The following is a 226,563-nucleotide window of genomic DNA, read 5'->3' as shown; positions in this document are numbered from 1 at the left end:
CACCTGGATGGCCACGCGGTCGGCGTGGCCACGCTGGCGGTGTGCCCCGAGGACCGCGGCTCGGGCGGTCTTGTGCAGGTCGCCCGCGTACTTCTTCCCTGCGGCTGTTTAACCAGCGCACCCGGCGCACGCCCAGTCCTGTCGTCGCGCGCCCTCAGGAGGCGGCTTGGACGAGTTCCACGATGGTGCCGTCCGGGTCGCTCATATACAGAAAGGTCGTCCCCTTAGCTGGGCCCTCCTGCCTGACCCGCGGCGTCCCATGGCTGCGCCATCCAGCTGCAGCGCAATCCCGCAGCACGGCCTCGATGTCGTCCACGAACAACGCAACGTGCATCGAACCGACATCAAAGGGACGTGGCCGCAAATGCTGCCGATCGGCCGGCGCCGTGTACTCCAACAGCTCGATCTGGCCTCCACCACCGGGAACCTCGAGGATGGCGAACGACATGGCGCCTCCACGGACGCCGGTGATCTCTTCGAGCGCCTCGCCGGCCACGTCGTCGCGCAGCACGACTTCGAGCCCGAGGACGTCCCTCCAAAAGGACAGCGACCTTTCAAGGTCGACGACCGTGATTCCCGTGTGCGCGGTACCAAGGACCTGAAATGACATGAGAACTCCGAGCGACTTCGACTTCCTGGGACACCTCCCACCCTGTCACAAGTCGATCATCGAGTACCTATCGAGCCGTCAAGCTCACCTGTGACATTGCCGCCCGATCGACCCACCTTGGCTTTTTGTAGCCAACTCGCGCACGCAAGCGCGCGCCACGTAGAGTGGCGGTATCCTCGCGAATGATGACTTCGGGTAGCGGGTTTCCGAGGTGTCGGCGGTGACCACCCCGGGCGCGGTGCCCGGCGGGCCGGCCGCTCGGAGCTGATGGCCGTGCGCTCCGGCGGCGGCCTGCACCTGCACCTCTCGACCGGCAGGCCAGCCAGGTGCTCTGCCAGGGCCTGCGCAGCGGCACGATCCGCCTCCTGCTGGACCCCGCTGTACGAGGAAGCGTTTGGTCCGGCAGGCCTTCAGTCGCTGCGGAGTCTGTCCTCGTAGCTGTCATCGGCGGATGCTGGGCCTATGACCGACCTAAGGGATGTCTCGTAACCCGGTGTGGGTCGGTTGGGGGTGTTGGTTGATCATGGTGTGGTGCAGGTGATTTCGGCGTCGCGGTCGGAGTGGATTGCCCCGTTTACGGGGTTGGAGCCGGGTCAGTTCCGGAAGTTGGTTGGTGCGGGTCGTGGCGAACCGTGGTGGTGACGAGATCGCTGATGGCCGGCCTGGTCGTCAGTGGCGTCTTGATCTGGCTGATCGTGTGTTGCTGGTGGCGACGTACTGGCGGACGAACCTGACGATGCGCCAGATCGGACCATTGTTCGGGGTGTCGCATTCCGCGGCGCACCGGGGGAAGCGACACGATTGGCCCGCTGCTGGCGCTGGCTCCGGTCCGCAGACGGCGGATCGACTCGGTGGCGATCGTTGATGGCACCTTGGTGCCGACGCGGGATCACCGGCTGGCGGCGCCGTCGAAGAACTACCGGTACTCGGCGAACGTGCAGGTCGCGATCGACGTGGACACCCGGTTGGTGATCGCCACCGGGGACGCGCATCCGGGTAACCGCGATGACTGCACCGTCTACCGCGCCTGCGGCATCGAGCAGGAGTTGGCGGGGCGCCCGGTGAGGCCGACGGCGGCTACGGCGCGCACCAGCATCTGGGCCCGGGTGAACAACCCGACGAGGTGGTCTGGTCCGAGCAGGGCGGCGGTGACCGCCGCGAGCCAGGTCAGGACCACCAGCGCGAGGAACACCACGGCCCACGCGCGCCAGCCGGGCGGCCACCACAGCACGAGGCTGAGCGCACCGGCCAGGGCCGCCAGGTTGGCCAGCAGCGGGAAGGCGGTCGTGCCGGGCCGGGCGGCGTCGCCGAATAGGGCGATGCTGAACACGCCCAGCGAGCCCACGGTCAGCCGGGCCATCCAGTGCACGGGCGCGAGGCGCAGCAGCGGCGGCCCGGCGAGTGCGAAGGCCAGCCCGGAGACGCCGAGCGCGACCCGGAACACCGGCTGTGCGGACAGCAGCTGTTCGGCCGACTGCTGCAGCGGTGAGATCCCGGTCGGCAGCACGAACTCCAGCAGCCACGCGGAATAGGTCACCACGCCGATCCCGCTCAGGATCACCGCAGCCAGCCGCGCAGCACGCATCCGACCACCCTATGCGAAACACATCGCTCGACACGCGAACCGGTGCTTCACCGCTCGACATGACGTGCCCGGCGACCTGCTCCCGCCGCCCGCATCATCGGCCTGCAAGACCAGCTCGCCGACGCCGAAAACACGATCCACGACCTGCGCGCCCAGCTCGACCAGCGCTGACCCGCTCCCGCCGGCGCCTGTGGCCGACGTCGCCCTCCGACATACCGGCGAGGGTGTGGTCATCTCCGCCGGCGGCGAGTTCGACGCCGCCACCAGCCCCCAGCTGCGGGAAACCGTGCACCACGCCCTCGCCGAGAAGCCCAGCGTGCTCGTGCTGGACCTCACCGGGACCGTGTTCTTCTCCTCAGTCGCCATCGGCGTTCTGGCCGACGCCGTCCTCACCGGCGGCGAGCACACCGCCGTCCGATTGGTCGTGCCCCGCCCCATCCGGCGCACCCTGCAGCTGCTCGGACTGGACCACTACTTCGACTACTGCGGTGCTCCGAATGCAGGTGAGTGCGCCGCGGTCTTCGCCCGCGGCGCACTTACCTCGAGAATTACACGACTAGTTCTGCACGAGCCACCAGCGGAGTGCGCCACCACTGATCGTGATCTGCTCGCAAGAGAACGAAGCGCCCGGCTGCACCGTCTCGTGAATCGCCAGCGCGGCTTGGCACGCGTTCGGGTTGTCGTAGCTCGCGATCACCGTCGAGGCCGAGGCGATCGCGTTCCCACCGAGGACCAGCGCACCGGCGACCAGTCCCGTAGCGAGGGCCTTGCTGCTGAGTTTCACGTCTGTTCTCCCCTTTTCGCACGCGCTCGAAGTGTCATCGGGCGAATCCGTGTTGATCTTGGCACAGCGACGGGGAAGATCCGGCGCGTTTGTCGCCTCCCGAGAAAACAGGGAAGCAGCATTGCCCTACCGACCAAACTCCCGGCTCCGCCAAAACTGCTTCGGACCAGGTAGCCGGGAAGAGTTCGACTTCTAGATCACGAAGATCCGCGGCGCTTTTGGAGCACGTGAACCCGTACGGCATCTACGAATTCCGGTCGAGGCCGAGTACGCCCGCACCGGGTTCCGGCCGCTGCGCGCCCCCTCAGCCGCGCCGTGACCCGGGAGAGGGGATGTCGGAGTGCTGCGCTCCCGACGTCGCTGAGCCGCGTGCTGATCGCCCGATGCTCAGCCGGCGCACCGCCGTTGCGGGAACCGCGAGGTGACTGCGCTGGACAGCCCGTGATCGGCGACGGCGTAACGCAGAGCCCGACGGCGGCGACCTTGCCCGTGTCGGTGCAGGTCGGAGGGGTGCGGTGATGGGTGTGCGGGTGCGGTCGACGCGGACGACGCGGCTGCTGCTCGCGGCGAGCCCGGTGATCGGGATCAGCCTGGGCGGGGCCTGCGAGGTGTGGATCCTAACCCAGGAGTTCAACTGGCCCAGCGCGAGCCCGCGTTCTCCAGCGCGCATTCGGTGATCAGGTAGACATTTATGAGAACGTCGCAACGCGTGGTGTTCGCCGCGTGTGATCGGGGGGCGGCCTACGGCAGGAGGGGGTCGACGAACGTGTTCTGGAGCAGCAACGCCGCCGCACCGATGGCGCCTGCCTGCTCGCCGAGGGCGCCGGGGACGACGGAGGGGGTGCGGCCGCGGGTGAGAGCGTGGGTGAGGAGCTCCCGGACCGGGTCCGCAAGGAGCGCGCCGCCCGCCGAGGCGACGTTGCCGGAGAGGACGACGAGGTCCGGGGCGGCAAGCACGACCGCGTTGTGGATGGCTTCGGCGAGCGCGGCGCCGACCTCGCCGACCACCGCCCGTGCGGTGGGGTCTCCGGCTTCGGCCGCGGTGAAGACCTCGGCCACGCGCCACCTGCGGCCCGGCGTCCGTGCGTTGGCCAACGCCTCGATCCCGGTGGCGCCGGCGACCTCGTCGAGTGGCACCCGCGGCCGCCCCGGCAGGTGCACGAGGGTGGCGCCGAAGCGGCCGGCGGCGCCGTCATCGCCCCGGTACAGCTCGCCGTCGGAGATGAGCCCGGCTCCCACCCCGTCCTGCAGAACTACGCACAGCATGTTGCGCCTTCCGCGGCCGGCCCCGAATCGGTGCTCTCCCACCGAGACTGCCTTCGCGTAGTTCTCGATCTCCGCGCCGAGCCCGTAGTGCTGTGCGATCAGGCTCCGCAGTGGCACGGCAGGCCAGTCCGCGTGCGGCCGCAGTGCTCGGTTTTCGCTGTCGAGGACGAGCGCCGCGACGCCCAGTCCGATGCCCTGCACACGGTCGCGCCGTGGCGCCGGGAGCACCCGGTCGATCAGCCGCCGGGTCTGGGCCACGGTCGCGTCCGGGCCGTCGAGCAGCTCGGATGGTTCGCTCGCCTCGTCGACGACGGTGGCGTCGAGATCGGTGAGCACCGCGGAGGCCGTGTGGGTGCCGAGGCTGACGCCGATCGCGAAGCGTCCGCGGGGGTCGAACTCATACAGGCGCGATGGTCGGCCGCCGGTCGCCGGTCCGCTGCCGGCCGCCCGCACGAAGCCATCGGCCAAGAGCTGCTCGACGATCTCCATCACCGTGGGCAGGCTCAGGCCGGACCGGCGCGCCAGTTCGGTGCGCGACATCGTCCGGTGTGCCCGCAGTAGGCCCAGCACCACCGCGGTGTTGCGCGCGCGCACCGGGTTCGGCTCGCTCATCTCGCCCACGGGCCGCCTTCGTCATCCACGAGCGCGCCGTAGCGCGGCTGCCGCGGCCACGGCGGCACCGGCAGCGGTCCCTTCAGCAGCGGATCGCCGCTCTGCTGCTGCCACGACTCGAGGCGGCGCGCGAGCCGCGCCCGAACCTCGGCGTATTGCGGGTCCGCGGCGACGTTGTGCTGTTCCCACGGGTCGTCGCGCAGGTCGTAGAGCTCGTCATCGGGCCGGTGCGCCAGGTGCGCGTCGCCGTAGCCGTACCGAGTCGGGCTCGCCTCGAGGTCACCCGGCAGCGGCAGCAGCGGACGGGGCTCGAAGTTGCGGATGTACTTGAACTCCGTGTCACGCACCGCGCGTAGCGGGTCGTAGATATCGTGGAAGTTCTTCTCCGTGAACACGTGCTCGCGCGCCGGTGCCGGGTCACCGCCGCGCAACCACTGTGCGTGGCTCACTCCCTGCACCTCGGGCGGCACCGGCAGGCCGAGCGCGTCCAGCACGGTGGGCACGAAGTCGACATGGCTGAACAGGCGGTCGGTGGCCCCGCGCGGCGACGGCCATGCGGCCGGTGGCCGCATGATCAGCGCCACCCCGGTGCCCGGGTCGTACAAAGTGGATTTGGCGCGGGGGAACGCCACTCCGTGGTCGGTGGTGAACACGACCCAGGTGTCGGCGGTCAGGCGCAGCTCGTCCACAGCGGACAGCAGCCGGCCGACGGCGGCGTCGGCCGCGCGGATCGAGCCCTGGAACGAGGCCAGGTCGTCGCGGGTCCACTCGTTGTCCGGCAGGAACGGCGGCACTTCTACCCCCGCCGGGTCGTCGGGCGCGTAGCGGTTGGTCGGGTAGGGGCGGTGCACCTCCTCGAAACCGACGCTGAGGAAGAACGGCCGGTCGTCCAGCGCCGCGCGGGCGAGCCACGCCGTCGCCGCGTCCGTGACGCCGTCGCAGTACTCGCGTTCGAGGTAGGTGGTGCGCAGCGCGAAGAATTCCTGGTAGCCCAGCGTCGACGGTTCGCTGCTCTCGTGCTGCATGCCCGCGAGCGCGGTGCGGTAGCCGGCGTCGCCGAGCAGCGCCGGCAGGGTCCGCACGCCGGCGCGGTACTCCCAGCCGAGGTGCGCGAGGCCGAGCAGGCCGTTGTCGTGCGGGTACCGACCGGTGAAGAGCGAGCCGCGGGCCGGCGAGCACAGGGGAGCGGTGGCGAACGCGTTGTCGAAGCGCAGTCCATGCTCCGCCAATCGGTCCACGTTCGGGCTCGGCACGCCGGGGTGGCCGTAGGTACCGAGGTGGCGGCCCAGGTCGTGCCAGTGCACCAGCAGGATGTTCGGCCGAGAGGGGCCGGTCATGCGCTCTCCTCGGTCATCGGTCGGGTCAGGCTACCGGCGAAGTGGCAGGCGGCGAACCGGCCAGGCTCGTGCTCGCTGAGTTCCGGGCGCCGGTCACGGCAGATCCCGCGGTCGTCGCGCACGACCGGGCCGATGGGGCACCGGTTCGCGAACGGGCAGCCGGTGCCGCGCGCGGGCTGCCCGTTCGCCTCACCCCGCAGCAGCAGCTCCTCGGGGCGCCGGTCGGCCGACGGGTCCGGGGACGGTGCGGCGGATAGCAGGGTGACGGTGTAGGGGTGCAGCGGTCGGGCGGTGAGCGCGCCGGCCGGTCCCAGTTCCATCAACGACCCCGAGTACAGCACCGCGATCCGGTGGCTGACCTGCCGGACCACCGCGAGGTCGTGCGAGATGAACAGCATCGTCAGCCCGAGGCGCTCCCGCAGTTCGACGAGCAGGTCCAAGATCCGCGCCTGCACCGAGACGTCCAGCGACGACACGGGTTCATCGCAGATCAGCAGGTCCGGCTCCGTCGCCAGCGCGCGGGCGATGCCGATGCGCTGGCGCTGTCCCCCGGAAAACTCGGCTGGCCGCCGGCGGGAGACCTCGGGATCCAGGCCAACTTCGCGCAGCAGCTCGGCAACGCGGTCGGCTCGTGCGCGCCGGTCCCGGAGACCGTGGGCGCGCAACGGTTCTTCAAGCGCGGTGCCGATGCGCATCCGCGGGTGCAATGACGCGTACGGGTCCTGGAACACGAGCTGGATCGCCCGGCGCAGCTGCGCCGAACGCTTCCTCGTCAGCTCTTCGCCGCGGAACCGGAGCGCACCCGCGGTGGCGGCGTGGGCTCCCGCGACGGCCCGCGCCAGCGTCGATTTCCCGCTGCCGGACTCGCCGACGATGCCCAGAGTCTCCCCCGGTCGGACGCTCAGGCTCACGTCGTCGAGCACCGTGAACCGCTGTCCATGGCGGCCGCGGTAGGTCTTGCTCAGGCCGGAGACTTCCAACAGTGGCTCTGTTGACCTGTCCACACCGGACAGTTTCGGCAGCGGTGTGTCCAGGCGGGGCACCGCCGCGAGCAAGCCCTGGGTATACGGGTGCTGCGGCCGCAGCAGCACGTCCTCGACCGCACCGTGTTCCACGACCCGCCCAGTGCGCATCACCACCACCCGCTCGCATGTCGCGGCGACCACCCCGATGTCGTGGGTGATCAGCACGACCGCGGTGTCCAGCTCGCGCGCCACCCGCTTCAGCAGCGCGAGCACCCCGACGGCGGTGGTCGCGTCGAGGGCGGTGGTCGGTTCGTCCGCGAAGAGCACCGCGGGTTCGGCGGCGAGCGCGAGCGCGATCATCACCCGTTGCCGCTGCCCGCCGGACAACCGGTGCGGCCGCTCCCGCAGCCGCCGCTCGGGGTCAGGGATGCCCACCAGCTCGAGCAGTTCCGTCGCCCTCGTCCGCCGTTCCGCCGCCGAACCCTTGTCGTGCGCACGCAGCGCTTCGTCGAGGTGCCGGCCGATCGAGAGCATGGGGTTGAGCGAGGACATCGGGTCCTGGAACACCAGTCCGATCTCCCCGCCACGCAGATCACGCAGCTCGTTCTCGCTCAGCGCCGCGATGTCCGTGCCGCGCAGGAGAACCGCCCCGCCGGTCACGCGCCCGGTCGCCGGCAGCATCCGCAGCGCGGCGAGGGCGACGCTGGACTTGCCGGAGCCCGACTCGCCGATGATGCCGAGGACTTCGCCGGGCCGCACCGCGAAGTCGACCCCGTCGACGGCCGTGCGGGCGCCGAACCCGATCCGCAGGTCGCGAACCTCGAGCACCGCGTCGCTCATGCCTGGCTCCCGCCTCGTCGTGCCGCGTTGTTGAGCGCGTCGCCGAGCACGGTGAACCCGAGCACCAGCGCGGTGATGGCGACCAGCGGCCCGACGACGAAACTCGGCCGCACGGTCAGGTACTGCACGGATTCCTGCAGGATGTTACCCAGTGACGGGTCCGGCGGGCGCACGCCGATGCCGACGAAGCTCATGCCGCCTTCGAGGAACACGGCCGTCGAGAGCGACAGCACCAGCTGCACCACCAGCGCGTCCAGCGCAGTGGGCAGGAGGTGCCGCAACAGCACCCGCCACGGACCCACACCCGACAACCGGGCGGCCACGGCGTAGTCGCGATCCCGTTGTGCCAGCAGGCCGGCGCGCACGACGCGGCAGCAGATCGGCGCCTGCGATAGCACGATCGCCACCGTGATCGACACCATCCCCGTCCCGAACACGGCGGCCACCGCGACGGCCAGGATCAGCGAGGGGAAGGCCAGGAGGACGTCGAAGACCCGTTGCGCCACCACGTCGGCCGCCGCCCAGCGGGCCGAGAGCACCGCGGCGAGCACGCCGAGCAGTCCGGCCACGGCTACCCCGGCGACGCCCACGACCAGGTCGACCTGGATACCGTGCAGTACCCGGGAAAGCAGGTCGCGGCCGAGCTCGTCGGTGCCGAGCCAGTGCGCGCCGCTCGGCCCGGTGAGCAGCTGCGCCGTCTGGGCGCGTGGGTCCTCGGGGGACAGCAGGCCGGCAAAGGCCCCGGCCAGTCCGAGTACCACGACCACGCCGAGCGCCACCCGGGCGCGAGCCGAACGCAGCACCCCCGTGCGGCGGTGTGCGGGGACCGCCACGGCGATCACGGTCATGATCGGCCTCCCAGCCTGGTGCGCTGATCGAGCCCGGCCTGACCGAGGTCGGTCAGCAACTGCAAGACCAAGAACGCTGTGACGGCGATCAGGAGCAGGTCCTGCACGAGCAGGTAGTCGTGGTTGGTGATGGCCTGGATCAGCAGCTGGCCGACGCCGGGCCACGCGAACAGCGCTTCGACGATCGCGGAGCCGGCGAGCAGGTTGCCCAGCTGGATGCCTGCGACGGTGAGCACCGGCGGCAAGGCGTTCGGCAGCGCGTGCACCGTGATCAGTCGCGCCCGCCGCACGCCCAGTGCGGTCGCGGTGCGGGTGAAGTCCTCGGTGAACGCCTGGTCGAGCCCGTCTGCGAGGAACCGGCCGAGCACCGCCGACACCGGCAGCGCCAGGCACAGCGCCGGCAGCACGAGGTACTGCCAGCCCAGTTCCGGGTCCTGCAGCGGGGAGATGCGACCGCCGACCGGGAACACCGGCAACAGCACCCCGAAGACCACGATCAGCGCGGTGCCCGACACGTACGGCGGCACAGCCAGGGCGAACGTCATCACCGAGCGCGCGGCGCCTCGCACGAACGCCCGGCGGCTCGTGGCGCCCAGCACGCCGAGTGCGAACGCGAGCAGCGCGGCGAGGACTGCGGCGGCCACGGTGAGCTCCACGGTCGCCCCGAGCCCCCGGGCGATGAGCTGCCCGATCGGCTGGTCGAGTACCGCCGATCGCTGCAGGTCGCCGGTCAGCAGGCCGTGCAGCCAGCGCCAGTACTGCTCCGGCAGCGGCCGGTCGAGGCCGAGGTCGCGGGTGATGGCCTGGATCGTGGCGGGGGTGGCGTTGGAGCCGGCGATGGCCGTCACGGTGCTGCCGGGCACCAGGCGGGTCAGGCCGAAGATGGCCACGGAGGCGAGGAACAGGGTCAGCAGCATCGACGGTGTGCGCCGCAGCGCGTAGCGGAGCATCGGTTTCACCCCAGCCGGGCCTGGTCGAGGACGAGGAAGTCGAACATGGTCCAGGCCAGTCCGTGCAACTGTGTGGTCGCCGTCATGGTCGCGCCCGTGTTGACCATCGAGATCACGAACTGCTGGTCCAGCAGGATCCGCGACAGCTCGTCGTACGCCTGCCGTGCCGCGGTTCCGGTGGTGGTCCAGGCCTGGACGGCGGCGGCGCCGTAGGCCGGGTCGGTGAACCCGGAGGTGTTCTTGGTGTAGCGGAACGGGGCGGCACCGGTGACCAGCGAAGCGGGGTTCAGCTGGGCGAACCCGTGCGAGTTGAGCCACAGCGCGGGTAGCTTGCCCGACGAGAGCCGCGTGCCGAAGTCGTTGCCCAGCAAGGGGAGGAGCTCGATGTCGACGCCCAACCCGCCGAGGTCGTACTGGATCAGCTGGGCCATGTAGCCCGTGGCGGGCAGCGACGAGTTGTACGCCAGCTGCAGCCCGATACCCCGGCCGCCTGCCGCTGCCAGGAGTTCGCGTGCCCGGGCGGGGTCGTGAGCGTAGTGGGCGGCCAGGTCGGCGCGATAGGCGGGTGAGCTCGTCGGCCACGGAAGGCTGGTGACCGTGCCCGCGCCGCGGAACACGACGTCGCGGATGCGGGCCCGGTCGATGCCGTAGGCCAGTGCCTGCCGGAACTCCGCCCGGTCGAGCGGCGCGACCCGCAGGTTGCAGCCGAGGTACCACGCGTTGTCGGACGTGTCGGTGAAGGTGGTGGCGAACCGGTCGTCCCCGGCGAGGCCCAGCAGGTCGACGGGGCTCAGCCCGGGCACGAGGTGGCTCTGGCCGGTGCGCAACGAGGCCACGAGGGACTGAAGCTGCGGGATGGTGCGGATCTGCACCCCAGACAGATGCGGCAGACCCGGTTTCCAATACCGCGGGTTGCGGGTGAACTCGACCGACTCGCCGGGCGTCCACTTCGCGAAGCGGAACGGCCCGGTGCCCACCATCTGCTTGCCACTGGCCAAGTCCGCCAAGGTCTCCCGGTCGACGATCGGCATCAGCTCGAACAGGTCGAACAGGTTCCCGGCCGGCTTGCTCAGCCGCAGCGCGATCCGGTGCGCGCCCTGAGTGCTCAGGTCCGTGACGAGCGCCGCGGTGGTGGCCAGTTGCGACGATCGCGACGGGTCTTGGATGGCGTGGATCGACGCGGCGACGTCTTCGGCGGTGAACGGCCGCCCCGTGTGGAATGTGACGTCCTCACGCAACTGCAACGTGAGGGTGCGCCCGGCGTCGGACCATTCCCAGGCCGTCGCCAACGCTGGGCGCGGCTGCAGCGTGCGGTGGTCGTACTCGGTGAGCGGGTCGAAGACGAGGCGCGTGAGCGCGAAGTCATTGGGATTCTGGCTGAGCATGCTTTTGGGGGCGATGTCGGCCAGCTGCGCTATCCGGAGCACGCCCGTCCCGCCCGCGTCGGCCGAACCGGTCGCCGCCCACCGGCACCCGCTCGTCGCGAGCGCCGCCCCTGTGCCGAGCGCCGCGGACAGCACGCGGCGCCGGTTCACGAACTTTCGTTGCACGGGAAGGGTCACGCCACCCCTTTCTTAGGGGGCTTAAGTTACGGCCCGCTACGGGTGAAGGCAAGGGGTCCGGCAAAGCGGATTACGAAAAGGGTCGGTGGGCCACACGGTGTGGTCCACCGACCTTTGGCGGTGGTTCAGAGCGAGAGCGAGCTGAGCTCGACTGTTAGAAGCCAGGCCGCCAGCGACCGCAGCACCGTCACCGGCGCGAGGGTCGCCAGGTACTGCTCCCACACGGACCCGACGGGCTCGCGCTCAGCCACCTGCTCGATGCCGCGCCAGGTCAGGGTCGGGATAGGCACCAGGCTTCAAGATCGCCGACCAGGAGAAGTACCGCTCGACCGTGACACGCAGCACCGGCCACTGTCGAAAAGATCTTCATCGCCGCAGGTCATCTCAATCGACGATGGACACGTGCCCGTGCCGGAATTGCCACTGCGGTTTGTTGTCGCCGAGCCATGGTGCTGCCCGCTGGGGCGGGCCGGCGTCGGGGCCGGTGCCCGCGGTGGGGTGTTCTTCCGGTGCGCCAGGCCGTCCATACGCTCCCGGCCCCAGATCCGAGGGCAGTGGCGGCACCGGTGATCCCGCGCGCCCACGGGTCCGTCCATCGCAGGGCGACGGCGAGCCCGACGACCGCGAAGTACGCCACGATGGCGGTCGCCAGCAGCGCGAGGACCACACGCAGCACGTGTTTCCGCTTGGGGCGTGGCGAGAGCCTCGGCGAGTGTTCGTCCGTCGTCGGAGGGTTCGCCGGGTCCGGGTCAGGCCGTCGCGGTAGCTGGCGCATGCGGGTCTAGCTGGCCGGATGGTGGGGGGCGAGGTGCCAGGTCATGGTGACGACGGTGCCTTGGTTGGTCGGGGTGACCTCGGCCTGGTCGGACAGCAGGCGGATCAGCGGCAGGCCGCGGCCGCGCAGCGGTTGGGATGCAGGCGGGGGCCGCCACTGGCCGCGGTCGGTCACGGTGACGCGCACGGTGTGGCCGTCGTGGTGGCCGTGCAGGTCGAGTGTGCCGGCCGTGCCGTCGGAGTAGGCGTGCTCGGCCGCGTTGACCAGCGCTTCGTAGACCGCAAGCTGGAGGTCGGCGATCAGCGTGTCCGGCAGGTCGCAGGCCCGAGCCCAGGTGGCGAGGGCGTGGCGGAGTATGGACGCGTCCTGGAGGCGGGCCGGATGGCGCAGATGCAACGCCGGCGCCGAGACGACGGCCGCGTCGCACGCCGAGCCCATTGCGCGGCGATTCGTGGGTTTTCGCTGGTCAGCGATCTTGTGGTGGTGCATGCCGTGTGTGTACCCACTGGCGGCGCGGATTTCGCATTCCGCGCGAACCGCAGCCCGTTGCGCCCGTCGACTGTGACGCGGTCGTGTGCCCGACCTCAATTGGAAGTCGCTTGACGCCGCGGCGAGGGACTTGAGGTCGAGTGGGACGTGACTTGGTCGCGACGAGTGAGATCGCGCCTTGCCCGCCCGGGGCCATGCCGCGCACGAGCAGCGCCGGGCTCAGCCACACCTGGGGGTGCCCACAGCGCGACCCGATGCGGTCTATCAGCTCGCCACCCAGAGTCAGCCCGGGTTTGGCCCGGCAGGCGAAAAGGTGGTACATCAACCCCCGCCGTGGTCGCGGAAAACCGCCCTGGCCCTGGCGTTGCTCTTCACGGTGGTCACCGTCGCCTGGCTGCTCATCGGGTGGCGCGGGCGTTGATCGAGTTCGTCCGGTCGGTGTTGTGAGGAACCGCCTCAGATGTCCACTGTGGACGTATGGTCCGGTCCCGTGAGGGGAAGGTCGACGTGGAGGGTGGTGCCTGCGCCGGGTGGGCTGTGGAGGTGGAGCCGGCCGCCGATGGCTTCGGCGCGGTCTTTGAGGCCGAGCAGCCCGGTGCCGTGGGTGAGGTCGGCCCCACCGACGCCGTCGTCGCGGATGGTGATGCGCAGGACGCCGGTGGCGGGGTCGGGGTCGAGGGCGACGGTGATCGAGGCCGCGTGTGCGTGTTTGGCGACGTTGGTGAGGGCTTCGGCGATGATGAAGTAGGCGCTGAGCTGCACGGGTTCGGGCAGCGGTGGCAGCGGGGGCAGGTCAAGGGCGATCGGAATGGGTGAGCGGCGGCCCAGCGCACGGACGGCCGGTGCGAGTCCGCCGGTGGCGAGGATGCCGGGGTGGAGGCCGTGGGCGATTTCGCGTAGCTCGTCGAGGACGCCGGTGGTTTCGGTGGCGAGGTCGTCGAGCTCGGTGGTGAGTTGGTCGCGTTCGGGTGGCTCGGTTTGGATCGCGCGCAGCCGCAAGGTGAGGGCGACGAGGCGTTGCTGGGCGCCGTCGTGCAGGTCGCGTCCGATGCGTTGGCGGGCGTGGTCGGCGGCGGTGACGATGCGGGCTCGGGAGGCGGTGAGCTGGGTGTAGAGCTGGGCGTTGTCGAGGGAGACGGCGAGTTGGCCGGCGATGAGTTTGACGGCGTCGAGCCGGTCGGTAGTGAACGCGCCGCGGATCAGGCGGTTTTCCAGCAGCAGCGCCGCCCGCAGAGTGCCGCGGCTGAGGATGGGTACGGCGAGAAGGGAGCAGCCGGGAAGGCCGGCGAAGCACGGGTCGTGGACGAAACGTTCATCGCGAGTGACATCGTCGACCACCAGTGGTGCCTCGGTCCGGCGAATGTAGCGCAACACCGACCTCGGCACCGCGACTTCCTGCTCGGCGACCGCCCTCGCGGGTTCGGGCAGCAACCAGGTCTGCTGGTCGTCGCTCCACAGCAGCAGGCGGACCCCGGTGGCCCCGGTCATTGCGCTGAGCACCTCAACGACGCGCGTGTGCAAACGTTCGATGCTGGTCTCGGAGCTCAGCGCCCGGGACGCGGAGAGGATGCCGAGCAGATCGAGCGCGCCTGTGGTGACCGTTGAGCGCAGGACGGGATCAGCCGGCCCGGCGTCTGCGGGCTCGGGCGCACCGGCGCCCGTGCGCAGGGTGGGGTAGGCCCAGTCCAGTTGCGCCACCTTCGCGGTTGCACCCCAGGCGGCGTAGTGGTCGCGAGCGTGGGCGAGCAATGCGCGACCGGTGTGCTCGACGCCGTGCGCGAGGTGGAAACGGGCCGCGCGCTCGGTGATCAGCGCCTGGTGCCACGGACGCCGGCCTGCCTCCCACTGGGCAGTGTCGAAGGCCCGCACGGCGCCGCGGAAGTCGCCGACCGCCCACGCTCGCTCGGCCTCCACCCACCGCAGCAGGTGCAGGAAGTTCTCGGGTGCGTCCGCGGCCCGGGCGGCCAGCCAGCCCGTCACCTCGTCCAGTCCGGACAGCAGATTCTTGCGTTCGGTGCCGTCGGCGGCGCGCGCCCGTTCAGCGAGGGCCAGCCCGCGCAGCGCGCGGACCACGGCGGAGGGGTAGACGCCGGCTGCCGCCGGGAGGAGGTCCATCGCTGCCGAGCTGTGCCGTGCTAGGGCTACCGGCTCGTCGAAGAGGGAGCCGGCGACGGCGTGGCACAGGTGCACGTAAAACAGCGCGAGCGGATTGTCGGTGAACCGGTCGAGGGCGATCGGGTCGGCAAGGCTGTCACCGCGTAACACGTCGGCCAGCCACCGATAGGTCTCGAGCACCTGCCCGGTCTGCTCGTTGCCGGTCCGGTGCACGAAGGCCAGTCCACCGTCGACCTCGGTAAGGAGGCTTTCCAACGAGGGGGCGCAGTCCACCAGGCACCGCACGGTCAACAGGTAGGTGTAGCCGGCGTTCGTCAGGTCGCCCGCGGCGATCAACCCCTCCCGGGCCCGCTGAGCTTCCTGGACCCCGTTCTCGATCGGCTCCAGCCAGCAACTGAAGTTGGCGGACCTGTGGCGCGCCTGCGACGTGCCGGGCTCCGCTCCGCAGGCCTCGCCCCACGCCAGCAGCCGCCGTGCCGCCCGGTATCCACCGACGTAGTCGCCGCGCTGCGTTACGGCGCAAAGGGCAGCGATGCAGGCGGGTCCGAGCAAGGTGGGGCCGGGGCCGTGCTCGATCCAGATCCGCAAGCCCTCCAGCCCGAGCCACGCATACAAATCGTAATCAGCGGCGAAGTAGGCCGCCGGGACCGCCGGATCGAGCACCTGGGTCGCAGCCAGGAGCACGGGGTCGGTCAGCTCCGGCCGGGCCTGGTCGTCGGCGGGATCGCTGTGCTCGAGCCAGTGGTGCAGGAGGGCAAACCCCCGGTCGAGTTCGGCGGGGAGCCGCTCGGCTGAGGGGACGTCGAGCCCGCACTCTCGCAGCGACTGCAGGCTCAGGCTGCTCGCCTCCCCGAACCGGGTCCGATGGTTGAGGCTGCGCACGTGAATCGCAGTCGCGCCGGCACGGTCGGGTGTGCTCGGGCAGAGCCGCTCGATCTCCTGGTACTCCTCGTCGGCCTCCACCAGGCGGCCCAAGCTGAACAGCGCCGCCTGCCGGGCCGTGCGCAGCTCGAGTACCACCGCTGTCTTCGCCGGGTCGGCCACCCGCAACCCGGCCACCACAAGCGCGTTGACCCGGGCGTGATCGCCGGTCAATGCGGCCTGGTCGGCCGCGCGCCGCAGCAGCTCGGTCACCACTCGCCGCTCGCCGGGGTCGTCCACCGCGTCGAGCACCGGCAGGTACTGCTCGGCGGCGACCGCGAACAGGTCAGGTGCTCGGGCCAGCCGTCGTGCCACGGCCAGTTGCAAGGCGCTTCGCCGCTGTGGACTGAGCCCGCGCAGGATGGCCTCGCGGATGCGGTCGTGGCGGAACCGCACGGCGCCGCGCTCGAGCACGAGCAGGCCCTCGTCGACGGGCGGGGTCAGGCGCTGTGCGACCACGTCCGCCGGCTCGCCGGTGGCGGTCTGCAACAACGCCGTCTCGACCCGCCCACCCACGCAGGCCATCGCCTCGACCAGCTGCCGCGACGGCGGCGGCAGGGCTTGGATCCGCGACGTCAGCAGGTCGCCGCCCTCCTCCGGGCCCAGGTGGGCGCGCACCGCTGCGGGGTCCCACTCCCATCCCGCGGAGGTGGCGGTGAGGACGCCGTGGTGAGCCAGCGCGGTGAGCAGCTGCACGGTTTCGTAAGGATTGCCGCGGGTGCGTGGCGCGATCACCTCGACCAGGCCCGCCGCCGCCGCTGCGTCGGCGTGCAGTATGTCGGCGACCAGGGTGATCAGGCTTGGGGTGGGCAGGTTCTCCAGGTGCAGGTACCGCACAGCGGTCCGGTCGCGTGACCGCGACAGCAGTGCGGTCGCTGGCTGTGGCGTTTCCCCATCCCGGTACGCGCCCACCAGCAGCAGGCCGGGGATCGGGTTGGTGTCGAGCAGGAGGTCGACGAAGCCGAGTGGGCCGGGCCCCGCCCAGTGCAGGTCATCGAGGAACAGCACCACCGGCCGGTCCGGGGAGGCGACCGCGCGCAAGACACGAACGCCGGCGTGTTGCGCGCGGACCTGCGCGGTGAGCAGATCGCCGGGGTCGGGCGGCACGGCCAGTAGGGTCGCGAACTCGGGGACGACGGCGGTGAGCAGCCCCGCGTTCGAGCCAACCGCGGCGAAGATCCGTTCGCGAAGTCCGCTGAGCTCCTCCTCCGGCTCGGCCAGCAGCAGCCGGCCCAGCGAGCGGAACGCCTGGGACACCCCGTTGAACTCCAGGTCGCGCCGGTATTGGTCGAACTTGCCGGCCAGGAACCAGCCGCCCCGGCTGGTGACCGCCGGCCGTAGCTCGTGGACGAGCGCCGTTTTGCCGACCCCGGCCGCGCCGCCGATCAGCACGCCTGGGCACCGGCCAGCCAGCGCGCCCTCGAACGCCGCCTGCAACGCGGCCACCTCGGTGTCGCGCCCCACCAGCCGTACCGGGGCGACGGGCCGGCGCGGGAAGTCGTGGTGCCCGATCGGGATCGGTTCCGTCGCGCGCCCGGCCCGGGCGTCGCGTAACCGTTCCAGGTCGTGGATGACTCCCTCGGCGGTCTGGTAGCGGTTGTCCGGCTCCTTTTCCAGCAGGTGCAGGATGATCGCGGACAGCGGGGCCGGCAGGGCCGGGTTCACCTCGACCGGGGGTGCCGGCACCCGGGCCAGGTGGTCGTGGACCAGGCGCAGCGGGTCCCCGGAGCCGAACGGCGGCGCGCCCGTCGCCAGCTCGTAGAGCGTGGCCCCCACGGCGTAGAGGTCGCTGCGCTGATCCACCGCACGGCCGGTCCGCCCGGTCTGCTCCGGCGCCAGATACGCCAGCGTCCCGACGATCTCCCCCGGCCGGCGGCCGGGGGAGCGGAATCGGGGAGCGCGGTGGCCAGCGCGAAGTCGACCAGGCACGGAGCACCGTCGCCGGCGAGCACGAGGTTCGCGGGGGTGATGTCGCGGTGCACCACCCCGCGCCGGTGCATCGCCGCCACGACCCGGGCCATCCCGAGCCCGACCCCGAGCAGGACGTCGACGGCCAGTGGCTCGGGCAGCCTCGCCAGGTTCCGGTCGCCGGCGTCGGCCAGCACGATCGACCCCGCATACCGGGGCGCGTCCAGCAGCTGCGCCACATTCGGGACACCGCGCAGCCGTTCCAGCATCACCCGCTCGTGCCGCAGTCTCTCGGGTGCGTCCGGGCCCAGCGGCTGCTTGCACACCACGGTGCGATCACGCAGGAACACCCGAACGACGCGCGTGCGCCCGGTCTCGCTCACCACGGCAACCTGAGCGGACGAACCCCATCCCGGCAGCCCACCAGTGTCCATCCGACACCTCCACGACCCACCGCGACTCCTGCCTACACCTGTTCCGGCCCGATTTCGACCCCCTCACGCGTTGGCGGTCCGGGCGGCTGCGTTGAAGGTTCGGTGCAGTAGGGCGTTGATGCCGGGGACCTTTTGGGCCGCAGGGGATCACACCGCATCCTGGTGACAAGCCCGCGCACGGTTTCTGGGAGATCAACACCGCCTCCCACGTCGACTTCCCGCAGCACGCGCGCGTGCTCGAGCTGGTGGACAACAGTGGGCGGCACGCTGTCGATCTCCACCACGCTCATCGAAGCCGACTCGCCGTACGCCGTGGACTATTCAGCGCGGAACCCCCAAGCGCTTGCCGCCCCGTACCGCGAGTTGTCCTACAACGACATCCACGTCGACCTGAACCGCGTCGGCTCGGTCGGCGACCACAACACGGAGCTGCTGCTCACCAACCCGCTCGGTTGATCACTCCCGGTCATCGACGCGCCACAGCCGGCTGCAGTCGACTGCGAGGCATGACCAACCCGAGGGACCAAACTCTGTCGCGGCAGGTTCCTGGCGTATTCCGGTTCGGGCCCAGCCCTTCCGCGTACGCCGCCCCACCGCCCGTGGAGGCGGTCCCATCGGGCGATGCTTGCCCGGCAGGCCCCCGCACGCCGGTGGGGCGGCGTACGCGTGCCGGACCGGGCCCGTGTCGCTGCCATGCCCCCACCGGGTGCGGCCACCGCGGGCGGCGGGCGGGGCCGCCGCCCGGCCCACCGGGATCATCCCGCTGATGCGGCGGGCCCCCCGGCTTCGGCGCTGCGCCGGCCCACCAGGAACCACAGCAGCGGCCCGAGAAACGGCGCGCAGAACGCGAACACGACCCAGACAAGTCTCATCCCGCCGGTCAGCGGGCTACCCAGGATGCTGACAAGCGCGGCCACGAAAAAGATCAAGGGGATCAGGCACAGCGCCCCGATTCCCACGGCCACGGCGACGTGCGCGCCCTCGGTTGCGGCCAGTTCGGTGGGCAAGTTCATCGGTACCTCTCTCGGGTTCTCCTCGGTCCGCGGCAGACCTCCACGCGATCACCACCTGGACCAAGACACGCTCAGACACGTTTTCAAGATGGTCGTGTGGTCGCGGCCAGCTCAGGGGGCTGCGGCCATGGCCCAGCACCGCACAACTACAGTCGGCGTCCCCCCGGCGAGTGATCACGGCCGGGAGATACCCCACCGCCGCGAGCCCCAACCGGGTGACTGTCCACGAGGCCCGCCCGGACGACGTACCCGCCGACGTCACCGTCCGCCCTGGCGCCGCGCGACTGGAACTCCGTCCGGCGCATCTACGGCGAAGGCCACGCCACGGGCATCGCGACGTTCGAGACCTTTCGTCCTTAGCGCCCGGTCGACCAAGATGGCCGCATGACGAAGGTCGAAGTCGAAATGCTGACCGGTCAGCACAACTACGCGGTGCTGCAGCTGCCCGAACGCAGCTTTCCGGGCATCGTGTTCTCTGCCGGCTCGCTGTCCGTCTTCGTCGGCGACGCGCGTGAACTCGCCGCAGCTGCTCACCCCGACCCAGAAATCCACGACCTCGCCCAGTACATGGCGGACGAGTTCGGCGGCATCCTCGACGACTACGCCGGTGTGCTCGCCGCGTGCGGTATCCGCCCGTCCTACGGGCGACCGTAGGTCGAGACCATCGCGAGTGGCTGGTTGTGCCCGCAGCACCTCCAGAAGTTCCTCGAACTGACCAGCACCTACGCCGGCTACGACTTCGACGGTTCGGACTGGGCCGCGATCACCGCGGCTCTGGATAGCTCCGGCACCACCGACTACCCGCTGATCGGTAGAACCGAGCTCGCGGCCCGCATCCACCGCGAAGACGACGGCGACCACGTCGCCGTGACGATCACCGGCCCGGCAAGCCACAGCCTGGGGATCCGCCTGCGCACGCTCTTCGACGTGCTCAACTACCCCGGCACCTGAAGTCCTGGCCCGGCGTGACCTTGCTGGACGACGCGGCGCACCTGACGCCGCCGTTCGCCGGGGCGGGCGCGAACCTCGCGATGCTGGACGGCGCCCGGCACCCCTTGGCCCTCGTGTCGGGAAAGAGACGCGCGCGGTTTCGAGGACGAGATAGTCGCCCGAGCTACGCCACCAGCGTCCATCCGGACGCTGAACTCGCAGGTGAGACCATCAAAATGGCCGTCGCCGCCCGCGGCGGAAGAGAACGGGTGGCCGGTGTGATCTTCCACTCCGACCGCGGTTCTACCTACACCGCGCACGATTTCACTGTGCTCTGCAACAAGCTCGGTATTCGACAGTCGATGGGCAGGACCGGGTCATGTTTCGACAACGCCGCGGCTGAGTCGTTCTTCTCAACCTTGGAACACGAAGTGCTATCCCGCCATCTCGCTCGGCGAGGTCCAGGTCTGCGGTCAGCAGTGATCTGCTCGCCCGGCGGATCGCTTCGGCCGCGAGCGCGCACATCAGCCCGAGCTGTTTTGAACTGGGATGCCTACGCGGGCGACCTGACCGAGCACGACGACTCGCAGCCGCCGCCGAGAACCTGACCAGCGCAATCACGAACCCCTATCATCAGGTCGCGACGCAAATCAACGTGGCTACCGTCGGTGCTGTAGGTGGCGCTCCCGACCGAGCCGAGCAGATCGCCAGGACCATGTGCTCACGCGACGAGCATGCCCGCGCACGTCCCACCACTGCCCAATTTCGGCCCGGCCGAGACTGCTGGCCAGCCATGGCGGGAGTCCCGTGGCAGCTTTCACTCGAAGCGCGTGGGTTCGTCGATTCTTGGTTGTTACGGGGCGTGAACCTGTGCGGGAGTGTCGTGTGTGAAGTCGTTTCTGCGCGGGTTCAGCTGAAGCCTGCGGAGGCCAGAGCGTCACACGAAGCCGTGAACCATCGCCTCGAGAAGATCAGGCGTTCTGACCCCGAGGCACCCACGTCGCCGGACTCGCGGTGCTGTCCGTCGGCCTCGCCAGCCTGGCTCGTGTGCTGGCACGGAGGCGCGGGAGCCACGAAGAGCCGGCGTGATCCGAGTCGGTCACCGGTGGCCGACGCGGGGTGCGGGGGTGGCGGAGAACTGGCCCTGCCAGCTGGCTTGCGCGCCGGAGTCGCCGATGCGGTAGATGTCGTAGGCGGCGCCGGCGGCGACGAGGATCGCCGCGGCCGCGATGACGGCGGTGACCGATGTCGAGCGGGGTGCGAGGAGGGCCCGGCGGGGGACCGGCAGCCGCAGTACGCGGCGGGGGAGGCCGTCGGCGGGGAGGTGCTTTCGCGGTGGCGCCACCAGATCACGAGGGCGAGCGCGGCGACGGCGATGGCGGAGTAGACGGCGGTGTCGCCGAGTTCGGTGTGGGCGCACACGAGTGGCGTGGCGGCCACGCGGCGCTCGAGCCATTCGCCGGCGTCGGTGGTGATCGGGACGAGGACCAGCACGAGGACGGCGAGCACGGCGTTGGGCCCGGCCAGCTTGCGTCGCGCGGCGGGCCACAGCGCGCAGAGGACGAGGAGCAGCGCGGCGAGGGGGAGCAGTACGACGATGGCGTGTACGAGCAGGATGTGGGCGGGCAGGCCGTTGAGCGTGGTCATTGGTTCCTTTGGGCGGTGACGGGGGTTCAGGGGCAGCGGACGACGGCGCAGGCTTCGTAGTCCGGAGCTCGGGCGCGCGGTCGGCACGGACGCCTGAGCCCGGTGCGTCTGGGGTTCGAACGCTGGGCCTGGCCACCCCGTAAAACGACAATGGTGTAGAAATACTACATCATTGTCGAATATTTGGTCTCCGGGGAAGGCGGTCTCCTGCATGATTCCGTTGAGCGCGACGTCGTGGCTGTCGAGCCTCGGCACGGCGGGGGTGTTTCTCGTCCTGTTCGCCGAAACCGGCCTGCTGATCGGGTTTTTCCTGCCTGGTGACTCGCTGCTGTTCACCGCCGGGCTGTTCTGCACCACCAGTGCTACGGCCACCGTCCACCTGTCTCTGCCGCTCGTGCTGGTGGCGGCGGTCGCCGGTGCGCTGCTCGGGGCGCAGACCGGGTTCGTGCTGGGTCGCCGCGGGGGCCGGGCACTCCTGTCACGCACGAGCAACGCGCACTTGCACCGCGGGCTGACCAGAGCCGAGGAGCTCCTCACCCGCTACGGCCACGCGAAAGCGATCGTCCTCGCCCGGTTCATCCCGGTTGTGCGCACAGTGCTGAACCCGCTCGCGGGCATCCTCGACGTGCCCGCGCGGACGTTCACCCTGTGGCAGGTCTTCGGGGGGCTGCTGTGGTCGGTCGGCGTCACGGTCGCCGGGTACCTTCTCGGGGCGAGCATCCCGGGGGTCGACCAGTACCTGCTGCCGATCATCGCGCTCGTGGTCATCGTCTCGCTGATCCCGCTCGCGCTCGAGGTCCTGCGGAGCCGCAAGCAGCGCCGCGGAGCCGGCTCCTGATGTTCCCGTCCCTCGGCAAAGGAAAATGCGTTGAGCGCGATCGACCTCGGCCAGTCGGTGATCCTCGGGATCGTGGAAGGCCTGACCGAATTCCTGCCCGTGTCGTCCACCGGGCACCTGAAGATCGCCGAGGGGCTGCTCGGCATCCCGGTCGACGACCAGTCCGTGGTCGGGTTCACCGCGGTGATCCAGGTCGGTGCCATCGCCGCGGTGCTGGTGTACTTCTTCCGCGACATCGTGCGGTTCGCCGCGGCGTGGGGGCGCGGGCTCGTTAACGCGCGGGCGCGCCAGGAACACGACTACAAGTTCGCCTGGTGGGTCATCCTCGCCACGATCCCGATCGTCGTCGCCGGCCTGCTGTTCCAGTCGCTGGTGAAGGGTCCGCTCGCGTCGCTGTGGGTCGTCGCGATCTCGCTCATCGCCGGCAGCGGGATCATGTGGGCGGCGGACCGGTTCGGGACGGGCAAACGCGGGGAGGCCGAGTCGACGTTCGCCGACGCGATGCTGGTCGGCTCGTCGCAGATCCTCGCCCTGCTGTTCCCCGGGTTCTCCCGCTCCGGCGCGACGATCTCGACCGGGCTCCTGCGGGGCCTGGACCGGGTTGCCGCCACGCGGCTGTCGTTTTTCCTGTCGATCCCGGCGCTGACCGGAGCCGGCCTCTACGAGCTGAAGGACGCGCTCGGCGGCGGAGTCGACGTGCTGCCGCTCTTGGTCGGGACGGTCGTGTCGTTCGTCGTGGCCTACGCCGCGATCGCGTGGCTGCTGAAGTTCGTCGCGGCGCACACGTTCACGACCTTCGTGATCTACCGCGTTGTCGTGGGGGTCGCGCTGCTGGCCGCGCTGGCGTCGGGCCTGCTGTCCGCCTGAGCGGAGCCTGGCCGCGCGAAGCCTCGGCGGTGAGCGCTTCGCGGCAGCGATGATCCTCTCGCCGTGGGCGAACAGGTCGTTGAGGCCCGCTGCGCATGAGCCGGTCTGGACCAAGCCGAGCGCACGGCTGCCATTGCCGAACCGGGTTCGACCAGGCTCAACGATAGCTGCCTTCTCGATCCACGGTGGACACGGTTAACGGGGCGCGAGACCTGTTGTCCAGCGCCTTGCCCTGACTTTGATTAGCTGGGCTTGCCAAACGATTGAGTGGACGGGTGCCCATTGGGGCGATATTGCCCCGTCCCTACAGTTGCGACCGCTGCTCGCCCGACCGGGAACTCGACGCCGGGCTGATCTGCTGCTACCAGCAGAACCTCCCTCTACATGGTTCGAAGTCGTGCAAGCCCGCCTCGCCGGTGAGCCCCCGGCCGACTACCTGCGCCCCTTCGGCGGCGACTACCTCTTCACCCTGCCCGGCGAGCGCGACGACCACGACTGGTATGGCAGCGGCCTGCTCGCGTGAACCGCCAGAACCTCGCCGTAGATCGCCAGCAATCCGTGGGTCGCAGTGTCCCAACCGGACTCGGCGGCGTGGCGGCGCGCTTCGGAGCGGTGGTCTTCGGTGAGGAGCGCGCGGGCGCAGGCGGGCAGGTCGGCGGGCCGGTCGACGGGGAAGAACCGCGCGGCGGTGGTGCCGAGGAGCGTGGTGCGGGCGGCGGCGAGGACGAGGCCGAGGGTGTCGGTGGTGGAGGGGAAGACGAATAGGTCGGCGGAAACGGTAGGCCTCGGCGGAGTGCGTCGCCGCACAGCGTGCCGGTGAACACGGTGTCCGGCGGCAGGGTGCACTCGAGCTGCGCCGGGGCCGGGCCGTCGCCGACGAGCACGAGCCGAAAGCCACCGGACGGCGTGGCGAGCGGGCGAGACGCTGCAGGCCCTTTTCGGCGGCCAGGCGGCCGACGTAGAGCGCGACGGGCCGGCCGGTACGCCGAGGGCCGGAGGCGGGGTGGAAACGCCGGAGGTCGACGCCGCGGGGCCAGAGGCGCACGTCGGTGATGCCGTGGCCGGCGAGGTCGTCGACGGACGCGGTGGAGGTGGCGAGGTTGAGGTGCGCGCGGCCGTGCAGGGCGCGCAGCAGGGACCAGATCAGGGGTACGGCGGGGCCGAGCCGGTAATGATGGGCGTAGCGGGCGATGTCGGTGTGGTACGACGCCACGATCCGCCGGCGCTGCCGGCGCGCGGCGAGCAGCCCGGCCACACCGAGCAGAACGGGGTTCACGAGGTGGACCACGTCGGGTCGAACTCGCGCAGGTACCGGCCGACGCGCGGGAGCGGCAGGCCCCACCGCTTGCCCCCGTAGAGGAACGTCGCGCCGACCGTCGGTACGGTGCGCACCGCTGCACCGGTCACCGCCGAGCCCGGACCCTCCGGCGCGATCACCAGCACGTCATGACCGGCCGCGTGCAGCTCCCGCACCGTGGCCACCAGCCTCGTCACGATGCCGTCGACGGAGGGCAGCCACGTCTCGGTCACCAAGGCGACGCGCATCCCGGAGCTACCGGTTCCGCGGGACGGAGCCGGAGCCGGTCGCGACATGTCCGCCGACGAGCGCGGCGATCACGAGCAGCAGCACGAGACTGACAGGCCCGGTCCCCAGACCCACCCCCCTCGGTCGGGCCCGACACCGAACCAGTCCGCAAAGGACGCACCCAGTGGCCGCGTGAGGATGTACGCCGCCCAGAACGTGCCGACGCGACTCGCGCCGGGGAACCGGGTCGCGATCGCCGGGAGAGCGATAACCACCGCGAACCCGATGCCGGAGCCGAGATACCCGAGGTGCAACGTCGTCGCGGTCAGATCGCCGACGGCGGTGCCCAGCGCGAAGGTTGTGCCGACGGCGAGCCAGTAGAAGAACTCGCGGCGCGGTGTGCGGATCTTGTGGATCGACAGCGTCTTCTCGAACCGGTACCACAGCAGGAAGACCACGCCCAGCGCGACAGCGAAGGCCGCCGTCGACACCGCGTACGGCACGCCCAGGCCCACATGGGCGACATCGGCCGCGATGGTCCCGAACACGCTGACCAGCAGCACGGTCGTCCAGTACAACGCCGGACGGTAGGAACGCGCGCGAAACTGCGCAACAAGGGACACGGCCAACGCCAGGCCGGCCAGCGCCACCGCGATCACCGGGTCGATCAGGTGCGCGAGGAAGTCGCTCGTCGTCTCCCCGACACCGGTCGTGAGTACCTTGATGATCCAGAAGAGGGCGGTGACCGCCGGGACCTTCGAGGCTCCGCGGTCGCGGGTGTGGCGCGCACCGTCGATCAGTTCCGCTGCCGTCATGGGGAAATTCTCGCATTCTCCGGTGTTGTCGGTGCGATCGGAACGAATGTTCCACCCGTGTACCGGTTGCTTGTTTTGCCGGTATTCTTCTTGCCATTGAATAGTCAGTGGTAAACCTGACGCTAACCTTCGATGCTGTACCGTGGTGCGTCATTCCGCCTGGAGTGTCAGGAATTCAGTTCACTAGATGTTCTCCCTCAGGTTTCCCGGAATCCGTTTCGGCGGCCTGGAATACCCCGGGTGCCGCCGACTTCGGCCGCGCAACAGCCAGGAGGAAGATTCGTGTCGAGAAACCGCACACCGTTGTTCGCCCTGCTTGCCGCCGCGGGATTGTTCGCCACCGCCGCGCCCGCGGCGGTGGCGCAGCCGGCGCGCTCGGGACAGCAGCACGTCCTGCTTGTCTCGGTCGACGGCATGCACCAGTCGGACCTCGTCTGGTACACCGCGACCCATCCGCATGCGGAGCTGGCGGACCTGCTCGCGCACGGCACGCAGTACACGCACGCGAGCACTCCGGTTCCCTCGGACTCGTTTCCCGGCTTGGTCGGCCAGCTCACTGGCGGAAACCCCGCGACCACCGGCGTGTACTACGACGCCACCTACAACCACGCCCTGCTGCCGGCCGGCACCACGCATTGCGCCGGGGCGAAGCCGGGCGCGGTGGTCGACTACACCGAAGACCTCGATCGCGATAAGAACGCCCTTGACGCCGGGCAGGGCGTGGCCGGTCTGCCCAGCGGCGTGCTGACGATGACCGGCAACCCGCGCACGCTCATCGACCCGGCGAAACTGCCGGTCGACCCGCAGACGTGCAAACCCGTGTACCCGCACCAGTATCTGCACGTCAACACGGTCTTCGAGGTGGCCCGCCAGGCCGGGCTGCGCACCGCCTGGTCGGACAAGCACCCCGCTTACGAGCTGCTCAACGGACCGTCCGGCACCGGTATCCAGGACCTGTTCACGCCCGAGATCAACAGCCAGGTGCCGGGCGCATCGTCCGGATCGGACTGGACGACCGACAACGCCGCGACCCAGCGCTACGACGCCTACAAGGCCCGTGCGGTGCTCAACGAGATCGACGGCTACGACCACAGCGGCACCATGAAGGTCGGCACTCCTGCGGTGTTCGGCCTCAACTTCCAGTCGGTGTCCACCGCGCAGAAACTCCCGGTCTCCGGCGGCCAAGCGGGCGGCTATCTCGCCGGTGGCGCCCCTGGGCCCGTCGTGCGCTCGGCGCTCGACTTCGTCGACCGGCAGCTCGGCGCGTTCGCCGCCGAGCTCAAGCGGCGCGGCATTGACCGGAGCACGACCATCGTCCTGTCCGCCAAACACGGCCAGTCGCCGATCGACCCGAACGCGCTGACCCGCATCGACGACGGTGCCCTGCTCGACGGGCTCAACGCCGCCTGGCGCGCCGCGCACCCGGGGGCGGCCGACCTCGTCGCCCAATCGACCGAGGACGACGCGATGCTGCTGTGGCTCACCGACCGCTCGGCCGCGGCGACGACGTTCGCGAAGAACTACCTGCTGGCCCAGTCCGGCACGGGCAACGGGGCCACCGGTGCGGCGAAACCGTTTGTCCACTCCGGACTGGCGACCGTTCACGCGGGAGCCGACGCCGCTCGCTACTTCGGCGTGCGCCCCGGCGACGACCGGGTGCCCGACCTCGTCGGCCTGACGGTGCCCGGCGTCGTCTACACCGGCGGGCAGTCGAAGATCGCCGAACACGGCGGCGCTGCCGCCGACGACCGGTCCGTCCCCTTGGTCGTCAGCGGCACCGGCCGTGGCCAGGTGGTCGGCGGTGCCGTCGAGACGACGCAGATCGCGCCGACCATCCTGCGGCTGCTGAACCTCGACCCCCGCTCCCTTGCCGCCGTGCGTGCCGAAGGAACCCGCGTGCTCCCTGGGCTCGACCGGCACTGACGTCGACGGTCCTCACCCCGGTGGCAGTCCGGGGTGAGGACCAACCCGGCGAACCGGACACGCACACCCAGAACCACCCTGCATCTACATGAATGTAGATTTACTACATACCTGTAGATACTCTGGAAGGCGTTCACATGGAGCGTGTGGTGATCGTGTCGGCTCGGATCGGCGCTGGGCACGATGGTGCGGCGAAGGAGCTGGCCCGGCGGATGGGGGAGCGTGGCACCCCCTCGGACGTCGTGGACTTCCTGGACCTGCTGCCCGGACGGCTCGGCCGGATTCTGTGCGGCGCCTACCATCGGCAACTGCAGGTCGCCCCGCGCAGCTGGGACTGGTTGCTCGGTGCACTCGGCTCGCCGGGTCTGGCCGCGGCGGCGCACCGGTTCGCGGGGCTCGCGGTCGAGAAGCTCGCGGCTGCCGTGGACGGTGCGCAGCTGGTCGTGTCGACTACCCGCTTGCCACGCTCGCCGCCGGGCGGCTGCGAGCGCAAGGGCGGCTCGCACAGGGGTTGGTGGCCTACCTGACGGACCCCTCCGTGCACCGGCTGTGTGTGAGCCCGTGGGCCGATCTGATCGTGGCGCCCAACGACCTCGCGGCCGAGCAGGCCCGGGCGCTCGGTGCCGTTCACACGGTGGTCCGGAAACCATTGGTCGCGCCCGCGTTCCGGCCGGTTGCCGGGGCCGCCGAAAAGGCCTTGCTCCGCTTGGCGCACGGCCTTCCTGCGGACCGCGCGCTGGCCCTCGTCGTCTCGGGCTCCTGGGGTGTCGGCGAAGTCGAACGCACGGTGGCCGACTTGCAGACTGAGGGCAGTGTCGAGCCCGTGGTCGTCTGCGGTCGCAACGACGCGCTGCGGCACCGGCTCGAGGAGGCGGGTGTGCGGCGCGTGTTCGGGTGGGTCGACGACATGGCCGGCCTGATGCGCGCCTGCGACGTCGTAGTCCAGAACGCGGGCGGGCTCACCACCTCGGAGGCGCTCGCCACCGGCCTGCCCGTGCTGACCTACCGCTGCCTGCCCGGGCACGGCCGCGCCAACGCCGCGGTGCTCAACCAGGCCGGCACCGTGCCGTGGGTGCGGTCGCCGGATGCGCTCGGCGTGGCCCTGTATGTGGCTCTGCAACCGCCGATGTTGGACGCCATCGCGCCCGTCGCGGTGGCAGGATGATGCGGGCCGCCGCGGTGGCGGCGGCGGTCGCGGCGCACGCCGGGCCGGCCGCCCTGTTCCTGCCGCCGGTTCGCGCGGCGCTCGCGCCCGCGCTGGCCGGCCTCGGCGATCCCGGCCACGTCGCCCTCACCTTCGACGACGGGCCGCACCCGCGGTCCACACCGCATTTCCTGTCGCTGCTGGCACGGACCGGCACGCGGGCGACGTTCTTCGTGCTCGGTCGTGAGCTCGCCCGCGCCCCGGAACTCGGCCGCGAGATCGTCGCGACCGGGCACGAGCTCGCGGTGCACGGCTGGGACCACCGGTGCTTTCTGCGCCGCTCCCCGTCCGCTCTGCGCGATGATCTGGCCCGCACGATGGATCTGATCTGCTCCGTGACCGGGGAACGGCCGGGCTGGCTGCGCGCTCCCTACGGTGTGTTCTCCTCCGGCGCGCTGCTGGCCGCGCGCACCCTGGACCTGCGTCCGGTGCTGTGGACGGCCTGGGGCTTCGACTGGACCAGGCACGCCACCTCGGAATCCGTGGCCGCGAACGTCCACAAGGGACTTCGCGGCGGTGGCACGATCCTGTTGCACGACTCCGACGTCGAAGCTGCGGTCGGCGCGTGGCGCTCAGCCCTCGGCGCACTCCCGGCGATCCTGGCGGACTGCGGTGAGCGAGGCCTGACCGTGGGGCCGCTTCGCGAGCACGGGGTGGGCCGAGCACGAGGCCAGCTGAGCGGCTTCGATGTCGGAGTGCAGCGTGATCGCCGCCTGGGCTCCGGCGCCGGCCGACCAGGCAGGGCCGGCCAGCACGATCGCCACGGCGAGGGCCGTGATCCCGCGCCCGCACACACCCGGTGACGGTGGGGCATCGGCAAGCAGCGCGCGCACCCGTTGGGGCACCGGGCCGCCGCCCGCCGCGAGCGCGTACGACGCTGGTCTCTTGTCCGCCAGCGCCGCCTTCGCCACCGCGGTCGCCACCACCCGTCGATTGCCCACACCAGTGGCCGCGGCCTCGTCGGCCCAGCGCTCCATCGCGAACCGCGCCGCCGTCGTGAGGGGACGGATGAACGGGTTGAGCGCACCCGCGAGGACCCCCGCGGCGGAGTAGACCGGGTGCCTGAGCCGCAGGTGAGCACGTTCGTGATGGAGCAACGCGGCCCGCTCGTCCGCCGACAGCGCGGCGAGCATGCCCGTGGACACAGCGATTCGGCCGCCACGGCCGGCGATCGCGAACGCCACCGGGTCCGCGCCGGGCAAGACCACGACGCCGCCATCGCCCGAATGCTTGTCCAGTTCGGCGTGGACCCGCCGGTACCAGCGCCATTGACCCAACGCGGTTCGCCCGAGGGCCACCACCACGCCGATCAGCAGCACTCCGCAGGCGATCGCCAGCGGCACGTCGGAGCCCGCGATCACGCTCAGCGTGGCGGGGGAGAAGTCACCGAACTCGGCCACCGCGGGCACGAGTGACAGCCCCGCGACCGCGCCCAGCGCCAGCGCGCATGTGCTGCCGGCCGCGAAGATCACGGCCAGGAACGTCAGCAGCCACGCGCCGTGCTGCGGGGTCAGCCGCGGCGCCAGCCATCGGGCCACCGGCCACGAGGCCAGCGGCACCAGCAGTGGAACGAGCACGCCCGGGTACATCGATCACGTGCCTTCGCGGTCGCCTTGCAAGAGCTGCAGCAGCGCTTGCTCGTCGTCGGGGGGCAGGTTCGAGACGAACCGGGCCAGCACGCTTTCCCGGTTGTCCTCGCTGTCGAGCACTGCCCGCATCCGGCGGGCGGCGAGGCCGGGAGCGTCGTCGACAGGGTGATAGGCGAACATCCGGCCCTGCTTTTCGCGGGCCAGGACGCCCTTCTCGTGCAGCCGGGACAGGATCGTCACCACGGTCGTGTAAGCGAGGGAGTCGTCGCCGAGCCACTCCCGCACTTCCGCTGCCGAGGCGGGCTGATCGTGCTGCCACAGCACGGCCAGCACCTCGGCCTCCAGCTCACCTGGTCCTCTACGCATGGTATGAATCTACACTGTTGTCGTATTTTACGGTGTCGTGGACGGCGGGAACCTCAGGGTGGTGGCGAAGAAGTCACGCTGGTCGGGTTCCAGGTAGCGGCCCACGCTGCCGGGTATGGCGGGCAGCAGTTTCGTCGCGCCCGCGTTCGGGTCGCCGGGCCGGTAGCTGTTGAAGGTGACCATCGGCGAGTGGATGTCGAGCTCCATGCCCTGTTGGATGCCCGCCTGCACCATGGCGTCGGCGAGGGTGTGCAGGGTCAGGCCGGTGCCGCCGACGTAGATGAGGTTGCCGGCCCGGTCGGTGCCCAGACCTGAGCGCCAGGTGTACTGGAACTGGTTCGACGCGCTGCCCCAGTGGCCTGCCGGGTTGAGGTCCAGTCCCCGCATCGGGGCGCCGTGGTCGATCACGAGATCGAGGTTCTGGCGCACGGCGGCGATGTTGGCCTTGATCGTCGCGTCCCGCCCCCACTGCGCCACCGACACCCGCCCGGTGTTGTCGATGACGACGGAGGCCATGCCGTCGTGGAGGGGCGAGACGGTGGTGCCGTCGAGGTAGAAACCGCCGTTGCAGTCCTTGAGCTAAAAACCGGAGTTGAACGCGGCCACGAGTGTGCTGTGCATTTCGGAGGGAATGGAAGCCGGGCCAGGGCCGCCGGGGTCTTTCGTCCCGGCGAACAATTGCGTACGCACCAGGGACTGGTTCAGCCACGCGATCCCGCGACCACGCTCGCGTGGGCCGGGTCGGGCTGGATGAATGTGGTGTATTCGGCGACCTGGTCGCCGCTGCGGGCCCCGGGGGTCCACTCACCGGCTCCGGCGGAGGCGGACGGGTCGACCGGGAGATTCCGCGGGCGAGGGCCGGTACCACCGGTGGCCGGTCCTCCCACCATGGGCAGCTCGCCGGCCGACGGCGGTGCACTCGAGGGTGGGTGCCGGGTGAACCAGCAGTTCTCCACGGCGTTGACCACACCACCAAGTCCTATGTCCCGCAGCCAATCCACGGTCCGGACGGACACGCTCGCGTCGCCGGGGGAGGTCAGTGCGTAGGCGTAGGTTCCGTCCGGGTAGCCCACCAGCGCCGCGACGACCAGAAGCACGATCCGGCGCCGCCAGCGTCCCTTCCGCGGCGCCGGAGCCGACTGGGGAGCCGTCGGCCGAGGGCCGGGCCGGCGCGGGGAAACCGGATGTGGGTACAGCTGATCGGCGGACATGACCCCAAGCTGTTTCGGGTTGTGTGTACGCATGGGAAGCCGCAGGTTAGTGCCAGGGAAAAACGCATTCACGGACGAATGCCAACTGATTTCGCTGCCGGCGCCGGTAAGAGGACAGTCCGCTCAGGTTAGCGGCAGGCAAAATGATCGTGGTCTGCGCTCGAGCCGGGAAATGCGGATATTCTCGGGGCATGGCCCGAGTCCTTGTCGTCGAAGACGACCGCACCATCGGTGAGGTTCTGCACACGAGCCTGACCCAGCACGGGCACGAGGTCGCGTGGCACACCCGCGGCCGCACCGCCCTGCAGGACGCCGCGAAGCAGCCGTGCGACCTGGTCCTGCTCGACTTGAGCCTGCCGGACCTGGACGGTACCGAGGTGTGCCGCGAACTGCGCGGTGCGCTGCCGGCCTGCGTGATCGTCATGCTCACCGCACGCGCCGAAGAGATGGACGTGGTCGTGGGACTCGAGGCGGGCGCGGATGACTATCTCGTAAAACCGGTGCCGCTGGGCGAACTGCATGCTCGTCTGCGCGCGCACCTGCGGCGCCACTCGACCGATCGCAGCCAGGTCGAGATCACGCTCGGCCGGCTGCGGATCGACCCGGCCGCTCGCCGGGTCACCGTGGACGGGATCGAGTGCCAGTTGCGCGCCAAGGAGTTCGAGCTCCTGCTGCGCCTTGCCCAAGATCCCGGCAACGCGGTGAGCCGCGAAGCACTGATGGCCGACGTGTGGGATGCCCACTGGTTCGGCTCGACCAAGACACTCGACGTCCACATCGCCACGCTGCGACGCAAACTCGCCGAGGCCGGCGGTGCGGGCCCGATGCCGGAGATCGCCACCCTGCGTCGCCACGGCTACCGGCTCGAGGAATCGGAAGGGTGAGCGCGTGCGTCGCCGCATCGTCCTGACGACGGTGCTCGCCGCGTTGGTCGCGATCGGGCTGTTTGGCGTGCCCCTGGCCGTCGCTGTCGCGCGGTACTTCGTCACCGCCGAACGCGCCGAACTCGAACGGGCCGCCGACTCTTACGCCCTTGACGTCTCGGCCGATATCCTGCGGCACCGGGCTCCCGATCGCACGCCGGCCACCGAGGATCCCACCTTTGTGGCGGTCTACAGCCCGGCCGGCAGGCTGCTCGCCGGGGCCGGCCCGCCCACGCTCGCCGACGCCGGTGAAGCCACCGCGGCGGACGAGGTTCTGTCCGCGGACACCCCCGGGGAACTGGTGGTCGTCGTGCCGATCAGCGACGACGGGTCGGTGGTCGCGCTCGTGCGCGCCGCCACCGCGCGCACAGAGGTCTACTGGCACACCGGTCTGACCTGGCTCGGCATGGCTGGCCTGGCCGTGGTTGCTCTGCTGTCGGCTTACCTCGTGGCGCGGCGCCAGGCCCGGCGTCTGGCCCGTCCGCTCGAACAGCTGTCCGCGACCGCCCGTGACCTTGGCGACGGTGACTTCAGCATCCGTGCCGACCGCGCCGGAATCCCCGAGATCGACTCGGTCGGCGAGTCCCTCGACTCCACCGCCGTGCGGCTCGACGACCTCCTGGCCCGGGAACGCGCCTTTTCCGCCGACGCGTCCCACCAGCTGCGCACCCCGCTCGCCGGGCTGCGCCTACAGCTGGAGGCCGCGCTGGAGAACCCGCATGCGAACCTGCGCGACGTGGTCGAGGCCGGCGTCGCGACCACCGGCCGGCTCGACCGGACCGTCACCGACCTGCTCGCCCTCGCCCGCGACACACCACCGGTCCGCGACGACGTCACTGACCTCGCCTGCGAGCTCGCCGGCATCGAGACCGAGTGGGCGGCGGCCCTGGCCGAGCACGCACGCGACCTCGTGCTGAAGGTGGAACCCGTCGTCGCCGGCGCCCTGCTGTCCGGGCCGGTGCTGCGCCAGATCATGACGGTCCTGCTCGACAACGCGCTACGCCATGGCGCCGGCACCGTGACCGTCACCGCCCGCGACGCCGGTGACGTGCTCGCCGTCGACGTCGCCGACGAAGGTGAGGTCAACGGCACCGACGTGTTCGACCGCCGCTCACCCGGCGCCCGGGGAACCGGGATCGGCCTCGCGCTCGCCCGCCGTCTGGCCGAAGCCGAAGGCGGGCGCCTGCGCCTGACCCGCCCCCGGCCCGCTCTGTTCACCCTGCTGCTACCGCTCGAGCAATGACGGGTAGCTACTACATTTGTGTAGAATTTCGGCGAGAGCAGAGTTTCGGACACCAGCTCGGCCCGGGGACCATGACCGCAGGCGAGCCCCGCGCGGAGCACGCGGGCATCCGCTGTTCCGACGCCGAGCGGGAAACCGCCGCCACGGCGCTGCACGCGGCCGTCGGCGACGGTCGCCTGTCACTGGCCGAAGTCGAGGAGCGGACCGCGACAATCTACGCCGCTCGCTTCCGCCACGAGCTCGACACCATCCTCGCGGACCTGCCGTGACCCACCGGGCCGGCGCTTGGCTGGCGCCCGGTGCTCGAGCTGGCCGGCCGGGAGTTCGGCGACGCGAAATGCCGGAGAGCGGTGTGACAATGTGGGTCGGTCATAGTCATGACCGACTTCGCGCTGCAGCCGCTGACGCGGCCCGTTCCGATCTCGTAGCCGCGCACGGCTATCTCCTCGCCGTGCTACGTCATATCGGCGACAGTCCGGGCCGAGACGTGCGAGCACGAGAACGATTCCTTCGGAGACCTCGCCCGCGGCAGCGACTCCCACCGGCCTGCCGGCCTACGCGGCTCAGCCGAAGAGTCCGCGTCGTCGTCACGCTCGGCGTGGCGGCCCGGAGTCGTTACTTGAGCACGCCGACCGCGCGGGCGATGACCAGCAGCGACGTCAGCAGCGCCGCAACGCTCTGCACAGCCATCAGCGCCTTGGCCCGTGCGGACAGTGGCATGGTGTCGGTGGGGCTGAACGCGGTCGAGTTGGTCACCGACACGTACAGGTAGTCCATCAGTGCCGGTACCCAGTCGGACTTGACGCTGGAGCCGTCGGCGACCTCCTCGACCGTGTCGGCGTTCTCGTCCTGCGAGAAGCGGAAGTCGGCCAGCGGGAGGTCGTTGCGGGAGGCCTGGGTGCGCTTGACCGGGCCACCGCGGTCCAGTTCCCAGTAGGCCAGGCCGAACGCGATCACGTTGGTCAGCCACACCTGGAGCGCGCCCAGCAGCAGGGCCTGGCCGTTGCTGGCCGCGCCGGCGAGTAGGTCATGGATGAGCAGGGCCAGTGCTCCCAGGTTGGTGAGCGCGACAACGACGACCAGTGCCAGTGACAGCACACGGGAGAGCCTGGTCTGGCGCGTGACACGCCGCGGATTGATCGCGATCAGCGGCACCAGCAGCACGAGTTCCACAGCGGGCACCACGAACCGCGGACCGATCAGCAGTTGTTCCGGCAGCGCCAGGTAGAGCGCCATGGCCACGAGTGTCGCGATGGCGGCCGGCAGGCGGGCCTCACCGCGGCGCTGATGGCGCTGATGGCGCGGATGGCGGGGATGGCGGGTTTGGGCGTCGGTACGCTCGGCTGACATCGCGGCTGCTCCTCGCGGACGGCCGCTGACCGGCCCCATTTGTCGGGCGCCAGCATAACGTCCGGCGCGCCCTCGTCGGCGCCGTACCCACCGCCGCCAGGACGCCGCTACCTGGTCAAAACCGCTATCTGCCCAGGTGAACTTGCAGCAGTTGGCGGATGGTATTTCCTCTTGCCCTCGCGGTAGACCTCGACCTCGTCGTCAGTTGCGGTCGGCGGCCAGCGCTTCAGCCGCTGAGGGATATCGCGCGAAGACTGTGTCGAGCCCGAGGAGGTTGAGCGTGCGATCGAGGTAGCGTCCGACCGCTACCCGCAGCTCGGTGCTCTCACCTGCGGCCTCGCGGGCCTTGACAAGTGCGCCGAGCGCGGACGAGGAGCAGAACTCGACCTTGGTCAGGTCGAGCTCCAGCACCGGCGGGGCTTCGGCGAGGGCCTCGCGGATCGCGAGCTCCAGGTGGGGCGTGGTAAGCATGTCGATCGCTAGCGAAGGAGCTGGTGCGCTCGAGCGCACGGTGGTGCGCCCCAGTGCCGCAGACCCGGCATCGACGTCAGCCTCGCTGATCACATCGGCGGCCCAGTCTCGCGTCGTCGGGCCGCCGCGCAGGTAAGGGTGGGCCCTCAGAAGATTCATCTGACCTGCGAAAAATAGACATTCTTGAAGATCCTAGTGTTGTGAGTCATTAGTTCGCCGGTAGTTGGTAGGGTGTGGCATGCCGAACCCGAAGGCTGAGCCGGTGGTGTTGTCCGAGGAGGAGCAGCGAGTTTTGCTGGCCTGGAGCCGGCGTCGGAAGACGGCGCAGGCGTTGGCGGCGCGAGCTCGAATTGTGTTGCGGTGCGCGGAAGGTGGCACGATCGGCCAGGCAGCCGCAGACCTGGGCGTTTCCCGGGACATGGTCTCCAAGTGGCGGTCGCGGTTCCTGGTTGGCCGACTGGACGGCTTGTCGGACGAACCACGTCCGGGGCGGCCCCGGTTGATCACTGATGACCGCGTCGAGCGGATGATCACCAAGACGCTGGAAGAAACCCCGGGGAAGGACACGCACTGGTCGACACGGTCGATGGCGTCGGCGACAGGCCTGTCCCAATCCGCGGTCTCGCGGATCTGGCGGGCGTTCGGGTTGAAGCCGCATGCAGTCGAGACCTGGAAACTCTCGACCGATCCGCAGTTCGTGGACAAAGTCCGTGATGTCGTCGGCCTGTACATGGCCCCGCCGGAGAACGCGTTGGTCCTCGCGGTGGACGAGAAAAGCCAGATGCAGGCGATCGACCGGACTGCCCCGATCTTGCCGCTCATGCCGACCACCCCGGCGCGGATGACCCATGACTACGTTCGTCACGGCACCACCAGTTTGTTCGCGGCGTTCGACGTCTCCAGCGGGTCGGTGATCGCCCAGCACTATCGCCGTCACCGTCACCAGGAGTTCCTGCGTTTCCTGAAGCTCATCGACGCAGCCGTTCCGCAGGAACTCGACCTGCACCTCGTGCTGGACAACTACGCCACCCACAAAACCCCGCAGGTCAAGAACTGGCTGCTGCGCCATCCCCGGTTCCACCTGCACTTCACGCCGACCAGCAGTTCATGGCTGAACCTGGTCGAACGCTGGTTCGCCGAGTTGACCAACCGAAAACTCCGCCGCTCCGCCCACCGCAGCGTCACGGCACTGGAAAAAGACGTACGACAGTGGACCAACGAATGGAACGCCAACCCGAAACCCTTCGTATGGACCAAGACCGCCGATGACATCCTCGACGCCCTCACCGCCTACTGCGGGCGAATCAACGACTCACAACATTAGTTCGTCGGGGGTAGTCATGCTGGCGGCGGTCGTGGAGCGTGGCGATCATGACGGCCGATCCGTTCGAGCAGCCGGTTAAGGTCGTCGCGGGTGAACCTCCAGTCGAAGGGGATCGCGGCGGTGTTGTACCGGTGCTGGAAGGACAGGAGCCGTTCAGCGACCTCGTCCTGGTCCTCGAAGTCGTCTGGTGTGAGGGCTTTGGCCGGGTGCCCACGCTCAGTCGGGCATCCGGCCAAAGTCGTTTCGAGCTTTGGGCGGCGCTCGGCTGGTCGGCGACCTGCGGTTCGGCTGCCTGTGCGACTATCTCATCGGACAACTCGATTAGCAACGCGAGGAGGCTGCGCGCGACGTGGCACTCAGCCCGAGGGCGTCGACGTGCCGGTGGTTTCAGCCGCCGTCGTCTCGGACGATTCGGACGTCTCCGACGAGGGTTTGGCGGTCTTGGGAGGGATCTCCCTTTCGGTGTCGAGCGTCTCGTGCCGGCCGGTTTTCGTCTGGCTCGCGAACATCTCGCAGGCGCTCTGGTCCCCACCGCACCTCAGCCGGCCGTTCATGCTCAGGCTTCCGTTTCGGGACGGGTCAATCCACGTGATGCCGACCGAGCACGGCAGCGCCTCGGCGGTGAATGTGAACGATGCGCAGACCGGCTCCTCGCCGCACCCTTCGCTACCGGACACGACGTCGGAGGGGCCGACGCTGACAGCGGTCACCACGACTTCGACACCGTCGGGGATCGCCGGATTGCCCAGCCAGCTCACACTCAGGCATTCCGTCGTCCCACTCTCGCCCGTGTTGCGCGCCCCGATGGGAAGACCCGCGAGCTGCACGGAGCCATCTTTCGCGGGCGGCGGCAGCGGCACTTCGGGCCCCGTGCTCTCCGTCCCGGGGCTCGAGTTCGTGGTCTCCGCCGAACCGCCGGTCTGCGCGGTGGTGTCGGTTTCGCCGGAGCCCGACCCGCCCGTGCCCCCGCACGCCGCATAGCCGGGTCTGCGTCATCAAATGCACTCGCTGAGTACGGACGGGCTGTCTATGCGTAGACACCACCCACGTGACCGTCGGCCGGCAACATCGTCGTTGGCGCGGCGCCTGCGGAAGCATTTGGGTCAGCTGGTACACGTGAACGTAGGCCCAGCGTGAGGTTCCTCGCGTAGCAGCATTCCGTTGCGGCGGTACTCACGACTGATCGTGGACGGGCCGCGCCCCAGTCGGCCACGATCAGCCTGATCCCGGCCCTCGTTCCTTCTTGTGCAGGTGCTGGCCCGACCACCTACGCGGACTCCCGATTATTCTGCGAGGTTGGCTCACCGCCGCTTGTGGTGCCAGACGAAGTTCCCAAACTCGAAGGTAGATCAGTTTCGCCGGGGGAAGCTGCGTTCATCCGAGATGTGTGAACGGCGCCACCGTAACTGGCTTTTTCGAACCACTAAGAGCGTGTCTTACGTGGTGATCGGTCGCTCGTGAGCGATGATCTCGGGTGTGGTTGATCGTTTGTCGTTGCGGTTGGTGCCGGACGAGCTGTGGGCGTTGGCGGAGCCGTTGATCCCGGTGTTCGCGTCGCGTCCGCAGGGTGGTGGCACGGCTCCGGTGGACGCTCGTGCGGTGTTCACCGCGATCGTGTACGTGCTGACCAGCGGGTGTGCGTGGAGGGATCTGCCGCCGTCGTTCGGGGTGCCATTCCAGACCGCGCACCGCCGCTTTGGCCAGTGGACCAAAGCCGGGTTGTGGCGAGGACTGCATCTCGCGCTCTTGGACGAACTCGGCAGCCAGGGCTTGCTCGACTGGAGCCGCGCGATCGTGGACGGTGCCTGTGTGCGGGCGAAAAGGGGCTCTGTTGATCTATGTGTGGGTGCGGTCGGGGAGTTCGGGGCGGTAGCCGCCGAGGGCGAGGAGGGCGAGTGAGATCAGGGCGTCCGGGCGTTTGAATCCGAAGGCCAGGCGGGTCAGCAGTCTGATCTTGGTGTTTGTCGACTCGATCAGCGCGTTGGACAGGCCGTGATCCAGACTCGCGTGGATCGCCGACAGCTCGGACCGGACGGTGCGGGCGAGCTTGACGAATTCGGGTATCCGGCAGCGTGCCGCCCAGGCCAGCCAGCGTTGTAATGCTTCTATTCCGGCCTGGCCGCCGACTGCGAAGACGTGTCGGAGTCCTTCTTTGAGCAGGTAAGCGCGATAAATTCGAGGGTCGGTCTTGGCAATCCAGGCCAATTTGTGACGCTGATGGTCGGTGAGGTTTTCCGGGTTCTTCCACAACGCCCATCGTGCACGCTTCATGCTTTGAGCGGTGCCGGCTGATGCGGTGCGGCCACGCCGGTCTTTGTGGCTGCCCCCGGGTTGTCGGCGTGCGTAGTTCCAGGTCTGGCGCCGGACCTGGTCCAGGGCGTCGGTGGCCCACTTGACCACGTGGAACGGATCAGCGCAGCGGATCGCGTCCGGGCAGTATTGTTCGACGGTCCGGGCGATCAAAGAGCCCGAAAAGGGGGGCTCCATGACTGGTCCCAGCCCGGTGGACCGCGGCAAGCCCGGCTCGAAGATCCACGCCCTGTCCGACCGCGCCGGACTGCCGCTCGCAGTCGCCATCTCCGCCGCCAACACGAACGACTCCTACGCGCTCAAACCGCTGGTGATGGCGATCCCGGCAATTACGTCCCGTCGCGGTCCGCGGCGGCGCAAGCCGGCCAAGCTGCACGCCGACAAGGCCTACGACCAGCCCGAGCTGCGGCACTGGGTCCGCGACCGCGGCATCAAGGTCCGGATCGCCCGCAAAGGCATCGAATCCAGCCAGAAGCTCGGCAAACACCGCTGGGTGATCGAACGAACGATGGCCTGGTTCACCGGATATCGCCGCCTTACCTTGCGCTACGAACGCAAAGCTGAGCACTTCCTCGCCTTCCTCATCCTCGGAGCCAGCCTCACCTGCTACAAGAAACTCCGCAAACTCACCACGTGAGACAAGCTCTAATACTGCAACGACACTTCGTGATGGCCGCGTCGTCGGTAGTGGCTGGTACGTGCTCGGGCTTGGCTGGTGCGTCGCCATCGTGACCAGTGCATCGCATGCTGGATTGTGTGGCGGATCGGTGCGGTGACGCGGTTGAGCAGTTTGCGGATTTCGTTGGACGTGAGCGGTATCAGACCGGGTGCAGATCCCCTTTTTTCGCGGCGTCTCGGGTGATGACGAGGAATGCCGCCGCCGCCATGGAGAGGGTGATGTGCCGATACCATGCTTGGTATCGGCGGACCTGGTAGTGGTCGAGCCCTGTTTCGTTCTTCGCGGTTTGGAAACTTTCTTCGATTGCCCAGCGGCTTCCGGCGACGCGCACCAGTTCGTGGATGTCGGTGTCGGCGGGGCCGAAGCAAATGTAGTAGGCGGTCTCGGTGGGGTCGCTGACTGAGCGGCGGGCCAGCAGCCAGTGGCCGACTCCTGGTCGGCGCAGGGGGCGGATGTCGACGGCGGCCCAATCGTAGATCCGTTGCCCGTGGGCGCCATCGCCGCAGGACAGACGCTGCCAGGTGGCCGGGTCGACGTCCGCGATGACGGCGTGGACGCGTCGTTGCCGCAGATCCATGGAAATCACCATTTGGGACTTGGGTACTGCCAGCACATGCGCGATGTCGTGCTCTTCCAGCCAGAGCCGTAGCCGCCCGACCTGCCCATAGGCTTCATCGGCGGTGAACCATGCAAACGGGATTCTCGCGGCGAGCGCGCGTTCCACCATCAGTTGTGCCAGTTCGGGCTTGGTCGCGAATCCGACGTCGTCCGGAATACCGGCTGCAGCGCACCTTCCCCGATCCGCGATCCACTCTTTCGGCAGATACAACTCGCGATCGATCAAAGCCCGCCCCCGATCCGAGGCGTACGCCAAGAACACGCCGATCTGCGAATTCTCGATCCGCCCGGCCGTGCCCGAATACTGGCGCGCCACGCCGGCGGATTTCGTGCCCTTCTTCACGAATCCGGTCTCGTCGGCGATCAACACACCGCGTTCGGCGTCCCCGAGCACGTCGACCACCGCAGTGCGCACATCATCACGCATGCCCTCGGCGTCCCAGGCATAGAAGTTCAGCAGCCGCTGCATGCCCTGCGGACCCGTCTCGCCCGCCATCTCTGCCAGGGTCCAGCCGTTCTTACGCTCGGCTTCCGCCAGCAGTCCCCGCAGGTAGAAAACCATTTGCCGCCGCGGCTCCACCCGCGAAAACCGCTCCGCGAACCGCCCCGCGAACGCAGCGAAACGCGCCGACCAGTCCGTCACCATCTCCAGCACACAAGATCAACTACACGACCGTCGAACCAGAGCCTAACCGACACGCCGGTCGCTTCATAACGAAGTGTCGTTGCAGTACTAAGGGATGTCTCGTAACTGCTCTTGTGGTTGGTGGGACTGGTGTTGCGGATCAGTCTGCGAGGAGGATGTTGTGCAGGTGCGCGATTCCGGACACCGTGTCGGCGAGCGTGCTGGCGGCGCGGCGGTAGTCGCGGAGAATCTTGAAGTTCTTCATCCGGGCCAGGACGTGTTCGACGCGAGCGCGGACCTTGCGGTGGGTGGCGTTGAGATTCTCTTTCCAGTCCGGGAGTTCGCTGCCGTCGCGAGGTTTGCGGTAGGGCATGACGACCGCCGGGTTGCCTTGATAGCCGCCGTCGGCCATCACCGGCCGACCGGCGAGTTGCTCGGCCATGCCCGAGGCGCGGTAGACGGTGCAGTCGTTGCGGTTGCCCGGCTGCGGGTCACCGGTCGCGATGACCAGCCGGGTCTCGGCGTCGATCGCGACCTGCACGAACGCCTGAGTACCGGTAGTTCTTCGACGGTGTCGCCAGCCGGTGATCCCGGGTAGGCACCAGTGTGCCGTCCACGATCGCGACCGCATCCACCCGGCGTTTGCGGACCGGGGCCAGGGCCAGCAGCGGACCGATCGTGTCGCTTCCCCCGGTGCGCCGCCGAATGCGACACCCCGAACAACGGCCCGATCTGGCGCATCGTCAGGTTCGTCCGCCACTACGTTGCGACCAGCAACACGCGATCGGCCAGCGGCAATGCCCACTGCCGACCGGGCCGGCCGTCAGCGATCTCGTCCCCGCCTCGCTTCGCGACCAGCCGCACGAGCTTGCGGAACTGGCCCGGCTCCAGCCCGGTGAACGGGGCAATCCACTCCGGCCGCGACGCTGTGATCACCTGCACCACACCACCATGATCGACTACCGGCCCCGCCGGCCCAGCACCGGGTTACGAGACATCCCTTAGAGTGACGGAACTCTTGCCTGGGCCCGCGTAGCCGCGCACGATCGTCAGGCGTTGCCGCCGTGGTGCCAGCCGCGAAAACCAGGCTCGGACCGCAGATTAGCCGCGGACGACGTCGATGAACTTTGCGAGTTCACGGCTGATGTCCGGTCCGGATGGCTCGAACATGACCTCGGTGGCACCGGCGCTCGCCAGGTCGGCTACCTTTTGGCGCACAACGTCGGCACAGCCGGTCAATGTCGAGGCCAAAGTCACATAGCCGCCGGCGTCCCACGCGGCGAGGTCGGCGTCGGTCATCTCCACCATATGGCCGCGGTGGATGTGCAAGTGCCGCTCATGAGGCGGATAGCTCTCGATGACCTCGAGCCAGGCCGGTCCGCCGGGAATGGCGCGGACCGCGTCGGCTCCCTGGGCGGTGTAGGTGAAGTGGAACACGCCCGCCCAGGTGGGACCGGCGGCCAATCGCACCCGTTCGCTGTCCAGTGCTTCGCCGTCGTCGAGAACGGTGCCGGGGGCGGCGACGACCGCTTCGGTGAAGTCGCGTTGCTGGGGGATGGTCTGGAACATCGAGACGATCCCGTCGGCACCGAGGCGCTTGGCAACACTCGCCCCTTTCGGCCCGATGGCCGCGATGAGCAGGGGGATGTCGAGCGGCAGGGTTTCGTGCTGGGTGGAGGTCAGCATGAGTTGGATTGGCGCTCCTTCCCATTCGGCGGACTCACCGGCGAGCAGCGCCGAATAAACGCCGATGTACTCCTCTATGTAGGACCACGGAATCGGTGGCTGCCCGGTCGCGGCGCGGCTGGAGAAGCCGGTGCCGAAGGAGGTAACGACGCGTCCCGGCGCCTCGCGGTGCAGCGAGACCGTTTGAGCGGCATTGACCATCGGGTGGCGCAAGGTCGGAATCAGCACGGCGGGACCCAACCTGATGCGTGTGGTCGCCTTCGCGGCGTCGTGCAGCGCCAGCCATACGTCACTGCCTTCGAACGGCGTGTCATAGACGTAGGCGCTTCGGTAGCCCAGCTGCTCGGCTGTCGCGATGTGTTCGGCCGATTCGGCCGAGGCCGGCAGTGCAACGCTGACGTGAATGTCTACCATCGAACTCACTCCATTCTTCGTCGCGCGCCGGTCCCGGCCCGCTTTCGCCTTCCCTGAGCGGGCCGGGACCACCGTGCGGTTTACCTCAGTACGGGTCGTGCGATCACGCGGCGAAAGTGACGTTCGTCTTGGGTCACACTTCGGGCATGCGCTTGCTGAGCTCGTTCAGTGTGAGTCGTTCGCGTCCCTCGTCGTCGAGGTAGGGAACTCCGATTCCGTACTCCTGCCAACGGGACGCGATCCGAGACTCCAGGTCCGGCTCGATCCGGTCGGTGGGCGGGAAGCGGCGGCCACCCCATTGGGGCTGTGGGTCGATCTCCCAGTTTCGGGTGGCGTCGATGAGCATGCGCGTCCACTGCCCGGTGCCGTACTTGTTGCCGTCGTTCTTCTCTGGCGGTGTCGACGGATCGAGAGCCGAGCCCATACCCGGACCGAAGAAAGCGACGTCTCCCAGGCCGGCGTTGACGCGGTAGGACAGCGCCCAGTCCAGAGCTACCGGATCGTGAATGTCGATGTCTTCTTCGACTACCATGACGTTCTTGTGGAACCACACCGCCGAACCCAGTCCCCACAACGCCGAGGCGACCTGTTGTGCGTGGCCGCGGTAGCGCTTCTGAATCTGGACGTTGGTGTTCTGCCCGTTGGAAACTTCGGTCATCCACACGTCTTTGATTCCGCCGATGCCGATGTCCTCGAGGATGTTCCAGGTGATGGCCGATCGGGCGAAGTTGGTGATGCTGTCTTCGTTGGTCAGTCCGGGCCGGATTCCTTCCAGGGTCCCGCGCATCACCGGATCGTTGCGGTACATGATGCGGGTGACCTTGACGACGGGCGCGGGCGCGGCCGCTCCGACGAATCCCGGGTATTCGGCGAAGGGGCCCTCCATGATCCAGGTCTTGGGGTCGGGGTCGATGTACCCTTCGACCACGATTTCGGCGCTGGCGGGCACGCGCAGCGGCACGGTCTCGCAGTGCACCAGGTCGACCGGGCGCCCGAGCAGGGCACCCATCATGTCGTACTCGCACACGTTCTTGGGGAAAGGGCTGCCGGCGCAGAACGGCAGCACATCGTGCCAGCCGTAGACGATGGCCACGGGCATCGGTTCGGGTTTGTACTCCTGGAAGTGCACGCCATAACCCTGGCTGGGCACAAGAAGTTTGGCGATCTTGTCGCGGTCGACGATTTGCCCACGGTACAGGCCGACGTTCTCCAGGCCGGTGAACTTGTCTTCAGTCACCACGCCGCAGAACGTGTCGATGTAGCGGCCGCCATCGGCGGCGTGCCACTTGGGCACGGGGAATTGCTCGAGGTCGATGTCATCGCCTTCGATGACGTTCTCCTGAACCGGTCCGCTCTTGACGACGCGCGGTTTGATGGGGTTCTGGAAGCGCTCGCGCAGGTGCTGGACGATGGCCGCGTCCGAAGTTCCCTCGGGCAGGTCGAGCATCAGCTGCACTTGGCGGCGGTTGCCGAGCGCCGAGGTCAAGAACTTGGTGCAGACCGTGTCCTTGTGGCCGGTGATGTTCTCGAACAGCAGTCCAGGGCCGTGCAACGCGAGGTTGGCGCGGGTGACGGCGCCGATCTCCTCATTCCAATCGACCTCGGCGTCGATGCGCGCCAGTTGGCCCGCACCCTGGAGGGTGGCCAGCCAGCTGCGCAAGTCAGGGCCGGTGTCATCGCCCTGCTGTCCGAGGTCCGCTGCATGATTGGTGCCGGTGCTCACTGCTTCTCCTTCATGCTTGGGTTGTCGCCGCTCGCCAGGTGCTGAGAGTTTCGTTGAGCCGCTGTTGACGTGCGCGCGGTTCCGTTCTTGCCCGCAGGACGATCATCGTGTTCGTCGCCTTGCGACGACTCGGGTGACTTCCAGCGGTTGATCGTCGCGTGTGGGATTCCGAGTTGGTCGATCACGCGCCCGACGATGTAGTCGGTCACGTCATCGACCGAGCGTGGCTGGGCGTAGTAGGCGATGGTCGGCGGGAAGATGACGGCGCCTGCGCGGGCGAGGTAGTGCATGTTCTCCAGGTGTATCTCGCTGAGCGGTGCTTCGCGTGCCACGAGCACGAGGCGCCGGCGTTCTTTCAACGTGACGTCGGCGGCACGGGTGATGAGGTTGTCGCTGAATCCCATTCGGATCGCGGCCAGGGTCTTCATGCTGCAGGGGCACACCACCATGCCGTCGGTGAGGAACGAGCCGCTGGAGACGGCGGCAGCGAGGTCCCGCGCACTGTAGGTGTGTGTGGCCAGTGCCCGAACATCGTTAACGGAGTATGTCGTTTCCAGACTCAAGTTGGCGCGCGCCCAATCACTGAGGATAAGGTGTGTCTCGACGTCCAGCAACTTCAGGACTTCCAAAAGCCGTACGCCCAGTACTGATCCGGTGGCCCCGGTGATGGCGACCACTAATCGCACGGTGGGGCCCCGCAGTCTTGACGGTCTCGCCAGTCGGCCGGACGTGCATTGGAGCTTGTCGGCACGCTCGCCCGAGGGCAGTGCTCGTTACTCGGTGAAATGTGTCGAATAGTATTGCAAGCCAGCCGTCGCCGGCGTCCCATTACAAGCGGTGAATCAGAATTGATCGAAGGTGGGCCGCATTTGTGGAAGTTGCCGTACGCTCCGGGTCTCCGGCACGGACGTATTCACCCAGCGTTGGGCTGTCGTCAGTGCAACACGCAGTGAACGGCCTCCGGCTGTGAGAAGCTGGTAAGTCCTGATGTGGCAACAGCCATCCAATCTGTCGGGTGCCTCTCTCGTGGCTCGGCATGGCGCTTGCGCCGAAGTCGGCTCAACTCGGACGACGCGGCGGTTTGGTTAGTTTAACCGCCGTGATCACCTGCGTCACGCGAACGGATACGGTCGGTGACCTCAGGGCATTCCCTGCGGTAAAATCGGCCCTGCCGAACGGCACTATGTGCCTGGATATCGGCTTGGCGTTGTCCGGATCTGAGGGATTTTCGTCCGGATCGAAGGTGGCGCCAAGGACCAGGGGGCCATCGTTCCGTATGGTGAACAGTTCTGGTTTGCTCACCGTCTACCGGGACCTTCGGAGAGCCGACGTACTCCACCGTCAGCAACGCGCCTAACAGGTCGTCTACGTACCCGGCGAAGTTGCCATTGGCACCGTGACCGAGAAGCCCATCACTGCTGGTACAACAGGTAAATGGGTGAGGGCACCTGCGGTCGTCATCATCAGCACGTTGGCGAAGGAACTCACCCCATCCGTCGCGTCGGCTCTGCCATCTCTATCAGCTGGGCCAGAGCGAGCCGAGGATGCGCCTTATCGAGATCGTGCGATGGAAGCCGGGGATGAAGTGCTCGAGCAGGTCGTGGTTCGTGGTGTCGGGGCGGTCCTTGTTCCCGTCGACATAGGCTCGCCGGAGCTCGTTTTTGAAAGTGCGTCGGCAGGCCCGTGTCGCGGACCATGGCTGCCAGGTGCGGCCACTCCTGGTCGGGTTTCACGCCGCGCACCCGCGTGAAACTGGTTGAAGCCAACTCCGCGATGACCTCTGGCATGACTTTGCACCTCCTGCATCAGTGCGTGGACGGTGTCCAGCTCCCATGCTGCCGACGACCCGGCGTTGGGCGCCCCCTCCGAGCCAGCCAAAGATCATTTGAATCCGGACGCGGCCAAACCGCTGCCGTGCGCCACGAGCCGCACGTCCGAACAGGGCGACCTCACACCCAGGCGACATCATCGCGAAGGACCCATCTGCGAAGAGTGTCCGGGCAGCGAGCTCCGACCTTGAGGAGACGGCGCAGGCGAGCACAGCTGGTCAGAGATCGGCGCGACGTTGAAATAAGCAATCAGGCGGCCCAGGAGTGGTACCGCGACAAGATCGCCGAAAGGATAAGTGCTTGCCCGACTTGCATGAGGCGAGCGCTCCCGCGCCGGGCCGGAGGACAGCTGAGGCGAGACGGTGCCGTTCGCACCGGTGCCCAACACCGAAAGGACCACACGATGAGCTCCGCGGCAGGTTCGCAGATCTCCGAGCCGACGGCGTGCGGGGCGCCATGGGCCTCTGCCCCGGCACAGGAAATCGCTGAGGGCGAGCGCGGACACCACCCGGTGCACCACGCCCGGCTGCACGCGCGTCTCGAATTACGACCGGCTCGAAACGCCGTGCCCCGAATCCGTTTCGGGCCTTTCATGCCAATTACGTAAGCCTTGGATTTTTGTCAGTATGTTCGAATTTGTCCGAATGCCCAACGGCTGCGCAGCCGGGGAATAATGTGGAGACTCTCGTGCGCGTTGCACAGATCGTCTAGTTCCAAAGAGTGCAGGGATAGCTCCAGGATCTTCGCCTGGATCCTTTACCGGCAAGCTGCGCGGGTTAGCCAGGATGTTGTTGTACGGGTTGAGCTCACACGTGAGCTCAACCCGTTCGCCGCCGGCCTTGACCGCGTGGCGAAGTTCGCGAAGCCGGGTGACTTCGTGGCCCGGGCCTCGCCGGAGGAGCTGTCCCAAGGCCGACGTTCCTCGGGTGCGGGTCGGGCCGCGTGGCGCCGGTCGGCGGGCGCTACGGCACGGGTACCCGGCGGTGTCGGTCTGCGCGAACTCGCGACCGACGAGGCATCCTCAGTCTGTGGTCGCGCTGGCTGATCGGAACCGGGATCGTCGTGCTGCCGGGTGCTTTCGGTCTGGCGGTCGGTGTCGCTCTCACGGCACTGTTGCTCGGCTCGGCGGTGGTCATCGCTCGCATCATCCAGGTATCCCTGAGCGTCTTGTTCGGCAGCGACGAGGTGAACCGAGTGGACGTCGCGACGGCGAGCCTGTCGGCTTCGGGGTCGCGAGCATCGCGTCGTGCCTTACCAGCGCATCGACACCTCCACCGCAGTCGGGCGGATGTTCTTCCATATCCTCGGCTCAATCGCCGAGTTCGAGCACGCCCTGGTGTCCGAACGCACCGTCGACGGTCTGGCCGCCGCTCCGGCTCCACCAGGTCCCGGCCCGCCAGTCGCGTCACGCTCACCGGTTCGTGGCGTCGGCGGCAGAACTCAGTGGCCGGCCTCGTGGCCTTGCCTGAACGGAGCCTGTCCGCAGTAGTGGGCTTCGCGTGCTCACGGGCACGGAAAGTGCCCATTGAGTGAAAGTCATGACATACGTCCTATTAAGAGTGTGAATAATGTGAAGCCCGAGCCAACTCGACAAGTCGGGAGACCATTTGACCAAAGGTCACCCAAGCCACGTGGCGACGGAGCCAGAGTACGGGTTCGGTTCTGCTGCCGGGCGATGCGGGATATGACGAGGAACGCGCCGTCTTCAACCTGAATCACGAACTGGTGCCGGCGGTGATCGTGGTAGCGCAGAGCGCGGCCGATGTCCAGGCCGCGGTCGCGTTCGCGGCGGACCGGCACCGGCCGGTCCTGGTGAAGACCACCGGCCACCAGATGGTCGGCACGGCGCACGGTGCCGTGGTGATCGCGACCCATCGGATGAACGACGTGGCCATCGACGCGGTCGGCCAAACGGCCCGAGTCGGCGCCGGAGCGGTGTGGGCCGAGGTCGTCGCAGAGGCGGCCAAGGAGGGTCTGGCTCCGCTGAACGGGTCGAATCCCACGGTGGGAGTCTCGGGGTACACCTTGGGCGGTGGCCTCAGCCCGACCCTCGGCCGCTCCCACGGCTACGCCGCCGACCATGTGCACTCGCTCGAGGTGGTGACCGCGGACGGCGAACTCCGGCACGTCGACGCTGAGTCCGAGCCCGAACTGTTCTGGGCTTTGCGGGGCGGCAAGGGCAACTTCGCAGTGGTGACCGCGCTGGAATTCGCCTTGTTTCCGGTGGCCCGCCTCTACGGTGGCGGCATCTACTTCCCCGGTGAGCGGATGGCCGACGTGTTGCGAGCCTGGACGGCCTGGCACCCGGCTACCCCGGAGACGATGGTTTCGTCGTTCGCCGTGCTGCGGCTGCCACCGTTGCCCGAACTGCCCGAACCGCTGCGCGGGGCGTTCTCGGTGGCTCTGCGGTTCGCTTACAACGGCACGGCCGAGGACGGCGAGCGGCTGATAGCGCCGCTGCGGGCGGTGGCGCCGGCGATCCTGGACACCGTGAGGGACATGCCCTACACCGAGGTCGCGTCGATCCACGACGAGCCGACCGATCCATTGCCCTACTACGAACGGGGCATCATGCTGCGGGAGTTCCCCGAGCAGGCACAGGACAGGCTGATCGAACTCGTCGGCCCCGAGTCCGACACCACCATGTGGATCACCGAACTGCGTGCCCTGGGCGGGGCGTGGGACCGGGAGCCGGCGGTGCCCAACGCCGTGGCGACCAGGGGCCTGCCGTACAGCCTGCTGGGCGTCGAGGTCGGTCCGCTGTCGCAGGAGCAACAGCTCAAGAAATCGGTCGCCGCGCTGCTCGACGGCATGGAACCCTGGCAGAGTGACCGGCGGCTGGTGAACAACCTCGCCCCGGAAGAAGCGGCCGACGCCGCTGCGATCTACGGCCCTGAGCGTTACGAGCGCCTCGCGGCCGTCAAGAAGACCTACGACCCGATCAACATGTTCCGGATCAACCACAACGTGGTGCCGGCCAGCTCGGTTCTCCGCTTGCCCGGTGCTCTTTCCGCTGCGGCGCAGCAGCCGATCAGCGGCTGAAAGCGTTCTTGGTCTGACACAGGTCCTCCGCGCTCGCGTCCGGCGGCGGGCGGACGGCGCCCGCCATCGCGGGAAGCACGTGGGTCAGCAGCAGCTGCCTGGCGTTGCGGGCATCTCGGGTACTGAGCAGGCCTGCGCCGAGCGTGGAGGCGACTTCGCCGAGGTTGCTGCCGAGCAGGATGGAGAGCGCGTCGCGGACCGACGCCCACATCGCCCGGCCTTCGGCGACGGCGTCGGTGATCGTCTCGCTCCGGTCGTTGGGGATGACCAGGTCCGCCGCCTCGCGAGTGGCCGGCGTCGCGGTGGCGCGGAGCGTGATATCGACGTGCGCCAGCCGGATCGCGGGTGCGTCGTCGGCGCCGTCGCCGGTCAGCGCGACCGAGTGAATCCGGTCCCGCAGCAGCGACGCCGGGCCCGACCTACGCATGCCGGGGGCGGAACCTGTCGTGTCATTCGACCTGTCATCGAGGACGCTCACCTGACAATCCGCGCGACGGTCAGCCGGCCGGCGACGTGCGGTCAAAGCACCGGAAAGCTCTGCGCGTCGTTGCCGGCCACGCTCGTGGCCCATCGACGTGAGGAAGTCGTATTCGTCTGGGGTGGGCACGCGGGCGAGGATGTCGTCGGCCGCGGTCTGCCGGCTCATCGAGTGGGCGCGGTTGAGCACCGACGACCGAGACTGCCGCGCGTTGCACGGCGGTATCACCGAACGCCGATCGCGATGCGCGACAGTGGCTGCGAGCGCTTCCGTTTCGCAACAACACCGCACTGCGACGGAGAGGTTGCGTCAACCCGGTCGCAACGCGCCCCAGCGCACCCACCCATCAACAGAACGCCTCGAAACTGCTCGTGGTGGGCGCGCTGCCGCGTTGGCTGGTCTGGCGTCTGCGGGTGGGATGGGCTGGCTGATGGCGCAGAATGGGGCCCTTCCTTCGGCGTCGGCTCCTGGGATGTGAAGAAGTTCCCGGTCAGGTCCAGCCGTTGCGGCTCGGCGCTGGCCGAGCTGGGGATCGGCGCGGGTGACGTGGTATCCGTCCAGCTACCCAACTGGTGGCAGGCGCTGGCGCTGGCCTGCTGGCGTCGGGGCGCGGTGTTGGCCTCGGTGATGACCACCATTCGGGGCCGCGAGCTGGAGCGGATGTTGGCCCGGGTGGAGGCCAGCGTGTTCATCACCACTGACCGCTGGGACGGCTACGAGCTCGCCTCCACGGTGGCCGAGATGGCGCCTCGGCTGCCGGCGCTGCGCCACCGGGTGGTGCTCGGCGACGTGGTCAAAGACGACGAGATCGACTTCGTCCAGTTCTTCCAGGAGCAGCCGCCCCCGGCGCCGGCACCGCATGCGACCGATCCCGACGCGGTGGCCGTGGTGTTGTTCACCTCCGGTACCACCGGCGAGCCCAAGGCGGCACTGAGAACTCTGAACACCCTGTACGCCCAGATCTCAGCCAAACTGGCACGCCGGGACGGGACACCGTCGCGCCGTTACACACCACAGTCGTTGATGCACGCGGTCGGGCTGTTGTGCGCCTCGGTGTCGCTGGTCGCCGGTGGCGCTACCTTGCTGGTCGACCGCTGGCAGGCCCACCGCGTCGCGCAGTTGCTGGCCGAGACCGGCCTCGAGGAGTTGATGCTGGTGCCCTCATTGCTGAGCGAGCTGCTCGCCATGGTGCGGGAGGAAGGCATCCGGCTGCCGCGGCTGCGCGAGGTCACCGTAGCCGGCACCGTGGCCTCGCTCGAGTTGGTGACGGAAACGGTCGACGTGCTGGGCTTGGCGCCGCGGGCGCAATGGGGCATGACCGAAGGGGGGAATATTCACACGGGGCCCGAGGACCCGCCCGACTGGGCCGCGCGCAGCATCGGCCGGGCGGGCGTCGGCACTGAGGTCGAGCTACGCGCCGTGGTTGCCGACGGTCCGGTCAGCGAGGAGAACCCGGGCCGGCTGATGATCCGGGGCGGTTCGGTGTGTCTGGCAACCATGGGACGCGACACCGGGATGGTGCGGGTGCTCGCCGAGCACGACGAGGGCTGGTACGACACCGGAGACTTGGCTGTCGTGGACGGCAGGGGCGGCTATCGGCTGATCGGACGGGCTTCGGACCGGGTCGGCGGCGCACTGATGATCCCGGTGGCCGATGTCGAGAATGCACTGCGCGCGCATCCCGACCTCACTGACGTCGCGATTGTCGGACACCGCGACAACACCGAAGGATGCGCGGTGATCGTGAGCACAGCGCCGGTCAGCCTGCGCGACGTGCGCTCCTACTTGTCCGATCTCGGCATGACCGAGTGGTACTGGCCCACTCGGGTGGAGCGCGTGGACGCGTTACCGCGCAACCCCATGGGCAAAGTGGAAAAAGCCCGGCTGCGCGCCTGGCTCGCGGGCTAAGCCAAACCTCCCGCCCCGGCCTAGCCTGCCACGCCGTCAGTGGCCGATTGCCGGACGCTTTGGCGCTGGCGTATCTGGTCGGAGAACCGAAGTGTTCGACCGTGATGCCGACGCGCCTGTGGCACGAGACGTGGCAGATGCCAGAGCGTTGAAGTACGGCACGAGGTGCCGGTGGACGAGCTCGCCGAGCTCGCCTTTCACCGAGTCCGGCACGATGAGGGTCTTTGGCCAGCGTTGTCCGAGTGCCCCAGGAAACAGCGGGATTGATGTCTTCGCCGCCATGAACCCGGCCAAGATTCTCTGACCCGAACGCCACGACATGCAGCTTGCCATCGCGATTCACCGCGCTCGTGGTGATCAAGACGTCGTACTCGGGCTCGTACACCCTCTGACCGTTCTCGACCCGGCGCGGCATGGACGGAAACAGAGGTTCCACGTGAGCCGCAGTCTCGTCGGACAGGTCCTGCAGCAAGGCACGGGGGCGTACATCGTCGTTGTAGATCCGGCTGGTGCTCATCGGCTGCTTCTGTGGCCGCCGGCGGCTCGAAGTCGCCGGCGGCCGCCGCACTGTCAGACCATGTTGACCGAGTTCTCGGGAACCTCCTGGACGACATCCCAGTGCTCGACGATCTTGCCGTTCTCGAGCCTGAAGAAGTCCACCATGGCAAGGCCAGGGTCACCGGGTTTCCGAACCAGGAGGGAGTGGGTCACTACCATGTCGTCTTCGGCCACGACACGCTTGATGTGGAGCCGAAAGTCCGGGAACTCGCTGCGCAGTTGCATCACGTGGCCGGACAATGCGTCAGGTCCGTCTGGCACCCCAGGATGGTGCTGGATGTAGACATCGCCGATGTACGCAGCTCAGGCTTCCTTGGGCTGGTTGCGGTTAAACGCCTGGTCGTAGAAATCGACAAAGATTTCCCTATTCCGCTCCGGAGTGGACATCCGTCATCTCTTTCGGTTATGCACATCAACCCCCTGCTGGGGACGAATGCGACAGTTGTGATGAACAGCGCGGCCTGCGCCGCACCGTTCGAGCTCGCGCCGTTTGCGTTCTCATCAGAGAGACGAGGTAGCCCCTCCGGATGTGACAGTTCAGACGCGCACCGGAGACACCGTGCACGTCCTGGCCGGGGACGCTGGTTTCACCGGCGCGGGGCCTCGCTCTTGACGACGTGACAGCGCGCTGTGGGACTGTCGCCCGTGTTGTCGTCGGGCACTGGCTGGCCGGGGATCGTGCAGTGCTGGTGTGGGCCCGCGGGCAGCTGGTCGAGGTCGGCGCGGCCCTGCGGGCGCTCGCGGACGCGCTGCGCGGTGATCCCACCCTGGCTACCGAGCCGATGCACAGCGGCCGGTTCCGCCCGGTCGACCTGGTGATCGAGCTGGCCCGGCAACTACCGATGGTCCTGCGACAGGCGACCGTGCCCGAAGACTCAGGCGGCCGCGACAGCAGGCCCGGGTACCTGGTCGAGCGGCACGCGGAAGCCGACGCCGTGGCCGACCGGATCCTGGAACTGGCCGCCGGCGCCGCCCGGCTGGTGCCACGCCTCGACTCGACGACCGTGGCCGGCGCGCGCGAGATCTCCCGCCGCCGGCTGGCCACACACTCGACCGCGCTGCAGGAGGCGGCCGAGCTGCTACGCGACGCCGCCGAGGCGGCGCTCGCGGTGGCACATCCGGACCCGGTCGCGGTGTCGCTGGCCGCGATGGCGGTGCAGCTGCGCGCCCACCACACCGAGCTCGAGGACTGGGAGACCCGCCACCCCGAGCCCGCCAACCAGCTCCTGGCCCCGGCCGCCTGGCCCGGCACCGAGCACTCCGCGGCCCAAGACCGCGACGAGGACCCCAACGTCGACGAGTACGCCGCCGCGGGCACCGTCCTGTCCGGCGACGTCCCCGACACCACGCTCGCGACCGCCGACGAGCAGCCTGGCGGCGGCGAGGACGCCGAGCCGGACTGGGCGCGGGAGGTAATCGACACCGCGGCGCGCTGGCTGCACACCGCCTACACCTCGGCCAACACGAAGAAATCCGACGCCAACGCGCTCGGCATCCCGCGCGCGGACCAGCGGCTCTGGCGCGGAGAACCGACCCACCGCAACGGGCAGGCCCTCCCGGAAGCAACCGCGTTCTTCCCGTGGTGCGCCGCGGCCGGGCTCAACCCGCTCACCGACATGACCCGCGACGCGCTGCGCACGTGGCTGACCGTGCAGGACGCCGCCGGCGTCTCGGCGAACACCGGCAAGGCGCGCCTGGGCGCGGTGGCCGCGTGGTACCGGGAGATGCGCGTGCGCGGAGCCGCCGCTTTCGAGGTGGCCGCGGCGCTGCCGGCGACCGAGCGGCGCAACCTCGGTGTGCTCAAGCCGGACTCCGAGCACCCGACGGTACCGCTGACCTTGGGCCAGGCCCTTGCGCTACGCCGCCGAGACCTACCCATTCCCGGACGTGCGCCTGCGCTACCGGGTGATCGTCGCGATCCTCACCAAGCGCCTCGAGGTAGAGCGCGCCGCGGGCAGCGTCGTCGGCCGGCCACGTCGACGGCTCCGTCGTGTGGTCGTGCGCGGCCGGGGATCTGTTCGCGATCGAGCACCTGTCATTATCGAGCACCTGTCGCTTCTGTCCAGTGTGGAGAGACACCGTCCGTCGGCCGCGCGGCCGGAGACGAATTCGGTGGCCGTGTGCGCGGGTTCATCGCGGCAGCGCGGCGCGCAGCTCGGTGAGTGACTCGGCGACTGCGTTGTGGAAACACGATCCGGCGCAGAGATGGCTGGTCGCTCTCGGGCTCGGAAGACGGAAGTGCCGCGTTCGTGCCCTTTGGGCCCTGTTGCCTCAGGGGCAACTGATTGCGCACAATTAAGTTGTACCCTTCAGAAGTAAGCAAGAAGCCCGACTTCCGAGGAGTCAGATTGCGCACACGTACCCGCCTCACGAAGATCGTCGCCGCGACGATGGCGCTGGCCGCGACCGCGGTGTTCGCCGCCGTGCCGTCGTCGGCGGCGTCGCAGGGGACGCCACAGCACGGGAGCCACAAGGTGAAGCCGACGATCGTGCTGGTGCACGGGGCGTTCGCCGACGCGTCGAGCTGGAACGGTGAGGTCGAGCGGCTCGAGCGGCTCGGCTACCCCGTGATCGCGGCCGCCAACCCGCTGCGTGGTGTCGCGTCCGACGGGGCCTACATCAAGGCGTTGGTGGACAGCGTCGACGGCCCGGTCGTGTTGGTCGGGCACTCCTACGGCGGCTCGGTGATCAGTGCCGCGGCGCTGAACGACCCGAAGGTGCAGGCGCTCGTCTACATCGCGGCCTTCCTTCCCGACCAGGGCGAGTCCGCGGCTGAGCTGTCCGCGAAGTTCCCGGGCAGCACGCTGGGTGACACACTTCAGCAGGTCGCCCTTCCTGGCGGCGAGACCGACCTCTACGTGAAGCAAGACCTGTTCCCGAAGCAGTTCGCGGCCGACGTCCCGTCGGCGCAGGCGCGCCTGATGGCCGTCGAGCAGCGACCGATCGCTGCGGTGGGCCTGAACGGCGCCTCTGGCCCGGGCGCATGGAAGAACATCCCCTCGTGGAGCTTGATCCCGACCGGCGACAAGAACATCCCGCCGGCGGCGCAGGAGTGGATGGCCCAGCGCGCCCACGCGCACACGGTCGTCGTGCCGGGAGCCTCGCACGCCGTGCTGGTCTCGCGGCCCGACAAGGTCACCGACATCATCCTCAGCGCGGTCGACGCCACCACCAAGTAACGCACTCGACGAGCGGAAAGCCCCGGCACTGCCCGGGCTTTCCGCCTGAGCTCAGGTGCCGGTCAGCCGCTCGACTTCACTCATCGCAACGAGATTCGCCGGGGGAAATTCAGTGCGCCGAAGCTGCCCGGGTCCCCGAATTGCATGAATCTCTAAAACGATCGTTTTCGGAACTCATGTGCACGGCGCGGGGGTCGCCAGGTAGCTGGGTCCCAATTTCGTGTATCGAAATCAACGTTCGCCTAAGGGCCGTCGGAGAGTTTGGAGACTCATCGCATGCGGTTCGGGTACGCCCGGGTGTCCACCCGGGACCAGAGCACCGATCACCAGATCGACGCGCTCGCCGCGGCCGAGGTGGCCGAGGAGAACATGTTCATCGAGAAGGTCTCCGGGAAGCTGTCCTCGCGCCCGAAGCTGGACCTGATGCTCGACAAGCTCCGCGCCGGCGACGAGGTCGTGGTGACCCGGCTCAAGCGCATCGGCCGGTCCCAGCAGCATCTGCTCGAGCTGGTCCGCTGGTTCGGTGAGCACGAGGTCGACTTCATCGTGCTGGAGCAGGGCATCGACACTTCCACCCCGGGTGGGCGGCTGGTGTTCCACTTCCTCGCCGCTCTGGCCGAGTACGACCGGGAGATGATCGTCGAGGGCACGATGGACGGCCTGGCCGCCGCCCGGTCCCGCGGCCGCGTCGGCGGCCGGCCCCCGGCGCTGACGCAGCGGCAGCTGGACCAGGCGCAGCGGATGTATGACGCGGGGGAGCACACCGTCGCCGAGATCGCCGAGACCTTCCGCGTCGGGCGCACCACCCTCTACCGGCAGCTGCACGCCTACAAGGACGGCGGCGACTGCGCGCTGGTCGTCTACCGCAACACCCGCACCCGCAAGATCGACGCCGACACCAGCCGCCGCTACGGCGAAACCGGCGCCGGCGAGAAGGTGCAGCTGTGAGGCCGACCGCAAGTGGTTCCCGATCGCCCCGGCCCGCTGGCCGCGGCTGAAGGCGATCGTCGTCGTCGACGGCGTCGTCGCCCGCATCCGCGGGGTCGAGGCGGACCTGGCGAAGTGGGACACCGACGACCGCGGCTACGCCGACATCCCGGTCACCAAGCCGCTCACCGAGCTGCAGATCGCCAAGCGCCTCCCGACACTGGGCATCGCGCTCGGCGACCACCGCCCCCACCTCCGCGGCAAGATCCGCGAATACGTGTCCCTGTAGCCACGTCGCCACGGCCGCCATCCGGGCCGCGCTCGACATGCAACAGGCCAGCTCCCGTTGCTGTACTACGTCGCCTCACGCGGGACCGGCGGAAAACCGAGCTAGTGAGTGCACGGGTAAGTCAGGCCGTACTCGGCCTCGCCGGTGTTGTCCAAGCCCTGGGCCTTGGAGGAGCGGACGGCGGACACGACCTCGTCAAGTTTCGACGGCGCGATCTGGGCCGGGAGCTGCGTCTTTGCCTCGTCAAGGGTCATCGTGCCGTCGAGCACGGCCCGCAACAGCCGATCAGCGGTGGCCGAGCACGGGTCCGATGGCGTTGACTCCGAGGGCGAGACGGGCTCCGAGGTCGGCGCCTTCGCCGCGACCGTGACAGTCCTCTGGGGAGGCAGGCTCGCCTGGTCCCTCATCAGCGCGAGGGTGTGCCACTCGTTCTGCAAACGAGGAGGAACGGAACCGTTGGTCTGAAGGATCTGCGCCCACTCGGCCTGATTGATCACGGTGCCGGGACCCGCCGGGCACGAGACGCTTACTTGCGAGATGAACGTCCCATTCTCGTTTTGACCGGGCATGCCCGCGGCGTTCATCGACCCCACTGCGGCCACGTACACGCCGGCCCGGGGATACCAGAACCCGACCACACCGGTCTGGATCTTGGTCTGGGGTTCCTCGGAACCCACGTCGACTCCGCAGACCCGCGTGGCCAGCTCCTTCTCGTTGCACGCAGACAACGCCGCCGCCGACGCACCCTTCGTCACCCCCGGACAGCCGAGTGCGTCCAATGCTGACGGCGGCGCCGAAGACGTCGGGGTTTCCGAGCTGCCGGAGCTGACCGCAGCGTGGATCAGGCTCACGGCGATGGCGATGAGCACCACGGCGCCCCACACCGCAGCGATGGCTTTGCGGGACGTCTTCACGGCTACCTCGGGCACGAAGGGAAAAGCACCACACGCGCCGAGGACGGTCGCGCCGTACAGGTAGTCGCCGCGGCTCCCGAGGGCGTTACATCACGTCACCGCTCGACGGTCACCGATCGGGCCGGTCGTTGATGAAGCGGTGGAGCCGTTCGGCGTGGTGGCCGTAGTCGACGGCGAACTCGGCCAGCTCCGCCGGCGTCGGCTTGCGCAGGTACGCACCGAACGGACCGGTCTGGTAGATCGACGGCTCGGTGCAGCCGAAGCAGACGAAGAAGTCGCCGCTGGTCGGCGGCCGGGACGCTTCCGGGGTCGGCGCGCCGGCCGAGTCGACTGAGTTACCGCAGTAGGGGCAGGGTTGCCGCCGGAACTTGGTCACGTCGTTGTTGCTGGTCACGCGGTCTCTCCCGGGTTCGTCGACCAGGCAAGGTACCGCCGCGGCCACACGCTGGGACGGCCGCGCGTGCTCGGCTGTGGTGCGCGCTGTGCTGGTGGCAGCGCCACCAGCACAGCGGCCGACCGCATCCCCAACCGTAAGGCTGACGGATGATCCTACCGTCTGATTGCCGGCCTCACTTCAAACCACCGAGAACGCGACATTGGCGCGGACACGGCATGCGTTACAGAACGCCGAACAAGCACTTCGCTACATCACCTTCCTGGCGATCGGCTACATGATCAGCCGGGGCTTGGCCAAGGCAGGCGCCCGCCAGCGCAGCGCCGACCGCCACTAACACGACCATGGCCATGCCATGCCATGGCCGGTATCTCGATGCAGAAAGAATCTGAAAACTCGCCACAGGACAGAAGCTCTAAGTGCGCCACCAGTATCGACTCCTGCTCGGCGAGCGCGGCCGACTCGGTACGAGTGTCGGCGGCGACGTAGGCCACCAGAGCGTCCCCATCTCTCGTCACTCCCTGCGCTGCTGGGCCCGCTGGCGCCCCTCGGCCCCGTAGTGCAGGGTGACGACGTGGGCCGGATGTTGCCGGCATCGCCGAACAGATCGGCGTCCTCGCCTTCGCGTATCCGGCGGGTTATCTCGGTGTAGACGGCGTCCTCGGTGGGCAGGTCGGCGGCGACGCCTGCCAGTGCGGGGTGGCCAGCACGCTGGCGATCGTGATGATTTCCGGGTAGCACACCGCGTGCCCGACGGGATCGGACAGCGAGACGCTGGTGGCGCCCGGCCGAAGGACGTGCAGCCGCTGTCCCTGACGCCGCCCGAGGTAGCCGTGGGCGCGGTCCCATACCTCGACGGCTACCCGCACGACGGTGGTGACGTCGGCGTGGCCGTGCTGGCGGCCGCGGCGGTGGTGGCGACGGCGGGCCGCATGGATTTCCAGCAGCGCGTTGATCTCTCCCGGGCCGGGGTGCTTGATCCACCCGGCCGCGACGGGGCCGAACGGGCCGAGCCACAGGGTGTCCCGTCCCGGCATCGATCCGGCGGCGGCCAAAAGTGCGCACGTTCAACGGTTACGCGCACGCGGCTCGGGTACCCGGACACCCGGCGGACGACCGCTTGCACGACTGCCGAGCGGTCAGCCGGCCGCATCGAGGGATCGCCGGAGGAGGCGCTGTGCGTGCGATGGTGTATCGCGGACCGTACAAAGTACGGGTCGAGGAAAAGGAAGTGCCGGCGATCGAGCATCCCAACGACGCGATCGTCCGGGTCTCGTTGGCGGCGATCTGTGGGTCTGATTTGCACCTGTACCACGGGATGATGCCGGACACCCGGGTCGGCTTCACCTTCGGACACGAGTTCGTCGGTGTGGTCGAGGACGTGGGTTCGGGTGTGCGCAGCCTCCGACGTGGGGACCGCGTGATGGTGCCGTTCAATATCTTCTGCGGGACCTGCTGGTTCTGCGCCCGCGGCCTGTACTCGAACTGCCACAACGTCAATCCGAACGCCACGGCCGTCGGTGGCATCTACGGGTACTCGCACACCGGCGGCGGGTACGACGGTGGTCAAGCCGAGTTCGTCCGGGTGCCGTTCGCCGACGTGGGCCCGACTGTCATCCCGGAGTGGATGGACGAAGAGGACGCGGTCCTGCTCACCGACGCACTCGTCACGGGCTATTTCGGTGCGCAGCTCGGAGACATCGTCGAGGGCGACGTGGTCGTGGTCTTCGGGGCCGGCCCGGTCGGCCTGTTCGCCGCGAAGTCGGCCTGGCTGATGGGGGCCGGACGGGTGATCGTCGTCGATCACCTCGAGTACCGCCTGGAGAAGGCGCGGACGTTTGCGCACGCCGAAACCTGCAACTTCACCGAGTACGACGACATCGTCGTGCAGATGAAGAAGCTCACCGACCACCTCGGCGCCGACGTCGCGATCGATGCGGTGGGCGCCGAGGCCGACGGCAACCTGATCCAGCACGTCACGTCCGCCAAGTTGAAGCTGCAGGGTGGTTCACCGATCGCGCTCAACTGGGCCATCGACTCGGTCCGCAAAGCCGGCACCGTGTCGGTGATGGGGGCCTACGGCCCGATGTTCAGCGCGGTCAAATTCGGCGACGCCCTGAACAAGGGCCTCACCTTGCGGATGAACCAGTGCCCCGTCAAACGGCAGTGGCCGCGGTTGTTCGAGCACATCCGCAACGGTTACCTCAAGCCGAGCGACATCGTCACCCACCGGATCCCGCTGGAGCACATCGCCGAGGGCTACCACATTTTCTCCGCAAAGCTGGACGGCTGCATCAAGCCGCTGATCGTGCCGAGCGGTAGCTGAGGAAGGAATCCGACTGTGGTCTACACCTCGAAGCGGGCGCCGCTCGCGGAGACGACTGACCAGCTGCGGGCCAGGATCCCCGGTTGGGGAGCCGACCTCGATCCGAAGGACCGGCCGTCGGTGCCGAAACTGCTGTGGCAGGAGGACCAGACGGGCGCGCACTGGGAGTTCCCCGAGTGCCAGCCCGAGAAGTGGCCTCGGGAACGGTCGATCGAGCACGCGTTCCTCACCCCGGTTTTCGGCACCTCGTGTCCGCCTCGTGGCCTTTCCGGCGCGGTGCGCAAGATGGCTTATCGCAAGTACAGCGAGGGACGTGCTGCGCATTGGTTGCTCCTGCTGGCGGCCGACCGGGTGGACGCGTGGGAGCACCACCTGCGCTCGTTCGCCACGCTGCACCCGGACAACCCCATCACCGAAACCGGTGTCGCGAGCGAATTCTCGCGCCACGGGATTTCCTCCCGGGTCGGGAAGAAGCGCGCGGACGTCAAGCATCACCTGCTGGATCCGCTCATCGTGGCGGGGCCGTGGGTGCTGGCCGGCGGTCTCCTCGTCGCGGCGGTCAGGAAGGCGATCCGCCGCTGAGTGCGGCCCGCTGGTTGGCTTTGTCGTCCGCGGACGCCCGAGCCGGCGTGTCGTGCGCCCAGTGCGCGAGGGCCTGTTCGACGGCCTCGTAGACGTCGGGATCGGTGCTCGTCGGCACAACCAACTGAAACAGAATGGACCCCACGAAGTGGGCGCCCCCGTGACGACGCGGCCGCGTCCGCCGACGCGAGCACCGACGAGCAGAAGGCAGTCCTCGTCCCGGACGAGCACGACATACTGTTCGACGCGCTGCCCATCCTCGCGGGCCTTACCGCCTGGTGGACCACCGCCACGGGAAGGTCCGAGGCCGGCGGCGACATCATCGGCTAGTTCCCCGAGCCGCTCCCGATGCACGTGGATCAAGCTGAGGGCGCAAGGTCGGTGCACTGGACCGGCGTCGAGTACGAGGTCTTGCCCGAGTGGCCCCGTACCCGCCCGAACATCACCATCACGCCCCCCGGCTCGAGCGTCAACTGGGTCAAGCAAGGCATCGCGGTGTGGCTGTGGTCGATCGTCATCGCGATCGTCGTTGCGATCCTGGCCGCGGTCGGCGGCAGTCGGTTCAACATCTTGGCTCGGCTCAACGGACTGCCCAGGCTCCCGATCAACGAAGGGCCCCTGACCGTCGTCGGGATCATCGCCGCGCTGGTGGCCTTCGCCGCCGCGCTCGTCGGGGCCATCCTGGGCGGGCTGGCCGCGATGCGCTACCACCGCAAGATCGACCGCATCAGCTCCGAGCGATAACGATGAAGTCTGAGATAGACAGGGTGTCGCCATTGTCGGCGAAATTGTTTCGCGACACTGTGACGATCATATTCAGGCAGGCCCGAACAGAGACGTCTGTGCAGCTCACGCGCATTTTATTGGAACTTCGCAGATCGTCGTCCACGTCGCAGCGGCGGACGGCGGCAAAAAAATTCCGCGAACAGGTGTCGCGTCTGTGGAACCGGGTAATCGGCGAAGAACGCCAGCCCCCATCATTGCGAGGAAGTAACAAAATGACAGTGCCTCATTCCCAAGACATTGCTTCTTGGGCCGGAAAAACCATTCACGACACGGCCGGTCAGAAGATCGGTAAGGTCGGCCAGTTGTGGGCCGACGACGCCAGCGGCGCTCCTTCATGGGTCACCGTCAACACCGGCCTGTTCGGCACGAGCGAGACGTTCCTGCCCGTCCAGGGCCTGCAACCCCGCGGTGACGACCTCCAGACGTCCTACGACAAGGACGTCGTCAAGGATGCACCCCACGTCGACCCCTCAGGCGACCACCTCGACCCAGGCGAGATAAGCCGGCTCTACCAGCACTACGGTCTCGACACCGGACAAGGCCAGGTCGGGCGGGCCGACACCGTGGCCGACACGGCGGCCGACACCGGGCACGACATCTCCGGCCCCACCACCGACGACGCGATGACGCGTTCGGAGGAACGGCTGCGGGTGGGCACACAGCGAGAGCAGACCGGCCGGGCGACGCTTCGCAAGTACGTCGTCACCGAGACTCAGCAGGTCTCGGTCCCGGTGACGCACGAAGAGGTCCACGTCGAGCGCGAACCCATCACCGAGGCCAACGCCGGCGCCGCTCTCGCCGGCCCGGCCATCTCCGATGAAGAGCACGAGATGACCCTGCACGCCGAACGGCCGGTCGTGGAGACCGAAGTCGTGCCGGTCGAACGGGTGCGCCTGGCCAAGGAAGAGGTCACCGAGACCGAGACGGTCTCCGGCGAGGTGCGCAAGGAGCGCATCGACACCGACGACCTGCCCGAGAACCGTCCGCGCCGTTAAACACCGTGCTGAAGTCGGTCAGCAGACGTCGGCGGCGCACCCAGCTGCCGTCGCCGGACGGCCGCTGACCGCGCCCCGACGCCGTCACGGACCGGACCGGACCGGCCCGGCGATGCCAGACCCGGATCGCCCGCCCGGTTCGCTCCCCGCGGACGCAGAGCAGAGAAGACGGAGACACAGATCCTGCTGAGCTAGGGACAAGCTCAGCAGGACCTGCGAAATCTCCGACCCCACCGCAGTGCGGTGCGTGCTGGCCGAGATCCGCCGCTCCCTCCTCGGCCGGGCATTCGAGGTGCACGCCGAATCACCCGAGTAGAGGCGTCCGCGCTGCTCACAGCGTTGTCGATGTTCGAGTGTCGGCAAGGCGCCCACGTCCTCGATACCGGTCCTGCCCGAACCGCGCTTGATGCCGATCAAGTCCTGGTCGTGCTCTTGTGCACTGAACTCCGTCGTGATCCATGGTCGGCGACTCTGCGTCCCTCCTCCGCCGATGGTGTCGAACCCGGCAAGGCGAGCGCAACCAAGAAGCCTGGCGCCACCGGTACCGTTCGCGTGTGGATGGTGTGTTGAAAAACAGGGAGATCGGGCCGACGTGCAACCAGGATTCCAAGGAAGCTGATTTTCAGCATCACAGAAAACGAGCTTCGGAACCGCTCCCGTGAACAGTTCTTGTCCTTACCATGCAAGGACAAAACCGTTCACCGTGATCTCGTGTTTCACACGGAGGGATGCGGGTAGCTGAGTTGGATGACGAAGCCACATTCCTGTTCGCGTTGTTTTCGGGGGCGGCGTGCGGGTTGTGCGTGGGGATCTCGCTACCGCAAGAGTCGGGAGGAGCGGCAATGAAGGCAGGAACACCGATGGCGCTCGGGGTCGCAGCCGGTTATCTACTGGGGCGGACGAAGAAGGGGCGCCTCGCGTTGATGATCGCGGCCGCCGGGGCGACCGGCAAGGCCGGGGTGTCACCGGCGAAGCTCGTCCAAAGTGGTCTCGAGCAGCTGGGTTCGTCCGCGGAGATCGGCCAGCTGACGTCGCTGGCGCGTGACGAGTTGCTCGCCGCGGCGAAGTCCGCGGCGGTGACGGCGGCCAGCGGGAGGATCGAGTCGCTGAGCGAACGCCTCCAGGACGGTGGCGCGCTCACCCGCGGCAAGAAGTCCAAAGCCGACGAGGAGCACGACGGCGAGGACGAAGTCCAGGAAGAGCCGGAAGACGAAGCCGAAGCCGTCGACGAGGACGAAGCCGAAGCCGAGGAAGAGCCGGAGCCCGAGAAGCCCCAGCGTCGGCGTGCGGCGAGCCGCCACTCGAGCGATGACGACAATGACACCGACAACGGTGGCGAACAGCCGCCACGGCGGCGTTCGCCGAGCCGGCGATCCGCGTCGTCCGATGACGACAAAAGTTCCGGCAGTGCACGCACCGCCACCAAGCGCTCGCCCGCCCGACGGGCAAGGAGGTAAACGCAGTGGTCACCGAAACTTTGAAGAACGCCACCGACAAGGCGACGGACACAGCCGGCAACACGGCCGGCACGGCCACCAGCACCGCGTCGAAGGCGACCGGCGGGGACACGAGTGAGCTGACCGATGCCCTGCGCGGGCTGGGCCAAGCGGCGATGACCCGAGCAACGGGTGCGCTGACGAAAAAGATGTCTTCGACGGCCGGGCGACTGTCCGACTTCGCCGGAGGCGACGGCGGTGGCCTGCTCGCGGCGGTGACCGGCAGCAAGGGCAGCATCAAGGGCCAGGCGATGATGGGCGCCGTCAAGGGCGGCCTGTCCGGCATCGCACAGAAGGCGAAGAACGCCTTCGGCGGCGGCGGTGGGGGTGGGGGTGGCGGCAAAGGCGCCAAGATCAAGCTCACCAATATTGTCGAGGAGATCGACATCGGTGCGCCGATCAACCTCGTGTACGACCAGTGGACCCGGTTCACCGACTTCCCGGCGTTCATGAAGAAGGTCAGCAACGTCGAGCAGGTCAGCGACGAGAAGACCGAGTGGAAGGCGCAGGTTTTCTGGTCGCACCGCACCTGGGAGGCCAGCATTCTGGAGCAGGTGCCGTTTGAGCGGATCGTCTGGCGTTCCAAGGGAGCCAAGGGCCACGTCGATGGCGCGGTGACGTTCCACGAGCTCACGCCCGACCTCACCAAGGTCGTGCTGGTCCTCGCCTACCACCCGCAGGGCCTGTTCGAGCGCACCGGCAACATCTGGCGGGCCCAGGGCCGTCGGGCGCGGCTGGAGCTCAAGCACTTCCGCCGCCAGGTGATGATGGAGGACCTGCTCAACCCCGACGACGTCGAGGGGTGGCACGGCGAGATCCACGACGGGGAGGTCGTCGAGCGGGAGGACGAGGACACCGACCGCGACGACAGCGCGAACACGGAGGCTGAGCAGGACGAAGAGTCCGCCGACACTGGTTCCGAAGAGGACGAGGCCGCCGAGTCCGAGGACGAGCCCGACGAGGAAGAAGAGTCCGAAGAGGAGCCGGAGGAAGAGGAGCCGGAAGAGACCGAAGATACCGACGAGGCGGCCGAGGAAGAGCGGCCTCGCCGCGGCCGCGCCCGTGCGGGCGCGGGCAGAAGTTGAGGGAGCAAGCGATGACGACAGCCGTCTGGCGAGGGCGGTGGCCTCGACCGGCCGAGTTCGAGCAGTCTCGCCGACGTGATCGACACGATCCTGGGGGCTCGTGATCGACGCCTACGTACGGGTGTCCCTGGTGGGCATCGAGCTGCTGACCATCGACGCCCGGATCGGGGCGGCGGGGGTCGACACGTACCTGCGGTTCGCGGAAGCGGTAAACCGGCTGGACATCTCCGGTACCGAGCAAAAGGGCCTGCCTGACCTGTTGGAGGACGTGACCTCCGGCGGCGCGAAGGCCAAGACGCGGGGCGCTTGAGGCAGCCGGGGACAAGCTGCGCGACATCCTCGGCGAAGACGAGGAAGAACCCGTGGACAGATGCCTCAGCTGGTCCAGGTGGCCGATGGTGTCGGCTACTTGGGCACATGCATGATTTCTGCCCGGGTTCCGGAAGTTCGGGGCCGGATTCCCGCGAGTTTGGTGTCGCGTAACCCGGGTATGCCCAGGTCATAGGCGCGGCCAGACTTTAGCCAGCCGCGTGCGCGGCTCGCCCATGGCCCGGTCAACCTGCGGCGTCGCCCGAAGGATGTGATGGCATGACCACAGCGGACGACGGCACCACCGATCAACTCGCGGACCGCCCAGCAGACTGACACCACAAGAGTCGCACAGGCTTCATCCACACCCCGGACCTCGGTGTTCCGCTTCGACGCGACGACCGAGCCGGGGTTTTTCAGTTCCTCAGACGAAACCCAGGACCGAAACGACGCAGCGAATTCTAGACGCGCCCACCATCGTAATCGAAACCTATCCATGAAAGGACAAGATCGATGAACACAGGCTTCAACATCCTGCAAAGTTTGCAGAGCGCATTTACGACTTTCGTGGGCTACTTGCCTCAGGTGATCGGCGCGCTTCTCGTGCTGCTGATCGGCTTCATCATCGCCAAACTGCTCGACAAGGCCATCACCAAAGGCCTGCAGAAGGCGAAGGTCGACGACAAGCTGAAGACCGGCGGTGGCGCCAACTACGTGGAGAAGTTCTCCCCGCAGGGAAGCCCCTCCAAGCTCGTCGGCCTGGTCGTGTTCTGGGTGATCATGCTGTTCGTGATCTCCTCGGCCATCGGGACGCTGGGAATTCCGCCGTTGACCGCGTTCATGAACCAAGTGCTGAGCTACCTGCCCAACGTCCTCGCCGCACTGCTGATCTTCATCGTCGCGGCCGCGGTCGCCGGCGCGATCGGCGGGCTGGTGCACCGCACCATGGGCGACACGCCAACGGGGCAGGTCGTTCGCACCCTGGTCCCGGCGATGATCATGGGGATCGCCGTATTCATGATCCTGACTCAGCTGGGCATCTCGCCGGTGATCGTCACGATCACCTATGTCGCGCTGGTCGGCGCGGCGGCGCTGGCCGCGGCGCTGGCCTTCGGCATCGGCGGCCGCGACGCCGCCGCACGCCTGGTCAACTCCGGTTACCGGAAGGCCCGGGAACAGAACGAGCAGTTCAGGTCCGACCTGGCGATCGGCAAGCAGCGCTCCGTCCAGGACGCCGCCGACGCCAAGCACAAGGCCGAGCAGAAGGTAGGGGGCCAGGAGCGCAGTGCACGAGCCGCGCAGCCGCCGCCTGCCTAGACCCCACCCTGAGGCCACCACCCAGGGCGCTCATCGAGCCTGACACCGGGCGGGACCCGTGTCGCCATCCGGGCACATCACCGCGGCGACATGGGTCGCTCGGTTGCCTGGGTTGAGAACCCTCGGGCGTTCTCCAGCCTGAAGTCGGGCGCGTTGTCACCCTCATCGCCCCAGCGGCCGGTTCGCACTGTTCGACATCCTCCGGTCGCACGGCGACCCGTTTTAGAACTCGAGGACGGCAAGAGCCTTCGCTTTCAGGACCGCCAGTATCTTCGTTTGGTGGCCTTGGTTTCGGCTGGGCCGGGGACGGCTCCGGCAACACCGGTGGCAACACCGGTGCTACGTCGCCACTTTCGAAAAGTTGAACCATGGCCATCCACACCCCTGCAGCTGCGTCCAATATGGACACTGTGACAGACAGCAATTCGGACCCAGCACATCAGTGTGCCGCACAGGTCACACGCCAGATGGTCGAGCATTTGGCGTATCGATGTGTATAAGGCCGGGGTTGTTCTGTCAGGCTCAGCACGAGGTGTCTACGCGCTCGCTGCGGGCGGCAGGAAGGACCCACGTTGGCGCGCGGGGTGAACCACCGAAGATCGAGCAACATCACGTAAACCGTGTGGCGTATGAAATCTGTGACGTTCGTTTGACCGAGCTGACCCGTTTAGACGGCAGCGCGCGGGCTATCCGGCGGTAACAGCCCAGGACCTCGGCGACTGACCCCCGTTTCCGAGGAGCGTTCGATGACACAAATCTCCACCCGCCCGAGCAACGCCGCGCGAAAATCCGCGCAGCCGATGCTCTCGAGAGAAAAGACCCGAGCCGAGAACTCCCTGATCAAGGTTTTCGTCGTCGTCCCCCTGCTGGCGCTGGTCACGGCGGTGCCGTTCGCGTGGGGCTGGGGCCTGGGCTGGATCGACCTCGCGCTGGCCGCCGGGTTCTACGTCCTCACCTGCCTCGGCGTCACGATCGGATTCCACCGGTACTTCACGCACGGTGCGTTCAAGGCCCGCCGCGGGCTGCGGATCGCGCTGGCCGTGGCCGGGAGCATGGCCATGCAGGGGCCGGTGATCACCTGGGTCGCCGACCACCGCCGCCACCACGCCTTCGCCGACCGCGAAGGCGATCCGCATTCCCCGTGGCGCTACGGCACCTCGCCCACCGCGCTCGCGAAGGGATTCTGGTTCGCCCACATGGGCTGGCTGTTCGACCGCCAGAAGACCAACGCCCAGCGGTTCGCCCCCGATCTGCTCGCCGACCGCGACATCGCGCGCATCGACCGCTCGTTCCCCGCGTTGACCGTCCTCACGCTCCTCGCGCCCGCCCTCATCGGCGGACTCGCCACGATGTCCTGGTGGGGCGCGGTGACCGCGTTCTTCTGGGCGAGCCTCGTGCGCGTCGCGGTGCTGCACCACGTGACCTGGTCGGTGAACTCGCTGTGCCACATGATCGGCGACCGGCCCTACGCCGCGCGTGACAAGTCGGCGAACTTCTGGCCGCTGGCCATCGCGTCCATGGGCGAGTCGTGGCACAACTCCCACCACGCCGACCCGACCGGCGCCCGCCACGGCGTCCGCCGCGGCCAGCTGGACATCTCCGCGCGGATCATCTGGCTGTTCGAGAAGGCCGGGTGGGTCACCGACGTCCGCTGGCCGAAGCCCGAACGCCTGGTCCGTAAGCTCAACCCCGGATACACGCCGGGGCTCCGCGGTCTCGGCAGGCTCGAGCGCGGGCTGCTCGACCACCCCTCGTCCCACAGATGACCGCACGGTGCGGCGGTCCCCGCAGGTAGCGCCCGACGGTGGTTCGCCGAAGCTGGCCGGCCGTTCGTCAGTATCGATCGATGATCTCGCCGCGGCGTGCGATGAGACCGTCTGTGACCAACAGCACGAGCGTGCCGGGGCGTGGTTGAACCGGCTGCCTCCGGCCGGTCGAGTCCGACGCCCAGCAATAGACACGAGCAGGTCCACCAGGCGGCGGGCATGGTGACGGTCCAGCTGGGATCGACGGTTGACGTGGCGTTGATGCCGCTGCGTGGCTACGCCTAGCGGCTGAGGAACAGCGAGGCAGCGCGTTGGAATGGACCCGCTGTTTGTCGTGTTCAGCGAGGGTGCACATCGGGTACCTCCTGTAGATGACCGTGTGCGAGGTGTGGGAGGCCAGTGGGGTGGATGGCGGATGGTGGATGCGCACCGAACAGATGGCCCGGCGGCTGATCGCCGAGCGAAGGGCAGGTTCGCGCGGTTGGCGATTTCAGGGGCACCGCACGCACGGCAACCGGGTCGCGCGCGAAGGCTGTCTGCTGGGGCCCAAGCCGTCGGTGCGCCACGCCTACATCGGATAACCGGACCCGGTGGACACCGGGTCCGGTTATCCGATTCGGCTACCACGAACTTTCCGAGAAAATTCCCTACCAGATCCAGCCCCGTGCCAGTGCGGCGAGACCCGCGCCTGCGGATTTCAAGCCCGCACCAGCGGTCCAAGCCAGTAAACCCGTGTCCGCCACCTCTTCGATGCTTTTCCCGCTGAAGTGCACCCGTTGGGTCGACACCATCCTCGTCAGCGCGGCATCGCGTCCGGCACGCACGCTTGCCGCCCGGAATATGACCCGGACGACCGGGCCGATGAAAGGTCGGGTGCCCCATGAAAAGCGATGAAACCGAGCCCCAGCACGGTGTGCGGACTGCCGCGGAGGTACGCGCGGCGGTGCCCTATGGGCTACGTGTCGGGGCTGCCGTCTTCGGTCGCCTGCTGATCGTCGCCGGTGGCCTGGCGTTGATCGGGTACGTCGCGGTCAGCCTGGCCACGGTGCTGGTACCGGTCGCGGTGGCACTGCTGCTCGCCGCGCTGCTCGCACCGACTGTCTCCTGGCTGGCCCGGAAGAAAGCGGCGGGTTCGACGGCCTGTCCAGCAAGCACGCCGCCGCCCAGCGTGCGGCGGCCAGCCTTCGGTTGACGGGAGCCCTGCCGCCCGTCGGCAGAGGTCCCGCTGGGCCGAGTCGAGTACGTCGGTCCCGCCCCAACACTGTCGGCGTTCAGGCCGCAACCGCCTTGTCAAGCTGCCTGATCACCGGCTTCTTCGTGAGCATCGTCCTGCGCCTCTGCGACGCGGTGTGACACCCGCAGCAGCCGGATCGACGTGACCAGGCCGATGCCGCCGACGATGTTGCCCAGCGACGACCAGGCCAGCGCGAGGGCCCAGGCGCCCCACGAGTAGCGCGCCAAGCCACCCAGCAGGCCGGCGAACATGAGGATCGAGTCGAGTACCGAGTGGAACAATTGCGCGCCGACGAGAAGGAACGACATGGCGACCGCGGCGACGAGCTTGACTCCCAAGCCATTGGTCGAGTGCTGCATCCGGGTCATGAGGGTGATCACCGCGCCGGCCAGCACGGCCAGCAGCAACGAGCGCCAAGACGTGCCCAATGTGGCGTAATGAAGACCGTTCGCGGCCGCGGTGGCACGAAGGTCGGGCAGCGCGACAACGATCATGCCGGCCATCACGAAACCCCCGGCCAGATTCGCGGCGAGGGTGACCAGCCACAGCCGGAGCAACCGTGGCCAGGTACCCGTTCCGGACGCCAACGCGGTGACTGGGACGAGGAAGTTCTCGGTGAACAACTCGCTGCGTGCGAGCAGCAGCGCGATGAACCCGATCGTGAACGCGGCGGAGGCCAGCAGCGGCTGCCCGGTCTCGTGCTCGACGACCAGGTACGCCAGCACCCCCACTGCGACGTCGACGCCGCCGAGCAGGCCGGTGGCCGCCAGCGGCAGCAGCGGACGTCCAAGCCGGTCGCGACCTTCGGCGACGATCCGGTCGAACGCTTCCTCGAGCTCCGGCTCGTCCCGGCTCCCGGCCGGAGAACGCAGGGGTAAGCTTCCGTGCTCGTCGCCCGAATCGCCTGGCATCTCATCTCCCACGTGCTGCGGAATCCTCTGTGCACACGAACCGGTACCGGCACTGAGTGCGTACCCCCGCAGACCGGAACTACTCGCCGGTCCGGGCATTCCGGCCGAACTGCCGGCAATGGTGATCACCCCCGCCACTCCACGCGGTGCGTGGTCATTCCTCGTCGGCCGGGATGTTGTGGCCGAGCTGGTTGGCGAGAATGTGCGGTGGTCCCAGCTGGCGGGCGATGCCGCCCAGGGCAGGAAAGCTACGTTTTACAGCGACCCCGGCGTGGAGAGATGACACGAACACGCGGCTGACCGTGTGTTTGCCACATCCGTCGGCGGGTATGGCTGGGAATACGGGCCACGTCCGAGAAGCGTGCGTCGCACGGCGGCGCGCGGGGGGCGCTGCCGGTCAAGCAGCGGCCGGCAGCGCCCGCCTTCGCCGCGGCCGAGCCGGCCGAGTTCGGGTCGCCCTGGGGACGCGCCACGGAGGCGGCGGCGGACGACTATCAGCACGCGGCGCGGGTGGCCGCGTGCCGAGTCAGTCGAGGGTGTTGAGGCGTTGGGGCTGGTTGAGGCGCTGGGCTTCGTGGAGTTGGTCTTCGAGGGTGATGATGCGGCAGGCGGCGTCGATGGCGGTGCCCTGGTCGACCAGTTCCCGTACGCGGGTGGCCAGGCGCAGCTGGTGGCGGGAGTAGCGGCGGTGGCCGCCGGCGGAGCGTTGCGGGGTGATCAGGCCGGCCTCGTCGAGGCTGCGCAGGAAGCCTTGGGTGGTGCCGAGCATGTCGGCGGCCCGGCCCATGGTGTAGCCGGGGTAGTGCTCGTCGTCGAACTTGTCGGCCCCGCTGGGCGTGGCCGGTCCTTCTTGGTCAGGGATCATTCCACCTCCACATCACGAAGGACCCCGGGTGCCGCATGCGGCACCCGGGGTCCTCAAGGGTTTTAGGTTTTCATCATTGTCAACCGACGTGACCGTCGGCGTCCTGCACCCGCGTCCGGCGGAAAGCCGGATCCCGCGGGGATCGCTCATTCGTAACCGAGCACCACCTCCGAACTCGATGGGACTGCGGCACCCGCGCGGCGCTACCTGGCCGCTGCGGGCGATCCAATGATGTTCCCGTTCCCTTCTTTCCTGTGTTTTCCACTTACTCGGTACTGCTACTTCACCTGCTGCGAACGTCACCGCGGGGAACCCTTCCACTGATCGGTCCCAGCACACTGACGCCGCTGGTCACTGCCCGGAGCCCCGTTCACTGATCGGCTCCGGCCACCTGACCGGTCCTGCAACTGCACTAACACACAACAACAACCACTGCTGATACTGCTGATCTTCGCGGGCGCACACGCTCCGCCCGCGTCCTGCACTACCGCTCCGGGGCCGGTACTACCTGGGCCGAACCTCTTCACCACCCGGTCCCGGGGTACTGCTCCCGGTCACCAGCCGGAACCTGTTCCTTGATCGGCTCCGTGCTGCCTGACCGTCTTGTCTCACCTCGCGGGTAGTTACGTTCTCTCCCGCGCCTGCTTGACGTTGTCTCTCTCGTACGTGGAGAACATTACACACACTCGTCGTTGAATGTCTACCCCAGTCGCCATAGATTTTCGGGGGAGCGGCGGACAGATAGCGGAGCGAAGGGGCGCACGAGCATGAGTGACGAGGTCACGCACGATCCGCTCGGTGATCGGTACGGCCTGGTCGGGGTGCGCGACCTGAGCGAGTACGCCGAAGCCCTGACGCGGTTGGTGGAGCGGGGGCGGCAGGAGCGGTGGGTGGCGATGCTGTCGGAGGCCGAGGCCTATGCGGCGGCGGAGCTGCTCGGGCAGTTCGCGCAGCTGGATCCGTCAGGTGAGTTGAACCGGCTGGCCGCCTCCCTGGCCAGCCGCCTCTACAGCCGCCTCGGCGCCTAAAGGCCAGACATTCGCGGGTTGGGTGCTCCGGGATAGCACCCAAAGGTGCCCGGTCGCGGCGGATCAGCGGCCGGGCAACGCCACGCGGGTGCCGGACATGCGACCGCCGACGGTCGGTCTCGCGGCAGGGCGCCGCGGTCGCGGCGCGCAGATCGCGCCCGAGGCTGGCGGCGGCTCGTCGGCCGCACGGCGGGTGGCCCAGAGCGAGGATGAGGTGGCCCTGGGCCACCCACCGCGGACCTGGCTTACGGGGCGGAGGAGGTGTCGGCGCCGTCGACGATGTGGATCGGGCGATGTCGATCTGGGAGACGTCCATCGTGCGCAGCGCCGCGAATGATCAGCCCGGCTGCGACCGTGGCAACCGTCTCTGAGAACTGTGGAGGTGGCGCTGCCGGCCGACTGCTTGACCGGCAGCGCCCTCGCGCGCCGCCCGTGCGACGCGTGGTCCTCGCCGCCGCTCATGGCTCCGTGCGGTTTCCGTCGGCTACTTCCTAAGTTCGGTTGCCTTGCGGTGTGCCGCCGCGGCGGAGGCAGCTGCGAGCGTGCTGCCTTCGGCGGCCAGGGCGTCCAGCACGAGCGCGCGGCGCTCGTGCCAGGCGGCCCAGGTGTCCGGCGCGGCGGCGGTACCTGGGCGGGTCAGGTGCAGCGCGCCGAGCTCACTCAAGGTGTTCGTCGCTTTTCCTTCCTCGTGCGCGGGTGTTTCGTACCCATTCAGAGTGGCTGGCGGCCTCGGGGTTCGCTTCGGAAGAACTACGGAAGAGTTACGTACGCAGCGTCAGTGGGGGTATAAGCCCCGTGCGTGTGGATCAGGCCGATCCGGCGCGGAGATCGGCACGGCGCTGGGGATGAGCAAGAAGCGGGGCCTGAGCCTGGCACCGGAAGAAGATCGCCGACCCCGTCGCCGGCGGCAAGGGCGGTCACGGTGGCGCCGGAGGAGACGGCGGTTTCGGTGGTGTCATGAGCTTGTCGTAGATGCGGGTGAGGTGCTGTTCGATGGTGCGGGGGCTGAGGAACAGCCGTTCGGCGATGTCGGGGTTGGTGTGGCCGTTCTGGACGAGGTGGGCGATCTGGGCTTCTTGGGCGGTGAGGTCACTGCTGGTCTCGGTGGCGTGGGTGCGGATGGTTTCGCCAGTCGCTTCCAGCTCGCGGGCGGCGCGCTCGGCGAAGCCGGCCATGCCCATCGTCGAGTACAGGTCGTGCGCGGTGCGCAGCTGGTCGCGGGCGTCGCCACGGCGGCGTTCCCGGTGCAGCCATTCGCCGTAGAGCAGGTGCGCCCGGGCCAGCTCGGGCCGGCGGCGGGTGCGGGCGAGATGGTCGATGGCGTCGCGGTAGGCGTCCTCCGCGGCCGGCCCGTCGGCGAGCAGCGCGCGCGTGCGCGCCTCCACGCCGAGCGCCCAGTCGGTGCCAGTGGCGCACAGCAGCGGCGAGAACCAGGCCCAGATGTCGGTGGCGAGCTCGCGCCCCCCGGCTCGGACGGCCGCCTCGATCACCTCGGCCCCACCCCACTGGGACAGGAACCGCTGGTCCGGGTAGTCGTAGTCCATGAGCTGCCGGCCTGCCCTCAAGGCGTCCTCGTAGTGGCCGAGCCCGTTGTAGAGCACCACGCTCGCCCACGCCGTCGCAGTCAGCGCAATGCGCTCGCCCCGCGCGACCGCGCCCGCGACGGCTGACTCGCTCAGGGTGTGGAACTCGGCCTCCCGCCCCTGCCAGGCCCTGAGCAGCAGGCCCCCGTAAGGGGCAATCTGGCTCCCTGTCGCCTCTGCGACCGCCTCGCATTCCGTGTGCAACGGCTCGGCCTCGGTCAGCTCGCCGGCAAACACGCGCCCGCACATGTGCGATTGCAGGGCGAGGGGGAGCCCGGCGAGCGTGCCGGTATCGCGGGCGATCTGAATGTGCCGGCGAGTGATCACGTCGTACGTCTCGTCATCCCACAGGTTTTGGGCGGCGAAAATGGCCAGCCATGTCCAGCGAAACACGTCCTCAGAAGCGATATCCGGGCTGCGGAACGCGTTCAGGGCCTGCTGCAACGGCACCACTGCGGCCGCGTACCCCTCCACAAGCTGCGCTGCCAGGCCGTCGAGCAGGCGGTCGAGCGGGCGTGGCGGCTCCGGTGCTGGAGGCGCGCCATGCGCAGCCTTCGCCGCCTCCCGAATTCTCTCGCCGTTGCCGGCGAAAATTGCTGCTTCTAGTGCGTGGAGGTAGGTTTCGCGGGCCAGCCGTACATCGAGCGGCGCGAGCCGTGCGGCGGCCCTCAGCAGCAGCGGCGGAGCGTCGCGTCCGTGACTGAGGGCCAACGCGATCTGGGCGCGCAGCAGCTCGCACCGGGCGCGGCGGAATTCGTCGGGCGGCCCCGACTCGGTGACGCCCAGCAGGTCTAGCGCGGCGTCGAGCGCGCCGGCCTGGTGCTTGGCCTGCGCGGCGGCGAGTGCTCGCTCGGCGCGCAGGACCGGGCCGAGGGTCAGTTCGGTGGCCCGTTCCAGGAACGCCGCGGCCGCGGCCACGCCCCCGCGGGCCTGGGCCCGCCCCGCCGAGCGTTCCAGTTCGGCCGCGACCTCCTCGTCGGGCCCCGCGGCCGCGTGGGCGCGGTGCCACGCCCGTCGATCCGGTTCCCCCTCCGGGTCGGTGACCGCGCCCAGCGCGGCGTGCACGCGGCGCCGATCCTCCGGAGAGGCGCCCCGGTAGACGGTCGAGCGCACCAGCGGATGCCGGAACCACACCCGCGGACCGAACGTGACCAGGCCCGTCTCCTCCGCCGGCGCCGCCGCTGCGATTCCGGTGCCGAGGCGCTCGGCCGCGCGCCACAACAGCACCGGCTCGCCACTCTGCTCGGCGGCCGCGACCAGCAGCAGCAACCGCGTCTCGGGCGGCAGCAGCGCCAGCCGCCGGTGGAAACTCTCCTCGACCCGGCTCGGTAGCCCCTTGATGCTCGGCAGCCCGAACCCACCCGCCAGCTCGGCCAGGCTCAGCCCGCTTGGAAGCTCCAACAGCGCCAGCGGATTGCCCCGTGTCTCGGCCAGGAGCCGGTCCCGCACCTGCGGGTCCAGCGGTCCTTGCAGCGCCGAGTCCAGCAACTCCCGCGCGTCCTCGTCGCGAAGACCACCGATCACCAGCTCCGGAAGCCCCGTCAGCTCTCCGGTCTCGTGCGACTCTCGCAGGGCGAAGACCACGCCCACCGACTCGGCCGACAGCCGCCGCGCCACGAACGCCAGCGTCTGCACCGAGGCCTGATCCAGCCACTGCGCGTCGTCCACCAGGCACATCAGCGGCCGCCTGCGGGCGGCCTCCGCCAGCAGGCTCAGCACGGCCAACCCGACCAGGAACCGATCCGGCGGGCTCGCGCTGGTGCCCAGCCCCAGAACCGTTTCCAGCGCGACCCGCTGCGGGTCCGGCAACCACGCCAGCCGATCCAGCATCGGCGCGCACACCTGGTGCAGGCCCGCGAAGGCCAGCTCCGTCTCCGACTCGATTCCGGCCGCGCGCACCACCCGACACCCCCTGGCGACCTCGGCGACGTACTCCAGCAAGGCCGTCTTGCCCACACCCGGCTCGCCGCGCACCACCAGGACCCGGCTCTGGCCCGCCCGCACGGCGTCGACCAACCGGTCGAACTCAACCCGCTCGCTGTGTCGGTTTCGCAGCATCTCGCACCACCGCCCCCAGCTCCTCCGCCACCACGCCGGCCTGATCAGACAGACCCCGGGGCGACCTCAGTGGGCCCTTGAATATAACTCCGCCCATCGCGTTCACACCGTGCGCTGTCGTGCGTTATCCGGCTACAAATCCCTGTTCCGCGTCCTGCGCCTGGTCAGCACCGTCGTACCGTCCGCGGCGACCCGCGTGATCGAGCGAAACCCGAACCGACAGCGTGACCAGCACCGTCCACCCGGCCATCACCGATGAGTCGCCGCCGCGGGCTGCAGCGCTACGGCCGTCCGCCGCGGCTGTTGGCGCTGGTGATCATGATCTGGGTGACCCCGCCGCCGGTGACGATGCTGGCCAGCGCATGCCCGCCCCCGTGGAACACGGTGCCCACCACGTTCGCGCGGTCCATCAGCAAGTCCCGAGAGCCAACCATCAACACACGTCGCCGCCGACACCGCGGTGGCGAACAACCCGGTCACCAGCACCAGGCCCCACCCCGGCGCCGCGATCGTCTCTTTGAGCGGCCGAAAACGCCCTCACCGCCGGCCATCAGCGGGCCCCGATCCCCGGCATGAGCTCCTGCGCGAGTGGAGATGTGCGTGCGGGCATCGTCGGTCCCCCTCCAGATCTGACTCGGGATCCCGGACAACTCGGCATACATCGCGCGGGTCGATGATTCCCCGAGCCTGATTCGGGAAATCGTCCGAGAGGCAGCCAAGAAAGCCGCGCTGAGCTGGCTGGGCAACTAGCGACCAGTGGGCGGCGTCCCAAGATGGAGAGCGCGGGCTGCAGCAAGTCGGACGCTGGCACATTCACGCGCTACTGAAACGACGATGGCCCGCCGTGTCCGGCGGGCCATCGTGCCACCGGTGAGCGGACGGTCAGGCGACGGGGACCCAGGTGAACCGGCCGTCGGGTCGGCGTTCGGCGCGTCCGAAGACCACATCGCCAAAGTGGTTGCCGTAGCCGATGGTGTCGGGACGGCTCAGCTCGTCGACCAGGCGGCGGCGCTGCTCGGTGGCTTCGGCCGGGTCATGGTCGAGCGCGCAGCCCCATTCGGGGTGGGTGACCTGGATCGGCGCGTGCATTGCGTCGCCGAACGCGATGAGGCGCCGGTCGCCGCCGGTGATGGTGTACGTGGCGTGGCCGAATGTGTGTCCGACCGAGAACGAGACCCGCACGCCGGGGAAGATCTCCTCGCCGTCCTCGGCGGTACGGACGCGGGGTGCGAAGGCGGCCAGACGTTCCTCGGTCGCCCCGGCCTCGGCGGCCAGGTCGCGCCGCTCCCACTCGGGTGCCGCGACGAAGTGGGTGGCGTGCGCGAACGGCGGCGCATCGGTGCCAGGCTCGGTGCTCCAGGCCCAGCCCAGGTGGTCGAGGTGCAGGTGGGTGATGGCGACGGCCTCGATCTGGCTCGGATCGCGGCCCAGCCGCCGCAGCCCGTCCAGCAGCTCACCGCCGTAGATGCTGCCAATCGTCGGGTTGGCCGGGTCGTCGGGATAGGACTCGGGTCCGAACCCGGTGTCGATGAGCAGCGCCCGGTCACCCCGCTCGACCAGCAGCCCGCCGATGGCTGCGGGCAGGAAGCCGCCGTCGTCCAGATGATCGCGGTTGGCCGCCCAGTCCGCGTCGGTGGTGCCGGTCAGCCAGCCGCGCGGTTTGCACAGGCACAGCCCGTCCGGGACGTAGGTGATCTTCAGCTCGCCCAGTTGGAGCGAACGAACGCGCGGTGCACTGGTCAGCCGTGTGCGGTCGAACTCGGTCGTCGTGGCCATGGTCCTGCCTCGTGCTCGGAAAGGTGCCGCCAGGCGGCGGTACGAGATAAAGTTACAACTAGAACAGTACTAGTTGCAATAATATGAGCTATGGTCAAAGCTGTATGGGCTGGTCAACTGCCTGGCCGAAAGGCTGGGTGGGTCGCGTCCTTGGGGTGCGCAGTCCTTCCACGCGCCGCGGGAAGGGCTATCCCGTCGTCGCCACCAGGGCCGGCCGCTGTTGCTCGACATTCCCAGTAAGTCCGACAAATGCCAGAAACGGAGAACCGCGATGAAGCACATCAAGCTGGGGGACCTGGACGTCTCCCGTATCGGTCTGGGCGTGTTATCGATGTCTTACGCCTACACGGGGGCCGGCACGGACGACGCCGAGTCGATCCGCACCATCCATCGGGCCCTGGACCTGGGAGTCACTTTCCTCGACACCGCTGAGGTCTACGGCCCGTACATCAATGAGGAGCTCTTAGGCAAAGCGCTCAAGGGCCGCCGGGACCAGGCCGTGGTGGCGACGAAGTTCGGCATGATCTCGCATGCGCGCGGCGGAGCAGGAGAACTCGACAGCAGCCCGGCCAACATCCGCACCGCCGTCGAGGGCTCGCTTAAGCGGCTGGGCACCGACTACATCGACCTGTACTACCAGCACCGAGTCGACCCGAACACACCCATCGAGGACACCGTCGGGACGATGGGCGAACTGGTCGCCGAGGGCAAGATTCGCCACATCGGACTGTCCGAGGCCGGACTGGAGACGATCCGCCGTGCCCACGCCGTGCGCCCCATCGCTGCCGTCCAGTCGGAGTACTCCCTATGGGCCCGGCACCCGGAGGAACGGGTGCTACCCCTGCTGCGCGAGCTGAACATCGGCTTCGTTCCCTACTCACCCCTGGGACGCGGCTTCCTCACCGGACAGATCCGCTCGACCAGCCACTTCGACGACACCGACCTGCGTAAGAACAACCCGCGCTTCACCGGCGAGAACTTCCAGCGCAATCTGCGTATCGCAGACGAGGTCCAAGCCATTGCCGCCGAAGCGAGTGTCACCCCGGCACAGATCGCGCTGGCCTGGCTGCTGAGCCGGGGCGACAACATCGCCCCCATCCCCGGCACCAAACGCGTGGCACGCGTTGAGGAGAACACCGCCGCCGACGCCCTCGAATTGACTGCGGAACAGATCGAGAAGCTCGACAACCTTCCCCCAGCCGTCGGTGATACCCACGACGAAGCTGCCTTGCGCCTGCTGGAGCGTTGACCCCAGCCCCGGCTACCCGGGGCGGAGATATATAAAGTTACAACTGGAACAGTTTTACTTGCAATCATACAAGTGGTAGTAAACTTGTGTCGTGGCCACCAAGCGCGAGACCCGAGTCCAAGCCGACCGCCTGCTGTGCGGGCTGGTCAACGGCCTGGCCAATAACATCGAAGCCCACGTTCGGGTCCGGGCGGCCACTCTCGGCCTGACCGCCTCACAAGGCACCGCGCTTGCCGAGCTGACCCGCCCGCTGACCCTACGCGAACTCGCCGAACGGATGAGCTGCGAGCCCTCCAACGTCACCTTCGTCGCTGATCGCCTCGAAGAGCAGGGCTACCTCGAACGCCATCCCCACCCCGACGACCGCCGCGCCAAGCAGCTCGTCCTGACCCCCAAAGGCACCGAACTCCGCGGACGCCTCCTCGACCTGCTCTCCGAGGGCTCCCCCCGACCCCCCTGTCCGCCGAAGAGAAGGACGTCCTGCAGCAGCTCCTCACCCGCGCCCTCATCCGCTGACCCGCCCCAACGGGCGTTCACGGAGGCGTCTGCACCGGTCGCGAACCTGCACTCACCGACGAGCCGGTGCACCAGCGTTCCACAGCACCAATTCGCGTTCGGCGATCGGCCGGCGCAGCTGGTACCAGGCGTCCGGCCATGTCCCCAGCGCTCGGGATCGTCCGCGCCGGCGGGCAGGCGGCTGACGCGCATCCCCGTGTGCTCGTTGACGCCGAACGGCTCGGTCAGGGTCTCCTTGAAGTGGGTGACCGCGTCGGCGTAGCGCGCGCGATGGCACGCGATGCCCGTGCCGCCGCTACGACGTGACCGAGGTGGTTGAACACGGGGGCAGCGACGGCGCGTGCGGACGGTTGGGATTCTCCGCGAGGTTGTACCCGCAGCCTTCATCACGGATGCGTCCCAGTTCCTCCATCAGGTCGTCGGCACTGGTCAGGGTGGAAGCTTGAGCTTGGGGGGCGCGGGTCGCGTCGGTGAAGGGCGCCGAGCCACCACTGCCGATCTCCTGTGATACGACTTCGACAAGCGCCGCATCATCCTCGCTCGGCACGCCGACGGCGAGTCCATCCGCACCATCGCCCACGCCACCAAGGTGTCCATCGGCACCGTCCACACCGTCATCGCCGAGCAGCGCACCGCCAACGGCTGATCACCGCTGGTCAGCCATATCCGCCCGACTTTCGGCGAGTTACTAGGCGGGCTCCGAGCCGCGGTGGCGTTCGAGAGGGCCAACTGAAGCGTTGAGTCACATCTCTATGGTTATCGGAATGCTGGCCACTGCACGGTGATCAGGCCAGTGACGAAGATCCCGTGCTCGCTGGTCTGGGTGGCGAAGTCCAGTTCGACCCGGGTCGTGGTCTGTCGGAGCCGGTGGGTTTCTCGGAAGCCGTAGCGCAGGTCTCGTAGCCACGCCGTCGTGATCTCCTCTGCCACGAGGGTGGGTGTGGCGTCGCGGTGCGCGGTGCAGGCGGCGATGAGGAGCTGATTGGGGTCGGCGGTCTTGGTGATGGTGCCGTCAGCCAGCGATGAGCAGGTGTAGATCAGGTAGTAGTCGAAGTCCAGTGTCATACCGTCGAGGTTGTCGCCCGCACTGGCTAACGCTGAGGACATGATCAAGGTTTTGACGTCCTCGAATAGTTCCACAGCGCTCATCTACGGAGTATGTCGTGATCACCGGCTGCCGTGAGGGGCTGGTTGGGACGATATGAGGCGGTGCGGGCGGTCTTGTTCTGATCCGGCGTCGGAGCACGGAGCTCGTGCTCGGCCAGGCGCACAACCGGCCCGGCGGGGCACGAGGTGCTCCTTGCCAAGTGCGCGCCAGCGCGCCTGCAGCTGCATCAGCATGCCTGTGATGGTTTGCCGGGCTTCTTGCTCTCGCGCCAGGCAAGGGTGGCCGGTGGCGCACTGGCTGCGGCCTGCTGTCCCACCGTGGCCGGAGTCATCAGCTGGCGGACCTCGCCACGGGCGTTGGAGGTGAGGGTGCGGCGGCGTGAGCGAGGAGATAGACCTTGCTGGCTACCCGGCTCATCTGTCCGCCCGCCTGGAAACCGAGTCCAGCGCTGAAGTCCACGAATCGCACCGCGATGCGGTCGGATAGCTGGGTGAGGTCGATCAATACGGCCTCGCCCTTGCGGTAGGCCTCGCCGATTGCGCGGGCGTCGCCGAAGCTCAGCGGCGTGAACCGGTGCTGAGGAACATCGAGAGCGGCGTCGTGGTCGCCGTTCCGTTCCGGTTCGACAGCGGTCACCGCGGTGGCTTGCCGGGCGGCTGCTTCGAACGTGGGGTCGCCGTAGTACTCGCCGAAAATCGGGCGGATATCGCTGAGTAGGCTCCTGACCAGGGAATCTGGGGTACTGGTGGGAGGTCGCGTTTGGCGACGCAGGTGTTCGCGGACGAGGAGCTGGAGCGTCTGCGGGGGTTCCCAGAGATCGGCCGGGACGAGTTGTTCCGGTTCTTCACCCTGACGCCGGCGGACGTGGCGTTCGTCGATCCCGGCCGCGGGCGTGGCCCGGCGGACCGGCTTGGCCTGTCGGTGGCGCTGCGTACGTTGCCGTGGCTGGGTTTCGTGCCGGACAAGGTGTCGGCGGCACCGCCGGTGGCTGTGGCCAGGCTGGCCGATCAGCTCGACATCGATCCGGACGCTCTGCGGTCCTACGGCCGGCGCGCGAAGACCCGGACCGAGCATCTGCGGCTCGTCGCTGCGTATCTGAGCTGGCGACTGCCGACAACGTTGGAGCTCAAGGAGCTGGACGAGTTCCTGCTGGCGCGGGCGCTGGAACACGACTCGCCGACGTTGCTGTTCCGGCTGGCGTGCGAGTACCTGATCTCGGCACGGGTGATCCGGCCGGGCCCGGTGACGTGGTCGAGCGGGTCGCGCACGCCCGTGCCGCGGCGCGGCGGGAGACGTTCGACCGGCTGGCACACGAGTTCACCGAGACGCGGTGCGCCGCGCTGGACGGGCTGCTGGTCACCGACCCGGAGGTGCGCACGACGCGGTTGCGGTGGCTGGCCACCGGGCCGGTCGAGGCCTCGCCCGCGGCGGTGAAGGCCGAGGTCGCGAAGCTGGAGTTCCTGCGCGCGCTGGGCGCGGACAGCCTGGACTTGTCGGTGCTGCCCGCGGAGCGGCGCCGTTTCCTGGCCACGGTCGGGCGCCGGCTGACCGCGCAAGCGCGGGAACGGCGCGATCCGCAGCGCCGCTACCCGATCCTGCTGACGCTGCTGGCCCAGTCGGCGACCGACGTGCTCGACGAGGTTGTGCAGCTGTTCGACCAGGCCATCTCGGCGCGGGAGAGCAAGGCTGAACGCAAGATGCGCGACGCGTTGGCCGAACGCGGTAAGGCTGGCGAGGACCGGCAGGCGCTGCTGGACGACCTTCTGACCATCCTCACCGACACCGGAATCCCAGACGACCAGATCGGCGGGCTGATCCGGGGCGAGCGGATCGGGTGGCCACGCCTGCGGTCGGCGGTCGCGCAGGCCGCGCCGCGGCTGCCGCGTGATCACGGGCATCTTGCCGCGCTCGACGGCTCCTACGGGTATTTGCGGCAGTTCACTCCACAGGTGCTGGACACCGTGCGGTTCGGCGGCGGCACCGTCGCGACGGACCTGCTTGCGGCAGTGGAGATTCTGCGCGAGCTCAACGCCACCGGCGCCCGACGGGTTCCGGACGACGCACCCACCGGCTTCGTGCCGACACGGTGGCGCGGCTACCTGGACACCGCGGCGAAGTCCGGCAACACCAGTGCTTACCGGCACTACTGGGAGCTGTGCACGCTGCTGGCGTTGCGCGACGGCCTGCACACGGGGGACGTGTTCGTGCCGGGCTCGCGCCGCTACTCCGACCCGGCCGCCTACCTGCTCACCCCGAACAAGTGGGCCGACCAGCGAGCGGAGTTCTGCCGGCTGGTCGGCAAACCCACCGACCCGGCGCGGGCGCTGGCCGACGCGACCGACGAACTGGGCGCGGCACTCGGCGAACTGGAGGAAGTCTTGGCCGCCGGGGACGGCCCGGTGCGCCTGGACGACGACGGCGACCTAGTGATCTCCCCGCTGACCGCCGAGGACGTTCCGGCCGAGGCGACCGCGTTGAAGGCGGAGCTGACCGAGATGCTGCCGTTCGCGCCGATCGTGTCGCTGCTGATCGAGCTGGACAAACGCACCGGCTACCTGGACTGCTTCACCCACGCCGGTGCCAAGCAGACCCGCACCCCGGAGCTGAAGCGGAACCTGATCGCGGTGGTGATCAGTAACTCCACCAACCTCGGCCTGACCCGGATGGCCGACGCTTGCGGCATCTCCTACGACGTGCTCGCCTGGACCGCCGAGTGGTACGTGCGGGAGGAGACGCTGCGCGCGGCGAACCTCGCGATCATCGACTACCACGGCAAACTGCCGCTGACCCCGGTGTTCGGTACCGGCACCCTGTCCTCATCGGATGGTCAGCGGTTCCCCACCCGCGGCAAGTCGGTCACGGCCAGGGCATTGAGCAGGTACTTCGCGAACGAGGGACTGTCTACGTACACGCACGTGACCGACCAGCACACCACCTACGGCACGAAGATCATCGTCGCCACGAAACGCGAGGCCCACTACGTCCTCGACGAGATCCTGGGCAACGCGACCGACATTCCCATCGCTGAGCACGCGACGGACACTCACGGTGTCACGCTGGTCAACTTTGGCCTGTTCGACCTGCTCGGGTTGCAGCTGTCCCCGCGGATCCGGGACCTGGGCAAGATCACCCTCTACCGCACCGGGTCGCGGGCGCAGGTCCAAGCCGAGTTCCCACACACCGGGCCGCTGCTGACCCGCAAGCTCAACACCGACCTGATCGCCGAGCACTACGACGACCTGCTCCGGCTCGCCGGGTCGCTGAAGTTCGGGCACGCCACCGCCTCCCTGCTGGTCGGCAAGCTGTCCGCGTCCGGCCGGCAGAACGCGCTGGCGGCGGCGCTGAAGGAGTACGGGGCGCTGCGGCGCACCATCTACGCCGCCCGCTACCTCGCCGACCCGACCTACCGGCGCAAGATCTCCCGGCAGCTGAACAAGGGCGAGTCCCTGCACGCCTTGAAACGAGACCTGCTCTACGCCCACGAGGGCACCGTCCGGGCACGACACCTAGAGCACGTCTGACAAAGCCTTGGTCCAGGTGATCACGGCGTGGAGGAGTACGGCGGAGCGGTAGACGATGGCCAGCTTGTCGAAGCGGGTGGCCAAGCCACGCCATTGTTTGAGCAGGTTGAAGCCGCGCTCGACGACGTTGCGGCCGCGGTAGTCGAGGACATCGAACGCTGGTGGGCGGCCGCCGCGTGAACCCCGGCGTGTGCGGTGCCCGACCTGATCGGCAGGTTCGGGGATGACGGCGGTGATGCCGCGGGTGCGCAAGTGCCCGCGGATCGCTCGCGAGGAGTAGGCCTTGTCGCCCCGGACCCGGTCGGGACGAGTACGTGCCCGACCACGCCCAGCCCGACGGATCCGCAGGTGCCGCATCAGGTGCGGAAACATCGGTGCGTCGCCGGCCTGACCGGGACCGACCAACGTCACCAGTGGTCGGCCGTTCCCGTCGACGAGGTGGTGGACCTTCGTGCTCCAGCCGCCGCGCGAGCGGCCGATCGCATGATCAGGCGGCTCGGCGAGCAGATCCGTGTAGTTCGACCCAGCCCCCTGTGACACGCCTGATGTTGGTGGCGTGCTGATGCGCCCGCGCGATCGTGGAATCCACCGACACCGCCCAATCCACCATCCCGGCCGCATCCGCAGCGGTCAGCAGCCGCTGCAACACGGTGTCCCACGTGCCGTCACCGGCCATGCGACGGTGCCAGGTCCAGATCGTCTGCCACGGACCGAACACCGCCGGCACATCCCGCCACGCGATCCCGCACCGATACCGGTAGATGATCCCTTCCACCATCGCCCGCGCGTCCGAAAACGGACGACCCCGCTTACCGGTACGCACCGGCAACAGATCCTCGATCAACACCCACTGCTCATCCGACAGCAACTCAAACCGCGACACGACCGACAGCATCCCAGCCGCCACACACGACGTTTGTCAGACACGCCCTAGAGGCCCAGACCGAGCAAGCGTGGTGCTTGACGCTGGTCACCAACGCAGTCGTCGCGTGGACGACGGAGTACTACGGCCTTGCCGTGGAGTCGATGCGCACCGCGGGACGGCGCATCGACGACGAAGTCCTGGCCCACATCTCCGCGGCCCACAGCGAGAACATCAACTTCTTCGGCTCCATCGACGTCGACATCGAAGGCGAGCTCGCCCAGCTCGGCCCGACCGGCTACCGGCCGCTACGTGTGCGCGACACCTTGTTTTGACCTGACGGCGCGAGCAGGAACGCGGCACTCGTCAACGTGACTCGATACGATCGGCGTGGCGGTCATTGGCCGAGCGCCATGCCTTCACCATGAGCTCGCCGCCGTGGCCTTCGCTCTCTTCGATGATCAGCTCGCTGCCGGGCCAGGCACGGTGCAGCAACCAGGGGATGACCGCCGGGCCGCTGACGTCGCGCCGACCGTGGATGAGGGTGGCTGGGATGCCACGCAGGCGATCCATTCGCTGCAGAATCGGCGGATTCAGGAACGCGTCGTTGGCCCAGTAGTGCGTGACGAGCGTGGCGAAAACACGGAGATCATCGCTCCAGCCGGTGCGTGGCTGGACATGGCCAGAGCCGATCGAGATGTGGTGATCTTCCCAGTCCATCCACGCTCGGGACGTCGCGTCACGAACCTCAGGGTCGGCGTCGGTCATCAAACGGGCGTATGCCTCGACGAGACGGCCCTCGTGTCGGCGATAACCGATGCCCGCCTGCTCGGCATGCGTCGCCAGCCGGTCCCACGCTTCGGGGTAAACAGCCCCGACTGTCTCGGTGATCCAGTCCACCTGAAACCGGTCGGTCGTGGTGACTGCAATGAGAACAAGGCCCAGCACCCTTTCCGGATGATCCTGGGCGTAGGCAAGGGTGAGCGTAGAACCCCACGACACACCGTTGAGCAGCCACTCGCCGACGTGAAGATGCTCCCTGACCCGTTCGATGTCAGCAACAAGATCGGACGTGGTGTTGTCTTCCAGCCGGTAGCCGGCCGTCGTCACAAGCGGCCTTGAACGTCCGCAGCCTCGCTGGTCCAGACCGATGATGCGGAACCGCTCCGGATCGAGTTTGTTCCGGTATTTGCCGGTGCCGAGCCCCCCACCCGGGCCTCCGTGCAAGTACAGAGCAGGGATCCCGTCAGGGTTCCCCGACTCCTCCCAGTAGATCTCATGCCCGCCACCAACCGGAAGAAGTCCGGAGGACCGCACCTTCACGTCATCGATCACGAGCGACGACACTAGCCGAAACGACCGGCGCCCGTCCGGCGCTGACCGCGGCGATCGACTACATGCGGACCGGGGACATGCTCACTGTCCAGGAGGTCGACCGGCTCGGCCGCAACCTCATCGAGGGCCTGCTCGTGCTCAACGACCTGTTCTCCCGCGGCATCGCCGTCAAGGTCCTCGAGGGCATCGCCGCCGGCGAGCACACCGAGCGCAACCTCATCCTGGACATGGCACTGGCGTTGGCCGAGGACCGCCGCCGCGACATCGTCCGCAAAACCCGCAACGGCCTCGACTCCGCCCGCGCCCGCGGCCGCACTGGCGGCCGACCAGGCGTCGTCGACGCCGACAAACGCCGCATCGTCCTCGCCCGCCACGCCGACGGCGAGTCCATCCGCACTATCGCCCGCGCCACCAAGCTGTCCATCGGCACAGCCCACAGTGTCATCGCTGAGCAGCGCGCTACCAGCGGCTGATCACCGCTGGTCAGGCATATCCGCCAGATTTTCGGCAAGTTCTACGGCGACCCCTACGGTACCCGCGCGCCGCGGGCCTCGACATCCGCGCGCGGCCGCAGGCCCTGGGGCGGCTGGTAGCCCTCCCGCTTGTGCGAGCGCGGCGCCTCCTCGTCACCGACCGGCAGTGCGGGCGGGACTCCCCGGCCGGACGCGATCCGCTCCAGCTCCGACCAGGGCATCGGGGGGTTGTTGAAGGCCATCGACCGCTCCCACTACGTCTTCGCCGTGGGGAGCCGGCAACTAGGTTCTGTCTCGAACGCGTGTTCGTATGCTCTGCCTGACGAGCGCTGATCGCAACATGCCCATCGTCACTGTGACCGTGATTTTTATCTGTCACTTGTGAGCGGTATCTGTCACCAGCTCAGGATTCGCTCGGCCGGCCGCCGCGTAGCCGCGTGGTCGCGGGTTGGCCTCGTTGAGGCGCGGCTGCCTGGTACGGGTCGAGATCACCATGTGGCACCGCTGGGGGGGCGATGCGTGCGGTGGCGTTCCATCTGGTGGGGCGGCCGGACCGCTCGCTGCTGAACCGTCCGGCCACCGCTAGAGGACCTACCCAGCTGGTCCGGACCCTCAATCGTTCTACGCGGAGTTGTCGACCGAGCCTCGACGATCACCGCGGGATGTGTCAGGTCATGGTCACGATGGCGCCGAGCTCGGTGGCGTGGATGGTGGTGTTGTCGAAGAAGGTGCGGATGAGCGGTCAGCCGCATCCGTCAAACGGGCGGCGGGGTGCACAGCCACAGGCGCAGGGTCGGGAAGTACCGGTGTTGCGGCTGGTCAGCCGGGAATGCTGCGGGGGTGTTGACCGTAGGTGTTGCGTTCCCCGATCCGGCCGTCCTTGTTGCGGATGAAGTTTATCGCGGCCTTTGGTCTGGGCCGCCTTCTTTGTGTCGTGGATGTTCGCTGCCCGGCGGCTGCCCTCGACCTTGTTTTTCTACTGCGGGTTTTCGAAGTAGGTCTCGATGTCACCCTTCACGGCTGGTGCTCCTCTCCCCGGTCACCGGCGCACCGGTATCGAGCAGTACCCGCAGGCACCCGAGGGTGAACATCGACAACGCCGTGACCAGCCCCGACCACCGCAACGCCGCGAAGCCCCACCGGGACGGCCATGGCCCGGACCGGTGTACGCGCGGAGCTACAGCTCGCGGCGGTGGTCGACAAGCCAGGCGGCGACCTCGTGCAGTTTCATGTTGCTGGCCTGCGACGACTCGACGAGCATCCGGAACGCCTGGACGGCGTCGAGATCGTGGCGCTCCATGAGAATGCCCTTGGCCATGCCGATCACGCCACGGGAATCGATCGCGACGTGCAGCTGCGCTTCGGTCTGGGCTCCGACGAGCGCGATCGCGGCGTGGCTTGCGAACACGAGACCGTCCTGCTCAGTTCGTTCGCTGAACGCGTCGACCCGGGAGGAACAGAGGTACAGGGCACCGAGGGTGGTCTCGGTGACGAACAGCCGGTAGGCCAGCATCGACCGGATACCCGTCTGCGCGGCTTCGGGCGCGAAAGCCGGCCAGCGTCGCTCGTCGGACAGGTTGCCGGTGCGGAAGATTTCGTGCTGGGCGATCGCGTCGAGGCACGGGCCCTGGCCGGTGCGGCTCTGAATCTCGTCGACCGTGGCCACGAGCTCGGAGGTAGGGGCCACGGTGCGGATCCGGCCGTCCTGGACCAGGGAGATCCCGGCGTACTCGGCGCCGGCCACGTGATCCACCGCGGCCTTCACGATCGCCGCGAGGGTCGTCTCGACGTCCGGCTCGGCCTGCAGGGTGCGCGCGATCGCGCCGAGCACGCTGCTCAAGCTCGCGGACGCGAGGCTGTCGGAATAAACCACAGACGTCTCCTCCTACGCCGACGGTTGAGCGCTCACTGTATCTAGGTGCCCAACAGCTCGCCCCGTGTACCGCCGCGCTAGTCAACGCCCGCGCGGCCGGACGTCACGGGCCTCGGAGCTCCTGCGCGGGGCGATTCGGAACGCCGGCGCGGGGCGTTCGGTGACAAGAGTCGTTCACATCCGGTGACAACTTCGGCTCACAAACGGAGGGCCCCGCAGGTGTACGTTGCCCGACGGTGACAGACAGAACTCACAGTCACAGTCACGCTGCTCTGAACGGGTGGTGGACGCGGGTGGGCATCGTCGGAACGCGGGCATGCTGCGAATGCCACACCGCGGGAGGGGATGTCGAGCACCGGCAGCTGACGCGGCCCGGCCTACGGTCAGCGCAACGAGGTGAACGAGAGCAAGGGTGTGGCCGTGGCCGAGGAAGAGCAGCCGACGAAGAAGTGCTTCCAGTGCCGGAAGGCCGAACCCGGCACCGGTGGCGTGTTGTGCGTCGGCTGCCTGCACGACATCGCCACCGCGCCGCTGGCCTACGACGTCGCCTTCGCCAACGCCAAGAAGCTGTCCGGCCAGTACACGACCAGCCAGTACCGCTGAGCGATCGCGCCGCCGCCCTGATCGGCCCGAAGACGGTGAGCCGTGACACCGGCTCTGGATCTCCCGTAGCGCAGTCGCGCTGTTCAGCCGTTGCGCGTAGATCCGATACGCCTTGCGTTTCGCCGGGACGCACCGGCGGCGGCGAGCAGCGTCGGGTGGTGTGGTGAGCTGCAGGTTGTAGCCATGGCCGCGGCCGGTCGGCCCCCGCGTTGGCCTCTCGTCGGTCGAGTACTCGGTGCGCACACCACCCGGTCGCCCTCGCCGCCGATGCCGTTACCGGCGGGCGAGGCGGGCGCTAGGGCTTGACGAGGAAGATGCCGGTCACCGATCGACGCTGCCCGTTCGGTGCGAAGACCGCCACTCCGTGTCCGGTGTCGACCTCCAGGCGGTAGCCGTCGATCGTGCGCAGCACTTCGGAACCGTCGGGCCGCTGGTGCACAACGCCACTGGGCAGGCCTGTGGGATCGAGGTTGAGGAGCACGAAGGTCAACCCGGATTCGCAGGGCGCATTCCAGTAGACGATGCCGTCGGCGCCCAGGTGGTAGGGGATGACCGTGTCGAACTGGACGGTGCCCGGCTCGTCGACGTCGGAGGTGAGCAGCAGCATGCGCACCGTGCCGTCAGCTGTGGGAACGTTCATGCCTTCTGTCCCTCCGTCGGGTTGGTGCGAGCTGACTGTTCGCCCGCGCGCCCGCGGTGCCAGCCTGGGCCGCCGGTGATGGGGAGACGGAGCGGATCGTTCAACCCGTTGCACGGTCGAGGTCACCAGTCGCGCGAGTGCTGGTGGGCAGGAGCTGGGCGGGGCTCGCTGGGCGAGAAGCTCGAGCAGGCAGCTGATGCAGGGGACACCGAGCAGGGGTCAGAACGCCGCCGGCGACCGAGAAGAAGCTGGCGGCCGCCCGTTCTTGAGCTCGCGCTTGCGGGTGTCGTCGTACGCACTCGGTTGAGCGTTGATGAGGGGGTTTCAGTGGGGTGGGGTGATGAGGCGTGCGGGTGTGTGGAGGTCGCCGCGCCAGAGGTAGAGCGCGAGGAGGGGGACGGCGTCGGTGTGGATGGCGTGGGATTGGGTGGGGGTGTGGTGCAGGATCGTGCCGGGTTCGCGTGCTTTGTAGGGGGATTGGTCGGTGGACCAGCGGGCCGTGGTGAGCGGTAGGTAGACCTCGTCGGCGGGGTGCCAGTGAGGTGGGTAGTGCAGGTGGGGGCCGAGCAGCAGGACGCCGAGTGTGACCAGGCCGGCGGGGTCGATGGCTACGGGTAGCGCGGTGGCGGGGCCGAGCAGGGTGCAGTGTGCGTAGCCGCGCAGGAAGCGTTCGTTGGGTGGATTTCTGACGTATGTGTTGGTCTGCGTCCATCGCGCGGACGTCAGCGCCTGCGCCAGTCCGGTCGCGTCGTCCGTCCGCGCGATGCGGAGGGCTTTCGGCAGGTGGCGTAGGGCAGGCAGGGCGGCGCTCGGCGCCGCAGGCGCGTCCGGCGCGGTCGGGTGGGTGCTGCGCAGGTCGGCCGCGTGCTCGGGCAGGCCCTCGCTCGCCAGCCGCCGGGCCAGGTCGGTGACGAGCGCGGTCACTGCGGCAGTCGCCGGTGTGGAGTTTCCTGCGGTCACCGAGGTCATCTCCCTGCGGTCGGTGCGGCGATCCGGCTTGATCGCCGCTGGTGGCACGTTCTGCTCGCCCATACTCCCGGACGTGCGGGTGGGGTGGGCTCGGACGTCAATCGGCGGACTGGTTTCGCGACTCTATTCGTGCCGGACAAGGCTGGCTGTGGGACACCGTCGAGCACGCTGCCGCTCGCGTAGTCCGGAAAACCCGGTTTGTCACCCATGGGCTGCTCCCATGATCAACCGGGTGCGCTTGCGCCAGCGGCCCGGCGGCTGACGAGCACCCGGGTGGCGTGCCCGTCATCCCGCAAGATGTCCTTGACGTGCTGGAAGCCGTTTTTGTCCAGCAGCCGGAGCGATACCTGGTTGTCTTCGTGCACTGTGGCGTACACCTCGGCAAACCCCAGCGTGTGGAAACCGTACGCGACGATTGCCTGCGCCAACTCGGTGCCGATCCTCGCCCCCACGCTTGCCTGGCCAGCACGTAAATCAATTCGTGGCCGTCGATGTCCTTGCTGGGCTTGATTTCGGCGTGTCCGATGTGGTGCCCGTCGGCACGCACCGCCCACACGTCGAACCGATTCTCCGCGTATACCAAGGAGAATACTCTTCCGAACAGCGCTCGACTGCCGGATTCGGACGTCGGCCCACCCCCGACCCAACGGATCACCGCCTCATCGGTGAACAGGGCTACGAAGGTCTCCTCGTCGGATCGCTGGTACGGCTCCAACAACAGGTGTTCAGTGCGGATGGTTGGGGTCACTGACGAAAGCTAATCGAACGGCCCACGTCAAAGTCCAGTTAATGCCGTCGTGATCGGATAGCAGCACCGCGTCCAGCCCGAGCCGCGCGGCTTCTTCGACGAGCTGTTCGGGGTGGCTGGCGCCGTCGAGGAAGCTGAAGTTGGAGTGGCAGTGCAGCTCCGCGTACGGCACCCGCGCGCCGCCGGCCTCGACATCCGCGCGCGAAGTGCCAGAAGTCCGAGCCTGGCCCCGGCGACGTGCTGTGCGCGGGGTGCCTGACGGAGATCACCGGCTTCGTGGTGCCCTGGGACGACGTGATCGCGAACTCGAAGCAGCCGTCCAGTCAGTACGCGATCCGGCGGTGAGTGCACGCCGTAGAGCGGTGGCACGCTGAGCGTCTGACAGGCGGGCCCGGTGACCCGGGGTCTGGGAACCCCCGAGCCCGCGACGCAGGACGATACGTGGGTGCGGTGCGCTGCGGATATCACCCAAAGGGATCTCCCGGATCGGACGCGTGTCGTGCAGGTCGGCGAGCAAGTCACCGAGCTCGTCGACGCGGTGCAGTACGTCGTCGGCGGTGAAGGTCAGCTCGGCCGGGGTGCGGCAGGCGCGGACCTCGTCCCAGGTGATCGGCGTGGACACGGTGGGGGTGGCGCGGCCGCGCAGCGAGTACGGGGCGATGGTGGTCTTCGAGACGTGGTTCTGGCTCCAGTCGATCAGCACGCGGCCCGTGCGCGGGTTCTTCGCCATCTTCGACACCACGAGCTCGGGCAGCTCGGCGGCGAGCTGCTCGGCGACCGCCTTCGCGTAGGCCGACGTGCGCTCAGGCTGCCGCGTGCGGACACCGCAGTACACCTGCAGACCCTTCGAACCGCTGGTCTTGGGCAGCGGGGTGAGCCCGTCGGCGGTCAGGACCTCCAGCAGCCGCTCGGCCACCCGGCAGCACTCGACCACCGTGGCACCCTCGCCGGGGTCGAGATCGAACACGAGCCGGTCCGGGGACCGGCGCTTCGGGCCGGGGCCGACCCTCCACTGGGGCACGTGCAGCTCGAGTGCGGCGAGATTGGCCGCCCACACCAGGCTCGGCAGTTCCTCGATCAACGGGTAGGTGATCGTGCCCGGGCCGCGGCCGCTGCGGGACCCGGAGCTGGGCAGCGTCACGGTCTGAACCCACTCGGGCGCACCGCGGGGGAGATTCTTCTCGAAGAACGCCTCGCCGGCGGCGCCGTCGGGGAAGCGCACGATTATCTGGACTTAAATGTGACTCGCGGAGGTGTTCGCCTCAAGCCAGGGGACGACCGCGGCAACGAAGCCGTCGGGGTTGGTCATGGGGCGGCCGTTCATAGTGGCGACAAGGTGGCCGACGCCGAACAGGGCGTCCCAAGTACGTGCGCGGCGGTAGGTCGCGGCGGGAACGGCGCGGCGGACGTTGTCCCAGCCGTGCCAAACCATCAGGGCGGCGTCGATAGCGGGGTCGGCGGGCATGGCCATGTCCCAGTCGAGGATGCCGAGTAGCTTTCCGTCCGCCGACCAGTGCACGTTGGACCCGCCGAGATCGCCATGCACCAACGCATCGGGCACGGGCTCCAGGGCGAGGGCGGCGTCGAGACGCCGCCGTCCCTCGGACTGCCAGCGGGCCGGCAGCCGGGGCAGGATCTCCTCGGCGATGACCGTCGACCACGACGGACCCAGCGCCCGGCCGTCCAGGGCCGAAAGCAGCGACTCACTGAGTGGCACGGAGCGCACAGCAGCCAACGCGTCGGCCACCTGCTGCGGATCGCCGACTCCCTTGGGCAAGGCGACACCGCCAATCCACGACACAGCAACAGCGGCCCGATCGCCGAACATGGTCACGGGCGTGAGCGGCGCGGGCACCTGGAACGGCAGGTCGGCGGAAGCCAGCTGTCGCAATACCTCCACCCGGCGGGGCATCGACGCGGCGGCCAGCGGCCGCTTGCTGACTCGGACGGCGGCGATGCCGGGGATCAGCAGCACATGGTGGATATTGCCGTCGATTGCGGTGAAGGCGTCGTCTAGCTGTACGCCAGGCAGCAGCGCGGAGGCGATCGCCAGCAAGTCCGGGGCAGCCTTGGGCATGTCCGAAACCTAGTGCATCGTTGACGCGGTATAGCACGTCCTCAGTATCAGGATGTGGCTGATCGCCGTCATGTGGAGAGCCAGGTTCGCAGGACGGGCATGCCTGGGCGGATTGGCCGTTCTGCGGGGTGCCGCCTGCGCACCCCATGTGGGATGCCCGCTGGCCGATGAGGTCGGCCACCGCAGTTGCTCGCTGACCTCACCCATGCGGGATGAGGTCAGGATCTCCCCCCCCCGCACCAGAGTTCAGACGTGGCGCACGCCGGGTTGCCTCGAAGCGTGCGTTGTGACTCGGCCCGGGTGCGGCGGTGCGGTGTGCGCCGTGCCGTCTGTCGCGTCCGGGGACAGACGATCGGAGGGTGATTACGGTGGCGGTGACCGAATCGAGTCCGGATGTGGTGATCGTTGGGGGCGGGTTCGCGGGGGTGACAGCTGCGCGTGAATTGACGATGCGGGGGCGGAGCGCGGTGCTGGTGGAAGCGCGTGATCGGTTGGGTGGGCGGACCTACACGGCCGACCACGACGGGCATGCGATGGAGCTGGGAGGCACCTGGGTGCATCCGTTGCAGCCGCACGTGTGGGCCGAGATCAGCCGTTACGGGGTGGAAACCGAGACCTTTCCTGTCCCGGAAGGGCTGCGGCAAGCAATCGTGTCCGGTGGCCGCATCGTGGACCTGTCCGATGACGACGTCGCCCGGGCGCTCGACGCGCTCGACCAGTTTTGTGCGCCGGGCACGACGCTGTTCTCCGAGCCGTATTCAGGTAGGTGGGGGCCGGACCCGCAGGGCCTCGGCGATCGATCGATGCGCGAGCACCTCGAGACCCTGCAGGTCGCGCCTGAGCTGCGCGACTGGGTGGAGGGCATGTGCTGCTTGACCGCGTTCGGCCCGCTCGATCAGTCCGCCGCGACCGAGCTCTTCCGGCTGTGGCCCCCACACCGCGACGTTCACGAACACCGCCACCGTCGAGTGCGCGGTGAACGCCAGGACGGCGAGCACGACCGACGTGCCGATCAGCACGAAAGTGAGCGTTGGCTTCGTGCCGAGCCGGTCGGCGAGCTTGCCGCCGGTGATGTTGCCTGCCGCGGTCGCGATGCCGAACACCACGAGCGCCACCTTCACCGCGCTCGTGCTGATGCCCGTGACCTCGGTCAGCAGCGGCGAGATGTAGGTGAAGACGACGAACGTCGCGCCCCATCCGATCGCGGTCAGCAGGTACATCGTCAGCAGCCGCGGGTTAGTGAGCAGCCGTGCCTGAGCGAGGAGACTCTCCGGTGGGGTGTGGGCGATCTCGGTCGGCAGCAGTGCTCGCAGCGCCATCAGGGCGACGAGTGCGGGCGCCGCGACGACGAGGAACGGCGCGCGCCAGCCCAGGCTTTCGCCGAGCCATGATCCGAGCGGCACGCCGAGCACCATCGCGATGGTGAGGCCGCCCATCATGACCGCGACGGCCTGGGACGACTTGCTGCGTGGCACGAGCGTCGACGCGACCGCGGCGCCGGTGCCGGTGCCGGTGCCGAAGAACACGCCGTGGGCGACTACTGTCGCGACCCGCGCGGCGAGCAGGATTTCGAAGTTCGGCGCGAACGCGGCCGCCACGTTCCCGAGCAGGAACACGATCATGGGGCCATCATCAGCCGCCGCCGGGCGAAGTGCCCGGTCAGCGCTGTGAACAGCGCGTACACGCTCACGAGCAGGCCGGCGGTCAGCCCTCGGTGGCGTGGCGCACCCATCCGGCGCCAGCTACACCGTCGAGCACACCAACGGCGGCCTGGTCACCTTCGGCGGCGGGGTCGTCGTGCGGACGACCGCGGCCGCGTGATCGGCGCCATCGGCGTATCCGGTGCGTCGGTCGAGGAGGACGAGCTCATCGCGCAGGCCGCGGTCACCCGCGCCGCGAAGGGAGGCGATTGACGTGCCTCGTGCTCTCTACGCGCTGGCCGCCTCCACGTTCGCGATCGGCACCACCGAGTTCGTGATCGTCGGCCTGATCCCAGGGGTGGCGCGCGATCTGCACGTCAGCCTCACGCCGTGTTTTCAGCTCCTAGGACCGTCCTTGTTGGACGATCCGGAGCAGGACCACGTCAGGGGAGCGCTGCAGCGGCAGCCCGCTGGTCCCGTTCCGCAGGTCACCGGGCCGGTGCTGGGTGATGATCTGGTAGCGATCTCCGGGAGGAGCGGCGAAGTGCTGCTCCATCACCTCTTGGATGGTTGTGGTGCCATGCCACTGGTCTCATCGACCTGCCCGAAGGCCGGAGTCCCGCTCAGCTGGAGACGATCGCCGACACGCTTGCGCACCAGCATGCCCTTGTACATCAGGAGCTGGATCGCCTGGGGCATCGTCGGCCGGGACACTCCCAGCGCCGTGGCCAGGGTGATCTCATCGCTGATCTTCGCTCCGGGTTCGAGTCTCCCACTGACGACGGCGGCCTCAAGTTGCTCGGCGACCTAGAAGTACAAGGGGATCGGGCTGGAGTGGTCCAGGGTGATGTCGACATCGATCGGCATAGGGGCAGTCTAGGTGGATCTCGTAGGACTGTCAGTAAGTAAGGACATACATCGGGCTTTGTCACCACCGCGCACCTGAGGTCTGTACAGGTTTGCGCGAGTCGGGCGTTGCGGGCCTGAGCTACCACCGCGAGCCTCCGTGCCTCAACGTCGGGCGGTTGTAAAGTGACCCCCCGGCGAGCCGCCCGAAAGGGAATGAGGCGCGCCACAGCGGTGAGTTGTTCCCGACCGACACAGAGGTGTGCGATGCCTGAGCGTCCGATTCTGGTGCTGACCGCCACCGGTGGGCAGGGGCGCGCCGTCACCACGGCGCTCCTGCACCGCGGCGCCGTGGTGCGCGCACTGGTGCGTGACCCCGGTCGTCCGGGCGCGCAGGCGCTGAGCCGGCGCGGCGTCGAAGTGGTCTCAGGCTTGCTCGAGGACGCCGATTCACTGACCGGCGCCATGCGTGGCGTGGCGGGCGTGTTCGCGTTGACGACCCCGTTCGAGTCGGGTCCGGAAGCTGAGGTGGGCCAGGGACGCGCGATCCTCGAGGCCGTGCGGGAGGCGGATGTGCCGCACCTCGTGTTCAGCTCTGTCGCCGGTGCCACTCAGCGGACCGGGGTACCGCATTTCGACAGCAAGGCGATCGTCGAGTCCGAGGTCCGTGCGAGCGGAGTTCCGTACACGATCCTGGGGCCCACGTATTTTTTCGACAACGCTCTCGGTAATCAGGAACGGATTCTCGCGGGATCACTCGACCTCCCGTTGCCGAGCGACCGGCCATTGCAGCAGCTCGCGCGCTCCGACCACGGCGCGTTCGCTGCCGAAGTGCTGCTGCACGCCGAGAAGTACGCGGGCCGGCGGATCGAGCTCGCCAGCGACGCCCCCACCCCGGCCGAGATGTCGCGCACGCTGAGCGACGCAATCGGCCGGGAGGTGCGCCACGATCGGTTTCCCGTTGAGTCCATCCGCAACCCGGACATGCATGCGATGTGGGAGTTTCTCAACGGACCGGGCTACCAGGTGGACATCACCACCCTGCACGCCGCCCACCCGGAGATCGGGTGGACTTCCTTTGCCTCGTGGGCTCGGCAGGTGTTCGGGTCCGCGTCGTGACTGTCGCCGCCTGGAGTGGACGGCGACACCTCACCTGCGCTGCGGCGGCCGGGCAGCGTTGCCTCGGGTACACAGCGCGGGTCCAGTTGTTCTTGTTGGCGGAATGGGCGGCGGAGAGGGTGATGGTGCCGGCACAGACGGCGTTCTTACAGCCCAGGGCCGAAATGGGCGGCGATGGTGGGCTCGGTTGGGCCAGAACGTGGTCGACAATGTCCCCGACGTCGCCAGGCCCGGCCCGCTAAGCCACATCCAACCGTCGTCGGGGGCTCAGGCGGATGGTGCACGAAGTGGTGGCAGATCTGAGGGCGTGTTTGAGATCTTGGTCGGCGTAGCCGGCCCACCGAACTCGCCGCCTTCGACACCACGGGGCGGATGGCCCAGGAAGGTAACAGGTTCCGGCTTCCGTTCGGAAGCGTCGGAAACCTGAGTGCTCCCCACTGGTCTCAGGCTGGGGCCAGGAGCAGGTTCACGTCTTCGCGGTCGTCGAGTCTCGAAGCAGTCCGGTGCGGTCGCGGATCGCTTCGAGGGCTGCCGCGGCGTGTGACGAGAACGGTTCCGCATGATCGCCGGCGTTGATCCATACGCGGAGGCCAACGCTGAATGCCAGGATCAGCATCTCGGCGGCGAGGCGCGCGGTCAGCTCATCGACGCCGCGGTCGTGGCCCGTGCGATCTTCAGCAGCCCCCGCTCCAGCACGTCATGTTCGCGTCGGCAATCCGGCGCCGCTGAAGCGCTCTGGGGCGCTGATCACTGTCATCCTCGCGTCCGCCGCGTGTAAGGCGGACAGAAGACAGGTGGGCACATCGACTTCCGCCGTGCGGAGCGGATCGCGTCGGAGAACAGGATGGCGAGCTCGTCCTCTCGACCAAAGAGGATCGCGCGCTGTCGGCGAAGTGCCGGAAGAAGGTCGCGCGGTTCAGGCCCGCGCGCTCGGCGATCTGCGCCACCGTCGTGTTCTCGTATCCCTGAGATGAGAACAGCCGGGTGGTGCTCGACGGCGAACTGTGCGCGTACCGGGACGGCCGACTGGACTTCGCGGCGCTCAGCTACGGCCCGCCCGGCGCCACGGGGAGGGCGTCACCATCGTCTTCATGGCCTTCAACCTGCCGGGCGCCCGAGGCCGGGACCTCCGGATGTGGCCGCTGTCCCGCCGGCGGGCACGGCTCGCCGAGGTGATCGGCACGGGCGGCACCGGCGGGCAGCTGATGCCCTCGACGCTCGACGTCGAGGTGGGCCGCGCGTGGATCAGCGCGGACCAGACCGCCGTTGGGGTCGAAGGAGCCGTGGCGAAACCGCTGAACAGCCGATACCCCGTGCGAGGTGGCCGCGCGGGCTGGGTGAAGGTGCGCTACTTCGACGACATTGACGCTGTGGTGCTCGGCGTGACCGGCAGACCGTCCCGGCCGACGGCGCTCGTGCTCGGCCAGGCCGACCGGCGCGGCCGGGTGCGCGCAGTCGGGCTGTCGACGACGCTGTCCAGAGCGGCGCTCATGTCGCTGGCCGGGAGACTCCGGCTCGCCGACGGCGGCCCCCAACGGGCGTCCGGGATCGTCGCCGGCCTCCCCGGCAGCGAAGACTTCACGTTCTGGCCGGTCGAGCCCGGCGTCGTCGTCGAGGCGCGCGCGGACCGGGCGTTCGAACTCGGCCGATACCGCCACCGCCTGTCCGTCGTTCGTGTTCGGGATTTATTCGAGTAGATGCCACATTGATGCACTCGGTGGTCAACCGAGTCTTCTCTGGTCAGGGTGGGTGCCGGGGAGTGCCGGCGGTTGGCCGCAGCGGGCCGCGATGCTGATCAGCACCCATGCCCGCCATGCCCGAATCAGATGAATCGATGTTGTGTTGGATGCAATGTCGTGGAGGGGGTAAATGTGCCGGGCGCTCTTGCGTGTTCTACGGCTTGCAGATCCCGCTCGCCTCGATCGTCGCGACGATCTTCTCGGCCTTCGCCTGGTCGACCGATGCGTCGGCGCCGAAGCGCGAGGCCGCGTTCTTGACCACGGTCGCGTGGTCCTTGCCCTGCGCGAGGTCCTCGCACACGTTCCGCCCATTGTCGATCGCGCGATTCGCGTGCCCGACGACGAGCGCAGGGTCGATCTGGTGCAGCAGCGCCGCGAGGTAGGTCCGCTCCACCGGCGCCACCGGATTCACCGAGTCGTCCGGCAGCGGAGCTGCAGGCGCCACCGGAACCAACGACGGGACGTTCCGCGGCGGAGCAGCGGGTGCCACCGGTGCCGGTGCAGGCTGCCGGCTACCGCAGCCGGCGAGAAGGACGAGAGCACCGAAGATCACGAGCAGTTTGCGCACGGTCGCTACAGCGTGACTCCGCGCCTTCGCGTTACGGAAAGGATGCGTTCGCCCCCTGTGCGGACCGCACGGGCACGGCGGACCCCGCCGCGTGCCGGTGAGCACGCGCTCGACAACCTGCAGAACCAACGAAGGGTGGGCCCTTCTCCGTCCTCTGACAGCAACTCCGGGCCAGACTGGAGTTGATCAATGGGTGCCACGATGGGTGCGAAACGGCGTCGCCTGCATCCAAAGCAGCCACGACAGACACGGGTTTGGTCAGCGTGGCCAGCGCTGGACGGCTTCAGGGTAACGGGCCACCGCTTTTGCAAGGCGGTGGTCGGGGCAACCTGAACCCGGCGTGCAGACCGGTCCTGATGGCAGGATGGTGTCCCTGGGGGTGGGCGAATGCGTCGGTGGTCGGTGCTCGTTGTCGTGCTGTTGATGGTCGGGGCCGGGCTGGCCACTTCGGCGCCGGTGCGGTCGACGCCGCAGACGTATCTTATTGGGGCGCTGAACCTGCTGCGGCTGCATTCGATGGACCGGGACCGGGTGGACTGGCCGAGAGCGGAGGCGGAGGCCGTGCGTCGGGCGGCGGATGTCACGGCGCCGGCAGGGACGTATTCGATGATCCGGGAGGTGATCGCCGAGCTCGGGAACCCGCATACGAGGCTGGTTGGTCCGGCGAGTGCGCGGGCGCCGTTGCCGGAGTCGATCGACGTGCCGCGGAGTCATGCGTCGCATGGTGTGGCCGTCGTGAGAGTGCCCGGATTCGTCGCTGATCCGGCGGGGGAGCGACGGTATGTCGCGGCGGGAGTGGCAGCGCTTCAGGCGGTCGAGGGGCAGGCGACGTGCGGCTGGGTCGTCGACCTGCGCGACAACATCGGCGGCAATATGTGGCCGATGCTCACCGTGCTGGCGCCGCTGCTCGGTGACGGCGTGGTGGGCTCGTTCAGCGGTCCCGGAGTCGCTCCTGTGACATGGTCGGTGCGCGACGGCCGGGCAGTCCGCGGCGGATCGGCGCCCGCCGCGGAGACCAACCCGGTGCGGCTGACCCGGCCGCGACCACCGATCGCCGTGCTCACCTCGAAGCTCACCTCGAGCTCGGGCGAGGCCACACTGGTGGCGTTCCGGGGCATGCCGGGCGTCGAGACCTTCGGCGCGCCTACCGGGGGCGCCGCGACCGGCAACGAGGTCTTTGATCTGAGCGATGGTGCGCAGCTGCTCATCACGACCGTCGTCGACGTCGACCGCACCGGACGGATCTACGGGAACGTGCCGATCGAGCCGGATCACTCGGTACCGCCGGCCGACGCGGAGGCTGTGGCCGCGCAATGGGTGCGCGCGCAGGGTGGCTGCGGCTAGTTCGCAGTCACAGCGAACCGAGGTCAGTCGTCGTGGATGGCAGCAGAGGCGCGGACAGCTTCAGTCCGCAGCGCTCGCGTACAAACGATCAGCAGTCGATCTCGCCAGACGACGAACGAGACTGTCGCGAGCGCGGTGGTGATCTTGGTCCACAGTCTGGTCCACGAACTGCTGCCCACCGATGCCAGGCACGCCCAGTTTGGCGTAACTGCTGCCTGCTGCGACCAGGCGTTCCATGTATCCCCAGGTCAGCGTTAGAACTACGGATCAGAAGGCCAGACTTGGTTCCTAGTGAGCCGATCGCGTGCGGTGACGTAGTTCGGTGTCCCGCTGCAATACGGCATGAACGACAATGTTCCGATGCCGAACACGACGGACGAGACTGGGCAACGTTCCCGCAACCGTTGGGGCGAAGGAAGCCGGTTGCGCACGGAGATCCTGGACGCTGCCGGCCGTCTGCTCTCCGAGCTCGACGGCGAGGACGCGCTCACCATCCGTGGCGTAGCCAGAGCGGTGGGCATCGCTCCGGCCAGCATCTACCAGCACTTCGCAGACCGGACCGAGCTCGTACACGGTCTGCTCGAGCACGAGTTCGAGCGGTTGCAGGTGCTGCTGGAGAAAGCAGATGCCCAGGCTGATCCCGAGGACATGATCGGCCGTGTCCGCGCGCAGGTGTTTGCTTACGGTGACTTCGCGACGACGCACCCCGGCCACTACCGGTTGCTGCTCAGTGCTATCTCGCGGCACGCACCGGAGAACCCGCCGGAACCTCTGATGAAGATCCTCTCGATGTTCGCCACGGCCTTCGACCGGTGCCGGCAAGCCGGGTACCGGGTGCGGCTGCCCGCCGACCGTTGCGCCGTGATGGTCGTGGTCAGCACGCACGGTTTGGTCGCACTGGCGCAGCCCCGTGCCGCAACCGTCCCCGACCGGCTGCGCCAGAACATCGAGGACCTGCTGACGCTGATCTTGGGCTAGCGGGCACCCCCTGCCTCCGCACCCATCCTGACCTGCTTGAAGTCTCGCCGTTCACTCAAGGTCGACCGACCGTGGCGCCCTCCGTCTCCGCGGCCGGTGTGGCGTGAACGACAAAAAGGTTACCTTCTCATCGAAGTTGCCTAACACTTGTTCAGTAAGTCACCGAACAATCATTTGGTAACTCGGCGTGAGGAGTTTCGTTGCCCGAGACACAGACACTCTCGTACCCGATGACACGGGGTTGTCCCTTCGATCCGCCGCCGGAGCTGACGAAGCTGCGGGAGGAAGATCCGGTCACCCGCGTCCGGCTCTGGGACGGCAGCACGCCTTGGCTTGTCACCCGCTACGACGACGTGCGGGAGATCCTGCTCGACCCCCGGATCAGCTCCGACACGAGCCGGCCCGGCTACCCGCATCCCAGCGCTGCGACGGCGACGCGCCGGATGCACTTCATCAACATGGACAACCCGGACCACGACCGGCACCGGCGACTGCTGACCCGGTACTTCGCCGTGAAGCGCTTGGAGGGCCTGCGCCCGCGCATCCAGCACATCGTCGACGAGCTGATCGACCAGATGCTGGCCGGGCCGACGCCCGTGGATCTGGTGGAGGCGTTCGCGCTGCCGCTGCCGTCGCTGGTGATCTGCGAACTGCTCGGCGTCCCGTACGCGGACCGGGACTTGTTCCACCGCACCAGCAAGACCATCGTGTCGCGGCATGCCACGCCCGAGGAGATGCAGGCAGCGACCACAGAGCTGCACGAGTACCTGGGCGACCTCGTCGAGTCGAAGGGCGTCGACCCGGGTGAGGACGTGTTCAGCCGGCTCGCCGTCGAGCAGCTGCGCACCGGGCAGATGTCCCGCGACGAAATCGCGGACATGGGCCTGCTCCTGCTGGTGGCCGGCCATGAGACGACCGCGAACATGATCGCTCTGGGCACCCTGGCCCTGCTGCGCCATCCGGAACAGCTCGCCGAGGTGCGCGCCGCCGACGACCCTGCGTTGATCGCGGGCACGGTCGAAGAACTGTTGCGGTACCTGACGATCCCCCATCTCGGGCGGCGGCGCGTCGCGCTCGAGGACGTCGAGATCGGGGGGCAGACGATTCGGGCAGGCGAAGGAGTCATCGTGGCGACCGACGTTGCCAACCGTGACCCTGAGGTGTTCGACGAGCCGGACCGGTTCGACGTTCACCGCAACGCGCGCCACCACGTCGCCTTCGGGTACGGGATCCATCAGTGCCTGGGCCAGCCGCTGGCCCGGGTCGAGCTCCAGATCGTGTACGGCACGCTGTACCGGCGGATTCCCACTCTCGCTCTGGCGCAGCCGTTCGAGGAAGTCGAGTTCAAACACGAAATGTTGGCCTACGGCGTGCACCGGCTGCCGGTCACCTGGTGACAGTGGAAGAGGGAGAACCGATGAAGATCGTCCTTGACCAGGACAAGTGTGTGGCCTCCGGGCAGTGCGTCCTCGCCGCGCCGGACGTGTTCGACCAGCGCGACGACGACGGCATCGCGGTGCTGCTGAGAGAGCATCCGGTCGCCGGGGAAGAGGAGTCCGTGCGGGAGGCCGGGCGCATCTGCCCGGCCGCGGCGATCCGGGTCGAAGAAGCGTGAGCACCCGCCTGGAGCACGTCGTCGTCGTGGGTGCCGGTGCCGCCGGACTGACCACCGTGGACACCCTGCGGCGGGAGGGCTTTCCCGGTCGGATCACGGTGGTGGGTGCCGAGCCGCACCGGCCCTACGATCGTCCGCCATTGTCCAAGCAGATCCTCAGCGGTCAATGGGAACCCGACCGGCTGGCCCTGCGCCCGGACGAGGACTTCGCAGCCCTTGACGCCGAGTGGCTGCTCGGCACACCCGCCGCGGCACTGGACGTGACCGGGCGGAAGGTGACGCTGGCCGACGGCCGGGTGCTCGGCTACGACGGGCTGGTCATCGCCACAGGCGTGAGTCCGCGCCGGCTGCCGGTCGGCCACGACCTCGACGGCGTACACGTCCTGCACACCGTCGACGACGCGCTCGCGCTTCGCACGGCGCTCGGCGTGGGCACCAGGCTGGTCGTGGTCGGCGCGGGTTTCCTCGGCTGTGAAACGGCGGCGGTGGCCAGCGAACTCGGCCTCGAGGTGACGCTGGTCGACCCACAGCTCGCGCCGATGACCCGGCAGTTAGGTCCGGACGTCGCGGCCCTGATCGCTGATCTCCACATACGCCATGGAGTCCAGCTGCGAACCGGTACCGGGGTCGTCGGCTTCGCCGCCGACGGCGGCCGGGTCACCGGCGTGGACCTCGACGACGGCACCCGCCAACCGGCCGACGCGGTCATGGTCGCGATCGGTTCTCGTCCGGTCACCGGTTGGCTGGCGGACAGCGGACTGAGCGTGGGTGACGGGGTGGACTGCGACCAGGACTGCCAGGCCGCGCCCGGTGTCGTCGTGGCCGGCGATGTCGCCAACCGGCTCGAGCCAGGCACCGGTCGCCGGGTCCGGGTCGAGCACCGGATGAACGCCACCGAGCAGGGTACGACCGCCGCCCGCAGCCTGCTCGGCCGCGAATCTCGCCCACCCGGGGTGCCCTATTTCTGGACCGACCAGTACGACGCCAAGGTCCAGGTCTACGGCCACCCGGAGCCAGCGGCACGATTTACGGTCGATTCGGGCGATCCGGCGACAAACCGCTTCACCGCCGTGTACCAGCGCGACGGCCAGATCGTCGCAGGGCTCGCGTGGAACTCTCCGCGCGAAGGGCGGGCGTTGCGCCAGCGGGTACTCGACGGCGCCTGACCTGGCTGTGGTTGGCGGCCCGGAACACGGATCCTCAAGGCGGAGTATTCGCCCGGATGGGCCGGGACCGGTGACGGAAACACGAATCGGAGCTCTTGCGTTTTTGTCGCCGGCCCCGGGCTTCGGCCCAGGGTGGCCCGCGGCGTACTGAGCTGTCGCGGACGGATCGGACGTCGGAGTGGTCCAGGGCCGCCGCCAGTCCTTCCCTGGGCCACCGTCCATTCGCCACCGTCTCCTCGCAGCACAAGGGTTCGACGTTCGCCGAGGCTGTCCCCTCGGACTAGCCGGGTCCGCCGGGTGGGCATGGCTCGCTCGACGAAGTTGATCAATGAAAGTCATGATGACTGCGAACATGCGGCGGGCATGGCATCAGAGCCAGTCCAGACAACCACCGGATCAGCCTGACCAGGAGCGGACGTCGGAGTTGGTGTTGACCACCGCTTTGCAAGGCGGTGTGCGACATTGTGCCCGCGCTGCGGGCGCGGAAGCGCCTGGTCAACAATAGGCCGATCTGCGAGCGAGCCCAGCTCTTCGGCACAGGGTTTCCATGCCTCCTCAATGCGGCCCCTGCGGGGCCGCGCCGCTGTCGGCCGGCACGCGCGGGGCCCGCCTCCGACACACACGCGACCGGCCGGCGGGTGCGCCAGGGAGCCGACGACAAGAAAAAAGAACATGTCCTCGCCGGACGGGCAGGTCTCCGAGAAGGTCGAGAAGCGCAGGCACGTTGCGTTCGTGAGTGACCTGTCGCCATCTCGCCGACCTCCCCGAGGACTATCATGCCGTGTCAAGGCGGCAGTTCAGCCGGCAGCTCCGGACTGCATGAAGGCGCCCCTTGACACGGCGCGATCGGGCTACGCCAGGTCGACGAGATGGCGAAGACGTCACCCACTTGGAGCTGGTCAATTACCGAGGCATGGCTCAGACTGGCCAGCTCGCGCCGGACGCACCGCGCTGGCCTGACCCGTGCCGTGTGCGCGATCGAAAACGGTGGTCATCCCCCTTTCGACCATCCGCCACCGTTGCGACGCTGTGGCCACCCGCGTCTATATCGGTTTGGAACACACCACGGTTGTCTCGTAACGGCCCCGCGCCACGCGCGATGTGACTCGAGCGCGACACGACGGCGCCGGGTTCGCCGGACCGCGCTCGCTAAACCCGATGCGGAGGAACCTGAGTGGCTCGACGACGAAACAACCCGGCCGCGGCCGGCTGCGTCGTTACACTGCTGATCATCGCCGGTGTCGGCGCGTTGGTGAGCGCGATAGCGGGGATCGTCGGCGCGCACCCGGTCGTCTCGACGATTGTCATCGTCGTCGTTGTCGCGGTGGTCGTCTTCGGCATGGTGCAGTGGCGGCGAGCGCGCCAGCGAGAGGAGCAGGAGGCTTGGCAGCTCAACGTCGCTCGATCACAGGCCGCGGCGCGCACACGCTGTAGGCGAGGCTCCCCGAATGGCCTATTCCTGTGCTGGTCGGCGTGGCAGCGTAGGGACATGAAGCCGACCTTTACTGGCGCCTCGGGACGCTCCTGACTGCAGGCCGGAGTCAGCGACCTCCGCCCCGACCGGTCTCTGGATCGTCGAGGACGGCGAACCTCCAGGCGGCGCGGCGGGAGAAGGCGGACACCTAACTGCTGTGGTGGTGGCGGGTGAGTTACCAGGTCATGGTGATGGTGGTGCCGTGGTCGGTGGGGGTGATTTCGGCGTGGTCGGCCAGGAGATGGATCAGCGGCAGGCCACGGCCGCGGCGAGGGTCGGGCGCGGGCTGGGGCCGCCACTGGCCGTGGTCGGTGACGGTGACGGTGACGGTGACCTGCACGGTCTGCTCGTCGTGGCGGGCGTGCAGGTCGAGCGTGCCGGTGGTGCCGTCGGGTGGGCATGTTCGGCGGCGTTGACGAGTGCTTCGTGGACAGCGAGCTCGAGGTCGGCGATCAGCTCGCTGGTAGCCCGCGGGCGCGGGCCCAGTCGGTGAGTGCGTGGCGCAGCGCGGAGACCTCAAGCGGCCGGGCCGGTTGGTGCAGGCGCAGCGCAGGCGCGGGGTCGTCGGGGTCGCTGGCCGAGCACATCGTGCGGGTGCTCCTGGTTCTCCGCTGCCGTGCGGACCGGCGGTGGGGCATGCCGAGGTGTACCCGTTCGTGCCGCGGATACGCGTGCCGCACACTCAGCCGTGCGGGTGGTCATCGCAGGCGTGCGGTGAGAGCGTCCTCGGCGGTCTCGTAGTAGTCGAAGTAGTGGTCCATCCCGAGCATGCTCAGGGTGCGTCGGACCCGGCGGGGAACCACAAGCCGGATGACGGTGCGGTCGCCGGCGGTGAGGACGGCGTCGACCAGGACGCTGATGGCGACCGAGGAAAAGAACACCGTCTCGGTCAGGTCCAGCACAAGCGTGCTGGGTTTCTCGGCGAGGGCGTGGTGCACGGTCTCCCGCAACCGGGGGCTGGTGACCGCGTCGAACTCACCGCAGGCGGCGATCACCACGTCCTCGCCGGTATGTCGCAGGGCGACCTCGGCCGCAGGCGTGGCGCTGACACGCTCGACGTGGTCGGCGGATACGGGGTCGGAAGGCTGCATCCTCGCCATCCTCCTGGTCGCGGCCGGCAACCGCAGCGCCGCTGTAGTCACCGCAGAGCAGCTGACCGTGGTGCTCTGTCCACGCCCCACTCCTCGGGAGCCTGTCGGGGGAGCCGCAGCGCCGCGGCGGAGTACCGCGAACCCACCTAGCAGGAATGGGCCGACTTCCAGCAGCACTTCCAGCTGCGCAGGCTTGAACTGGGCGATTGCGGCCGACCCTACGGCACACCCTGTCGCCGACGGACCGTTCCTGTCCGCCAAGGGCATGGCCTGGTTCTGGGACGCCTACATCCCGCAGGAGGACAGCGCGCGCCGCAAGGAGGTCTTCGCTTCCCCGCTGCAGGCCACCCTCGACGACCTCAAAGGCCTGCCGTGGAGACCACGCAGATCGCGCCGACGATCCTGCGGATGCTGCACCTCGACCCGAGGTCGCTCGCTGCGGTGCGCGAGGAAGGCACCCGCGTACTCCCCGGAGCCGACCAGCGGTGATCTCGCCCGTCCACGCCGCGGCTCCCCGCCGCGGCGTGGACGGATCGGCTCAGGCGCACCGGCACAACCGAAGTAACTACATTGATGTAAATTTACTATCTGTCTGGAGAAATTGCGGAAGACGAGCGTGTGGTGATCGTGTCCGCCCGGGTCGGCGCCGGGCACGACGGCGCGGCGCGGGAGATCGCGCGGCGCCTGGGGGAGCGGGGCGTGCGCGCCGATCGCGTCGACTTCCTCGACCTGTTGCCGGGCCGGCTGGGACAGACGCTGTGCGGCGCCTACCACCGGCAGCTGCAGGTCGCCCCGCGCAGCTGGGGCTGGCTGCTCGAGGCGCTCGGCTCCCCGGCGTTGGCGGCGGGCGCCCGGCGGCTCTCGGCGCTGGCGGCCGCGGGCCTCGCCGACGTGGTGGGAGACGACGCGCAGATCGTCGTGTCGATTTACCCGCTCGCCACGCACGCGGTTCGTGCCGCGTTGTCTCCGCCGGCAGGCGACCATTCCGCTGCTCGCGACGTACGGCTATGCCGCGCTCGGCGCCGCCGGTTTCGCGGAGAACCGGACCGCGGTGGCCGGTCGACTCGGCATGCCCGTCACCAGCGACCTGATCACCGTGGTGGACGACGGAACCGATCCCGAAGGCCTGCCCAGCGGTTTCGACGTGAAGGGCAGTCCCCGCGTGCGCACCCCGCTCGTAACGAAGGGGACCTCGCCGGCGTGGTCTCGAACCTCGAGCGCGCCGGAGTGACCGGCGGCGTCTCGACCGGGCACGGCGTGCCGTTCGGCTGGCGCTTCGGCGCCGATCCCGCACCGTCCCACCTGCTCATGGCCGCCAGAGAAAGCTCGGACGAGGACCTGCTGACGGGCTGCGGCGAAGGCCTCGTCGTCAGCTGGCTCGACTACCTGCGAGTGCTGCACCCCAAGGACACACTCGTCACCGGCACCACGCGCGGCGCGACGTATTGGGTGAGCGGCGGCAACATCGTCGCCTGGCACCCACCGGTTCGGCTCACTTTCCGCATGGACGAGGTCCTCGACCACATCCTTGCCGTCGGCGCCGAACGAGAACGCGGCGAACAGACGTTCATGGAGAGCATCACCGCGCCCGCCCTGCTCGTCGATGCGGGACCGTTCCGCATCTGATCGATCCCTCGGCAGTCCACGCCACTCGGCGCCCGGCTGTGCTGACGCGCGCCGAGGCACCGAGTGGCGGCTGGAGGCCACCGGCGCCGACGGTTTCCGGATCGATGACGAATGTGACGTCGCGCCCCCATCGACACCGATGCTGGCCTGACAAGCGAGTCTCGGTGAAGTGCCGCACGATCGGTTGTCAACCGGAGGACTCCCAGCTCGGCGCTACGACTGTGCCGGTGCGGCGGTACTACTCGATTGCGTCCAGCGCGGGCGCTCATGAGTGGCCGTGGGTCACTCTTGTTGCGGCTCAGGCTTCCGGCGACGTCAGCCGCGTGACCCGAGTCGGTGAAGAATTTTCGCCAGGAGGCCCGGCGTGTGGAAGCGGCGGCACCCGCCAGGCGGGCAGAGTGCACATTCGGTTCCGCCACGCAGATGGGTGTGCGCATCGCGATGGTGACCGCAACGGCACTGGTCGCGCCCTCCGGTGGGGATACTGATGGCGACCCTCCAGAAATCCCGGGTTGACCGCAAGCATAGCCCACTCGTTCACAGCACCGTGTTGACGACGCGGAACACGACCGCGGCGATGACGAGCGCGGTGACGACCACGCCGGCCCCGTCGAGCCGGCGCACGAGCGGTGTTCGGGTGTGTGGCCTGCCGTGCCTTCCTGCGGCCCGTTCCGTCAGCACCGTGCGCGCGAAGACGATCGCACCGAATGCGACTGCCAGCGCAACGGTGAGGAGCACCAGCAACGCGTCGTTCATCGCCCCTCTCCTCCTCCGGTGCGGGCCAGCAGCCGGCTGCCACCTTCGTCGAATACCACGCGGTACTTCCCGTAGCGGACTAGATCCGCGACGAGGCGGTCGGTCCAGCCGGCCCGGAGCCCGTAGTAGATCTGCCCGTAGTTGTCCTGCGAGGGAATGACCACCAGGTAGTCCGGCGCCGTTTCCTGTACGCAGTCGGTCACCTGGATGTAGCGCGGGCAGGTGTCTTCGATCGACGTTTGCGACACCACCCCGATCTTGTCGAAGCCCAGCGGTGTGGCGTCGGCGCTGAGCCCGCTGATCGTCTGGCCGGGCTTGGCCAGCCGGTAGGCGTCCGCCACTGCGGCGACGTCGCTGCGGGTGTAGCTGAGGTAGGCGTCGCCGCCGCCTCGGGCGGTGATCGTCGCCAGGCCCAGCAACGTCAGCACGAGCCCGACGACCACGGGCCCGGCCTGGGGGAACCGGTGAGCCACCCGCGTCGTCGTGGCCAGCGGTCCCGGCGCAGCTCGCGCGCCGAGCGCCGCGTCGAGCCCACCCGCGGCGAGCAGGGCGGCGAACGGCAGCGCGAACAGGTAGCAGCGGACGAAGACCTCGCCGCCGTAGGACTGGAGCACGGCCATCGCCAGGGGGGCGGCCGCGAGCACCACCAAGGGCAGAGAGTGCAGGCCCCGGCGGTGCCGCACCCACCAGCCGCCCAGCGCCAGAGCGCCGACGGCCCCGGTCAGCGCCACGCGCACGATCAGGATGGCCGTCCGTCCCGCGTCGCCGGTGAACCGGCCGGTGATGCCCTGGTCCACCGAGGAAGTCACTTGCCCGATGTCGCCGACCACCATGTGCAGCTGGCCCTGCCAGAAATCCTTGGCGCCCAGCGAGAACCACACCAGCGCGGGTACCAGGACCAGCCACGGTAGCCAGCCCGGCCAGAGCCGCCGGGTCAGCGCCATGACGAGAAGTAGTCCCGCCAGCACGAAAGGCGTCAGCTGGTGAGTGGGTGCTAGCGCCAGCGCGAAGATCAGGATCAGCCCGTGTACGGCCAAGCGTTCGCGCGGCAGGTTCGCCGGCGGCAGGCGGCGGCCCGGCCGGGACCGCACCGGGTGGGCAAGGCCGGGGCGCACCAGGTACCGGACGGTCAGCGCCAGCGCGGCGAGCATGATCAGGTAGCCGGCGGCCTGGGGCGACAGGTAGTCCTGCTCGGTCCACTCGGCCAGCAGGAAGATCCAGGTCGCAAGCCATCCGGCGCGCCCGTTGCCGAAGACCGCGGCGGCGAGTGCTCGCATCCCCAGCACCGCGGCACCGGCGAAGAACACCGGCGCCCACTGCAGGAGGGGGAGGCGTCCGGTTGGCCGCTCGCCTTGGTCAGGAACGCGGTCAAGGAGAAGAACCCTGGCCACGAGAACCGCGCGTCGTAGCCCTGCAGCGCGTGCCCGTTCTCGGCGATGTAGCGCGCGAAACCGGTGTGCAGCCAGGACACCGTCAGCCGGGCCGTCTGTTCGGTCGCCGGCTGCAGCCCGTAGACGAGCACCACGCCCAGCGTGGTGACGCACGCCAGCACCCGCGGACGCGGACGCCGCCGGACCAGTTCGAGCACCACCGCCGCGACGAGTACGGGGTAGGACGCCAGCAGTACCGGCGACAGGGCGGTGATCAAACCGAGGCTGCCGAGCTGTGTCGGCAGAACCGGACGCAGCCCCATCAGCCACAGCAACGCGGCAAGGAGGGCGAGCAGGGGACTCAGCGCGTCGCGCCCCTGCCACCAGGGGCTGCCTGGGACGGATTCTTGCGTCGGCGTTTCGAGGTCCTTGGACCGCCTGAACCCGGGAAGCGCCAAGGCAAGTCTCGTCACCGCGCCGCCCCTGCGGTGCGGGGCGCGATGAGCTGCCACAGCAGCGCCAAGAACGTGGCCACCGCGACCATGACGAAGCCCACCTTCGGGTGCCACCAGTGGGTCGAGACCATGATCTGTGCGATCAGCAACGTCCCCGACAGGCCGATCGCGATCGCGGTGATCCACTCCGCGGCGCGGGTGGCGAGCCGCACGTGGGCGACCACTGCCCACCCCGGTGCCAGGAGCACGAACGCGACGTCCAGGTACAGCCGCACTTCGCTGGTCACGCGGAAGGCCGCCAGCAGCAGCACGGTCGTGGTCAGGCCGAGCAGGACCGCGGCCACCGCTCGCCGCTCGTTCAGGGGCATCGCGACCACCTGCACCGCGCGCGCCAGGCGCTGCGCGCGAGCGCAGCCGGCCCCCAGGCCAGGCCGGTGAGCTGCTCCAGCAGCAGCCGTGCGCCCGGTCCGGCCGAACCATCGTCTCGTGGCGAGGATCGCGCGAGCAGGATCCGGCGGACACGGCTCGGCACCACCGCGGCGATCGCCCCGGCGTCCCCGGGCCGGTGCAGCAGGTGGCGGACGAACATCGCCGACAACCCGATGCTGTAGGCGTGCAAGTGATCGCGCAGCTCCGCCCATTCCGCGCTGTGCTCGTGCCACGCCACCGCGTGCGGCGTGTAGACGATGGAGCCACCGGCGCGCGCGAGCCGCAGGAACAGTTCGAGATCCTCGCCGGCGCGGGTGGGCGTACCCGGGCCGAGCAGTGGATCGAACCCGCCCAGGCCGGCCAGGGTGGAGCGGCGCCAGAGCGCGCAGCCGCCGGGACCGAACTGCCCGGGTGTGAACGGGTTCTGCGAGCCGCCGCCGGATAGGTCCGGACCGAACACTTGGCGGCGCACGCCTCGGCCGAAACCCTTCAGCTGCTCGAACTTCCGCTGGGCGGGAGTGTCCAGTGAGGTCGGCAGAACCAGGCTGGTCGCGCAGTCGACGGTCTCGTCGGCGAGTTCGGCCACCAGGTTGGCGAGCCACCACCGGTCGACCTCGATGTCGTCGTCGACGAAGGCGACCAGCGGCCCACACGCCTCGGCCAGGCCGGTGTTGCGGGCTCGGCTGACACCGGGCTCGGCTTCGGCGAGGTACCGGGTCCGCGGGTCGCCCGAGGCGAGTTCGACCAGCGCGGCGGCTGCGGCCGCGTGCGGCCGGTTGTCGACCAGCAGAACTTCCAGGTCCGGGTAGTCGGTCGCCAGCAACGATTTCACGCACCGGCGGACCTTGTCGGCGCGGTCGGCCGTTGGTACCACGACGCTCACCTTCGGGGTCCACGAGCCCGGTTCGGGCCGCGTTGGCGGAGCGGCGAGGCGAAGGTCCTCGGAATTCACGCGCGTACCGGTGACGGGCAACCGGAGCAGGTCCAGCGCCCAGCGCCCGTCACGCACGAGCACCTGCGCGTCGCGGTAGACGATCCCGGGGTTCGCGGGAACAGGCAGTGCCTCCGGCCCGTGGCGGATGTCGAGTTCGGTGACCGCCGTCGCGGGCGCGGTGACGGCGGGTTCGGCGGCGGAAGGTACCGAACTGCTTCGTCGTCGGGCCGACTCGCGCAGGTAGCCCCCGGCCGTGGCCAGGAGCGCGGTGGCGATCGCGATGATGGCCTTGCTCGCGTTGGCCGGTCGTCCCCGTGCGGCCTGGACCAGCTCGTGTCCCACGGCGGCCGGGAGCACGCGGGCGACGTAGCGGCGCTCGACGGCGAGCGCGGGTCCGGTACCGGCCAGCCGGCTCACTGCGGCTTTGGAGACTCCTTCGGACCAGCTGCGGCGGCGCAGGTAAGACCAGGTCAGCCGGTCCACGCTGACTTGGTGGGTCACGGTCGCGCGCGGTTCGAACAGGATGCGGGCCCGGGGCAACTGCCGGTGGGCGCGGATGCACAACTCGGTTTCCTCGCACCCTAGGGGAAGCGTGCCCACCCGGCCCACTCGGGTGGAGAAGCCGCCGATCGCGTCGAACACGGTGCGGCGAAAGGACATGGTGCAGCCCATGACGTTGCGCACCTCTGCGAGTGCGGTGGGCAGGCCGGTGTAGGTGCACCCCGCCACCCAGTCCAGCACTCCGGTGGCCGGCAGCCAGGCGGGACGGCCGGACCCCGTCGGCCACTGTGGACGAGCCGCGCCACCCACGGCGACGACATCCGGATCCGCGTATGGCGCCAGCAAGTGCGCCAGCCAGCCGGGCAGGGCTGCGGCGTCGTCGTCGAGGAAGGCGATGACGTCTCCGACGCTGTGGTCGATCCCGGTGTTCCGGGCACCGGACAGGCCGCGTGGTCCTTCGTTGTCGAGAATTCTGATTCCGGGCAGTTCGGCGCGAGCGCGGCGCGCCAGTTCGGGGTTGTGATCGACCACCAGCAGCACTTCCAGCGGCGCCGGGGTCTGTCCGGCGGCTGAGGCAAGGGCGGCGCGGATCGTGTGCCACCGAGCGGTCGTGTAAGCGCAGACGACGACCGACGTCGCCGGTGCGCGCTCGCGGTCTTCCCCCGAAAAGGCCATCACGCGATCTCCTGCGCGGTCAAGTCTCCGGTACCTGACAGGCCCGATCTCTTCCGAGCTCGGTACCTCCGGTGTTCCGCGAAGATGGTGCGAAGGATCCGGAGGCCGTCGGCGAACGTACGCAGGTTGGTCTCGCCGAATATTCGGGTCCGTTCGAAGCTGGGTACCTCGGCGACCTTCAGCCCCGCTGCGACCACTCGGCAGTTCAGCACGGTCTCGATCTCGAACCCGTCACCCCAGAAGCCTCCCGAAGCGAGGGCGGGCACGGTGGTCGGTGGCAACTTGAGCTGGGGCACGATGTCTCGCCAGAACGCGTTGTAGCCGTAGCAGAGATCCGTGAAGCTCGTCTGGTAAAGGGCATTGGTCAACCCGTTCAGCGCGGCGTTACCGGCTCGGCGCAACGCGGTGATGTCGTCGCTGCCACCGTGCCGGTGGAACCGGGTCCCCTTCGCGAAGTCGGCGCCCCGAACCAAGGTCTCCACGAAGGCGGGAATCTCCGCCGGATCGGCTGACCCGTCGGCGTCGAACATCACGATGATGTCCCCGCAGGCAGCCTCGAAACCACACGCCAGTGCGTTTCCTTTCCCGCGCCGGGTCTGCGTCAGCGTCACGATCGAGGGCAGCACCTTGCGCGCGACCTCGACGGTCTGGTCCACCGAATGCCCGTCCACCAGCACAACCTCGTTGACTTCGGGCAGTTCCGGAAGGATCACCTCCAGATTGCGTGCCTCGTTGCGCGCGGGAATCACAATGCTGATCTTCGGATTCGCGCACCGTTCCATCGAACGCTCCTCTTCTCGATTCATTCTGCGCTGATCCATTGCGTTAAGTTGCCCCAGATTTAAGGTGATATACGGGTGTCGTACACCGATTGGTGACCGTTACGGTGAAAAAGAAATGGCGGCCGGGAGTGGTGACGATTAACGGGAAGCGCGAGCGGCTCATGCGACGATCACGGTGCCCTGGCGGGCACGAGAGCTTCGCAGGTCAGGTTGCATATTTCGGAGTCCTGATCGGACTTTGTGCTGGCGGCAATCCCAGACCGTGCGCCGGTAGCCACGCGCCGTGTGGGCAAACGGTGCTGATATGCCCGAATCGTCAAAGCTTGAACGTTATGCGGCCGTAACATCGAGCCTGGCAATTTTTCAACCTCGTGCGCCGGCCGTGGGCGATCAGCGGCGAGGAGTGATCAGTATTCCATATGCCGGCAAGGGCGTGCTTTGTCCCGGTGGGATCAATTCGCCGGCGGTGAGGTTGACGGTGAGCACTTCCCGGTCCGCGATGATCTTGAGAACTGTGCCGGCCGGCAAATAGTCGATCGTGGTCCGGGTGTCGACGTTGGCCGCGAGCCAGGTCCAGGCCGCAGAGAGGGGCAGCAGCGCGGCAGCGGAGTTCGCCGTGGGCGTCGTCCACAATGCCGCGCTAGGCACGTCGGCCGAAGCCTGTGGCTGCCACAGCAGCAGCCGGGCGGCCCCGCCGCGCAGCGCCTGGGCGACAGCGGCCACGCTCAATGCGGCCGGCGCCGGGCTTTCCTGCGACCACTGTGGTCCGCCGGGCTGCGTGGGGTAGAACTCCGCCCACCACACCGGCAGGCCGACCCGGACTCGAAGCCAGCTGCTGACCGCGCCGAACATCGCCGTCGCGCGGAACGCGTCGGTGGTGAGACCGGCGTCCCGGGTGCCGCTCGACCCGTCCACGACAAGGAAATCGGCGCCGTGCTTGTGCGTGTTCCAGTAGTCGATCACGTCGAGCGCGCGCTGGTCGACCACACCCCACGGACCGGACAGAGCCGAGGGCGCCGGGGTGCCCGCTGCCGACCAGGTGTCGAGAACCACGTACGGTCCACCGACCAGTGCATCCGGGCGCACTTTCTTCACGGCGTCGTAGATCATGTTGTACAGCTCGGTGTAGGCCTCGTAGTCCCAGCGGTTCGCGGCCTCGTCGTACAAGCCTTTCAGCTCGCTCCACACCTGGAAGTACCGCACCTGCGGATAGCGCGCCGCCGCGGCGGCGGCGAGTGCGGCGAAGTCCCCGTAGTGCGCACGGGTGGGTGCGGTGTTCAGGCGGCTCCAGTCGGTGGTGCCGGCTGGACCGCCCTTCATCCAGTCCGGCGCGCCGGCGAGGGTGAGGACGGGTACGCCGCGGGTCTGCCTGATCAGGTTCATCCGCTGGTCCAAGGAGGACCAGTCGAACACCGCCGGCGAGGGTTCGGGGTTGTCCGCACCCCAGCCCATCAGATATTGGTTCTGGAGCATCGGGTGGCGGGCGAGGGTCGTGGTCGCGGCGACCACCTGCCCCGCGGGGTAGTCGTCCGCGCTTTCCTGGGTGTGGGTCACCCCCACGATGGGTTCCGGAGCCGGGACCCCATTGCGCGAAGCGGGGGAGCAGCCGGTCAGCACCGCGGCGAGCAGAACCGCGACCACTCCGGCGATCCGGGCGCGGTTCATCGGAGGAACCACGGCACGGTCCGGGCTTCGCCCGTGGCCAGGACGTCGGACAGGGAGCGTCCCCGAAGCCCGCGTTCGTCGAGGCCGGCCAGCACCCGCCGGACCAGGTCACCGCGATCGAACGCGGGCCGTGGACCGTCGTCCGCACCGTCTTCGGGCCCCGCGTGCCCGTCGTGGGCCAGTAGCACCGCACCGGGTCCGAGCCCACGCAACGCCTGCGCGGCGAGGAGTTCGGGCGGGCGGTCGAGCCAGTCCCAGGCGCAGGGGCCCCAGAGGACGGACGTGAGTCCCTGCCGGCGGGCCGCGCGCCACACCACCGGCGTCTGGGCACCGTAGGGAGGTCGAAACCAGCGGATCTGGGTGCCGAGGAGGTCCTCGAGCTCTGCCGTGGCGGAGGCGAGCAGCGTGCGCACGACGGCGGATGGTAGCCGCGACAGCCTCTGGTGATCCATCCCGTGCAGGCCGATCTCGTGGCCGCCCGCCAGCACGTCGCGCACCAGCGAGCGGTGCCGCCGGGCGCGGTCGACGAGCACGAAGAACGTCGCCGTCGCGGCGTGGTCCGACAACACCGAGAGCACGCGGTCGGTCCCCCCGGGTTCAGGCCCGTCGTCGAACGTCAGGACGACTTCCGGTGCCTGCGTGCGGACGGCGACGAGCGACCCGATGGGACGGGCCAGCGGCCCGGCGAGAGCGAGCGCGCGCCGGCGCGCTGCGGCGAGAGCGCCCCCGGCTTCGGGGATCGCCCATTTCCGATTCCGCTGTGGACGGTCGCGACGGTCGCCGCGCCCGTTCCCCGGGTCAGGGACGCCAGACATCGCTGATCGGTTTCGTGTCGGCGGCGTGGCCCAGTGCGGGCAAGCCGTACATGGCTTCCAGCGTCCGCAGCAACCGGTAGTGGTTCACCGGCTCCGCGTACGTGCCCGGCCGGATCATCGGACCGGTCAGGCTCAGCGGTATCCCGTTCGTCGCCGAGGTGTCTTCGGCCTCGTCGAACGTCACCACGAGCAGGCCGTTGTGCGTGGCGGCCCAGCTCGCATATGCGCTCAGGTGCGCCCGGAGCCAGGCATCGGCAGTTACGGTGTCGCAGTCGTGCATGTTGTGGCACATGTTCGGGATCACGAACGACACGGCGGGCAGTCTTGTGTAGTCCGGTCCGAACGCGGTGAACGGCCGGTTCACCGCGGCGGGGACCGTGGTGAAGTCCACCCAGGGTGCGTGCCAGCGCACGTAGTCGCCGGATCGGCAGCCGGGGTAGCCGGGATCGGGCAGGTCTTCGGCGAACGCCCCGAAGCTGTAATCCGCGTCGATCAGCTGGCGAGCCAGGTTCGGACCGGGGAACGTGTGCGGGCAGGAGTCGTCGGTGACGCCCTGGGGGTCGCCGGAGAACAGCGCGAGGTAGTTCGGCTGACTCGGGTGAGTGATGGCGGTGGCGTCGGTGAAGCGGGCGCCCGCGGCGGCGAGCTCGTTGAGGTACGGCGCCTGGCTGTTGCTTGACACCTGCTCGGTCCCGTGGTTCTCCAACACCACCACGACCACGTGGCTGGGCCGCGGCACGGCTGCGTTCGCCCCGGTGGCGGTGTCGGGTGCAGTGGTCGGACTCGCCGTGGGCGGACCGTCCGATGTGGAGGGTGCGCACGCGGCCGCGAACGTCGCCGCGAGGAACACGCACGTCGCGACCCGGCCGCGGGCGCTCATCCGAGGGCCTCTTTCGGTCGAGTCGTCTGGTTTCGCCATCGCCACAGCACACCGACGGCGCCGATGGCCACCAGACATTGCACGATCAGGAAGCCCACGCCGACTAGATTCAGGTGCGTTATGGGAACCACGGCGACCACGCCGATCACCCCGAGCGCGCTGCTGCCTTCGAGCGCGGCGACCAGCCCTCCGCGTCCGTGAGCGATACCCGTCGCGACCACCAGGGTGATGAGCAGTCTCGGCAGGCAGCCGAGCATGACCAGGCGCAGCAACCACGCGCCCTGGTCAGCGTAGGCCTGGCCGAACACTGACAGCAGCGGGTGCGCGAACGCGACCGCGAGGAGCAGCGCCGGGATGAAGACCATCGCGAGTTTGCGGCATCCGATTCCGAAGAGTTCGCGGGTGCGGTGGGGTTCGTGCGCGATCCGCACGATGATCGACTGGGAAAAGCTGATCGCGGCGTAGTCCACGGTGTTCCCGGCCATCCACACCAGGAAGAAAACCGCGCCCGTCGCTGGGCCGAACCGGCCGATCACCAGCAACGGCACAAGGTCCGTCAGCACGCCGCCGGTCACCTTCGCCGGATACGTCGGCGCGAGCAGCCGCAGCACCTCGCGCCGGTCCGGGAGGACCGGGGTCCGCTGCGCCAGGGAGGGCTCCGGTTCGCGGGTGAGCACCCGGTAGAGCACGACGGAGATCACCGCCACGCCCGCGACGGCCGGGAGGATCCAGGAGAGCAGGATGCCGGTGGCGCCGAGTGCCGGTCCGGCGAGTGCCAGGATGCCGACGCGCGCCAGGCCGATCGTGGCGTTCTCGTAGGGCACCCAGCGGGCCCGGCCCAGCGAGACCAGCACGGCGTCCTGGAACTGGAACAGCGCCCAGGCCACTGCGGCGAACAAGAACGCGGCGGCGCTGAACTCGGGAAGGCTCTCAGTGATCTCGTCGCCGGTGGGTAGCAGGAGCACGGCAACCGCCGCCACCACGGAACCGGCGAGCACGAGGCCGTAGCAGCGGGCGATGAGCCCGGTGCGGCGGACACCGGCGCGGGGAACCCAGCGCATCAGGGCGGCGGCCAGCCCCAGGTCGCCGAGGCCGGCCACCAGGAGGAATCCGGACACGAATGCGGAGGCGTGGCCGACCTCGTCCTGGGGCAGCAGGCGGGCGGCCACGACCCACGCCGCGACGCCGACGAGTGAGGTCAGCACGGCGCCCACGACCAGCGACGCGCCGTCGCGGACCATGGTCTGCTCGGAGTTGCGGCCGGCTCTCCGCCTCGCCCAGGCGCTTGACGCCGGATCGGCCCTCACGGGAGCCCCCCGCCGACGGTGTGCAGCACCGCGATGACGTTGCGGCGCAACCAGATCGGGTTCGCGCCGTAGCGCGAGGACTTGGCGAGATTGGCCGAGACCATGTGCAGCCATCCCAGCAGCACGAGCGTGCGAACAGATACCGGATCGCCACCCAGCGTGCTTCGGTGGTGCAGCACCTCGGCGAGCGCGGGCGCTGCACCCGGAGCGAGCCACGTGGAGACCACCGCGCCGAGTTCCCGCCCGGTCGCCGCCGTCGCCAGTACGAGCCCGGCCACGTCGACGGCGACGAGCCCGGCACTGGTCGCTTGCCCCCAGTCGACGACGCCGGTGACCTGGTCGTCGGCGTCGATGAGCACGTTGTCGGCACTGAAATCGCCGTGGACCCATCCCACGGGCAGGCGCCGGCCCCGCAGACCCGTGGCGAGCTCGGCCACGAGCTGGTCGACCGCGGATCCGGCGCGTTTCGCGACCGCCGCCCGCACCAGTTCCGCAGGCGCGGTGACATGTTGTCGGACCAGGCGCTCGTCGACCCGGGTCAGTTCCGCGGTGCACTGGTGCAGTCCTCCGAGAACGGCGAGCGCCGCAGCGGCGAACCGGTTGCGTCCTGCCGGATCGGCTACGCGGGCGCGCGCGTCCGCGCCTGGCAGCAGTTGCTGGATGCTGTAGGAGGCCCCCAGTGCGTTCCCGACGTCGTACGCGGTCGGCACCAGGTGCCGCCAGCTGTCCAGCCGGCGATCTTCGTGCAGCAGGCGCAGGGCGCTCACCTCGTGAAGGAGAGCTTTTCGTCCCTGCTCGGTGTCGGCGACCTTGAGCAGCGCGGCCCGGTGGTCGCCGGGGCCGACCGAGGCGATCGCGGAGTCCGACCGCCCGCGCAACCGGTGTTGGAGGGACCACGACCGGGACCTGAGTGCGGTCGGAGCGATCCGGCGCAGCAAGCTCCAGCTTCGCACGCCGGCGAGCGGGCCGACGATGGGCCGCGGCACCCACTCGGCACGCAGCAAAAGGATCACGCCCGCGAGGACGGTTTGCCCGGCCAGCACGGCCAGACCGACTCCTACGATGGCGAAGGCCGGCATCAGGACCAAGGCGAGGCCCAGCACGAGCACCGAAAGGGTCCCGAGGAGTGTGGCCACCACTCCGGTCCGCCGGAACGCTCGAGCCTGGCTCACCGCGGCCGCGACGACGATGTTGGGCAACGCCGAGGCCGCCATCAGCGGCAGCCCCCAGCGGCCTGCGTCGGCATAGTCGGGGCCGAGCAGCCGCAAGACCCAGGGCGCGGCAAGGGTCAGCGCGGCGACCACCGGCAAGAGCAGGAACAGCGATCGCCGCTCGACCCCCACCCGGGCCGCGGCCACGCTCTCGGAATCGAGCGCCGTGTGCGCGACCAGTGACTGCCCCATCGCCGCGGGGACCAGGTAGAGCGCGTAAGCGATTGTCCAGGCCACGGCGAAGGTCGCGGTCGACCGGGCGCCGAGCACACCGAGCACCAGCACCGGCAGCAGCTGGGTGCACGCGAGCCAGCACGTCGCACCGACGAAATCACCGCCCAGGTAGCCGGCAAGCGCCCGCGGCGAAATCCGCTCGCCGGTGGTCGCTGTGCCTTCATACGCGGGCAGCGCACGCAGGAACAGGTACGCGGTGGTTGCGAGTACGGCCACCGCGGTGGCGGCCATCCACGACACGGTGATCCCGCCGTGCGGCAACGCCGCCGCGAGGGTCGCGAGCAATCCGAGCTTCACGACGGAGAACACCAGGTTCTCGACGGGGACCACCCGCGCCCGGCCGACGGCGGTCAGCACCCCGTCCTGCATCACGAAGATCGCCCAGACCGCGCAGGCGGCCGCGCACCCGGCGACCGCGACCGGACCGTGCAGGAGCTCTGCCAGGCCCGGCGACCACCAGCGGATGCCGAGCGCGAAGCCCAGACCGGCCAGACCCGCCAGCCCGCCACCGACGAGGTACGCCAGGGCCACCAGCCGGCGTGCCCGCGGCCCGGCCACCGGGACGAACCGGATGAGCAGGTTCATCAGATTCAGCTGCGCCACCCCGGCCAGGAACATGATCGCGAAGACCAGTGCCGAATTTCGGCCGAGGACGGCCTGGTCGTAGCTGTGCGCGGCGACGACCCAGAACACCAGGCCGATCCCGGAGGTCAGCGCCGAGCTCAGTACCAGCGCGTAGCCATGGCCATACAGGGAGCGGCGGGGAGGTGCCCCGCGCGCGGCGGCCGCTCGCTCTGGCTGCCCGTGCACCGCGGTCGTCATCGGGTGCTCACCGCCACCTTCGATAGACACCGGACAACGGCGACGGGCAGCCCCCGTGCGCCCGCATTGGACGCGTCGAGCAGGGTCAGCAATGTGCGGGTGCGCGCGGTGTGGGCAGGCTGGCGGCACCTCTCGCAGGCGCCCGGACGATGCCCGATCAACAGTGCCGCAGCCTGCGCGGCCCCGGCGGAGTACCGCCGCCGCAGCACCGGCACTCCGGACGCGCGCACCTGCTCGTCCGCGTTGCCGGGTGAGTAGGCGACAGTCGCAGCCTCCAACATCGGCAGGTCCGCCGCGGTGTCCCCGACCGCCCAAGCCACCGCGTCGACCCCGAGCCGGGCCGTGAGCGCGGCCAGCCCTGTGCCCTTGTCCACCGCCGCGGCGACGAAGTCGGTCTGGCCGTCGCCCGCGATCACGCGCAGGTGCGAGGCGGCGCCTCCCACCTGCTCCAGCACGCGCTCGACCGCTGCGGCAGGCAGGGCCTGGTGAACCCCGCCGGAGCCGTGTCGGTAGGCGCGGACGATGCGCCGGTAGTCCGCGTCCACGACCACGTCGGTCCGGGCCGCCAGGACGTCCCGGACCCGGGCTACCGCGTCGACGCCCGCCCTGGGGACGAGATCGTGCGCCGCTCCGTCGTGGAAGACGACCGATCCGTACTCGGCGACGCCCCCCGTCAGTCCGTAGGACGTGCACCGCTCGCGGACCTCGTCCAAGCATCGGCCGGTGACCAGGACCGGCCGGAAGCCGTGGGCCAGCAGCGCACGCAGGGTGAGTGCGGCGGTTGGAGTGGCCATGGGGAACCCGAGCGCGTCCGATTCGAGCACCCCGTCCACATCGAGTGCGCACACCGCACCGTCCGCAGCGGCGTGCACTCCGGCGAACAGCACCTCGCGTAGGTAGTGTTGGACGGCTCGCGCGCCGGCGCGGTGAAGGGGCCGGCCCTCGCGTTCCCGGTCCCACAGGTGCGCGAGTTCGTAGAGGAGGAACCGTTCGGGGTCGCACGGCATCTCCCGGCGCAGGGACTCTGCGAACGCGGGGTCCGCGCTGCCCGGATCGATGCCGGCGAGGTCGTACGCTGGGTCGTAGCATGCAAGATCGGTGTTGGCGAAGTCGCGGACATCAGCGTCCACTTTGTACAGCCTGGTGGCACCGCGGAACCAGTGGTCGAGGCCGGTCGCGCCGTCGACGACGGAGGGTTCGGCCACCTCGCACAGCCGGCGGATCAGGGGATCGAGCAGAACGGGCCGCAGGGCTACGCCGGCGCGGCCGTAGTTGCGTTGCAGCACGCGGCTCGCCGCCTCCCACGCCGGTTGCCGGCCGGCCAGCCCGGCGGCGTGGTCGGCTCCCGCAGGCAGGGCGGCCGCGCGATCGCGGACGTAGCTCGCCAGCTGTTCCGCATCTGCTGTGCCGGCAGCCCGGAGCCGCTGCTCGGTCGGCAACCAGTCACGGAACACGATCCCGTCGAGGAAGCCATAGGTGTGGGGCAGGTGGTCGGACACTGCGTGCGCGACGGCGAGCGCGTGCCTCCCGAAGAACCCGAGCCCGGCCCCGGCTGCCACGATGCGCCGGGGTTCGCCGTCCGGCAACCCGACGTCGAACACGGTACGGGCATGCTCTCTCCCGCGGGACACCCCGGTGTGCGGCACCGGGCTGACCGAACGAACCGGACGGCCCAGCAGCGCGGACAGCGACCGCACCACGGCCTCGGTTTCGAGCCGGTCGTGGATCGCCCACTCGCGATAGGGCAACGTGACAGAGTCGTAGCGGGCCAAAGTGTCCGGTGGGGTGTCGGCGAACAGCGGGAGCAGCAGCGTGACAGCGCTTTCCGGAACCCCGACCCTGCAGACGGCCGAGGCGACGTCGGCGACCGACTGCCCGGTCTCGGGCGGGTCGTCGACCACGGCGATCCTGCCTCCGCGCCACGAGGCTGACCGCACGAGCGCGCGCACGGGCGGCCGCAGCCGGTGGCCCGGTCGCACCGTCTCGGCGTGCACCTCTCGAAAACCGGCGTCGCGCAGGGCCGCGGCGACCAGCGGCGCGAGGTAGTTGCCCGAAGTGCGCACCCCCAGGACGACAACCGGCCGTCCGCGGTCCGGATACCGCAGCCGCAGCCGCGTCGCGAGCGCGACCATGTCGGCTGGTTCCTGATCGAAACTCCGGAAACACGACGGAATCCGGAGGACCGCGCCGGCGAGATCGCGGTCGAGCGAGGGGAGGGAGCCGCGCAGGCGGACAGCAGCGGTCGCCCACAACTCGAACTCGGCCTCCGTTGGGTCGGCGACCACGTGCAGGGCGGCCGCGTCGCGCAACGTCGCCGCGGCGTCCCGCCAGCGGATTGCTCGCCGCTCGGCGGCCCGTGACGATGTCGCTATTTCCAGGGCGGTGGCGACCTTGCCCAGCAGGTCCGGGACGACCGTGGCTGTGCCCCGGTCACGGAGGTACGAGGCGGCGCGGTGCAAGGCGAAAGTGTCCCGCTGGAGGTGGTCTTCCACGATCTGCACCGCGGCGGCGGCGAGCAGGTATGAGTCGAGGACGTCGTGTGCGGCCACGCGATCGATCAGCCGGTGCACGACTTCGGCCAGGTCGGAGAGCAGATCGGCCACGACGAGCGGATCACCGTCGAAGATCGGTTTCTCGCCGTGAGAATGCCTCATCGAAGAGCCCTCCAGCATGGTGTTCGCCGCCTGTGTGCACAGATTCGCCGCGTGTATTCGCGGCATCACCTCATCATCGGTAATTCGCTGAGCTGATTGGCCCTGTTACAGCGGAGTGCCGATCCGAATGACTTGTCGGGGCAGAAATTTCAACGATCTTGTGTAACCCTTGCGCAGAATCGGACGAATTACCAGGTACGCCACCTGCGCGCAACGGCCGTGGGTGAGGAGTGAACGGGGCCGGGTCATGGATAGGAAAGGCGTGAAAAATCTGTCGGACGGGCAGGTGTACGTACCGGCCGCCGACAGTTTGGTGAAAATGATCAGTCCGGCTCCCCGTGCGGAGTGGGTGGCGATCATGCGCAGTGATCCGTACGCTCTGGAGAGCCAATCTCCGGAATGGGCTGACGCGATGTGCGACGCCCGCCGACTGCGAGATGTGAGCAGGCTGTATGAAACGGCCGGAGGGCGCACGCTCGTCCTGCCGATGCTCTGGCGTCCGCTGGCGGCCGCGTTCCTCCCGGCGGAGCAGTCCAATCCGCCGGCGTGCGGGCTGGGTGGGATCCTCGCTGCGGGTGGGGTGCAGGCCGGCGAGGTCAACGCTGTGCTCGAGGACCTGGCGAAGCGGCGTGTTGTGGTCCAGTCCGTGTCGCCTGGCCCGCTCGCGATGGACGCGTGGCGCGACGCGCACCACCCGCGAGCTCTCGTCCATCCGCACCACGTGCACTTGCTCGATTTGCAGGGTGGGTGGGACGAGGTCTGGGCGCAGCGGTTCACCAAGAACTCCCGCCGTGGTGTCCGGACAGCGGAGCGCAGGGGTGTCACGGTGGAACGCGGAACCGGGGGCGAGCTCGTTCCGGAGTTCTACGCACTGATGGAACGTGCGGTCCTGCGATGGGCGCGTCAGCAGCACGAGCCGGCTTGGCTCGCGAGGCGACGGCTGCACCGGCGGGATCCGCTTGAGAAGTTCGAGGCGATCGGACGCCGCCTGGGCGATCGCTTCCAGGTGTGGGTGGCCCGCGTCGACGGCCGGCCCGCCGCGGCCAGCCTCGTGGCGCGGGGGGTCAACGCGCACGACTTCCGTGGGGCCATGGACGAACGACTGAAGCATTACAGAGCCACCGACCTGATTCAGGCGCGGGCGATCCAGGACGCGTGCGAGGCCGGGTGCCGCTACTATTACCTCGGAGAATCCGGCACCGGCACACTCGGCCAGTTCAAGGAGCGATTCGGCGCGCGCCGGATCGTATCCCCGGAGTTCCGTTTCGAACGGCTGCCGGTCACCCGGGTCGAACGGGGAATCAAGACGACGATCAAGAAGATGATCGGGTTTCAGGACTGATATCCGGCGAGCGCCGCTCTATCCCGCGATGCGTTGTGCATTTTTGCACACGCCGGCTGCGCTTCCACAACGAGCTAGCCGCATCCATCGTCGCCGGACCGCAGCGACAAGCTGGGCGCACTCGGCGACCCGATGTGAAATTCGTCCGGTTCAGACCCTGATGCGACATGCTTTCGGAGCGTGGGGATCGTCCGGGGCTCACGATTCACGTGGTCCGGGTGAGGTCGACGGAGGCAGTCGTCTGGACACTGTCGGAGTGGGGAGGTCCGGGCAGGGACCGGTGCTGAAGCAGAACGCCCGTGGTGCGCGGCGCGTTGTGCACGACGCTGATCTGCGCATCGAAGCGTGGGGGCCGACGCGGGAAGCGTGTCTGGCGGAAGCCGTGCGGGCGCTGGTGGAGAGTTTCGTCCGCGCACGGCCTACGGGTGTGTGCGCAGCCTGGTGGTTCGAGGCCGGCGGCTCGACGGGTGGTTCGGTCCTGGTTGCGCTGCTTGACGGGGTTGTCGCCATGATGCGGACGCGGAGCCGGATCCCGGTCACGGTCGAGGGAGTCGTCGTGGACGGCTCGATGGTGGGGCTGCGCTGCCAGATCACCGACCTCGGCGCCGTCATCCCGGCTGGGGCGATCCCGAAGGGCGTGTCACGGCGGGAGGTCAGGTGCGAGCGCACCGAACGCGGTTGGCGATGCGCTGCCCGGATCGATGTCTGAGTCGCCGTGAAGCCAGGCGATTCCTCGCCTCCCGGAGCCGGGTATCTTCACCCGGATTATGCTGGGAATCCGGTCTCGGACGTGGTGACTTCGGGTGGTTCCGGCTCTCCGCTGCTGTAGGCGAGGATCATTTCCTCGCCGTTTTGCACGTGTACGTCGACGACACCGTGTGCTGCTTCCGCGCCAGTCGGGTCCCTGCGGCACCTCACGCAGGCGTTGCCGGGGCTCACGTGCCGGGCTGGCGCGCTCGTGAGGGCGTACGGCACGGTGGTCAGGCTCTGGGCAGGGGCCAAGGGTGGCCGCGCAGGGGCCTGCCATGTTGGGAGCGGGTTTCGTTGTCGCGGAACCGCGGTTCGTAGTGCGCGAAGAAGACCTTGCCGACCAGGTCGCGGCGGCTGTGTACGCCAGTTTTGTCGAAGATGCTCTTCAGGTGTTGCTGGACGGTGTGCGCGGACACCACCAGCTCGGACGCAATCTGGGCGGTCGACGCGCCCTGCAGCACCAGTCCGGTGATGTCCTTTTCACGCTCGGTCAACCCGTACGCCGACGTGAGCAGCGGGTAGATGCGGTCGGGATGGGCCGGTTCCACGATCACGGCGATCCGGTGGGTACCGGTCGAGGTCAGGGGTGCGCCGTGGAGCACCACCCAGGTCCCGTTGCGGGTCTGTACCCGGCTGACCGCGATGTCACGGGTGTCCGGACTGCGCGCCATCCGCATGGTGCGAGCGGCGAGCGTGATCACTGAGGAGGGCAGGCGGCCCGCGGCCCAGTCGCCGTCAGGCAACTCGGCCAACCACTGTGCCGCCGCGGGTGTGGCGGACTCGACCTCCCAGGCATCGTCGAGCACCAGCAGCCCGGGGGAGTCGGCAAACTCGGGCTCCTTGGCTTGGCCCAGCAGCAAGGCCCGGCAAACGCCGTCGGCCAGTGCGGGCGCGACCGACTGCAGGAACGCCTTTTCCGTCTCTGTGAAGGTCGGTTCGCCCGGTGCGCGGTACAGCGCGAGAGCGCCCCACACCTGACCGGACCTGGCACGCAGCCGGGTGATCAGTTCCTGGTCGCCGCCCAGGGTCATGTTGCGGTGCCAGCGGGGGCTGTTCGACGGTTGCCCACCGGTGGCTTCGTGCAGTGTGGATATTCCTGACGGGGACCGTACGACGTCGACGAGCTGGTTGACGTCGTCGTCGTAGTACTCGCTGACCAGCCACTCGCGCGGGAATTCGTACAGGCCCGGGTGGAAGTGGCTGGTCATCAGCAGCGAAGCGGGATCGAGCGTGTACCAGCAGGGCGTCCAGTAGTGCGGCACCGCACGTGCCAGCACCTCGGTCGACTCCTGCCAGAGCGACACCAGATCGCTGGGCCGGCCGCACAGCCCGGTGATCTTGTCGGCGGCGCGTTGCAGCGTATCCGCCCTCATCCACCAACCATAGGTCGCCGCACGCGGCACATCGGATACCAGATTTGTGGCATACCGCGTGGATAGCCAGGTGCCTAGCGTCGGTGTATCGGCACAGAGACGAGGCCAAACCATGACATCGATGATGAGCGTACAGCTCAGTACACCGCCACCGGCGCTGATGCGCATGGTCAACCCGCTCGTGCGACGGGTGCTGACCAGCCGGGTCCTGGCGGCCCGGATCGGCACCGTCTCCCTGGTGCAGGTGCGGGGCAGGCGTACCGGCAAGGTGCTGCGGATCCCGATGGGCCTGCACGACATCGACGGTGTTCTCACCGCCTTCACGCGTCGGACTTGGCGGCTGAACTTCACCGGTGGCGTGCCGGTGACGGTGGTCCGCCGGAGCGAGCGCCGGGAGGGTGAGGCCGTCCTGGTGGAACCGACCCGGGGTCAGGTCGGTGCGGCCCTGCGGGCGGCGCTCGACAACGGCGCCTCACCGTTCGACCTCGGCCTGAAGATCGCCCGAGGATTCGAACCGACCGTCCTCGATCTGGACACCGCCGGCCTGTCGATGATCCAGTTCGTCTTCGACGGTGGTTTCCGATGAAGATCAATCGAATCAACCCCGACATCAGCGTCCTCGCCGACCAGCTCGAGGTGCCGGGGGTCGGGTACCTGCCGGTCAACGCCTTCGTCCTGCACGCCGACGAGCCGGTCGTCATCGACACCGGCCTCAGCCTTCCCGGTCGTGGCTTCATGGACGCCCTGGGCTCGCTGGTCGAAATCGGGGATGTGGAGTGGATCTGGCTCACCCACCCGGACCGCGACCACACCGGAGCCCTGTTCGACCTGCTCGATGCCGCTCCACGGGCTCGCGTGATCACGACGTTCCTGGGCGTCGGCATCATGTCGACCTACCGACCGCTGCCGATGAGCCGGGTCTACTTGCTCAATCCCGGGCAGTCCGTCGACGTCGGAGACCGGCGCCTGACGGCGCTGCGCCCGCCGCTGTTCGACAGCCCCTCGACGGTCGGGTGTTACGACGAACGTACTCAGGCCTACTTCAGCTCCGACTGTTTCGGCGCCCCGATGCCGAGCGCCGAACTCGCCACCTGCAGCGACATCGGTGACACACCATCCAGTGACGTACGCGCCGCGCAGCTGTTGTGGGCCACGGTCGACAGTCCGTGGGTGCACATCGTCGACCGGGTTGGGTATCTGGACACGCTCACTCCGCTGCAGACACTGGATCCGGCGATGCTGCTGAGCACCCACCTGCCGCCGGCGTTGCGGCGTACACCGGAGTATCTGGAGATGCTCGCGGTCGCGCCGGAGTCGGAACCGTTCATCGGCCCGGACCAGGCCGCACTCGAGCAGATGCTCGCAGGCTTCGAGCCGATCCCCACGACATAGGCAAGGACGGGCCGCACTCAGCCCGTACTAGTCCCGCCAAGTGTTGCCCGGAGGCGTCGGAGTCCGGAGCATGACTAGTTTAGCTTCAGTCGGTTGCGGCGCTGGAGGCCGCGTTCTTGGACGCCAGCATGAGCACACCCGCGACGGTGAGGTCCACACCCACCACGACCGCCAGCGCCGCGCGCGCCGCGTCAGTGCCGGGCGAGTCAGCGCGTGCCACACCTCGGCCACGCTCAACGGCCGCGACCCATCGCCAGCGCGAGTACCACCAGTACCAAGGGGCCCGTCGCGGTCCGCGTAGCCCGAAGTCGGGCAACGCCGCAGCAGTCACGATTCGTCGTCTCCGGAGGGAAGGAAGCTAATCGCTTCCGGCAGGGGGCGGGTCGGCCAGGGAGCCGGGGCGATGACCGGGTCGTCGAGGTTGCCTCGGTTGCGGGGGCGCCGGCCGGTGCGACGGTCCGGTCGGCACCTGGTGTCACCTGCCGGCGCGCACCGGAGTTCCGTGGTGGCGGCTGATGTTGTGCTCGAGCAAGCCGAGCGGCGGTGTCACACCGACCCTGTCGATGTTGAGCTCGGGGAGGCGCCCGTCGGCGTGGCGCAGCCGGATGAGTGCGTTGTCCATGCCTTCCTGCGCGGCGAACAGGCATGGCGTGCTATAGATCGCCAAGTCGACCTCGAGGGCCGAGAGTTCGGGCAGGGACAGGCCCGGCGACTTGCCACCCGCGATCTGGTTGAACAGCAACGGCTTGTCGCCGATGATCCGCCGGATTTCCGTGATCGCTTCGGCGGACCGGACGCCGTCGATGAGGACCACGTCCGCGTCGGTGCGGGACAGGGCTCGGGCGCGGCGGAGGTCGCCTGCCACGTCGTTCGGGGCCGACGTACCCGTCGGCGATGTCGACCAGCAGGTGGTGGCGGGGTAGCGCCAGGCGCAGCCGCTGCACGAAGGCGACCATGTCGGGCCACGCGAGGAACCCGATGTCGGGCAGGCCGTAGTGGGACGCGGCGAAGCCGAATGCGGAAACGAACAGGCCGTCGTAGTGCTGCGCCGCGACCGACGCCGAGAACATGTCGCCGAATTCCGGTGGGGCGGGGATTTCCCGGTCGGCGCGGATGACGGCGATGTCGGAGAGGGGATCGCTGCCGACGACGTCGAAGCGCGCGACGGTGCCGTCGGCGAACTCCGCGGTGCCGTGGTCGCCACCGGAAATGACGTGTGAGTTGGTGATCAGATGGGATTCGGCGGTCAGGACGACGGCCGACCCGGCGGATTCCCCGTTGCGGGAGCGGACGGCCAACGCCGCCACGCGGGGTGTGAGCTGCGCGGCGACGGAGGTGACGATTGCCGAGTAGGCGTCCAGCGGGTCGGGCTCCGCGTAGTCGTTGTTCATGCCTTGCAAACGCGTCTCGCCGCGTGCCCGATTCCGGGGTTCACCGTCAGCGAACTGTGCCTCGCGGTGAAGTACGGGCCTGTACGGGGAGTTCGGCCGGCAGCCTGCGCAGTAGCGCATCCACGATCAACTCGATGAGGGCACCGCGTGCCGTCGAGGGCCTCTGACGGCGGCGATCTCGTCCACACGGATCAGCATTGACTCAACATCCTGGTGTTGACCACGCTCAGGCGACTGGCAACGGGACGCGCTCACCAGGGCCTGGACCACGGCGGCGAGTTCGCAGTGGAATCGCTCGCCGCAGAGCTTCTGCCTGTACGAGGGCTACCACTACACGGGCCGGCGAAGCTGTGATTCGCCGAACTCCGGGTACAACTTCCCCTGCTTCGGCGGCAACAACTTCGATTCATCTGTGAAGCGCCTCTAGCGGGTTCCGATGAGCAGGTACAGCCGTGCGGCGCGTGAGGTGCGGGCGCAGGCCAGGCCGACGATGCCGAAGAGCAGGTGCACGATGTTGTGCAGGGTGGAGAAAAGCGACCGCATGCCACAAACTCCAGTGAGCGCTATAGAAAAAGAGAGCGGTACATGACCTGGTGTCGACAACGACGACGTTGCTGGGGAGTGATCGAGGATGCCGGGCACCACCCATCACACGATGGCGACCAGCGGGTTCGCCGAGCTGATCTGCGCCGATACGGCCTGGCTGCGCGCGGAGTTCGACGCGATCATGACCGCCAACTTCGGAATCCCTCCCTTTCCGCCGGGTGACCCGGGCCGCGCATCCCGGCGCCCGGACCTCGGCGGCCGGCTGGTCGGCGTGGTACCGCTGGAGCGAGGCGGGTATCGGCAGCGGTCCCCCTCCGCTGTGACCGGCGCGTCGGTGTGTTCAATGCGACGGTGGCCTCGAAAGGCGGGTGGTGCCGCGCGGTCACGCCTGGAGTCCGCCGGGGCCGTAGTCCGTGCGCCGGCGGGGATGCCTGCTTCGATGTACGGCCGAGGAGACCCTGGCGTGGTCCCGGTTCTGCGTCTCGCGACGTACCCTCCGCGACAGCCCTGCGGGTGGTACGGCAACCACGGCGGCCGGGCTAGAACCCCTTGGCGAGTGCGGCGGGTGAGGTGCCCTAGCGCCACGGGGAGTGCGGATCGCCTTCGCGGTCGGCCAAGGCGTGGTGGCGGCGGTGGTCGGCGACCCAGGTGATCACGGGACCTTGCATGGCCATACTGCCGGCGACGGCGAGTGCGATCCGAAGTGCACGGCGGGATTTGAACGCGCCGTGGGTGAAATAGCGGTGGAATCCGATCGTGACGCCGAGGCAGGTGAGGACGTAGAACCCGGCGGCCAGCGCGAGGTCGACCCAGCCCAGGCCCCAGCCCCACGCGAACGGCACCGCCGCGACCAGCGCCAGCAGGGGGACGACGACGAAAACCTTGACCAGTGAGTTCTCGTATCGGTCCGCAGGTGCGGTCCAGAGCGGCTTGCAGCAGTGAACCGTCCACAGTGGAACTGGCATCGGAGGCCCGCAGTTCGACGGTGGGGAATCGCGGTGAGAGCCGGGCCGGCCAGGAGGACTGGTGATCGTCGATGAGCGCACTGCAGTCGACCAGGTCGTCCACCGCGCCCGTACTCGGTGTGGCTGCGGTAGTACGGCCGGGCGCGTGCTGGGCCGGTACCGCGGTCACGGTGAGCGTCGCGCCGGCGTCGGTGAACCGCTCGGAAGGCCAGGCTCGAGCGGGACCGGCGCGTGGAACCCGCGCCGCCGCAGTCGCCGGGCCGCGTGGTCGGTCGTCACGATCGGCAGTCCGCGGGGAATTCCCGGGCGGCCACCGGGTCGAAGTGGTCGCCGTGCAGGTGCGAGAGCACCACAGCGGTTAGTGGCGGGAGGCCCGCGGGTTGCACCGAGGGTTCGGTCCGGCGCCGGGACACCAGACCCTGGCCGAAGTACGACCGCTGACCGCGGTGGAGGAAGTTCGGGTCGGTCAGCGCGGTGAACAGCCCAAGCCGCAGCAGGGTCGTCGCAGTGCCGAGGTAGGACAAGGAGTTCCCGGCGATTTCGGCGGTCACGGACCCGCAGGTACCGGGGTGGCTCGGGGTACACGTGGCGGCGCCAGGAGTGCGCGCCGGCGGCCGCGAGGATCCGGGCAACGCGGAGCTACCCGGGACGGAGAGCGACCGTTTACCCATGCCGGGCCACGGGCCCCGGTGGTGAGCACCGGTCGGTCGAGGAGCCGGGCTCACCGGGAGGCCAACGCCGAGTCGTGGCGTTGGTGGACGCCGTATGGTTCGGGGAGGACTCGCCGGTGCGGGTCGACAGTCACCTCGCCGAGGCGGGTCGTCCCGGCGACGTCGACGCTTGAATCTGGGAGTTCGGCGGCGCTGCACTCCGATGGTGACGGCTTCGAATTGCGGTGAAAGACGGTCGGATCGTGGGCAACGGCGATGGCCACGTCAACCGCGCCAGGCCGCGATCCGCAGCACCTGTTCGGCTGTCATGCAAAACCACGCCCCGGACTGGTTGACTGTTCCGCCGGGGCGCGAGAGCGGCGAGCTGGTCGAGTCCACTGGTGCCGACAGCTACGTGGGCCACCACAGAGCCTCCACCTCGCGTCACTCTCTGCGCTGGGGCCCTGCCGGCGGCTCTAGGCGCCGTAACGCAGGGATCGACGTCCTTGCCTTCGCCTATCCGGCGGTCGCCGCTGGGCTGAATCGGAACGGGTGCGCAGGTTCGTCGACAGCGGGGACGAGCGGGGGACACCGTCCGCGCCCAGTACGGCCGGGGCCTGGCCGGCTGAGAGGAGGGCGATGGACTTCCGCGAGGCGGTTCGAGCGCAGCGTGCGGTCATCCCAACGGGGTGATCAGAAGGAGCACGACCGCCAGCAGCGCGACGGCCATGATCGCCCGGAACAGCGCGCGTGAGCCGCTACCACGTCTCGGGGCCAGGGCGGCGGTGAGGACGAGGCAGGCGGCGGCGAGCAGCGACAGGCCCGCGACACTCGGTGCACCTGCCGGGCCTGCGACGAGGCACGTCATGGCGCCGAGCAGCAGCGCCACCGCCGCCCAGCTGGACCAGCGCGGTCCCAGCAGGTGCGGCAGGCCGTGCACGCCGGTTCGCGCATCGTCGGCGAGATCCGGCAGTGCGTTGGCAAAGTGTGCGCCGCTGCCCAGCAGCGCACCTGCGGTGAACAGCCACCACGGCGGGGCCTGGCCACTGGTGAGTACTACGAACACCGGCAGCAGTCCGAAGGACAGCGCGTAGGGCAGAACCGAGAGCCGGGTCGACTTCACACCCGCGTCGTAGGCCCACGCGGACACCACCGCGACCAGGTGCACACCGCCGGCGAGCAGGCCGGTCGTAAATGACAGCGGCACGCACGCCGCGCTGGCGCAGCAGGCGGCCGCACCGACGATCCGTTTTTTCACGAGGCCGGTGGCTATGGGCTTGTCGGTACGGCCGACTTCCCGGTCCCGTGCGGCGTCGAGGTAGTCGTTGAGCCAGCCCACCGACAGCTGGCCCGTGAGAACGGCGGCCGCGACGAGGAGGACACCCCAGGGTGGGCGTCCCGCGCTGACCGCGATCCCGGCCGCCACCGCGGTGACGGCGAGCGTTGGCTCTGGGTGGCAGGCCCGCACCAGACCTCGAACGGTTGCGTGCACGGGGCCAGCTTCGCAGGGTCTGCGCCCGCCCACCGGTCGGCCGCCCCTCGCGGGCCTCTTCGCGGCGCGGAACGCCGCCGGGTGTGCGAGCGTGGAGGCGTGCCTTTCCGTTCCGCAGCGCACCGCGCGCCGAACGATCCCGCGCAGTACGACGATCTGGTTGCGCAGTGGTGGCGGCCGCGAGGGGCGTTCGCGATGCTCCACTGGCTCGCGGCGGCGCGAGCCGCGGTGATCCCGCCATCGACCGGACCGGACGCGGTGCTGGTCGACCTCGGCTGCGGGGCCGGTCTTCTCGCGCCGCACCTGGGTGGCAAGGGTTACCGCCACATCGGTGTCGATCTCTCCCAGACCGCTCTGGCGCAAGCGGTCGCACACGGTGTGTCGCCGGTGCGCGCCGATGTCCGCTTCGTGCCCCTGGCCGACGGGTGCGCGGACGTCGTGTGCGCCGGGGAAATATTGGAGCACGTCCGGGACTTCGCCGCGGTCGTCGCGGAGGCGTGCCGCGTGCTGCGGCCGGACGGCTTGCTGGTGCTGGACACCCTGGCCGACACCTGGCTGTCGCGCATGCTCGCTGTGAGCGTGGCCGAACGCCTGCCCGGCGGTCCGCCGCCGGGGATCCACGATCCCGCGTTGTTCGTCGATCGTGGCCGCTTGATCGAGTGCTGCGCGGATCAAGGTGTCGCGCTGACGCTGCGGGGTATCCGGCCGTCAGCGGTGGACGTTGCTCGCTGGCTCGCCCACCGCACCGAGTCGGTGCGCATGCTGCCCGTGGGGACCACCGCTGTGCTCTTCCAAGGCTGGGGAAGGAAGGAACGTTCATGATCGAGAGCGTGCCGAGAGTTCCGGCCGATCCTGCGAGTGCCCTGGAAGTGGCCAGGGATCTCGCCCCGCGATTCGCCGCGCGCGCCATGGCGCACGATACGGAGGGGCTGTTCCCGGTCGAGGATTTCACCGACCTGAGGGAGTCAGGACTCCTGGGATTGATGGTTCCCGCACGGCTGGGGGGCATCGGCGCCGGCTTCGCCGACTACGCGCGGGTCGCCGCGGAACTCGGCACAGGCGCCGGGTCCACCGCGCTGATCTTCAACATGCACGCCTCGGTCACCGGTGCAATCGCGCTCGTGTCCGAGGACCTGGCCCGCGCGTTCGGGGTTCCGGACGGATTTTTCACCGCTCGTGACCGTGTGCTGACCGAGGTGCTCGGCGGGAAGCTGTTCGGCGTCGCGATGAGCGAGCGCGGTGCCGGTTCCCGGCTTTCCTCGCTGACCACCAGCTACGCCCAGGTGAAGGGTGGGTACCACATCAGGGGAAGCAAGGCTTTCGTATCCGGTGCCGGACACGTCGACGCCTACCTGGTCGCCGCACGTACCACCACCACAAGGGGAGATCAGCCGGTCGTGTCGCAGTTCCTGGTGCCCGCGGGCCCTGGAGTCCGCGTCGAGAAGACCTGGGATTCGCTCGGCATGCGGGCAACCGGCAGCCACGACGTGCACTTCGACGTGACCGTGGGATCGGACGCGCTGCTGGGCGGGGTTGAGGGGCTGGCTCTCCTGTTGGCCGAGGTCATGCCCCAATGGCTGGTCGCGTCCTACGCCGCGGTGTATGTCGGGGTGGCCCAAGCGTCGATCGACGCGGCCGTCGCGCACCTGCGCGAGCGCAAGCTGCACACGCTCCCTTCGGTCCGGACCCGCGTCGGCCGTGCCGATGCCACCGTGGCAGCGGCACGGGCAGTCGTGGCCGAAGCCGCACGACGCGTGGACACGGCACCGGGCGAAACGGAGACCAACAGATGGGTCTGGCGGGCCAAACTCCTCGCCGGGGACGCCGCGGCGACGGTCGCGTCATCGATGCTCGAAGCGGCGGGAGCGTCGGCGAGCCGGCGCGGACATCCGCTGGAACGGCTCTACCGCGACGCGCGGTGCGGCGCGCTACAGCCGGCCACCTCCGACGTCTGCGCCGACCACCTCGGAAGCACAGCACTCGACACCGACGGCGACGCAGCGGTGCCCCGGTGGTGATCGCGAGGCTCGCCGGATCCGGATGCGCGTTCCCGGCCCGGCTCGAGCAGGACGTCTTGTGGGACGAGTTCTTCGCGCCGAGGTTGGGTCATTCCCGCGTCGCCGAGCGGTTGTTCCGGGCGGCCGGCGTGCGGCACCGGCACGGGGTGGCCAATCCCCTCGAGGAGGACGTCTCGCAGTGGTCGACCTCGCAGCGGATGGAACGGTTCATCGCCGATGCGCCCGCGCTGGGGGCGGAGGCCGTCGCCGCCGCGTTGGCCGACGCGGGGCTGGACGCGTCCGAGGTCGGCATGTTCGCCGTGGCTTCCTGCACCGGCTACTCCACCCCCGGTCTCGACATTCGCGTGGCATCGGCCCTGGGCATGCCCGACGACGTCCAGCGCCTGCTGATCGGCCACATGGGCTGCTACGCCGCGCTGCCGGGCCTGGGTGCCGTTTCCGACTACGTGGTGGCCCGGCGCCGGCCCGCGGTGCTGCTGTGCCTGGAACTGACCTCGCTGCACGCACAGCCCGCGACCGGTGACCTCTCACAAGTCGTCACACACGCCCTGTTCGCGGACGCCGCCGCAGCCGTCGTGCTGCGGCCGACGGGCCCGGGCCCCGGAGTGGTGGACATCGCGGCGCGCACCGACTCCGCTACCGCCGGGCACATGCGCTGGGAGGTAACCGACCAGGGCTTCCGCATGGGGCTTTCCCCCGAGGTCCCCGCTGTGCTCGGTCGGCACGTCGGCCCGGTGGTGACCCGCCTCTTGGAAGAACACGACCTCGCGGTCAGCGACATCGGAGCGTGGGCGGTCCACCCCGGCGGGCCGCGCATCCTCGAGATCGTCGAACATCGGCTGGAGCTGCCACCCGGCGCGCTCGGAGTCTCCCACGGCGTCCTGCGCGAACGCGGGAACTGCTCCTCGGCCACCGTCCTGGTGATCCTCGACGAACTCCTCCGTGGCGGGCAATCCAAAACCGGGAAACCCGCGGTGATGATGGCATTCGGGCCTGGCCTGACGCTCTACACCGCACTGCTGTCCAGACCGGACTGAGCCTCGCGGCCACGACTCCGACGATCACGAGACTCGCGATGCGGGCCGTGGCGTGTCTTCTGGTGGGGCGGGCCGGAGAGCGCGCTGCTTGACCGCCCGGCCGCCATTCGCAGCCTACCCCGCTGGTCCGGACCCTTAGTACTGCAACGACACTTCGTGATGGCCGCGTCGTCGGTAGTGGCTGGTACGTGCTCGGGCTTGGCTGGTGCGTCGCCATCGTGACCAGTGCATCGCATGCTGGATTGTGTGGCGGATCGGTGCGGTGACGCGGTTGAGCAGTTTGCGGATTTCGTTGGACGTTAGCGGTATCAGACCGGGTGCAGATCCCCTTTTTTCGCGGCGTCTCGGGTGATGACGAGGAATGCCGCCGCCGCCATGGAGAGGGTGATGTGCCGATACCATGCTTGGTATCGGCGGACCTGGTAGTGGTCGAGCCCTGTTTCGTTCTTCGCGGTTTGGAAACTTTCTTCGATTGCCCAGCGGCTTCCGGCGACGCGCACCAGTTCGTGGATGTCGGTGTCGGCGGGGCCGAAGCAAATGTAGTAGGCGGTCTCGGTGGGGTCGCTGACTGAGCGGCGGGCCAGCAGCCAGTGGTCGACTCCTGGTCGGCGCAGGGGGCGGATGTCGACGGCGGCCCAATCGTAGATCCGTTGCCCGTGGGCGCCATCGCCGCAGGGCAGACGCTGCCAGGTGGCCGGGTCGACGTCCGCGATGACGGTGTGGACGCGTCGTTGCCGCAGATCCATGGAAATCACCATTTGGGACTTGGGTACTGCCAGCACATGCGCGATGTCGTGCTCTTCCAGCCAGAGCCGTAGCCGCCCGACCTGCCCATAGGCTTCATCGGCGGTGAACCATGCAAACGGGATTCTCGCGGCGAGCGCGCGTTCCACCATCAGTTGTGCCAGTTCGGGCTTGGTCGCGAATCCGACGTCGTCCGGAATACCGGCTGCAGCGCACCTTCCCCGATCCGCGATCCACTCTTTCGGCAGATACAACTCGCGATCGATCAAAGCCCGCCCCCGATCCGAGGCGTACGCCAAGAACACGCCGATCTGCGAATTCTCGATCCGCCCGGCCGTGCCCGAATACTGGCGCGCCACGCCGGCGGATTTCGTGCCCTTCTTCACGAATCCGGTCTCGTCGGCGATCAACACGCCGCGTTCGGCGTCCCCGAGCACGTCGACCACCGCAGTGCGCACATCATCACGCATGCCCTCGGCGTCCCAGGCATAGAAGTTCAGCAGCCGCTGCATGCCCTGCGGACCCGTCTCGCCCGCCATCTCTGCCAGGGTCCAGCCGTTCTTACGCTCGGCTTCCGCCAGCAGTCCCCGCAGGTAGAAAACCATTTGCCGCCGCGGCTCCACCCGCGAAAACCGCTCCGCGAACCGCCCCGCGAACGCAGCGAAACGCGCCGACCAGTCCGTCACCATCTCCAGCACACAAGATCAACTACACGACCGTCGAACCAGAGCCTAACCGACACGCCGGTCGCTTCATAACGAAGTGTCGTTGCAGTATTAGAGCGTGTCTCATTTGGCGAGTTTCTTGTAGCAGGTGATGGTGGCGGTGAGGGTGAGGAAGGCGAGGAAATGGCCGGCATCGCGCTCGTAGCGGATGGTGAGTCGACGGTAGCCGGTCAGCCAGGCGATGGCCCGTTCGATGACCCACCGGTGTTTGCCGAGCTTGTCCCTGGATTCGATGCCCTTGCGGGCGATGCGCGGGAGGATTCGGCGTTGGCGGAGCCAGTCGCGCAGGGCTGGAATGTCGTAGGCCTTGTCCGCGTGGAGCTTGGCTGGTTTCCGGCGCCGGGGTCCCCGGCGGGAGCGGATCGCTGGGAGCGCGTTGACCAGGGGCTTGAGTGCGTGGCTGTCGTGGGTGTTGGCCGCAGAGATTCCGACGGTCAGGGGCAGGCCTGCCCGGCCGGACACGACGTGGATCTTCGAACCCGGTTTGCCGCGATCAACCGGGCTCGGGCAGGTCAACCCGCCCCCTTTTTGGGGCTCTGTTGATCTATGTGTGGGTGCGGTCGGGGAGTTCGGGGCGGTAGCCGCCGAGGGCGAGGAGGGCGAGTGAGATCAGGGCGTCCGGGCGTTTGAATCCGAAGGCCAGGCGGGTCAGCAGTCTGATCTTGGTGTTTGTCGACTCGATCAGCGCGTTGGACAGGCCGTGATCCAGACTCGCGTGGATCGCCGACAGCTCGGACCGGACGGTGCGGGCGAGCTTGACGAATTCGGGTATCCGGCAGCGTGCCGCCCAGGCCAGCCAGCGTTGTAATGCTTCTATTCCGGCCTGGCCGCCGACTGCGAAGACGTGTCGGAGTCCTTCTTTGAGCAGGTAGGCGCGATAAAGTCGAGGGTCGGTCTTGGCAATCCAGGCCAATTTGTGACGCTGATGGTCGGTGAGGTTTTCCGGGTTCTTCCACAACGCCCATCGTGCACGCTTCATGCTTTGAGCGGTGCCGGCTGATGCGGTGCGGCCACGCCGGTCTTTGTGGCTGCCCCCGGGTTGTCGGCGTGCGTAGTTCCAGGTCTGGCGCCGGACCTGGTCCAGGGCGTCGGTGGCCCACTTGACCACGTGGAACGGATCAGCGCAGCGGATCGCGTCCGGGCAGTATTGTTCGACAGTGCGGCCGATCCAGGCGGCCGCGTCCGCCGAGACATGCGTGATCCGCGCGCACCGCCGCGGCCCGAGCAACTCGAAGAACGCGGCCAATGTCGGTTTGTCATTGCCCGCCGCCGCCCATACCAGCCGGCCGGTGTCGTGATCGACGACAACGGTGAGATATCGGTGGTTCTTCTTATAACTGATCTCATCGATCCCGATTCTGCGCAACCCGGCCAGTCGATCCACTCTCGCGTCGATGTCGGCCCGGACCCGAGTGATAATCGAACCGACCGTCGGCCAGGCGATCCGCATCAGCTGCCGGACCGTGGACCTCGACGTCGCGGTCGCCAGCCAGGCCACGGTGTCATCGAAAGCACGGGTATGCCCAGCGCCGTGCCGGGCCCAGGGCACCGCACTGACCACGACCCCGTGCTCACGACACCGCACCCGGGATGCGTCAGCTTCAACGAACGCCTGCACAGTTCCCAGGTCCAGCGCACGCCACCGCCGCCGGCCCCGGCCGGCGTCATACCGCGGACATCGCCGCGAGCACACCCCGCACCGGTCACGATCCCGCCGGCGGACCCGCACCGCGGCCACCAGTACCTGCTCGGCCTCGTCGAACTCGATCCCTTCCACGACCGCCGGGTTCACCCCCAGCAGCCGACCCCATACCCTGGTTGAGGGCACGTCGTTCTCCGTCTATCCAGTTTCTGTTCCTCGACAGCTCAGAAACCTAGACCCAGCAACGACGTGCCCCCCTGTCACCTGGGCAAACCCACCCACACATCAGTACAAAGAGCCCTTTTTGGCCCTGAGGGACGCTCCGTCGAGGACCGCGCGAGACCAGTCGATATGTCGTTGCGGGTCGGTGGACGCGCAGCCGCTTCTCGCGACGATCGAGGTGCTGCGTGATTTGTACGCGAAGGGTGCCCTGAAGGTGCCGGTCGGAACGCCGGCGGAGTTCGTGCCGACCCGCTGACGCGGTTACCTCGAGCACGCCCGCGAGGCCGCCGACACCACCGCCTACCGGCACTACTGGGAACTGTGCACGCTGCTGGGCCTGCGCGACGTTGCGCGCGGGCGACGTGTGGGTGCCCGGGTCGCGCCGCTACGCCGACCCGACCACGTTCCGGCTCCCCGGGCAGCGGTGGGAGGGGCGGCGGGCGGAGTACTGCGCTCTGGTGGCCGTCTCCCCGTCGGCGAATGAGGCGTTGGAGCAGGTCGGCGAGCAGCTGCACGCCGCGCTCGACGAGCTGGAAATGCTGCTCGCCTCCGGCGACGGGCCGGTCCACGACTGACACAGGCGCAATCGTCGTGTTCAAGCTCTCGGCGATGGCCGTGCCGGACGCCGTCGAGCAGCTGCGCTTGCAGCTGGTGGACCCGCTGCCGCGGCCGGAACTGACCGAGCTGCTCATCGAGCCGGACTGGTCGTCGACGACGCCATTGCGGCGGTGTCGCTGGGCTGAACGGCCCACCTCGTTGCGTACGTAGTTTCTCCGTAGGACTCCCGATGTGCGGACGGCCAGTAAGAAGCAACACTTCAGGGGTACGAAGCGAAACCGACACGGAGGTCCCTCCCGATGGCGATCGACTCTCTTCGCCAGCAGTGCCCGGTCTGCTTCCGGTCCACCGTCCTCATCAGTCACTGGTGGGGCCGGCAGTGGACGCACGTGGGTACCTGGCGCCCCGGCTGCGAGATGGCCGGACGCGACCGGGAAACACTGCGCTTCCCCGCACCGGACACCAGACCACCTGCACGGGATCTGGCCGCCTGAACGAAACTCTCCGCCACCGCGGAAAGGAGATGCTCACTCTCCCGCCGACCGACCGAGTGAGCGCCTCCGCCGAACCCCGTACGCGCGCCTCCGCCGCGGTACGGGGTTCGGTGCCGTCCGGATAAATACGACAACCGCTGGATCCGGCTCGCCCTGGCCCGCGTCACCCGGCCACCTCGACCGGGGCGACGACCGCGGGCTCCGGCTCCCAGCCGAGCTCAGCCGAGCGCTGACCGGAGCGATAGGCCTGCTGCTCGACGAGAGCGACCACGCACCAGCCCTCGCCGCCCGAGTCGAGAACCACCTACGCACCCTGACCGGCACGCCAAAATTGAACCTGCTTGGCCCGCGTGCAGGATCACGATCCGGGTGGCGGCCCTGGCCGCGCTCGCGGGCCACGCCGGCTCGGCCGCGTTGTTCCTGCCGCCCCTGCGCACCGCCGCGCTCGCCGGCGTGGGCGACCCCGGCCATGTCGCGCTCACCTTCGGCGACGGGCCGCACCCCCGCTCGTGCGGGCCAGCTGATCGACGACGATCTGCGGTTCGAGGACGGTCCGGGTGCGCCGCGGCCGACTGCTGCACCCCGGCCAAACACATCACCAATCCGCCCAGGTCTCCATCACTCGAGCGAATTGACTTAGGCGGAACGCGGACGGCCCGCCGGATACCCGGCGGGCCGTCGCGTCGTGCTGCTGTCGAGTTGTTAATGCTGACTCGTCAGTCGGTGTCGGGGCCGGGGAGGTAGGCGCCGGGCACCTGGTTCGGTGGGTAGATCTTCGTGTCGCCCGGGTAGGGCGTCTTCCATTGGTGGGTCTGGTACCAGGTGTAGCGGTTCATCTGCTCGGGGTTCGAGTAGTCCGGGATCGCTCCGTTGCCGGTGGTGTGCTGGCCGCCGAGCCAGGTCTGCCACGCGGCGGCGGTGGCCTGCATGTCCGCTGGTACCGCGACTTTCTGAGCCTCAGCCTTGTTCAGCGCGGTCGCCGCGGCGCCCGTCTGGCCCAAGGTGTCGAGACCGCACGACGGGGCGGTGGCGATGCCCTCGGTGAGCGGAACCTGGTTCCGCACCGTGGTGAACGGCGTGTAGTCGGGCTTGTTGGTGAACGCGTCGACCATCGGTGTGGCCGCCGCGAGCTTCTCGTTGAGCGGCTGCGCTCCGAGCATCTGCTCGATGGTGCGGACCATGCTGATCTGCGAGTAGTAAGTACTCACGGTCTTGCCGTGCACCGCGTACGGGCTGATGACCTGGACCGGGGCGCGGTGTCCGTCGACGTGGTCGGCACCGTCCTGGCTGTCGTCGTCGACGACGAAGATGGCCGAGTCCTTCCAGTACTGGCTGTGCGAGATCGTGTCGACGATCTGGCCGATGGCGAGGTCGCCGTCGGCCACGCCCGACTCCGAAGTGGTCGGCCCGCCGGTGTGGTCGCTGGACAGCCACACCATGTTCAAGTTGGCCGGACCGTTCTTCTCGAAGTCCTGCTTCCACAGCTGGGCGCGGTAGACGTCCGGGATCGACAGGTCAAACGGCGGGGACTGCGGGTCGGCGATCGCGTTCAACGACGGGATCGCCGAGCCGTAGGTACCCTTCAGCGCGGGCGCGGTCAGTTGGCCGGCATCGCCGCCGTTCTGGACGCTCGTGGCCGCGCAGTAGTACTGCTGCCAGCTGCCGGAAGGCCTGCCCTCCATGTACTCGAACTCGCCGTAGTTCCTGGCGGTCTTGCCGGCGGCCTCGACCCCGGTCCACAGGAAACCGGCACGCTGGTGACCGAGGACGTCCTCTTCGGTGTCGTAGCTGCGCTGGTATTCACCGGCCGAGGATTCGGTGTACTCGGGGTTGTCACCCTCCATGAGCCAGTTGTGGCCCTCGGCGGAATTCGTCGCGGGGTCGTAGGTGTTGTCGTAGAGGCCGAACTGCGTGGCCAGCGCGTGCTGGTTCGGCGTGGTCTTCGCACCGAACTGCGTCAGGGTCGGATCACCGTTGCCCTGTTTCATGTCGCCGAGGATCTGGTCGTAGGTGCGGTTCTCGTTGATGAGCAGGAAGACGTGCTTGATCGTCGACGGATCGCCGATCCGGGCCGGCACCGGCACGGCCGCCGCTTTGCCGCCCTTGGACTGCTGGACGTCGTTCTTGCCCCAGCCGTTCTGGGCGAAAACCGTGTCGGTGTACTTGCCGGCGATGTCCTTGTCGCTCGGCATGGTGAAACGGGTCAGCGACGCGGTGGTGCTGTGCGTGTCGTGGCCGGTCACCGGGACGGTGCCCTGTCCCTTGGACGTCGTGATGCCCGGGCCCCGCGCGTCGATACCGCGAGTGTTGGTGACCACGACCTGGCCACCGACCGTCGCCACGTCCGACGGGTAGTAGTCCGTCGGCAGCAGGCCGATGTAGCTCACCGGCTGCTGCGGTGCGCCGTCATAGCGGTAGACCGCGACGGCGTTCGCCCGGCCGAGGGTCACCAGCAGGTGCCCGTCGGCGGTCAGCGCGATGCCGGTGGGCTCGTAACCGACATCGGACGACGGCCACGGCTTGGTGTCGATCGTCTGCACGACCTGGTTCTTGGTGGTGTCGACGACCGAGACGGTGTCGCTGTTGGTGTTGGCGACGAACAGCGCGTTGTTCTTGACGTACATCGCGGTGGGGTGCAGCCCGACCGCGATCGATCCGACCGCCGCTCCCGGTTTCGCGGTGTTGATGACGCTGACGGTGCCGGTCGTCGAGGCGCCGGTGGATCCGTTGGCGGGCACCTGGGTGCCGTACGAGTCCATCGTCGTGTCGCCAGCCTGGGCCTGGCGGCCGCCCTCGTTGCTCACGTAGAGCGTGTTGCCGACGAACGCGAGCTCGCGCGGCGCGATGCCGACGTTCCAGGTCTGCTCGACCGCACCGGTGGTGGGGTTGAGCGCCACGACCGTGTTCTGCCCGTTGAGCGCGGCGTACAAGGTGGAGCCGTCAAGCGAGTACTTGAGCTGGCCGACCAGCGCGGAGTTGGCCACTCTACTGCGGTCGTTACCCGAAAGATGGGTGCCCGACGTCGGTACCGGGAAGCGGGTCGGCGTGCCGAGGGTGCCGTCGGCGTTGACCGGGAACCGGGTGATGGCGTCCTGCTCGGGCAGCCAGAGGAACTTGCCATCCGGCGAGTAGGTCGGCCCCTCTTGCCCGACGGAGCCGTCGGAGAGCTTCTGGTTGACCGCGGACGCGGTGCCCACCGTCCAAATCAGCTTGTAGCTATTCAGGTCGAAGACCTGCAGAGCCACCGACTTGTCGGTGCTGGTCGCCGCGAGGAACCGCCCGTCGGGGCTGACCGTCGAGCCCATGAACTTGCCGAACTGGGTCATCAACCGGGCGCCGATCGGGTTGATGAGCTGGTCGTCGGCGACCTGCAGCCCGTTGCGGTACTGCGTACCGACCTGGTTGTCGCCCGGCGGCACTGTGGTGGCGCCGGCCACTCCCGTGCCGATCGTGAGAACACCGGCCAGACCGGCCACCACGATGCGGAACCGTTGGCCGTTCCGGCGCGAGAGCCCCAACCGGACTCCCGAGCCTTGCCTGCGTTGTCTCGTAACTTGCATACCTATCCCTTTCTACCGGGGCGGGCAGATCGTCCGGAGCGCCGAAATGCCACATTCCGAACTCCCACAGAGGGTCGGGCCGCAATACCCGTTGTGACACGGACCGCGAAAGCTGCCGGCCTCCTGAAGTTCGTGACCATCGGCGACCTACCACCCACCCGGGGTGACGTTGAGCCGGCAGACCCAGCCGGTCAGAGCAGACCGACTGGGGTCTCTAGGTCGCCGCGATCGGCCTCGGCAGCCCGAACAGCACCCGTCGCGGCGTCGTCTGACCGGTCTCGTCCGGCGCGACCAGACCAGGTACGTGGCATTCCGCGACATCGAGGTTCAGCCTGTCACAGGCGACGACCTCCGCGTATTACGAGCGGATTTATGCATTTGGACCCTCTAATGTGATCTGCGGCTTGAAGAAACCTAACTACACTCCATAGAATCGACAGGGCGTACCAGGTGAACCTTGGGTAACGTACGAATGACATTGAATGAACGAATTTCGAGTGTTCATCGGACTACTGACAGAAATGGATCACGACGCTGCCTGCATGGCTCGAATGGTAAGAAGAACACTCGAAATTGCCAAAGATATTGTAAAGTCCTGATCATGTGATCATAATCAGTCAAGGCTTCGGAGGTGGGTCTGCTTCCCGAAATATTGCGACAATTCGGTTATCGGTGACGTCGTCTCCTGCGAAACGGCTGATCCACTTGGTCGATACTGTTGGGAAGGCCGTACAACGCATCGGCGACGAACGTCTGATCGCAGTCAATCCAGTGACCGACATCGTCCACGCGACAGCTCGAAGGACTGCGCGGCGACCGAGATCTGGAGTACTGGCAGCGGGTCGTTGCCGGCGCCCGGCCACGGCAACGCCTGGGCAACGATCACGCGCTCGCCTTGGAGATCACTGCGGAGCTGGTGTACAAGCGATATCGGGCGTGACGGCTGGGCGCTGTCCGGCAGAGGCGTAGACCTCACTGACTCCCCGCCCGGCACAGCCATCCGCGAAGTCGAGGAAGAGGCCGGCCTCGACATCGAGATCACCGGCATGTTCAGCTGAAGCCCTCCAAACCTACTGGCAGCTCCAGACCGAACCCGCCATTCACCGCTGAGGATGACCGTGAAGCTGATCGACATCTTCAACGACCGCTACGAACCCGTCGGCACCGAGGACAAGAAGACCGCCCACGCCCAGGGCCTGTGGCACCGCACCTTCTCCGCGCTCGCGATCAACCCCGCCACCCAGCGTGTATTTCTCCAGAAGAAGGCTCCGGGCCGATACAGCTTCGACCGGTCTGACTTTGCCGACATCACCGTCGGCGGCCACTACCAGGCTGGCGAGAACATCGCTGACGGCGTACGCGAGGTTCACGAGGAGCTGGGCCTGCCTGTTGCTTACGCTGACCTGCACCCGATCGGCTTGCGGCAGACCGCCGTGACTCTCGCCCCCGACTACGTCGAACGCGAGTTCCAGCACTGGCACCTGATCCCGCTCAACGTGGCGTTGGAAGACATCCCGCTCGCCGACGCCGAGGTATCCGGCCTGGTGGACATCGCTTTGGACGACGCGATCAGGCTTGCCGACGGCGACACCGACACCGTGCCCGCACGCTACGCCACCCGAACCGACACCGGCCTCGAATACAGCGAGGCCACCCTGACCACCGCCGACCTCATTCCCAACTACCTCAAACTCGACCAGCTCTACCTGCGGCTGTTCGTCGCCGCGAGCCGGTTCTGCGCCGGCGAACGCACGCACCTGTTCTGGTAAACCGGGGATTCAGGCAGTCACGCCGGCTGTGCGATCACCGTCTCTTGGCCCCACCTGACGCCGCGCGGCGGAACAACGACACCAGGAAGGCCTTGTTTCGTCTGCGAGTGATCGAGAGCTTGCCGACAGTTCGGGCCCATAGGATGATGCACGAGTACTGTGAGTGTTCGAGGGGGCCGTTTCAGTGGTGGATGGGCCGGGGTTCCATGTCGACGTCGACAAAGTGGCTGAGGCCGGACGCGGGATCAGCCGCAGTGTCACCGATCAGCAGGGTTTCCAGCTCCGCGGCCTGTGCGGTGACGCGGAGCTGTACGGCCATCAAGGTGTGCACGACGGGCTGATGGACTTCTGCGTGCGGTGGTCCGACGGCCTGGACATCCTGACCGACGACGCCGACAAGATCGGCGACACCCTCACCAGAGCCGCGAACGCCTACCGCGGAATCGATGATGCATCAGCGCGGACCCTGCGGACCGATCCCGGGCAGCAGGCGGTCGAGGGTGGCTGAACTTGGCGAAACCCAAGATCCGGCAGCCCTGATCCCCGGCAAACCGGAGGCGATTGAAGAGAACGCGCGCGTCCTACAGGCGCGCGCCGGCGAAGCGGGTAATGCCGCCGACGGTCTCAAGGCAATCGACACCGGCGCCTGGCAAGGGCCCGCCGCATCAGCGTTTCATGACAAGTTCTCCTACGAACCCGGAAAGTGGTACGCAGCAGCCGACTCCTTGCAGGCCGCCAGCGGGGCGCTCAACGACCACGCCAGCACGCTGCGGTGGGCACAAGCTCAGGCAGCCGAGGCCATCTCGCTGTGGAATCAAGGCCAAGCCACAACCCAGCAAGCCAAGGCGTCCCACGACCATGCGGCTGCGCAGGCCGCGGCGAACAACCAGCCCCCACCACCCTTCACCGACCCGGGCGAGTCACAACGGCAAGCCGCTCGCGAAAAGCTCAACCGCGCCCGCGCCCAGCTCACGGACAGCGGCAACATCACCGCGCAGACACTGCGCGACCGTGCAGGTCAGGCACCACAGAAATCCAGCTGGCTCGACGACGTCGGGGACACACTCGCACAAGCCGGCGCAGATGTAGTCAACGCGATGGCTTCTGCCGGGAACGCCATGCTCAACCACCCGCTGGATACCCTCACCGCCGTGGGCGGTATCGGTCTCACGGTGATCAGCAGTGCCGGGGAAGGCGTGGGCGGACTCTTGGACGCGACCGGCGTGGGGGCGATCGCCGGTGTGCCGCTGAACATCGTGTCCGCAGCCGGTATCGCGGCCGGGGCATCGATGACGGGCGCTGCCGCCATAGATTCAGCAGGTCACGGCGCCCGCGACGACCACGTCGAACCCATCAAAGCCAACAGCAGCAACGAGAGTGCCGGAAGTTCCACCGCGGACTCCTCCCCGCCGGCGGGGGCGCAGGACGGCTGGTCTTCACGAGCATCCAGTAACGGCAAGGGAACCGTGTGGCTCTGCACCGGAGTCGCGGCCCGAGGGTGCGCGGGTGATGGTCAGCGGGCAATCAGGTTCGGGTCGAGCAGCTCGTGCACGTGCCGGAGGCCTGCGCGGAACACCTGCGGGCCAACGGCCCAGCGCCGTGCCGAAGCCCCCCACGTTGGCCACGCCTTGGCAAGAGCGGAAAAGTGGTTCAACGGGCCGGCATACCTCCGTGCGGGCTGTTGATCACCAAGGGCAGGGATCCCTCGACGAGGTAGGGGTGCCCGGGGAAGTAGTCGACGTGAAGGTAGCCGCCGTCCTCGGCAGTGGCCATGGCATGCACGTTTTCGGCCAGGACGGCCCTGGAATCGACGTCGCCGCTGATCACAGGTATCTGCGTCTGGCCCTCGAGGCGGATGTGGACGCCGGAGCAGGGTGTCTTCCTGACTTCGATTCCCGCCAGCGTGCGGCCTCAGCTGGCGTGGCACTTCTTCAGGTCGGTGTGCTGATCGCGGTCGAACTGGTCTACGCGCGGGAAGCTTATCTCCGATGGGTCGACGCGCTTGCTGGCGAATGAATTTCCGCCGGTGGGAACAGAAATAGACGCTATAGTGGTCGCTTTCATGCCTAACGGCGAGCTGCGGTTGGATGCTCGGCCGTCGATTATTTTGAAATGGGAGGGTAATACAAAGGCGTTTTAGCAGTTGTCGGCGGGGTGGTGTGCGTAGCTGCCCCCGATAGGCTCTGCCTGTGCGCGATCGCAGCCGGCGCAACAGCGATCTCACAGCGCGCCGGCGCCGTAGCAGCGGCCGGTGGAGTGACCGCAGGCGCCGGAGTCGCAGGCGAGATGTTCGGCGACGGCGCCGGTGAAGCAACCGGCGGCGGAGCTGGGGCGGAAGCGGCCGCGGGCGAGTCCGCCGGCGAGGCAGGCGCGGCGCCCATAACCGCCGACCCGCCGCCACCTCCCGTTGCGAAGAACGCTCCGGCTGAGGAAGCCCCGGCTGCCAGCCCGGCCAAGGCTTCGTCTGGGTGCAACAGTTTTGCTGGTGCCACGGGCGTCCTGATGGCTGATGGCTCGAGCAAGCCGATCGATCAGGTCCACGTCGGCGACGTGATCACCAACGCCGAACCAGACGGCCACAACGATGAACAGCACGTGGTGACAGCGGTGCACGTCACCACCACCGACAAGTCCTTCGACGACCTCACCTTCAGCACGCCGGACGGGCCGGCGACCATCACCAGCACCGCCCAGCACCTGTTCTGGGACGCCACCCTCCACACCTGGCGCGAGGCCGACAACCTCCGTGTCGGCGATGAAGTCGACAGCCCGGACGACGGTCACGTCACCGTCGTCATGCCGGGTCTGGTGACCACAGCCCCTTGATCAGGAACTACGAAAAAGGTAACGGGAGCGAGTGATGCCAGGCGGGCGCGCGATGTCGTGATGGGTTGTTGATGAGGACCTGGTGCCGATCGAGCCGATACCGTGACGGACCTGGGCATGCCAGTGATCAAAGACGTTCCTTTTAGAGTGTGTTTGAGAAGGCTCGGCGTGCGTGCGTGACCTTGTCGGCGCAGATGATCAACAGTGCCGGGGTGGCACGACGTGCGCGGTACCCCTCGGACACCAGCGACCAAACACTGGGTTCTGATCGAGCCGCTGTTAGCGGAGGTGAGGACCGGGGCCGGCGGGAGAAGCATCCCCGGCGCGCGCTGAGTGGACGCGATCCTCTACGTCGTGCAGACCGGGTGCTCGTGGCGGCAACTTCCCGCATACTTCCCGCCCTGGCAGACCGGGGTTATGTTGGAGTAGTTGCCGCTGGTCGGGCCGGTGGTGGCGAGGTGATCGGCGCGGCCGGATCCGGCCGGCGGCGGTGGGTGGCCGGGCACGTCCACCCGGACGGTTCCTGGCCGGCCTTCCGGCTGTCGGCGCGCGGGCGCTGGTGGGCGTCGAGCGAGGAGGCGGCGTGGCTGCCGCCGGAGCGGAGGCCTGATGGTTACTCAGCTGAGCGACCGGATCGCCAGGGAGCAGGCAGCACTGCGGCGGGTGGCGACGCTGGTGGCCCGGGCAGCGCCGCCGGAGCAAGTGTTTGCCGCGGTCACGGAGGAAGCCGGGCGGCTGCTGGGCGCCCACCACTCGTGGATGGCCCGGTACGACCCCGACGGCGGGGCAACGTTGGTCGCGACGTGGAGCAGCACCGGCGCCGCCGTCCCAGCCGGGACCCGGCTGCGCCTCGGAGGGCGCGACGTGCGCACGCTGGTGTTCCGGACCGGCCATCCCGCGCGGATCGACAGCTCCGCCGGCACCCCGGGCGTCATCGCCGGCCTCCCCCGCGAGTTCGATTACGGCACCGCCGTGGGCGTGCCGGTCAGCGTCGAGGGCCGCCTGTGGGGCGTCATGGCCGTCGCATCCTCGCCAGGGGAGCCGCTGCCGACCGATTCCGAGGCGTGGCTGGCCGGGTTCACCGAGCTGATGGCCACCGCGATCGCCAACTCGCAGGCGCGCGTGGAGCTGCGCCGGTTCGCAGGGGAGCAGGCGGCGCTGCGGCGGGTGGCAACGCTGGTGGCCCGAGCGCCGCCGCCGGCAGAGGTGTTTGCCGCGGTCACGGAGGAAGCCGGGCGGCTGCTGGGCGCCCACCACTCCTGGATGACCCGGTACGACCCCGATGGCGCGGCAAGGTTGATCGCCACGTGGAGCAGCACCGGCGCCGGCGTCCCCGCTGGAACACGGCTGCCCCCCGGAGGGCGCAACGTGTACACGCTGGTGTTCCGGACCGGCCGTCCCGCACGGATCGACAGCCCCGCCGGCACCCCGGGCCCGGACTGCGATGTCGCCAGCGAGCTGGGCGTCCGCTCGGCCGTCGGCGTGCCGGTCAACGTCGAGGGCCGTCTGTGGGGTGTCATGGTCGTGTCATGCACGCAAGAGGAGCCGTTGCCCGCCGACACCGAGGCGTGGTTGGCCGGGTTCACCGAGCTGGCCGCCACCGCCATTGCCAACGCCGAGGCCCAGGCCCAGCTGGCCGCTTCCCGGGCGCGGATCGTGACCACCGCCGACATCACCCGCCGCCGGATCGAGCGCAACCTGCACGACGGCGCCCAGCAGCACCTGATCTCCCTCGCCCTGCAGCTACGAGCCGCGCAGCTGGCCGCGCCACCCGGGACCGGCGAGCTGATGCGGCAGCTCGACGAGGTGGCCACTGGGCTGGTCGAGGTGCAGGAGGAGCTGCGCGAGATCGCCCACGGCCTGCACCCGGCCATCCTGGCCGAGCGCGGACTGCGCTCCGCACTGAAGGCGCTGGCTCGCCGGTCCGCGGTCCCCGTCCGGCTGGATGCCCAGGTGGAGGGGCGGCTGGCCGAACCTGTCGAGACCGCCGCCTACTACGTGGTGGCCGAGGCGCTGACCAATGCGGCCAAGCATGCGCACGCCACCGTTGCCGAGGTCCAAGTGGCCGCCGGTGAGGGCGTGCTGCACGTGCGCGTCCACGACGACGGCTGCGGCGGCGCCGACATCACCCGCGGCTCCGGTCTCACCGGTCTCCAGGACCGGGCCGAGGCGCTTGGCGGCCACCTGGCACTGCACAGCCCGCCCGGAGAGGGCACCACCCTACAGGTTCAGCTCCCGGTGGAGCACGCCGCCGAAGCCGACCGGCTTTGAGCATGTCAGCGATCAAAAACATTCCGCTTCAGTCCGGAGAAGGGTCGGTTCGCCAGACCGCCCTACCGGCGGTGATACGGCCACCGTGGTGAAGATCGTCGTTCACCCCGGCTGGAGCAGGGGCATGACCGCGCCGACAGACGACATCGCCATGCTCACGCTCGACCACGCCGTTCAGGCGCAAGCCCAGCGAACACCGTCGCGCTGCCCGTGAGGAACCAATTCCGCTCGAGCACGCCGACGAGCGCCCACACCGCCCGCGCGGTGAACAGCGACTCCGTCATGACCATGCTCGCGGTGATCGCCATCGGCGCACCCGCCCACAGCACGGCCAGCAACAACCCGACGCGCGGCAAGCTCACCAGCCGGCCGATCCGGTACAGCCCGCACGCGGCTGCGATGCCGGCGACCGTCGACACGATGAGGTCGGCCGCAGTCACCGAGATCCTCGGCAGCTGGCCGACGAACTCGGTGAACGCGGGGTAGAGCGGAAAAAACCCGTACGGCGCGTAGGGAAAAGGGTGGCTGCTGATGTCTACCGGGTGGGGGACACCGGTGTAGTTCCGGGTACCACCAGCCGTCCCACGACCGCAGCCGGTCGAACAACGGCTGGTTGCTGTGCGCGGCCATGAGGGCCAGCACGCCCACGCTGAACAGCCGGACCGCGAGGAACAGTCCCGTCGCGCGCGCGTAACCCGACCGTGCCCACGGCAACGCGCGCGCGAGATCGGCGTCCGGAGGGGAGATCGGCCGAACGAGGAGGAGGCGCGGTGAGCGCCCGCCCCACTGTGTTCGGCGTAGGCCTGTCCGCGACGTCCGTCAACATTGCCCCCACCTTTGGGAATTCGGCTCAGCCATCTTCCGTCGAGTCGATCAAGAACAGCGTTACCCAGCTTCCAGGTGATGAGGGCCACCGTCCGCCGCCGGTAAGACGAACCTCGGGCGAGCAGCTGGCACGCCTCATCCTCGGTGGTCAGGCTCTGCGGCACCGGCGCCCGCCGCTTCAACGTCACGCGTCCGCATCCTTCTCCTCGGTGATCGTGAACGACACGATCTCGGGGCCGTCGCTGGGACGTTGGGCGAAACCGACGTTGCCGTTGCCCAGCAGCGCGATGCGAACGTCCCCTATCGGGAGCGACGAGGACTTTGCCACGAGCTGGCTGATCTTGACGGCGAGCTCGGGCTTGGTGACCGCGTTGACCTTCCACGGCGACAGCCGGCTCATCGGCTCCGTTGTCAACCGCACGGTGTATTCGGTCCGAGGGGTGTTGTAGGCGAGGCGGATGACTGCGGCGGCGATCGTGCCGAGGTGCGTCGGGCCCTCGTTGGTGCCGCCGAGTATCCGGTAGCCCTGGTTCGCGCTGCCCATGAACTCGTGCCGCGGCCCGCCGTCGGCGTGCGCGACCCCGCTCATCGGGACTCTGCCGACGCGGAGCTCGGCGGCCATATGCTGAACGACCGGGGCGTCGACCAGGCGCTGCTCGGTCTCACCGTAATGCGCTGCTTGGATCCGGACTGTAATCGAATACCTCCAATGTGGACGGTGACGTTGTGGTCGGGAGAGGTGGCCCGCCCAGCGGGGGAGTAGTAGGCGGACCACCGGCTTGAGGGATCAGGCGCTGAGGTGTGGCGGTTACCGCCGACCCGGGTCTGCTGAAGGTCGACTCGCCGAGACCGCGATCGGGCGGCCCGTCATCGCCGCGTGACCCGTGTGGCGCTATCGCCGTGGGAACAGTGGCTGCCGGCATGGCAGTCGGTAAGAACCTCCGACCGCGCGGCGCTAACCAGTCAGCGTGTGTTCCGATCGAAGACGAGCGCCCCGACGCACTCTGGAGGTTTGGCTGATGATCCGTTCTTCGATCGCGCGCCCCAAGGCCAGGCGAGGTTGATAGCTCGCTCGACCCGGCAACGGTCGTATCTGTGGCCACTACAGCCTTGAATCAACAATGCCCGCTAAGGATCCGCCTGCCATTGGCGGGCGGGAGAGGAGCTCGCCCGTGTTTGGGAAACGCTATGCCGCGTCGATGATTGCCCGGAGCGCCGAGAACGTCCGGGACCGTCGCCGCTTTCTGCGAGCGGCTGGAATGGCCAGCTTGGGTGTCGTCGGAGCCGGAGCTCTTGGCGGGCTCGCCGCAAGACCTGCGACGGCGGCGACCGCTGCGGCTGCAGAAGGTGCCGTCAGTGACGGTGCGGTGCTCAACTTCGCGCTCAACCTCGAGTACCTCGAGGCCGAGTTCTACTTGCACGCCGTCACAGGCAAAGGACTCGCTGATTCGATGACCACCGGCACCGGGACCCGTGGCGGCGTCACGGGTGGTCGCGCGGTCAAGTTCAAGACCAAAGCCACCCGCCAATTCGCCCAGGAGATCGCGTCGGACGAGAAGGCCCACGTCCAGTTCCTGCGGACCGCGCTGGGCTCGGCGGCGGTGAGCCGGCCGTCGATCGATCTGCAGTCCAGCTTCACCGCGGCCGCCCAGGCCGCCGGCCTGGTCAAACCCGGCCACAGCTTCGACGCCTTCGCCTGTGAAGAGAATTTCCTGCTCGCCGCGTTCCTCTTCGAGGACGTCGGCGTCACCGCCTTCAAGGGCGCCGCGCCTCTGATCAGCAACAAGACGTACCTCGAAGCTGCCGCCGGCATCCTCGCAGTCGAGGCGTACCACGCCGCTGGCATCCGCAGCGCGCTTTACCAGCACGGCGGCAGCCTCGACGGTTTAGGCCACCTCGGCCACGACCTCAAGGAGGCCAGCGTCAAGCTATCCAACGCCCGTGACAGCCTCGACGGTTCGGTCGACGACGACCAGGGCGTCGTCGACAGCCAGGGCAATGTCAACATCGTCCCGGCCGACGCCAACGGCATCGCCTACAGTCGCTCTCCCGGCCAGGTCCTCAATATCGTCTACCTCACGCCGAAGGCGGCCACCTCAGGCGGGTTCTTCCCCAAGGGCCTGAATGGCGAGGTCAACACCAGCGCTGCCAACGGCTGACCCAACACCACAAGGCGGGCGCCGGAGCGTCTTGGAGGACGCCCTGGCGCCCGTCGACTGTTAGGCCTGGGTGCCCCCGCTCCCGCCGCGGCACCGGGAGTCCGGCGGCAGGAGCGGGAGCGCGCGTTCGTGTTGTTCTGCCTCGCGTTTCGAGCGCAGGAGCCGGTCGGGTAGGTGCGGATCGACGACGGCGTGACAGGCTCGCAGCATCGTCGCGCCGTGTTCCCGCACGACCGCTTCGAAGGGCCGCATGTTGCGCTGTTTCAGAACAGCCTGCCGTCGTCCTCGGCGGGCGGCTCTTCCAGGTTGAGTAGGAAGCGTTTTGCGGTCGACACCGCCCGCGTACCCGGTCAGGCCGCCGCTCGCGCCGACCACGCGGTGGCACGGCACGACGATGGTGATCGGGTTCCAGCCGTTCGCGTTGCCCACGGCCTGCGCAGCGCCCGGGTCGCCGAGTTCCGCGGCGAGGTCGCCGTAGGTGCGCTTCTCGCCGTACGGGATCTTCGTGAGCAGTCCTCACACCTTGCGGTCGAAGGCCGAGCCGCGTGGCGCCAGCTCGAGATCGAAGTCCCGCCGCTCGCCGGCGAAGTATTCCGTCAGCTGGCGGATCGCCTCCGCGAAAGTCGGGTCGCTCCCGGCCCCAGGCCCGTCAGGCGCGGCTCGCGCTTGTGGCCGTCGAAGTAGAGACCTACCAGGGCCGTGCCGTCCGCGACCAGCGTCAGGTCGCCGACCGGCGAGGCCGCGACCGCGTGTCGAACGCCCATGTCCTCGTTCCCTTCTCCTTGCGTCACAACGGATAGGTGCGCAGGCTCGCCGAAGTGTTAGATCAGCCCTGCGATTGTTCCCCACCCATCAGTTGCTGCTAAGGGATGTCTCGTAACTGAGAGCGTGGTTGGTGGGGCTGGTGTTGCGTCAGGCTTCGAGGAGGACGTTGTGCAGGTGCGCGATTCCGGACACCGTGTCGGCGAGCGTGCTGGCGGCGCGGCGGTAGTCGCGGAGGATCTTGAAGTTCTTCATCCGGGCCAGGACGTGTTCGACGCGAGCGCGGACCTTGCGGTGGGTGGCGTTGAGATTCTCTTTCCAGTCCGGGAGTTCGCTGCCGTCGCGAGGTTTGCGGTAGGGCATGACGACCGCCGGGTTGCCTTGATAGCCGCCGTCGGCCATCACCGGCCGACCGGCGAGTTGCTCGGCCATGCCCGAGGCGCGGTAGACGGTGCAGTCGTCGCGGTTGCCCGGCTGCGGGTCACCGGTCGCGATCACCAGCCGGGTCTCGGCGTCGATCGCGACCTGCACGAACGCCTGAGTACCGGTAGTTCTTCGACGGTGTCGCCAGCCGGTGATCCCGGGTAGGCACCAGTGTGCCGTCCACGATCGCGACCGCATCCACCCGGCGTTTGCGGACCGGGGCCAGGGCCAGCAGCGGACCGATCGTGTCGCTTCCCCCGGTGCGCCGCCGAATGCGACACCCCGAACAACGGCCCGATCTGGCGCATCGTCAGGTTCGTCCGCCACTACGTTGCGACCAGCAACACGCGATCGGCCAGCGGCAATGCCCACTGCCGACCGGGCCGGCCGTCAGCGATCTCGTCCCCGCCTCGCTTCGCGACCAGCCGCACGAGCTTGCGGAACTGACCCGGCTCCAGCCCGGTGAACGGGGCAATCCACTCCGGCCGCGACGCTGTGATCACCTGCACCACACCAACATGATCGACTACCGGCCCCGCCGGCCCAGCACCGGGTTACGAGACATCCCTTAGCTGACAGGATTCGCGGGCGCGTCAGTGGCATTGTCGACCGCCTCGCAGGTTTTGTCTCCGAATTCGGTGTTAGGTCGCGAACGGCCGAGAGGGCACACGACAACAGGCAACCGTTGTGCAGCGCGAGCCGCGGCGCCGAACCACCTGAATGAGACCCGGAGAGTCGCCGCTTCCAGTGCATGCCGGACGAACTGGTGGAGTAGAGCGCATCCCGATGCTGGGTGCCGGATGCGCGCCGGTGGGTCCGTAATTAGGCGCACAGGAAGAACAGAGTCGAGATAGACACCTCGGGGCAGGGAGGGCAGACAGGTACGCGGAAGACCCCCGGCAGGGCGGGCGACCTTGTGATCAACCCGCCGATCACGAGCTTCGATCTGTCTTCGCACACAGGTTACGTGGTATCTGCAAATCCGCAGAGGACCGATCGGCCCCTCGACGCCTTGGTCCCGAGGCTGACGGTGGTCCACGAGGCGGGCAGGATCGGTCGTTCTCTCCGTTTTTACGGACGAACGCGGATGATCGTCTTGCCCTTGACCCGTTCGGTCGGATTGAAGGCGGCAACGGCGTCGTCGAGGGCCGCGACGGTGCCGATGTTCGTCCGCACTCGTCCATCCCGCACCCGCCGGGCGATCTCACTCAGTTGCGCGCGATCGGGCACAACGACGAAGTCGATCGCCACGCCGTCGGCGGGCCGCCCCTCCGGCGGGCCGGTGACTGTCACCAGCGTTCCGCCGGCTCGAACCAGCCTCGCGGACCGCTTGCCGATGTCGCCGCCGAAGACATCAAACACCAGATCGACTCCGCCAACGTCTTCCAACGTATCGTTCTCGAGGTCGATGAACTCGTTCGCGCCGAAGTCGAGTGCGGCCTGACGACCGGCAGCACGCCCAGTGCCGATGACGTAGGCGCCTGCCTCTCGCGCGAGCTGGGTTGCCATCGAACCGACGGCGCCGGCCGCGCCGTGCACGAGGACGCTCTGCCCCACCCGGAGGTGGCCGTGCTCGAACAGCCCCTGCCACGCAGTCAGGCCTGTCATCGTGAGGCTCGCGCCTACCGTGAAGTCAACGTCGCCCGGCAGCGGCGCGAGGTTGCGGGCCTCGACGACTACATACTCCGCCAGCGTGCCGTCGCGAGTCCAGTCCGTGATACCGAACACCCGCTGTCCCACCGCCAGCCCCGCCGCACCGTAGCTGAGGGCGCTGACCACCCCGGCCACCTCGTGTCCGGGGATCGACGGCGTCCGGTCACGACCGAGGCGGTCGATCCAGGTCGAAGGCCACTCCAACTCATCACCAGTGAACCCCGACGCATGAACTTCAACGACGACATCGCCGTAGTTCGCGCCGGAGAGGCTCGCGAGCGTCACCGTGTCCGGATCGGGCCGCTCCACCAGGGTCATCCCCGCCGTTCCCGCCGCTTCATCCGTCACCACAACCGCTTTCATATGAAAACCGCTCTGTATCAGTCCTCGCCGTCCTACCTTGCAGACGACTCTGTGGACCGTATCGTCCATTATGGTGTCCGGTGTTGCAAGTTCCGTCGGGTTCGGCGGACCGGCCCGCCCCGCGACCACTGAGAGCGGCCGTCACAAGACCCGCGTCCGAGTCGAACACGCTGTGGTGCGGATGAAGTGTCGGAAGGTCTTGTGCGACTGCCGCCGCGTCGCCAGCACACCCTGAACGAGACGGAGTCCGGAATCGCCCACCAGCGCACATCTTCGTCACCGACTGAGCCGTAACGCCAACCACGACACCAGTTATGAGACATCCCTTAGGTGGCGTTGGCTGACGCCTGTGGAATCGAGAGCCGCGGCAGCCAATGAGTGAATTCTATTGCCGATTGACCGACAGGAATGGCCACACCCATGTGGCTAGTGTCAATCAGCCGGGCACCGACAAAAGACCAGACCGGCGTTGGGGCGCATTGTCACGCACTCCAACGCCGGCGCCGATGTCTGAGAGCCGGAGGGGCTCAGTTTCCGGCAAGCACGGGCCTGACTTGAAGCACGCCCGGGCCGCCCTTGGCGCCCGAAACAGCGCGCTCCAGCGCCGTTGCCGCGTCGGCCAGCGGAAGTACTGCGCCGACCGACATGGTCAGCCGGCCGTCACCCAGCAGCGCACAGAGCTCCGCGAGCTGGGTGGCATCTGGGCGCACGTAGACGTCGGCGATGCTGATGCCACGCTCGACCGCCGGCGGGTCGCCGGTGATGGTCGCCATCCGGCCACCCTCCCGCAAAGCCACGATGACCTCAGCGCTGCCGCCGGGAACCGCGTTGATGGCGGCGTCGACGCCGACGCCGCCGGTCAGTTCACGGGCGCGCTCGGGCCACCTGCTGTCGTGGTAGTCGACGACCTCGGCGGCTCCAGCCTGCGTTACGCGAGCGGCGCTCGAAGGTCCGGCGGTTGCGATCACCCGGACCCCACGCAGGGCGGCGAGCTGCACGACCAACCCACCGGTTGTGCTGCCGGCGCCGTGAACGAGCAGCGTCTCGTTCGCGGCGACCTTGAGCGACTCGGTGAGGACCTGCTCCGCAGTCAGCGCAGGCACCGGGAACGCCGCCGCCGTCTCCCACGACACGCCACGAGGCTTCTGCACGACCAGACCGGCGTCGACAACCACGCGCTCCGCCCAGCAGCCCTGGTGACGCAGTGGCAGCGGGTGCCCCAGAACCTCGTCGCCGAGCCGAAGGTCCGTCACCTGCGAACCGACCGCGACGACCTTGCCGGCGACTTCGACGCCGAGAGCCATCGGCGGGGTCAGCCCGACATCCCACGCGCCCGCCCGGACGATGTTGTCCCAGTTACCAACTCCGGCTGTCTCAACCTCGATCACCACTTCGTCAGGACCGGGGCTAGCCGGCTCCGAGAGCTCAAGCAGCTCGACTTGGCCACCGATTTCACGCACTCCAGCGGCACGCATCACATTTTCTCCATTTCACTCTGACCAGCCTGGTATTTCTTCGACCACTCGGCGACGAGAGCGGTTTCATCGCCACCACCGAACGCATAAGCGGGCGACATGATCGGTTGGACGCGATCGACGTGCACCAGAACGGCCTCGTGCGCGGGGTAGCCTGGCCCGTTCAGGTCGAGCAGCCAGCTGTGCAGCCACTGGTAAACCGGCGATTCACGGTCATGAATCGCGGCCGTTCCGGTGAACCGATAGCCCCGGCGCCGGAAGATGTCCACCGTATTCATCTCAATACGCGGGTCCGCGGTCAGGTTCTCGATCGTGCCGGGCGAGGCGATGTTCATGAACGCGATGTGCTCGTCGTCGTACACCCGCGCTGACGCCTTCGGCGACAGGCTGGGCGAACCATCTGGCCGCACCGTCGCGACAAAGGTGAGTTTCGCAGCCTCCACAATCAGTCGCATATCGGCGTCGATCATGTTCTCGGCTCCTCTCGTTGGAATGTGCCCTAATTATGAGGTAGCGGCCTGGAGAGGTGAAAAGCTCTCACAGACAGGCCGGTCTGGGTCGCCGTTGGCGGGCGGCCCGGCGAGTTGGCCGAGGCGGTGGCGGCGAGCACGGCCGACGACGTCGCGACCACCTCGAAACCGGTATCGGCCAACATTACGAGAGACGATCCCAAGCGTTCGCAAGAGCAGCCCTTTCCCGAGCTGTGCGCGCCGGCAGACCGGCGGGCCACCGGTTGGCTGGGCGTGCCGGCCGAGTTGACGGCGGGGGTGTCGACGTCGGTCTGGTGTGCCGGGTCTTCGTGTCCAGCACCCGGCTCAAGTTGCCCTGCAAATTCGTGACAGCATCGAATAGTCTTGCTCGACGCGATGACCTTGAACCTGTCCGGCACGAAATCCGAGCTGTGCGCCCGTCAAGCATCCGCTGGGCGCCGGCGAGCATCGTCTGGAGCGGGAACATTCAGTCGTGACACAGTGCTCGACCTCCGATAGGTGTGTGGATGATCAGCGTCGAGCCCACGTCGACTCTTACCGTCGCAGGGTCACGTTCACGTTTGCGGCCGGGAGCCCTGCCGTCTACGGGGCCAGGAACGTCTGGGCCGAGCTGAACCGCCACGGTGTGGATGTGGCCCGGTGCACGGTCGAACGGCTCATGTGCGAGAGCGCAGCGACGTCGAAGTGCAGTGCAGACCGCCCCGCTACACCCGGTGCCTGGCCGAGGCCGGCGCGCTCGCCTCGATCGGACCCAGAGACTACTCCTACGACAACGCTGGAGCCGAGGCGTTCGAACTCCCTCTACAATGCCGGACTTGTCCGCAACCGGGGCCGCGCGCGAGGTATCGACGACCTGAAAATTGCGCCGGCGGAGTGTGTCGACTGGTACAGTAACCGGTGTCTGCTCGGCGAACTCGGACACGTCCGATTGGCCGAATACCATGGCCCAGCAAAGCGCTCGATCAGACGTCTCGGTGTATTTGAGAACCGGATCCGACTGGCAAGATCTTTGCTCGACCAGCCGGGCCGGTCGTATGTCTTGCTCCACCAAAACGATTGTATCCTTACCACGGCGTAGGCGTGTTCGCCGGAGCCGTACTCGGACAAGGAGTGGACCTCATGACAGACCCCGCGATCGTCGTCGGCGTCGATGGATCGGACCAGGCGCTGGACGCGGTACGTTGGGCCGCCGCCGAAGCGGCACCCCGGGCCCTCCCACTGCAGCTGGTGTCCGCCGTCGACCCGGCGATTGCCGTCGCTACAGCTGGGCCGCCCGTCGTGGAAGAGGCGGTCGAGGCCATCGAGCAGATCGCGAAGGCGGACCTCGAGAAGGCCGCCCAGCTCGCCCGTGTGACCGCGGACATCACCGTCCGCACCGAGTACTTCCCCAGTCCGGCGATCCCGGTACTGGTCGAGCAGTCCAAGCACGCCCGCCTGCTCGCCCTCGGTGCGTCCGGGCGTGGCGGGTACGCCGGCATGCTGCTCGGGTCGACCGCGGTGTCCGTGGTGGCGCGCAGCGAATGCCCCGTCGTGGTCGTCCGCCCGGCTGCCGAGCCCGCGGGTCCAGTGGTAGTCGGCGTCGACGGCAACGAGACCAGCCTCGGAGCGCTGGCGGCGGCCTTCGACGAGGCGGCCTGGCGGCGGGCGCCCTTGGTCGCCGTGCACTCCTGGTTCGACTCGGACTACCTGCTCGCCACCCAGTACGGCCTGGTCGAAGGTGAGCCGGAAGAGGAAGAGCAGGCCCAGGTGCTGGCCGAAAGCCTCGCGGGGTGGCAGGAGAAGTACCCCGACGTGACGGTCCAGCGCGTCGTGGTCCGCGACCATCCTCGCCACCAGCTGCTGGAGTGGAGCCACAAGGCCCAGCTCGTCGTGGTCGGTAGCCGGGGCCGCGGCGGGTTCAAGGGACTGGTGCTCGGTTCGACGAGCCAGGCGCTGATCCAGCACGCGTCCTGCCCGGTCATGGTCGTGCGTGGGTAACGGGAGACCCGTGCGCGAAGGGAGCGCCGTCGAGGACGGCAGCCGCACATTCGCTTTACCTCGTAACCCACTGGTCCAATCTGGACGGCGCTGACAATGCCGAACCTCCGGGGGCAGCAACCCCGGAGGTTATTCCTCGCCCTGTCTCGGCCGATCGCATGCGGCCGCTATCGGTGTCGATGCCGGCCACGCTGAGCGCGTCCAAGACGGCGTCGTAGACAGGGCCGGCGTGAGGGATCCTAGTCCTGGAATATCAACGAAAACCATGTCAGGCTCAGTGACGTGACGGCTTGGGCGTCAGAGGGCTGTCGCGCAGAACTGGAAGCAGACCACACCGAGGTGGATACGCTGGACCCGGCCGCCCGAAGCACCGCGGCACGCACCTCGAGCGACCAGGCCCTCGCGAAGCGCGGCCGCGATTTGCTCGGACACAGTTCCGGCGCGTGCCCGCCAACCGCGTGACCCGCGCGCAACGGGGCGAGCTGCTCCCGGTTGATTCCAGTCCGATTTGGACCAGGGTGCTCGCTCGGCCCACGTGGCGCGGACGGACCAGTAACCGCGGATCGTCCGGTTGGCTACTCACCGTCCCGGTTGTTCCTGGGCGCGTCGGCCTGCGGGTTGCGTGCAGCGATCACGGTGAACAGGGTGGCGACGATGGCGAGTCCCCCGTAGCCGAGGGCGATTTGCGGCAGCGAGAAGGTGGTGGAAAGTCGCCCGGCGATCAGCGCCGGGATCGTGGCACCGCTGTAGCTGAGGAGATAGACGACACTGAAGATCGGCGCGCGGTCGGCCTGGGTGCTGCCGTACAACAGGCATCGGGTGGCGGCGCTGATGGCGATGCCTTGGCTGGCGCCGGCGACGATTGTCGCGGCGATGAACAACACTAGGGTGCCAGTGGTGATCGCCGTGATGATGCCGATCATTCCGGCCAGGAAGGCGATCATGCTGACGCGTTGCGTTGCCGCCGGTCTGAACCGGCCGCCGAGGGGAGCGCCGAGAACACTGGGACCCATGTAGGCGGCGAACACCAGTCCGATCACGAGCGGGCTGCGAGTGTGGAGTTGGTTTTCGACCAGTGCCGGCACGAACGCTTGGTAGAAAGCCCCAGCCGCCCAGGTGGCCAGGAGCACCGCCGCCGCGACGGGGATCAGGTGCCTAACCCGGGCTGGTGCACGGACCCGGGGGCGTAGCGATCGCCAAACACCCGGTGTCGGAGTCACGGTTTCCGGACTGATGGCGATGAGCGCGACAGAGACGACGAGAAGGCCGATCACAACCAGGTAGATGAGGTCGCGTGGCCAGGGGCCGAACTGGACCAGAGCACCGGAAGCGATTGCGCCGACGGCAAGACCAAGCATCACAGTCTGGGTCGAGGCCACAGAAGCCAGCCAAACCGGCCTGAGAGGTGCGGCGTCGACGATGTAGGAGGTGAGGCTGCTGCTGGCGAGTCCGGCACCGAGACCCATCAGGAGTCGACCGGCGATCAAGATGCCGATGTGGTGCACGTTCAACAACAGCAGACACCCCAGCACGAGCAGGCCGAGGCTGGCGATGGAAGTGGGCCGCCGACCTAGATGATTGGATACCCGTCCCAGCACCAACAGTGTGATGAGAGTGGCGACGGAGTAGGCGACGACCGTCGCCGAAATGCCGGCGTTGGTGAACCCGTCCTCGGCCCGGTAGATGTTGAACAGCGGGATCGTCGAACCCACCGCGGCAAACACGGCCACCAGGGAGACCACCGCAGATAAGAAGGCCAGCCGGAGTGTTCTGGCCTTGCTGGCAGGGTTGGTCACTGGTACCGCGTTGTGCATCGAGCAACTTCTTTCTGGTGTTGGCTACGCCTAAAGGTTTTGTGGGCCCGGTCGAACTGCACGGCTGGGTCGCGACCAGAAGCCTCGCGGGCGGCGGCCCGGTCGGCCTCGACGTAGTGACGGTTGAGCGGCGTGAGAATCGCCAGGCCCCTCGAGCGACTGCTTGGTTTCGCTCATCTTCACGTGCTCCTCCTGCGTGCGGTTCAGCGGTCGTTGTAGGCTCGCACAGCGACCAGCGTCATCGTGCAAGTGCTTAGTACCGGCCCGTCGCGCCGTCTTACCGCCAATGAGGTTTCTCCGTAAGTTGATCAACCCGGGATTTGTCGTGGCCAGGCGAGCAATTATCCAGACGTGGGGACGAAGATCTTGAGTGGCGTGCTCGTCGGACTTTCCGTTCTCGGAGCGCGTCAGCGTGGACGAGAGCGGACGAGTTCGCGGGTGGTGATCAGGTATGCCATAGCCCCTGTCAGGCGCTTGGGTCGAGTATTCAAGGGAGCGGCGGCTGGAGATCGATTCGCAGTACTGACAGCTGATCTTCTGCGTCATGGCGACGTTTGAGCCACGCCAAGCCGTCGGGATCGGACGTAAGACCGGCTACCGGCAACGCATCGCTGCAAGGTAGACGCGACCACTGGTAGAGAACACCGCGCTGGCTCTGGGGTACCTGGCCGGAGAGACAGAAGTACTCAACCGCGATGCCTGAGCGACGCACGGCACCAGGAACGCATGCAGTGGTGTTCATTCCGCCTCATTGTTGGTCACCCAGCGCCATGCTGTCCTGGCATAGTGTGCGAGCCGCGTGGTCACCAGACGATGGCCCGCCACGAGGGACGCGTCCGCGGCGGTGTGGACGGGCCGCGCATCGACATCGGGCCCGCGCCGCGCTCGAGGGGTATGGGCTCGCCGGAGGTGCGGAAACGGCAGGAGGCAGGTACTTCCCTCGACGCTCGTGCCCGATTCCGACCGCGGAATGATCCAATGTGTCGGCGGCGCTGCTCGTCCGCAGTTACGCAGCGTAGTCGGTCGCGAGAAACCGACGCGGCAATCGGCACGGTGAAAGTGGCCAACCAGATCGTGCAGTGGGGCTGTGGGAGACGGCGCAGACGATGTTTGTCAAGCGACGCTCGGAAGGACTGGCCGGCCCGGCGCAGCACCAAGCCCCAGTCTTCACGCACCTTGCCGTTCAACCGTGGCGTGGCAAGCCGGATGTAGACATGGCCGATGGCCCCCGGTCCACGACGCGCCAGTGGAAATCGGTTTGGAACTCTGCGCCGTTGTCGGTGTGGGTCTTCTCGACCTGGAACGGCAGTCGGGACAGTACCTAGTCCAGGACTAGGCCGCGGTCTTCTGGTCCGAGCGCGGGTAGATCCGCAGGATGCGCAGGCGGGTGCAGTCATCGACCGTTACTGTCGGGGCGTTGCTCGTTGAACACATGCTGGGCTCAATGCGCACGGGCCCCGTGAGTACGACTGGGCGCGGGTGCCGATCCGGATCGGCTGGCAGGCCGGGCGCGGACATTGGCTGCTCGCCCGCCGGTCGATCTCTGATCCGGGCGAGATCGCCTACTACGTCTGCTACGGGCCCCGGCGGTCAACCCTGCTGGATCTGGCCTGGATCGCCGGGGCCCGGTGGTGGATCGAGGAGTGTTTCCAGCAGGCCAAGAACGAAGCCCGGACTGGATCACTGCCAGGTCCGCTCCTGGCGGGCGTGGTATGCCCACATCACCCTGTCGATGCTCGCCCACGCCTGGCTCGCATTGTCGCGATCCCTTGCCACAAAAGAGGAGCCGGCGCCGCCGAGTCAGACATGATCGGATTCACGCTACCGGAGATCCGTTGATGACGGCGATGAGCGAGATCAGCGCGATGAGCTGCTCCTCGTCGAAGTGCTTGGCGACGTTCGCCCAGGCATCGTCGGTCAGTCGGCCGGCCGCGTCGCCTCCGCGACCCTGGGTGCCCTGCTCGGCCAGCTCTAGCGTGGCGCGCTCGGCCTCGGTGAAGACCGGCAGTCCTGTGTGGATGAGAAGCTGGCCGACGTCTTGCCCGTGTTGTGGGAGGTGTGCGACACCGTCAGCTCGTGCCAGGACGACGGTGGACAAGCGTGCATGACACCCGCGTCCGGCCAGGTAGACGCCTGCGAAGCGAAGTTGCGCGAGATCACCCGCGACGTGATCAACATCGCCGGAGCTCTCTACGTCACGCTGGGGCAGGAAAGCGGCGGAGACGACCCGAGCGATCGGATGGAGACCAACGAGGAGGAGGCGGGGCGGTAGCGGTGAACCGTACATGCGGCGCCCCCACGGTTCCCAGCTGACTGGCCGGCTGGGTCAGGTCTCGGAAACGATCGTTCACGAGACACACGTGGCTGATCGGCGTTTCCGCAGTGAGCGATCTGTAAAGATTGCCTTGTCTGTGCCAATGTCACATTCTCGGAGGTTCACCGCTGGACCATGCGGTCGTGGGTTTCACCTGGACCCGACGCCCGTCCGAATTTCAGTGGGGTGGGTTGATGAGGCGTGCGGGTGTGTGGAGGTCGCCGCGCCAGAGGTAGAGCGCGAGGAGGGGGACGGCGTCGGTGTGGATGGCGTGGGATTGGGTGGGGGTGTGGTGCAGGATCGTGCCGGGTTCGCGTGCTTTGTAGGGGGATTGGTCGGTGGACCAGCGGGCCGTGGTGAGCGGTAGGTAGACCTCGTCGGCGGGGTGCCAGTGAGGTGGGTAGTGCAGGTGGGGGCCGAGCAGCAGGACGCCGAGTGTGACCAGGCCGGCGGGGTCGATGGCTACGGGTAGCGCGGTGGCGGGGCCGAGCAGGGTGCAGTGTGCGTAGCCGCGCAGGAAGCGTTCGTTGGGTGGATTTCTGACGTATGTGTTGGTCTGCGTCCATCGCGCGGACGTCAGCGCCTGCGCCAGTCCGGTCGCGTCGTCCGTCCGCGCGATGCGGAGGGCTTTCGGCAGGTGGCGTAGGGCAGGCAGGGCGGCGCTCGGCGCCGCAGGCGCGTCCGGCGCGGTCGGGTGGGTGCTGCGCAGGTCGGCCGCGTGCTCGGGCAGGCCCTCGCTCGCCAGCCGCCGGGCCAGGTCGGTGACGAGCGCTGTCACCGCGGCAGTCGCCGGTGTGGAGTTTCCTGCGGTCACCGAGGTCATCTCCCTGCGGTCGGTGCGGCGATCCGGCTTGATCGCCGCTGGTGGCACGTTCTGCTCGCCCATACTCCCGGACGTCGGAGTAGGGGGTGCCCTATGTGGTTGTCAAGCCGTGGCAGGTGTGAGCTCGGGGTGACGGTCGTGGCTCCCCGCTGGTGCCATCCCGTCCACGGCTTTAGTTCGTGGCGGTGTTCTCACAGACGCTCCCCGATTTCCCCGAGTACCACGGCGACCCCGTCGAAGAGGCCGAAGAGGACCGTACTGATCGCTTAGATGGGCACGGCGAAGCCGGAAATCGGGCCGCGCAGCCAGGCGATGATCTCGCCGCATAGACCGGTGACCAGGGCGATGCCGATGGCGAGCAGGAGTACCCCGCCGATCTGTTGCACACGGCGGATATAACGGCGCACCCAACTGGTGGCGCTCACGGCCCAGCGAGCGCCGAGCGCGAGTGCGATGAACGGCAGGCCGAGGCCCACGCAGTACGCGGTGATCAGCAGTAGTATGCACATGCATATGATCAGGGTGCACGGACGAATACCTGGGCGAGGCCGTGGCACCCAGCTCAGCCCGGGCATTGACATCCGCGGCCCAGGCCGCACTCTCGGTGGCTACCTCGCCGTCCCCGGATCGACCGCCGCCCGTGCGAGATCGCAGTCGACGCGCCCATCGCCCGGCGGCCAGGTCTCGCGGGCCAGCGGCGTCGCTGTAGCGGCGGGGGCGTACAGCCCGGACGCCCACGGGGGCAAATGATCACCCTTCAACTGCTGCTCGGACGAGCCCAGACCCGAGCCGGAAATCCCAGCCGGGACGGCGAACTGTGGCACGGAGTTGCCCGGCCGGGCTTGATTCCGCGTGATGCTGGCCGGCGAGGCGCTTCACCCCGCAATCCTGCCGAGCAGCGATTCACTCCGGGAGTTGAATCGTGCCTTGCGACGTCTTGCCGCGTCTGGCCAAGCGTTCCGCATCCATCCGAGCCAATTCGGCCATAACCTGACGAGCGTGGCTGACGAGCGCCCACCCGGCCGGCGAGGGCGTCACCCCTCGTCGTTGCCTGATCGAGAGCTTGGCGCCGAGGGCTCTCTCCATGCTTGTGATCCTGGCGCTGGCTGTAGCGGGAGGCAAAGCCGCTGATACCGAGGAGTTGTAGACATCGACCACAATGGACGACGTGGGAGGGGACGGCGCGGGTGACGAAGACGGTGTATCGCTGCCACTGGACTGCCGGTGCTCGTCTGCCGCCCAATGAAGTCCTGTACCTGCCGTGGGTCGACTTCGACGGCGTCGGGCGGGACGTGGTGACGAGGTGGGCCGGGGGTTGCCCCCGCTCGTGCCCTTCCGATCATGCCAGCGGCCGCCAGGCCGCCGCCGTATCCAGGGATACGGCCTATCTCGCTCCGGCGATCTGCTCGTGTTCACGCACGCTGAAGCTGTTTTGGTGGGAACCCAAGTGACTCTGGGTCATGGTGACCGGAAAAGCGTCGAGTTCGTTGCAAAGTGGTTCTCGCGACGATGGCAAGGACAGCCGTCATCGGCCCGGAGTGGACGGCAGACCTGGCTGCTCGATCGGTCGGGCGGCGAGGGCGCGGGCGATCTCGAAGTAGTCGATGGCGGTTTGCAGACTGAGGCCGAAGACGGCCGCGAGGTGCAGTGGATCGGCGTCGACGGCCAGAGCTTCGGACAGGACGCGGTCCGCGCGGAGGCGTTCCAGCGGGATTCGCGCATGGCCAGGTGCCAGCTGAGGTAGTAGTTGCTGACCGGCGCGGTGCCGGCTGCGGATGTGTGGCTGAGCAGCATGTGCCGGTTGCCGGTGTGCGGCCACTTTCGGCGGCGCTGGGCCAGCCAGGTCAGCAGCAGCCGGTGCACCAGATCGGGCATCGGCCGGGTCGTTCGGCCGATGCGGATGCGTCGCCAGCGGAAGTCCAGGTCGTCCAGCGTGAGCCGGCGGACTGAGGTCGCGCGGACCGCGTAGACGGCGACGAGTCCGACTACGAGCCGCTGCACCGGGGTGAGCGCGTCAGCGCGGACTACGGTCGTCATCCCCGGGCTGATGCGGTGGCGGGAAACTGTCCCTCAGCGGCCGACCCGCCACGGCCCGATCGTCGCCAGAGTTCGCGGCATGACTCATCGCTCTCTCGAACGCCGGATCGGCGGGCCCGCGCTGCCCGCTGTGATCCTCAGCGGCGCCAGTGGCGGACGGCGGCTGAGTCTGCCGTGTATTGCGGCCAGGGCGGCTCGGTGGCCGGGGTGCCGGTGCGGATGAAGCCGAGCCAGGCGGCGCGCAGGTGTCGGCCCAGTGTGTCGATGTCGTTCGGGTCCGCTCCGGCGAGCATCGGCGCGGTGGCCCAGTCGGCGGCGGTGCCGAACAGGAAGGGTAGCTCGATGCAATGGGTGGCCCCGAAGGGGGACGCGGGCGGGGCGTAGTCAAACCGGTAGGCCCGGACGCGCGCCCCGCTGTCGTTGAGGCGGGCGGCCAGGCGACGGGTGGGGCGGTTGCACACGGTGTCGCTCGCGTGATGTTCCCAGGTGTTGGTGATCACTGGTCCCACGGCGGGAACTCGGCGCAGGCGGCGCAGCGCCGGATTCAAGGTGTAGAAGGCGCTCATCTCGCGTGCGGTGGTGCCGATGATGACGTCCAGCGTGGGTGCGCGGTCGACGAGGCAGGCGGTCCAGTCCGCCTCGTCCGGGAGGGGCCCGACTCCGGGGATGGGACAGAACGGGGAGATGATTTTCAGCCCGAACCTGCCGGCAGCTGCGCGCGCGACCTCACTCTGGGCATCGAGGATGTCGGGCACCGAAGCGGCGCGCGGGTCCTGACCGAGCCGGGTGAGGAACCGTTGGGCGGCACGCTCGACGGTGCGGGCATTAATGAGGTCGAAACCCGGCGAACTTTGGAGGATGGCCCGGCGGAAGAGGTTCTCGGCGGCGGGCATGCCCAGTAGGCACCGCACGGTGTGGCCACCTGCGGACTGGCCGGCCACCGTCACCGCGTCCGGGTCACCACCGAAGGCGGCGATGTTTTGGTGCACCCACCTCAGCGCGGCGAGCTGGTCGGCAAGGCCCAGGTTGCCCTCGGAGATCCCCGGGGCACGCAGATAACCGAGCACGCCCAGCCGGTAGCTGACCGAGACGACGACCACGTCACCTTCCTGGGCCAGCCGGTGACCGCCGTACCACTTCCACGAGCCGGCGCCCGAGATCCAGGCGCCGCCGTGGAACCACACCAGCACCGGGCGGGCACGATCGTCGGCCCCAGGAGTGGTGATGGTCAGGTTCAGGCAGTCCTCACCCTGTTCGTGGGGCTCCGGAGCACCCATGACGGGCTCCAGCCGGGACGGCCGCTGCGGGGCGATCGGACCGTCGACGGTGGCGTCGCGCTCCCCGCTCCAGGTGGGCACCCGGCGGGGCGGGCCGAACCGCTCGCAGGTGGCATAGCGCACACCCCGGAAAACGGTCAGGCCGTCCTCGACCCGCCCGCGCAGCACGCCATCGGCGGTCTTGGCCATGGTGGTGAGCACAGAAACCTCCTCGGATCACGCCAACGCAAGTCAACTTGCGTTAATTCCAGTGAAGCCCCCTTCCGGCCGGAACGCAACTCGACTTGCGATGATGAGAGGTATGGCACCACCCCACCCGGCCCCCTCGCACCGTCGCGGCGCCGCCGTACGCCAAGCCGTCCTCGAAGCCACCACCGAACTCCTGGCCGCCGAGGGCCTGGCAGGTGCTCGCGTCGCCGACATCGCCGCCCGCGCCGGGGTCCACGAGACCTCCGTCTACCGCCGGTGGGGCACTCGCAACGCCCTGATCCTCGAGGCCCTCTCCGATCGTCTGGATGCTGAGCTGCCCCGTCCGGACACCGGCTCCATCCGCGAGGACCTGACGGCCTTCTTCACCGACCTGGCTGCCTTCCTCGCCACGCCCACCGGCCGGGCGCTGGCCCGCATCACCCTCGTCCAACCGGACGACACACGGTTCGAGGAACTGCTCCAGCAGTTTCGGGCCGCCCGCCTCGACCGCGCCGGCGAGGTCATCCACCGCGGCATCGACCGGGGCGAACTCCCCCGCGAAACCGACGCGGAACTCTTGCTGGAGGCCCTGACTGGCTCGCTGCACTTCCGCGTCCTGGAACGCAATCAGCCGGCTGACCGCGACTACGTCCGCCGGCTCGTGGACCTCCTGCTGGCCGGAGTCCGCTCCACGACACCGCCTGCCGAACGCGCGTAGTTACCCAGCCGTCACGCCACCCGTCCCGCCGGTGGGCATGAAGGCACGTCCGTCTACGAAGGCCGGCCCACGCGAAGGAGGGAGTCGGCGAGCACAGCCCTGATGTACACCCTCGAGGCTCTGCGTGAACTTGTCGAACCCGCGCGCCGCCCGCCCGCCGACCCGACCTCACTCACGCGCCAGCAACGCCGCGCCTCCGGACGTGAGCACCGCAAACGCCACCACTGACGTTCGAGAGGTCAACTGCTAGTTGCCGTGTGTGTGGACGTCGATGCCGGCGTCGAGGGACTTCGATGCCGGCGAGACGTTCGGCGATCGCGACCTGGGCCGCGAGCGTGCCGAGCTGCAGCAGCAGTTCAGGTTCCGAGTCATCGCGGATCTTGTCGTTGAGCGCGTAGAGCAGGCGGCGGGCGATCATGGACGGCGTTGGTGTGGCCACGTCCAAGATCCTTCCAGTTCGTGATCCGGCTGCCGACGCTCCAACCGGGCGATTCGGTGTGATCGGCTTGAGCCTTCATCTCGGTGGCGTGGGGTGCCGATACATCCGGGGTGACCGAATCCAGGCAACAGCGGCGCGCCCGTGAGCGTGCCGAGCTCAAGGCTTCCCGTCCAGGCCTCAGCGCGCGGCCGACGCGCGTGGTGGAGGTGGTGCTGCGTCGCGGAGTCGACGACTCCGACCCGGACGACCCCTACATCTCGTGGGGAGCCGAGTGGGCCGTTCGCGATTCGAGCGAGGGCGTCGAGGACCAGGAGGAGGACCTGGCCGTGCTGGTCCAGCACATTGTCGAGGACCTGCAGGCGATGGCCCAGCGCTACACGGTGCGGCTGGAGTGGACGCTGGAGGGCGATCCGTCCGAGGGCATGACGATCGCCGAGGCGGTCGCCGCGGCCGGGGTGACCCTGCCGCGGACGGTGTGAGAGCTGGCTGCCCGGGCGGATGACGGTGCCGTCCCACGGACACCCGACGGCTTCGCGCGTCAGGGCGAAGCCGTACTCTGAGGGCATGGCTGACCAGGTACAGCAGAGACCCGGCGAATCGAACGCCCAATGGCTGAATCGGCTTGAAGCCCTCCTGGTCGTCCACATGGACCGGGTCACCGGCATGGGCTCAGCCGCTGACGAGGAAGAAGAGAGAATCCGGGCCACCATTGCCGCCCTGAAACGCGGTGAGGCACCGACGAACCCCTGACCTGGGGCTCATGGCGTGGTGGTGAAGGGTTTCGCCCTTACCACGGTGAGCCGATGTCGGTACCGGCCGAGTTCGACTGCCGAGTCCGCGCGGGCCTCGACCACCACACCGGGTTCGACCGGCCAGTAGGTGAAGTCCTCGTTGCCGGGCAAGCCGGCCACGACCCCCGATGCCCGGACGGGGCCGCCGGGCGCGAGCCGGAGCCTGCCCGCGAGCGACACGAGCGCCGGCCGGGACAGCGTCGTCGAGAGCCCGACCGCCCGCACCTGCCGCCGGTCGGTCTGGCCGAGGACCAGGGCGTCGACGTCGTCGAAGTGGCGGACCTTCACCCAGCCCGAACGTCCGCCGCGCAGCGGACATCGGCTGCCCAGCGGCTTCGCGAGGGCTCCCTCGACGCCGACGGCAGCCTGCTCGGCGCCGATCCACCCACGGGCCAGCTCGACGTCGAGTGTCGAGCGCATCAGCTGCACGCCGGCGTTGCCCGCGCCGATGACGGCTTCCAGCCGTTCCCGCCGGCGTGCGTACGGCAACGTCCGCAGGTCGCGGCCGCGGGCGCCGAGCAGGTCGAACGCCACGAACACCACCGTGACACCCTCGGAGCGGCGGCGCAGCGGCCCGTAGCCCAGGGCCGCGAAGTCCAGGCGCCCTTCCCGGTAGGCGACGATCTCGCCGTCGAGCACCACCCGGCCCAGCTCGATGTCCATGGCGCCTCCTCGTGCCCGGTGGCGGAGGGAGTCGGCGCAGTGGATCTTTCTGTTACGCCTTTCGAGGCGAGACCTGCTCAGCTCTGCGGCGCGGCTTCGTACAAGCTGGACAGGATGCCCTGGTCGGCGTGACAGTGTGTGGGCGGCCGACGGTGATTCGACCCAGTTGACGTTTTCGGTCATGGTCGGTCCTCTCGGTGGTCGGTGTTGACCACCGAAGGACGAGCGGCCACGTACGTTCTCGGCACCTCTCAGCGATGGATCGTGTCGCGGTCGGTTTCGAAGCTGCCCAGCACCGCCCCGATCGGGCGGGACCCGTCACAACGAAGATCTCGTCCTCGCTGCACCTGGCCGCTTCAGCTCGTCGATGTGCCTACTGGTTCGGGAGAGCGTGCTGCCGATACTGGGCATGCGGCCCCGCCCTGGCGGGAGCGGGGCCGCCGGTCACGCGGTTAGTTGACGTACACCGAGTAGCCGATGCCACCCGACCTGGTGCCGTCGGCCGTGTTGCCCCACACGGTGACCGAGTAGATGCCTCGGTCCGGTGGGGTCCACGTCATCGTCCCCGCACCCGAACTGTCCGCCGGCACGGTGAGCTCCTCTGTCACGGCACCCCGGTCGTTCTGGACGTAGTAGGTGTAGGAGACGATGCCCGGCATACCCGGCGTGAAGGTGAACGTCCCCGGCACACCAGCACCGCCCGACCACTCGCTTTCCGGGTATTTCTTGGACGACACGTACGGCGCGCTCGAGATGCTGAACCCGTACGTGTTCTCCTGCGAGGAGACCTGGTCGGCCGTCACCGTACGCACCCGCAGGTTGTGGGAGGCCCAGCCTTCCGGTGGCAGCGGGGGAGTCCATGCCAGCACGGAGCGCCCGTTCTGAGCGGCCACCTGCTGGAACGGACCCCAGTCGAACGAGTACTCGAACGCCACCGCGCCCGGCTGGCGGGCTTCCAACGTGAAGGTGCCGGGGAACACCCGCCCGTTTGCCTGGAACTCCTTCGAGGTCACCGTTGGATCGTTCGTCACTGTCCACGTGATGTTGTCCGTTGACGACCACACGCCCGCCGTGTTCCTCGTGCGTACCACCATCTCGTAGTCACCGATCCTTGGTGGGGTGTAGCTCACCGTCGAGGTGTTCCCGCCCACCGGCACGGTCCACCTGGTCGCCGGGTCCGCCGTCAGCCAGTACTCGAACTCCACGGCGTTCGGCATCGGGGTGGTGAACGTGAACGTGGCGGCTCTGCCCTCCGTCGCGATGTCGCCCTCGTGGCCGATCGTCGGTCGCCAGGTGTTGAGCGACAACCGTTTCTCCGTCACCGGGGACAGCCCGCCGGACGCGTCGCGGGCCTGGACCCGCAGCAGGTTCTGGTCAGCTGAGGTGAACTCGACCGGCAGCGTGGCGGTTCCGTCGGCGTTCGCCTTGACCGTCCACTTCGTACTCTCGGCACTCGCGAACCAGTAGTTGTACTCGACGACGTCCGGCATTCTCGGGGTTGCCGTGTACGTGGCCGAGGTGCCCAGGTCGACGTTCTCGGGCCCGCTTACCACCGGTGACGCATCGACGAGGAATCGGTACTCCCGTTCCGGCGACGTTACGCCCGAGGTGTCGGTGCTGCGCACGAACAGCACGTGATCACCACCGGTGGCCGGCGTGATCGTCACCTCGGCGACACCGTCCTGGCCGGCCGTGACCGTGGCGGACGCGCCGTCGTCCAGCCGGTAGTCATACGCCACGACGTTCGGCATCCCCGGCGCGAACCGGAACACGCCCGGCACGCCGATGCCGTCGTCCGGGCCGCCCTGCGGCGGGTAGCGGTCGGACGTGACCGTCGGCCGCGTCTCCTTGACAAGGAATGAGTAGTAGGTGCTGAGCGAGAGGTTGCCCGCCCGGTCCCACGCCCGCACGATCACCGACTGCCAGCCGTTGGCCGTTGGCGTGAAGCTGACGGTGGCCGTGCCGTCGGGGCCTGCGGCGATCTCACGCGTGTTCGCACCGAAGTTGTAGTCGTACCGCACGACGTCGGTGGAACCGTTGGGAGAGAAGGTGAACTCGCCCGCCACACCGACCCCGCCGCCCTCGGCGCCCGCCGGGTACGTCGCGGAGACGACGGCAGGCGCGTTCGGATCCGTGCGGTCGACGGTGAACCGGCACGGGCCCACCGTGGACGACTTCGCACCCCAGCTGTCCTGTGCGTACACCTCCCACGCGTAGGTGCCGTCGGCGAGGTCCGAGGTGTCCGGGTACGCCGCGGCGGGGTTGCCCGACCCGGCACCCGTGTGCCGTTGCGACGGGTCCGCCACCGGCCACCACGTGAACTGCCCGGACGTGAAGTCGCCGTCCGGGTCGGATACCTGTGCGCTCAGCTCCAGCTGGCGGCGCACCAGTGCTCCGGTGCCGTCCTTGGCACAGGGTTCGTCGTTGGTGCGGAGGTCGGTCGGCGGCGCGGGCGGCGCGTTGTTGACCACCCGCAGCGTTGCCGGGGCCTCGATCAGCCGATAGAACGCCGGGTCCGCCTCGTGGGCTTCGGCGACCCGGAAGCCCAGCGTGAGGTGACGGTCCTTGTGGTCGACCGCGTCCCGCACCGCAGTGGTGACGTCGAACGTGGCGTCGTTGTCGATGCAGGTGCCGTCGGCGCCCCTGGAGGCTACCCGTGTCCGCTCCGCCGGGCGGTTCTGCCAGGTCGACTGCTTAGTGTAGGCGGAGGTCCGCCACACCTCGGTGGCGCGGCTGCCGCAGTCGACGTAGTGCGTCTCGCCGGCCGAAAGCAGCACCGTCGTGAACGGCACACCTCGCAACGAGCTCAGGTCGAAATTGAGGTACGAGCGTTGGAGGTGCGGTGTGTTGTCCCAGGTGCCGATCGGCAAGTTGCCGGATGGCTTGAAATTGGCGGTGGTCGGTGTCGCTGAGTCGACGTAACCCCAGGACGTCGCGGACAGCGTCACCTCGGAACGCTGTTGACCAGTGGTTTCCGCTGCCGCCATCGCGCCATCGGTGACGGTGAGCGCGATGGCGAGCGCGACGGCGAGCAACGTCGGTGATCTTCGTAAGGTCATGCTGGCCCTCCCTTGTTGCATGCATGCAGGACGTGCACGACTGAAGGGGAGGATTGGTTGCCCCGTGGTTCAGCCCGCTCGCAGGCGCTTCACTGGCGGGAGAAGGAAGGCGTAGACCGCCGCCGCCGCCTCACCCAGGGAACCGGCGACACCCGACAGACCTTCACCTACGACGGCGAAGGCGACATCGCCACCGCCACCGACGCCAGCGGCCACGTCTCCAGCTACACCTACGACGCCGACGGCAACCTGCTGCTGACCAAGGACGCGACCGGCACCACGCTGACCCTGAACGACCTGGAGCTGTTCCGTGCGACCGGAACTTCCAGCACGGTTGGCACGCGGTTCTACACGTTCAACGGCCAGCCGGTCGCGGAGCGCAACATCACGACCGGCCTGTCGTCAGCCCGACGACATGAACCATGCCCTAGGTGTACTTGGCCATCAGGCTGCACCGGGCTGTCCTGGACGAACTGGGTAGTCAAGGCGAGATCGACTGGTCCCGGGCAGTCCTGGACGGAGCATCGGTGCGCGCGAAAAAAAGGGGACCCATGACCGGCCCGAACCCGGTCGAGGGCGGCAAGTCCGGATCGAAGATCCATGTTCTGTCCGACCAGGCCGACCTGCGGGACTGGGTCCGCGACCGCGGCATCGCCGTGCGCATCGCCCGCACAGGCATCGAGACCAGCAAGAAACTCGGCACACACCGCTGGATCATCGAACGATCCATCGCCTGACTCTTCGGCTACCACCGACTCCCATCCGCCACGACCGCTACGCCAACCACTTCTGCGCCTTCCTCACCCTCGCCGCCACCCACACCCGCCACAAGAAACTCACCAAATGAGACACGCTCTTAGGAGAGCGTGACGCGGTCAGTGCAGTCCATGACGTGGTCAGAGTGCCGGCTTGCCCGCTTGGTAGAGCCAGGCATGGAAGAACGAGTCGAGGTTGCGGTGGGTCAGTCGCTCGACGAACTGGATGAATTGCCGCGTCGAGACGTTGCCGTATCGGTGAGCGGTCGGCCACTGCGTGAGCACTTCGAAGAAGGCGCGGTCGCCGATCTTCATGCGCAGCGCCTGCAGTGTCATCGCGCCGCGGTTGTAGACCAGGTCGTCGAAGATGTGATCACGTCCGGGGTCGGCGACTTCGCCGCTCCAGTCCTTCTCGTCGGCGTAGGCCTTCGCGAAGGTCTGTTGCACGGGGACGTTGTTGAATTTCTCCTGGTAGAGCCACTCGGAGTAGGTCGCGAAGCCTTCGTTGAGCCAGATGTCCGACCAGTGCACGGGAGTGAGGCTGTCGCCGAACCACTGGTGGCCGAGTTCGTGGGCGAGCAGGTCGCCGTCGACATCGCTGGTGCTCTGGTCGTAGACCGGCCGGCTCTGCGTCTCGAGGGCGTAGTCGACGCCGACGTCGGCGAGGATGCCGCCGGTCGAGTCGAACGGGTACCGCCCGTACATCGAGGATTCCCATTGGATGACCTGCGCCGTGGTCTGGTTGAACACCTTGCCCTGACCGGGCTTGGTGTCGATCGACTTGCCGATCGCGGTGATGTTCGGCAGGCCGCCGGCCGCCACGCCGCGGGTGACGTCGTAGTTGCCGATCGCGAGCATGCTCAGCTCGCTGGCCATCGGCCGGTTCATGGTCCAGCGGAAGGTGGTCTGGTGATCGTGCGTGGTGGTGGGCCCGGGTTCGCCGTTGGCCAGCACCGTGAGTCCGGTGGGGACGGTGATGGTCTGGGTGTAGGTCGCTTTGTCGTCGGTGGTGTCGTTCACCGGGTAGTAGGTCGCCGCACCGATCGGCTGGTTGAGTGCGACCGCGCCGTCCTTGGTGGCGACCCAGCCGGAGACGCCCAGCGCGGGGTCGTCGATCTTCTGCGGGACGCCGGCGTAGCTCACCGAGACGACGAACGAGCTACCCTTCCGTAGACCGTGCGGCGGGGTGATCGCCAACTCCTGGGCACCTCTGCGGCTGTAGGTGGTGTTTCGGCCGTCCACCGAGAGCCTGCTGATCTTCAGCGGTCCTTGGAAGTCCAGGTCGAAGCGGGCGAGATCCTGTGTGGCCGTGGCGAGGATCGTCGTGGTCGCGTTGATTGCTTTGGTTTCGGGGTTGAACGCCAGCCGGATGTCGTAGTGACTGACGTCGTAGCCGCCGTTGCCCATGTCGGGGAAATACGGATCCCCGGCGCCTGGAGCACCAGGGGAGTACAGCGGTTCTCGTGCCGGCGTCGCTTCCGCTGCCGGGCTCGTCGCGGCCAGCAGACCGGCGGCCAGTGCGCCGGAGATGATCAACAAGTGGCCACGGCTACGGTTGGCGCCTCGCATTGGTTTGGTCCTCCTCGGCAGTCGTCGACGCTGAAGAGTAGGACCGATCCGACACGCGGATCAAGTCTGTTGTGGCGGCTTCGAACGTTTGGTTCGGGCGGTTCCCGGGCCGGTCGTGCTGCTGAGGTTTCCGGGGCAATCGCTTGAGGACCTTCCGTCGGAGGTTGCGCGCAACATCCGACGGAAGAGCAGGGGGCCTGTCCGACCACCGTTGGTGAAGGGTCACCACCGCGAAACCCCAGCAGCAGTGTGTGGATCGAACGCAACAGCGGCAAGAAGTACTAGTCAGACTTCATCGTCCTTGGCAAGGACGGTGTCCACTGGGTCGCCGAAGGCCAGTCGGACCGGAGGAAGCGCTCGACACCGATGGGCTCGAGGACCAGCGCGCAGCCGAAGAGTGGGCCCCGGTTCGTCCGCGACAAAGTCAAGTTCGGGACCTGGCGATACACGTTCGTCACTGAGACCCATCTCAAGTCAGCCACGAGCCGGGAAGAACTGTTGGTCCGTACCAAAGCCATCCTCCAACTTCAAACTTGTCGGGCGGGGCCATGCCCGGAGCGACTCGCGGAGCCCACCAACGAAGGCAAGCGAACGCTGCGGCGGCTGCGATCACAACTGCCGCAGCCGCTGCGAACCAAGCCGAGTACGAGGAGGCGAAGAAGGCCGCCGCGGCCAAGCGCAGCTGGGTCGACATCGCCATCCAGGTCGGCGGCGACGTCCTGCAGGAGATCATCGGTGTGAAGGGCATCGTCGACAACTGCATCAAGGACTTCAACCTCGCTGCCTGCGGTTGGGAGGTACTGACTGCGCTGCCGTGGGGCAAGATTCCCAAGGGTGGGAAGATCGTCACGGCGTTCAAGGACACGCTGTCTTGGATCCGGCGCCGGACAAGGCGATGGCCGACCTGCGAGCAGTGGAGAGCGCTGAGCAACGCCTGTCCAGATCGGCGCGGTGCGGATCGCGGACCAGCGCACGTACTACCTCGGCCCGCGGTCCCTCGTGCTCGCGCTCTCCATCGTCGACGCCGTCGACCTCCGGCAGATCAGCCGGCCATACCTGGCCGAGCTGTGTGAAGAGCTCAACGAAAACACGTACCTCGCTCTGCGCAGCGGCAACACGGTCACCTATGCGGACCGCTATGAGGCAGGGCAGACGCTCTCGGTCGTCATGAAACTCGGTGGCCCGCGTCCGCTGCACGGCTCGAGCATCGGGAAGCTGATCACCGCCTACAACGCCGACCTCGAGAAGCTGGTGCTCGGAACCCCGCAGCTGGACCAGCTCACTCCGTTCACCCTCACCAACCGCACCGAGCTCCGGAAGGAACTGGAGATCATCCGGGCCCGTGGCTACAGCGTGAGCGACGGCGAAAGCGTCGAGGGCATCATCGGCCTGGCCACTCCGGTCGCAGGTGCCTCCGGCGCCATCGAAGCCGCCGTCCACGTCTCGGCGCCGCGCGGTCGGCTGGCTCCTGACCGACTTCCGCAGGTGCTCGCCGCGATGTCGCGGACTGCTGTGGCGATCTCCGCGCAACTGGGCGCACCGGCGGACGCGGTCGCCGAGAAGTCGCTGGAGGAGATTGTCGCCTCGGAGGAGAAGCGGCTGGCGAACGCTGGCTGAGCCGCCTGTACAAGACCGTGGTGTTCGAGCGAAGCGCGGGTCGTCGTGGCCGGCAGGGCGAGAGAGCCGGTGGTCAGGAAGTCGGTGCGGAAGTGCCCCGGGTTCGACGACGGTGACCTTCACCTTGAAGCCGGCGAGCTCCGCGGCCAGGGCTTCGCTGAGGCCCTCCAGAGCGAACGTGCCCGTGCAGTAGAGCGCCCACTCCGGCATGGTGGTCAGGCCGAGGATGGAGGACACGTTCACGCCGTGGCCGCTGCCCCTAGGAGCGCACAACCCCCTAGAGTCGAGCGGAGGACGTTCCACACACCGCTCACTCGGACGTCAAGCATGTCGTGGACGTCGCCGGCACTGGTCTCCTCGACCGCAGCGAGGAAACCGTAGCCGCGTTGTTCACGACGACGTCGAGCGCGCCGAGTCGGGCAGTGGTCTCCCGCATCACACGGTCGACGTCGCTGCCGTCGCGCAGGTCGACGTCAAATGCGAGGAGGCGCTTGGTGTTGACCCGGTCGCGCAAGGCGCCGGTGAGCCGTTCGGTGGAGCTTCTCGAACGCGGTGACGTTATCCCCGCGTTCGAGAAGCTGGGCAACGAATTCGAGGCCGAGAGGTCGGGAAGTGCCGGTGACGAACCAAGTCGCGGGCCGGTAGACGGGGTAGCTCATGGTGGTCTTCTTCTCTTTGACCAGTGGATCGGTCGTGGGGCCGTTGCCGGTTGTCCGGTGCGATTCCCAGCCTGGCAACCGAAAGGGCGTTGTGGACCACTATCTCGTGCCCTGCGAGGGCCGGGACGCTGTCGCCTAGGACTCAGAGGACCAGGCGGGCCGGCGATTTCCGTGCACAATGGACACATGCCCGCGAACAACCGAGCACTCGCCGATTTCCTGCGCCGCGCCCGCAGCCGGTGCGACCCGGCCCGGCTCGGATTGCCGACGGATTCCCGGAACCGGCGCGTGCCCGGCCTTCGCCGCGAGGAAGTGGCGCTGCTGGCCGGGATTTCCACCGGCTACTACGCCCGGCTGGAACAGGGCACCGTGCCCTCGCCGACGGTGCTCGAGGGGCTCGCCCAGGCGCTGAACCTCGACGCGGCGGGGCGGGCCTGACTCGAGGACCTCGTCGGGCCGGCCGGCCCGGGCAACCGGGCCCGGCCCTCGGTGCAGCGCGTGCGCCCGGGCCGCGACTGGCTCCTGGCCGCGTTCGACTGCCAACCGGCCCTCCTCCTGGGCCGGAGTACCGACGTGCTGGCCGCCAACGTGATAGCGCGGGCACTGTTCGCCGACTTCGCGGCCGTCCCGCCCGGCGAGCGCAACTACGCGCGGTGGATGTTCCTGGCCGAGGACGCGCGTTCGCTGTTCGTCGACTGGGAGGTTCGGGCCCGGGCGGTGCTGGAGAGCCTGCGGCTGGAGATCGGCGCCGACCGCCGTGACCGGGGCACGGCCGCGCTGATCACCGATCTGCGTGCGCAGAGCGCCGAGTTCGGGCAGTGGGACGAACGCCGGGTGCACCACCGCGCCTGCCGGGCGATCCGCCTGCGGCACCCGCCGGTCGGAGACCTGACCGTCGACTGCGAAACCTTCACGCCGGCCGCGGACCCGGACACCACGCTCCACGTCTACACCGCGTAACCCGATTCGCCGTCACAGCGAGCGCTGAACCTGCTGGGGAGCTGGGCCCTCTCGGACGGGGCTTCGACGCCGCCGGCGGCGAACTGATTCGACGGGACTGTCCGTCCGCGTGGTACTGGTGCGCCGCCACACGAGCGCCCCGGCAGCCAGCGCCGCGAGGGAGAGTACGACGGCGAAGATGGTCGTTCCCGTGGCGAGGCCGAGGCTGTCGCTCAAGTAGCCGGTGGCCACGGGGAGCAACGCGGCGGGGATGTAGCCGCCGAAGTTGAGCAGTGCGTTGGCTTCCGCGCGCCGGTGGGCGGCGATGTGGGTGCTGATCATCGTCAACCCGCCGAGTTGGCCGAGGCCTTGTGCGGCACCGGCGAAGATCGCGGTGACGACGATGGCCGCGATCCAGCCGGCGTGCACGGCCGCCAGGAGCGAGACCATGCAGGCCAGGGCGCTGATGGCGCCGGCGAGCAGGACGGCGCGGATGCCGAGCCGTTTCGCCGCGAACTGCACGGCGGTAGCGGTTCCGAACATGACGAACGCGGTGACGCCGGCGAGCAGCCGGCTGGCGGTGCCGAGCACGTCGGCCAGCAGGGCCGGGCCGAGCGAGAGCACGAACGAGGTCGAGGTGATGCCGGGCGCGAAGACTGCGATGCCGAGTGCGACGTGCTTGTGGTGGGCGCGCGGCACGGCGGGCACGCGAACCCAGCCGCCGCCGGCGTCGCCGCTCGGGCGGCTCAGCGGCAGCCGAGCGGCCACGACCGCGGCTGCGAGCAGGAGCACGGCCGCGAGGACGAAGATCGACACCGTCGGCGCGGGGAGGGTCTCGGACAGGGCTCCGGCCAGCAGCGGTCCCAGGCCGGCGCCGAACACCATCGCGGTGGACGCGGCCAGGGTGGCGGTGCGGGCCCGTTCGGGGCCGCCGACGTCCACGACGGCCGCCATCCCCGCCGACACGGTGATGCCCACCGCGACGCCGGTGAGCAAGCGCGCGAGCGCCAGCACCTCGACGGAGCCGGCGGTGGCGAACAGCACGCAGCCCACCAGCGCGAGCACCAGGCCGGGCAGGATGACCGGCTTGCGGCCGATCCGGTCCGAGGCGCGGCCGGCCACCAGCAGCGCGGCCAGCAGGCCGGCGATGTAGGCGGCGAAGATCACCGTCAGGGTGCCGGCGGAGAAGCCCAATTGGTGCTGCCACAGCACGTACAGCGGCGTGGGGGCGTTGGACAGGACGAACACGGCGGTGACCGGCCACGCGGCCAGCCACGGACTGCTCGCCCGGGGTGGTGCGGTGTCGCGCACTGCGACCATGGGAACTCCAGTACGAATGAGGTCGAACTATGCGGGTGTGACTCTGGAACCCGCGCTAGTTCGACTTTATTCGTACTGAGGTGTTGACTGTGTCCATGACCACGTCGACCATGACCGGCCCGGACACCGCTCCTGCGGATCTGCCACCCGCGCTGGCGGAGCCGGCTCGTGAGGAGCTCCGGCTGGAGGCGGTGCTGGGCGCGCTGAGCGACCCCTTGCGGCTGACGATCGTGCGCAAGCTGCTGCTGGAACGCGAGGCCTACGACCACACCTGCGGCTGGTTCGAGCTGGACCGGCCGAAGTCGTCCTTGACACACCACTTCAAAGCGTTGCGGGAAGCCGGTGTCCTGCGGCAGCGGCAGTACGGGCTGGAACGCCGCAGCCGCGTGCGCACCGAAGACCTCGACGCCCGGTTTCCCGGTCTGCTGGACCTGGTCGCCGCGTGGGAGCCCGCGTCGAGCGCAGGGTGACGGTGTCGCGCGTCCTGCTCGGTGTGGCGGACGAATGTTGTGACACCTCAGCCACCGTCGAGGTGTCGAGCACCACGACCGAGCGAAAGGACCTGCGCCCAACCTCGTGCTGCCGACGGTCGAATGAGAGCACGGTGGCGGGTCGGGGCGGCTGTTCTGGCGCCGTGCCGGTTCCACACCTGTCGCCCGGTGTATCGAGGGTTCTCGAGGATCCCGACCACGGTCCGGACGATCCACTCGTGCCTCGTCCGGTGTCGGTTCCGGTCCCGATCGGCGCTCGACGGGCATGGAACGCCGCGTTGGTTCAGTTCCCGGGCGATGCCGGCCACGCTACGTTCGGCGGCTCGTTGCTCGAAGATCCATCGCACCCACTTCGCGGTTGCCGGATCGGGTTCCAGGCGGTGCATGCGGCGACCCCAGTTTGCGTGGGCCCGGTTAAGGGTGTGGGCCGGCATCGGCCAGGCGGTACCCATATGGTGGTCGGCCGCCGAGGAACCTCCCTTGAACGCTGGTCTGCGTATGCATGGCTGCCGGCACGCGGTGCCGCGCTCGCAACACCTCGCGACGCGACTGGGACCCGAGCAGGAGCATCAGCGCTTGGTGCACGGGGTCGTCGAGGTTTACCGGACCGTCCGCTTCGGAGAGCCACAGCTCGATACCTTGCACCCGCAGCGCGGTCAGCACCGCGCCGAACTGATCTCCGTAGAACGCTCGCTCGTACTCCCCGATGACGACAGCATCGAACAAACGGTTCGGCTGCCGCGCAGCTGCCATCAGCTGTGCCGCAGCCGGCCGTTCGGACCACGGTAGCCGACGTGAACATCCTTCGTCGAAGTACTCCGCCACGATCACGCCGTGCCCTCGGATCGTCTCGTCGGCGACCTCCCGCTGCCGGCCCAACGACGTCGTCCGATCCTGGAACTCGACCGTGGACATCCGCCCGTAAAACGCGAACCTCAGCCCACGGTCTCCCACGGTTTGCTGGCGACATCGGGCACCGGCCCGACGCGGAGACACCGCGCCTGTCGGGGTGGCTGGTAGGGCGGTAGTGATCGCCGTGCACCTCGGTGCTTGAGGCGGCTCCGGGTCGAGGGCGGAACGCTGTTACCCGGTACCGATGACGAGTTGGGAGCTGATCTGCACCCGAATGGACGCATTGCCGCTCGCCTCCAGATGCAAGGGGGGCAGCGCCCGCGTCTAGTACTGCACGGGCAGTTGGTGGGTCGTGGCACACCGCCGGTTCAGCGAAAACCTGCGTACCCTCGCCCGCGCCGAACAGGCTGTTGCCCACTTCACCGCCTCCATCGACAGCTGGGGCCGGGCCGACGCACTCGAACTGCAGGCCCTGGTAATGGGCGACCTCGGTGACCCAGACGCCGCGACCGCGCGGCTACGCGCGGCGCTTGAGCTCAGCGGTGGCCGCGATGAGCAGACCACCGCGCGTCTGCGCGCCGAGATCGCGGTAACCGAACGGTCGGCCCGGGGCGGGCCACGTCAGTGACGTGGGAGTGCGCTGCCGACCTTTTGCCGATAGAGGTCGGACCCCCGGTGGTGAGGAGTTTATTCACCCCGGGTTTTTCAACGGTGCGCAGTGGAGCGACCTCGGCTCTGAGGACGTGCGCCGCCGACCGGTTGCCGCTGCAGCGTGCGGGGAGGGCTTCGGGTTCGCCGAGGTCGCCCGGCGCCACGGCGACTTCGTGCTCGCCGGCGTCGTGATCCGGGTCCGGGTGGCCGGTGGGCAGGTGGAGGAGGCCGTGCTGACGGCTTTCGGTGTGTCCGACCGGGCGGTCACTCTTGATGTCACCGCGATGCCGGAGGCGACGCGGGTGCCCTCGCTGAACCGGCGGCGGAGCTCGCCGGCGAGCTCGTCGACATCGCCGGGGACCCGCACGGCTTGCCCGCCTCCCGGCGCCGGCTGCTGTCCACGCTGGGTGCGTGTGAGCTGGCGCGCGCGTACCGTTTTGCGACGAGGGGAAAGCGGTGATGACGCTTCCTCGTCCGGTCCGGGTGCGGAGCTCACCAAGCACGTCGGCGACGACCGCTACCGCTTCCGGGAGCGGTTGGCCGCCGGACCCGATCCGGCTCTCGTTCGCCGGGCTCGAGCACGTGGCCGAACGCGACGCCGGCGGCACACAGGCTCCGCGTCGTCGGCCCAGGGCGAGGACGCTGGTGGCGGCCGGACGCAGGCCGACATCGTGCTGGCCGTCGTTCCGGCAAGACCCACGTGATGAGGAGAACTCAATGGTGAGCACGACTTCGACGATCGACACCTCGGCTATCGACCGAGTGCTACGAGACGCGGTCGGCGCTGGGCACGCGCCCAACGTAGTCGCCGTCGCGGCGGATCGGGACGGCATCATTTACGAAGGCGCGGCCGGACCTCGTGCCGCGGGGGCGCCGGAGCCGGTCTCGGCCGAGTCGCACTTCCGGATCATGTCCATGACGAAGATGGTGGGCACCGTGGCCGCGCTGCAGCTGCGCGACCGCGGCGAGCTCGAGTTCGACGCCCCCATCGACACCTACCGGCCCGAGTTCGCCGATGTCCAGGTGCTGGAGGGCTTCGACGGCGAAAACCCGGTGCTGCGCCCGCCCGCTAGCCGTGCGACTGTCGCGCAGCTGGTGACGCACACGAGCGGCCTGAGCTACTGGTTCTGGAACGCGGACATCGTCAAGTGGGAGCAGGCCACCGGCACGCCGAACGTGCTGGCCGGCAAAACCGCGAGTTTCAAGGCGCCGATGGTGGCCGACCCCGGCACGAAATTCGAGTACGGCATCAACACCGACTGGCTCGGCCGGGTCGTCGAGGCCGCGTCCGGCAAGCCGCTGGACGTCTACTTCAAGGAGAACATCACCGGACCGCTCGGCATGACGGAGACCACGTTCGTCGCGAGCGCCGAGCAGCGGGCCAACCTGGTCCCCGTCCACGTGCAGGGTGAGGACGGCACGTGGGCGGTCACCGAGATCGACCTGGCCACCGAGCCTGAGTACTACACCGCCGGCCACGGGCTCTACTCCACGCCGCGCGACTACGTGAAGTTCCAGCGCATGCTGCTCGGCGGCGGCACGCTCGACGGGGTCGAGGTGCTCCGGCAGTCCACTGTGGACGAGGCATTCACCAATCAGGTGGGCGAGATGGAGTTCCCGGCGCACATCCCGACCGCGGACCCGGCTACGACGCACGAGCTCGACCTCGGCCCGGGCCTCAAGTGGGGCTGGGGCCTGGTGCTCACCACGGCCCAGGAGCCGGGCATGCGCGCACCCGGCAGCGGTGCGTGGGCGGGATTGTGCAACACGCACTTCTGGGTCGACCCGGCCAACGGCGTCACCGGCGCGATCTACTCGCAGTCGTTGCCGTTCGTCCCGCCGGGGCAGTTACAGATGTACGCAGATTTCGAGCGGGCGCTCTACGCCTCGCTCTGAACCCCGGGAGGACCGTGAAGGGCGCTCTTCCCGTTGTGGGGAGCGCCCTTCACGACGTTTCACGCCTTCTCGGCCCCGAGACCGGCCGCGGTGCGGACGCGCCGCTCGGTGAACTTCGTGTCGTCCTCCGGTACCGGGCTCAGCTTCGAGCCGAGGACACAGCCGAGAAAACCCAGCAGGATCGAAATGAGCGTCGGATAGCCGAGGGGGAACGACGCGTCGGCCGCACCGCCCGGCCACACCGCCGCACTCAGCCCTTACGAAAGACGACTCGCCGCCGAACTCGACGAAACCGCAGACCGGCACCCCGCCGAAGCTGGGTTGAAGCGGCACACCGGGCGGCAGCCGACCAACTCGGACCCCGTGGTGAGAGATAGCGGTCACAAGTGACAGATATAAGTCACAGTCACGCTTGCGCTCAAGGGGTGCGCATAAGGGGATCCACAATCACGGCCGGCAGGTTCCCAACGCGACCTTCCGCAACTCGAAATTTCTCAGCACTTGTCAAGCTGACTGCAACGGTGAGGTTGCCGCTGTCGGCCAGGGCAAGACGGTCAGCTCGGGCCACTGGCGGAGCCAGCGACTGGCCTTGGCCTCGTAGACGGCACGCGGTGCCAGCACCGGATTCGGGCGGACGACGAGGTTGAACACGTCGGACAGCCCGTGCGGGGCGTAGACGCGCCAGCGCCCGCCTGGTTCGAGGCGGACCCCCAGACAGCACGTGGTCGCGGCGAAGGAGTCGATCGCGTCCTCGGTGGACAAGTGGGCAGGACATGGCGTCCCGAACTTCTCCTCGTACCAGAGATGGACACGTGCCTCGTTGCGGATCTCCACCTCGACGGGGATGTCGGCGAAGACATGCTTCGCTGACTGGATCACCGCATCCTCCGCCTCCCAGGACAGATCGGTGGCGTCGAAGTAGAACAGGTCGTAGTCCTTGATGCCGTCACCTGGGACCTGGCTGGTGACCGCGTTCCAGACGGTCTGGAACAGACAGCCCGCCGTCAGATACCAGCCGGGTAATCCCAGCGACGCCGACCGGGACAGCACCTCCGTCAGCACCTCGTTGCGCGAGAGCACCTCTTGGAAGGCGTCGAGTTGTTCGTTGACAGGCAGTTGGCTGACCACCGTCTATGCCTACCACCTGCACTGCTGGACACGGGCGAGCGTCAACGAGTGGACGGCATGCCGAGCTCGAGCGGCGCGACGCGTGCGAGGCGCTTGGTCTCCTCCCGCTTCCGGCTGATGTCCTGGCCGCCGCGGAAATCTCGGCGGCCAGGACCGGCCCACCGGAGGGTTCCAGTTGTCGCTCGCGGTCCACTCAGGCCGAGTGCGCCGCCCGCCTGCCCGGCCAGATCGGCAGCAGGCCCCGCCCGCTGATGTCGTTGAGAACGATGGCTGAGCACAGGTAGAACGCGACGAAGGAGTCCAGGAGGCCAACCCAGCCGCCGGCCTTGGTCAGCGCGGTCGCGGTGGCTCCCGATCCGACGAGGTTGGCGAGGCCCAACAGGAGGTAAACCACGACCAGTAACACGAACGCGGCGAACGCGGGTGCGTTGACCACCCGTGCCCCCACGGCGAGCATCGCGGTAAACAACGCCCACACGATCAGGTAAGCGCCGAACATGCGGCCGAAGTTCGCTGCTCCCGCCGTGTCGGTGATCATCGGTGCGTAGAACTGCACGATCAGCGCCGTGGTGAACAGGAAGCAGGCATACGCCGAACAGAATGTCGCGCCGAACAGGTTGTTGCCGCGGAACTCCCAGATCCCGCCGACGAGCATGGCAAGCGCGCCAGTGCCCATCGCGACGGGAACGAACATCGTGGCCGTCCGCTGGTCCACGACACCTGTGTTGGCCAACGACAGAATCGTCAGCGAGAATCCGAACCCCGCCAGCGCGAGTGGCACCCCGCTGGCTGTGGGGGCGAAGGCAGTCGTGGCGGGCTCACCCACCCGCGGCGGCGGCACTTCCGGGGCGCTTCCCGGAGGAGTGGTTCGTTGTGCATATTCTGCGCTGGTCATGATGCTACCTCCAGACTGCGCAGGACTGCTCTCGACACGGACCGGGTGGAACGGCGCCGAGGCCAGGCCGATCAGACTTCCGTGGCGAGCAGTTCCTTCAGGCCGTTGTCGATGAACCGGGTGTCTTCCGGGTTGAGGCCGCCACCGGCGAAATGTCCCCACGCTCCCGGGATGACGCGCAGTTCCGCCCGGTGCATGTGCTTGACTTCCCACTCGTTGTCCTCGGGCGGGAAGTACAGGTCCTGCTGCGCCGGCATCACGATCGCGGGCGCCCGGATCGCGCCGAGCGCGTCCTCGAGGCTGCGCTTTCCCGGCGTGTTGCCGATGTCGGCGTGCTGCCAGGTCCACAGCATGCCCAGTAGGTTGTTCGCGTCGCGCTTGAGGAACAGGCCCTCCCAGAAGGCCACGAGGAAGTCTTCCAAGGACGCGTAGCCCAGTGGCTCGCGCTCGTAGATCTTCTCCCGGTAGAACTGCTGGCAGAAGCCCCACCCGGCGTAGACCCGCGCCAGGGCGCGAAGCCCGATGTCGGGTTGCTTGTCGTACCGGCCGCCGTTGTAGGCCGCGTCCGCGGTAAGCGCCGTCCTGACCCCTTCCAGGAACACGAAGTTGTGCAGGCTGGTCTTTGCCGATCCGCAGAATGGCAGGATCCGCTTGACCATGTCGGGGAAGCTGACCGCCCACTGGTAGGTCTGCCCGGCGCCCATCGACCAGCCGGTGACCAACTCCAGTTTTGCGATGCCGAAGCGCTCGGTCACCAGCCGGTGCTGGAACTGGACGTTGTCATACATTGTCACCCGGGGAAACGAGGCGCGGTCATGCGGCGCGGGCGTGTTGCTCGGCGACGAGGAAAGCCCGTTGCCCAGCATATTCGGAATGATGATGAAGTATCTCGCCGGATCGAGCGCCATCCCCTCGCCGATCAGCCATTCATTGTCGTAGTGCTGCCCGGAATACCACGTTGGGTACACGATCGCATTGCTCTTGTCACCGTTGAGCTCGCCGTATGTCTTGTACGCGAGCTTGGCATCGCTGAGTGTGGCGCCTTCTTGCAACCGGACGGTACCAAGGTCGAATATTTCGTAATCCACGAGAGCCTCCCTGCCGATTTCTCCGGCTGCGCCCTCCTCGTGGTTCTACAGTACGCCGCCACCGGGTAGGCGATAGTACGCCGCCACCGGGTAGGCGATGCGGGCCGGCCGAACTGTATCGCGCCAGTTCCCGCCCCGGCCGACCAGCGCTGATACCGGTGGGACGGCAGTGCGCTACGTCCAGCGGACGGCTGAGATCCTGATCGTCGACGACGCCACCCGCGATGACCGCTTCGCCCGTGACCCGTACATCGCCGGCCTGGGTGCCTGTTCGTTGCTGGCCATGCCGATCCTCGGCCGCGGCGCGCTGCGGGCGGTGCTGGTGCTGGAGAACCGCCTCATGCGCGCCGCGTCCGCCACGGAACGGCTCGACGCCGTCAGGCTCATCGCCGCGCAGCTCGCTGTCTCTCTCGACAATGCCCAGCTCTACTCCGACCTCATCGCCTCGCGCGCGTATCGCCGTCGCCGCCGACCAGGCCCGTCGGCGGATCGAGCGAGACCTGCACGATGGCGCCCAGCAACGTCTGGTTGTGGTGTCCAGGCAGGTTGGTGAGTCGGCTGGTGGGTGGCTGGTTGCCGATTGCGCTGTGGGGTCGGTGGTGATTGTAGAAGTGGAGCCAGCCTGGGAGTGCGGTTCGGCGTTGGTGTTCTGAGGTGTAGAGGCGGGCGTAGGCCCAGCCGTCGGCCAGGGCGCGGTGGAATCTTGGTGGTTCTGCCTGGTTAGAAGCTTAGAGCGTGTCTCAGTAGGGGCTTGGTCGTGCATGGTGCACGATCTTGGGTTGTGGATGATCTGTCTCGGCGGCTGGTGCCAGATGAGTTTGTGGGCGCTGGCGGAGCCGCTGATTCCGGAGCATGGGGTTCGTCCGCAGGGTGGTGGGCCGACGCGGGTGGATGACCGGCGGTTTTCACGGCGATCGTGTTCGTGCTGACCAGCGGGTGCGCGTGGCGGTATCTGCCGCCGTCGTTCGGTGTCACGGTGCCGACCGCGCATCGCCGTTTCACCGAATGGACCAAGGCTGGTCTGTGGCCCCGGCTGCACCGCGCGGTCCTCGAGGAACTCGATGGCCAGGGCATGATCGACTGGTCTCGGGCGATCGGTGACGGAGCCTCCGTTCGAGCCAAAATGGGGGATCCATGACCGGCCCGAACCCGGTCGATCGTGGCAAGAGCAGTTCGAAGATCCATGTCCTGTCCGACCGTGCCGGGCTGCCCCTGGCGGTGGCGGTGTCCGCGGCCAACACCAACGACTCCTACGCTCTCAAACCACTCGTGATGGCCATCCCCGCGATCAGATCCCGACGGGCCCCCCGCCGGCGCAAGCCGGGGAAACTGCACGCCGACAAGGCCTACGACCAGGCCGAACTGCGGACATGGGTCCGCGACCGCGGCATCAAGGTCCGCATCGCCCGCACAGGCATCGAGTCAAGCAAGAAACTCGGCAAACACCGCTGGGTCATCGAACGAGCCATCGCCTGGCTGTTCGGCTATCACCGCCTCGCCACCCGATACGACCGCTACGCCACCACTTCTGCGCCTTCCTCACCCTCGCCGCCACCCTCACCTGCGACAAGAAAATCACCTACTGAGATATGGTCTTAAGGGCGCCGACGGCGTGTTGCCGGGCGCTTCAGTTCTGCCGGAGGTTGCCGATCACGAATTCGGCCATTTTCAAGAGTCCGCCGCATCGGTCTTTGTCCCAGTAGCTGCCGGGCAGGTCCGTTCCTTGGACATCGAAGGTGAGCATCTGCTCGTCGGTGACTTGGACGGACACGGAGCACTCGTCCATAAACCGGAACACGTGATAGACGACCGCAGGGAGGCCGGCGATCGACGTCTCGGTCCACGGCTCGAGTTCGCCGTCCTTCTTCAGGGGGGACACTGACAGTTCGGCGAGGGTGCTCGGGTTCTGGACTGGCTTGAGGGCCTCGATGAGTGCACCGCCGTGGTTGGTCCATGAGCAGCCAAACGCGGGCAGTGTGGTTCGCCTGTTTGCGCGGATGTCGTTGGGTGGGTCGGCCACGACGGCGGCGGCCTGGTCCTTGGTGAGCAGGCTGCACGGGTCTGCGTCGAACTTGGCGAGGTCGACGGGCCGGTCGACCTGGGATAGCGGCAGTGGCGCACCGGTCTGCGCCGGCGTCGGTGGCTGAGAGAGCACGCGGACCGGCTTCGCCGGCCCGCACCCGCTGAGCAGGCCCACAGCGAGGACCACGAGGCCGGCCAGCGTCCATGCCCTCATGCCGGTGCCGCCGACGGCTCGACGCGCCACTGCTTCTCGTCATCCATTCCGGAGTTTCCGGGCAGCTCGGGGATATCCGGAAAATTGGTGTTGCCTTGCACCAGAGCGATCGCTTTCTGCTTGAACCCGCCCAAAGTGTCTTCGGCTTGCGAGAACAACCCCACGACGGAGGTGACGAGGTTGGCGAACGCGTCCACCGCAGCGTCGATCACGTCCTTTCTGCTTTGTCGGTGAGTCGCTGTAAGATCCATCGAGCACGTTCCGTTACATCACGGAACCCAGAGTAGGGGAAGCTGGATGCTCGACGCCGTGAATTTGGTCTTTGGCGAGCCGCTGCTGCTGTGGTCTTGCTGTGATGGGTGATTGCGCCTCGGCTCGGCGGGCTTGGGTCTCGGTGATCCAGCTGGTGACGAGTTGTGGGTCGGCTCCGGCTTCGAGGGCTGCGCGGTGGCGTTGGAGCGCGCGATCGCATTCGGCGACGATGGTGGCGGCGGCTGGGGCGGCGGAGTTGAGGTCGGGGTCTGGTTGCGCGGCGTAGAGGGTGTCGATGGTGTCCTTGACGCGATGCGGGGCGAAGCTGGTTGCGAGCCAGGCGGCGAGGGGGCTGAGGAGGTCGCGTTCGGCGAGGGAGACGTTGCGGGGGTGGGCGGTTTGTTCGCCAGGCCGTATGGGGCGGGGTAGTGGCAGCGGTGGAACGGCCGCTCGTGGTTGCGTTGGCCCTGCATCCGTCGGCCGCACACCCCGCAGTGCAGCAGGCCGTTCAGGAGGTAGGGATGTCGGGTGCGGGCGCGTTCCCGGGTTGTGCGGCCGGCGCCTTTGGTGGCGGCGATGTCTTGAGCCTGCTGGAAGGTCTCGATGTCGATGATCGGCGCGCGGGGCGGCGCGTGCACCGAGACTTCGTTCGCCGGGTGTTCCAGGTTGACGAAGAACGGCCGGATCTTCTCCCTGCCGACGACGCGGTCCCCGGCGGGCAGCACCTGCGGCCGGGAGGCCATTGACTCGGCCCAGGACCGCCTCGCCGAGCGGATTGGCCACCGTGGGTGTGGGCGACCTGCCGCCGGCATCGGCCTGGTGCTCCTGATCGTCGGCGCCCGGAAACCGGCTGTGTCCTTGGCGCCGTCGTCCGCATCGACGTGGTGTGCCGGTTTGTCGCAGCACGGCCGGAGACTCCTGACGGCATACCGGATCTGCGGCGGTGGAACCGCTGGCCGATACTCCCTGGGAACGAGTCGACGGGGACCCGGCAACCCGGACGCCGGATTGTGGGCGAGTGTCCGGGTCGGGCCGTGGCGCGGTGACACGAGCAGTGGCAGTGGTGGATCTTGGGGTGGAGGGGAGCGGCCGACATGCCTGCGGCGGCGCAAGTGCTGGCCAGCAGCGTGCTGGGCAGGGTCGACGAACTGACCGACGAGCTTGTCCGCGTCATCGATGAGCAGAACCCGGGCTACCGGCAGCTCAACGTCGTACCCGAAGACGATCTGTGGAAGTCGTGCCACGACAACCTCGCGCGCGTGCTGCAGCTGGTCGGTCAGGACGGCGACGAGGCGGAGCGCGTCGCGCAGTTCTACGACGCCGCACGGGCCACCGGGCAGCGGCGGGCGCAGCAGCGGCTGCCGCTGGACGACTTGCTGCGATCGTTCCGCATCGGTGGGCGGATCGTCTGGCAGGCGCTGATCGCGCAGGCCCGTGCGGAGCACGAAATGGACGCCGACGATCTTCTCGACCTCGCGACCCGCGTCTGGGAACTGGTGGATGCGCTCTCGTCCCAGGTCGCGGCTGCGTATCACGTAGCCGAGCAGGCGCTGGTCCGCGCCGACGAACAGCGCAGCGCGGCTCTGTGGGAGGGCTTGCTGCAAGGCCGGGCTTCCGACGCGGCGTTCGCCTATGAAGCGAGCCGGATCATCCGACTGCCCGTGGAGGGGCCGTACGTGGCCGTCGCGACCGAGGGCCGGTTGGCCACCAGCAACCTCACCGAGGCACTTGGGCGCAAGCTCGACGAATCGGGCCTCCGTTCGGCGTGGCAGGTTCGCGCGGACGCGCTCGTGGGCTTGGTGTCTCTGCGCGGGTGTGACACCGCGGCGCTGATGAAGGCCCTCGCCGCCGTCCGCGGGTCGGTGGGTGTCTCGCTGGTGGTCGATGGACTGGCTGCAGTGCACACCGCCTACCGGCAAGCGGTGCTCGCGTTGCGGACCGTCCCGCATGGCGAGCCGGCAGCCGTCTGCCTCGCCGACCGGCTGCCGGAAGCGCTGCTGCTCACTTCGCCGGAGCTCACCGCCTCTCTGATGCAGCAGTGGCTGCGCGGACTGCTGGACCTGCCCGATGACGAGCGGCGGATCCTTCTGCAGACGCTCGCCTCCTGGGTCGAGACCGGCGGATCGGCCACACGGGCGGCGCAGGAGCTGCACTGCCACCGCAACACGGTGCTCAATCGCGTGCGCCGGATCGAAGCGCTGACCGGGCGCTGCCTGCCGGGTGGTGAAATCCCGATCGAGCTGGCCCTCGTCGTGCGCGGCCTCCCGTTTCTGCCGCCGCGTCGACGGTCGTGACTCCAGCACCGTTGTGCACAGTGCCCAACGACACTACGGCAAAAGTAGGCACGCAGGTCATGGCTGTGGCGAGCGAAGTTGTGTAACACTGCGGCCCAATCCGAACACTCCCCGCGTTCTCTGATCACTTCTCTGACACTGTCGTTCGAGAGGAACCCGCCGCCCATGGCACAGCAAGACCACGACGCCCGGCCCGCTCCGGATGCGCCGCGGCACATCGACCGGCGCCGTTTCCTCGGCTTTGTGCTGGCTGCGCCGACGCTCGCCGTCGCCGCGCAGATCGCCCAGGCCGGACTGGCGCCGGAGGAAGCCGACGCCGCGCTTCCTTCCCTCCCGCAGCCTGAGGACCTCTTCGACCTCGGTGACCTGCAGAACCTCGCTGCCGCGCCCACGTCCGGCCTGATCAGCGTCCAGATCGGGACAGACGGGCGCGCGTCGTTCGCGGTGCCGCGGACCGAGGTGGGCCAGGGCATGACCACCGCGGTGGCGATGATGGTGGCCGAAGAGCTGGACATTCCGCTGTCGAACGTCGACGTCACGCTCGCCGACGCCCGTCCGGAGCTGCTGATGAACCAGCTCACGGGCGGCTCCAACTCGATGCGGAGCATATTCACCCCGATCCGGACCGTCTCGGCGATCGCCCGGGCTCGGCTGGTCTCGGCGGCCGCCGCTCAGTGGGGGGTGCCCGAGGCGGAGCTGCGCACCGCCGACGGGATGGTCCACCACACCAGCGGCAAGCAGGCGCCGTACGGCTCGCTTGCGAAGGCCGCTGCGGCCGTGAAGACCACCAGCGCCACGGCGCAGCTCAAGTCGCGCGCGGACTTCAAGGTGCTCGGCACCGCGCAGAACCGCATCGACGCCTACGAGGCCGTGACCGGGCGCAAGAAATACACCCTCGACCACGACGTCCCCGGTGCGCTGCCGACGATGGTCGCCCGGCCGCCCACGATCAACGGCACGGTTCGCTCGATCCAGAACGAGACCGACGTCAAGGCGATGCCGGGCGTCACCGACATCGCGGCGATCTCCCACGGCGTGGCAGTGCGGGCCGAGACGTTCGGGCAGTGCATCGACGCCATCCGCGCGCTGAAGGTGGACTGGGGTCCTGGCACCGTCGACGGTGAATCCGACGCGACCGTGCTGAAGAAGCTCAAGGCCGCGCAACTGCCGCTCGCCGTGCCCGGAGTGCTGACGCAGTCGCTCGACGCGGAGTTCACCTTTGCTTTCGCCAGCAACAGCCCGCTCGAGACCGGTTCGGCGATTGCCGATGTCCGTTCGGACCGTGCCGAGATCTGGTCGTGCCTGAAGGTGCCGATCGTCGCGCAGCAGCAGATCGCGCAGGCGGTGGGCCTGCCTCAGAGTGCCGTCACGGTGCATGTGACCCAGGGCGGCGGCTCGTTCGGCCGGCATCTGTTCCACGACGCGGCGCTCGAAGCCGCCGAGGCGTCGAAGAAAATGGGCAAAGCGGTCAAACTCATGTGGTCGCGCACCGACGACTTCCGGCAGGGCCGGGTGCACCCGATGTGCGTTTCGCGGGTGCGCGCCACCTACGCCCTCGGCAACGTGGTGAGCTTCGAACAACGGCACACCAGCGTTCAGACGGAGTTCAGCCACGGTCTCGGAGAAATGCTCACCTCCACTGCGGCGAAGCTGCCCATCGCGGGCAACCTGAGCTTCGCGGAGTCGATCTTCGAGCTCACGCAGTCTTCTCCCTACAACTTCGGCGTGACCACGCAATTGCTCAACGAGATTCCGCTGAAGTTCAACACCGGCAGCATGCGCAACATCTACTCGCCGAACGTGGTCACAGCCGAAGAGCTCGTGGTCGACCAGCTGGCGAAGAAGATGGGCAAGGACCCGGTGCAGTTCCGGCGCGACTTCCTCAAGGACGCCCGGCTGCGCGCGGTGCTCGACAAGGCCGTCCAGGTCGGTGAGTGGGGCCGGTCGATGCCGTCGGGCGTCGCCCAGGGCATCGCGTTGCACTCGGAGTACCGGGGTGCGGTGGCGGTGCTGGTGGAGATCGACTGCCGTCCGGAGACGGTGAACCGGAAGGTCCGCGAGGCGGTGACCGGCCCGCGGGTGACCAAGGCGCTCGTCGTGGTCGATCCCGGGTTCGCGATCAACCCGCGGGGCCTGGAGGCGCAGATGATCGGCGGCCTCAACGACGGCATCGCGATGTGCCTGACCTCCAGCCTCCACATCAAGGACGGGATCCCGCTGGAAGGCAGCTGGGACAACTACTTCTACACACGCGAGTGGAACACCCCGCTCGAGACGCGGGTCGTGATCATGCCGAACACGTCGGACACTCCGAGTGGTGCCGGGGAGCTGGCGGTCGCGCCGTCGTTCGCCGCTGTCGCTTGCGCGTATGCGCGGGCCACCGGGAAGATGCCGACTTCGTTCCCCATCAACCACGGCACGCTGTCGTTCGACCCGCTGCCTTTGGAACCCTCCACGCCGCCTTCCCCCGTCGACGGTCTCGACTACGCCTACTAGGAGTTCTCCGTGCCACAACACACCTTCAAGCTCAACGGTGAGCAGGTCACGGTGGAAGCCGAGGACACTGAACGGCTCCTGTGGGTGCTGCGCGACCGCCTCGGCGTGAAGGGCCCGAAGTACGGCTGTGGGCTCGACGTCTGCAAGGCGTGCACGAGCCACATCAACGGCAAGGCATTCAACCCATGCTCGGTGCCCGTTTCGAAAATCGCGCCCACCGACGAGGTCACGACAATCGAAGGCCTGCCCGCCACCGTGGGCAAGGACCTGCACCCGATGCAGGAAGCGTGGCTGCAGCAGGACGTCGCCCAGTGCGGCTACTGCCAGCCGGGGCAGATCATGGCCGCGGTGGCCAAGGTCCGCCAGGCCCGCGCCGCCGGCCGCGACCTCACCGACGACGACCTCGACGACATCCGCAACATCTGCCGCTGCGGCACTTACGCCCGCATCCGTGAGGCCATTGTGGAGGGTGCGAAGAACATGTGAGCGCGGCTCGCGGGACGCCCTCACACCATGGCTCCGCTGGGGAGAAGCCACGCGAACGCCGCTGATGCCCGCGCGGTGGGCGGTAAAGCCAACGGCGATCGACAGTCGTTCGCGACCTACGTCGACGGCGCGAAGAGGTGGTGATCATCCGCGAGGGGCGATCACCACCTCCTAGTACTGCAACGGCAGTTGCTGGCGTTGTGGTAGATCATCGTGGTGGTGGTCGATGTGGTGATGGATCAGCTGGGTCGGGTGCATGAGCGGATCTCTGGCCGGTTCGCGCGGTCGGAGCCGCGGGCTCGGGCGCGGGAGTATGTGTCCGGGTTGGTCGCTGGTTTGGAGCGGAAGAATGGGTGGACGCTGGCCGAGCAGGCCGGTGAGATGTCGCCGGATGGGATGCAGCGGCTGCTGCGCTGGGCGGACTGGGACATCGACGGCGTCCGCGATGACGTTCGCGACTACGTCATCGAGCACCTCGGCGAGCCCGGTGGCGTGCTGATCGTGGACGACACCGGGTTCCTGAAGAAAGGCGTCCGCTCGGCCGGTGTGCAGCGGCAGTATTCGGGAACGGCGGGCCGGATCGAGAACTGCCAGATCGGCACGTTCCTGGCCTATGCCGGTGCTCGCGGGCATGCGCTGATCGATCGGGAGCTGTATCTGCCCGAGCCCTGGATCGCGGACCGGGATCGGTGCCGGCGGGCGGGGATCCCGGAAGGGGCCGAGTTCGAGACCAAGCCGCGCCAGGCCATGGCGATGTTGGCCCGGGCCTTCGCCGCGCAGGTGCCGTTCGCCTGGGTCACCGCCGATGAGGCCTACGGGCAGGTCAAGTACCTGCGGCTGTGGCTGGAAGCCCACGACGCCGCACACGTGCTGGCCACCAAGGTCAACGACACCCTGGTCACCACCGGCGGCACCGAGACCCGCGCCGACGAGCTGATCGCGGACCTGCCAGCCAGGGCGTGGCGGCGGTTGTCGGTCGGGGCCGGGGCGCACGGGCCACGGGAGTACGACTGGGCGCGGGTACCGATCCGGATCGGCTGGCAGCCCGGGCGCGGGCACTGGCTGCTCGCCCGCCGCAAGGTCACCGATCCGACGGAGATCGCCTACTACGTCTGCTACGGACCCCGCCGCTCGACGCTGCTGGACCTGGCCTGGATCGCCGGGACTCGCTGGCGGATCGAGGAATGCTTCCAGCAGGCCAAAAACGAAGCCGGACTCGATCAGTATCAGGTCCGGTCTTGGCGAGCGTGGTATGCCCACATCACCCTGTCCATGCTCGCCCACGCCTGGCTCGCCGTCTCCCGATCCCTTGTCACAAAAGGGGAACCGGAGCCGACGAGCCGGGCATGATCGGATTCACGCTACCGGAGATCCGGCGCCTGCTTACCAAGCTGGTCTTGCGTGTCGCCGACGCCGCCAACCACGTCTGGGCCTGGTCCCGCTTCCGCCGCCGACGACAACACCAAGCCCGGCTCAGCCACTACAAACGACGCGGCTACCCACTCGCCTAACTGCCGTTGCAGTACTAGGGCGTGTCTGGCAAAGGCTGCGCTGTGTTGCTGGGATGCTGCCGGTCGTGTCGCGGTTCAGTTGTTGTCAGACGATCAGTGGGCGTTAGTCGAGGATTTGTTGCCAGTCCGTGCTGGTAGACAAGGTCGGCCGTTCTCGGATGCCAGGTCGATGGTCGAGGGAATCATCTACCGCTATCGGTGCGGCATCGCGTGGCGCGATGTGCCGGCGGTGTTCGGTTCGTGGCGGAGGATCTGGACCTGGCACCGCCGGACGGCCGGGAACGACACCTGGGACACGGTGCTGCAGCGGCTGTTGGCCGCGGCAGATGCGGCGGGGCTGGTGGAGTGGGCGGTGTCGGTCGGCTCCACCATCGCGCGGGCACATCAGCACGCCACCAACTTCACCGGCTCCACAGGGGGCTGGGTCGAACTACACGGATCTGCACCGCGAGCCGCCTGACCACGCGATCGGCCGCTCCCGTGGCGGGCTGGAGCACGAAAATCCACCATCTGGTCGACGGGAACGGCCGACCGCTGGTGGCGTTGGTCGGGCCCGGACAGGCCGGGGACGCACCGATGTTCCCACACCTGATGCGGCACCTGCGGATCGTCCGTGTCGGACGCGGCCGGGCTCGTACTAAGGCCAAGCGCATCGAGTTCCGCTGCCCCGACTCCTCCGGCAACCCCTACCTCGCGTTCGCCGCGATGGTGATGGCCGGGCTCGACGGGATCCGCAACAAGATCGAGCCCGCGGCACCGATCGACAAGGACCTCTACGAACTCCCACCCGAGGAAGCGCGCGATGTCGCCCAAGTTCCAGGATCACTCGAGGCCGTGATCGACCGGTTGGAAACCGACCACGAGTTCCTCCTCAAAGGTGACGTGTTCACCCCGGACGTGATCGAGACCTGGGTCGACTTCAAGCGAGAGCACGAGATCGACCCACTGCGGCTGCGCCCGCACCCGTACGAGTTCGCGTTGTACTACGACGTGTGAGAGCTGACGAAGCTGACTACTCACGGCCGCTGGGCAACCGCGTTCTGGAGGTGAGCTCGGCTGTCCGTGAGTGAGGTGCGTCCTCGATCCACCTCGAGCGCCGCCGTACGGCCTGGCCTCGGCTGAACGTCGGGCGTAGCGTCGGCCTGTGGTGCGGGTCCGGCGCGGCAGCGCCGCTGCCGCCGATACCGATCTTGCCTACTGATCGGAGGCCGCGATGACCTTTCCCGAGGACTACCTGCATCCGGTGGGGCGCGGCGCGGTCTTCATCGAACACCAGCATCGGCACCCGCGGGTCGACAGGTCCGCGTATATCGCCCCGACAGCCGTGCTGTGCGGGGATGTCACCGTCGGGCCGCACAGCCGGGTCCTCTTCGGCGCCGTACTCACCGCGGAGGGCGGGCCGGTCGAGATCGGCGCCCACTGCGTGATCATGGAACACGCCGTGCTGCGCGGTTCCCGGCGTCATCCGGTTCGGCTCGGTGATCACGTCCTGGTCGGGCCCAACGCCCACCTCAGTGGGTGCATCATCGACGGCGATGCGCGAGTCGCGACCGGAGCGATGATCTACAACGGCGCCCGCATCGGGTCTGGCGCCGATGTCGAGTTCGGGGCCGTGGTGCATGTGAACACCGTGATACCGCCGGGAACGGCGGTACCGATCGGCTGGTTCGCCGGTGGTGATCCGGTGCAGCTGGTCCCACCGCAGCAGTGGGATCGCATCGCCTCGGTGATGGAACCGCTCAACTACCCGGGCACCGTCTTCGGTGTGACGGAGGCGCCGAGTGAGCCGGTGATCACCCGGATCGCGCAACGCTACGCGCGGGCGCTCGCGCTGCACCGCTACGACGAGAACGTCACCCCGGAACTGCTCGACGAGGCCGACCGCGAGCGGAGGGACCGGGTGTGACCCCCCGCGGCCGGCGTCCGGGCGCCGTGGGGGCTGCCGCTCGGCCGCCGACGGGTGACGCGGTCGCCTGCCGCTCAGCTGCCTGACGTCCCGGCTGACGGGTTCTTCGCCACCAGCGCCCGCCGGACGGGCGTGCCGTACACCGTAGTTTGGATTCGACCTGAGGACACGTGTTTGCCGAAGAAATCGTTGACCCTGTTGGCAGTCCGGGGATCACGAGGGGTTTGCGACCCAGCGCGCGAATCGCGACGCGCACGACCCGGCTTGCGGCGCAGGGTTGAGGTGCGGCCGTAGAAGGCGAACCGCAACCCGGGGCTCGGCCGTGGCGGGGGACAGGCGCGGGTTTGCCTGCAGGTGGTCATCCAGTGCTCGAGCAAGTCCAGCGGCTGCCGGGGGGACACCGCTGACCCAGTGGGTTGTCGGGGTGGGATCACGATGAACGGATGCGCTGGTCGTGGGTGCATGACGGTGAGGTGGAAACGTCCGCCCGAACAGCGCAGTTCAGGTAGCGACGGGCTCTGACGTATAACGGGCTATTCTCCAGCGTTCTGGGGCTTCGTGAACTCGACCCGCTGACCTGCCGCGATCGAGAACGCACTGGTCGGCGGATGTGGTCGGCGGGAGTTGAGCGCTGCTGGTCACGTGCCTGTGCCGGAAGTTCGAACTCGGGCCGGGCGGCGTGCTTCTCGGACTAAGCCGGAACGTCCTTGATCACTGATGCCCGGGTTCGTCGCTGCGGCGTGTCGGTGAGGGCACGTAGGTTCCAGGGTTCGCCTGTCGGCGCGGATCTTCCTCCGGGTGCGCGCACCGGTTCCCGTCCTGTTGGGGTGGCCGGTTTGGCCGGCCCCGCCAACGACACTGCTTCAAGCCTGCCGAGCCGCGCGTCAGCGTCGCGGCTTCCGTGCTGCCTGGTATTCCTGTCCGCGCTCGTCCGACTGTTTGTGGACGACGTCGGGTGCTTCCGGTGCCGGCCACACGGAAAGCAGGTAGTTCTCAACGGGTTCCTGGACGTTGAGGTGGGAGGCGATGTCGCGGCCGCGGGCGTGCGCGCGTAGCCGGTAGGTGCCGGGTCCCGCGTGGGCCAGGTCGGGGAACTCCGGAGGGGGATCGCCCGCCAGGTCGTGGGCGATGAGTTCTCCGCACTCCGACTCGACCCGAGACTTCGGCGACGTCGTCCCAGTCGTCGAGGTCGACCGCGGCCGGGATCATTCGAACGGTTCAGTTCTGGCGTTCAAAGGAATCTATTCGCCCGCGGTCACCGGGAACGGCAGGGGGTTGCGGGCCGGCGGGGGCAGGTAGCGAAGTCAGTGAACGCGCAGGGCAGGTTTGGTGGTGTCGAGAACGTTCTTTTGCAGCAACAAGGACGATTTCAAGGCAGCGTTGTCACCACCGGCACCGACCCGGCCCATCGATCGTCCTCGCCGGCGGGATGCCCGGTGATGTCGGTCAGCAACTTCATGTTCGAGCGCCGGTGGTGAAGTCCAGCGGGTCAGGTCGTCGCGCAACGGCGGACGCTTTGCGAGAAGGTCCTTCTTCGTGGCGTGCTGAGAAAAGATCTGCTGCATCGAGCAAATCCGCCGCTTCGAGGACACGCTCTGGGTCGGGTTTTCGTGTTCGCGCAAGGGGCCGGTAGCTCACGGTTGTTGATCCGTGAGGTTGAGCGTGGACCAGAACAGGACGGCGACGACGAGCAGGAACGCATCTGCGAGGCCGGAGGTGCCTGCGACGAGCACGACCGCGAGCACGAGGGGGATGAGCACGGCTTCGCGACGCGAAATCGCCAACTGGCCTGATGGAGTCTGCTGGGAGGACACGGGATCTCCTGTGGGCGGGCGGCTGCTGCGGATGGGTGTGGCGGGGGCCACTGCGGCGGCTGGGCTTGCGCATGGTTCGCTGGGTCTGCAGCAGAGGGATCGGCGGCGACGCGGGCTGGTGGCGTCGATGGGTCGTTCGTGAGCTCGGAAGGGGCCTTGGACGGTGGCGGCCGTCGGCTCAGACCTTGGTGCGGCAGGTCATTCCGGCGTCCGGGAGCACCAAGCCGGACGACGCACGTCCGTCGGGCGGCGCAGGGGGCCACGCGAACGCCACGCGCTTAACCGGTTTCGGCACCCGAGGACGGCACAGGATGCGCAGCCACCCATAGCGGCCGTCCAGACGGTGCCCGGTGCTCACTCTCGAGGGCATTCGAGCAACATCCCCTGTTCGTGCTCCTTCGTTGCCGCGAAGCCACTGAACAGGCTCGTGGCGACCCTGTTCATGCACTGCCACAGCCGCATCGGGAACGGCTGGGTAGCGGCGGTCATACGCTGCGGCAGCAGCCCGCGCGGTACCAGGCGTGCCGGCTTTCGGACGACGTAGAAGGCGTCCGCCGGTTTGTCTCGCCGCACGCCTTGCAATTCTGCGCACAGGCACCGCCGAAGCCTCGGGATCGATCTCAGGGTGCGCCTCGCTGTCGACGTCGGCGCACCACGCGCGCGAGACCTCGGCGGGGCGTCCCGACACACTCCTTGGCGGCGGTCACGGGGCGCAGTCGAGGAGCGTGCGCTTAGGTGCGAGGTGGACCGTTCGCGCGGTCGTGCGAGCCGAGCTTGCGGAGAGTGTTGGTGATGTGCGCCTTGGTCGTCTCGGTGGATACGCACAGGGCGCGTGCGATCGCAGGATCGGAACAGGCCGTCGGCGACGAGCTTCAACACCTCACGTTCCCGCGCCCCCACGTGCTCAGCAACCTCGTCCTGCGGCGCCGCTCTGAGCGGGGCCACCCGGTAATGCTGAATACGGTAAAGCCTGTCCGGCTCGGTCGCCTGGGCGACGCGGTCGAGCCTCGCGCGCACGGTCTCACGCGCGGCGGCGGTCACGAGCAGTACAGCGATGTAGTCGTGCCGCCGTGCGGTCGGCAGTGACGAGGATTTCGTTTCAGGCTCTACAGTCATGGCGATCTCCTGATCTCGGTGGCTTTGCGGCAGTGGGTGGCGGCCCACAGGTCGAGCTGCTCGTGCTCGGGCAACTGACGCGGTCATGGTCGGCTTTTCGGCAGCAAGCGAACGCAGTGGGTGAGGCGGCGCCCACTGCGCGCGTTACGGAATCACCTCGGCGTCGCCGGGCCAGACTCGGAGCACCCGATCGGCACGGTCGGCGAGCTCGTCGGTTGCCTGGTGCGCGGCGGGCCGGCAGGGCGGGCCACACAGGGTGTCCACTTGAGGTCGCACAGGTATCGCAGCACGCGCAATGTGTTGTTCGCGTCCGGGAACACACGAGGGGCGTCCGACCAGTGGAGGTGCCGTACAGGCCTGGCTCAGCGCCGAGCTGGGTGTGCCGACCCGGACGGTGTCGCGGGTGCTGGCCCGCCCCCCGGGTTCCGCGGCTGGCCGCACTGGACCCGATCACCGGACTGCTGATCCGCGCCGGCACCACCACGGCGGTGCGGTATGAGCGGGAACGGCCCGGCGAGCTGGTCCACATGGACGTCAAGAGGATCGGCCGCATCCCCGACGACGGCGGCTGGCGAGCCTACGGCCGGGCCCAGCGGGAAGCCCCCCGCGACCGCAGCGTCAAGATCGGGTTTGACGACGTCCACTCCCTGGTCGACGACCACAGCCGGCTGGCCCACTCCGAAATCCGCCCGGAGGAGAAGGGCCCAACCTGCGCCGGCTTCCTGGACCGCGCGATCACCTACTTCGCACATCACGGCATCACCCGCATCGAACGGCCGATGACCGACAACGCCTGGGCCCATCGCTGTTCCCTGCGCGAGATCGGCGCCGAGCACGGCATCCGGCAGAAGTTCATCAAGCCCCATTGCTCCTGGCAGAACGGGCAAGCCGAACTCGACCGCACCCTGCAAACCGATGGGCCTGCCGGCAACCCTTCACCAGCAACACCCAACGCACCGCGGCCCCTGCACCCTGGCTCCATGACCGCAGTGGCCGCTGCGCTCACTGAGCTTGACGAGGAGCTGTCTCGTCACGCAGCGGGTATGGTCCTGTTGGAGCGGTTGGCCAGCTCAAAGCTTTCGCTCGCTCATCGCGGCTGAACAGCTACGGCCGCCTGTGACTGATGAATGTCGAGGTAGAACGCTCGGACCAAGCCCAGAACGCTCAGGTGGTCGCTGCGGGGCCGCACCGTGGCGTCGCCGAGTTCGACCTCGCGGTGGCGTTCTTTTCAGGCTCGGACGACGTCGTCAGGCAAGCGTGAATCTCGTTGCTGCCGAAGTCGTTGTTGCGTGGCATCGGCAGCGCTCGCCCTGCGGCCGGCGACCTGGTCCGGACCTTGGCCGATGGACAGCGCGAGGCTGCGGCGCGGATCTGGCACGCGTCGGCGCGCGAGCTGGTGACTCCAGGTCCCCCCGTCGGCACAACCTTGCTCTTTACCAACTCTCTTCCCGCCTATATGTTGTTGCCCGCAACATATAGGCCGTGGTGGGTATCGGAATATGGCCAGGCCGCTCAGCGAGCGGTCGGCTTGTCTCGCCGCCGGGCATTCCGTCGCGAGGAGGTGCCGTTTCGATGAAGATGCACGGCGAGGCCACGAGAGCCGGCAGAACGAGGCTTCGCGCCTCGCGCCGCGGGCGGGCGTGGGGCCGTCTCCGCTCCGGCGGGCTCAGGGGCAGGGCTGGCTTCCTGCTGGCGGTCGGTGGTCTGCTACTGGGCTTGGTGACGGTGCCGGCCTCGGCCGCCCCGGTGCCGGGGCCGGGGCCGGGCGGCGGTGGCGACGGCTGGGTGCTGAGCACGGGAGACACGGCGAAGAACTACTCGCCGACGTTCGTCGGCAACGGCTACCTCGCCGCGCGGGTGCCCGCGGCGGGCCACGGGTACAGCACCATGCCCATCGTCACCCAGTCCGAGCTCGCCGGCTTCTACGGCGCGCCCGCGGCGGGGCAGGAGGAGCGAGCGAGCCTGCCGGCCTGGACCACGCTCGGGTTCGGCCGCGGCGGCGACGTCTACGGGATCGAGGGTTGGTCCTGCGGGTTCGGCCAGTTGTGCCCGGCCGCGTACGGGAAGGTTTCCGGGGGCGCGTTCCTCGAGTCCTCCCACCCCGGCTCGATCGTCGGGAGCTACTTGGCCGGCCTGAACAGCAACGACACCCCGACAGTCGGCGGCGGCGGCGTCATCCCGATCCGGAACGCGCCGGCCGGCCCGGCGACGCTGGCCGTGCGGTACGGCAACGGCAGCGGCAGCCCGCAGACCATCCACATCGGCGTGAACGGCACGCTCCGGCAACTGTCCGTGCCCAGCCTGGCCAGCTGGGACGACTGGGCGGTGGTGACCGTGCCGGTGACGTTGAACGCGGGCGCGAACACCCTCGAGGTCACCGTCACCGAGGGGGACACCGCGCGGGTGAACATCGACTACCTCGCGCTGTATCCGGACGGCGCACAGCCACCGACGCAGATCGCCCCGGCCACGGTCGGCACCACCACGAAGTACCGGCAGTCGATGGACCTGCGCACCGGTGTGCTGACCACGTCGTTCGACTGGACCTCGCCCGCGGGCGATACGACCAGCCTCGCCTACGAGGTCAACGCCAACCGCGCGGACGGCCACCTGGGCACGGTGAGCGTGCAGGCCGTTCCGCACTGGAGCGGACCGGCCACCGTCGTCGACGAGTTCGACGGCAGGGGCCTGGACCACGCCTCGACGACGGACCCGCGCGTGGACGGCAAGACCGCGACACTGTCGCAGACCGTCGTGAGCAACGGGAACCTGGTCACCGCCGGGCTGAACTCGGTACTGCGCGTCGGCGGGAAGACGGTGCCGACCCAGGCGATCGCCGACCCGGGTGACGGCGGTGCCGGACAGCGAGCGACTTTCCCGGTCCGCGCCGGAGAGCCGTTGCGGATCACCAAGTACGTTGGCGTCGCCTCCAGCGTCGACACCGACCGGCCGCTCGCAGCCGCGTCTCCGCAGCAGGCCGCCGCGAAGACCGCGGCCCACGCCGCCGCGGACGGCTATCAGCGCGCGCTGGCACGCAACCGCGATGCCTGGTCACGCCTGTGGCAGTCGAGCATCTCGATTCCGGGTGACCCCACCATGACCGCGCAGGTCCACGCGTCGATGTTCTACCTGCTCGCGAGCGTGCGCGCCGGCGTCGTCTGGAGCGCCAGCCCTGGCGGTCTGTCCTCGGACGGCTACAGCGGTCACGTGTTCTGGGACACGGAGACGTGGATGTACCCGGCACTGCTCGCCCAGTACCCCGACATCGCCGCCGACGCGAACACCTACCGGCAGCAGCGCCTGCCGGCGGCTCAGGCCGCCGCCGCGGCACTGTCCACTCCGGACCACCCGATCAAGGGCGCTAAGTTCCCGTGGCAGAGCGCGCTGACCGGCAAGGAGACAACCCCGGACTGGTCCCCCGACGGCAAGCAGGAAATCCACATCAACTCCGACATCGCCTTGGCGCAGTGGCAGTACTACGAAGCGTCCGGTGACAAGACCTGGCTGCGGGACAAGGCCTGGCCCGTGCTGCAGGGCATCGCCGACTACTGGGCCACACGTGCCGTCCCCGACCCGGCCGGCGGTTACGCCATCAGGGATGTCAAAGGTCCGGACGAGTACCACGACAACGTCGACAACAGCGTGACCACCAACGCCGGAGCGCAAGCCTCGCTGCGCATCGCGATCCGCGCCGCGGGCATCCTCGGCCGGGCCGCCGATCCGGCCTGGCGCAAGGTCGCCGACGGCCTGAAGATCCCGGTCGACACCACGACGAACATCCATCCCGAGTTCGACGGGTACTCCGGGCAGACGATCAAACAGGCCGACGTCACGCTGTTGCAGTACCCGTTGGCGGTGCCGATGTCGCCTGGCCTCGCCCAGAACGACCTCGACTACTACCAGCAGCGCACCGACCTCGACGGCCCGTCCATGACGGACGCGATCGTCACGATCGCCGGTGCGGCCCTCGGGTCGCGGGGCTGCGACGTCTACACCTCCCTGCGCAAGAGCGCGGACCCGTACCTGGCGGCGCCGTTCGACCAGTGGTACGAGACCCGCACCGGCGGAGCGTTCGACTTCACCACCGGCCAGGGCGGCTATCTGCAGGAGTTCCTCTACGGGTTCACCGGGCTGCGCTGGGGAACCGACGCCGTCACCGTCGATCCCTTCCTGCCGCCGCAACTGCCGGGTGTCGACCTCGCCGGGATCAAGTGGCACGGCCGCTCGTTCGACCTGTCCGTCGGCGCGCGAACGACGAAACTGACCCTGCGCTCCGGCCCGCCGCTCCCGGTCCGGGTCGGCAGCGATGACGTGCGCCAGGTCAGGTCCGGGGCCGTGCTGCAGGTGCCCACAAGGCACCCGGCAGGCGACGCCACGAACTGCGGCTCCTGACCAGCACCCTCGGCCGGACTCCCCAGGGACTCCGGCCGAGGGTGCAGCAGCCTGGACCCTCGGCCGGCTGCGACTCGAGATACCCGCGCAAGCGTTGAGCGGACCCCGTTCGCCTTCGCGTCCGCCACTCCAGGGCTGAGCGCACATCGGCTCGACGACCGGGTCGCGGTGGCGCTGCTTGGAAGTGAAGTGACGAGGCCGGAGCGCGTCACGGGTTCGCGGTGAGGAAGTCCGAGCCGTAGACCTCGAGGCAGTGCAGGGCGAGTTCGACGTACATCCGGCGCTGGTCGATGGGGTGGCCGAGGAGTACTTCGGCCTGGTGGATCCGGTGACGAACGGTGTTGCGGTGCAGGCGCAGCTCCCGACCGGTCGCGTCCGCGTTGCCCGCATTCGCTCGCCAGCGGATCGCCACCTTCAGCAACTTCGAAGTCGAGACGTCGACGTTTGAAGAGTGGGACGACCGCGGCCGACGCTTCGATGCCCTCGTGGCTGCGTCGTCGTGACACTGGGCCGACCCCGTTGATTGGCTGGCAGCGAGCGTACGACGTGCTTTTTCCGTCGTCGTCCGTAGGCCGGGATAGCCGGAAGTTTACGCAGAGACCGCCGATCTCCACGAACGGTTCTGTCCCGGGAACCCTGGCTGGGGTCATCCGCCGCTGGAGGACGACGTGCGCACCACCAACGAGGGTTGGGTCTGGGCGACGATCCCGGAGAATTGTCCGGTCCAACGATCGTGCGCTGGTACCCCAGCGTTCATTGGTTCAACGGGGACGGATTTGCCACCTCCTCCGCTCGACGTCGCTGTATCGGAGGCTCGACCGCGACGTCCGCGAGCCCCTGCTCGACGCCATCGCCGAGCGCATCCGCAAGCGGATGGGCGCCCGAGTATCACGCCATTAGCTGAGCGTCCTCCGTGTCGGACAGCGAGCCGAATGAAGCCGGGGCCCGATCTTCGAACCACCTGCTGCGGCCTAGCCAGCAGATGGAGAGGGCTCTTTCGCCTGCTGGGTGCCGAGGGCGAGCGAGCCGAAGTCCGGCATGTCGAGGCTGACCCCATTGGATCGGCGGGCAGCCTCGGCATCGAACTGCGCGAGCTTGTACCTCCGACGCCTACGACGCCTGGCACGGCGGGGTGACCGTTCGACTGCGTCCAGCGATTGACGCCTGACGTTGGTCGTTCTGCGCTGGGGTGAAGGATCGGGTTGATCCCGACGAGCATTGCGGTCAATTGGCCGACGCCGCAGCGCATCTACTCATCAGAGTCCCGCGCCGGCGCCTCGCATTCCCGCACCGCGGAGAGCCGGGTGCGTCGGCGGGCTCCGGTGAGGAGCATCAGGGCAAGAAGGCCGGTGACGTCTGCGTTGTCGGTCGGAGCCGGCCGGCCCGTCTGCCGACGACGAACGAGCCGGCCGCCAATCGATGCTCCGCCGTTCTCGGGATCGAATTCATCGGTGCGAGCGTGCCGCGGCTGGGTTGCGGTGGCGAACGTGCGGCGAAGCGGTTTAACTCCTCTGCGTAGTACTCCCTGCACAGAAGGACCGACTTGACGCGAACCCGTACGTTGCTGGCCTGTCTCGCCGCGTCAGGGGTGCTCGCGGTGACCGCGTGCAGCATGCCGATCGTGGGCCGCGCTCAGCCGGCGAACTCGTCCGAGGCGAAGCAGGCCGAGACGGGGATCGCCCTGCAGAACCTGGCAACGGCGCCGGCCAAGGCGGCGAAGTACGCCGGTCAGCCCGTCTACGACGCCTGCGCGATCATGAACCCGTTCCTGATGCGTCAAGCCGGATTCGTGATCAACCCGGAGAAGACCTTCATCCAGAAGAAGTTCGCCGGCGACGACGGTCCGCCGGCCCCGGGCGCGGTCACCTACGACGCGTCAGGAACGCAGAGCTCGCCGGAACCCGCGTCCGAGTGCCTGATGACGGGCAAGGACGACAAGTACAGCCTTTCGCTGAGCATCGACCAGAAGCAGTACGACAGCGACGACTTGTCGAGCGACCGGGACACGATCTGGCGCCTCGCGACCGATCCCGAAGCCCAGCAGAACGTCCAGGCCCATACCGTCAGCCACGAGACCCGCGGCGACCTGCAGATCTACGTGACGATGGGGACGCCGATCTACCCGGACGAGTACGAGGTGTACTTCTTCTGGGCGGCGACCAGTACTGAGCCACGTTGGCCATGCACGCCAGTGACTACGGCACCCCCGAGGACAGCCCGGGCATCAGCAAGGAACCCGCCGACGCCCTGAAGTTCCTGGTCGACCAGGTGGCCGGCAAGCTGGCCGCCGGTCCGGACGAGGTGGGGCTGTCGAAATACAAGTTCGGGGCTCCCTGGAACATGTCGGCCGCGTGCGACTCTATCGGCCGGAAGACTGGGCGCTGTCGTTCACCGACGACACCGGGTCCAGCCGGGTGCAGGAACAGTCGTCCATCGGTCCGGTGCGGTTCACCGCCGATCCTCAGGACCCGGGCAAGGGGCCGTGGAAGTACGCGTAGAGCAGCTGTTACCGCATGAACCACGCCAACACCGGAAACCTGGTGGAGCAGGACGGGTTGACAGTCCAGATCGACACGTACGACAAGCTCGACGGCGCGACCTACTCCAACCAGGTGCAATGCCACCCGCACGTCGCCGGGCCGGGTGGTGCGCCGTCCGAGGAGACCAAGGCCAAGCTCGGGGACGGCGACACGTGCTGGGTGCCCACCGGTGGCAGCCCCACCTGTTGTTCAAGGTCGGCCGGCACGTGGTCACCACGTGGGCGTTCAAGCACGAGGACTACTGGCAGCCCGCGCTCAACGCGGTTTTCGGGAAGGTCGTGAACAAGATCGTCGAACGGCTGAAGCAGATTCCTTGAGAACGTCCGCACGGCCACCGCGGGTGGGTGCCGCAGCGGCCGTCGAGGTCAGACGTCAGATTACTTTGGCAGCGCCGCTCGCCGCGGCAGCGTCGACCCAGTAGCTGCGGTACGAAATGTCCGTGCGTTGGCCCGAGGCGCGGTCGTGCCGTTGTTCGCGTGCGGGGCGAAGGTGCGTTGTCGGGTCTCGTCGAGGTAGGCAGGGGGCGGCCTGCGCCAGTTGACAAATAGTCCTACCAATAGTCCATACTGCTGAGCGTCGATTCCGCACTCACGCCGAGGTGAGTCGCCGCCCCGCGTCGAACGGTGGCCGCCCTCGCCGAAGGGACGGTTATGAACGTGTGGCGCACGATCTCCCGGCCGCTCGCGGCCCTGCTCGCCGGCGGACTCGTGGTCACGGCGGTCGCCGCGTGCGGTGGCGCCGCGGGCAATGATTCGGCGGCGCAGGCCGCGGCCGACAAACTGAGTCCCGCCCAGTTGGCGGCCGCCGCGGCCAAGGAGGGGTCCGTCGTCTGGTACACGACCTTCGCCGACACCGACGTGCAGCCCATCATCGCCGATTTCAACAAGACGTACCCGAACGTCAAGGTGAACGCGTTGCGTCCCAGCGCATCCGAGCTGCCTCAGCGCATCATCACCGAACAGCGCGGCGGGAAGTACAACGCGGACGTCGTCTCCGGTGAGGGACCGCAGATCGCCCAGCTCGTGCAGGCCGGTGCGTTGCGGCCTTATCAGCCGAAGGACGCGCCGCCGCTGCCTGACGGGCTGACGCTTCCGGCCGGGTACCGGGGCGTCGTCTACGTGCTCACCACGGTCCTGTCGTGGAACCCAGCCGTCGTGGCGCAGCGCGGACTGATGGCACCCAAGTCGTGGGAGGATCTGACGCGGCCCGAGTGGAAGGGTCAGTTCTCCATCGACCCGTACGCGGTGAACTGGTACGACAGCCTGATCATCGCCATGGGGCACGACAAGGCTCTCGCGCTGCTGAAGGCACTCGGGGCGAACTCACCGCGCTTCGTGCAGAGCCACACCGTGTCGCTGACGAACGTCCAGGCCGGCGAGCCGCCTGTCGCGGCGACCGCGTACGGCTACAAGGCCTCGGCGCTGAAGCAGAAGACCCCGGACGAACTCGACTTCGCCAACGACACCCCGCTGCCGGCTTCCCTCAGCCTGATCGACGTCGTCAAGAACTCGCCGCACCCCGACGCCGCCCGGCTTTTCGACGACTGGATCGTCTCGAAGGCCGGCCAGGAAGCAGTCGTCCGCATCACCAACCACACCTCGATCCGGACGGATGTCACGAACGACCCGGCCGTCTGGGACCCGGCCAAATGGGCCCCGGCCTGGAGCCACCCCGTGCTCGCGCAGTCGGACTACAACAACTACCTCGCGGAGATGAAAGCGGCTCTTCGCGCTCCGTGACAAGGAGAGCGAAGGGCCGCCCGGGACAGTCAAACCCGTCAGAAAGGCAGGGCGGACAGCGGCACGGCGAACACCGAGCGCCCGCAAGTCTGGCCCTGGGTGGAGCAGTCGGTGGTCGACCATTCGGACTGGGACCACACCAAACCGGTGGACCAGTCGTACGTCAGGGCTTCCGGGTGGACGGCCCAGCAGGCCGTCGTGGTGGGGGAGCCGCAGGTCGAGGAGGTGCTCGCGGAGGTCGTTTGAGCCCAGAGCTGGCCGTTGAGCGTGGCGGAGCTGTGGGAGACGTACCACTTGCCGTTGTGGGAGAGGACGCCCTGCATGTTGCCGACGGAGCTGCGGAAGGCCTCGGTGGCTGCGGTGGTGCCCGAGCTCGCCAGGAGGTAGTCGGCGCCGGTGGGGTAACGGTAGAGGCGGCCGTGGAGGGATTGGTCGGCGAAGTACTCCGTGGTGACGATCGTGGCGGGGGAGGTGGTGCGGTCCAGGGACATCGAGGAGAAGCAGGGGACGCCGGTGTCGGACTGCATGCTGCAGGTGCCGCCCGCGTAGGTGTAGTAGCCGATTTGCATCATGGCGTACTTGTAGGTGTAGGCGGCGTACCCGGCCGACGTCTTGCCGATCGAGTTGGACGTCGTGTCGGTCATTTGCAGGATGTGTTTGGTGCTGAAGACGCGGATGGCGGTGGAGGTGTTGCCGACGGCCGTCACGTAGATCTTGTCGCCGTACCAGGCCATGCCGCCCATGTGGGCCTTCGCGGCGGTGAAGCTCGAGCCGGTGCTGTTGGGGACGGCGAGGTACATCATGCGGTTGGTGGGGGCCGGCGGTTTGTCGTAGTTGACGGCCATGATGCGGGCGTCGTCGTAGCGGCCGAGGGTGTCGCCGCTGTGCCAGCCGGACAGGATGATCTTGTCGGCGCCCCACATGCCGTCGTCGTCGGCGTCACCGGAGGTGGTGATGCCCTGGGGGACCCAGGTGGCGCTGTTCGCGCGGTCGGTGTCCCAGCAGAAGGACGTGGTGGCCGCCGGCGCCTTGGGGAGCGCGGCTTTTTCGGCGGCGGTGCAGCCGGTGGTGGGGTAGCTGGGGTCGTTGACGACGGTGTTGAGGCTGACGTTGGGCAGCGCGTTGTCGAGCGCGGTCAACGCGGCGGTCGGGGTGGCGTGCCAGACCAGGCTTTGTTTCGTCGTGGTGGTCAGGGGATCGCTGTAGGCGGCGCTGGCGGTGCCGGGTATCGCGAGCGCGCCGGCGGCGACGGCCAGCACGAGGAGGAGTACTCGGGGAATTCGCATGAGATCCATTTCTGCATGCGATTCGGGAAAGTGTCAAACTGTGGTGTAAAACGAATTTGTACGATTCTTGTACAATTTTTTGTTAGGAATAGGTTGGGGTCGTATCGGTGTTTTCAGGTGAAACCTGAGTCCGGTGGTGTGACGATGGGATTGGATTGACGCCATGCCCGTCGAAACCGAGCTGATCGACCACATCGAGATGTTCGGCGTGACCATGGCCGACGCGAGCCGCCGGTACTGGTAGGGGCTACCGGACGTGGTGCGGAGGTGGGCGCGCGTGGTGCCCGCGGTGTGACTCCGAGGCTGGACACGGACGACCTCCGTATCGGATGAAACCGTATCAGTCGAGGTAGAGTGCGGGCATGAGTGGGAAGCCGCGGGCCACCGATCGTCCGGGGGATGGGTCGCCGTTCGCGCTGGGGTTGTTGCTGCGCCGGGCACACGCGCGAGTGGCGAGCACGATGACGGCCGCCATGCGGCCGCACGGGCTGGATCTGCGGCACTTCGCCGTGCTGATCATCCTGGTGGACCGCGGGCCGACGACGCAGCGCGACCTGGTCGAGGCGACCGGCTCGGACAAGGCCGGGATCATGCGGGTCGTCGACGATCTGGAGGAGAAGGGGTTCGCGGTCCGCAAGGCCGTGCCGGGGGACCGGCGGGTGCGCGAGGTCGAGATCACCGAGGCCGGGTTGACGGCGTTCGACGCGGCGCACGAGGACGCGGTGGCGCCGGCGCAGGAGCTGGTGTCGCACCTGCGGCCGGGTGAGCCGGAGAAGCTGATGGATCTGCTGACGCGGTTCGCCTATCCCGAATAGCAAGCCGCCGCCCGTCCCTGTGACAGGCGGCGGCGGGGCTGGTCGAGGCCGGCTCAGCCGAGCAGCTTGATGACCTCCGCGAACTCCGTCAGCGCCGGCTCCAGCACGCTGATGTAGGTGATCCCGTGGATTTCCCGGTAGCGCAGGAGTTTCTCGGCGATCTCGTGCGCCGGGCCGATTGTTCGGCGACAGCGCGTCATGGCATCGGCTGGGCCCGGCGCTGGCCGATCGCGGCTACACCGTGCTGGCGCCGGATCTGCGCGGCCACGGCGCCAGCCCTCGCGGCCGCTATTCGCCGACCGACTGGGCGCTGGACCTCGTCGACACGGTCGGCGCCACGAAGATCGACCTGGCCGTCGGGCATTCCCTGGGTGGCCTCGCGCTGGCCATCGCCGCGCACGCGCTGCGTCCGTCGAGCGCGGTGTACCTCGACCCGGCGTGGCGGATGACGGCCGAGCAGGACGTGCGCTCGCGGGCCGAGTGGACCGCGTGGCTGGAGTGGACCGAGCCCGCGCAGTTGCGCGAACGCCTCGGCGGGCGGTGGCCGGAAGCCGACCTCGCGCTGCGGTGGGAATCCCTGTGGCGCATGGACCCCGCGGCCACCCCCCGGGATGGCCACCGGTGTCGGTTACGACCATTCACCCGAGTCGGCGCCGTGGCCGTCGCTGGTCCTCGGAGCGGAGGGGAGTGAGTACATCACTCCGGCGCACGCCGGTGAGCTGCGCGCTCGCGGCCTGACCGTGGAGACCGTGCCCGGGTCGGGGCACTCGTGGTTCCGCGAGGACTTCACCGCGTTCCTCGCGCGGCTCGACGAGTGGGGTGCGGCCTCGTAGTCAGGCAGCCGGGAGCCAGCGGCCGGCCAGTTTGGACGCCCACTCGGCGGCGCGGGCCGGGTCGTCGGGCGGGCTGTCGACGAGCACCAGTTCGTCGACGCCCGGTGCGGCCAGCTCGGCGACGTCTTCGGGTTGGGGATTGCGCAGGGCGACGGCGATCCGCAGCTCGGGGAGGTGACCCGCGGCTGCAGGCGCTGCTGTCCGGTGCGTCGGTGACCACGGCGCAAGCCCGGGTGCTGGCCGCGGCCGCGGTGCGAGCCGACATCGTCCAGCGCGAGGTCCGGCCCGCCCTCGAATCCGGCGCCGTCGTTGTGATCGGGCGCCTGATCGACTCGCCGCTGGACCACCTGTCGGCCGGCTCCGGACTCGACGCCGAGGAGCCGGCGTGCCTCGCGGAGTGGACCGTCGGCCGGCTCCGCCCGGACCTCACCATCCTGCTCGACCACGGCGCCGAGGAGCCCGCACCGGCGGCGGACGCCTGGGATCGGCGGATCCGTCAGCTGCTGAGGGACCTCTCGACGACCGCCCACTGCGTGGTCGTCGAGACCGCCGACCACGACGGCGGTCAGGCGCGGATCCGTGCTGCGATGACCACGGCACTCGCCCGGATCGGCGCGCCCGGGGTGGTCCACGACCCGGAGCCGGTCGACGGTGACCGTGGCACCGGCACGCGTCCGGGCTCCTGACGCGGCCGTTGATCTTCCGGTGCCGTCCACCTCGGACCGGTAGGGTTCGCCCCGATGCCGGGACTGTGCCCGCTCGCGCCGAGGAGGAAGACCGTGATCGAGGGCCGCAAGGCGACCACGACGGAGGACGGGCCGGCCGGCCGCGCGCGGCTCGCGCGGGACTCCGTGAAGCTGGCCGTCGTGGTCGGAGCGCTGGGAGTCGTGTTCGGCGACATCGGGACGAGCCCGATCTACACGCTGCAGACGGTGTTCAGCCCGAGCGACCCGCACCCGGTGCCGGTGAGCGCGCAGAACGTGTTCGGGGTCGTGTCACTGATCTTCTGGTCCGTGACGGTCATCGTGACCGTCACCTACGTGCTGCTGGCGATGCGCGCGGACAACGACGGCGAGGGCGGCATCATGGCCCTGATCACGCTGCTGCGCCGCCGCGGCGGGCAGGGGCGGCGGCGGGTGGCCGTGGTGCTGGCGGGGCTGGGCATCTTCGGCGCGTCGTTGTTCTTCGGCGACAGCATGATCACCCCGGCGATCTCGGTGCTGTCGGCGGTGGAGGGTCTCAAGGTCGTCGACGACTCGTTCGAGAGCTGGGTCGTGCCGATCACCGCGGTGATCATCGTGGTGCTGTTCCTGGTGCAACGCCGGGGCACCGCGGCCGTCGGGCGGGTGTTCGGGCCGGTGATGATCACGTGGTTCACCGTGATCGGCCTGACCGGGGTGACGGGCATCGTCAAGCACCCGGCGATCCTCGAAGCGCTCTCGCCGACGTACGCGCTGGACTTCATGGTGGGCCACTTCGACATCGCCTTCTTCGCGCTGGCCGCCGTCGTGCTTTCGGTCACCGGCGCCGAAGCGCTGTACGCGGACATGGGCCACTTCGGCCGCCGCGCCATCACCCGGGGCTGGGTGTTCCTCGTGTTCCCCGCGCTGGTGCTGAACTACTTCGGCCAGGGCGCGCTGATCCTCGAAGACCAGGCCAACCTCAGCAGCCCGTTCTTCCTGCTCGTGCCCGGCTGGGCGCGGCTGCCGCTCGTCCTGCTGGCCACGGTGGCGACGGTGATTGCGTCGCAGGCCGTGATCACGGGCGCGTACTCGGTCGCCTCGCAGGCCGCGCAGCTCGGGTACCTGCCGCGGCTGCGGATCGCGCACACGTCGGAGACCGAGCGCGGGCAGATCTACGTGCCGTGGATCAACTGGCTGCTGATGTTCTCGGTGCTGACGCTGGTGTTCGCCTTCCGCAGCTCGTCGGCGCTGGCCTACGCGTTCGGCATGGCCGTGACCGCGACGATCACCATCACCACGTTGCTGTTCTTCTACATCGCCCGGTCGAAGTGGAGCACGCCGCCCTGGCTGATCTGGATCGGCGGGGGCGTGCTGCTGGTGGTGGACCTGCTGTTCGTCGCCGCCAACCTCACCAAGCTCGTCCACGGGGCGTGGCTGCCGCTGCTCATCGGCCTCACCGCGTTCACGGTCATGACCACCTGGCAGCGCGGCCGTCAGATCGTGACAGCCGAACGCAACCGGCACGAAGGGTCGCTGCGCGAGTTCGTCGACAAGCTGCGCAACGGTGAGTCGCCGACGCAGACCGTGCCCGGCACAGCCGTGTTCCTCAACCGCGGCAACGACAGCGCGCCGCTGGCCATGCGCGCCAACGTGGAGCACAACCACGTGCGCCACGAGCACGTGGTGATCATGTCGCTCGAAACCGAGCCCGTGCCCCGGATCCCGGACATCGAACGGATCTCCGTCGACGACCTCGGCTACGCAGACGACGGCATCACCCACGTCACGGCTCGCTTCGGCTACATGGAAACCCCGGACGTGCCGCGCACGCTCGCGCTCGTCGACCCGTCCGACACCGAAGGCCGCCTGCAGGTCGACGACGCGTCCTACTTCCTGTCGAAGATCGAGCTGCGCCGTGGCGACGAACACACCATGGCGGCCTGGCGCAAACGCCTGTTCATCGCCACCTCCTACATCACCGCCGACGCGGCCGAGTACTTCGCGCTGCCCCGCGAACGGACCGTGATCATGGGTTCGCACATCGACGTGTAGCGCGTCAGGAAGGTGCCGACGATGACCGACCCCGATCCGGAAGCCCTGCGCGCAGCGGCCGCTCGAGGAGACTCCGACGCGGTCGACCAGCTGATCGAGCTGGCCGCCGAACGTGGCGACGCGGCCGAGCTGCGGCAGTGGGCGGCCGGTGGCAGTCCCGATGCCGCGGACCTGCTCGTCGAGCTCGCGACCGAACGCGAGGACCACGACGAGCTGCGCCGCCTGGCGCTGGGCGGCGACACCACGGCCGCGGAAGTGCTGGCGGAGCTGGAAAGCGACTAGCGCGCCTCCCCGTCACCGCGCGGCGGGATGTCGCGCGCGAAGGGGTCGGCGTCGTGGGAGCCGAGCCACGCGCCGGCGAGGCGCAGCAGCAGGGCCACCAGCGCGAAGCCGCCGATCGCGACCAGGGTGAACGTCAGGCCGGTCATCTGTTCAGGGTGCGGCGGCGCGGTGCGTCCGGCCTTGAGTGCCGACGCAAACTTGACGCCCGTGAAGCGCTCGTTGGCGGCGTTTTGCCGCCTTCAGTCCGGCCTACTGCGCGTCGCCGTCGAACCGGGCGCGGGTGGGGTGGGGCGCGAGCCAGTCCTGCGCGCGGCGCCACCACACGTCGGCGAAGGGTGCGAGGCCTGAGCGGTCGTCGAGGGTGCCGCCCTTGACGATGAGGGTTTCGGGGCGTTCGTGGAGGATCGTGAAGATCGGGGAGCCGCAGTCGCCGCAGAACAGGCGGTCGCGCAGGTGGCCGTTCTCGGTCCCGGTGGTGTGGTGGACCTTGGGCGTGCCCTCGGTCTTCACCGCGTCCCGCGCCACCAGGACGTTCTCCGAGAACGCCGAGCCGGTGTGGCGCTGGCAGTCGTCACAGTGACACAGGACGACACCGTCGGGTCGCGCGTCGAACCGGTAGCGGATGGCGCCGCAGAGGCAGTGGCCTGTCCGGGAAGCGGTGGCGGTCATGGCGAATCTTCTTCTCCCGGCCGGGCAACTGTGGCCGGAGTCGCACGTGGACGGTCCCGCGTGGCTGTGCCTCGAGTATCGCGACGGAAGGAGGTCCGAACCTGCCCTGGCCGAACGGGCGGACGGCGTGAGTACTACCGCCAGGGACAAGCGCGCCTGAGCCACGCAGTCCACAGCCGTAGACATCACTTGTAGACATCGGGCGTAGACTGACGAACGACGGTACCCGGAAACAAGCGAGCCGGGTGGTTCGTGCACCCGGTTTCGGCAACCGTGAAGGAGAACGTGCCATGCCCCGACCCCAGGAGGCCCCTCCGTTGACCGCGCTCGTCCTCGGCGGCGGTGGTCCTGTCGGCGCCGCGTGGACGTCGGCGCTGGTGCACCGGCTGGAGGCCGCGGGCCTGCCGTTGTCCGGGTCCGGGGTGGTGGTGGGCACGTCGGCCGGGTCGATCGTCGGTGCGTGGCTCACGATGGAGCCGGCGGGGCTGGCGACGGTGCCGGCGAAGATGCGGGAGCGCGCGGCCTGGCACGCCGGGAACGTCGCCGCCGGGCGCGGGGACCGGACGCTTTTCCAGAGCCTGGCGCAGGACACCTCGGAGGGACCCGAGCGGGCGCGGCGGATCGGCCGGGCCGCGATCGCCGCGGTGCCGGTGATTTCGGAGGCTCAGGCCGACGAGCTGTGGTCCTGGGCGTTGCCGGCCGGTGAGTGGCCGCGCCGGCTGCGGATCACCGCGGTGAGCACGGACACCGGCCTCGCCCGCGGGTGGTCGCCGGCGGACGGGATCTCCGTCGCGGTCGCGGTGGCCTGTTCGTCGGCGGCGCCGGGCGTCGCGCCACCGGTGCGCGTGGCCGGCTCGACCTGGGTCGACGGGGGAGTGCGCTCGGGCACCAACGCCGACCTGGCCGTCGATCCGCGGTGGCACGACGGCAGTGCCGTCGAGCCGGGCCGGGTGCTCGTGGTGGCGCCGATGCCGTCCGCGGATCTCGCCCGGCAGGAGGCTTTTCTCGCCGGACGCGGGCACCGCGTGCGCGTGATCACGGCGGACCCGTTCTACGAACAGCCCCAGGACCTCCTCGACGCGCGGTTCATCGACGTCGCGGCCGAGGCGGGCGCGCGCCAGGCGGACGGCCTGCTCGACGGCCTGCTGAAGTGGTGGCACGAGCCGGCGCGCAGGTTCGGCTAAGGTCCGCGAGAACACTCACGCCAGTACACAAGGAAGCCCGGGATGCCCGACTCTTCGTCTCCTCGTCGTCGCGACGCGGCCGCGAGCCGCGATCGGCTGCTGGCCGCCGCCGGCGAGCTGTTCGCCGACCGCGGTTACGACCACACGACGGCACGGGACATCGGTGAGCGGGCCGGTGTCGACCCGACGATGATCGCGCGCTACTTCGGTGGCAAGGCGCAGCTGTTCATCGCCGTGCTGCGCGCCGAGGGCGAACCGGGCGAGCCGCTTCCCGACGTCCTGGAACCGACGCGGCTGAAGGGCCTGATCGAGCGCACCGGCAGGCGCGGGCCCGGCCCGATCCTGCAGGCCGCGATCCGGCCGTACGACAACCCCGAAGCCCAGGAAGCCGCGCTCGCGGAACTCGACCACCGGGTCCTCACCCCGCTGCGCGAGCGGTACGTGCGCGAGGGCGTGGCGAACCCCGAGCTGCGGGCCGAAGTGCTGTCGGCCGCGTTGATCGGCGTGATCCTCGGCCGGCACGCGGGGGCGTTGGCGCACCTCGCGGACGTCGGCACGGACGAGTTGTTCGCCCTGGTACAGGAGATTCTCGGCAGCGAGTGAGCTGCCGAGATCCGCGCTGAGGTCCGGAGAGGACAGTGCTCAGGCCTTCGGGTTCATCACCCGGCGCAGCGCGCGCGGCCGCCGGCGGCGCGGTGGCCGGCCGGGCGGCAGGCGCCAGTAAAGTACGGCGAATGGAGAACCTACGGCAGCAGATTCTCGCCGAGCTCGGCGTCAAGGCGGTCATCACGCCGAAAGCCGAGATCCGGCAGCGGGTCGACTTCCTCAAGGACTACCTGCGCTCGACGCCGGCCAAGGGCTTCGTGCTCGGCATCAGCGGCGGCCAGGACAGCTCGCTGACCGGCCGGCTGTGCCAGCTCGCGAGCGAGGAGCTGCGCGCGGAGGGGCACGACGCCACGTTCGTCGCGGTGCGGCTGCCCTACGGCGTGCAGGCCGACGAGGAAGACGCGCAGATCGCGCTGGAGTTCATCAAGCCGGACCATTCGGTCACGGTGAACGTGAAGCCCAGCGCGGACGCCGTCGCGACGGAGTCCGCGCTCGGGATGAGTGAGCTGCTGGGCCAGGCGCCCGGCCTGCGCGACTTCGTGCGCGGCAACATCAAAGCCCGCGAGCGCATGGTGATCCAGTACTCGATCGCCGGGCAGCTGAACCTGCTGGTCGTGGGCACCGACCACGCGGCCGAAGCGGTCACCGGCTTCTTCACCAAGTACGGCGACGGCGGTGTGGACATCACGCCCCTGACCGGGCTGACCAAGCGCCAGGGCGCCGCGCTGCTGCAGGAGCTGGGTGCGCCGCCGAGTGTCTGGCAGAAGGTGCCGACCGCCGACCTCGAGGACGACCGGCCCGCCCTGCCCGACGAAGTGGCCCTGGGCCTCAAGTACGCCGAGCTCGACGACTACCTGGAAGGCCTCGACGTGACCCCGGAGGTCGCGGAGAAGGTGGAGTCGATCTTCCTCAGGACGCGCCACAAGAGGACCGTGCCGGTCACTCCGCTCGAGGACTGGTGGCGGAGCTGACCCGCTGGCGACGAAGGCGGCCGGGTCCGTGAACCCGGCCGCCTTCGTCACTTGGCCGCGGGATCCTTGAGGACCTGGGCCTGCAGCGAAGGCCAGTACTGGAACAGCGAGCTCGGGTACTCCTGCCCCGGGAAGTACTGGTGGTACAGCTTGAGGAACGTGCCGTCGTCGACCACGGCGGCGAGCTGCTTGTCGTAGTCCGCCAGGAACCTGTCGAGTCCTTTTCGGACGGCCATCGCCTCGGGCAGCGGGTTCTGCACCGAGACGCCGACCTTCAGCCGCCCGGGGTGCTGGCCGAAGACCGTGATGGCCTGCACGGAGCTGACGACGAAGCCGTCGAGGTTGCCGTTGAGGAGCTGGTCGATGCCGGTGGCGTTCGTCTGGACGCTCACGACACTGGCCTGCGGCAACGTTTTCGCGGCGAAATCGGCCTGCGCACTGCCGATGCCGACGCCCACGCGCTTGCCGTTCAGGTCGGCGACGGTCTTCACCGGCGAGTCGGAGCGGACCAGCACGTCGTTGGCATCCACGTAGAACGGCGTGGTGAAGGCGACGTTGCGCTTGCGTTCCTCGGACATGGTGAGGTCGGCGATCATCATGTCGTACTGGCCGGCCGTGACCAGCGGCAGGCCCGCGCCGACGGTGGAGAGCTTGTAGGTGATCTTCAGCCCCATGCGCTTCGCGATGATGTCGTTGAGGTCGATCAGCATCCCGGCCGGTTTGCCGCTCGCGTCGGGTGACACGAACGGCGCGTCGCCCTGCGGCACGCCGGCGGTGATGGTGCCGGGTACCGCGAGGTCGTAGGGATCCGTGCTCGCGGAGCCCCCGCCGCCGCAGGCGGAAACGGTCAGCAGCGCGGCCGCGGCGAAGGCGGTCCGGAATCGTCGGCGCATTTCTCGCCTCATCTGCCCTTCTGGATCTGGTCTCGGAGCTGGGGCCAATAGGTGAACATCTGCGCCGGGTAGGGCTCGCCGGGGAAGTACTTGTCGTACAGGCGAAGGAAAGTGCCGTCGTCCATCGTGGTCTTGAGCTGGTCGCCGTAGGCCTTCTCGAACGCGGTGAGCTTGCGATTGACCGGCATCGCCGATGCCTGCTCGTGCGGCGCGGAGTAGGCGATCTTGACCCGGCCGGGGTTCTCCTGGAGCACGGTGGGGACCTCGGTGGAGGCCAGGACCATCGCGTCGAGGTTGCCGTTGAGCAGCTGGGTCACGCCCGCGCTGTTGGTGGGCTGCGAGATGAGGGTGGCGCCGGGGACCTTCGCGGTGACGAAGTCGGCCTGCGCGCTGCCCAGGCCCGCGCCGACGCGTTTGCCGGCGAGGTCCCCGGCGCCTTTCACGGCCGAGTCGGTGCGGACCACGACGTCGTCGGAGGCCAGGTAGAACGGTTTCGTGAAGTCGACGCTCTTCTTGCGCTCGGGGGTCGGCAGCATGCCGATCGCGAGCAGGTCGAGCTGCCCGGCCGTGACCAGCGGCAACCCGGCGCTGACGGTGGTCATGCGGTAGGTGATCTTCAGCCCCATCCGCTGGGCGATCACGTCGTTGAGGTCGACCAGCAGGCCCACGGGCTTGCCGGTCGCGTCGGGGGAGACGAACGGCGCGTCGCCGGCCGTGACGCCCGCGGTGATGGTGCCGGGTTGCGCCAGTCCGTAGCCGTCGGTTTCGTCGCCCGACCCGCACGCGGCGAGTGAGACCACGGCGGTGGTCGCGATCAGGATCCGTCGGATCCGCAGAGCTGCCATAGCTCCCTCCAGGCGCCGGCTCGCGGGCGCGGGCTCGGCGGTCTGGTATTTCTTAGGCTCATAAGACCAGGTTGTCAACTGCCGGGCCCGGGCCTGCGTCTGGTAGACGTCGTGGCATGACAGACCTCATCGACCTGGCCGGCAAAACGGTCATCGTCACCGGCGCCTCCTCGGGAATCGGCGCGTCGACCGCCCGTCGCCTGCACGCGGCGGGTGCCTTCCCCGTGCTCGCCGCCCGCCGCGCCGACCGCCTCGCCACGCTCGCCGACGAACTCGGCGGCGCCCTCGCCGTCCCCACCGACGTGACCGACCCCGCGCAGGTGGCGGCCCTCGTCGAGGCCACCCTGGCACGCCACGGCCGCGTCGACGGCCTGGTCAACAACGCCGGAGCCAGCCTCCACGGCCCCCTTGATCAGGTCGATCCCGCCGCGTTCGGTGCGACGCTGCAGCTCAACCTCGTCGGCCTGCTCGCCGTGACGCAGGCTGTCCTGCCCGCCATGCGGCGCCAGGGTTTCGGCCGCATCGTCAACATCAGCTCCGGCACGACCCGCCGCGTCGCGGTCGGCGTGGGTGCCTACGCGGCGAGCAAGTCGGCCGTGAGCATGCTCAGTGCGGTGCTCACGCAGGAACTCGCGGCGGACGGGATCGCGGTGTCGCTGCTGCTGCCGTCCATTACCGCGACGGAGTTCGCGGACGGCCGGTTCAAGCTCGGCGCGTCGCCGATCCCGGGGATGGTCGTGCAGAGTCCGGATTACGTGGCCGGGGTGATCCTGCGGCTGTTGCGAACGGGGGAGGAGTCCTTCGACATTCCGCACGGGGTGGAACAGCCGGAGATCACCCGCGTGCCGGGATGATTCCGAATCAGGTCCACTGTGGATGGCCGGTGTCGACTCTCCACAGTGGATCTACTTCGTCCGCAACGTGGACGCCCGCACCACGAGCTCCGGAAGGTAGGTCACCTGCTGGTGCACGTGCCCCGGGTCCGCCGTCTCCTGGATGAGCAGCTCCGCGGCCGCGCGGCCGAGGCGGTGGCGGGGCTGACGGACGGAGGTGAGGGGCACGGTGGCGGCCGCGGCGAAGTCGATGTCGTCGTAGCCCACGATGGCGAGGTCGGCCGGGACGGAGATGCCCAAGGCGGCGCAGCTGCGCAGGAGGCCGAGGGCGAGCAGGTCGTTGGCGCAGA

Annotated in this window: 215 protein-coding genes and 31 pseudogenes (2 of these 246 running past the window's edge); 119 read left to right on the top strand and 127 right to left on the bottom strand. The window is 68.5% G+C overall.

Going from position 1 to position 226,563, the window contains the following annotated elements:
• Together QRX50_RS35915 and QRX50_RS35910 are read right to left on the bottom strand one after the other, a co-directional pair.
• Positions 1-15 carry the 5' portion of an ATP-dependent DNA ligase gene (locus QRX50_RS35915; RefSeq protein WP_285967533.1) on the bottom strand. Its footprint begins 834 nt before the window's first position, so the window shows 15 of its 849 coding nt (coding positions 1-15); the start codon lies at positions 13-15; the stop codon falls past the left edge of the window.
• 139 nt (positions 16-154) lie between these two features.
• On the bottom strand, positions 155-610 hold the full coding sequence (locus QRX50_RS35910) for a VOC family protein (RefSeq protein WP_285967532.1): 456 nt from the start codon (positions 608-610) through the stop codon (positions 155-157).
• Between the two features lie 531 nt (positions 611-1,141).
• Here QRX50_RS35910 and QRX50_RS35905 point away from each other — a divergent pair.
• A pseudogene (locus tag QRX50_RS35905) lies at positions 1,142-1,691 on the top strand (transposase family protein); the annotation flags it as partial.
• 568 nt (positions 1,692-2,259) lie between these two features.
• A pseudogene (locus tag QRX50_RS49990) lies at positions 2,260-2,613 on the top strand (STAS domain-containing protein); the annotation flags it as partial.
• A 138-nt stretch (positions 2,614-2,751) separates the two neighbouring features.
• Here QRX50_RS49990 and QRX50_RS35895 read toward each other — a convergent pair.
• The 10 genes and pseudogenes from QRX50_RS35895 to QRX50_RS35850 form a co-directional block, all read right to left on the bottom strand.
• Positions 2,752-2,979: a hypothetical protein gene (locus QRX50_RS35895; protein WP_285974783.1), complete on the bottom strand. Its 228-nt coding sequence runs from the start codon at positions 2,977-2,979 to the stop codon at positions 2,752-2,754.
• A 741-nt stretch (positions 2,980-3,720) separates the two neighbouring features.
• Positions 3,721-4,857, bottom strand: a complete 1,137-nt coding sequence (locus QRX50_RS35890) for an ROK family transcriptional regulator (protein WP_285967531.1) — start codon at positions 4,855-4,857, stop codon at positions 3,721-3,723.
• On the bottom strand, positions 4,854-6,194 hold the full coding sequence (locus QRX50_RS35885; RefSeq protein WP_285967530.1) for a sulfatase family protein: 1,341 nt from the start codon (positions 6,192-6,194) through the stop codon (positions 4,854-4,856). The genes QRX50_RS35890 and QRX50_RS35885 overlap by 4 nt, the downstream gene beginning before the upstream one ends.
• Complete coding sequence (locus tag QRX50_RS35880; protein WP_285967529.1) at positions 6,191-7,999, bottom strand: dipeptide ABC transporter ATP-binding protein; 1,809 nt, start codon at positions 7,997-7,999, stop codon at positions 6,191-6,193. Before QRX50_RS35880 ends, QRX50_RS35885 begins: the two co-directional genes overlap by 4 nt.
• Positions 7,996-8,847, bottom strand: a complete 852-nt coding sequence (locus tag QRX50_RS35875) for an ABC transporter permease (protein ID WP_285967528.1) — start codon at positions 8,845-8,847, stop codon at positions 7,996-7,998. The genes QRX50_RS35880 and QRX50_RS35875 overlap by 4 nt, the downstream gene beginning before the upstream one ends.
• The gene (locus QRX50_RS35870) at positions 8,844-9,797 is read right to left on the bottom strand and encodes an ABC transporter permease (protein WP_285967527.1); all 954 of its coding nucleotides are present in this window, start codon (positions 9,795-9,797) and stop codon (positions 8,844-8,846) included. The genes QRX50_RS35875 and QRX50_RS35870 overlap by 4 nt, the downstream gene beginning before the upstream one ends.
• Before the next feature lie 5 nt (positions 9,798-9,802).
• Complete coding sequence (locus QRX50_RS35865) at positions 9,803-11,359, bottom strand: ABC transporter substrate-binding protein (RefSeq protein ID WP_285967526.1); 1,557 nt, start codon at positions 11,357-11,359, stop codon at positions 9,803-9,805.
• A gap of 781 nt (positions 11,360-12,140) precedes the next feature.
• Positions 12,141-12,623 carry an ATP-binding protein gene (locus QRX50_RS35860; protein ID WP_285967525.1) on the bottom strand — a complete coding sequence of 161 codons (483 nt, stop codon included), beginning with the start codon at positions 12,621-12,623 and terminating at the stop codon, positions 12,141-12,143.
• Between the two features lie 456 nt (positions 12,624-13,079).
• The gene (locus QRX50_RS35855; RefSeq protein WP_285967524.1) at positions 13,080-17,588 is read right to left on the bottom strand and encodes an AAA family ATPase; all 4,509 of its coding nucleotides are present in this window, start codon (positions 17,586-17,588) and stop codon (positions 13,080-13,082) included.
• 17 nt (positions 17,589-17,605) lie between these two features.
• Positions 17,606-18,001 (bottom strand): annotated as a pseudogene (locus QRX50_RS35850) (protein kinase family protein); the annotation flags it as partial.
• A 146-nt stretch (positions 18,002-18,147) separates the two neighbouring features.
• Here QRX50_RS35850 and QRX50_RS35845 point away from each other — a divergent pair.
• Positions 18,148-18,457, top strand: a pseudogene (locus QRX50_RS35845) (TIGR03767 family metallophosphoesterase); the annotation flags it as partial.
• A 299-nt stretch (positions 18,458-18,756) separates the two neighbouring features.
• On the opposite strand, the gene QRX50_RS35840 reads toward QRX50_RS35845, so the two are convergent.
• A complete protein-coding gene (locus tag QRX50_RS35840; RefSeq protein WP_285967523.1) occupies positions 18,757-19,014 on the bottom strand; it encodes a PLD nuclease N-terminal domain-containing protein in 258 nt (85 codons plus the stop codon).
• A gap of 384 nt (positions 19,015-19,398) precedes the next feature.
• Between QRX50_RS35840 and QRX50_RS35830 the strand changes: the two genes are divergently transcribed.
• The 3 genes from QRX50_RS35830 to QRX50_RS50510 are packed head-to-tail and all read left to right on the top strand — an operon-like array spanning position 19,399 to position 20,552.
• Entirely contained in the window at positions 19,399-19,668 is a 270-nt protein-coding gene (locus QRX50_RS35830) for a DUF6959 family protein (protein ID WP_285967522.1), read from the top strand.
• Between the two features lie 24 nt (positions 19,669-19,692).
• Positions 19,693-19,965 carry a hypothetical protein gene (locus QRX50_RS35825; RefSeq protein ID WP_285967521.1) on the top strand — a complete coding sequence of 91 codons (273 nt, stop codon included), beginning with the start codon at positions 19,693-19,695 and terminating at the stop codon, positions 19,963-19,965.
• 14 nt (positions 19,966-19,979) lie between these two features.
• Positions 19,980-20,552, top strand: a complete 573-nt coding sequence (locus QRX50_RS50510) for a DDE-type integrase/transposase/recombinase (protein ID WP_434533176.1) — start codon at positions 19,980-19,982, stop codon at positions 20,550-20,552.
• Between the two features lie 491 nt (positions 20,553-21,043).
• Here the strand turns inward: QRX50_RS50510 and QRX50_RS35815 are convergent, their stop codons facing one another.
• A complete protein-coding gene (locus QRX50_RS35815) occupies positions 21,044-21,289 on the bottom strand; it encodes a hypothetical protein (RefSeq protein WP_285967520.1) in 246 nt (81 codons plus the stop codon).
• Between QRX50_RS35815 and QRX50_RS35810 the strand changes: the two genes are divergently transcribed.
• The 5 genes from QRX50_RS35810 to QRX50_RS35790 all read left to right on the top strand — a co-directional run bounded on the left by QRX50_RS35810 (position 21,280) and on the right by QRX50_RS35790 (position 24,061).
• On the top strand, positions 21,280-21,651 hold the full coding sequence (locus QRX50_RS35810) for a hypothetical protein (RefSeq protein WP_285967519.1): 372 nt from the start codon (positions 21,280-21,282) through the stop codon (positions 21,649-21,651). The genes QRX50_RS35815 and QRX50_RS35810 overlap by 10 nt on opposite strands.
• A 151-nt stretch (positions 21,652-21,802) precedes the next feature.
• Positions 21,803-22,429 (top strand): DedA family protein, encoded by a 627-nt coding sequence (locus QRX50_RS35805; protein ID WP_285967518.1) that lies wholly within the window; start codon positions 21,803-21,805, stop codon positions 22,427-22,429.
• Positions 22,430-22,459: 30 nt separating this feature from the next.
• The gene (locus tag QRX50_RS35800; protein WP_285967517.1) at positions 22,460-23,296 is read left to right on the top strand and encodes an undecaprenyl-diphosphate phosphatase; all 837 of its coding nucleotides are present in this window, start codon (positions 22,460-22,462) and stop codon (positions 23,294-23,296) included.
• Between the two features lie 397 nt (positions 23,297-23,693).
• Positions 23,694-23,819 (top strand): hypothetical protein, encoded by a 126-nt coding sequence (locus tag QRX50_RS35795; protein ID WP_285967516.1) that lies wholly within the window; start codon positions 23,694-23,696, stop codon positions 23,817-23,819.
• The gene (locus QRX50_RS35790) at positions 23,816-24,061 is read left to right on the top strand and encodes a hypothetical protein (RefSeq protein ID WP_285967515.1); all 246 of its coding nucleotides are present in this window, start codon (positions 23,816-23,818) and stop codon (positions 24,059-24,061) included. The genes QRX50_RS35795 and QRX50_RS35790 overlap by 4 nt, the downstream gene beginning before the upstream one ends.
• Before the next feature lie 304 nt (positions 24,062-24,365).
• Here the strand turns inward: QRX50_RS35790 and QRX50_RS49985 are convergent.
• Positions 24,366-24,841, bottom strand: a pseudogene (locus QRX50_RS49985) (glycosyltransferase); the annotation flags it as partial.
• A gap of 69 nt (positions 24,842-24,910) precedes the next feature.
• Complete coding sequence (locus tag QRX50_RS35780; protein WP_285967513.1) at positions 24,911-25,636, bottom strand: COG4705 family protein; 726 nt, start codon at positions 25,634-25,636, stop codon at positions 24,911-24,913.
• 282 nt (positions 25,637-25,918) lie between these two features.
• On the opposite strand from QRX50_RS35780, the gene QRX50_RS35775 reads away from it, so the two are divergent.
• The 4 genes and pseudogenes from QRX50_RS35775 to QRX50_RS35760 form a co-directional block, all read left to right on the top strand.
• Positions 25,919-27,559, top strand: a complete 1,641-nt coding sequence (locus QRX50_RS35775) for an alkaline phosphatase family protein (RefSeq protein ID WP_285967512.1) — start codon at positions 25,919-25,921, stop codon at positions 27,557-27,559.
• 137 nt (positions 27,560-27,696) lie between these two features.
• A complete protein-coding gene (locus tag QRX50_RS35770; RefSeq protein ID WP_285967511.1) occupies positions 27,697-28,086 on the top strand; it encodes a glycosyltransferase family protein in 390 nt (129 codons plus the stop codon).
• A complete protein-coding gene (locus QRX50_RS35765; RefSeq protein ID WP_285967510.1) occupies positions 28,074-28,724 on the top strand; it encodes a glycosyltransferase family protein in 651 nt (216 codons plus the stop codon). Before QRX50_RS35770 ends, QRX50_RS35765 begins: the two co-directional genes overlap by 13 nt.
• Positions 28,721-29,131, top strand: a pseudogene (locus tag QRX50_RS35760) (polysaccharide deacetylase family protein); the annotation flags it as partial. The gene QRX50_RS35765 and the pseudogene QRX50_RS35760, both read left to right, overlap by 4 nt.
• Positions 29,132-29,335: 204 nt before the next feature.
• Here the strand turns inward: QRX50_RS35760 and QRX50_RS35755 are convergent.
• The 4 genes from QRX50_RS35755 to QRX50_RS35740 all read right to left on the bottom strand — a co-directional run bounded on the left by QRX50_RS35755 (position 29,336) and on the right by QRX50_RS35740 (position 31,815).
• On the bottom strand, positions 29,336-30,340 hold the full coding sequence (locus QRX50_RS35755; RefSeq protein ID WP_285967509.1) for a M56 family metallopeptidase: 1,005 nt from the start codon (positions 30,338-30,340) through the stop codon (positions 29,336-29,338).
• A 15-nt stretch (positions 30,341-30,355) separates the two neighbouring features.
• On the bottom strand, positions 30,356-30,718 hold the full coding sequence (locus QRX50_RS35750) for a BlaI/MecI/CopY family transcriptional regulator (protein WP_285967508.1): 363 nt from the start codon (positions 30,716-30,718) through the stop codon (positions 30,356-30,358).
• 27 nt (positions 30,719-30,745) lie between these two features.
• Positions 30,746-31,234: a hypothetical protein gene (locus QRX50_RS35745; protein ID WP_285967507.1), complete on the bottom strand. Its 489-nt coding sequence runs from the start codon at positions 31,232-31,234 to the stop codon at positions 30,746-30,748.
• Positions 31,235-31,419: 185 nt separating this feature from the next.
• Complete coding sequence (locus QRX50_RS35740; protein WP_285967506.1) at positions 31,420-31,815, bottom strand: hypothetical protein; 396 nt, start codon at positions 31,813-31,815, stop codon at positions 31,420-31,422.
• Positions 31,816-32,120: 305 nt separating this feature from the next.
• Between QRX50_RS35740 and QRX50_RS35735 the strand changes: the two genes are divergently transcribed.
• From QRX50_RS35735 to QRX50_RS35725, 3 genes are all read left to right on the top strand, one after another.
• Complete coding sequence (locus QRX50_RS35735; RefSeq protein ID WP_285967505.1) at positions 32,121-32,813, top strand: response regulator transcription factor; 693 nt, start codon at positions 32,121-32,123, stop codon at positions 32,811-32,813.
• Between the two features lie 4 nt (positions 32,814-32,817).
• Entirely contained in the window at positions 32,818-34,095 is a 1,278-nt protein-coding gene (locus QRX50_RS35730) for a sensor histidine kinase (RefSeq protein WP_285967504.1), read from the top strand.
• 71 nt (positions 34,096-34,166) lie between these two features.
• Entirely contained in the window at positions 34,167-34,364 is a 198-nt protein-coding gene (locus QRX50_RS35725; protein ID WP_285967503.1) for a DUF1707 SHOCT-like domain-containing protein, read from the top strand.
• A gap of 346 nt (positions 34,365-34,710) precedes the next feature.
• Here QRX50_RS35725 and QRX50_RS35720 read toward each other — a convergent pair whose 3' ends face one another.
• Together QRX50_RS35720 and QRX50_RS35715 are read right to left on the bottom strand one after the other, a co-directional pair.
• A complete protein-coding gene (locus QRX50_RS35720; protein WP_285967502.1) occupies positions 34,711-35,445 on the bottom strand; it encodes a hypothetical protein in 735 nt (244 codons plus the stop codon).
• Positions 35,446-35,646: 201 nt separating this feature from the next.
• Complete coding sequence (locus QRX50_RS35715; protein WP_285967501.1) at positions 35,647-35,916, bottom strand: STAS domain-containing protein; 270 nt, start codon at positions 35,914-35,916, stop codon at positions 35,647-35,649.
• A gap of 238 nt (positions 35,917-36,154) precedes the next feature.
• On the opposite strand from QRX50_RS35715, the gene QRX50_RS35710 reads away from it, so the two are divergent.
• Entirely contained in the window at positions 36,155-37,240 is a 1,086-nt protein-coding gene (locus tag QRX50_RS35710; RefSeq protein WP_285967500.1) for an IS630 family transposase, read from the top strand.
• Between the two features lie 356 nt (positions 37,241-37,596).
• Here the strand turns inward: QRX50_RS35710 and QRX50_RS35705 are convergent, their stop codons facing one another.
• The gene (locus tag QRX50_RS35705) at positions 37,597-38,067 is read right to left on the bottom strand and encodes a hypothetical protein (protein ID WP_285967499.1); all 471 of its coding nucleotides are present in this window, start codon (positions 38,065-38,067) and stop codon (positions 37,597-37,599) included.
• A 649-nt stretch (positions 38,068-38,716) separates the two neighbouring features.
• Between QRX50_RS35705 and QRX50_RS35700 the strand changes: the two are divergent.
• Positions 38,717-39,067, top strand: a pseudogene (locus QRX50_RS35700) (transposase); the annotation flags it as partial.
• Between the two features lie 9 nt (positions 39,068-39,076).
• On the opposite strand, the pseudogene QRX50_RS35695 reads toward QRX50_RS35700, so the two are convergent.
• Positions 39,077-39,700, bottom strand: a pseudogene (locus QRX50_RS35695) (ISL3 family transposase); the annotation flags it as partial.
• Between QRX50_RS35695 and QRX50_RS35690 the strand changes: the two are divergent.
• Entirely contained in the window at positions 39,663-40,187 is a 525-nt protein-coding gene (locus tag QRX50_RS35690; protein ID WP_285974653.1) for an IS5 family transposase, read from the top strand. The pseudogene QRX50_RS35695 and the gene QRX50_RS35690 sit on opposite strands and share 38 nt — an antisense overlap.
• Before the next feature lie 181 nt (positions 40,188-40,368).
• Here QRX50_RS35690 and QRX50_RS35685 read toward each other — a convergent pair whose 3' ends face one another.
• The 5 genes and pseudogenes from QRX50_RS35685 to QRX50_RS35665 form a co-directional block, all read right to left on the bottom strand.
• Positions 40,369-41,493 carry an IS701 family transposase gene (locus QRX50_RS35685; protein WP_434533374.1) on the bottom strand — a complete coding sequence of 375 codons (1,125 nt, stop codon included), beginning with the start codon at positions 41,491-41,493 and terminating at the stop codon, positions 40,369-40,371.
• Between the two features lie 139 nt (positions 41,494-41,632).
• Positions 41,633-42,414: pseudogene (locus QRX50_RS35680) on the bottom strand (transposase family protein).
• Between the two features lie 159 nt (positions 42,415-42,573).
• Complete coding sequence (locus QRX50_RS35675; protein ID WP_285967497.1) at positions 42,574-43,572, bottom strand: LLM class flavin-dependent oxidoreductase; 999 nt, start codon at positions 43,570-43,572, stop codon at positions 42,574-42,576.
• Between the two features lie 133 nt (positions 43,573-43,705).
• The gene (locus QRX50_RS35670; RefSeq protein ID WP_285967496.1) at positions 43,706-45,295 is read right to left on the bottom strand and encodes a UbiD family decarboxylase; all 1,590 of its coding nucleotides are present in this window, start codon (positions 45,293-45,295) and stop codon (positions 43,706-43,708) included.
• Positions 45,292-45,972: a UbiX family flavin prenyltransferase gene (locus QRX50_RS35665; RefSeq protein WP_285967495.1), complete on the bottom strand. Its 681-nt coding sequence runs from the start codon at positions 45,970-45,972 to the stop codon at positions 45,292-45,294. Before QRX50_RS35665 ends, QRX50_RS35670 begins: the two co-directional genes overlap by 4 nt.
• A gap of 2,440 nt (positions 45,973-48,412) precedes the next feature.
• On the opposite strand from QRX50_RS35665, the gene QRX50_RS35660 reads away from it, so the two are divergent.
• Positions 48,413-48,613, top strand: coding sequence for a hypothetical protein (locus QRX50_RS35660; RefSeq protein WP_285974652.1), 201 nt, complete (start codon positions 48,413-48,415; stop codon positions 48,611-48,613).
• A gap of 245 nt (positions 48,614-48,858) precedes the next feature.
• The gene (locus QRX50_RS35655) at positions 48,859-50,166 is read left to right on the top strand and encodes an FAD-binding oxidoreductase (protein WP_285967494.1); all 1,308 of its coding nucleotides are present in this window, start codon (positions 48,859-48,861) and stop codon (positions 50,164-50,166) included.
• Here QRX50_RS35655 and QRX50_RS35650 read toward each other — a convergent pair.
• Positions 50,156-50,833 carry a hypothetical protein gene (locus tag QRX50_RS35650; protein WP_285967493.1) on the bottom strand — a complete coding sequence of 226 codons (678 nt, stop codon included), beginning with the start codon at positions 50,831-50,833 and terminating at the stop codon, positions 50,156-50,158. The genes QRX50_RS35655 and QRX50_RS35650 overlap by 11 nt on opposite strands.
• Before the next feature lie 285 nt (positions 50,834-51,118).
• Here QRX50_RS35650 and QRX50_RS35645 point away from each other — a divergent pair, with 285 nt between their 5' ends.
• Complete coding sequence (locus QRX50_RS35645) at positions 51,119-52,552, top strand: AMP-binding protein (protein WP_285967492.1); 1,434 nt, start codon at positions 51,119-51,121, stop codon at positions 52,550-52,552.
• A gap of 570 nt (positions 52,553-53,122) precedes the next feature.
• Here QRX50_RS35645 and QRX50_RS35640 read toward each other — a convergent pair.
• Positions 53,123-53,371, bottom strand: a complete 249-nt coding sequence (locus QRX50_RS35640; RefSeq protein ID WP_285967491.1) for a nuclear transport factor 2 family protein — start codon at positions 53,369-53,371, stop codon at positions 53,123-53,125.
• A gap of 422 nt (positions 53,372-53,793) precedes the next feature.
• Here QRX50_RS35640 and QRX50_RS35635 point away from each other — a divergent pair, with 422 nt between their 5' ends.
• The 3 genes from QRX50_RS35635 to QRX50_RS35625 all read left to right on the top strand — a co-directional run bounded on the left by QRX50_RS35635 (position 53,794) and on the right by QRX50_RS35625 (position 57,237).
• Entirely contained in the window at positions 53,794-55,272 is a 1,479-nt protein-coding gene (locus QRX50_RS35635; RefSeq protein ID WP_285967490.1) for a hypothetical protein, read from the top strand.
• Positions 55,273-55,458: 186 nt separating this feature from the next.
• On the top strand, positions 55,459-56,289 hold the full coding sequence (locus tag QRX50_RS35630; protein ID WP_434533175.1) for an alpha/beta fold hydrolase: 831 nt from the start codon (positions 55,459-55,461) through the stop codon (positions 56,287-56,289).
• 276 nt (positions 56,290-56,565) lie between these two features.
• The gene (locus tag QRX50_RS35625; RefSeq protein ID WP_285967489.1) at positions 56,566-57,237 is read left to right on the top strand and encodes a recombinase family protein; all 672 of its coding nucleotides are present in this window, start codon (positions 56,566-56,568) and stop codon (positions 57,235-57,237) included.
• Positions 57,238-57,606: 369 nt separating this feature from the next.
• On the opposite strand, the gene QRX50_RS35620 is transcribed toward QRX50_RS35625, so the two are convergent.
• The 3 genes from QRX50_RS35620 to QRX50_RS35610 all read right to left on the bottom strand — a co-directional run bounded on the left by QRX50_RS35620 (position 57,607) and on the right by QRX50_RS35610 (position 59,850).
• A complete protein-coding gene (locus QRX50_RS35620) occupies positions 57,607-58,434 on the bottom strand; it encodes an archaellin/type IV pilin N-terminal domain-containing protein (RefSeq protein ID WP_285967488.1) in 828 nt (275 codons plus the stop codon).
• Positions 58,435-58,528: 94 nt separating this feature from the next.
• Positions 58,529-58,813 (bottom strand): hypothetical protein, encoded by a 285-nt coding sequence (locus QRX50_RS35615; protein ID WP_285967487.1) that lies wholly within the window; start codon positions 58,811-58,813, stop codon positions 58,529-58,531.
• Positions 58,814-59,451: 638 nt separating this feature from the next.
• The gene (locus QRX50_RS35610; protein ID WP_285967486.1) at positions 59,452-59,850 is read right to left on the bottom strand and encodes a hypothetical protein; all 399 of its coding nucleotides are present in this window, start codon (positions 59,848-59,850) and stop codon (positions 59,452-59,454) included.
• 149 nt (positions 59,851-59,999) lie between these two features.
• Between QRX50_RS35610 and QRX50_RS35605 the strand changes: the two genes are divergently transcribed.
• From QRX50_RS35605 to QRX50_RS35555, 11 genes and pseudogenes are all read left to right on the top strand, one after another.
• Entirely contained in the window at positions 60,000-61,139 is a 1,140-nt protein-coding gene (locus tag QRX50_RS35605) for a zinc-dependent alcohol dehydrogenase (protein WP_285974650.1), read from the top strand.
• 15 nt (positions 61,140-61,154) lie between these two features.
• Positions 61,155-61,721, top strand: coding sequence for a hypothetical protein (locus tag QRX50_RS35600; protein ID WP_285967485.1), 567 nt, complete (start codon positions 61,155-61,157; stop codon positions 61,719-61,721).
• Positions 61,722-62,102: 381 nt separating this feature from the next.
• The gene (locus tag QRX50_RS35595; protein ID WP_285967484.1) at positions 62,103-62,465 is read left to right on the top strand and encodes a hypothetical protein; all 363 of its coding nucleotides are present in this window, start codon (positions 62,103-62,105) and stop codon (positions 62,463-62,465) included.
• Positions 62,466-62,563: 98 nt separating this feature from the next.
• Complete coding sequence (locus QRX50_RS35590; protein ID WP_285967483.1) at positions 62,564-63,502, top strand: PRC and DUF2382 domain-containing protein; 939 nt, start codon at positions 62,564-62,566, stop codon at positions 63,500-63,502.
• An 842-nt stretch (positions 63,503-64,344) separates the two neighbouring features.
• Positions 64,345-64,959: a hypothetical protein gene (locus QRX50_RS35585; protein ID WP_285967482.1), complete on the top strand. Its 615-nt coding sequence runs from the start codon at positions 64,345-64,347 to the stop codon at positions 64,957-64,959.
• 5 nt (positions 64,960-64,964) lie between these two features.
• On the top strand, positions 64,965-66,083 hold the full coding sequence (locus QRX50_RS35580) for an SRPBCC family protein (protein WP_285967481.1): 1,119 nt from the start codon (positions 64,965-64,967) through the stop codon (positions 66,081-66,083).
• A gap of 75 nt (positions 66,084-66,158) precedes the next feature.
• Positions 66,159-66,508: pseudogene (gene gvpJ, locus QRX50_RS50505) on the top strand (gas vesicle protein GvpJ).
• Between the two features lie 397 nt (positions 66,509-66,905).
• Positions 66,906-67,709, top strand: a complete 804-nt coding sequence (locus QRX50_RS35570; protein WP_285967479.1) for a mechanosensitive ion channel family protein — start codon at positions 66,906-66,908, stop codon at positions 67,707-67,709.
• A gap of 800 nt (positions 67,710-68,509) precedes the next feature.
• Entirely contained in the window at positions 68,510-69,475 is a 966-nt protein-coding gene (locus QRX50_RS35565) for an acyl-CoA desaturase (protein WP_285974649.1), read from the top strand.
• 371 nt (positions 69,476-69,846) lie between these two features.
• Positions 69,847-70,056, top strand: coding sequence for a hypothetical protein (locus tag QRX50_RS35560; RefSeq protein WP_285967478.1), 210 nt, complete (start codon positions 69,847-69,849; stop codon positions 70,054-70,056).
• Positions 70,057-70,355: 299 nt separating this feature from the next.
• Entirely contained in the window at positions 70,356-70,667 is a 312-nt protein-coding gene (locus QRX50_RS35555) for a hypothetical protein (protein WP_285967477.1), read from the top strand.
• A 98-nt stretch (positions 70,668-70,765) separates the two neighbouring features.
• Here QRX50_RS35555 and QRX50_RS35550 read toward each other — a convergent pair whose 3' ends face one another.
• The 3 genes from QRX50_RS35550 to QRX50_RS35540 form a co-directional block, all read right to left on the bottom strand.
• Positions 70,766-71,620: a formate/nitrite transporter family protein gene (locus tag QRX50_RS35550; RefSeq protein ID WP_285967476.1), complete on the bottom strand. Its 855-nt coding sequence runs from the start codon at positions 71,618-71,620 to the stop codon at positions 70,766-70,768.
• Between the two features lie 154 nt (positions 71,621-71,774).
• Entirely contained in the window at positions 71,775-71,912 is a 138-nt protein-coding gene (locus tag QRX50_RS35545) for a hypothetical protein (protein ID WP_285967475.1), read from the bottom strand.
• A 234-nt stretch (positions 71,913-72,146) separates the two neighbouring features.
• Complete coding sequence (locus QRX50_RS35540; protein ID WP_285967474.1) at positions 72,147-72,485, bottom strand: helix-turn-helix domain-containing protein; 339 nt, start codon at positions 72,483-72,485, stop codon at positions 72,147-72,149.
• A 767-nt stretch (positions 72,486-73,252) separates the two neighbouring features.
• Here QRX50_RS35540 and QRX50_RS35535 point away from each other — a divergent pair.
• The gene (locus tag QRX50_RS35535; RefSeq protein WP_285967473.1) at positions 73,253-73,513 is read left to right on the top strand and encodes a hypothetical protein; all 261 of its coding nucleotides are present in this window, start codon (positions 73,253-73,255) and stop codon (positions 73,511-73,513) included.
• 484 nt (positions 73,514-73,997) lie between these two features.
• On the opposite strand, the gene QRX50_RS35530 is transcribed toward QRX50_RS35535, so the two are convergent.
• From QRX50_RS35530 to QRX50_RS35515, 4 genes are all read right to left on the bottom strand, one after another.
• A complete protein-coding gene (locus QRX50_RS35530; protein WP_285967472.1) occupies positions 73,998-74,177 on the bottom strand; it encodes a hypothetical protein in 180 nt (59 codons plus the stop codon).
• A 253-nt stretch (positions 74,178-74,430) separates the two neighbouring features.
• Positions 74,431-77,154 (bottom strand): ATP-binding protein, encoded by a 2,724-nt coding sequence (locus QRX50_RS35525; RefSeq protein ID WP_285967471.1) that lies wholly within the window; start codon positions 77,152-77,154, stop codon positions 74,431-74,433.
• Between the two features lie 281 nt (positions 77,155-77,435).
• Entirely contained in the window at positions 77,436-77,588 is a 153-nt protein-coding gene (locus tag QRX50_RS35520) for a M50 family metallopeptidase (protein ID WP_285967470.1), read from the bottom strand.
• 448 nt (positions 77,589-78,036) lie between these two features.
• Complete coding sequence (locus QRX50_RS35515) at positions 78,037-78,930, bottom strand: MBL fold metallo-hydrolase (protein ID WP_285967469.1); 894 nt, start codon at positions 78,928-78,930, stop codon at positions 78,037-78,039.
• 271 nt (positions 78,931-79,201) lie between these two features.
• Here QRX50_RS35515 and QRX50_RS35510 point away from each other — a divergent pair, with 271 nt between their 5' ends.
• Entirely contained in the window at positions 79,202-80,179 is a 978-nt protein-coding gene (locus QRX50_RS35510) for an aldo/keto reductase (protein WP_285967468.1), read from the top strand.
• Positions 80,180-80,270: 91 nt separating this feature from the next.
• Positions 80,271-80,957 (top strand): MarR family winged helix-turn-helix transcriptional regulator, encoded by a 687-nt coding sequence (locus tag QRX50_RS35505; RefSeq protein ID WP_285967467.1) that lies wholly within the window; start codon positions 80,271-80,273, stop codon positions 80,955-80,957.
• A gap of 33 nt (positions 80,958-80,990) precedes the next feature.
• On the opposite strand, the gene QRX50_RS35500 is transcribed toward QRX50_RS35505, so the two are convergent.
• Positions 80,991-81,275, bottom strand: coding sequence for a hypothetical protein (locus tag QRX50_RS35500; protein WP_285967466.1), 285 nt, complete (start codon positions 81,273-81,275; stop codon positions 80,991-80,993).
• On the opposite strand from QRX50_RS35500, the gene QRX50_RS50500 reads away from it, so the two are divergent.
• Positions 81,225-81,341, top strand: a complete 117-nt coding sequence (locus QRX50_RS50500; RefSeq protein WP_434533373.1) for a helix-turn-helix domain-containing protein — start codon at positions 81,225-81,227, stop codon at positions 81,339-81,341. The genes QRX50_RS35500 and QRX50_RS50500 overlap by 51 nt on opposite strands.
• Positions 81,342-81,451: 110 nt before the next feature.
• On the opposite strand, the gene QRX50_RS35495 is transcribed toward QRX50_RS50500, so the two are convergent.
• Together QRX50_RS35495 and sepF are read right to left on the bottom strand one after the other, a co-directional pair.
• The gene (locus tag QRX50_RS35495) at positions 81,452-81,844 is read right to left on the bottom strand and encodes a hypothetical protein (protein WP_285967465.1); all 393 of its coding nucleotides are present in this window, start codon (positions 81,842-81,844) and stop codon (positions 81,452-81,454) included.
• Between the two features lie 289 nt (positions 81,845-82,133).
• On the bottom strand, positions 82,134-82,439 hold the full coding sequence (gene sepF / locus QRX50_RS35490; RefSeq protein WP_285967464.1) for a cell division protein SepF: 306 nt from the start codon (positions 82,437-82,439) through the stop codon (positions 82,134-82,136).
• 135 nt (positions 82,440-82,574) lie between these two features.
• Here sepF and QRX50_RS35480 point away from each other — a divergent pair.
• A pseudogene (locus QRX50_RS35480) lies at positions 82,575-85,315 on the top strand (Tn3 family transposase); the annotation flags it as partial.
• Here the strand turns inward: QRX50_RS35480 and QRX50_RS50495 are convergent.
• Both QRX50_RS50495 and QRX50_RS50490 read right to left on the bottom strand, forming a co-directional pair.
• The gene (locus tag QRX50_RS50495; RefSeq protein WP_285973609.1) at positions 85,310-85,864 is read right to left on the bottom strand and encodes an IS5 family transposase; all 555 of its coding nucleotides are present in this window, start codon (positions 85,862-85,864) and stop codon (positions 85,310-85,312) included. The pseudogene QRX50_RS35480 and the gene QRX50_RS50495 sit on opposite strands and share 6 nt — an antisense overlap.
• The gene (locus tag QRX50_RS50490; protein WP_434533174.1) at positions 85,812-86,219 is read right to left on the bottom strand and encodes a transposase; all 408 of its coding nucleotides are present in this window, start codon (positions 86,217-86,219) and stop codon (positions 85,812-85,814) included. Before QRX50_RS50490 ends, QRX50_RS50495 begins: the two co-directional genes overlap by 53 nt.
• 20 nt (positions 86,220-86,239) lie before the next feature.
• Between QRX50_RS50490 and QRX50_RS35470 the strand changes: the two are divergent.
• Positions 86,240-86,521, top strand: a pseudogene (locus QRX50_RS35470) (Tn3 family transposase); the annotation flags it as partial.
• Between the two features lie 31 nt (positions 86,522-86,552).
• Here QRX50_RS35470 and pip read toward each other — a convergent pair.
• Positions 86,553-87,521, bottom strand: a complete 969-nt coding sequence (gene pip, locus QRX50_RS35465; RefSeq protein WP_285967461.1) for a prolyl aminopeptidase — start codon at positions 87,519-87,521, stop codon at positions 86,553-86,555.
• A 77-nt stretch (positions 87,522-87,598) separates the two neighbouring features.
• On the opposite strand from pip, the gene QRX50_RS35460 reads away from it, so the two are divergent.
• Complete coding sequence (locus QRX50_RS35460; protein ID WP_353074028.1) at positions 87,599-87,994, top strand: recombinase family protein; 396 nt, start codon at positions 87,599-87,601, stop codon at positions 87,992-87,994.
• Between the two features lie 53 nt (positions 87,995-88,047).
• On the opposite strand, the gene QRX50_RS35455 is transcribed toward QRX50_RS35460, so the two are convergent.
• Both QRX50_RS35455 and QRX50_RS35450 read right to left on the bottom strand, forming a co-directional pair.
• Complete coding sequence (locus tag QRX50_RS35455; protein ID WP_285967460.1) at positions 88,048-88,236, bottom strand: hypothetical protein; 189 nt, start codon at positions 88,234-88,236, stop codon at positions 88,048-88,050.
• A 935-nt stretch (positions 88,237-89,171) separates the two neighbouring features.
• On the bottom strand, positions 89,172-89,867 hold the full coding sequence (locus QRX50_RS35450) for a GAF and ANTAR domain-containing protein (RefSeq protein ID WP_285967459.1): 696 nt from the start codon (positions 89,865-89,867) through the stop codon (positions 89,172-89,174).
• A gap of 396 nt (positions 89,868-90,263) precedes the next feature.
• Between QRX50_RS35450 and QRX50_RS35445 the strand changes: the two genes are divergently transcribed.
• Complete coding sequence (locus tag QRX50_RS35445) at positions 90,264-90,470, top strand: hypothetical protein (RefSeq protein ID WP_285967458.1); 207 nt, start codon at positions 90,264-90,266, stop codon at positions 90,468-90,470.
• A gap of 295 nt (positions 90,471-90,765) precedes the next feature.
• Here QRX50_RS35445 and QRX50_RS35440 read toward each other — a convergent pair whose 3' ends face one another.
• The 6 genes and pseudogenes from QRX50_RS35440 to QRX50_RS35415 form a co-directional block, all read right to left on the bottom strand.
• Positions 90,766-91,110, bottom strand: a complete 345-nt coding sequence (locus tag QRX50_RS35440) for a hypothetical protein (protein WP_285967457.1) — start codon at positions 91,108-91,110, stop codon at positions 90,766-90,768.
• 324 nt (positions 91,111-91,434) lie between these two features.
• A complete protein-coding gene (locus QRX50_RS35435; RefSeq protein ID WP_285967456.1) occupies positions 91,435-92,142 on the bottom strand; it encodes a dimethylsulfonioproprionate lyase family protein in 708 nt (235 codons plus the stop codon).
• Positions 92,143-92,303: 161 nt separating this feature from the next.
• Positions 92,304-92,827 (bottom strand): annotated as a pseudogene (locus QRX50_RS35430) (GNAT family N-acetyltransferase).
• A gap of 19 nt (positions 92,828-92,846) precedes the next feature.
• Positions 92,847-93,062 (bottom strand): annotated as a pseudogene (locus QRX50_RS35425) (PHP domain-containing protein); the annotation flags it as partial.
• Between the two features lie 30 nt (positions 93,063-93,092).
• Positions 93,093-94,049, bottom strand: coding sequence for a non-homologous end-joining DNA ligase LigD (gene ligD / locus QRX50_RS35420; RefSeq protein ID WP_285967454.1), 957 nt, complete (start codon positions 94,047-94,049; stop codon positions 93,093-93,095).
• 12 nt (positions 94,050-94,061) lie between these two features.
• Positions 94,062-94,904, bottom strand: coding sequence for a phosphotransferase family protein (locus QRX50_RS35415; RefSeq protein ID WP_285967453.1), 843 nt, complete (start codon positions 94,902-94,904; stop codon positions 94,062-94,064).
• A gap of 308 nt (positions 94,905-95,212) precedes the next feature.
• On the opposite strand from QRX50_RS35415, the pseudogene QRX50_RS49980 reads away from it, so the two are divergent.
• Positions 95,213-95,572: pseudogene (locus tag QRX50_RS49980) on the top strand (FAD-dependent oxidoreductase); the annotation flags it as partial.
• A 90-nt stretch (positions 95,573-95,662) separates the two neighbouring features.
• Here QRX50_RS49980 and QRX50_RS35405 read toward each other — a convergent pair.
• Positions 95,663-96,526, bottom strand: coding sequence for an MFS transporter (locus tag QRX50_RS35405; RefSeq protein WP_285967452.1), 864 nt, complete (start codon positions 96,524-96,526; stop codon positions 95,663-95,665).
• A 195-nt stretch (positions 96,527-96,721) separates the two neighbouring features.
• Here QRX50_RS35405 and QRX50_RS35400 point away from each other — a divergent pair, with 195 nt between their 5' ends.
• From QRX50_RS35400 to QRX50_RS35390, 3 genes are all read left to right on the top strand, one after another.
• Positions 96,722-96,817 (top strand): heme-binding protein, encoded by a 96-nt coding sequence (locus tag QRX50_RS35400; RefSeq protein ID WP_285967451.1) that lies wholly within the window; start codon positions 96,722-96,724, stop codon positions 96,815-96,817.
• A 1-nt stretch (position 96,818) separates the two neighbouring features.
• The gene (locus QRX50_RS50485; protein ID WP_285974782.1) at positions 96,819-97,355 is read left to right on the top strand and encodes a hypothetical protein; all 537 of its coding nucleotides are present in this window, start codon (positions 96,819-96,821) and stop codon (positions 97,353-97,355) included.
• A gap of 302 nt (positions 97,356-97,657) precedes the next feature.
• Positions 97,658-98,509 (top strand): NmrA/HSCARG family protein, encoded by an 852-nt coding sequence (locus QRX50_RS35390; protein WP_285967450.1) that lies wholly within the window; start codon positions 97,658-97,660, stop codon positions 98,507-98,509.
• A 674-nt stretch (positions 98,510-99,183) separates the two neighbouring features.
• On the opposite strand, the gene QRX50_RS35385 is transcribed toward QRX50_RS35390, so the two are convergent.
• Positions 99,184-99,456, bottom strand: a complete 273-nt coding sequence (locus tag QRX50_RS35385) for a TetR family transcriptional regulator (RefSeq protein ID WP_285967449.1) — start codon at positions 99,454-99,456, stop codon at positions 99,184-99,186.
• Between the two features lie 144 nt (positions 99,457-99,600).
• On the opposite strand from QRX50_RS35385, the gene QRX50_RS35380 reads away from it, so the two are divergent.
• Entirely contained in the window at positions 99,601-100,206 is a 606-nt protein-coding gene (locus QRX50_RS35380) for a hypothetical protein (protein WP_285967448.1), read from the top strand.
• A gap of 196 nt (positions 100,207-100,402) precedes the next feature.
• On the opposite strand, the gene QRX50_RS35375 is transcribed toward QRX50_RS35380, so the two are convergent.
• Entirely contained in the window at positions 100,403-100,693 is a 291-nt protein-coding gene (locus QRX50_RS35375; protein WP_285967447.1) for a DUF732 domain-containing protein, read from the bottom strand.
• Between the two features lie 525 nt (positions 100,694-101,218).
• Here QRX50_RS35375 and QRX50_RS35370 point away from each other — a divergent pair.
• The 6 genes from QRX50_RS35370 (at position 101,219) to QRX50_RS35345 (ending at position 107,447) form a co-directional block, all read left to right on the top strand.
• On the top strand, positions 101,219-102,160 hold the full coding sequence (locus QRX50_RS35370) for a S41 family peptidase (RefSeq protein ID WP_285967446.1): 942 nt from the start codon (positions 101,219-101,221) through the stop codon (positions 102,158-102,160).
• A 423-nt stretch (positions 102,161-102,583) separates the two neighbouring features.
• A complete protein-coding gene (locus QRX50_RS35365) occupies positions 102,584-103,138 on the top strand; it encodes a TetR/AcrR family transcriptional regulator (protein ID WP_285967445.1) in 555 nt (184 codons plus the stop codon).
• Positions 103,139-103,338: 200 nt separating this feature from the next.
• Positions 103,339-104,535, top strand: a complete 1,197-nt coding sequence (locus QRX50_RS35360) for a cytochrome P450 (protein ID WP_434533173.1) — start codon at positions 103,339-103,341, stop codon at positions 104,533-104,535.
• A 20-nt stretch (positions 104,536-104,555) separates the two neighbouring features.
• Entirely contained in the window at positions 104,556-104,753 is a 198-nt protein-coding gene (locus tag QRX50_RS35355; protein WP_285967444.1) for a ferredoxin, read from the top strand.
• Positions 104,750-105,919 carry an NAD(P)/FAD-dependent oxidoreductase gene (locus tag QRX50_RS35350; RefSeq protein ID WP_285967443.1) on the top strand — a complete coding sequence of 390 codons (1,170 nt, stop codon included), beginning with the start codon at positions 104,750-104,752 and terminating at the stop codon, positions 105,917-105,919. Before QRX50_RS35355 ends, QRX50_RS35350 begins: the two co-directional genes overlap by 4 nt.
• A 1,174-nt stretch (positions 105,920-107,093) precedes the next feature.
• A complete protein-coding gene (locus QRX50_RS35345) occupies positions 107,094-107,447 on the top strand; it encodes a hypothetical protein (RefSeq protein ID WP_285967442.1) in 354 nt (117 codons plus the stop codon).
• Positions 107,448-107,568: 121 nt separating this feature from the next.
• Here the strand turns inward: QRX50_RS35345 and QRX50_RS35340 are convergent, their stop codons facing one another.
• The 3 genes from QRX50_RS35340 to QRX50_RS35330 form a co-directional block, all read right to left on the bottom strand.
• Positions 107,569-107,733 carry an ATP-binding protein gene (locus QRX50_RS35340; protein ID WP_285967441.1) on the bottom strand — a complete coding sequence of 55 codons (165 nt, stop codon included), beginning with the start codon at positions 107,731-107,733 and terminating at the stop codon, positions 107,569-107,571.
• Positions 107,734-107,845: 112 nt separating this feature from the next.
• Positions 107,846-107,980: a hypothetical protein gene (locus tag QRX50_RS35335; RefSeq protein ID WP_285967440.1), complete on the bottom strand. Its 135-nt coding sequence runs from the start codon at positions 107,978-107,980 to the stop codon at positions 107,846-107,848.
• A 111-nt stretch (positions 107,981-108,091) separates the two neighbouring features.
• Positions 108,092-108,484: an STAS domain-containing protein gene (locus QRX50_RS35330; RefSeq protein WP_285967439.1), complete on the bottom strand. Its 393-nt coding sequence runs from the start codon at positions 108,482-108,484 to the stop codon at positions 108,092-108,094.
• A 952-nt stretch (positions 108,485-109,436) separates the two neighbouring features.
• Between QRX50_RS35330 and QRX50_RS35325 the strand changes: the two are divergent.
• Positions 109,437-110,110 (top strand): annotated as a pseudogene (locus tag QRX50_RS35325) (metallopeptidase TldD-related protein).
• Positions 110,111-110,647: 537 nt separating this feature from the next.
• Here QRX50_RS35325 and QRX50_RS35320 read toward each other — a convergent pair.
• From QRX50_RS35320 to QRX50_RS35270, 11 genes are all read right to left on the bottom strand, one after another.
• A complete protein-coding gene (locus tag QRX50_RS35320) occupies positions 110,648-110,866 on the bottom strand; it encodes a hypothetical protein (protein ID WP_285967437.1) in 219 nt (72 codons plus the stop codon).
• Positions 110,863-112,143, bottom strand: coding sequence for a hypothetical protein (locus QRX50_RS35315; protein WP_285967436.1), 1,281 nt, complete (start codon positions 112,141-112,143; stop codon positions 110,863-110,865). Before QRX50_RS35315 ends, QRX50_RS35320 begins: the two co-directional genes overlap by 4 nt.
• 562 nt (positions 112,144-112,705) lie before the next feature.
• Positions 112,706-113,059 (bottom strand): hypothetical protein, encoded by a 354-nt coding sequence (locus QRX50_RS35310; protein WP_285967435.1) that lies wholly within the window; start codon positions 113,057-113,059, stop codon positions 112,706-112,708.
• Positions 113,050-115,230 (bottom strand): glycosyltransferase family 2 protein, encoded by a 2,181-nt coding sequence (locus tag QRX50_RS35305; RefSeq protein ID WP_285967434.1) that lies wholly within the window; start codon positions 115,228-115,230, stop codon positions 113,050-113,052. The genes QRX50_RS35310 and QRX50_RS35305 overlap by 10 nt, the downstream gene beginning before the upstream one ends.
• Positions 115,230-116,051: a glycosyltransferase family 2 protein gene (locus tag QRX50_RS35300; protein ID WP_285967433.1), complete on the bottom strand. Its 822-nt coding sequence runs from the start codon at positions 116,049-116,051 to the stop codon at positions 115,230-115,232. The genes QRX50_RS35305 and QRX50_RS35300 overlap by 1 nt, the downstream gene beginning before the upstream one ends.
• Before the next feature lie 351 nt (positions 116,052-116,402).
• A complete protein-coding gene (locus QRX50_RS35295) occupies positions 116,403-117,677 on the bottom strand; it encodes a hypothetical protein (RefSeq protein WP_285967432.1) in 1,275 nt (424 codons plus the stop codon).
• On the bottom strand, positions 117,674-118,492 hold the full coding sequence (locus tag QRX50_RS35290) for a polysaccharide deacetylase family protein (RefSeq protein ID WP_285967431.1): 819 nt from the start codon (positions 118,490-118,492) through the stop codon (positions 117,674-117,676). Before QRX50_RS35290 ends, QRX50_RS35295 begins: the two co-directional genes overlap by 4 nt.
• Positions 118,476-119,372: an alkaline phosphatase family protein gene (locus QRX50_RS35285; RefSeq protein WP_285967430.1), complete on the bottom strand. Its 897-nt coding sequence runs from the start codon at positions 119,370-119,372 to the stop codon at positions 118,476-118,478. Before QRX50_RS35285 ends, QRX50_RS35290 begins: the two co-directional genes overlap by 17 nt.
• Positions 119,369-120,613: a polysaccharide biosynthesis protein gene (locus tag QRX50_RS35280; protein ID WP_285967429.1), complete on the bottom strand. Its 1,245-nt coding sequence runs from the start codon at positions 120,611-120,613 to the stop codon at positions 119,369-119,371. The genes QRX50_RS35285 and QRX50_RS35280 overlap by 4 nt, the downstream gene beginning before the upstream one ends.
• 62 nt (positions 120,614-120,675) lie before the next feature.
• A complete protein-coding gene (locus QRX50_RS35275; protein WP_285967428.1) occupies positions 120,676-122,946 on the bottom strand; it encodes an aminoglycoside phosphotransferase family protein in 2,271 nt (756 codons plus the stop codon).
• A complete protein-coding gene (locus QRX50_RS35270; protein WP_285967427.1) occupies positions 122,943-125,600 on the bottom strand; it encodes an HAD family hydrolase in 2,658 nt (885 codons plus the stop codon). Before QRX50_RS35270 ends, QRX50_RS35275 begins: the two co-directional genes overlap by 4 nt.
• Positions 125,601-125,862: 262 nt before the next feature.
• Between QRX50_RS35270 and QRX50_RS35265 the strand changes: the two genes are divergently transcribed.
• Entirely contained in the window at positions 125,863-126,942 is a 1,080-nt protein-coding gene (locus QRX50_RS35265; protein ID WP_285967426.1) for a GNAT family N-acetyltransferase, read from the top strand.
• 256 nt (positions 126,943-127,198) lie between these two features.
• Positions 127,199-127,651 (top strand): archease, encoded by a 453-nt coding sequence (locus tag QRX50_RS35260; RefSeq protein ID WP_285967425.1) that lies wholly within the window; start codon positions 127,199-127,201, stop codon positions 127,649-127,651.
• A gap of 271 nt (positions 127,652-127,922) precedes the next feature.
• On the opposite strand, the gene QRX50_RS35255 is transcribed toward QRX50_RS35260, so the two are convergent.
• Complete coding sequence (locus QRX50_RS35255) at positions 127,923-129,065, bottom strand: helix-turn-helix transcriptional regulator (protein WP_285967424.1); 1,143 nt, start codon at positions 129,063-129,065, stop codon at positions 127,923-127,925.
• 58 nt (positions 129,066-129,123) lie between these two features.
• Between QRX50_RS35255 and QRX50_RS35250 the strand changes: the two genes are divergently transcribed.
• Positions 129,124-129,651, top strand: a complete 528-nt coding sequence (locus tag QRX50_RS35250) for a hypothetical protein (RefSeq protein WP_285967423.1) — start codon at positions 129,124-129,126, stop codon at positions 129,649-129,651.
• Entirely contained in the window at positions 129,648-130,457 is an 810-nt protein-coding gene (locus QRX50_RS35245) for an oxygen-binding di-iron domain-containing protein (protein ID WP_285967422.1), read from the top strand. Before QRX50_RS35250 ends, QRX50_RS35245 begins: the two co-directional genes overlap by 4 nt.
• Positions 130,458-130,542: 85 nt before the next feature.
• Here QRX50_RS35245 and QRX50_RS35240 read toward each other — a convergent pair whose 3' ends face one another.
• A complete protein-coding gene (locus QRX50_RS35240; protein WP_285967421.1) occupies positions 130,543-130,677 on the bottom strand; it encodes a hypothetical protein in 135 nt (44 codons plus the stop codon).
• Between the two features lie 255 nt (positions 130,678-130,932).
• Complete coding sequence (locus QRX50_RS35235) at positions 130,933-131,322, bottom strand: hypothetical protein (RefSeq protein ID WP_285974781.1); 390 nt, start codon at positions 131,320-131,322, stop codon at positions 130,933-130,935.
• Positions 131,323-131,452: 130 nt separating this feature from the next.
• On the opposite strand from QRX50_RS35235, the gene QRX50_RS49965 reads away from it, so the two are divergent.
• Positions 131,453-131,677 (top strand): hypothetical protein, encoded by a 225-nt coding sequence (locus QRX50_RS49965; protein WP_353074203.1) that lies wholly within the window; start codon positions 131,453-131,455, stop codon positions 131,675-131,677.
• On the opposite strand, the pseudogene QRX50_RS35230 reads toward QRX50_RS49965, so the two are convergent.
• Positions 131,576-131,848, bottom strand: a pseudogene (locus QRX50_RS35230) (peptidase S1); the annotation flags it as partial. The gene QRX50_RS49965 and the pseudogene QRX50_RS35230 overlap by 102 nt on opposite strands.
• Before the next feature lie 259 nt (positions 131,849-132,107).
• On the opposite strand from QRX50_RS35230, the pseudogene QRX50_RS49960 reads away from it, so the two are divergent.
• Positions 132,108-132,275 (top strand): annotated as a pseudogene (locus tag QRX50_RS49960) (peptidase inhibitor family I36 protein); the annotation flags it as partial.
• Here QRX50_RS49960 and QRX50_RS35225 read toward each other — a convergent pair.
• The 4 genes and pseudogenes from QRX50_RS35225 to QRX50_RS35210 all read right to left on the bottom strand — a co-directional run bounded on the left by QRX50_RS35225 (position 132,272) and on the right by QRX50_RS35210 (position 135,501).
• Positions 132,272-132,391 (bottom strand): DUF4383 domain-containing protein, encoded by a 120-nt coding sequence (locus QRX50_RS35225; protein ID WP_434533172.1) that lies wholly within the window; start codon positions 132,389-132,391, stop codon positions 132,272-132,274. The pseudogene QRX50_RS49960 and the gene QRX50_RS35225 overlap by 4 nt on opposite strands.
• Positions 132,392-132,972: 581 nt before the next feature.
• A pseudogene (locus QRX50_RS35220) lies at positions 132,973-133,359 on the bottom strand (acyl-CoA desaturase); the annotation flags it as partial.
• 275 nt (positions 133,360-133,634) lie between these two features.
• Positions 133,635-133,910, bottom strand: a complete 276-nt coding sequence (locus QRX50_RS35215) for an MBL fold metallo-hydrolase (protein ID WP_285967420.1) — start codon at positions 133,908-133,910, stop codon at positions 133,635-133,637.
• Positions 133,911-134,685: 775 nt separating this feature from the next.
• Positions 134,686-135,501, bottom strand: coding sequence for a UbiA family prenyltransferase (locus QRX50_RS35210; protein WP_285967419.1), 816 nt, complete (start codon positions 135,499-135,501; stop codon positions 134,686-134,688).
• 99 nt (positions 135,502-135,600) lie between these two features.
• On the opposite strand from QRX50_RS35210, the gene QRX50_RS35205 reads away from it, so the two are divergent.
• Genes QRX50_RS35205 through QRX50_RS35195 form a run of 3 tightly spaced genes read left to right on the top strand, consistent with a single transcriptional unit; the run spans position 135,601 to position 138,556 of the window.
• A complete protein-coding gene (locus QRX50_RS35205) occupies positions 135,601-136,323 on the top strand; it encodes a class I SAM-dependent methyltransferase (protein ID WP_285967418.1) in 723 nt (240 codons plus the stop codon).
• Complete coding sequence (locus QRX50_RS35200) at positions 136,320-137,519, top strand: acyl-CoA dehydrogenase family protein (protein WP_285967417.1); 1,200 nt, start codon at positions 136,320-136,322, stop codon at positions 137,517-137,519. The genes QRX50_RS35205 and QRX50_RS35200 overlap by 4 nt, the downstream gene beginning before the upstream one ends.
• On the top strand, positions 137,513-138,556 hold the full coding sequence (locus tag QRX50_RS35195) for a type III polyketide synthase (RefSeq protein ID WP_285967416.1): 1,044 nt from the start codon (positions 137,513-137,515) through the stop codon (positions 138,554-138,556). Before QRX50_RS35200 ends, QRX50_RS35195 begins: the two co-directional genes overlap by 7 nt.
• Positions 138,557-138,864: 308 nt before the next feature.
• Here QRX50_RS35195 and QRX50_RS35190 read toward each other — a convergent pair whose 3' ends face one another.
• The 3 genes and pseudogenes from QRX50_RS35190 to QRX50_RS35180 all read right to left on the bottom strand — a co-directional run bounded on the left by QRX50_RS35190 (position 138,865) and on the right by QRX50_RS35180 (position 141,853).
• Complete coding sequence (locus QRX50_RS35190) at positions 138,865-139,989, bottom strand: IS701 family transposase (RefSeq protein WP_434533372.1); 1,125 nt, start codon at positions 139,987-139,989, stop codon at positions 138,865-138,867.
• Between the two features lie 99 nt (positions 139,990-140,088).
• Positions 140,089-140,556 (bottom strand): annotated as a pseudogene (locus tag QRX50_RS35185) (IS5 family transposase); the annotation flags it as partial.
• A gap of 13 nt (positions 140,557-140,569) precedes the next feature.
• Positions 140,570-141,853: an ISL3 family transposase gene (locus QRX50_RS35180; RefSeq protein ID WP_285967414.1), complete on the bottom strand. Its 1,284-nt coding sequence runs from the start codon at positions 141,851-141,853 to the stop codon at positions 140,570-140,572.
• Between the two features lie 398 nt (positions 141,854-142,251).
• On the opposite strand from QRX50_RS35180, the gene QRX50_RS35175 reads away from it, so the two are divergent.
• A complete protein-coding gene (locus QRX50_RS35175; protein ID WP_285967413.1) occupies positions 142,252-142,464 on the top strand; it encodes a hypothetical protein in 213 nt (70 codons plus the stop codon).
• Between the two features lie 16 nt (positions 142,465-142,480).
• On the top strand, positions 142,481-142,657 hold the full coding sequence (locus QRX50_RS35170; protein ID WP_285967412.1) for a hypothetical protein: 177 nt from the start codon (positions 142,481-142,483) through the stop codon (positions 142,655-142,657).
• A gap of 447 nt (positions 142,658-143,104) precedes the next feature.
• On the opposite strand, the gene QRX50_RS35165 is transcribed toward QRX50_RS35170, so the two are convergent.
• Both QRX50_RS35165 and QRX50_RS35160 read right to left on the bottom strand, forming a co-directional pair.
• On the bottom strand, positions 143,105-143,245 hold the full coding sequence (locus tag QRX50_RS35165; protein WP_285967411.1) for a hypothetical protein: 141 nt from the start codon (positions 143,243-143,245) through the stop codon (positions 143,105-143,107).
• A 412-nt stretch (positions 143,246-143,657) separates the two neighbouring features.
• Positions 143,658-146,459 (bottom strand): bifunctional YncE family protein/alkaline phosphatase family protein, encoded by a 2,802-nt coding sequence (locus tag QRX50_RS35160; protein WP_353074026.1) that lies wholly within the window; start codon positions 146,457-146,459, stop codon positions 143,658-143,660.
• 1,154 nt (positions 146,460-147,613) lie between these two features.
• On the opposite strand from QRX50_RS35160, the gene QRX50_RS35155 reads away from it, so the two are divergent.
• The 3 genes from QRX50_RS35155 to QRX50_RS35145 all read left to right on the top strand — a co-directional run bounded on the left by QRX50_RS35155 (position 147,614) and on the right by QRX50_RS35145 (position 149,955).
• The gene (locus QRX50_RS35155) at positions 147,614-148,270 is read left to right on the top strand and encodes an NUDIX hydrolase (protein ID WP_285967409.1); all 657 of its coding nucleotides are present in this window, start codon (positions 147,614-147,616) and stop codon (positions 148,268-148,270) included.
• A gap of 223 nt (positions 148,271-148,493) precedes the next feature.
• Complete coding sequence (locus tag QRX50_RS35150) at positions 148,494-148,778, top strand: hypothetical protein (protein ID WP_285967408.1); 285 nt, start codon at positions 148,494-148,496, stop codon at positions 148,776-148,778.
• Complete coding sequence (locus QRX50_RS35145; protein ID WP_285967407.1) at positions 148,771-149,955, top strand: putative T7SS-secreted protein; 1,185 nt, start codon at positions 148,771-148,773, stop codon at positions 149,953-149,955. The genes QRX50_RS35150 and QRX50_RS35145 overlap by 8 nt, the downstream gene beginning before the upstream one ends.
• On the opposite strand, the gene QRX50_RS50480 is transcribed toward QRX50_RS35145, so the two are convergent.
• The gene (locus QRX50_RS50480) at positions 149,921-150,043 is read right to left on the bottom strand and encodes an Imm32 family immunity protein (protein ID WP_434533171.1); all 123 of its coding nucleotides are present in this window, start codon (positions 150,041-150,043) and stop codon (positions 149,921-149,923) included. The two genes, QRX50_RS35145 and QRX50_RS50480, sit on opposite strands and share 35 nt — an antisense overlap.
• Between QRX50_RS50480 and QRX50_RS35140 the strand changes: the two genes are divergently transcribed.
• The 4 genes from QRX50_RS35140 to QRX50_RS35130 all read left to right on the top strand — a co-directional run bounded on the left by QRX50_RS35140 (position 150,011) and on the right by QRX50_RS35130 (position 153,367).
• Positions 150,011-150,286 (top strand): hypothetical protein, encoded by a 276-nt coding sequence (locus QRX50_RS35140; protein WP_285967406.1) that lies wholly within the window; start codon positions 150,011-150,013, stop codon positions 150,284-150,286. The two genes, QRX50_RS50480 and QRX50_RS35140, sit on opposite strands and share 33 nt — an antisense overlap.
• Positions 150,287-150,556: 270 nt before the next feature.
• Positions 150,557-151,096 carry a Hint domain-containing protein gene (locus tag QRX50_RS35135; protein ID WP_285967405.1) on the top strand — a complete coding sequence of 180 codons (540 nt, stop codon included), beginning with the start codon at positions 150,557-150,559 and terminating at the stop codon, positions 151,094-151,096.
• 333 nt (positions 151,097-151,429) lie between these two features.
• The gene (locus tag QRX50_RS49945) at positions 151,430-151,525 is read left to right on the top strand and encodes a transposase (protein WP_353074024.1); all 96 of its coding nucleotides are present in this window, start codon (positions 151,430-151,432) and stop codon (positions 151,523-151,525) included.
• A 180-nt stretch (positions 151,526-151,705) separates the two neighbouring features.
• Positions 151,706-153,367: a sensor histidine kinase gene (locus QRX50_RS35130; protein WP_285967404.1), complete on the top strand. Its 1,662-nt coding sequence runs from the start codon at positions 151,706-151,708 to the stop codon at positions 153,365-153,367.
• 155 nt (positions 153,368-153,522) lie between these two features.
• On the opposite strand, the gene QRX50_RS35125 is transcribed toward QRX50_RS35130, so the two are convergent.
• Together QRX50_RS35125 and QRX50_RS35120 are read right to left on the bottom strand one after the other, a co-directional pair.
• The gene (locus tag QRX50_RS35125) at positions 153,523-153,807 is read right to left on the bottom strand and encodes a hypothetical protein (protein ID WP_285967403.1); all 285 of its coding nucleotides are present in this window, start codon (positions 153,805-153,807) and stop codon (positions 153,523-153,525) included.
• A 569-nt stretch (positions 153,808-154,376) separates the two neighbouring features.
• Entirely contained in the window at positions 154,377-154,781 is a 405-nt protein-coding gene (locus QRX50_RS35120; RefSeq protein ID WP_285967402.1) for a hypothetical protein, read from the bottom strand.
• A gap of 583 nt (positions 154,782-155,364) precedes the next feature.
• On the opposite strand from QRX50_RS35120, the gene QRX50_RS35115 reads away from it, so the two are divergent.
• Positions 155,365-156,351, top strand: a complete 987-nt coding sequence (locus QRX50_RS35115) for a ferritin-like domain-containing protein (RefSeq protein WP_285967401.1) — start codon at positions 155,365-155,367, stop codon at positions 156,349-156,351.
• Positions 156,352-156,411: 60 nt separating this feature from the next.
• Here QRX50_RS35115 and QRX50_RS49940 read toward each other — a convergent pair whose 3' ends face one another.
• From QRX50_RS49940 to QRX50_RS35090, 6 genes and pseudogenes are all read right to left on the bottom strand, one after another.
• The gene (locus tag QRX50_RS49940) at positions 156,412-156,852 is read right to left on the bottom strand and encodes a methylated-DNA--[protein]-cysteine S-methyltransferase (RefSeq protein WP_353074180.1); all 441 of its coding nucleotides are present in this window, start codon (positions 156,850-156,852) and stop codon (positions 156,412-156,414) included.
• 15 nt (positions 156,853-156,867) lie between these two features.
• Complete coding sequence (locus QRX50_RS50475) at positions 156,868-157,200, bottom strand: methylated-DNA--[protein]-cysteine S-methyltransferase (RefSeq protein ID WP_434533170.1); 333 nt, start codon at positions 157,198-157,200, stop codon at positions 156,868-156,870.
• A gap of 63 nt (positions 157,201-157,263) precedes the next feature.
• Positions 157,264-158,045: pseudogene (locus tag QRX50_RS35105) on the bottom strand (transposase family protein).
• A 562-nt stretch (positions 158,046-158,607) separates the two neighbouring features.
• Positions 158,608-159,552: an NADP-dependent oxidoreductase gene (locus QRX50_RS35100; RefSeq protein WP_285967400.1), complete on the bottom strand. Its 945-nt coding sequence runs from the start codon at positions 159,550-159,552 to the stop codon at positions 158,608-158,610.
• A gap of 527 nt (positions 159,553-160,079) precedes the next feature.
• Positions 160,080-160,943, bottom strand: a complete 864-nt coding sequence (locus QRX50_RS35095) for an NADP-dependent oxidoreductase (RefSeq protein WP_285967399.1) — start codon at positions 160,941-160,943, stop codon at positions 160,080-160,082.
• A gap of 83 nt (positions 160,944-161,026) precedes the next feature.
• On the bottom strand, positions 161,027-161,497 hold the full coding sequence (locus tag QRX50_RS35090) for a pyridoxamine 5'-phosphate oxidase family protein (protein ID WP_285967398.1): 471 nt from the start codon (positions 161,495-161,497) through the stop codon (positions 161,027-161,029).
• Between the two features lie 601 nt (positions 161,498-162,098).
• Between QRX50_RS35090 and QRX50_RS35085 the strand changes: the two are divergent.
• Together QRX50_RS35085 and QRX50_RS35080 are read left to right on the top strand one after the other, a co-directional pair.
• Positions 162,099-162,179 (top strand): annotated as a pseudogene (locus tag QRX50_RS35085) (IS3 family transposase); the annotation flags it as partial.
• A 458-nt stretch (positions 162,180-162,637) separates the two neighbouring features.
• Complete coding sequence (locus QRX50_RS35080) at positions 162,638-163,495, top strand: universal stress protein (RefSeq protein WP_285967397.1); 858 nt, start codon at positions 162,638-162,640, stop codon at positions 163,493-163,495.
• A 575-nt stretch (positions 163,496-164,070) separates the two neighbouring features.
• Here QRX50_RS35080 and QRX50_RS35075 read toward each other — a convergent pair.
• On the bottom strand, positions 164,071-165,309 hold the full coding sequence (locus QRX50_RS35075; protein WP_285967396.1) for an MFS transporter: 1,239 nt from the start codon (positions 165,307-165,309) through the stop codon (positions 164,071-164,073).
• 1,437 nt (positions 165,310-166,746) lie between these two features.
• Between QRX50_RS35075 and QRX50_RS35070 the strand changes: the two are divergent.
• A pseudogene (locus QRX50_RS35070) lies at positions 166,747-167,119 on the top strand (IS701 family transposase); the annotation flags it as partial.
• Between the two features lie 6 nt (positions 167,120-167,125).
• On the opposite strand, the gene QRX50_RS50470 reads toward QRX50_RS35070, so the two are convergent.
• Positions 167,126-167,407: a carboxymuconolactone decarboxylase family protein gene (locus tag QRX50_RS50470; RefSeq protein ID WP_434533169.1), complete on the bottom strand. Its 282-nt coding sequence runs from the start codon at positions 167,405-167,407 to the stop codon at positions 167,126-167,128.
• 6 nt (positions 167,408-167,413) lie between these two features.
• Between QRX50_RS50470 and QRX50_RS35060 the strand changes: the two genes are divergently transcribed.
• Positions 167,414-167,581 carry a hypothetical protein gene (locus tag QRX50_RS35060; protein ID WP_285967395.1) on the top strand — a complete coding sequence of 56 codons (168 nt, stop codon included), beginning with the start codon at positions 167,414-167,416 and terminating at the stop codon, positions 167,579-167,581.
• Between the two features lie 220 nt (positions 167,582-167,801).
• Here QRX50_RS35060 and QRX50_RS35055 read toward each other — a convergent pair whose 3' ends face one another.
• A complete protein-coding gene (locus QRX50_RS35055) occupies positions 167,802-168,509 on the bottom strand; it encodes a dimethylsulfonioproprionate lyase family protein (protein WP_285967394.1) in 708 nt (235 codons plus the stop codon).
• A 203-nt stretch (positions 168,510-168,712) separates the two neighbouring features.
• A complete protein-coding gene (locus QRX50_RS35050; protein ID WP_434533168.1) occupies positions 168,713-168,955 on the bottom strand; it encodes a hypothetical protein in 243 nt (80 codons plus the stop codon).
• A gap of 899 nt (positions 168,956-169,854) precedes the next feature.
• Between QRX50_RS35050 and QRX50_RS35045 the strand changes: the two genes are divergently transcribed.
• On the top strand, positions 169,855-170,190 hold the full coding sequence (locus QRX50_RS35045) for a hypothetical protein (protein WP_285967393.1): 336 nt from the start codon (positions 169,855-169,857) through the stop codon (positions 170,188-170,190).
• 430 nt (positions 170,191-170,620) lie between these two features.
• Here QRX50_RS35045 and QRX50_RS35040 read toward each other — a convergent pair whose 3' ends face one another.
• Positions 170,621-171,961, bottom strand: coding sequence for a carboxylesterase/lipase family protein (locus QRX50_RS35040; RefSeq protein WP_285967392.1), 1,341 nt, complete (start codon positions 171,959-171,961; stop codon positions 170,621-170,623).
• A 100-nt stretch (positions 171,962-172,061) separates the two neighbouring features.
• Between QRX50_RS35040 and QRX50_RS35035 the strand changes: the two genes are divergently transcribed.
• On the top strand, positions 172,062-172,667 hold the full coding sequence (locus QRX50_RS35035; protein ID WP_285967391.1) for a TetR/AcrR family transcriptional regulator: 606 nt from the start codon (positions 172,062-172,064) through the stop codon (positions 172,665-172,667).
• A 172-nt stretch (positions 172,668-172,839) separates the two neighbouring features.
• On the opposite strand, the gene QRX50_RS35030 is transcribed toward QRX50_RS35035, so the two are convergent.
• Complete coding sequence (locus QRX50_RS35030) at positions 172,840-173,106, bottom strand: hypothetical protein (protein ID WP_285967390.1); 267 nt, start codon at positions 173,104-173,106, stop codon at positions 172,840-172,842.
• Between the two features lie 110 nt (positions 173,107-173,216).
• On the opposite strand from QRX50_RS35030, the gene QRX50_RS35025 reads away from it, so the two are divergent.
• Both QRX50_RS35025 and QRX50_RS35020 read left to right on the top strand, forming a co-directional pair.
• Complete coding sequence (locus tag QRX50_RS35025) at positions 173,217-173,585, top strand: hypothetical protein (RefSeq protein WP_285967389.1); 369 nt, start codon at positions 173,217-173,219, stop codon at positions 173,583-173,585.
• Between the two features lie 85 nt (positions 173,586-173,670).
• Positions 173,671-173,856, top strand: coding sequence for a hypothetical protein (locus tag QRX50_RS35020; protein ID WP_285967388.1), 186 nt, complete (start codon positions 173,671-173,673; stop codon positions 173,854-173,856).
• Positions 173,857-173,864: 8 nt separating this feature from the next.
• Here the strand turns inward: QRX50_RS35020 and QRX50_RS35015 are convergent, their stop codons facing one another.
• The gene (locus tag QRX50_RS35015; RefSeq protein ID WP_285967387.1) at positions 173,865-174,560 is read right to left on the bottom strand and encodes an ATP-dependent DNA ligase; all 696 of its coding nucleotides are present in this window, start codon (positions 174,558-174,560) and stop codon (positions 173,865-173,867) included.
• A gap of 452 nt (positions 174,561-175,012) precedes the next feature.
• Positions 175,013-177,619 (bottom strand): hypothetical protein, encoded by a 2,607-nt coding sequence (locus QRX50_RS35010; RefSeq protein WP_285967386.1) that lies wholly within the window; start codon positions 177,617-177,619, stop codon positions 175,013-175,015.
• Positions 177,620-177,676: 57 nt separating this feature from the next.
• On the opposite strand from QRX50_RS35010, the gene QRX50_RS35005 reads away from it, so the two are divergent.
• Both QRX50_RS35005 and QRX50_RS35000 read left to right on the top strand, forming a co-directional pair.
• The gene (locus QRX50_RS35005) at positions 177,677-178,174 is read left to right on the top strand and encodes an RHS repeat domain-containing protein (protein ID WP_285967385.1); all 498 of its coding nucleotides are present in this window, start codon (positions 177,677-177,679) and stop codon (positions 178,172-178,174) included.
• Positions 178,066-178,466 (top strand): annotated as a pseudogene (locus QRX50_RS35000) (transposase family protein); the annotation flags it as partial. The gene QRX50_RS35005 and the pseudogene QRX50_RS35000, both read left to right, overlap by 109 nt.
• 49 nt (positions 178,467-178,515) lie before the next feature.
• Here QRX50_RS35000 and QRX50_RS34995 read toward each other — a convergent pair.
• On the bottom strand, positions 178,516-179,913 hold the full coding sequence (locus QRX50_RS34995; protein ID WP_285967384.1) for a M1 family metallopeptidase: 1,398 nt from the start codon (positions 179,911-179,913) through the stop codon (positions 178,516-178,518).
• A gap of 981 nt (positions 179,914-180,894) precedes the next feature.
• Between QRX50_RS34995 and QRX50_RS34990 the strand changes: the two genes are divergently transcribed.
• Positions 180,895-181,560 carry an IclR family transcriptional regulator gene (locus QRX50_RS34990; protein WP_285967383.1) on the top strand — a complete coding sequence of 222 codons (666 nt, stop codon included), beginning with the start codon at positions 180,895-180,897 and terminating at the stop codon, positions 181,558-181,560.
• 153 nt (positions 181,561-181,713) lie between these two features.
• On the opposite strand, the pseudogene QRX50_RS49935 reads toward QRX50_RS34990, so the two are convergent.
• Both QRX50_RS49935 and QRX50_RS49930 read right to left on the bottom strand, forming a co-directional pair.
• Positions 181,714-181,770 (bottom strand): annotated as a pseudogene (locus QRX50_RS49935) (hypothetical protein); the annotation flags it as partial.
• Between the two features lie 100 nt (positions 181,771-181,870).
• On the bottom strand, positions 181,871-182,074 hold the full coding sequence (locus QRX50_RS49930) for an SDR family NAD(P)-dependent oxidoreductase (RefSeq protein WP_353074022.1): 204 nt from the start codon (positions 182,072-182,074) through the stop codon (positions 181,871-181,873).
• A 331-nt stretch (positions 182,075-182,405) separates the two neighbouring features.
• On the opposite strand from QRX50_RS49930, the gene QRX50_RS34985 reads away from it, so the two are divergent.
• Both QRX50_RS34985 and QRX50_RS34980 read left to right on the top strand, forming a co-directional pair.
• The gene (locus tag QRX50_RS34985; protein ID WP_285967382.1) at positions 182,406-182,657 is read left to right on the top strand and encodes a helix-turn-helix domain-containing protein; all 252 of its coding nucleotides are present in this window, start codon (positions 182,406-182,408) and stop codon (positions 182,655-182,657) included.
• Between the two features lie 60 nt (positions 182,658-182,717).
• Positions 182,718-183,179: an MmyB family transcriptional regulator gene (locus QRX50_RS34980; RefSeq protein ID WP_285967381.1), complete on the top strand. Its 462-nt coding sequence runs from the start codon at positions 182,718-182,720 to the stop codon at positions 183,177-183,179.
• 12 nt (positions 183,180-183,191) lie between these two features.
• Here the strand turns inward: QRX50_RS34980 and QRX50_RS34975 are convergent, their stop codons facing one another.
• Positions 183,192-184,478, bottom strand: coding sequence for an MFS transporter (locus tag QRX50_RS34975; protein WP_285967380.1), 1,287 nt, complete (start codon positions 184,476-184,478; stop codon positions 183,192-183,194).
• Between the two features lie 95 nt (positions 184,479-184,573).
• Here QRX50_RS34975 and QRX50_RS34970 point away from each other — a divergent pair, with 95 nt between their 5' ends.
• A complete protein-coding gene (locus tag QRX50_RS34970) occupies positions 184,574-184,948 on the top strand; it encodes an ArsR/SmtB family transcription factor (protein WP_285967379.1) in 375 nt (124 codons plus the stop codon).
• A 47-nt stretch (positions 184,949-184,995) separates the two neighbouring features.
• Here QRX50_RS34970 and QRX50_RS34965 read toward each other — a convergent pair whose 3' ends face one another.
• Together QRX50_RS34965 and QRX50_RS34960 are read right to left on the bottom strand one after the other, a co-directional pair.
• Positions 184,996-185,355 (bottom strand): recombinase family protein, encoded by a 360-nt coding sequence (locus QRX50_RS34965; protein WP_285967378.1) that lies wholly within the window; start codon positions 185,353-185,355, stop codon positions 184,996-184,998.
• A gap of 28 nt (positions 185,356-185,383) precedes the next feature.
• Entirely contained in the window at positions 185,384-185,884 is a 501-nt protein-coding gene (locus tag QRX50_RS34960) for a recombinase family protein (RefSeq protein ID WP_285967377.1), read from the bottom strand.
• A gap of 289 nt (positions 185,885-186,173) precedes the next feature.
• On the opposite strand from QRX50_RS34960, the gene QRX50_RS34955 reads away from it, so the two are divergent.
• Both QRX50_RS34955 and QRX50_RS34950 read left to right on the top strand, forming a co-directional pair.
• Positions 186,174-186,449, top strand: a complete 276-nt coding sequence (locus QRX50_RS34955; protein ID WP_285967376.1) for a hypothetical protein — start codon at positions 186,174-186,176, stop codon at positions 186,447-186,449.
• A 740-nt stretch (positions 186,450-187,189) separates the two neighbouring features.
• Complete coding sequence (locus QRX50_RS34950; protein WP_285967375.1) at positions 187,190-188,368, top strand: serine hydrolase domain-containing protein; 1,179 nt, start codon at positions 187,190-187,192, stop codon at positions 188,366-188,368.
• Between the two features lie 59 nt (positions 188,369-188,427).
• Here the strand turns inward: QRX50_RS34950 and QRX50_RS34945 are convergent, their stop codons facing one another.
• From QRX50_RS34945 to QRX50_RS34930, 4 genes are all read right to left on the bottom strand, one after another.
• The gene (locus QRX50_RS34945; RefSeq protein ID WP_285967374.1) at positions 188,428-188,610 is read right to left on the bottom strand and encodes a hypothetical protein; all 183 of its coding nucleotides are present in this window, start codon (positions 188,608-188,610) and stop codon (positions 188,428-188,430) included.
• 262 nt (positions 188,611-188,872) lie between these two features.
• Complete coding sequence (locus QRX50_RS34940) at positions 188,873-189,496, bottom strand: nucleotidyltransferase family protein (protein ID WP_285967373.1); 624 nt, start codon at positions 189,494-189,496, stop codon at positions 188,873-188,875.
• A 193-nt stretch (positions 189,497-189,689) separates the two neighbouring features.
• The gene (locus QRX50_RS34935) at positions 189,690-190,391 is read right to left on the bottom strand and encodes an acetate uptake transporter (protein ID WP_285967372.1); all 702 of its coding nucleotides are present in this window, start codon (positions 190,389-190,391) and stop codon (positions 189,690-189,692) included.
• A 71-nt stretch (positions 190,392-190,462) separates the two neighbouring features.
• The gene (locus QRX50_RS34930; protein ID WP_285967371.1) at positions 190,463-191,479 is read right to left on the bottom strand and encodes an alpha/beta fold hydrolase; all 1,017 of its coding nucleotides are present in this window, start codon (positions 191,477-191,479) and stop codon (positions 190,463-190,465) included.
• Between the two features lie 97 nt (positions 191,480-191,576).
• On the opposite strand from QRX50_RS34930, the gene QRX50_RS34925 reads away from it, so the two are divergent.
• Positions 191,577-192,032 carry a GAF domain-containing protein gene (locus QRX50_RS34925; protein ID WP_285967370.1) on the top strand — a complete coding sequence of 152 codons (456 nt, stop codon included), beginning with the start codon at positions 191,577-191,579 and terminating at the stop codon, positions 192,030-192,032.
• On the opposite strand, the pseudogene QRX50_RS34920 reads toward QRX50_RS34925, so the two are convergent.
• Positions 192,010-192,183: pseudogene (locus QRX50_RS34920) on the bottom strand (integrase core domain-containing protein); the annotation flags it as partial. The gene QRX50_RS34925 and the pseudogene QRX50_RS34920 overlap by 23 nt on opposite strands.
• A 77-nt stretch (positions 192,184-192,260) precedes the next feature.
• On the opposite strand from QRX50_RS34920, the pseudogene QRX50_RS34915 reads away from it, so the two are divergent.
• A pseudogene (locus QRX50_RS34915) lies at positions 192,261-193,065 on the top strand (IS5 family transposase).
• Positions 193,066-193,106: 41 nt separating this feature from the next.
• Here QRX50_RS34915 and QRX50_RS34910 read toward each other — a convergent pair.
• Both QRX50_RS34910 and QRX50_RS34905 read right to left on the bottom strand, forming a co-directional pair.
• Positions 193,107-193,676, bottom strand: a complete 570-nt coding sequence (locus QRX50_RS34910; RefSeq protein ID WP_285967369.1) for a DUF3558 domain-containing protein — start codon at positions 193,674-193,676, stop codon at positions 193,107-193,109.
• Between the two features lie 35 nt (positions 193,677-193,711).
• Positions 193,712-193,927 (bottom strand): hypothetical protein, encoded by a 216-nt coding sequence (locus QRX50_RS34905; RefSeq protein WP_285967368.1) that lies wholly within the window; start codon positions 193,925-193,927, stop codon positions 193,712-193,714.
• A 468-nt stretch (positions 193,928-194,395) separates the two neighbouring features.
• Here QRX50_RS34905 and QRX50_RS34900 point away from each other — a divergent pair, with 468 nt between their 5' ends.
• The 9 genes and pseudogenes from QRX50_RS34900 to QRX50_RS34865 all read left to right on the top strand — a co-directional run bounded on the left by QRX50_RS34900 (position 194,396) and on the right by QRX50_RS34865 (position 202,660).
• The gene (locus tag QRX50_RS34900; RefSeq protein ID WP_285967367.1) at positions 194,396-194,713 is read left to right on the top strand and encodes a hypothetical protein; all 318 of its coding nucleotides are present in this window, start codon (positions 194,396-194,398) and stop codon (positions 194,711-194,713) included.
• Positions 194,714-195,061: 348 nt separating this feature from the next.
• The gene (locus QRX50_RS34895) at positions 195,062-196,261 is read left to right on the top strand and encodes a PucR family transcriptional regulator (protein ID WP_285967366.1); all 1,200 of its coding nucleotides are present in this window, start codon (positions 195,062-195,064) and stop codon (positions 196,259-196,261) included.
• Positions 196,262-196,426: 165 nt separating this feature from the next.
• Complete coding sequence (locus QRX50_RS34890; protein WP_285967365.1) at positions 196,427-198,757, top strand: molybdopterin cofactor-binding domain-containing protein; 2,331 nt, start codon at positions 196,427-196,429, stop codon at positions 198,755-198,757.
• A gap of 9 nt (positions 198,758-198,766) precedes the next feature.
• Entirely contained in the window at positions 198,767-199,243 is a 477-nt protein-coding gene (locus QRX50_RS34885; protein WP_285967364.1) for a (2Fe-2S)-binding protein, read from the top strand.
• A gap of 216 nt (positions 199,244-199,459) precedes the next feature.
• Positions 199,460-200,593 (top strand): IS701 family transposase, encoded by a 1,134-nt coding sequence (locus QRX50_RS34880; RefSeq protein WP_285974499.1) that lies wholly within the window; start codon positions 199,460-199,462, stop codon positions 200,591-200,593.
• Positions 200,594-200,644: 51 nt separating this feature from the next.
• Positions 200,645-201,214 carry a transposase gene (locus QRX50_RS34875; RefSeq protein ID WP_285967363.1) on the top strand — a complete coding sequence of 190 codons (570 nt, stop codon included), beginning with the start codon at positions 200,645-200,647 and terminating at the stop codon, positions 201,212-201,214.
• Between the two features lie 4 nt (positions 201,215-201,218).
• Positions 201,219-201,324: pseudogene (locus QRX50_RS50465) on the top strand (IS5/IS1182 family transposase); the annotation flags it as partial.
• A 66-nt stretch (positions 201,325-201,390) separates the two neighbouring features.
• Positions 201,391-201,750 (top strand): annotated as a pseudogene (locus QRX50_RS34870) (type I glutamate--ammonia ligase); the annotation flags it as partial.
• A 217-nt stretch (positions 201,751-201,967) separates the two neighbouring features.
• Complete coding sequence (locus QRX50_RS34865) at positions 201,968-202,660, top strand: gamma carbonic anhydrase family protein (RefSeq protein WP_285967362.1); 693 nt, start codon at positions 201,968-201,970, stop codon at positions 202,658-202,660.
• 1,241 nt (positions 202,661-203,901) lie between these two features.
• On the opposite strand, the pseudogene QRX50_RS49925 reads toward QRX50_RS34865, so the two are convergent.
• The 4 genes and pseudogenes from QRX50_RS49925 to QRX50_RS49920 form a co-directional block, all read right to left on the bottom strand.
• Positions 203,902-204,002 (bottom strand): annotated as a pseudogene (locus tag QRX50_RS49925) (DUF1684 domain-containing protein); the annotation flags it as partial.
• Positions 203,965-204,225 carry a hypothetical protein gene (locus QRX50_RS34860; protein ID WP_285967361.1) on the bottom strand — a complete coding sequence of 87 codons (261 nt, stop codon included), beginning with the start codon at positions 204,223-204,225 and terminating at the stop codon, positions 203,965-203,967. The pseudogene QRX50_RS49925 and the gene QRX50_RS34860, both read right to left, overlap by 38 nt.
• Before the next feature lie 69 nt (positions 204,226-204,294).
• A complete protein-coding gene (locus tag QRX50_RS34855; RefSeq protein WP_285967360.1) occupies positions 204,295-204,474 on the bottom strand; it encodes a hypothetical protein in 180 nt (59 codons plus the stop codon).
• A gap of 731 nt (positions 204,475-205,205) precedes the next feature.
• On the bottom strand, positions 205,206-205,301 hold the full coding sequence (locus tag QRX50_RS49920) for a hypothetical protein (RefSeq protein WP_353074179.1): 96 nt from the start codon (positions 205,299-205,301) through the stop codon (positions 205,206-205,208).
• Between the two features lie 557 nt (positions 205,302-205,858).
• Here QRX50_RS49920 and QRX50_RS34850 point away from each other — a divergent pair.
• A pseudogene (locus QRX50_RS34850) lies at positions 205,859-206,569 on the top strand (transposase family protein); the annotation flags it as partial.
• Positions 206,570-207,309: 740 nt separating this feature from the next.
• Positions 207,310-209,982 carry a glycosyl hydrolase family 65 domain-containing protein gene (locus QRX50_RS34845; protein WP_285974647.1) on the top strand — a complete coding sequence of 891 codons (2,673 nt, stop codon included), beginning with the start codon at positions 207,310-207,312 and terminating at the stop codon, positions 209,980-209,982.
• A 208-nt stretch (positions 209,983-210,190) separates the two neighbouring features.
• Here QRX50_RS34845 and QRX50_RS34840 read toward each other — a convergent pair whose 3' ends face one another.
• The gene (locus QRX50_RS34840; RefSeq protein ID WP_285974646.1) at positions 210,191-210,394 is read right to left on the bottom strand and encodes a helix-turn-helix domain-containing protein; all 204 of its coding nucleotides are present in this window, start codon (positions 210,392-210,394) and stop codon (positions 210,191-210,193) included.
• A gap of 1,131 nt (positions 210,395-211,525) precedes the next feature.
• Between QRX50_RS34840 and QRX50_RS34835 the strand changes: the two genes are divergently transcribed.
• The 4 genes from QRX50_RS34835 to QRX50_RS34820 all read left to right on the top strand — a co-directional run bounded on the left by QRX50_RS34835 (position 211,526) and on the right by QRX50_RS34820 (position 214,261).
• Complete coding sequence (locus tag QRX50_RS34835) at positions 211,526-212,233, top strand: hypothetical protein (protein WP_285967359.1); 708 nt, start codon at positions 211,526-211,528, stop codon at positions 212,231-212,233.
• A 100-nt stretch (positions 212,234-212,333) separates the two neighbouring features.
• Entirely contained in the window at positions 212,334-212,480 is a 147-nt protein-coding gene (locus QRX50_RS34830; RefSeq protein ID WP_285967358.1) for a hypothetical protein, read from the top strand.
• Between the two features lie 194 nt (positions 212,481-212,674).
• Entirely contained in the window at positions 212,675-212,839 is a 165-nt protein-coding gene (locus QRX50_RS34825) for a hypothetical protein (protein WP_285967357.1), read from the top strand.
• A 333-nt stretch (positions 212,840-213,172) separates the two neighbouring features.
• Positions 213,173-214,261, top strand: a complete 1,089-nt coding sequence (locus QRX50_RS34820) for an ABC transporter substrate-binding protein (RefSeq protein ID WP_285967356.1) — start codon at positions 213,173-213,175, stop codon at positions 214,259-214,261.
• Between the two features lie 38 nt (positions 214,262-214,299).
• On the opposite strand, the gene QRX50_RS34815 is transcribed toward QRX50_RS34820, so the two are convergent.
• On the bottom strand, positions 214,300-215,556 hold the full coding sequence (locus tag QRX50_RS34815) for a hypothetical protein (RefSeq protein ID WP_285967355.1): 1,257 nt from the start codon (positions 215,554-215,556) through the stop codon (positions 214,300-214,302).
• 353 nt (positions 215,557-215,909) lie between these two features.
• Between QRX50_RS34815 and QRX50_RS34810 the strand changes: the two genes are divergently transcribed.
• Complete coding sequence (locus QRX50_RS34810) at positions 215,910-216,362, top strand: MarR family winged helix-turn-helix transcriptional regulator (RefSeq protein WP_285967354.1); 453 nt, start codon at positions 215,910-215,912, stop codon at positions 216,360-216,362.
• Positions 216,363-216,415: 53 nt separating this feature from the next.
• Here the strand turns inward: QRX50_RS34810 and QRX50_RS34805 are convergent, their stop codons facing one another.
• Positions 216,416-216,562, bottom strand: coding sequence for a hypothetical protein (locus QRX50_RS34805; RefSeq protein ID WP_285967353.1), 147 nt, complete (start codon positions 216,560-216,562; stop codon positions 216,416-216,418).
• Between QRX50_RS34805 and QRX50_RS34800 the strand changes: the two genes are divergently transcribed.
• The 4 genes from QRX50_RS34800 to QRX50_RS34785 all read left to right on the top strand — a co-directional run bounded on the left by QRX50_RS34800 (position 216,541) and on the right by QRX50_RS34785 (position 220,212).
• Positions 216,541-217,053, top strand: coding sequence for an alpha/beta fold hydrolase (locus QRX50_RS34800; RefSeq protein WP_285967352.1), 513 nt, complete (start codon positions 216,541-216,543; stop codon positions 217,051-217,053). The two genes, QRX50_RS34805 and QRX50_RS34800, sit on opposite strands and share 22 nt — an antisense overlap.
• 354 nt (positions 217,054-217,407) lie before the next feature.
• Positions 217,408-217,881 (top strand): hypothetical protein, encoded by a 474-nt coding sequence (locus QRX50_RS34795; RefSeq protein WP_285967351.1) that lies wholly within the window; start codon positions 217,408-217,410, stop codon positions 217,879-217,881.
• A gap of 54 nt (positions 217,882-217,935) precedes the next feature.
• Positions 217,936-219,930 (top strand): potassium transporter Kup, encoded by a 1,995-nt coding sequence (locus tag QRX50_RS34790; protein WP_285967350.1) that lies wholly within the window; start codon positions 217,936-217,938, stop codon positions 219,928-219,930.
• A 21-nt stretch (positions 219,931-219,951) separates the two neighbouring features.
• The gene (locus tag QRX50_RS34785) at positions 219,952-220,212 is read left to right on the top strand and encodes a hypothetical protein (RefSeq protein ID WP_285967349.1); all 261 of its coding nucleotides are present in this window, start codon (positions 219,952-219,954) and stop codon (positions 220,210-220,212) included.
• Here the strand turns inward: QRX50_RS34785 and QRX50_RS34780 are convergent.
• Both QRX50_RS34780 and QRX50_RS34775 read right to left on the bottom strand, forming a co-directional pair.
• On the bottom strand, positions 220,209-220,358 hold the full coding sequence (locus QRX50_RS34780; RefSeq protein ID WP_285967348.1) for a hypothetical protein: 150 nt from the start codon (positions 220,356-220,358) through the stop codon (positions 220,209-220,211). The genes QRX50_RS34785 and QRX50_RS34780 overlap by 4 nt on opposite strands.
• A 103-nt stretch (positions 220,359-220,461) precedes the next feature.
• Positions 220,462-220,881, bottom strand: a complete 420-nt coding sequence (locus tag QRX50_RS34775; protein ID WP_285967347.1) for a GFA family protein — start codon at positions 220,879-220,881, stop codon at positions 220,462-220,464.
• Positions 220,882-221,171: 290 nt separating this feature from the next.
• Here QRX50_RS34775 and QRX50_RS34770 point away from each other — a divergent pair, with 290 nt between their 5' ends.
• From QRX50_RS34770 to nadE, 3 genes are all read left to right on the top strand, one after another.
• Entirely contained in the window at positions 221,172-222,065 is an 894-nt protein-coding gene (locus tag QRX50_RS34770) for a patatin-like phospholipase family protein (RefSeq protein WP_285967346.1), read from the top strand.
• 42 nt (positions 222,066-222,107) lie between these two features.
• Positions 222,108-222,668 (top strand): TetR/AcrR family transcriptional regulator, encoded by a 561-nt coding sequence (locus tag QRX50_RS34765; protein WP_285967345.1) that lies wholly within the window; start codon positions 222,108-222,110, stop codon positions 222,666-222,668.
• A gap of 131 nt (positions 222,669-222,799) precedes the next feature.
• Complete coding sequence (gene nadE / locus QRX50_RS34760) at positions 222,800-223,642, top strand: NAD(+) synthase (protein ID WP_285967344.1); 843 nt, start codon at positions 222,800-222,802, stop codon at positions 223,640-223,642.
• Between the two features lie 47 nt (positions 223,643-223,689).
• Here the strand turns inward: nadE and QRX50_RS34755 are convergent, their stop codons facing one another.
• The gene (locus QRX50_RS34755) at positions 223,690-224,535 is read right to left on the bottom strand and encodes a substrate-binding periplasmic protein (RefSeq protein ID WP_285967343.1); all 846 of its coding nucleotides are present in this window, start codon (positions 224,533-224,535) and stop codon (positions 223,690-223,692) included.
• 8 nt (positions 224,536-224,543) lie between these two features.
• A complete protein-coding gene (locus tag QRX50_RS34750) occupies positions 224,544-225,380 on the bottom strand; it encodes a substrate-binding periplasmic protein (RefSeq protein WP_285967342.1) in 837 nt (278 codons plus the stop codon).
• 116 nt (positions 225,381-225,496) lie between these two features.
• On the opposite strand from QRX50_RS34750, the gene QRX50_RS34745 reads away from it, so the two are divergent.
• Entirely contained in the window at positions 225,497-226,234 is a 738-nt protein-coding gene (locus QRX50_RS34745; RefSeq protein WP_285967341.1) for an SDR family oxidoreductase, read from the top strand.
• A 51-nt stretch (positions 226,235-226,285) separates the two neighbouring features.
• Here QRX50_RS34745 and QRX50_RS34740 read toward each other — a convergent pair whose 3' ends face one another.
• Positions 226,286-226,563, bottom strand: the 3' end of a protein-coding gene (locus tag QRX50_RS34740; RefSeq protein WP_285974645.1) for a LacI family DNA-binding transcriptional regulator. 724 nt of this gene lie beyond the right edge of the window; only the last 278 of its 1,002 coding nucleotides appear in the window; its start codon lies beyond the right edge, outside the window; the stop codon is at positions 226,286-226,288.

The organism is Amycolatopsis sp. 2-15 (assembly GCF_030285625.1).
GTDB lineage: Bacteria > Actinomycetota > Actinomycetes > Mycobacteriales > Pseudonocardiaceae > Amycolatopsis > Amycolatopsis carbonis.
Note: the sequence above shows the minus strand (reverse complement) of the source record. Positions and strands in the feature narration are given on the sequence as shown.

Excerpts from the sequence above, each read along its gene's own strand:
- QRX50_RS35310 (WP_285967435.1), bottom strand. The coding sequence starts at position 113,059 with ATGCCCCTGAACGAGCGGCGAGCGGTGGCCGCGGTCCTGCTCGGCCTG.
- QRX50_RS35585 (WP_285967482.1), top strand. The coding sequence starts at position 64,345 with ATGAAGGCAGGAACACCGATGGCGCTCGGGGTCGCAGCCGGTTATCTA.
- QRX50_RS35120 (WP_285967402.1), bottom strand. The coding sequence starts at position 154,781 with ATGAGCGGGGTCGCGCACGCCGACGGCGGGCCGCGGCACGAGTTCATG.
- QRX50_RS35380 (WP_285967448.1), top strand. The coding sequence starts at position 99,601 with ATGGCCTTCAACCTGCCGGGCGCCCGAGGCCGGGACCTCCGGATGTGG.
- QRX50_RS35870 (WP_285967527.1), bottom strand. The coding sequence starts at position 9,797 with ATGCTCCGCTACGCGCTGCGGCGCACACCGTCGATGCTGCTGACCCTG.
- QRX50_RS35320 (WP_285967437.1), bottom strand. The coding sequence starts at position 110,866 with ATGAACGACGCGTTGCTGGTGCTCCTCACCGTTGCGCTGGCAGTCGCA.
- QRX50_RS35750 (WP_285967508.1), bottom strand. The coding sequence starts at position 30,718 with ATGCGTAGAGGACCAGGTGAGCTGGAGGCCGAGGTGCTGGCCGTGCTG.
- QRX50_RS34810 (WP_285967354.1), top strand. The coding sequence starts at position 215,910 with ATGAGTGGGAAGCCGCGGGCCACCGATCGTCCGGGGGATGGGTCGCCG.
- QRX50_RS35080 (WP_285967397.1), top strand. The coding sequence starts at position 162,638 with ATGACAGACCCCGCGATCGTCGTCGGCGTCGATGGATCGGACCAGGCG.
- QRX50_RS35660 (WP_285974652.1), top strand. The coding sequence starts at position 48,413 with ATGTTCTTCCATATCCTCGGCTCAATCGCCGAGTTCGAGCACGCCCTG.
- QRX50_RS35495 (WP_285967465.1), bottom strand. The coding sequence starts at position 81,844 with ATGAGCGCTGTGGAACTATTCGAGGACGTCAAAACCTTGATCATGTCC.
- QRX50_RS35050 (WP_434533168.1), bottom strand. The coding sequence starts at position 168,955 with ATGTGCATACTACTGCTGATCACCGCGTACTGCGTGGGCCTCGGCCTG.
- QRX50_RS35715 (WP_285967501.1), bottom strand. The coding sequence starts at position 35,916 with ATGCTTACCACGCCCCACCTGGAGCTCGCGATCCGCGAGGCCCTCGCC.
- QRX50_RS35280 (WP_285967429.1), bottom strand. The coding sequence starts at position 120,613 with ATGGTCCGCGACGGCGCGTCGCTGGTCGTGGGCGCCGTGCTGACCTCA.
- QRX50_RS35605 (WP_285974650.1), top strand. The coding sequence starts at position 60,000 with ATGGTGTATCGCGGACCGTACAAAGTACGGGTCGAGGAAAAGGAAGTG.
- QRX50_RS35355 (WP_285967444.1), top strand. The coding sequence starts at position 104,556 with ATGAAGATCGTCCTTGACCAGGACAAGTGTGTGGCCTCCGGGCAGTGC.
- QRX50_RS35300 (WP_285967433.1), bottom strand. The coding sequence starts at position 116,051 with ATGGATCAGCGCAGAATGAATCGAGAAGAGGAGCGTTCGATGGAACGG.
- QRX50_RS35245 (WP_285967422.1), top strand. The coding sequence starts at position 129,648 with ATGAAGATCAATCGAATCAACCCCGACATCAGCGTCCTCGCCGACCAG.
- QRX50_RS34975 (WP_285967380.1), bottom strand. The coding sequence starts at position 184,478 with ATGGTCGCAGTGCGCGACACCGCACCACCCCGGGCGAGCAGTCCGTGG.
- QRX50_RS35805 (WP_285967518.1), top strand. The coding sequence starts at position 21,803 with ATGATTCCGTTGAGCGCGACGTCGTGGCTGTCGAGCCTCGGCACGGCG.
- QRX50_RS35570 (WP_285967479.1), top strand. The coding sequence starts at position 66,906 with ATGAACACAGGCTTCAACATCCTGCAAAGTTTGCAGAGCGCATTTACG.
- QRX50_RS35225 (WP_434533172.1), bottom strand. The coding sequence starts at position 132,391 with ATGCGGTCGCTTTTCTCCACCCTGCACAACATCGTGCACCTGCTCTTC.
- QRX50_RS34805 (WP_285967353.1), bottom strand. The coding sequence starts at position 216,562 with ATGACGCGCTGTCGCCGAACAATCGGCCCGGCGCACGAGATCGCCGAG.
- QRX50_RS35735 (WP_285967505.1), top strand. The coding sequence starts at position 32,121 with ATGGCCCGAGTCCTTGTCGTCGAAGACGACCGCACCATCGGTGAGGTT.
- QRX50_RS35335 (WP_285967440.1), bottom strand. The coding sequence starts at position 107,980 with ATGTGCTCGGCCAGCGACCCCGACGACCCCGCGCCTGCGCTGCGCCTG.
- QRX50_RS35455 (WP_285967460.1), bottom strand. The coding sequence starts at position 88,236 with ATGGCCTTCAACAACCCCCCGATGCCCTGGTCGGAGCTGGAGCGGATC.
- QRX50_RS35290 (WP_285967431.1), bottom strand. The coding sequence starts at position 118,492 with ATGTCTGGCGTCCCTGACCCGGGGAACGGGCGCGGCGACCGTCGCGAC.
- QRX50_RS35060 (WP_285967395.1), top strand. The coding sequence starts at position 167,414 with ATGACACCCGCGTCCGGCCAGGTAGACGCCTGCGAAGCGAAGTTGCGC.
- QRX50_RS35880 (WP_285967529.1), bottom strand. The coding sequence starts at position 7,999 with ATGAGCGACGCGGTGCTCGAGGTTCGCGACCTGCGGATCGGGTTCGGC.
- QRX50_RS35405 (WP_285967452.1), bottom strand. The coding sequence starts at position 96,526 with ATGATCGTGTTCCTGCTCGGGAACGTGGCGGCCGCGTTCGCGCCGAAC.
- QRX50_RS35275 (WP_285967428.1), bottom strand. The coding sequence starts at position 122,946 with ATGACGACCGCGGTGCACGGGCAGCCAGAGCGAGCGGCCGCCGCGCGC.
- QRX50_RS34815 (WP_285967355.1), bottom strand. The coding sequence starts at position 215,556 with ATGGATCTCATGCGAATTCCCCGAGTACTCCTCCTCGTGCTGGCCGTC.
- QRX50_RS34925 (WP_285967370.1), top strand. The coding sequence starts at position 191,577 with ATGCGGGCCGGCCGAACTGTATCGCGCCAGTTCCCGCCCCGGCCGACC.
- QRX50_RS35710 (WP_285967500.1), top strand. The coding sequence starts at position 36,155 with ATGCCGAACCCGAAGGCTGAGCCGGTGGTGTTGTCCGAGGAGGAGCAG.
- QRX50_RS35840 (WP_285967523.1), bottom strand. The coding sequence starts at position 19,014 with ATGAACTTGCCCACCGAACTGGCCGCAACCGAGGGCGCGCACGTCGCC.
- QRX50_RS35520 (WP_285967470.1), bottom strand. The coding sequence starts at position 77,588 with ATGGTTGGCTCTCGGGACTTGCTGATGGACCGCGCGAACGTGGTGGGC.
- QRX50_RS35270 (WP_285967427.1), bottom strand. The coding sequence starts at position 125,600 with ATGAGGCATTCTCACGGCGAGAAACCGATCTTCGACGGTGATCCGCTC.
- QRX50_RS35200 (WP_285967417.1), top strand. The coding sequence starts at position 136,320 with ATGATCGAGAGCGTGCCGAGAGTTCCGGCCGATCCTGCGAGTGCCCTG.
- QRX50_RS35020 (WP_285967388.1), top strand. The coding sequence starts at position 173,671 with ATGGCTGACCAGGTACAGCAGAGACCCGGCGAATCGAACGCCCAATGG.
- QRX50_RS35685 (WP_434533374.1), bottom strand. The coding sequence starts at position 41,493 with ATGGTGACGGACTGGTCGGCGCGTTTCGCTGCGTTCGCGGGGCGGTTC.
- QRX50_RS35035 (WP_285967391.1), top strand. The coding sequence starts at position 172,062 with ATGGCACCACCCCACCCGGCCCCCTCGCACCGTCGCGGCGCCGCCGTA.
- QRX50_RS35745 (WP_285967507.1), bottom strand. The coding sequence starts at position 31,234 with ATGGCCTCCGTCGTCATCGACAACACCGGGCGGGTGTCGGTGGCGCAG.
- QRX50_RS34775 (WP_285967347.1), bottom strand. The coding sequence starts at position 220,881 with ATGACCGCCACCGCTTCCCGGACAGGCCACTGCCTCTGCGGCGCCATC.
- QRX50_RS35515 (WP_285967469.1), bottom strand. The coding sequence starts at position 78,930 with ATGGCCACGACGACCGAGTTCGACCGCACACGGCTGACCAGTGCACCG.
- QRX50_RS34960 (WP_285967377.1), bottom strand. The coding sequence starts at position 185,884 with ATGTCCACGGTCGAGTTCCAGGATCGGACGACGTCGTTGGGCCGGCAG.
- QRX50_RS34865 (WP_285967362.1), top strand. The coding sequence starts at position 201,968 with ATGACCTTTCCCGAGGACTACCTGCATCCGGTGGGGCGCGGCGCGGTC.
- QRX50_RS35890 (WP_285967531.1), bottom strand. The coding sequence starts at position 4,857 with ATGAGCGAGCCGAACCCGGTGCGCGCGCGCAACACCGCGGTGGTGCTG.
- QRX50_RS35295 (WP_285967432.1), bottom strand. The coding sequence starts at position 117,677 with ATGAACCGCGCCCGGATCGCCGGAGTGGTCGCGGTTCTGCTCGCCGCG.
- QRX50_RS34820 (WP_285967356.1), top strand. The coding sequence starts at position 213,173 with ATGAACGTGTGGCGCACGATCTCCCGGCCGCTCGCGGCCCTGCTCGCC.
- QRX50_RS35555 (WP_285967477.1), top strand. The coding sequence starts at position 70,356 with ATGAAAAGCGATGAAACCGAGCCCCAGCACGGTGTGCGGACTGCCGCG.
- QRX50_RS35780 (WP_285967513.1), bottom strand. The coding sequence starts at position 25,636 with ATGACGGCAGCGGAACTGATCGACGGTGCGCGCCACACCCGCGACCGC.
- QRX50_RS34985 (WP_285967382.1), top strand. The coding sequence starts at position 182,406 with ATGCCCGCGAACAACCGAGCACTCGCCGATTTCCTGCGCCGCGCCCGC.
- nadE (WP_285967344.1), top strand. The coding sequence starts at position 222,800 with ATGGAGAACCTACGGCAGCAGATTCTCGCCGAGCTCGGCGTCAAGGCG.
- QRX50_RS35860 (WP_285967525.1), bottom strand. The coding sequence starts at position 12,623 with ATGCACCACCACAAGATCGCTGACCAGCGAAAACCCACGAATCGCCGC.
- QRX50_RS34935 (WP_285967372.1), bottom strand. The coding sequence starts at position 190,391 with ATGACCAGCGCAGAATATGCACAACGAACCACTCCTCCGGGAAGCGCC.
- QRX50_RS35565 (WP_285974649.1), top strand. The coding sequence starts at position 68,510 with ATGCTCTCGAGAGAAAAGACCCGAGCCGAGAACTCCCTGATCAAGGTT.
- QRX50_RS35155 (WP_285967409.1), top strand. The coding sequence starts at position 147,614 with ATGACCGTGAAGCTGATCGACATCTTCAACGACCGCTACGAACCCGTC.
- QRX50_RS35130 (WP_285967404.1), top strand. The coding sequence starts at position 151,706 with ATGGTTACTCAGCTGAGCGACCGGATCGCCAGGGAGCAGGCAGCACTG.
- QRX50_RS35675 (WP_285967497.1), bottom strand. The coding sequence starts at position 43,572 with ATGGTAGACATTCACGTCAGCGTTGCACTGCCGGCCTCGGCCGAATCG.
- QRX50_RS35830 (WP_285967522.1), top strand. The coding sequence starts at position 19,399 with ATGACGAAGGTCGAAGTCGAAATGCTGACCGGTCAGCACAACTACGCG.
- QRX50_RS34895 (WP_285967366.1), top strand. The coding sequence starts at position 195,062 with ATGCCTGCGGCGGCGCAAGTGCTGGCCAGCAGCGTGCTGGGCAGGGTC.
- QRX50_RS50480 (WP_434533171.1), bottom strand. The coding sequence starts at position 150,043 with ATGGCCACTGCCGAGGACGGCGGCTACCTTCACGTCGACTACTTCCCC.
- QRX50_RS35725 (WP_285967503.1), top strand. The coding sequence starts at position 34,167 with ATGACCGCAGGCGAGCCCCGCGCGGAGCACGCGGGCATCCGCTGTTCC.
- QRX50_RS34860 (WP_285967361.1), bottom strand. The coding sequence starts at position 204,225 with ATGCAGCAGATCTTTTCTCAGCACGCCACGAAGAAGGACCTTCTCGCA.
- QRX50_RS35885 (WP_285967530.1), bottom strand. The coding sequence starts at position 6,194 with ATGACCGGCCCCTCTCGGCCGAACATCCTGCTGGTGCACTGGCACGAC.
- QRX50_RS35770 (WP_285967511.1), top strand. The coding sequence starts at position 27,697 with ATGGAGCGTGTGGTGATCGTGTCGGCTCGGATCGGCGCTGGGCACGAT.
- QRX50_RS35440 (WP_285967457.1), bottom strand. The coding sequence starts at position 91,110 with ATGAACGTTCCCACAGCTGACGGCACGGTGCGCATGCTGCTGCTCACC.
- QRX50_RS34785 (WP_285967349.1), top strand. The coding sequence starts at position 219,952 with ATGACCGACCCCGATCCGGAAGCCCTGCGCGCAGCGGCCGCTCGAGGA.
- QRX50_RS35415 (WP_285967453.1), bottom strand. The coding sequence starts at position 94,904 with ATGCCCAAGGCTGCCCCGGACTTGCTGGCGATCGCCTCCGCGCTGCTG.
- QRX50_RS34745 (WP_285967341.1), top strand. The coding sequence starts at position 225,497 with ATGACAGACCTCATCGACCTGGCCGGCAAAACGGTCATCGTCACCGGC.
- QRX50_RS34950 (WP_285967375.1), top strand. The coding sequence starts at position 187,190 with ATGGTGAGCACGACTTCGACGATCGACACCTCGGCTATCGACCGAGTG.
- QRX50_RS34970 (WP_285967379.1), top strand. The coding sequence starts at position 184,574 with ATGACCACGTCGACCATGACCGGCCCGGACACCGCTCCTGCGGATCTG.
- QRX50_RS35190 (WP_434533372.1), bottom strand. The coding sequence starts at position 139,989 with ATGGTGACGGACTGGTCGGCGCGTTTCGCTGCGTTCGCGGGGCGGTTC.
- QRX50_RS34890 (WP_285967365.1), top strand. The coding sequence starts at position 196,427 with ATGGCACAGCAAGACCACGACGCCCGGCCCGCTCCGGATGCGCCGCGG.
- QRX50_RS34765 (WP_285967345.1), top strand. The coding sequence starts at position 222,108 with ATGCCCGACTCTTCGTCTCCTCGTCGTCGCGACGCGGCCGCGAGCCGC.
- QRX50_RS35510 (WP_285967468.1), top strand. The coding sequence starts at position 79,202 with ATGAAGCACATCAAGCTGGGGGACCTGGACGTCTCCCGTATCGGTCTG.
- QRX50_RS35255 (WP_285967424.1), bottom strand. The coding sequence starts at position 129,065 with ATGAGGGCGGATACGCTGCAACGCGCCGCCGACAAGATCACCGGGCTG.
- QRX50_RS35330 (WP_285967439.1), bottom strand. The coding sequence starts at position 108,484 with ATGCAGCCTTCCGACCCCGTATCCGCCGACCACGTCGAGCGTGTCAGC.
- QRX50_RS50490 (WP_434533174.1), bottom strand. The coding sequence starts at position 86,219 with ATGCTGTCGGTCGTGTCGCGGTTTGAGTTGCTGTCGGATGAGCAGTGG.
- QRX50_RS35540 (WP_285967474.1), bottom strand. The coding sequence starts at position 72,485 with ATGATCCCTGACCAAGAAGGACCGGCCACGCCCAGCGGGGCCGACAAG.
- QRX50_RS35875 (WP_285967528.1), bottom strand. The coding sequence starts at position 8,847 with ATGACCGTGATCGCCGTGGCGGTCCCCGCACACCGCCGCACGGGGGTG.
- QRX50_RS35285 (WP_285967430.1), bottom strand. The coding sequence starts at position 119,372 with ATGAGCGCCCGCGGCCGGGTCGCGACGTGCGTGTTCCTCGCGGCGACG.
- QRX50_RS35315 (WP_285967436.1), bottom strand. The coding sequence starts at position 112,143 with ATGCGAGCACTCGCCGCCGCGGTCTTCGGCAACGGGCGCGCCGGATGG.
- QRX50_RS35610 (WP_285967486.1), bottom strand. The coding sequence starts at position 59,850 with ATGCCGGGACGGGACACCCTGTGGCTCGGCCCGTTCGGCCCCGTCGCG.
- QRX50_RS34790 (WP_285967350.1), top strand. The coding sequence starts at position 217,936 with ATGCCGGGACTGTGCCCGCTCGCGCCGAGGAGGAAGACCGTGATCGAG.
- QRX50_RS35100 (WP_285967400.1), bottom strand. The coding sequence starts at position 159,552 with ATGAAAGCGGTTGTGGTGACGGATGAAGCGGCGGGAACGGCGGGGATG.
- QRX50_RS35390 (WP_285967450.1), top strand. The coding sequence starts at position 97,658 with ATGCCTGAGCGTCCGATTCTGGTGCTGACCGCCACCGGTGGGCAGGGG.
- QRX50_RS35090 (WP_285967398.1), bottom strand. The coding sequence starts at position 161,497 with ATGATCGACGCCGATATGCGACTGATTGTGGAGGCTGCGAAACTCACC.
- QRX50_RS34750 (WP_285967342.1), bottom strand. The coding sequence starts at position 225,380 with ATGGCAGCTCTGCGGATCCGACGGATCCTGATCGCGACCACCGCCGTG.
- QRX50_RS34780 (WP_285967348.1), bottom strand. The coding sequence starts at position 220,358 with ATGACCGGCCTGACGTTCACCCTGGTCGCGATCGGCGGCTTCGCGCTG.
- QRX50_RS34770 (WP_285967346.1), top strand. The coding sequence starts at position 221,172 with ATGCCCCGACCCCAGGAGGCCCCTCCGTTGACCGCGCTCGTCCTCGGC.
- QRX50_RS35435 (WP_285967456.1), bottom strand. The coding sequence starts at position 92,142 with ATGGGCGAGCAGAACGTGCCACCAGCGGCGATCAAGCCGGATCGCCGC.
- QRX50_RS35535 (WP_285967473.1), top strand. The coding sequence starts at position 73,253 with ATGAGTGACGAGGTCACGCACGATCCGCTCGGTGATCGGTACGGCCTG.
- QRX50_RS35305 (WP_285967434.1), bottom strand. The coding sequence starts at position 115,230 with ATGGCCTTTTCGGGGGAAGACCGCGAGCGCGCACCGGCGACGTCGGTC.
- QRX50_RS34755 (WP_285967343.1), bottom strand. The coding sequence starts at position 224,535 with ATGCGCCGACGATTCCGGACCGCCTTCGCCGCGGCCGCGCTGCTGACC.
- QRX50_RS35460 (WP_353074028.1), top strand. The coding sequence starts at position 87,599 with ATGCTCACTGTCCAGGAGGTCGACCGGCTCGGCCGCAACCTCATCGAG.
- QRX50_RS35015 (WP_285967387.1), bottom strand. The coding sequence starts at position 174,560 with ATGGACATCGAGCTGGGCCGGGTGGTGCTCGACGGCGAGATCGTCGCC.
- QRX50_RS35075 (WP_285967396.1), bottom strand. The coding sequence starts at position 165,309 with ATGCACAACGCGGTACCAGTGACCAACCCTGCCAGCAAGGCCAGAACA.
- QRX50_RS35720 (WP_285967502.1), bottom strand. The coding sequence starts at position 35,445 with ATGTCAGCCGAGCGTACCGACGCCCAAACCCGCCATCCCCGCCATCCG.
- QRX50_RS34965 (WP_285967378.1), bottom strand. The coding sequence starts at position 185,355 with ATGCACCGCCTGGAACCCGATCCGGCAACCGCGAAGTGGGTGCGATGG.
- QRX50_RS35525 (WP_285967471.1), bottom strand. The coding sequence starts at position 77,154 with ATGCTGCGAAACCGACACAGCGAGCGGGTTGAGTTCGACCGGTTGGTC.
- QRX50_RS35910 (WP_285967532.1), bottom strand. The coding sequence starts at position 610 with ATGTCATTTCAGGTCCTTGGTACCGCGCACACGGGAATCACGGTCGTC.
- QRX50_RS35135 (WP_285967405.1), top strand. The coding sequence starts at position 150,557 with ATGTTCGGCGACGGCGCCGGTGAAGCAACCGGCGGCGGAGCTGGGGCG.
- QRX50_RS35625 (WP_285967489.1), top strand. The coding sequence starts at position 56,566 with ATGCGGTTCGGGTACGCCCGGGTGTCCACCCGGGACCAGAGCACCGAT.
- QRX50_RS35055 (WP_285967394.1), bottom strand. The coding sequence starts at position 168,509 with ATGGGCGAGCAGAACGTGCCACCAGCGGCGATCAAGCCGGATCGCCGC.
- QRX50_RS35550 (WP_285967476.1), bottom strand. The coding sequence starts at position 71,620 with ATGCCAGGCGATTCGGGCGACGAGCACGGAAGCTTACCCCTGCGTTCT.
- QRX50_RS35560 (WP_285967478.1), top strand. The coding sequence starts at position 69,847 with ATGACCGTGTGCGAGGTGTGGGAGGCCAGTGGGGTGGATGGCGGATGG.
- QRX50_RS35010 (WP_285967386.1), bottom strand. The coding sequence starts at position 177,619 with ATGACCTTACGAAGATCACCGACGTTGCTCGCCGTCGCGCTCGCCATC.